Annotated in this window: 200 protein-coding genes, 3 tRNA genes and 3 rRNA genes (2 of these 206 only partly in view); 63 read left to right on the top strand and 143 right to left on the bottom strand. The window is 53.3% G+C overall.

What is annotated here, in order from left to right; genetic code table 11:
- From JRC49_14480 to JRC49_14335, 30 genes are all read right to left on the bottom strand, one after another.
- Positions 1–1,123, bottom strand: the 5' portion of a protein-coding gene (locus JRC49_14480; protein ID QTE70971.1) for an ATP-dependent Clp protease ATP-binding subunit. It extends 779 nt beyond the left edge of the window; the window shows 1,123 of its 1,902 coding nt (coding positions 1–1,123); it begins with the start codon at positions 1,121–1,123; its stop codon lies off the left edge, out of view.
- A 16-nt stretch (positions 1,124–1,139) separates the two neighbouring features.
- Entirely contained in the window at positions 1,140–2,378 is a 1,239-nt protein-coding gene (locus JRC49_14475; protein ID QTE70970.1) for a CapA family protein, read from the bottom strand.
- Between the two features lie 5 nt (positions 2,379–2,383).
- Entirely contained in the window at positions 2,384–3,097 is a 714-nt protein-coding gene (locus JRC49_14470) for a polyphosphate polymerase domain-containing protein (protein ID QTE70969.1), read from the bottom strand.
- A gap of 230 nt (positions 3,098–3,327) precedes the next feature.
- Positions 3,328–4,038 (bottom strand): DUF4956 domain-containing protein, encoded by a 711-nt coding sequence (locus tag JRC49_14465; protein ID QTE70968.1) that lies wholly within the window; start codon positions 4,036–4,038, stop codon positions 3,328–3,330.
- Positions 4,039–4,075: 37 nt separating this feature from the next.
- Entirely contained in the window at positions 4,076–7,231 is a 3,156-nt protein-coding gene (locus JRC49_14460; protein QTE70967.1) for a lamin tail domain-containing protein, read from the bottom strand.
- Positions 7,232–7,599: 368 nt separating this feature from the next.
- A complete protein-coding gene (locus JRC49_14455) occupies positions 7,600–10,752 on the bottom strand; it encodes a DEAD/DEAH box helicase (GenBank protein QTE70966.1) in 3,153 nt (1,050 codons plus the stop codon).
- 268 nt (positions 10,753–11,020) lie between these two features.
- Positions 11,021–11,434 carry a YbgC/FadM family acyl-CoA thioesterase gene (locus tag JRC49_14450; protein ID QTE70965.1) on the bottom strand — a complete coding sequence of 138 codons (414 nt, stop codon included), beginning with the start codon at positions 11,432–11,434 and terminating at the stop codon, positions 11,021–11,023.
- Positions 11,435–11,438: 4 nt separating this feature from the next.
- A complete protein-coding gene (locus JRC49_14445) occupies positions 11,439–13,439 on the bottom strand; it encodes a PAS domain-containing protein (GenBank protein QTE70964.1) in 2,001 nt (666 codons plus the stop codon).
- A 96-nt stretch (positions 13,440–13,535) separates the two neighbouring features.
- Entirely contained in the window at positions 13,536–15,185 is a 1,650-nt protein-coding gene (locus JRC49_14440) for an AMP-binding protein (protein QTE70963.1), read from the bottom strand.
- Complete coding sequence (locus JRC49_14435; GenBank protein ID QTE70962.1) at positions 15,182–15,979, bottom strand: acetyl-CoA carboxylase carboxyltransferase subunit alpha; 798 nt, start codon at positions 15,977–15,979, stop codon at positions 15,182–15,184. Before JRC49_14435 ends, JRC49_14440 begins: the two co-directional genes overlap by 4 nt.
- Positions 15,979–16,836 carry an acetyl-CoA carboxylase, carboxyltransferase subunit beta gene (gene accD, locus JRC49_14430; GenBank protein ID QTE70961.1) on the bottom strand — a complete coding sequence of 286 codons (858 nt, stop codon included), beginning with the start codon at positions 16,834–16,836 and terminating at the stop codon, positions 15,979–15,981. The genes JRC49_14435 and accD overlap by 1 nt, the downstream gene beginning before the upstream one ends.
- 4 nt (positions 16,837–16,840) lie before the next feature.
- Entirely contained in the window at positions 16,841–18,148 is a 1,308-nt protein-coding gene (locus JRC49_14425; protein ID QTE70960.1) for an acetyl-CoA carboxylase biotin carboxylase subunit, read from the bottom strand.
- A 2-nt stretch (positions 18,149–18,150) separates the two neighbouring features.
- Complete coding sequence (locus tag JRC49_14420) at positions 18,151–18,567, bottom strand: beta-hydroxyacyl-ACP dehydratase (protein ID QTE70959.1); 417 nt, start codon at positions 18,565–18,567, stop codon at positions 18,151–18,153.
- A 4-nt stretch (positions 18,568–18,571) separates the two neighbouring features.
- Positions 18,572–18,994 carry an acetyl-CoA carboxylase biotin carboxyl carrier protein gene (gene accB, locus JRC49_14415; protein QTE70958.1) on the bottom strand — a complete coding sequence of 141 codons (423 nt, stop codon included), beginning with the start codon at positions 18,992–18,994 and terminating at the stop codon, positions 18,572–18,574.
- Positions 18,995–18,998: 4 nt separating this feature from the next.
- Complete coding sequence (gene fabF, locus JRC49_14410) at positions 18,999–20,237, bottom strand: beta-ketoacyl-ACP synthase II (protein ID QTE70957.1); 1,239 nt, start codon at positions 20,235–20,237, stop codon at positions 18,999–19,001.
- 10 nt (positions 20,238–20,247) lie between these two features.
- The gene (locus JRC49_14405; GenBank protein ID QTE70956.1) at positions 20,248–20,976 is read right to left on the bottom strand and encodes a 3-oxoacyl-ACP reductase FabG; all 729 of its coding nucleotides are present in this window, start codon (positions 20,974–20,976) and stop codon (positions 20,248–20,250) included.
- Complete coding sequence (locus JRC49_14400; protein QTE70955.1) at positions 20,970–21,869, bottom strand: ACP S-malonyltransferase; 900 nt, start codon at positions 21,867–21,869, stop codon at positions 20,970–20,972. The genes JRC49_14405 and JRC49_14400 overlap by 7 nt, the downstream gene beginning before the upstream one ends.
- A complete protein-coding gene (gene fabK, locus JRC49_14395) occupies positions 21,857–22,801 on the bottom strand; it encodes an enoyl-[acyl-carrier-protein] reductase FabK (protein QTE70954.1) in 945 nt (314 codons plus the stop codon). The genes JRC49_14400 and fabK overlap by 13 nt, the downstream gene beginning before the upstream one ends.
- A gap of 4 nt (positions 22,802–22,805) precedes the next feature.
- Entirely contained in the window at positions 22,806–23,027 is a 222-nt protein-coding gene (locus tag JRC49_14390) for an acyl carrier protein (GenBank protein QTE70953.1), read from the bottom strand.
- Between the two features lie 495 nt (positions 23,028–23,522).
- Positions 23,523–24,212: a 50S ribosomal protein L1 gene (rplA, locus tag JRC49_14385; protein QTE70952.1), complete on the bottom strand. Its 690-nt coding sequence runs from the start codon at positions 24,210–24,212 to the stop codon at positions 23,523–23,525.
- A gap of 123 nt (positions 24,213–24,335) precedes the next feature.
- Positions 24,336–24,761 (bottom strand): 50S ribosomal protein L11, encoded by a 426-nt coding sequence (gene rplK, locus JRC49_14380; protein ID QTE70951.1) that lies wholly within the window; start codon positions 24,759–24,761, stop codon positions 24,336–24,338.
- A gap of 146 nt (positions 24,762–24,907) precedes the next feature.
- Positions 24,908–25,444 (bottom strand): transcription termination/antitermination factor NusG, encoded by a 537-nt coding sequence (gene nusG / locus JRC49_14375; GenBank protein ID QTE70950.1) that lies wholly within the window; start codon positions 25,442–25,444, stop codon positions 24,908–24,910.
- A 17-nt stretch (positions 25,445–25,461) separates the two neighbouring features.
- Positions 25,462–25,743, bottom strand: a complete 282-nt coding sequence (gene secE, locus JRC49_14370; protein ID QTE70949.1) for a preprotein translocase subunit SecE — start codon at positions 25,741–25,743, stop codon at positions 25,462–25,464.
- 35 nt (positions 25,744–25,778) lie between these two features.
- Positions 25,779–25,940, bottom strand: a complete 162-nt coding sequence (gene rpmG, locus JRC49_14365; GenBank protein ID QTE70948.1) for a 50S ribosomal protein L33 — start codon at positions 25,938–25,940, stop codon at positions 25,779–25,781.
- Between the two features lie 21 nt (positions 25,941–25,961).
- Positions 25,962–27,176, bottom strand: coding sequence for an elongation factor Tu (gene tuf / locus JRC49_14360; protein QTE70947.1), 1,215 nt, complete (start codon positions 27,174–27,176; stop codon positions 25,962–25,964).
- 56 nt (positions 27,177–27,232) lie between these two features.
- Positions 27,233–29,344, bottom strand: coding sequence for an elongation factor G (gene fusA / locus JRC49_14355; GenBank protein QTE70946.1), 2,112 nt, complete (start codon positions 29,342–29,344; stop codon positions 27,233–27,235).
- Positions 29,345–29,404: 60 nt separating this feature from the next.
- The gene (gene rpsG / locus JRC49_14350) at positions 29,405–29,875 is read right to left on the bottom strand and encodes a 30S ribosomal protein S7 (protein ID QTE70945.1); all 471 of its coding nucleotides are present in this window, start codon (positions 29,873–29,875) and stop codon (positions 29,405–29,407) included.
- 207 nt (positions 29,876–30,082) lie between these two features.
- On the bottom strand, positions 30,083–30,457 hold the full coding sequence (locus JRC49_14345; protein ID QTE70944.1) for a 30S ribosomal protein S12: 375 nt from the start codon (positions 30,455–30,457) through the stop codon (positions 30,083–30,085).
- 81 nt (positions 30,458–30,538) lie between these two features.
- Complete coding sequence (locus JRC49_14340; GenBank protein QTE72895.1) at positions 30,539–30,781, bottom strand: ribosomal L7Ae/L30e/S12e/Gadd45 family protein; 243 nt, start codon at positions 30,779–30,781, stop codon at positions 30,539–30,541.
- 304 nt (positions 30,782–31,085) lie between these two features.
- Positions 31,086–32,075 (bottom strand): MBL fold metallo-hydrolase, encoded by a 990-nt coding sequence (locus JRC49_14335; GenBank protein ID QTE70943.1) that lies wholly within the window; start codon positions 32,073–32,075, stop codon positions 31,086–31,088.
- 231 nt (positions 32,076–32,306) lie between these two features.
- Here JRC49_14335 and JRC49_14330 point away from each other — a divergent pair, with 231 nt between their 5' ends.
- Complete coding sequence (locus JRC49_14330; protein ID QTE70942.1) at positions 32,307–36,188, top strand: DNA-directed RNA polymerase subunit beta; 3,882 nt, start codon at positions 32,307–32,309, stop codon at positions 36,186–36,188.
- A gap of 20 nt (positions 36,189–36,208) precedes the next feature.
- On the top strand, positions 36,209–39,778 hold the full coding sequence (gene rpoC / locus JRC49_14325) for a DNA-directed RNA polymerase subunit beta' (GenBank protein ID QTE70941.1): 3,570 nt from the start codon (positions 36,209–36,211) through the stop codon (positions 39,776–39,778).
- A 375-nt stretch (positions 39,779–40,153) separates the two neighbouring features.
- On the opposite strand, the gene JRC49_14320 is transcribed toward rpoC, so the two are convergent.
- From JRC49_14320 to dnaA, 29 genes are all read right to left on the bottom strand, one after another.
- On the bottom strand, positions 40,154–41,329 hold the full coding sequence (locus JRC49_14320; GenBank protein QTE70940.1) for a 3-phosphoglycerate dehydrogenase: 1,176 nt from the start codon (positions 41,327–41,329) through the stop codon (positions 40,154–40,156).
- Positions 41,330–41,351: 22 nt separating this feature from the next.
- Positions 41,352–42,428 carry a 3-phosphoserine/phosphohydroxythreonine transaminase gene (gene serC / locus JRC49_14315; protein QTE70939.1) on the bottom strand — a complete coding sequence of 359 codons (1,077 nt, stop codon included), beginning with the start codon at positions 42,426–42,428 and terminating at the stop codon, positions 41,352–41,354.
- 274 nt (positions 42,429–42,702) lie between these two features.
- Positions 42,703–43,389, bottom strand: coding sequence for a tRNA (N6-threonylcarbamoyladenosine(37)-N6)-methyltransferase TrmO (gene tsaA / locus JRC49_14310; protein QTE70938.1), 687 nt, complete (start codon positions 43,387–43,389; stop codon positions 42,703–42,705).
- 1 nt (position 43,390) lies between these two features.
- On the bottom strand, positions 43,391–45,778 hold the full coding sequence (locus JRC49_14305; GenBank protein ID QTE70937.1) for a N,N'-diacetylchitobiose phosphorylase: 2,388 nt from the start codon (positions 45,776–45,778) through the stop codon (positions 43,391–43,393).
- A gap of 151 nt (positions 45,779–45,929) precedes the next feature.
- Positions 45,930–47,153, bottom strand: a complete 1,224-nt coding sequence (locus tag JRC49_14300; GenBank protein ID QTE70936.1) for an aminopeptidase — start codon at positions 47,151–47,153, stop codon at positions 45,930–45,932.
- 135 nt (positions 47,154–47,288) lie between these two features.
- Complete coding sequence (locus JRC49_14295; GenBank protein QTE70935.1) at positions 47,289–48,173, bottom strand: hypothetical protein; 885 nt, start codon at positions 48,171–48,173, stop codon at positions 47,289–47,291.
- A 109-nt stretch (positions 48,174–48,282) separates the two neighbouring features.
- A complete protein-coding gene (locus tag JRC49_14290) occupies positions 48,283–58,272 on the bottom strand; it encodes a Cna B-type domain-containing protein (GenBank protein QTE70934.1) in 9,990 nt (3,329 codons plus the stop codon).
- A gap of 234 nt (positions 58,273–58,506) precedes the next feature.
- The gene (locus JRC49_14285; protein ID QTE70933.1) at positions 58,507–59,421 is read right to left on the bottom strand and encodes a class C sortase; all 915 of its coding nucleotides are present in this window, start codon (positions 59,419–59,421) and stop codon (positions 58,507–58,509) included.
- Positions 59,422–59,437: 16 nt separating this feature from the next.
- Positions 59,438–60,655, bottom strand: coding sequence for a glycoside hydrolase family 5 protein (locus JRC49_14280; GenBank protein QTE70932.1), 1,218 nt, complete (start codon positions 60,653–60,655; stop codon positions 59,438–59,440).
- A gap of 204 nt (positions 60,656–60,859) precedes the next feature.
- Positions 60,860–62,329 (bottom strand): SpaH/EbpB family LPXTG-anchored major pilin, encoded by a 1,470-nt coding sequence (locus JRC49_14275; protein QTE70931.1) that lies wholly within the window; start codon positions 62,327–62,329, stop codon positions 60,860–60,862.
- 216 nt (positions 62,330–62,545) lie between these two features.
- The gene (gene lepB / locus JRC49_14270) at positions 62,546–63,145 is read right to left on the bottom strand and encodes a signal peptidase I (protein QTE70930.1); all 600 of its coding nucleotides are present in this window, start codon (positions 63,143–63,145) and stop codon (positions 62,546–62,548) included.
- 14 nt (positions 63,146–63,159) lie between these two features.
- Positions 63,160–63,555, bottom strand: coding sequence for a hypothetical protein (locus JRC49_14265; GenBank protein ID QTE70929.1), 396 nt, complete (start codon positions 63,553–63,555; stop codon positions 63,160–63,162).
- 30 nt (positions 63,556–63,585) lie between these two features.
- Entirely contained in the window at positions 63,586–65,601 is a 2,016-nt protein-coding gene (locus JRC49_14260) for an ABC transporter substrate-binding protein (GenBank protein ID QTE70928.1), read from the bottom strand.
- 25 nt (positions 65,602–65,626) lie between these two features.
- Entirely contained in the window at positions 65,627–66,553 is a 927-nt protein-coding gene (locus JRC49_14255) for a hypothetical protein (protein ID QTE70927.1), read from the bottom strand.
- An 11-nt stretch (positions 66,554–66,564) separates the two neighbouring features.
- Positions 66,565–67,527, bottom strand: a complete 963-nt coding sequence (locus JRC49_14250) for a sortase (protein ID QTE70926.1) — start codon at positions 67,525–67,527, stop codon at positions 66,565–66,567.
- Entirely contained in the window at positions 67,524–68,447 is a 924-nt protein-coding gene (locus tag JRC49_14245) for a hypothetical protein (GenBank protein ID QTE70925.1), read from the bottom strand. The genes JRC49_14250 and JRC49_14245 overlap by 4 nt, the downstream gene beginning before the upstream one ends.
- 168 nt (positions 68,448–68,615) lie before the next feature.
- Positions 68,616–70,172 carry an endo-1,4-beta-xylanase gene (locus JRC49_14240; protein QTE70924.1) on the bottom strand — a complete coding sequence of 519 codons (1,557 nt, stop codon included), beginning with the start codon at positions 70,170–70,172 and terminating at the stop codon, positions 68,616–68,618.
- A 159-nt stretch (positions 70,173–70,331) separates the two neighbouring features.
- Positions 70,332–71,765, bottom strand: coding sequence for a carbohydrate ABC transporter substrate-binding protein (locus JRC49_14235; GenBank protein ID QTE70923.1), 1,434 nt, complete (start codon positions 71,763–71,765; stop codon positions 70,332–70,334).
- 156 nt (positions 71,766–71,921) lie between these two features.
- Positions 71,922–72,932: a carbohydrate ABC transporter permease gene (locus JRC49_14230; protein QTE70922.1), complete on the bottom strand. Its 1,011-nt coding sequence runs from the start codon at positions 72,930–72,932 to the stop codon at positions 71,922–71,924.
- Positions 72,925–73,842 (bottom strand): sugar ABC transporter permease, encoded by a 918-nt coding sequence (locus JRC49_14225; GenBank protein QTE72894.1) that lies wholly within the window; start codon positions 73,840–73,842, stop codon positions 72,925–72,927. The genes JRC49_14230 and JRC49_14225 overlap by 8 nt, the downstream gene beginning before the upstream one ends.
- 59 nt (positions 73,843–73,901) lie before the next feature.
- A complete protein-coding gene (locus JRC49_14220; protein ID QTE70921.1) occupies positions 73,902–76,499 on the bottom strand; it encodes a hypothetical protein in 2,598 nt (865 codons plus the stop codon).
- Between the two features lie 15 nt (positions 76,500–76,514).
- Positions 76,515–77,213: a YIP1 family protein gene (locus tag JRC49_14215; GenBank protein QTE70920.1), complete on the bottom strand. Its 699-nt coding sequence runs from the start codon at positions 77,211–77,213 to the stop codon at positions 76,515–76,517.
- Positions 77,179–78,717: a hypothetical protein gene (locus tag JRC49_14210; GenBank protein QTE70919.1), complete on the bottom strand. Its 1,539-nt coding sequence runs from the start codon at positions 78,715–78,717 to the stop codon at positions 77,179–77,181. Before JRC49_14210 ends, JRC49_14215 begins: the two co-directional genes overlap by 35 nt.
- Before the next feature lie 11 nt (positions 78,718–78,728).
- Positions 78,729–79,700: a carbohydrate ABC transporter permease gene (locus JRC49_14205; GenBank protein QTE72893.1), complete on the bottom strand. Its 972-nt coding sequence runs from the start codon at positions 79,698–79,700 to the stop codon at positions 78,729–78,731.
- Between the two features lie 268 nt (positions 79,701–79,968).
- Entirely contained in the window at positions 79,969–80,877 is a 909-nt protein-coding gene (locus JRC49_14200) for a sugar ABC transporter permease (protein QTE72892.1), read from the bottom strand.
- A 58-nt stretch (positions 80,878–80,935) separates the two neighbouring features.
- Positions 80,936–83,821, bottom strand: coding sequence for an extracellular solute-binding protein (locus JRC49_14195; protein ID QTE70918.1), 2,886 nt, complete (start codon positions 83,819–83,821; stop codon positions 80,936–80,938).
- A gap of 197 nt (positions 83,822–84,018) precedes the next feature.
- A complete protein-coding gene (locus JRC49_14190) occupies positions 84,019–86,424 on the bottom strand; it encodes a phenylalanine--tRNA ligase subunit beta (protein ID QTE70917.1) in 2,406 nt (801 codons plus the stop codon).
- A gap of 100 nt (positions 86,425–86,524) precedes the next feature.
- Entirely contained in the window at positions 86,525–87,547 is a 1,023-nt protein-coding gene (gene pheS, locus JRC49_14185) for a phenylalanine--tRNA ligase subunit alpha (GenBank protein QTE70916.1), read from the bottom strand.
- Between the two features lie 206 nt (positions 87,548–87,753).
- Positions 87,754–89,082: a chromosomal replication initiator protein DnaA gene (gene dnaA, locus JRC49_14180; GenBank protein ID QTE70915.1), complete on the bottom strand. Its 1,329-nt coding sequence runs from the start codon at positions 89,080–89,082 to the stop codon at positions 87,754–87,756.
- A 418-nt stretch (positions 89,083–89,500) separates the two neighbouring features.
- Between dnaA and JRC49_14175 the strand changes: the two genes are divergently transcribed.
- The 7 genes from JRC49_14175 to JRC49_14145 all read left to right on the top strand — a co-directional run bounded on the left by JRC49_14175 (position 89,501) and on the right by JRC49_14145 (position 94,745).
- On the top strand, positions 89,501–90,007 hold the full coding sequence (locus JRC49_14175) for a hypothetical protein (protein QTE70914.1): 507 nt from the start codon (positions 89,501–89,503) through the stop codon (positions 90,005–90,007).
- A gap of 121 nt (positions 90,008–90,128) precedes the next feature.
- Positions 90,129–91,022, top strand: coding sequence for a zinc ABC transporter substrate-binding protein (locus JRC49_14170; protein ID QTE70913.1), 894 nt, complete (start codon positions 90,129–90,131; stop codon positions 91,020–91,022).
- Positions 91,023–91,079: 57 nt separating this feature from the next.
- Positions 91,080–91,859, top strand: coding sequence for a hypothetical protein (locus JRC49_14165; GenBank protein ID QTE70912.1), 780 nt, complete (start codon positions 91,080–91,082; stop codon positions 91,857–91,859).
- On the top strand, positions 91,856–92,989 hold the full coding sequence (locus JRC49_14160; GenBank protein ID QTE70911.1) for an FtsW/RodA/SpoVE family cell cycle protein: 1,134 nt from the start codon (positions 91,856–91,858) through the stop codon (positions 92,987–92,989). The genes JRC49_14165 and JRC49_14160 overlap by 4 nt, the downstream gene beginning before the upstream one ends.
- Positions 92,990–93,015: 26 nt before the next feature.
- Positions 93,016–93,306 carry a hypothetical protein gene (locus JRC49_14155; GenBank protein ID QTE70910.1) on the top strand — a complete coding sequence of 97 codons (291 nt, stop codon included), beginning with the start codon at positions 93,016–93,018 and terminating at the stop codon, positions 93,304–93,306.
- A gap of 26 nt (positions 93,307–93,332) precedes the next feature.
- Positions 93,333–94,109 (top strand): CHAP domain-containing protein, encoded by a 777-nt coding sequence (locus JRC49_14150; protein QTE70909.1) that lies wholly within the window; start codon positions 93,333–93,335, stop codon positions 94,107–94,109.
- A 3-nt stretch (positions 94,110–94,112) separates the two neighbouring features.
- On the top strand, positions 94,113–94,745 hold the full coding sequence (locus JRC49_14145; protein QTE70908.1) for a lysoplasmalogenase: 633 nt from the start codon (positions 94,113–94,115) through the stop codon (positions 94,743–94,745).
- A gap of 662 nt (positions 94,746–95,407) precedes the next feature.
- Here the strand turns inward: JRC49_14145 and rrf are convergent.
- The 8 genes from rrf to xth all read right to left on the bottom strand — a co-directional run bounded on the left by rrf (position 95,408) and on the right by xth (position 103,232).
- Positions 95,408–95,524: ribosomal RNA gene (gene rrf, locus JRC49_14140) — 5S ribosomal RNA — on the bottom strand.
- A gap of 106 nt (positions 95,525–95,630) precedes the next feature.
- Positions 95,631–98,526: ribosomal RNA gene (locus JRC49_14135) — 23S ribosomal RNA — on the bottom strand.
- 130 nt (positions 98,527–98,656) lie between these two features.
- Positions 98,657–98,730: transfer RNA gene (locus JRC49_14130), tRNA-Ile, on the bottom strand.
- A 7-nt stretch (positions 98,731–98,737) separates the two neighbouring features.
- Positions 98,738–98,810, bottom strand: a tRNA-Ala gene (locus JRC49_14125).
- Positions 98,811–99,022: 212 nt separating this feature from the next.
- Positions 99,023–100,569 (bottom strand): 16S ribosomal RNA (locus tag JRC49_14120).
- The 16S, 23S and 5S rRNA genes sit together here with 2 tRNA genes alongside, the layout of an rRNA operon.
- Before the next feature lie 210 nt (positions 100,570–100,779).
- Positions 100,780–101,310 carry a hypothetical protein gene (locus JRC49_14115; GenBank protein QTE70907.1) on the bottom strand — a complete coding sequence of 177 codons (531 nt, stop codon included), beginning with the start codon at positions 101,308–101,310 and terminating at the stop codon, positions 100,780–100,782.
- A 43-nt stretch (positions 101,311–101,353) separates the two neighbouring features.
- Positions 101,354–102,379 carry an NYN domain-containing protein gene (locus tag JRC49_14110; protein QTE70906.1) on the bottom strand — a complete coding sequence of 342 codons (1,026 nt, stop codon included), beginning with the start codon at positions 102,377–102,379 and terminating at the stop codon, positions 101,354–101,356.
- A 91-nt stretch (positions 102,380–102,470) separates the two neighbouring features.
- Complete coding sequence (xth, locus tag JRC49_14105) at positions 102,471–103,232, bottom strand: exodeoxyribonuclease III (protein QTE72891.1); 762 nt, start codon at positions 103,230–103,232, stop codon at positions 102,471–102,473.
- Between the two features lie 174 nt (positions 103,233–103,406).
- On the opposite strand from xth, the gene JRC49_14100 reads away from it, so the two are divergent.
- From JRC49_14100 to JRC49_14090, 3 genes are all read left to right on the top strand, one after another.
- Positions 103,407–104,177 carry a glycosyltransferase family 2 protein gene (locus JRC49_14100; GenBank protein QTE70905.1) on the top strand — a complete coding sequence of 257 codons (771 nt, stop codon included), beginning with the start codon at positions 103,407–103,409 and terminating at the stop codon, positions 104,175–104,177.
- A complete protein-coding gene (locus JRC49_14095) occupies positions 104,159–105,106 on the top strand; it encodes a glycosyltransferase family 2 protein (GenBank protein QTE70904.1) in 948 nt (315 codons plus the stop codon). Before JRC49_14100 ends, JRC49_14095 begins: the two co-directional genes overlap by 19 nt.
- A gap of 103 nt (positions 105,107–105,209) precedes the next feature.
- Complete coding sequence (locus JRC49_14090) at positions 105,210–105,422, top strand: 50S ribosomal protein L28 (protein QTE70903.1); 213 nt, start codon at positions 105,210–105,212, stop codon at positions 105,420–105,422.
- A 315-nt stretch (positions 105,423–105,737) separates the two neighbouring features.
- Here the strand turns inward: JRC49_14090 and JRC49_14085 are convergent, their stop codons facing one another.
- The 33 genes from JRC49_14085 to JRC49_13925 all read right to left on the bottom strand — a co-directional run bounded on the left by JRC49_14085 (position 105,738) and on the right by JRC49_13925 (position 142,014).
- The gene (locus JRC49_14085) at positions 105,738–106,793 is read right to left on the bottom strand and encodes a polysaccharide pyruvyl transferase family protein (GenBank protein ID QTE70902.1); all 1,056 of its coding nucleotides are present in this window, start codon (positions 106,791–106,793) and stop codon (positions 105,738–105,740) included.
- A gap of 18 nt (positions 106,794–106,811) precedes the next feature.
- Positions 106,812–107,912 carry a UDP-N-acetylglucosamine 2-epimerase (non-hydrolyzing) gene (wecB, locus tag JRC49_14080; GenBank protein QTE70901.1) on the bottom strand — a complete coding sequence of 367 codons (1,101 nt, stop codon included), beginning with the start codon at positions 107,910–107,912 and terminating at the stop codon, positions 106,812–106,814.
- Positions 107,905–108,252, bottom strand: a complete 348-nt coding sequence (locus JRC49_14075; protein QTE70900.1) for a hypothetical protein — start codon at positions 108,250–108,252, stop codon at positions 107,905–107,907. The genes wecB and JRC49_14075 overlap by 8 nt, the downstream gene beginning before the upstream one ends.
- A gap of 16 nt (positions 108,253–108,268) precedes the next feature.
- Positions 108,269–110,440, bottom strand: coding sequence for a DNA topoisomerase III (locus tag JRC49_14070; protein QTE70899.1), 2,172 nt, complete (start codon positions 110,438–110,440; stop codon positions 108,269–108,271).
- A gap of 358 nt (positions 110,441–110,798) precedes the next feature.
- Positions 110,799–111,569 carry a TatD family hydrolase gene (locus tag JRC49_14065; protein ID QTE70898.1) on the bottom strand — a complete coding sequence of 257 codons (771 nt, stop codon included), beginning with the start codon at positions 111,567–111,569 and terminating at the stop codon, positions 110,799–110,801.
- The gene (gene metG, locus JRC49_14060; GenBank protein ID QTE70897.1) at positions 111,569–113,578 is read right to left on the bottom strand and encodes a methionine--tRNA ligase; all 2,010 of its coding nucleotides are present in this window, start codon (positions 113,576–113,578) and stop codon (positions 111,569–111,571) included. Before metG ends, JRC49_14065 begins: the two co-directional genes overlap by 1 nt.
- Positions 113,579–113,650: 72 nt before the next feature.
- Positions 113,651–113,950 carry a 50S ribosomal protein L27 gene (gene rpmA, locus JRC49_14055; protein ID QTE70896.1) on the bottom strand — a complete coding sequence of 100 codons (300 nt, stop codon included), beginning with the start codon at positions 113,948–113,950 and terminating at the stop codon, positions 113,651–113,653.
- Positions 113,947–114,294, bottom strand: a complete 348-nt coding sequence (locus JRC49_14050) for a ribosomal-processing cysteine protease Prp (GenBank protein QTE70895.1) — start codon at positions 114,292–114,294, stop codon at positions 113,947–113,949. The genes rpmA and JRC49_14050 overlap by 4 nt, the downstream gene beginning before the upstream one ends.
- A complete protein-coding gene (gene rplU / locus JRC49_14045) occupies positions 114,294–114,602 on the bottom strand; it encodes a 50S ribosomal protein L21 (protein QTE70894.1) in 309 nt (102 codons plus the stop codon). The genes JRC49_14050 and rplU overlap by 1 nt, the downstream gene beginning before the upstream one ends.
- A gap of 131 nt (positions 114,603–114,733) precedes the next feature.
- On the bottom strand, positions 114,734–117,091 hold the full coding sequence (locus tag JRC49_14040) for a phosphodiester glycosidase family protein (GenBank protein QTE70893.1): 2,358 nt from the start codon (positions 117,089–117,091) through the stop codon (positions 114,734–114,736).
- 30 nt (positions 117,092–117,121) lie between these two features.
- Positions 117,122–118,288 carry a phosphopentomutase gene (locus JRC49_14035; protein ID QTE70892.1) on the bottom strand — a complete coding sequence of 389 codons (1,167 nt, stop codon included), beginning with the start codon at positions 118,286–118,288 and terminating at the stop codon, positions 117,122–117,124.
- Positions 118,285–118,791, bottom strand: a complete 507-nt coding sequence (gene rimI / locus JRC49_14030; protein QTE70891.1) for a ribosomal protein S18-alanine N-acetyltransferase — start codon at positions 118,789–118,791, stop codon at positions 118,285–118,287. The genes JRC49_14035 and rimI overlap by 4 nt, the downstream gene beginning before the upstream one ends.
- The gene (tsaB, locus tag JRC49_14025) at positions 118,784–119,476 is read right to left on the bottom strand and encodes a tRNA (adenosine(37)-N6)-threonylcarbamoyltransferase complex dimerization subunit type 1 TsaB (protein QTE70890.1); all 693 of its coding nucleotides are present in this window, start codon (positions 119,474–119,476) and stop codon (positions 118,784–118,786) included. Before tsaB ends, rimI begins: the two co-directional genes overlap by 8 nt.
- A 9-nt stretch (positions 119,477–119,485) precedes the next feature.
- Entirely contained in the window at positions 119,486–119,932 is a 447-nt protein-coding gene (gene tsaE, locus JRC49_14020; protein QTE70889.1) for a tRNA (adenosine(37)-N6)-threonylcarbamoyltransferase complex ATPase subunit type 1 TsaE, read from the bottom strand.
- A 63-nt stretch (positions 119,933–119,995) separates the two neighbouring features.
- Positions 119,996–121,279, bottom strand: coding sequence for a galactokinase (locus tag JRC49_14015; GenBank protein QTE70888.1), 1,284 nt, complete (start codon positions 121,277–121,279; stop codon positions 119,996–119,998).
- Between the two features lie 15 nt (positions 121,280–121,294).
- Complete coding sequence (locus JRC49_14010; GenBank protein QTE70887.1) at positions 121,295–122,791, bottom strand: extracellular solute-binding protein; 1,497 nt, start codon at positions 122,789–122,791, stop codon at positions 121,295–121,297.
- A gap of 126 nt (positions 122,792–122,917) precedes the next feature.
- Positions 122,918–124,372 carry a cell division protein FtsZ gene (ftsZ, locus tag JRC49_14005; protein ID QTE70886.1) on the bottom strand — a complete coding sequence of 485 codons (1,455 nt, stop codon included), beginning with the start codon at positions 124,370–124,372 and terminating at the stop codon, positions 122,918–122,920.
- A 4-nt stretch (positions 124,373–124,376) separates the two neighbouring features.
- Positions 124,377–125,570 (bottom strand): hypothetical protein, encoded by a 1,194-nt coding sequence (locus tag JRC49_14000; GenBank protein ID QTE70885.1) that lies wholly within the window; start codon positions 125,568–125,570, stop codon positions 124,377–124,379.
- Positions 125,571–125,775: 205 nt separating this feature from the next.
- Positions 125,776–126,810, bottom strand: coding sequence for an FtsQ-type POTRA domain-containing protein (locus JRC49_13995; GenBank protein QTE70884.1), 1,035 nt, complete (start codon positions 126,808–126,810; stop codon positions 125,776–125,778).
- 81 nt (positions 126,811–126,891) lie between these two features.
- Positions 126,892–128,253: a UDP-N-acetylmuramoyl-L-alanine--D-glutamate ligase gene (locus tag JRC49_13990; protein QTE70883.1), complete on the bottom strand. Its 1,362-nt coding sequence runs from the start codon at positions 128,251–128,253 to the stop codon at positions 126,892–126,894.
- A gap of 11 nt (positions 128,254–128,264) precedes the next feature.
- Positions 128,265–129,284 carry a phospho-N-acetylmuramoyl-pentapeptide-transferase gene (locus tag JRC49_13985; protein QTE70882.1) on the bottom strand — a complete coding sequence of 340 codons (1,020 nt, stop codon included), beginning with the start codon at positions 129,282–129,284 and terminating at the stop codon, positions 128,265–128,267.
- Between the two features lie 3 nt (positions 129,285–129,287).
- On the bottom strand, positions 129,288–130,754 hold the full coding sequence (locus tag JRC49_13980; GenBank protein ID QTE70881.1) for a UDP-N-acetylmuramoyl-L-alanyl-D-glutamate--2,6-diaminopimelate ligase: 1,467 nt from the start codon (positions 130,752–130,754) through the stop codon (positions 129,288–129,290).
- A 104-nt stretch (positions 130,755–130,858) separates the two neighbouring features.
- Positions 130,859–131,461: a hypothetical protein gene (locus JRC49_13975; protein QTE70880.1), complete on the bottom strand. Its 603-nt coding sequence runs from the start codon at positions 131,459–131,461 to the stop codon at positions 130,859–130,861.
- Positions 131,462–131,476: 15 nt separating this feature from the next.
- Positions 131,477–132,001 carry a hypothetical protein gene (locus JRC49_13970; GenBank protein QTE70879.1) on the bottom strand — a complete coding sequence of 175 codons (525 nt, stop codon included), beginning with the start codon at positions 131,999–132,001 and terminating at the stop codon, positions 131,477–131,479.
- Positions 132,002–132,284: 283 nt separating this feature from the next.
- Positions 132,285–132,983, bottom strand: a complete 699-nt coding sequence (locus JRC49_13965) for a metallophosphoesterase (GenBank protein QTE70878.1) — start codon at positions 132,981–132,983, stop codon at positions 132,285–132,287.
- A gap of 36 nt (positions 132,984–133,019) precedes the next feature.
- A complete protein-coding gene (locus tag JRC49_13960) occupies positions 133,020–133,436 on the bottom strand; it encodes a hypothetical protein (protein ID QTE70877.1) in 417 nt (138 codons plus the stop codon).
- A 249-nt stretch (positions 133,437–133,685) separates the two neighbouring features.
- Positions 133,686–134,282 (bottom strand): YihA family ribosome biogenesis GTP-binding protein, encoded by a 597-nt coding sequence (locus tag JRC49_13955; GenBank protein QTE70876.1) that lies wholly within the window; start codon positions 134,280–134,282, stop codon positions 133,686–133,688.
- A 55-nt stretch (positions 134,283–134,337) separates the two neighbouring features.
- Entirely contained in the window at positions 134,338–136,650 is a 2,313-nt protein-coding gene (gene lon, locus JRC49_13950; GenBank protein ID QTE70875.1) for an endopeptidase La, read from the bottom strand.
- Positions 136,651–136,744: 94 nt separating this feature from the next.
- Positions 136,745–138,040, bottom strand: coding sequence for an ATP-dependent Clp protease ATP-binding subunit ClpX (clpX, locus tag JRC49_13945; GenBank protein ID QTE70874.1), 1,296 nt, complete (start codon positions 138,038–138,040; stop codon positions 136,745–136,747).
- 9 nt (positions 138,041–138,049) lie between these two features.
- Positions 138,050–138,646 (bottom strand): ATP-dependent Clp endopeptidase proteolytic subunit ClpP, encoded by a 597-nt coding sequence (gene clpP, locus JRC49_13940; protein ID QTE70873.1) that lies wholly within the window; start codon positions 138,644–138,646, stop codon positions 138,050–138,052.
- A gap of 57 nt (positions 138,647–138,703) precedes the next feature.
- Positions 138,704–140,218, bottom strand: a complete 1,515-nt coding sequence (locus JRC49_13935) for a trigger factor (GenBank protein ID QTE70872.1) — start codon at positions 140,216–140,218, stop codon at positions 138,704–138,706.
- Between the two features lie 119 nt (positions 140,219–140,337).
- Positions 140,338–141,291, bottom strand: coding sequence for a phosphodiester glycosidase family protein (locus JRC49_13930; GenBank protein QTE70871.1), 954 nt, complete (start codon positions 141,289–141,291; stop codon positions 140,338–140,340).
- 6 nt (positions 141,292–141,297) lie between these two features.
- Positions 141,298–142,014 carry a phosphoribosylaminoimidazolesuccinocarboxamide synthase gene (locus JRC49_13925; GenBank protein QTE70870.1) on the bottom strand — a complete coding sequence of 239 codons (717 nt, stop codon included), beginning with the start codon at positions 142,012–142,014 and terminating at the stop codon, positions 141,298–141,300.
- A 288-nt stretch (positions 142,015–142,302) separates the two neighbouring features.
- Between JRC49_13925 and JRC49_13920 the strand changes: the two genes are divergently transcribed.
- The gene (locus JRC49_13920) at positions 142,303–144,222 is read left to right on the top strand and encodes a BMP family ABC transporter substrate-binding protein (GenBank protein ID QTE70869.1); all 1,920 of its coding nucleotides are present in this window, start codon (positions 142,303–142,305) and stop codon (positions 144,220–144,222) included.
- A 9-nt stretch (positions 144,223–144,231) separates the two neighbouring features.
- The gene (locus JRC49_13915; GenBank protein ID QTE70868.1) at positions 144,232–144,897 is read left to right on the top strand and encodes a metallophosphoesterase family protein; all 666 of its coding nucleotides are present in this window, start codon (positions 144,232–144,234) and stop codon (positions 144,895–144,897) included.
- 46 nt (positions 144,898–144,943) lie between these two features.
- Here the strand turns inward: JRC49_13915 and JRC49_13910 are convergent, their stop codons facing one another.
- The 12 genes from JRC49_13910 to JRC49_13855 form a co-directional block, all read right to left on the bottom strand.
- Positions 144,944–145,726 carry a PHP domain-containing protein gene (locus JRC49_13910; GenBank protein ID QTE70867.1) on the bottom strand — a complete coding sequence of 261 codons (783 nt, stop codon included), beginning with the start codon at positions 145,724–145,726 and terminating at the stop codon, positions 144,944–144,946.
- 121 nt (positions 145,727–145,847) lie between these two features.
- The gene (locus JRC49_13905) at positions 145,848–147,689 is read right to left on the bottom strand and encodes a von Willebrand factor type A domain-containing protein (GenBank protein QTE70866.1); all 1,842 of its coding nucleotides are present in this window, start codon (positions 147,687–147,689) and stop codon (positions 145,848–145,850) included.
- Positions 147,690–147,824: 135 nt separating this feature from the next.
- Positions 147,825–148,598: a histidinol-phosphatase gene (locus JRC49_13900; GenBank protein QTE70865.1), complete on the bottom strand. Its 774-nt coding sequence runs from the start codon at positions 148,596–148,598 to the stop codon at positions 147,825–147,827.
- Positions 148,598–149,245, bottom strand: coding sequence for a bifunctional phosphoribosyl-AMP cyclohydrolase/phosphoribosyl-ATP diphosphatase HisIE (locus JRC49_13895; protein QTE70864.1), 648 nt, complete (start codon positions 149,243–149,245; stop codon positions 148,598–148,600). The genes JRC49_13900 and JRC49_13895 overlap by 1 nt, the downstream gene beginning before the upstream one ends.
- Before the next feature lie 154 nt (positions 149,246–149,399).
- On the bottom strand, positions 149,400–150,158 hold the full coding sequence (gene hisF / locus JRC49_13890) for an imidazole glycerol phosphate synthase subunit HisF (GenBank protein QTE70863.1): 759 nt from the start codon (positions 150,156–150,158) through the stop codon (positions 149,400–149,402).
- Positions 150,155–150,868: a 1-(5-phosphoribosyl)-5-[(5-phosphoribosylamino)methylideneamino]imidazole-4-carboxamide isomerase gene (gene hisA / locus JRC49_13885; protein QTE70862.1), complete on the bottom strand. Its 714-nt coding sequence runs from the start codon at positions 150,866–150,868 to the stop codon at positions 150,155–150,157. Before hisA ends, hisF begins: the two co-directional genes overlap by 4 nt.
- A gap of 1 nt (position 150,869) precedes the next feature.
- Positions 150,870–151,490, bottom strand: coding sequence for an imidazole glycerol phosphate synthase subunit HisH (gene hisH / locus JRC49_13880; protein QTE70861.1), 621 nt, complete (start codon positions 151,488–151,490; stop codon positions 150,870–150,872).
- Positions 151,490–152,077 carry an imidazoleglycerol-phosphate dehydratase HisB gene (gene hisB, locus JRC49_13875; GenBank protein ID QTE70860.1) on the bottom strand — a complete coding sequence of 196 codons (588 nt, stop codon included), beginning with the start codon at positions 152,075–152,077 and terminating at the stop codon, positions 151,490–151,492. The genes hisH and hisB overlap by 1 nt, the downstream gene beginning before the upstream one ends.
- Entirely contained in the window at positions 152,074–153,138 is a 1,065-nt protein-coding gene (locus JRC49_13870; protein ID QTE70859.1) for a histidinol-phosphate transaminase, read from the bottom strand. Before JRC49_13870 ends, hisB begins: the two co-directional genes overlap by 4 nt.
- A gap of 73 nt (positions 153,139–153,211) precedes the next feature.
- On the bottom strand, positions 153,212–154,486 hold the full coding sequence (gene hisD, locus JRC49_13865) for a histidinol dehydrogenase (protein ID QTE70858.1): 1,275 nt from the start codon (positions 154,484–154,486) through the stop codon (positions 153,212–153,214).
- Entirely contained in the window at positions 154,483–155,109 is a 627-nt protein-coding gene (locus JRC49_13860; protein QTE70857.1) for an ATP phosphoribosyltransferase, read from the bottom strand. Before JRC49_13860 ends, hisD begins: the two co-directional genes overlap by 4 nt.
- Positions 155,102–156,049: an ATP phosphoribosyltransferase regulatory subunit gene (locus JRC49_13855; GenBank protein ID QTE70856.1), complete on the bottom strand. Its 948-nt coding sequence runs from the start codon at positions 156,047–156,049 to the stop codon at positions 155,102–155,104. Before JRC49_13855 ends, JRC49_13860 begins: the two co-directional genes overlap by 8 nt.
- 261 nt (positions 156,050–156,310) lie before the next feature.
- Here JRC49_13855 and JRC49_13850 point away from each other — a divergent pair, with 261 nt between their 5' ends.
- Positions 156,311–157,525: an SH3 domain-containing protein gene (locus JRC49_13850; GenBank protein QTE70855.1), complete on the top strand. Its 1,215-nt coding sequence runs from the start codon at positions 156,311–156,313 to the stop codon at positions 157,523–157,525.
- Between the two features lie 11 nt (positions 157,526–157,536).
- Entirely contained in the window at positions 157,537–157,794 is a 258-nt protein-coding gene (locus tag JRC49_13845) for a hypothetical protein (GenBank protein QTE70854.1), read from the top strand.
- Between the two features lie 153 nt (positions 157,795–157,947).
- Here the strand turns inward: JRC49_13845 and JRC49_13840 are convergent, their stop codons facing one another.
- The 5 genes from JRC49_13840 to JRC49_13820 form a co-directional block, all read right to left on the bottom strand.
- The gene (locus JRC49_13840) at positions 157,948–159,141 is read right to left on the bottom strand and encodes a BMP family ABC transporter substrate-binding protein (GenBank protein ID QTE70853.1); all 1,194 of its coding nucleotides are present in this window, start codon (positions 159,139–159,141) and stop codon (positions 157,948–157,950) included.
- Complete coding sequence (locus JRC49_13835) at positions 159,138–162,839, bottom strand: HD domain-containing protein (GenBank protein ID QTE70852.1); 3,702 nt, start codon at positions 162,837–162,839, stop codon at positions 159,138–159,140. The genes JRC49_13840 and JRC49_13835 overlap by 4 nt, the downstream gene beginning before the upstream one ends.
- A 24-nt stretch (positions 162,840–162,863) precedes the next feature.
- Positions 162,864–163,787, bottom strand: coding sequence for an amino acid ABC transporter substrate-binding protein (locus tag JRC49_13830; GenBank protein ID QTE70851.1), 924 nt, complete (start codon positions 163,785–163,787; stop codon positions 162,864–162,866).
- A gap of 150 nt (positions 163,788–163,937) precedes the next feature.
- Complete coding sequence (locus tag JRC49_13825; GenBank protein ID QTE70850.1) at positions 163,938–165,053, bottom strand: DUF4097 family beta strand repeat protein; 1,116 nt, start codon at positions 165,051–165,053, stop codon at positions 163,938–163,940.
- Positions 165,054–165,085: 32 nt separating this feature from the next.
- Positions 165,086–165,409: a helix-turn-helix transcriptional regulator gene (locus JRC49_13820; protein ID QTE70849.1), complete on the bottom strand. Its 324-nt coding sequence runs from the start codon at positions 165,407–165,409 to the stop codon at positions 165,086–165,088.
- A gap of 202 nt (positions 165,410–165,611) precedes the next feature.
- Between JRC49_13820 and JRC49_13815 the strand changes: the two genes are divergently transcribed.
- Positions 165,612–166,070, top strand: coding sequence for a hypothetical protein (locus tag JRC49_13815; protein ID QTE70848.1), 459 nt, complete (start codon positions 165,612–165,614; stop codon positions 166,068–166,070).
- A 76-nt stretch (positions 166,071–166,146) separates the two neighbouring features.
- Here JRC49_13815 and JRC49_13810 read toward each other — a convergent pair whose 3' ends face one another.
- From JRC49_13810 to JRC49_13775, 8 genes are all read right to left on the bottom strand, one after another.
- Positions 166,147–166,674 (bottom strand): adenine phosphoribosyltransferase, encoded by a 528-nt coding sequence (locus JRC49_13810; GenBank protein ID QTE70847.1) that lies wholly within the window; start codon positions 166,672–166,674, stop codon positions 166,147–166,149.
- Between the two features lie 56 nt (positions 166,675–166,730).
- Positions 166,731–167,636, bottom strand: coding sequence for an alpha/beta hydrolase (locus JRC49_13805; protein QTE70846.1), 906 nt, complete (start codon positions 167,634–167,636; stop codon positions 166,731–166,733).
- Positions 167,633–168,511: a hypothetical protein gene (locus tag JRC49_13800; GenBank protein QTE70845.1), complete on the bottom strand. Its 879-nt coding sequence runs from the start codon at positions 168,509–168,511 to the stop codon at positions 167,633–167,635. The genes JRC49_13805 and JRC49_13800 overlap by 4 nt, the downstream gene beginning before the upstream one ends.
- A 98-nt stretch (positions 168,512–168,609) precedes the next feature.
- Positions 168,610–170,007 (bottom strand): L,D-transpeptidase, encoded by a 1,398-nt coding sequence (locus JRC49_13795; protein QTE70844.1) that lies wholly within the window; start codon positions 170,005–170,007, stop codon positions 168,610–168,612.
- 77 nt (positions 170,008–170,084) lie between these two features.
- Complete coding sequence (locus tag JRC49_13790) at positions 170,085–170,726, bottom strand: DJ-1/PfpI family protein (GenBank protein ID QTE70843.1); 642 nt, start codon at positions 170,724–170,726, stop codon at positions 170,085–170,087.
- On the bottom strand, positions 170,723–172,285 hold the full coding sequence (locus JRC49_13785; protein ID QTE70842.1) for an ABC-F family ATP-binding cassette domain-containing protein: 1,563 nt from the start codon (positions 172,283–172,285) through the stop codon (positions 170,723–170,725). Before JRC49_13785 ends, JRC49_13790 begins: the two co-directional genes overlap by 4 nt.
- A 298-nt stretch (positions 172,286–172,583) precedes the next feature.
- Positions 172,584–172,796 (bottom strand): helix-turn-helix transcriptional regulator, encoded by a 213-nt coding sequence (locus tag JRC49_13780; GenBank protein ID QTE70841.1) that lies wholly within the window; start codon positions 172,794–172,796, stop codon positions 172,584–172,586.
- Positions 172,797–172,809: 13 nt separating this feature from the next.
- A complete protein-coding gene (locus tag JRC49_13775) occupies positions 172,810–173,373 on the bottom strand; it encodes a DUF2975 domain-containing protein (GenBank protein ID QTE70840.1) in 564 nt (187 codons plus the stop codon).
- Positions 173,374–173,730: 357 nt separating this feature from the next.
- On the opposite strand from JRC49_13775, the gene JRC49_13770 reads away from it, so the two are divergent.
- From JRC49_13770 to JRC49_13705, 14 genes are all read left to right on the top strand, one after another.
- On the top strand, positions 173,731–174,498 hold the full coding sequence (locus JRC49_13770) for an MBL fold metallo-hydrolase (GenBank protein ID QTE70839.1): 768 nt from the start codon (positions 173,731–173,733) through the stop codon (positions 174,496–174,498).
- 17 nt (positions 174,499–174,515) lie between these two features.
- Entirely contained in the window at positions 174,516–175,049 is a 534-nt protein-coding gene (locus tag JRC49_13765; GenBank protein ID QTE70838.1) for a dTDP-4-dehydrorhamnose 3,5-epimerase family protein, read from the top strand.
- 4 nt (positions 175,050–175,053) lie between these two features.
- Positions 175,054–175,494, top strand: coding sequence for a GNAT family N-acetyltransferase (locus JRC49_13760; GenBank protein ID QTE70837.1), 441 nt, complete (start codon positions 175,054–175,056; stop codon positions 175,492–175,494).
- A 74-nt stretch (positions 175,495–175,568) separates the two neighbouring features.
- Complete coding sequence (locus JRC49_13755; GenBank protein ID QTE70836.1) at positions 175,569–176,075, top strand: 2'-5' RNA ligase family protein; 507 nt, start codon at positions 175,569–175,571, stop codon at positions 176,073–176,075.
- A 40-nt stretch (positions 176,076–176,115) separates the two neighbouring features.
- On the top strand, positions 176,116–177,105 hold the full coding sequence (locus tag JRC49_13750; GenBank protein QTE70835.1) for an NUDIX domain-containing protein: 990 nt from the start codon (positions 176,116–176,118) through the stop codon (positions 177,103–177,105).
- Between the two features lie 32 nt (positions 177,106–177,137).
- Positions 177,138–177,791, top strand: a complete 654-nt coding sequence (locus JRC49_13745; protein ID QTE70834.1) for an NUDIX hydrolase — start codon at positions 177,138–177,140, stop codon at positions 177,789–177,791.
- Between the two features lie 22 nt (positions 177,792–177,813).
- Entirely contained in the window at positions 177,814–178,404 is a 591-nt protein-coding gene (locus JRC49_13740; protein ID QTE70833.1) for a GNAT family N-acetyltransferase, read from the top strand.
- A gap of 27 nt (positions 178,405–178,431) precedes the next feature.
- Positions 178,432–179,115 carry an MBL fold metallo-hydrolase gene (locus tag JRC49_13735; GenBank protein QTE70832.1) on the top strand — a complete coding sequence of 228 codons (684 nt, stop codon included), beginning with the start codon at positions 178,432–178,434 and terminating at the stop codon, positions 179,113–179,115.
- Positions 179,116–179,157: 42 nt separating this feature from the next.
- Positions 179,158–180,033: an NAD-dependent epimerase/dehydratase family protein gene (locus JRC49_13730; protein ID QTE70831.1), complete on the top strand. Its 876-nt coding sequence runs from the start codon at positions 179,158–179,160 to the stop codon at positions 180,031–180,033.
- A 26-nt stretch (positions 180,034–180,059) separates the two neighbouring features.
- Positions 180,060–180,839 carry a nucleoside phosphorylase gene (locus JRC49_13725; protein ID QTE70830.1) on the top strand — a complete coding sequence of 260 codons (780 nt, stop codon included), beginning with the start codon at positions 180,060–180,062 and terminating at the stop codon, positions 180,837–180,839.
- Positions 180,840–180,857: 18 nt separating this feature from the next.
- Positions 180,858–181,313, top strand: a complete 456-nt coding sequence (gene tsaA, locus JRC49_13720) for a tRNA (N6-threonylcarbamoyladenosine(37)-N6)-methyltransferase TrmO (GenBank protein ID QTE70829.1) — start codon at positions 180,858–180,860, stop codon at positions 181,311–181,313.
- A gap of 12 nt (positions 181,314–181,325) precedes the next feature.
- Positions 181,326–181,814 carry a GNAT family N-acetyltransferase gene (locus JRC49_13715; protein QTE70828.1) on the top strand — a complete coding sequence of 163 codons (489 nt, stop codon included), beginning with the start codon at positions 181,326–181,328 and terminating at the stop codon, positions 181,812–181,814.
- Between the two features lie 102 nt (positions 181,815–181,916).
- Positions 181,917–182,588, top strand: a complete 672-nt coding sequence (locus tag JRC49_13710; protein QTE72890.1) for a helix-turn-helix transcriptional regulator — start codon at positions 181,917–181,919, stop codon at positions 182,586–182,588.
- A 27-nt stretch (positions 182,589–182,615) separates the two neighbouring features.
- Positions 182,616–183,053: a GNAT family N-acetyltransferase gene (locus JRC49_13705; protein QTE70827.1), complete on the top strand. Its 438-nt coding sequence runs from the start codon at positions 182,616–182,618 to the stop codon at positions 183,051–183,053.
- 60 nt (positions 183,054–183,113) lie between these two features.
- Here the strand turns inward: JRC49_13705 and JRC49_13700 are convergent, their stop codons facing one another.
- The gene (locus JRC49_13700) at positions 183,114–183,560 is read right to left on the bottom strand and encodes a GNAT family N-acetyltransferase (protein QTE70826.1); all 447 of its coding nucleotides are present in this window, start codon (positions 183,558–183,560) and stop codon (positions 183,114–183,116) included.
- Positions 183,561–183,753: 193 nt separating this feature from the next.
- Between JRC49_13700 and JRC49_13695 the strand changes: the two genes are divergently transcribed.
- Positions 183,754–184,215, top strand: coding sequence for a MarR family transcriptional regulator (locus tag JRC49_13695; GenBank protein ID QTE70825.1), 462 nt, complete (start codon positions 183,754–183,756; stop codon positions 184,213–184,215).
- Positions 184,216–184,233: 18 nt separating this feature from the next.
- Positions 184,234–184,815 carry a flavin reductase gene (locus tag JRC49_13690; protein QTE70824.1) on the top strand — a complete coding sequence of 194 codons (582 nt, stop codon included), beginning with the start codon at positions 184,234–184,236 and terminating at the stop codon, positions 184,813–184,815.
- 72 nt (positions 184,816–184,887) lie between these two features.
- Here the strand turns inward: JRC49_13690 and JRC49_13685 are convergent, their stop codons facing one another.
- Genes JRC49_13685 through JRC49_13675 form a run of 3 tightly spaced genes read right to left on the bottom strand, consistent with a single transcriptional unit; the run spans position 184,888 to position 186,288 of the window.
- The gene (locus JRC49_13685; protein QTE70823.1) at positions 184,888–185,406 is read right to left on the bottom strand and encodes an N-acetyltransferase; all 519 of its coding nucleotides are present in this window, start codon (positions 185,404–185,406) and stop codon (positions 184,888–184,890) included.
- Positions 185,399–185,851, bottom strand: a complete 453-nt coding sequence (locus JRC49_13680; protein ID QTE70822.1) for a C_GCAxxG_C_C family protein — start codon at positions 185,849–185,851, stop codon at positions 185,399–185,401. Before JRC49_13680 ends, JRC49_13685 begins: the two co-directional genes overlap by 8 nt.
- Positions 185,848–186,288 carry a MarR family transcriptional regulator gene (locus tag JRC49_13675; protein QTE70821.1) on the bottom strand — a complete coding sequence of 147 codons (441 nt, stop codon included), beginning with the start codon at positions 186,286–186,288 and terminating at the stop codon, positions 185,848–185,850. The genes JRC49_13680 and JRC49_13675 overlap by 4 nt, the downstream gene beginning before the upstream one ends.
- 195 nt (positions 186,289–186,483) lie before the next feature.
- Here JRC49_13675 and JRC49_13670 point away from each other — a divergent pair, with 195 nt between their 5' ends.
- The 15 genes from JRC49_13670 to JRC49_13600 all read left to right on the top strand — a co-directional run bounded on the left by JRC49_13670 (position 186,484) and on the right by JRC49_13600 (position 199,160).
- Positions 186,484–186,909: an ASCH domain-containing protein gene (locus JRC49_13670; protein QTE70820.1), complete on the top strand. Its 426-nt coding sequence runs from the start codon at positions 186,484–186,486 to the stop codon at positions 186,907–186,909.
- 9 nt (positions 186,910–186,918) lie between these two features.
- Positions 186,919–187,908, top strand: a complete 990-nt coding sequence (locus JRC49_13665; GenBank protein ID QTE70819.1) for an aminoglycoside phosphotransferase family protein — start codon at positions 186,919–186,921, stop codon at positions 187,906–187,908.
- A gap of 66 nt (positions 187,909–187,974) precedes the next feature.
- Entirely contained in the window at positions 187,975–188,550 is a 576-nt protein-coding gene (locus tag JRC49_13660) for a TIGR01440 family protein (GenBank protein QTE70818.1), read from the top strand.
- A gap of 188 nt (positions 188,551–188,738) precedes the next feature.
- Positions 188,739–190,943, top strand: coding sequence for a UvrD-helicase domain-containing protein (locus JRC49_13655; GenBank protein ID QTE70817.1), 2,205 nt, complete (start codon positions 188,739–188,741; stop codon positions 190,941–190,943).
- Positions 190,944–191,240: 297 nt separating this feature from the next.
- Entirely contained in the window at positions 191,241–191,777 is a 537-nt protein-coding gene (locus JRC49_13650) for a GNAT family N-acetyltransferase (protein QTE70816.1), read from the top strand.
- A gap of 69 nt (positions 191,778–191,846) precedes the next feature.
- Positions 191,847–192,602: a class I SAM-dependent methyltransferase gene (locus tag JRC49_13645; GenBank protein ID QTE70815.1), complete on the top strand. Its 756-nt coding sequence runs from the start codon at positions 191,847–191,849 to the stop codon at positions 192,600–192,602.
- Positions 192,603–192,630: 28 nt separating this feature from the next.
- Positions 192,631–193,401, top strand: a complete 771-nt coding sequence (locus JRC49_13640) for a methyltransferase domain-containing protein (GenBank protein QTE70814.1) — start codon at positions 192,631–192,633, stop codon at positions 193,399–193,401.
- Between the two features lie 20 nt (positions 193,402–193,421).
- Positions 193,422–194,072, top strand: a complete 651-nt coding sequence (locus tag JRC49_13635) for a class I SAM-dependent methyltransferase (GenBank protein ID QTE70813.1) — start codon at positions 193,422–193,424, stop codon at positions 194,070–194,072.
- A 28-nt stretch (positions 194,073–194,100) separates the two neighbouring features.
- Positions 194,101–194,901, top strand: coding sequence for a class I SAM-dependent methyltransferase (locus tag JRC49_13630; protein ID QTE70812.1), 801 nt, complete (start codon positions 194,101–194,103; stop codon positions 194,899–194,901).
- A gap of 17 nt (positions 194,902–194,918) precedes the next feature.
- Positions 194,919–195,452, top strand: a complete 534-nt coding sequence (locus JRC49_13625) for a CHAP domain-containing protein (GenBank protein ID QTE70811.1) — start codon at positions 194,919–194,921, stop codon at positions 195,450–195,452.
- 4 nt (positions 195,453–195,456) lie between these two features.
- Complete coding sequence (locus tag JRC49_13620) at positions 195,457–195,999, top strand: hypothetical protein (GenBank protein QTE70810.1); 543 nt, start codon at positions 195,457–195,459, stop codon at positions 195,997–195,999.
- Positions 196,000–196,058: 59 nt separating this feature from the next.
- Positions 196,059–196,475: a GNAT family N-acetyltransferase gene (locus JRC49_13615; GenBank protein QTE70809.1), complete on the top strand. Its 417-nt coding sequence runs from the start codon at positions 196,059–196,061 to the stop codon at positions 196,473–196,475.
- Between the two features lie 11 nt (positions 196,476–196,486).
- Positions 196,487–196,984 (top strand): NUDIX domain-containing protein, encoded by a 498-nt coding sequence (locus JRC49_13610; GenBank protein QTE70808.1) that lies wholly within the window; start codon positions 196,487–196,489, stop codon positions 196,982–196,984.
- 152 nt (positions 196,985–197,136) lie between these two features.
- Entirely contained in the window at positions 197,137–198,231 is a 1,095-nt protein-coding gene (locus tag JRC49_13605; GenBank protein ID QTE70807.1) for a hypothetical protein, read from the top strand.
- Positions 198,232–198,269: 38 nt separating this feature from the next.
- Complete coding sequence (locus tag JRC49_13600; protein ID QTE70806.1) at positions 198,270–199,160, top strand: nucleoside hydrolase; 891 nt, start codon at positions 198,270–198,272, stop codon at positions 199,158–199,160.
- Between the two features lie 53 nt (positions 199,161–199,213).
- On the opposite strand, the gene JRC49_13595 is transcribed toward JRC49_13600, so the two are convergent.
- The 11 genes from JRC49_13595 to JRC49_13545 form a co-directional block, all read right to left on the bottom strand.
- Positions 199,214–199,579 carry a YccF domain-containing protein gene (locus JRC49_13595; protein ID QTE70805.1) on the bottom strand — a complete coding sequence of 122 codons (366 nt, stop codon included), beginning with the start codon at positions 199,577–199,579 and terminating at the stop codon, positions 199,214–199,216.
- Positions 199,580–199,595: 16 nt separating this feature from the next.
- Positions 199,596–200,297, bottom strand: a complete 702-nt coding sequence (locus JRC49_13590; GenBank protein ID QTE70804.1) for a tyrosine-protein phosphatase — start codon at positions 200,295–200,297, stop codon at positions 199,596–199,598.
- A 2-nt stretch (positions 200,298–200,299) separates the two neighbouring features.
- Positions 200,300–200,992, bottom strand: coding sequence for an HAD-IA family hydrolase (locus JRC49_13585; protein ID QTE70803.1), 693 nt, complete (start codon positions 200,990–200,992; stop codon positions 200,300–200,302).
- A 102-nt stretch (positions 200,993–201,094) separates the two neighbouring features.
- Positions 201,095–201,334, bottom strand: a complete 240-nt coding sequence (locus tag JRC49_13580; protein ID QTE70802.1) for a hypothetical protein — start codon at positions 201,332–201,334, stop codon at positions 201,095–201,097.
- A 243-nt stretch (positions 201,335–201,577) separates the two neighbouring features.
- Positions 201,578–203,104, bottom strand: coding sequence for a WG repeat-containing protein (locus JRC49_13575; GenBank protein QTE70801.1), 1,527 nt, complete (start codon positions 203,102–203,104; stop codon positions 201,578–201,580).
- A 34-nt stretch (positions 203,105–203,138) separates the two neighbouring features.
- Positions 203,139–203,621, bottom strand: a complete 483-nt coding sequence (locus JRC49_13570; GenBank protein QTE70800.1) for a hypothetical protein — start codon at positions 203,619–203,621, stop codon at positions 203,139–203,141.
- Between the two features lie 284 nt (positions 203,622–203,905).
- Positions 203,906–205,609: a WG repeat-containing protein gene (locus tag JRC49_13565; protein ID QTE70799.1), complete on the bottom strand. Its 1,704-nt coding sequence runs from the start codon at positions 205,607–205,609 to the stop codon at positions 203,906–203,908.
- A 561-nt stretch (positions 205,610–206,170) separates the two neighbouring features.
- Positions 206,171–206,247: transfer RNA gene (locus JRC49_13560), tRNA-Val, on the bottom strand.
- 85 nt (positions 206,248–206,332) lie between these two features.
- The gene (locus tag JRC49_13555) at positions 206,333–207,094 is read right to left on the bottom strand and encodes a helix-turn-helix transcriptional regulator (protein QTE70798.1); all 762 of its coding nucleotides are present in this window, start codon (positions 207,092–207,094) and stop codon (positions 206,333–206,335) included.
- A 188-nt stretch (positions 207,095–207,282) separates the two neighbouring features.
- Positions 207,283–208,254, bottom strand: coding sequence for a prolipoprotein diacylglyceryl transferase (locus JRC49_13550; protein QTE70797.1), 972 nt, complete (start codon positions 208,252–208,254; stop codon positions 207,283–207,285).
- A gap of 4 nt (positions 208,255–208,258) precedes the next feature.
- Positions 208,259–209,194, bottom strand: coding sequence for a phosphodiester glycosidase family protein (locus JRC49_13545; GenBank protein QTE70796.1), 936 nt, complete (start codon positions 209,192–209,194; stop codon positions 208,259–208,261).
- A gap of 144 nt (positions 209,195–209,338) precedes the next feature.
- On the opposite strand from JRC49_13545, the gene JRC49_13540 reads away from it, so the two are divergent.
- The 9 genes from JRC49_13540 (at position 209,339) to carB (ending at position 221,185) form a co-directional block, all read left to right on the top strand.
- Positions 209,339–210,376 (top strand): hypothetical protein, encoded by a 1,038-nt coding sequence (locus tag JRC49_13540; GenBank protein ID QTE70795.1) that lies wholly within the window; start codon positions 209,339–209,341, stop codon positions 210,374–210,376.
- Between the two features lie 189 nt (positions 210,377–210,565).
- Positions 210,566–211,792: an argininosuccinate synthase gene (locus tag JRC49_13535; protein ID QTE70794.1), complete on the top strand. Its 1,227-nt coding sequence runs from the start codon at positions 210,566–210,568 to the stop codon at positions 211,790–211,792.
- 119 nt (positions 211,793–211,911) lie between these two features.
- Positions 211,912–212,835, top strand: coding sequence for an N-acetyl-gamma-glutamyl-phosphate reductase (argC, locus tag JRC49_13530; protein ID QTE70793.1), 924 nt, complete (start codon positions 211,912–211,914; stop codon positions 212,833–212,835).
- A gap of 83 nt (positions 212,836–212,918) precedes the next feature.
- Entirely contained in the window at positions 212,919–213,368 is a 450-nt protein-coding gene (locus JRC49_13525) for a GNAT family N-acetyltransferase (protein QTE72889.1), read from the top strand.
- Entirely contained in the window at positions 213,355–214,602 is a 1,248-nt protein-coding gene (argJ, locus tag JRC49_13520; protein QTE70792.1) for a bifunctional glutamate N-acetyltransferase/amino-acid acetyltransferase ArgJ, read from the top strand. Before JRC49_13525 ends, argJ begins: the two co-directional genes overlap by 14 nt.
- 102 nt (positions 214,603–214,704) lie before the next feature.
- Positions 214,705–215,604, top strand: a complete 900-nt coding sequence (argB, locus tag JRC49_13515) for an acetylglutamate kinase (GenBank protein QTE70791.1) — start codon at positions 214,705–214,707, stop codon at positions 215,602–215,604.
- Positions 215,605–215,699: 95 nt separating this feature from the next.
- Complete coding sequence (locus JRC49_13510) at positions 215,700–216,860, top strand: acetylornithine transaminase (GenBank protein ID QTE70790.1); 1,161 nt, start codon at positions 215,700–215,702, stop codon at positions 216,858–216,860.
- Between the two features lie 70 nt (positions 216,861–216,930).
- Positions 216,931–218,001 carry a carbamoyl phosphate synthase small subunit gene (locus JRC49_13505; GenBank protein QTE70789.1) on the top strand — a complete coding sequence of 357 codons (1,071 nt, stop codon included), beginning with the start codon at positions 216,931–216,933 and terminating at the stop codon, positions 217,999–218,001.
- Entirely contained in the window at positions 217,994–221,185 is a 3,192-nt protein-coding gene (gene carB, locus JRC49_13500; GenBank protein QTE70788.1) for a carbamoyl-phosphate synthase large subunit, read from the top strand. The genes JRC49_13505 and carB overlap by 8 nt, the downstream gene beginning before the upstream one ends.
- 177 nt (positions 221,186–221,362) lie before the next feature.
- Here carB and JRC49_13495 read toward each other — a convergent pair whose 3' ends face one another.
- Complete coding sequence (locus JRC49_13495) at positions 221,363–222,526, bottom strand: FprA family A-type flavoprotein (GenBank protein QTE70787.1); 1,164 nt, start codon at positions 222,524–222,526, stop codon at positions 221,363–221,365.
- A gap of 379 nt (positions 222,527–222,905) precedes the next feature.
- Here JRC49_13495 and JRC49_13490 point away from each other — a divergent pair, with 379 nt between their 5' ends.
- The 4 genes from JRC49_13490 to JRC49_13475 all read left to right on the top strand — a co-directional run bounded on the left by JRC49_13490 (position 222,906) and on the right by JRC49_13475 (position 227,267).
- A complete protein-coding gene (locus JRC49_13490; GenBank protein QTE70786.1) occupies positions 222,906–224,222 on the top strand; it encodes a cation:proton antiporter in 1,317 nt (438 codons plus the stop codon).
- A 268-nt stretch (positions 224,223–224,490) separates the two neighbouring features.
- Positions 224,491–225,258 carry a methyltransferase domain-containing protein gene (locus JRC49_13485; GenBank protein ID QTE70785.1) on the top strand — a complete coding sequence of 256 codons (768 nt, stop codon included), beginning with the start codon at positions 224,491–224,493 and terminating at the stop codon, positions 225,256–225,258.
- Between the two features lie 144 nt (positions 225,259–225,402).
- Positions 225,403–226,032: a lactate utilization protein gene (locus JRC49_13480; protein QTE70784.1), complete on the top strand. Its 630-nt coding sequence runs from the start codon at positions 225,403–225,405 to the stop codon at positions 226,030–226,032.
- A 23-nt stretch (positions 226,033–226,055) separates the two neighbouring features.
- Positions 226,056–227,267, top strand: coding sequence for an MFS transporter (locus JRC49_13475; GenBank protein ID QTE70783.1), 1,212 nt, complete (start codon positions 226,056–226,058; stop codon positions 227,265–227,267).
- 137 nt (positions 227,268–227,404) lie between these two features.
- On the opposite strand, the gene JRC49_13470 is transcribed toward JRC49_13475, so the two are convergent.
- On the bottom strand, positions 227,405–228,232 hold the full coding sequence (locus tag JRC49_13470; protein QTE70782.1) for a glycosyltransferase family 2 protein: 828 nt from the start codon (positions 228,230–228,232) through the stop codon (positions 227,405–227,407).
- Between the two features lie 154 nt (positions 228,233–228,386).
- On the opposite strand from JRC49_13470, the gene JRC49_13465 reads away from it, so the two are divergent.
- Both JRC49_13465 and JRC49_13460 read left to right on the top strand, forming a co-directional pair.
- Positions 228,387–229,457, top strand: coding sequence for a flippase-like domain-containing protein (locus JRC49_13465; GenBank protein QTE70781.1), 1,071 nt, complete (start codon positions 228,387–228,389; stop codon positions 229,455–229,457).
- Positions 229,451–230,374 carry a mechanosensitive ion channel family protein gene (locus JRC49_13460; GenBank protein QTE70780.1) on the top strand — a complete coding sequence of 308 codons (924 nt, stop codon included), beginning with the start codon at positions 229,451–229,453 and terminating at the stop codon, positions 230,372–230,374. The genes JRC49_13465 and JRC49_13460 overlap by 7 nt, the downstream gene beginning before the upstream one ends.
- A 52-nt stretch (positions 230,375–230,426) precedes the next feature.
- Here the strand turns inward: JRC49_13460 and sfsA are convergent, their stop codons facing one another.
- Positions 230,427–230,686 carry the 3' portion of a DNA/RNA nuclease SfsA gene (gene sfsA, locus JRC49_13455; protein ID QTE70779.1) on the bottom strand. The gene runs 394 nt beyond the window's last position, so the window shows 260 of its 654 coding nt (coding positions 395–654); its start codon lies off the right edge, out of view; it ends in the stop codon at positions 230,427–230,429.

Below are 230,686 nucleotides of genomic sequence, written 5' to 3'. Positions count from 1 at the left end.
CGCCAAACAGCTTTTCAGCCAGGGCTTTAGCGGTTTCAGTTTTACCGGTACCGGTGGGGCCGGCGAAGAACAACACGCCCTTGGGCTTGCCGGCGGAAGAGGAATTGACGCCGTTCATACCGGTCACGGCGCGCTTGACCACGTCCAGCGTCCGCTCCAGGGCGGTATCCTGTCCCTTGATCCGCTTTTCGAAGTCCTGTTTGGCCGTCTTCAGGCTTTCCATGTTCAGGCGGCTCCAGGGATTCTCCTTGATGCCGTATTTATACAGATCCACCACTGTGCACAGATCCTTGATCGGAATCTCTTCCTTCTTGCACAGCAGCCGCATTTCGTCCAGTTCTGTAAAGGTCATGCCCTCGGTCAGGCCGACGAAGCGCTCCTTGATCCGTTCCAGTTCGTCCGGATGCTCGTTATAGTACGGCAGATCCCGGCGGTAAACGGTGCCGGAGAAGAACCCGGCAAAGTTGTTGCCGGTCATCATCCGCTTCCGTTCCTCCCGGTCCGGGGCTTCCAGCCGGAGGATCTTGCAGACCGGGTTGTTCAGGTAGAACCAGGCCGGCAGGTCATTCAGCTTGTTCACCAGCAGTATCAGCAGGTTCTGCTTCTTCCCCTGGGTCGTCCGGACCCAGGAAGCGCTAAGGGCGCTCTGCATCAGGATGTTGAAGCTGTTCACGTCCTGCTGGTCCATACGCTCGGGCGTTGTAATGTAATGGCTGGCCATTTCCAGCACGGTGACCGTGGCGGCCTTGCGCTGGAACATTGCCCGGCGGATCACGTTGGGAGCGGTATCCGCACCGTTGCCCTTGAATTCCGCCTGGATCGCGCCGTCCTTGATGGTCGTTCCCGTGGCTGCGGCGAAGCGGTTCAGCATGGAAGGATCATAGGGGCTCATAAAACCGACCAGGTTGCTGTAGAACACCACCTGGTCATATCCGTTGTCTGAAAAGAAGGTGTGCAGGTACCGGCTCAGCGGGATGATTTCATCCTGCTCCACGGAGCCTTTCAACGGATAGCGGTACTGATCCAGCACATTGCCTTCCAGGATCAGCAGGGGCTTGATCCCGCTGAACAGTTCCAGTTCCCTGTGCCATTTCGGAATCAAAGATTCGTTTGTCTCGCTCATTGTTTCCTGTCCTTCCTTACTTGCCTGTACTGTTCTTTTTCTCTCTGGTCGGTTTTGCGCTCGGTGCTCCCGGCGCCCCGGCCTTGTCGACTGTATCATCATTTTCCGGAATCATAACGCCGTCAAAGGATGGCAGATACGGGAAAACAATTTCAGTTTTGCCGTCCTTTTCCGTCATCGGCGGAAGCTCGATGGACGTATCCTGCTTCATGATTTCGTAGACCGCCTGTGCCTGCTTCATCGTCAGGCGCATGGGATGGTAGTCATTGGGAAACAGCAGTTTCTGGGTCAGTTCGCCCTCCGGCTGGTAATCCGGGTTCGAACTGGTGGTAAACACCGGGTAAGCCGTCATCTGCTGGCCCAGATACTGGTTATCGTTGCTGAAGGTCAGTTTTGCCTGAACCACCAGGCCGTACAGTGAAATGGCCAGCGGATCCTTCGGCACTTTGCCGGTCCGGATGTTCCGGTTGCCGCCGAACACGAAATTGCCCAGCGAGTAGAACACGCTCCGGTTGTTGATCACGCCCATGCCCTGGGCAACGTGGGGATGATTGATGATGATCAGGTCAACGCCCGCGTCCTTGATCAGCCCGGTGACTTTCCGCTCTGTGTCTTCGTCATGGTACCGCTTATATTCCGTACCCGTATGCCAGCAGACAATAACAGCGTTCGCTTTATCCACTTCCCGGGCCTCGGCGATCTTCTTCAGGAACTTCGGCCGCTGTGTATAGAGCACAGAATTCTGAAGGGCGAAGAACGCGATGCGCACTCCGTCCTTTTCATACAGGTAGTAGGTGAAGTCCTGGAACCACTTAACATTGTTATTATCCAGCGCCTTCTTGGTATTCTCCTCACCCTGCTTGCCGTAATCACCCACATGATTGTTGGACAGGGACGCAGCTTCAATGCTGTTCTGTGCCAGGATCTTCGCATATTCTGTATTGCCGCGGAAAACGTGCAGCTTGCTGGACTTGTTTGCCTTACTGTCCGTCAGCGGGCCTTCCAGGTTGATGACCGTCAGGTCATCCTGCTCAAACATCTCCCGGAAATTTGAGAAAAAGTAATCATATCCTTTTTCTTTCACCGCGTTGTCAAAGCTGTCCGGCCTGCCCTGCTCGTTCGCCACTCCGCCCAGCGTCACGTCACCTGTGAAAGTAATCGTGACGGTCTTCTCGGCAAAGGCAGCGCCCACGGAAAGCAATACGGAAAGTACCAGGATCAGCGATATGAAGGTCCTAACACAGGTCGTGCGCATACAGCTTATTCCTCCCCGGGGAACTCAAACCGGCGGCACCAGGTATATTTACTGATCGCGCTCGGCAAGGCACCCTGGCAATAAGTATTCAGGATATCTCGGATATAGGAAGGCAGGCTTTTGTTATACTTGACTTCCAGGATCATCAGGTTCTCATCAAAGGGAGGAACTGTCGGTACATAGGGATTGAAAAGATCCTTGCTCCAGAGTCCTGTCCGCAGCTGCTTGTCAAAGGTGATCCGTACCTCTTCCGCAGGATGGAGATAAGCTTCCCGGACGTAGTCCACCAGCACCACCGGCCGCAGCAGGTTCACGGTCATTTCCCGGAACACGTCGTTCAGCAGGCCGCTGCGCGTGGTTTCCAGTCCGGTCGGGTCTCCGGCCATCAGCTGCTCACACAGGAGCTTCGGAATGGAAATGCTGCGCTTGGAGATCAGGCTGCCGACCTTGGTCTTGCATTCCAGCTTGATCACCTTATCGCTGAAGTTATAAATCCGGATCCGGTATTTGTCACGGTTCTGTACGCCGCTCACCTTATCGACAAACGCGTTATTGAACACCGTGTCAAAATACAGGGAGCGGATATGATATTCGTTATATTCGTCTCCGTTGGGATCGCGGTTCAGAATCCCGTCCAGAATGCCGGACAGCACAAAATACTGCCGCTCATTGATAAAGTACTTCAGCTCGTGCCGAAGCGGAAGTGTATTCATAGACACCGCGAATCCCTCCTCTCCATGTTTATTAATTCATAATTCACAATTCATAATTCATAATTGAGATACTATACCTTTCCCTTGCGAGCTGGTTCATATTGTATCTGTTTTCAGATCATAATTGATGAAAAATGAATTAGAATCGCATTCATTCTTCGTGATCTGCTTCAGGCAATCCATAATTATGAATTGTGAATTATGAATTATAAATTGTCAGGCACTGACCTTTCAGGTCAGGTGCCTGCTTCCACCTGGCAAGCCACCAGGGTTGCGTCATGCACACCTTCGATGTTCAGCACAGCGCTGACCAGGTCCTGCTTGCTGTCCAGGCGGACTTCCACAGTCATTTCCGCACCGGAGCGGGTCACAGTCTTGCTGCGCAGCTTCCGCTGACGGACAGTCCGGCGCAGCAGCTGGGTGATCTCCTGCTCGGCATAGTCGTCATAGTGAACCACCAGCAGATAGGAGTTCGGATTGCGGAAGCGGATGAATGTCATGGCCATCAGGATCACACTGATGCCCAGCACAACCGCCAGGGCGTGTACATACAGTTCCGCTCCCAGCAATATACCCATTGTCAGCGACCAGAACATGTAGGCCGTATCCATGGGATCCTTCACTGCCGTACGGAAACGCACAATACTGAGGGCGCCCACCATACCCATGCTCAGGGCGATATCGCTCTTGATACACATAACCACAGGCGTGGTAATCAGCGTCAGCATCATCAGCGTCATGGCGAAGGTCGGGCTGTACAGCACGCCGCGGTAGCAGCGTTTATACACGAAAGCAATGATCAGGCCGACGATGCAGCCCATCACCAGTCCGATGATGATCTTCCAGGGCGTCAGATTCTCAAACTGGCTGAGAAAATAATCGCTCAGGCTGGCATCATTCTTCAGGATTGATTTGACTCCCGCGGCATAGGCAGTTGAGATAAACATTGGGGATTCCCTCCTTGAAATGGATTATAGCTTCGAATCAGATTGCATTGGCCGGCATTTCCGGTTTCGGTCCGAAATAATGATTCATCTGGTCATCCGTCAGGTTGAACGCTTCCTGTGTGAACTCCCACAGTCTTGTGGGTCGCTTCCGGATTACGTTCCGCAAACGGTTTACACGGGACTCCCAGTATCGGTAAGCGCCTTCAGCAGTGGTCGGTGCGTCAAAGATAACAGCCTTATCATTCTGCGGGCCCCAGAAATCCCAGTGCATTTTCATCTCGGGCTCAATCAGCGCTACCAGCTCATCCAGCTTCATTTCCATCACTTCAGTGGTCAGTGTCTGGAAAATTTTTCCGTAAATCGTCAGGTACTTGTCCTTGTACTCCGGAACACTCAGCAGCTTCAGGAAAATGGTATTGTCAATTCCCTTCTGGCCCATACCCTTGGCCTTGGTATAGCTCCAAGGGCTGTTGAATCCAGAATCGTACAGACCGTAGTCTACGTCGTACAGCACCCATTTCCACTTGCTTCCGTCCATATCGAAACGATAGAACCGGGTGTTACCGATATCACTGTTGCCGAAGAACATTTCGAATCCCAGGTATTCGAACAGGTTGTCCACGTCCACATTGTCCAGGATGTACTGCAGATCCTCGTCGTTCTTCGCGGGATTACCGGCCTTGATCTTCTTGACCATCGCCTTGTATTCCTTGTTGGAACCATACTTCCTGGATCCGCTGCCCTGCAGCAGGGTAATTTTGTCCGCCATGTCCAGCGGCAGGCCTTCATGCTGTGCCAGCATGAACCGGTCCGTCCGTTCCCGCAGGTTCATATTGCCCCAGTAATGACCGTTCAGATAAACAATATAGGGTTTCCAGGCCTGGTGTGCCACCGTGGAACCACAGTAATCCATCAGCCGGCTCTGGAAGCCGTCCTGCAGGCGGGTAAACATACTGTCGTTACCGCTGTTACGCAGGACAAGTCCCTTGTATTCCGTAAACTCGCGATCCGGGAACAGTTTGGCCGCGAAAGTCTTTTTCCCGTACAGGCTCTTGGCCCGGAACTTGAAGCTCTTCTGCGGCATATCCAGGGAGAAGTCACCCATCGTGGAGAAGGCAGCACCCTGGCTGATCAGCTTGTTTCCGGCGTCGTCGTATATCTCCAGGTAGCATTCGAAATTCTGTCCGGAGATTTTCACCTTACGGTAAACAGAGTTCTTGAACGGGAGTTTTTCCTTGTTGATGTTTTCCCCGATGGTCAGCATACCGTTTTCCGGATCATCCAGGTTACTCGGCTCTGTCACAATGCAGGCAATGGGCAGGGTGTGGAACTTGTTAACCAGGTATGTTCCGGTGATCACGTCGCTGGGGCGTTTGTCGCCGGTAGCGTAAGCCCTGGCCCGCAGCACGGAAATATTGTTGACCTCCAGCCGTTCGCCCGCGTGATAAGGGATGGAGTTCTGGGTCGGCGTCGTACAGTCCTTCGTATAGAAAACCTGGGTGCCTTCCGGAATATTGATTTCCACGTAAATGGCGGAATAATACTGCCCCGGTTCCACAGTAAAGGAAGGCTTTTCGGCATAGCCGGTAAATCCGTTTCCGTTCTGCTGCAAAGGCGTTGGCGTGTCATAATAAAAAAGCCCTGCCATTCCGGGGGTGCGGCCGTAGGATACATCCGTTCTCATTTCCGGAAGATTTACCTTGTCCAGCACTCTGCCTGTCGGATCTGTCAGGGTTATGGTTTCCATTTTCAGCTTTCCGACCTTGAAGGCGGCATGCGGCTCCTGATTGGTGTTTTTATCATTCGCGCTGTCGCACATGACCACCTTGTATTCTCCCGGGCTGATGGAAGTCCCGGTCGGAAACTGCCACTTTCTTCCGTGATCCAGCCGGTCGCTTAATCCCCAGCCTGACAGGTCCACTGTCTCCCTGCCGGAGTTATAGATCTCCACCCAGTCGCCCGCGGCGCTGTTGGGATACACCTGCACGGAGTCATTACTGGCCATCACTTCGCTGATATAGACCCCTGTTTTGTTCATTGCCCGGAGGTTGATATCCATCTGGATCTCACCGCTCCGGTTGTTCGGCAGGGACGGTGTCGGCGTCTGGAACACCTGCATCTGTCCGTATTCATTCCGGCCCCAGCTGCAGTCCAGCGGCAGGTTATCAATCATGATGCGGTCCAGCACATGTCCCTGGCTGTCCGCCAGGACAATGGTCTCCCGTTCCGCGCTGATCTTGAAATTGGTATGGGGTGCGTTCTTCACACGGTCCATCCGGTCCTTGCCGGTGCAGAGCACAATATAGTATCCGTTGGCCGGGATTGTCGCGTTATCCGGGAAGCGCCATTTCAGCGGCTTACCCTCATTGTCGCTCAGTCCCAGGCCCGCCAGGGAAATCTCACGGTTTGTAGTGTTATAAAGTTCGACCCAGTCGCACAGCTCGTCGTCATCATCCCGCAGGCCGGTGATCGGATCCGCCATCACCTCGTTGATGACAATGGAGCCGTCGGATACGGAGATGCTCTCCCGGTACATCCGGTTGCCTTCCTCGGTGTTTTCATAACCGGGGCTGAACCAGGAAACCACTTCAAATCCGTTCACCGTCAGCGCATAGCTTTCATCGCTGGTCATGATCGGATATTTGCAGCTGTCAATCAGGTAAGCGTTCTGATCGTACAGATATACCGTCTCGATGGCGCTGGAAAGCTTGAATTTGGCGTGGAGTGCCTGATTGACATTAGCCTTGTTGGTGTTGTCGCAGAACACCACCACCCGGCCGTCAGCTTCCAGGCTGATATTGGGGAACAGGAATTTGATCCGGTCTCCCCGATCGCTCAGGCCCAGGCCTTCCAGGTTGATAATATGATCCGTACTGTTCCAGATCTCAATCCAGTCGGCATATTTGCCGTTTTCGTCCGTCACAGCGGTATTGTTGGAGGACATGATCTCACTGATCACCAGTCCATCGTACGCACCGATGACCTCGCCAGTGTTGTCCCCGACCAGACCGGATTCCGTTCCGATGGAATAGGTCGCGCGACGGGTCGGCTCCTTCGGTGTAACCAGGATCACGATCGCAATCAGCGCAGCAAAACCGGCCAGGAGAATAAAGTTCATCCGGATCTTCCTGCGGCGCAGTTTAGTGGCACGGGAAACCGCACGGCGTCCCTCGGTATTCGGATTCTTATCCATGGATTTCCCCTCCTTCCGGACAATCACAAATCTTATAAATTATACCACAAAGAGCAGTTCTCTGCAAACTCCTGCACGTCTTTGACGTGGGAAGTTTGCAGATCAATTCATAATTCATAATGCATAATGCATAATGAGATATACTTTCCCCCAACAGGACCCATTATGCTCCCGGTTAACAAACGAATACACCGGACTTTTTCTTCCGCCAGAAAAACAGAATATAAGTAAATATCACATTCGCCGTCAGGCGAATATTTCATATCCGAAGGATATTTCACATTGAGTCGCAGACTCAATATTTCATATTTGCGGAAGGCCTGTCCGGCCTTCCGCAAATATTTCATTGTCCCGTTTGAGCAAACCACTTACTCAAACAGCGCCCTGATTTCCTGTTCGCTCATTCCGCTCAGCACCGTCTCTCCCGGCGTGATCAGCCGTTCAAACAGTGCTTTCTTCCGGGCTCCCAGTTCCACCACCTGCTCTTCAATGGTTTCGCCGGTCACCATCCGGATCACGGTAACCTTCTTTTCCTGGCCGATCCGGTGTGCCCGGTCCGTTGCCTGCTCTTCCGCGGCGGGATTCCACCAGGGATCATACAGGATGACCATGTCCGCGCCGGTCAGGTTCAGACCGGAGCCGCCTGCCTTCAGGCTGATCAGGAAGATCTGTCCTTCTCCTTCATTGAATCGATCCACCATGGTCAGCCGTTCACCGGCCGGTGTATCGCCGTCCAGGTAAAGGGTGGAGAATCCGCTTTCTTCCAGCCGGGTCCGCAGCAGCTTCAGCATGCTGGTAAACTGGCTGAAGAGCAGGATGCGCCTGCCATTGCGGATCATCTCCGGCATCAGCTCCAGCAGCATTTCTTCCTTGCCGCTTCCGCCCCGGTAATCGGACATCACAAGCGAGGGATGGCAGCAGATTTCCCGAAGCTCTGTAATAGCACTCAGCACCTCGATGCGTCCCCGCCCTGCACCCTTCTCCTCCAGCAGTTTGTTGATCTGGGGCCGCAGGCGTTCCAGGGCTGCCCGGTAAATCTTCTCCTGTTCCTGCGTCATCCGAGCCGTCAGGGTGGTTTCCGTCTTGTCCGGCAGTTCCTCCAGCACGTCCTGTTTCAGGCGGCGGATGAGGAAAGGCTGGATCCGCCGAAGCAGGTCTTCGGCGTTCTCGCCGTCCTGGTACTTCCGGAGGAAGGTATTGTATCCCGGCAGATAACCGGGCAGCACAAAGTCAAAGATGCTCCACAGCTCGCCGACCCCGTTTTCCATCGGCGTACCGGTCAGGGCAAAACGGGTATCCGCCTGCAGCTGTTTCACTGCCTGTGCCGCCACGCTGCCGGCGTTTTTGATGTTCTGCGCCTCGTCCAGGATCACAAAGCGGAATGGATAGTCCTTCAGCAGGGTAATATCCCTCCGGATCAGCGGATAGCTGGTGATCACCACGTCCATATCGCTGTTCTGGGTAATATGCCGGATCAAGCCTGCCCGCTGCGTTCCGTTTCCGCTCAGCACCGTCACGCTCAGATCCGGCGCGAACTTCCGGAACTCGCTCAGCCAGTTATAGGTCAGGGAGGTCGGCGCCACCACCAGGCTGGTCCGTCCGGGTTCCCGGGCCGCCAGCATCAGCGCGATAATCTGGGCGGTTTTGCCCAGGCCCATCTCATCCGCCAGGATACCGCCCATGTGCATCTTATCCAGCCCGGCCATCCATTCATAGCCGCGCTTCTGGTAATCCCTCAGGCTCAGGCCCGAAGCCATCTCCGGCGCCTCGGTTTCCCCGCTGCCATTCGCCAGCGTCTCGGACAGGGCTTTCACCTGCTCGTCCATTTCAATTTTGACGCCGCTGTTCTCCAGCATGCTGGTCAGGTAGCCCGCACGGTATGCCCGGAGTACGATCGTATCCCGGTTCAGCTCGTTGCCGTCCCGTACTGCGGCCTCGTAGATACCTGCGGCCGTCTCCTGCCAGTTGGCCAGGTCGTTCAGGTCCAGGAATTCCCCGGTTCGGAGACGGAAATACCGCCGTTTCCGGCTCAGGGCTTCCATCAGTTCCAGGATTTCATCCACCGGTTCGCCGTCCCGGGTCAGCATCAACTCCAGCCGGTCGCCGTTCATCCGGATGCTTCCGGACAGGATCGGCCGCCGGGGTACAATGCGCTTGAAGTCACGGCTGAGGAAAACCTCGCTGACTTCCTGCAGTCGCTTGACGCCCTTACCGACAAAATCAAAGACCGCATCCGTTCCGCTCAGGCGGATATTCTCCCGCCCGACCCGGAAACCGGCATTGGCCAGGATATCCAGTACCCGGTGCTCCCCTTCCGCGTCCCGGAGCAGCAGCTGTTCTCCCTTATCCAGGGTAATCTTCTTCTTTTCCACGCCGAAGGGATTCAGCGCAATCTCCCCGTAGGAGAACCGGACGGAAGCGATCACGCTCTTTCCGTCCTTATCCAGGTAAACCTCGCTCTTCAGCGGCAGGCGGACCAGCCGCTGGCGCAGTTCCTCCCCGATTTCCACCGCGCCGCGGATCTTCAGGTATGGCAGCACCTCGCCGATCACCCGCTCCGTATCCTCCAGCGGGTATTCCATGAGGCTGCGGCCCTCATACTGGTTTTCATAGATCAGCCGGATCAGCCGGGTCTGTTCCCGTTCCGTCCGGATCAGGCTTCCGCCGGTCATTACCCAGGCACAGTCCGCCGTTACCGGTTGCAGATCCGGCGGGATTTTTCCGCTCACCTGCAGTCCCCGCGGTCCCAGGTTCACCGTAAAGTGTACCGGCACCTGGACGCCCCGCAGCGGCTTGCAGTGGACAATCTTTCCGCTCTGGTCCATGATGCGCAGCACCGTATCTCCGTCCAGGTCCAGCATTTCTTTCGCAAACGGATCAGGAAGACGCATCAGCCGGTTGGCTGCCGGATTTGCCGCCCGGCTTCCCGGCTCCTGCACAGAACACAGCTTCCGCAGGATGTCCAGCACCCGCATATCATCATCCGTGTACCGCATCCACTCGGGCTGATAGGTAAAGTCCATGCCCAGCGGCAGGACCTCATTCTCATCCGCCGCCGCCAGGAATCCGCGGATATCCTTGATCACGTAGAGCTTCTTCTCACCGGTCCGCAGGCCGACCCGCAGTTCCTGCCCCGCTTTCTGGGGAAGCACAAGGGTCACTTCCAGCCGGACATTTGCCTCGGCGGGCATCTCCCGCAGGATCATATCCGTAAGCTCGGCCGCTGTATCCGGAGCCTGCTTCTTCATCATGCTTTCCGGCACCTTCCGGCGGTCCGCGTAAAGCCACACAGCCACCGCGTGCCTGCAGCATCCCTTATGCAGGAAAACATCACAGTCGCAGTGAATCACCAGGCGCCGGGTCAACGTCACGGAATGCAGTCCCTGGTCCGTCACGGTATAACGGATCATTCCCTTGTCCTCTTCCGCTGTCTTCACAGCGCCGATTTCTTCCAGGTCCCGTCCGGCCGCGTATTCCTCCGCCCCTGCCAGCTTTTCCATCAGCAAAGGATTCAGTCTCATGCTCTTCTCCCCGCTCACAAAATATCGAACTTATAATAGTTCGACTACAAAGCAGTTTTTTCCTTTCTGAAAACAGCTTTGTTTAATTCATAATTCACAATTCATAATTCATAATTATATATACTTTGCCAGTTAAAAAAGTCAAACAATCAATATCCGACATGTCTCCAACCGATATTTTGACTTAAGGCTTCAGACTATCTTAATTGTGAATTATGAATTATGAATTGTGAATTCAAAAAGAACCTGCCGCAGCAGGTTCTTTTTTTCATCCGTTCAGTATCTCTTTCAGCACAGCATCAAGATCAGGAATCGCCTTCTTAATCGCGACCGGCCTTCCCGCCGTATCGATAAAGCAGTGATCAGACGCTGCTTCCGCCACCACATTTCCGGTCCGGACGTTCCGCATCACATAGGAAAGCGAAATCTTCACCCCGGTATACTGGGTCAGCTTCACCTCAATCTCGATTTCATCATCGTAGGTCGTCGGCACCTTATAATCACAGGTGAGCGACACCACGGGAGAGGCGATGCCCTCCGCCTCCAGGCGGGACATGGTAAAGCCTGTTTCTGACAGGTAGTTCATCCTCGCTTCTTCCATAAAGCGGATATAGTTGGAATGATGGGTGATGCCCATCTTGTCTGTCTCATAGTAATGAACTTTATGGATATATTTACTCATTGGCTTACTCCGGTTTGTTTGATAGTTCGCCGAGGGTCGTCTCGCCCCAGCTGTAATTCGTCAGGTAGCTTCCCTTGAACAGGTTGGCATATTCCTCTTTGCCTGAGCAGTACTGATAAAGATCGCACTGTACCTTTTCCATCACGATCCGGCGTTTCCCGTCCACCGACTCTACAATATCCGAGATACCGTATTCCTCCAGGGTGTTCTTCAGGCGAAGGGCCACCTTGCGGTACCGGGACATGGTCACCGTATTGGCCGGTTCATCCTCCCACAGGAATCCGATTGCTTCCTCCGAGGTGATATAGCCTCCCCGGCGGTCCACCAGCAGTGCCAGCAGCTCCTTGGATTTCTTGTTGCGGAAGGCAATGGGCTTGTCTCCCACAAATACGTCGAAATAACCGAAGGTGCGGATGGAAACCGTGCGGTTCTCCGGCAGGGTTTTCTTCCCGTCCGGTTCCGTATCCTCCACCTGATACAGCATGACGTATCTCGGCGTTTTGCCGCCGGACTCCTTCGGGGAGCAGATAGCCTTGATCTTCCGCTCCGTTTCCGTGCCGTAATCGAAATAGGTATATTCCGCCTCACCGGCCCTGAGCAGTTCCAGATAGTCCTCATAGGCCGCTTCGCTGTAGGCGACAAAGCTTTCCAGCGGCGTGAACTTTTCGGTCAGGATCGCCCATTCTTTTTCCGTATATCCAAAGAACTCCTGTACGTTATCGCTGGCATAGAGCGGTTTGACCTGACCGTCCGCCGAAACCTCAAAAGCGGCCAGTCCGTCAGAGAACTGCATGACCAGGTCCTTCATGTTCTGCTTCAGTTCATCGTTTTCCGTCTGCAGCACATGCTCCTTGCCTGTCTCCTGGATCCGGCGGCAGCAGTAATAGCTGACCGAATCATCCACCTTGATAAAGATGCCTGTATATTGTTTCATCTCCCCGTTGCCGGAGCGGGCGTTGTAGGTAATCTGGGGCGGCCTGGTATCCGATTCATACAGCTTTTTCTGGCAGAAATCCCGGAAAAAGCCACGGAACTTCTCCCGCGATTCCGCCTCCACCGCACCCAGGGTCCACTTGTCCAGCGCTTCATCAATCAGCATGGGGACGTTTTCAAACATTTTGAAGGAGGATCCGTCTTCACAGTGCAGGCATCTGACCGTATTGGAATCCAGGTTGAATTCAAAAATCTTGTCATAGACGTCGGTCAGCGCCTTCATATAACGTCTGGTTTCGGCGTCCTTCCGCATCTGGTGCCTGGCGGTGATATCCATGCAGACACTCTGGAATTCCTCCGTTCCTTCCTCATTGACGGTCTTTGTGACCCAGCCGAAGACATAGGCCCGGGTTCCGTCGCAGCGGAGCAGGGCCATCTCCCCGGCAATGGGCGCGTCCGCCGAATAGACACGGTTCAGGTATTTGGAAAACCGGCGCTGTTCCTCCATCGGTACCATCAGGAAGATATTTCCCTTATACATTTCAAGATAATCCAGCTCGCCTTCCCGGACTGCCGGGCAGCGCAGGATATCGATCATTTTCTGGTTGATATAGGTCAGCCTTGGCTGCTTTTCGCAGGTGTATTTCATAAATCCGCAGGGAATGGTTTCATTCAGGAACTGCAGATCACTGTTTTCTTTCTTCAGGTCGCTGATGTCCGTCAGTACGGAATTTCCTTCATACGTGCCGTCATCCAGTCTCCGGGAAGTCAAGGTATCCCTTACGCAGATCACCGTGCCGTCCTTCTTCACAAGGCGGTACTCCCCGGTCAGGGTCAGCTCCCCTTTTGTCCCTTCACGGATCAGTCCGGAATACTTCTCCCGGTCCGCCGGATGAACCAGCGGTTCATACAGATCCCTGCTGTCATCCATCAGTTCATCCTCTGCGTATCCCACCATCTCACAGAGATTACGGCTTACATAGGTCAGATGCACCGGCTCATTCAGCCGGTACTGATGGAAGCCGCTGATCTGCCGGCTGAGTATGTCTTCCGTATTGTTCAATCTGTTCATCACAACTCCTTTCGCAGAAAGGGATTCCTGCCGATAAGATTTGTAAAAAAGGCAAAGCTGTATCGTACATATTTATACTTGAAAACTGACTTTTTTTCAAATCTGCCCGGTATATGCCTGATTCCGCTGGAGCCCCTTACGGATTTTCCCGCTGATGGTTTTCGGCATTTCCTTCGCGAATTCAATCAGGCGGATCCACTTATACTCGGCGAGCCGCCCGTTGCAGAACTCCTTGATTTCATGCTCCAGCTCCCGGGTAGGCGTATATTCCCTGCCGGGAACAATCACCGCCTTGATGGCCTGGCCCCGGAGCGGATCCGGTACGCCGATCACGCTGCACTCCGCCACGGCGGGATGCTCCAGCAGTACATTCTCCACCTCATAGGGGCCTACCCGGTAGCCGCCGGTCTTGATGATATCGTCAAAACGTCCCCGGAACCAGTAGCGGCCGTTTTCATCCATGCAGGCCGCGTCCCCGGTGTGATAGACTCCGTCTCGCCATACGTGGCGGTACTGTTTTTCATTATCCAGGTAGGCGGTAAATACGCCGGTCTGTTTTCCCGGCTTCTCCGGCACAATCACGACCTCTCCCGTCTCATTCACCCCCGCGGGTTTGCCCTGCTTGTTGCGCAGTTCAATGTGGTAGAAGGGCGACGGCACACCCATGGAGCCTTCCACGGCATTTGTTCCTTTGAAATTGGCCAGCAGCAGGGTTGTTTCCGTCTGCCCATAGCCTTCGCAAAGTGCCAGCCCCGTGCGCTCTGTAAACCTGCGGAATACCTCCGGTGCCAGCATTTCCCCAGCTGTGGAGGCATGCTTCAGCGTCGGCATTTCAGGAATTCCCTTCCGTACCAGGTAGCGGTACACAGTCGGCGGCGCGCAGAAGGAAGTCACCCCGTATTGATTGATGATATGAGTCAGCTGTTTCGGCTCAAAATTGTCAAAGTCATAGACCATCACGGCGCTGCCCACAAGCCACTGGCCGTAAAGCTTCCCCCAGGAAGCCTTCGCCCAGCCCGTTTCCGCCACGGTAAAGTGGAGGCCGTTATCCTCCGCCTGCTGCCAGTATTTCGCTGTCACAATATGGGCCAGCGGATAACTGTAACTGTGAATCACTCCTTTCGGATATCCCGTTGTACCTGAAGTGAAGTACAGGATCATCGGATCGTCTGCCTTCGTCGGAACCCGGTCCATTGTGTCCGGTACCGCCTGCATGGCCGCTGTCAGGTTTTCAAACCCTTCCGTCTCCGCCTGCACGCACCAGAGCCGTGCGTCCAGGGAGGACTGTTTCAGGGCTTCCCGCACCTTCTCCGGTACCTGGTTCTGCGCCGTACAGACAATAGCTTTTACAGGAGACGCCTTGAGCCTGTATACCAGATCGCTGACCGTCAGCATATGGGTCACCGGGATCATCACTGCCCCCAGCTTGTGCAGGGCAATGGCCGCAAACCAGTATTCATAGTGGCGTTTGAGGATCAGCATCACCCGGTCCCCCTGCCTGATACCCGTATCCCGGAATACATTGGCCATCTGATTGCTGCAGCGCCGGATTTCCGCAAAACTGAAGATGTGTTTCTCCCCTTCAGCGTTGCACCACACCAGCGCCCGCTTGTCCGGAGTTTCTTCCGCGATCCGGTCAACCACGTCATAGCCGAAGTTAAAGTTCTCCGGATAATCCAGCCTGATCTCCTTCAGCATACCGTTTTCATCGGTCACTTCATGGCAGAATTTCTGGTATATGCTCATACTGACTCCTTCATCACCGCACCGGCACCGATTTTGCGGAACCTGTCATACCTTTTCCCCACCAGGTCAGGATCTGCAGACAGCTCTTCCAGTTCTTCCTTCAGCAGGGTGCGGATTCGGTCATAGAATGCCTTTGTTCCGATTTCCTTTTCTGAAAGGATCCGCTCGATCACGCCCAGGCTCTTTGCGTCCTCTGCCGTCAGTTTCAGGCTGGCCGCCGCGGTTTCGGCCTTGGCAGCGTCTTTCCAGAGGATGCTTGCGCATCCCTCCGGGGAAATCACGGAATATACCGCGTTCTGCAGCATCCATACCCTGTCCGCCACCGCCAGTGCCAGGGCGCCGCCGCTGCCGCCTTCGCCGATCAGGATCGAAATAACGGGCACACAAAGGGTGGACATCGCCATCAGGTTCTCGGCAATCGCCTGTCCCTGGCCCCGTTCTTCCGCTCCGATCCCGCAGAACGCCCCGGAGGTATCGATCAGGCAGATCACCGGCCGGCCGAACTTTTCCGCCTGCAGCATCAGCCGCAGCGCCTTGCGGTAGCCTTCCGGATTCGGCGCGCCGAAGTTCCGTCCCGTGCGTTCCTTCGCCGTGTGTCCTTTCTCTATGGCAATCACCGTCACGGGACTGCCGTCCAGCCAGGCGATTCCGCCGACAATAGCGGGATCATCCGCATACCGCCGGTCCCCGTGGAATTCAATAAATCCCCTGAAAATATGCCTGATATAATCCAACCCCGTCGGCCTGTCGTTATTCCGGGCAGTCCTGACCCGCTTATACGCTGCGTCACTCATCAGACCGCCCTCCCGTCATGCATCTGCAGGATTTCGGCCAGGTATTTCTTCTGGCCGGACCGGGGCACGATGCTGTCCACAAAGCCGTGTTCCAGCACAAACTCCGCCGTCTGGAATCCTTCCGGCAGGGCCTTCTTCGTGGTCTGCTCGATCACCCTTGCCCCCGCAAAACCTACTGTTGCGCCGGGCTCCGCCAGAATGATATCCGCCTCCATGGCAAAGCTGGCCGTAACCCCGCCGGTTGTGGGATCCGTCAGCACGGCTATATACAGAAGCCCGGCGTCGCTGTGCCTTTTCACCGCCGCGCTGGTCTTGGCCATCTGCATCAGGGATAAAAGCCCTTCCTGCATCCGTGCGCCTCCGGACACGGTAAACCCGACCACCGGCAGGCGGTACTGAACCGCGTATTCAAAAAGCGAGGTAATCTTCTCGCCGACAGCGCTGCCCATGCTGCCCATCATGAAATAGGATTCCATCACAAACAGGCAGCAGCGCTGTTTGCCGATCATCGCCGTGCCGCAGACAACCGCTTCCTTTTCGCCGCTGGCCGCACGGACCGTCTCAATCTTTTCCCGGTATCCCGGAAAGTTCAGCGGGTTATCCGCCTGCATTCCGGAAAACAGTTCCCGGAAGCTGTCCTTGTCCGCGATCATCTGGATGCGCTGCCGCGCTTTCATCCGGAAATGATATCCGCAGCCACAGACCAGGTCATTGGCCCACAGGCGGCTCAGGGGAATTTCTTTATGGCAGTTCGGGCATTTCTTTTCAGGCTCACCGGCATCGCGCTGGACGGGTGCGGCGGACCGTCCGCCTTCTTCCAGCTGATTCATGGGTTTCATAAAATTCAACAATGCCATTCCGTCACCTGTTTCCCATAAAAGATAAGTCGTAATTGCCGGAGATGAAGCGTTCATCCTCCACAATCCGAAGCTGCTCCACGATATTCGTCTGGATTCCTTCAATCACCAGTTCGCACAGGGCCGCCCGCATTTTGCGCAGGGTTTCCTCCCTCGTCTTCGCAAAAACAATCAGCTTGCCCAGCAGTGAGTCATAATACGGGGAAACCACCGTTCCCTGGACCAGGCAGGTATCAAACCGCACCGAAGGCCCGCCCGGAACGTGCAGCATTTTCAGCATGCCGCAGCTGCCCGCGTTGATCCGGCATTCAATGGCGGATCCGGTCATCCGGATCTCCGCCTGGGTGATGTTCAGCGGAATACCCGCCGCGATGCGGATCTGCCACTTCACCAGGTCGATACCGGTCAGCATTTCCGTCACGCAGTGCTCCACCTGGAGCCGGACGTTCATTTCCATAAACCAGAAGTTTCCGTCCCGGTCCAGCAGGAATTCCAGCGTTCCGGCGCCCACATAACCGATTTTCCGGACCGCATCCACCGCCAGGTCGATCATCTTCCTGCGCTGTTCCTCACTGACCGCGGGAGACGGGGTTTCCTCCAGCAGCTTCTGGTTCCGCCGCTGCAATGAGCAGTCCCGGTCCCCCAGGCATACCGCGTTCCCGTGCTCGTCCGCCAGGATCTGCAGTTCCACATGCCTGGCCGGGAAGATATATTTCTCCAGGTAAACGCTGCCGTCACCGAAGGCGCTGACCGCCTCCGAAGTTGCCTGCAGGTAAGCGTCCTCCAGTTCATCCGCCCCGTGGATCAGCCGGATCCCCCGGCCGCCCCCGCCCGCGCAGGCCTTCAGCATCACCGGATAACCGATCCGTTCCGCCGCTTTCCGGGCTTCCTCCGCAGAGGCCACTGCTTTCGTCCCAGGGATGACCGAAAGCCCCGTATTCCGGATCAGCTCTTTCAGCACCGCCTTATCGCTGAGCCGTTCCATGCTCTCGGGATCCGGTCCGATAAAGACCAGGCCGTTCTTCCTGCAAAGCCGGGCAAAATGGGCGTTCTCGGACAGGAAACCATAGCCGGGATGAATCGCCTGTGCGCCCGCCAGGATCGCGGTACTGATGATCTGGTTTTCGTTCAGGTAGCTTCCGGACGCCTCCGCTCCGCCGATGCAGTAGCTCTGATCTGCCAGCGCCACATGCAGTGCGTTCCGGTCTTCTTCGGAATAGACAGCCACCGTGGCGACCCCCATTTCCTTGCAGGCCCGGATAATGCGGACAGCAATCTCCCCCCGGTTGGCAACCAGTATTTTTGAAAACATCTTTACGCTCCTGTAATCGCAACGGAGAATTCAGCGGAAACACAGAGCCTGCCGTCCACGGTTACCGTACCCTCCGCAAAATAGAAAGGATGCTTGACCCGCCGGATCCGGCATCGGGTTTCCACCCGGTCCCCCGGCTTTACCGGAGACCGGAATTTCACGTTATTCAGCCCGGTGTAGACCGGCAGCTTTCCCTCGCTCATCGCGTCCTGCAGCAGCACGCAGGCGGACTGTGCCAGGATCTCACAGAGGATTACCCCGGGTACGATGGGATTGCCGGGAAAATGTCCCTTCAGGAAAAACTCATCCCCGCGTACCGTATAGTGCCCGACGGCCGTGCCGTCGCTGCTCTCCACGTCGTCCAGGAGCAGCAGGTTCTCCCTGTGGGGCAGTATCCGCATAATTCCTTCCCTGGTCACAGCCTTACCTCCTGATCCTGAACAGCTCTGTGCCGTATTCCACTACCTGGCCGTTGGTCACGCAGACCTCCGAGATCACCCCGTCATCCTCGGCGACAATCTCGTTCATCAGCTTCATGGCTTCGATAATACAGAGGGTCTGTCCCTTATTCACGGAATCCCCCGCTTTCACATAGGATTCCGCCTTCTCCGCCGGGGCGGCATAAAATACGCCGACAATCGGGGACCTCACGCTGATATAATCATTATTTTCCGGCGCGGCCTGCACAGCGGGCACAGGCTCCTGAACAGCATATACGCTGCCTGTTCCCTGCACCGGAGCGGACCGCTCCAGGCGTACCCGGCTGTCTCCCACCGTCATCTCCAGCCCGGTCAGGCCCAGTTCCTTCATCAGCCCCGCATATTTGCGAATCTCTGCTTCTTTCATTTCCTTACACCTTTCTGAAAGCCAGGCACGCGTTATGGCCGCCGAATCCCAGGGAATTGGAAAGCGCCAGCGTAATCCCTGCCTTGGCTGCTTTGTTCGCGGTGCAGTTCAGGTCGCAGGCCTCATCCTGCTCCTTCAGGTTGATGGTAGGCGGAATGATACCCTCCTCCAGCGCATACAGGCAGGCCAGCGCTTCCACCGCGCCTGCCGCGCCCAGCATATGGCCGGTCATAGATTTGGTGGAACTGACCCAGGCTTTCCCTGCCGCGTTCTCTCCCAGTGCTTTCTTAATTACAACGGTCTCGATGGCGTCGTTCATGGGCGTACCGGTACCGTGGGCATTGACGTACACCAGATCCCTCTCTGTATATCCGGCTTCCCTCATGGCTTCTTCCATAGCCCGGATGCCGCCGCGGCCATCCGGATGCGGTGCGGTAATATGGTAAGCGTCGCAGGTGGATCCGTAGCCGCATACCTCTCCGTAGATCCGGGCACCGCGCTTCTTCGCGTGCTCATATTCCTCCAGCACCAGGGCCGCCGCGCCTTCGCCCATCACAAATCCGCCCCTGTGTTTATCGAAAGGCAGGGAGGCTTCCTCCGGGTTTTCAGCCACAGACAGGGCCTTCATGTTCGCAAACCCGGCAATGGCGGACGGAATAATCGCCGCTTCCGCGCCGCCGGTGATTGCCGCGTCGGCGTATCCGTGGCGGATCAGGCGCATCGCCTCGCCGATAGCGTTGGAACCGGAAGCGCAGGCGGTAACCGCGGGCATCACCGAGCCGCGGCAGTCGTGGCGGATGGCAATCATGCCCGCCGCCATATTGCTGATCATCATCGGCACCATCAGCGGCGAAACCCGGCGAGAGCCTTTTTCCATCAGCGTGGAATGTTCTTTTTCAAAAGTGCTGATCCCGCCGATTCCCGTGCCGAAGATCACCGCAAAGCGATCCGGATCAACCGCTCCGTCTATCCCGCTTTCATCAGCCGCCTGTTTGGCGGCCGCCACCGCAAACCGGGCGTAACGGTCCGTGCGCAGCACCTCGTTAACCTCCAGGTATGCCCTGGGATCGAAACCTTTGACTTCCGCGGCCAGCTTTGCCTTGAAGTTTTCCGTATCAAAAAGCGTAATGGGCGCAATGCCGTTCTTCCCGCTTTTCATCCCTTCCCAGGTCTCAGCCGCATTGTTCCCCAGGGGCGTTACCGCTCCGATTCCCGTCACAACAACTCTTCTGTATTCGCTCATGCTTATCTCCTTACATCGCGATGCCGCCGTCCACACGGAGGACTTCGCCCGTCACATATTCAGCCGTTGCCAGATATGCCGCGGCCGCGGCCACGTCCTCTGTTTCCCCCATCCGGCCAAGCGGAATCGCGTTCAGCAGCGGATTGTCCGCCTGGTTTCCGGTCATATCGGTGGCGATAAAACCGGGGGCAATGGCGTTGCAGCGGATGCCCTTCGGTGCCAGTTCCCTGGCGGCCGACTTCGTCAGGCCGATGAGTCCCGCCTTGGAGGCGGAATAATTGCACTGTCCCGCGTTGCCCATAATGCCCGCCACGGAAGTGATATTAATAATGCAACCTTCCCGGTTCCGGATGAACAGGCCGGCACAGTGACGGATCATGTTGAAGGCGCCTTTCAGGTTGGTATCCATCACGGCGTCATAATCCGCTTCCTTCATCATGGCCAGCAGTCCGTCCCGGGTAATGCCCGCGTTGTTGACCAGGATATGCGCCGTTCCGAAGTCCGCCTTGATGCGGGCAACGGTTTCCTTCACGGCTGTAAAGTCCGCAACGTCGCACCTGTATGCTATGGCTTCCACACCGTGCATTTCCCGGCATTCCCGGCATACATTCTCCGCGGCCTCTGTGTTGCCGGCGTAAATCACAGCGATATTCGCACCCATGGATGCCAGTTTCAGGGCAATGGCTTTGCCGATTCCCCGGGAGCCGCCGGTTACAATGGCTGTTCTTCCTCTTAACATGCTTCTACCTCTGCCAGATATTCATTCACGCCTGTTGCCTTTACCCCGGCGTTGATTCTTCTGATCATATTGCACAGGGTTTTTCCGGGGCCGATTTCAATAAAGGTATCCACCCCGGCGGCAATCATGTTCCGGATGATCTTTTCCCACTGTACCGGGTGACATATCTGCCCGGACAGCAGACCGGCCGCGCTTTCCGTATAGGGTTCTCCCGACAGGTTGGAGTAGAGAGGGATCCTTCTTTCCCGGAATGCTGCCAGTGCCAGTTCTTCCGCAAACGCTTTGGCCGCATCCCGCATAAAAGGAGAATGGAAAGCCCCTTTCACCTTCAGGGGGATCACCCTGCCGCCCGCAGCCTTCACGTCCGCGGAGAAGCCCTCCATCTGTGACGTCAGTCCGGAAACGCTGATCTGGCCGGGACAGTTGAAGTTCACCGGATAAACCTTCGGATAACGGCTGCAGATCTCCTGCACCTGCTCCGGTGTCAGCTTCACCACCGCCGCCATGAACGTATCAAATTTATCGGCTTCCCGCTGCATCAGCATCCCGCGCCTGCAGACCAGCCTGAACCCTGTATTCAGGTCAAACATCCCGCTGACTGTTGCCGCCACAACTTCTCCCAGGGAAAAACCTGCCACAACATCCGGCGTAATGCCTTTATCCATCAGCACGGACGCCGCAGCCAGCTCCATGGCAAAGAGGCAGGGCTGGGTATTCCGGGTCTCCTTCAGCTCTTCTTCCGTCCCTGCAAAGCACTGTTCAGATGTGCCGGGGCGAAGGCTGTCACAGGCAGCAAAAACTGCTTCGGCGGCTGCATACTTCTCCGCCAGTTCTTTTCCCATACCCGGATACTGGTCACCCTGACCGGAAAAAACGAATGCTATTTTACCCATTGGGACGCCCTCAGGAGGAGCGGTTCAGCCTCCTCCATCACTTCCTTAATTATTTCCGCCGCCGGCTGTTCTTTCTTCACCATGGCGGCAATCTGCCCTGAAAGGAAACAGCCTCTTTCGTTATCCCCTTCCTGTACCGCCCGCCGCAGTGCGCCTGTACCCAGGGCTTCCAGTTCCTCATCCGGCATGCCGCCGTATTCCGCCTTCGCGTAATCCCTGGCGAAGGGCGTACGCAGGCTCCGGACCGGATGCCCCAGGCGCCTGCCGGTCACCATAGTACAAAGATCGGTTGCCTTCAGGATCTTATCCTTATAGGCGGGATGAATGCCGCATTCCTCAGCGCTCAGAAACCGGGTGCCCATCTGCACCCCGCAGGCGCCCAGCATGAAAGCCGCCGCAACGCCCCGTCCGTCGGCAATCCCGCCGGCCGCAATCACAGGCAGCTCCGTTGCATCACAGATCTGGGGAACCAGCACCATGGTGGTCAGTTCTCCTACATGGCCGCCGCTTTCCCCGCCTTCCGCGATTACAGCGGATGCGCCGAGGCGGGTCATCAGCTTTGCCAGGGCGACGGAAGCCACCACCGGGATGACCTTGATGCCCGCTGCCAGCCAGTCCTTCATGTATTTGGAAGGATTGCCGGCTCCCGTGGTCACAACCTCCACCTTTTCCTCGGTCACAACCTTCTCCACTTCATCCGCGTAAGGGCTGAGCAGCATAATGTTGACACCCACCGGCTTCCCGGTCAGTTTCCTGGCCTCCCGGATTTGCTGCCTGACGTATTCACCGGGCGCGTTCCCGGCTGCAATTATGCCGAGTCCGCCGCCGTTGGATACGGCTGCCGCCAGCTTCCCGTCCGCTATCCAGGCCATACCACCCTGGAATACCGGATACTCGATCCCGAGCATCTCACAAATTGCCGACTTGATCATGTCCTTATCCCTGCTTGCTCTGGATAAACTTATCCAGGTCGTCGATGGTCTCCACCTTCTGGTCCAGTTCAATCTCGATGCCGATTTCATCTTCCAGGTTCATCAGCAGCTCCACCGTATCCAGAGAGTCGATTCCCAGCTCGCTGAATTTGCTTTCAGGCTTAATGTCAGCGACATCACACCCGGTCCGTTCCGCAACGATTTTTGCGATCGCGTCAAAGTACATTGTTCCATTCCTCCGCAGCTTTTATTCCGGCAGCATTTCGCCGCCCGAAAAAACATTCTACAGATGGGATGTTCCAAAATGAGCAACTCATCGTTCCATAAGCGTTCCCCGATTTCAATTCATAATTCACAATTCATAATTCATAATTTAGAATGTTTTCCATCGTCCCTATCGCCTCAACATAAGACTGTTTAATTGTGTAGAACTTATTCATTTCGTAGTTCGACTCATATAGGTTGTCATTCCGAGCGAAGCCGTATGGCGTAGTCGAGGAATCTCTTACTACGTCCGAAGGACGCTATCGTTATTCATTTTCAATTGCTCTGACAAGATAATATTATTCAACCATCCCTATTCCTTCTGAAATCAAAAGAACAGCTTCCTTCAGGAAGCTGTTCTATCCACCATTTTTAAGTATTCAGTTTTAAGTTTTCAGTATTCATTAATCAAAAAAAGCGCTTCTGACAAATGTCAGAAGCACTTTTATTTGATTGCTTAGAACTTCAGCGGATTCACGCGGATGGCGGGACCCATGGTGCTGGAGAGGTAAACGCTCTTCATGTATGTTCCCTTGGCGGCCGCGGGCTTCGCCTTGTTGATGGCTTCCATCAGCACGTTCAGGTTCTCCTGAAGCTTTTCCTTGCCGAAGGACACCTTGCCGATCGGGCAGTGGATGATAGCGGTCTTGTCCAGACGGTATTCCACTTTACCGGCTTTGATGTCGTTCACCGCGCGGGCGATGTCCATGGTCACGGTGCCGGACTTCGGGTTGGGCATGAGGCCCTTCGGGCCCAGCACACGACCGATGCGGCCGACCATACCCATCATATCGGGCGTGGCTACGCAGACGTCGAAGTCGAACCAGTTCTCCTGCTGGATCTTCTGGATCATGTCCTCAGCACCGACGAAATCGGCACCGGCTTCCTCAGCTTCCTTGGCCTTGTCGCCCTTGGCAATGACCAGCACGCGGATGGTGCGGCCGGTACCATGAGGCAGAACCACGGCGCCGCGGACCTGCTGGTCAGCGTGGCGGGGGTCAACACCCAGGCGGACGGAGATTTCGACAGTCTCGTCGAACTTGGCCTTACCGGTCTGGAGCACCAGATCGACGGCCTCTTCGGGGTCATACTGCTTCAGATGGTCGATCAGCTTAATGCTGTCGTTATACTTCTTGCCGTGTTTCATTCTATTATTCCTCCATTGTGGTCATAGCGGCACTTTGTCCTCCCACATTGTCAGGGGCTATGCCCCATAGCTGCATTCGCCGTATGCATGTTCCCTTATGGGTTCATGAACGGCTGTAGCACATTATTCCTCGACGGTCACGCCCATGCTGCGGGCGGTACCGGCTACCATGCTCATAGCGGCTTCGATGCTGCCGGCGTTCAGGTCGGGCATCTTGGTCTCAGCGATCTTACGAACCTGTTCTTTTGTCAGCTGGCCAACCTTTTCCTTGTTGGGACGGCCGCTGGCCTTCTGCAGGTTCAGAGCCTTCTTGATCAGCACGGGCGCCGGAGGCGTCTTGGTGATGAAGGTGAAGGTACGGTCGGTGTAGACGGTAATCACCACGGGGATGATCAGACCGGCTTCCTTGGCGGTACGGTCATTGAACTCTTTGCAGAATCCGGGAATGTTCACGCCATGCTGGCCCAGAGCGGGACCGATAGGCGGTGCGGGCGTTGCCTTGCCGGCAGGAACCTGCAGCTTAATGTAAGCCTGTACTTTCTTTGCCATTTGAGTGGCACCTCCATAAAAATTGTGGTAGAGCGGAAGCGCTTGGCTTCCTCCCACGTCGCACCCCGTCAACGGACAGGGCGATGCATGGGAACAGCCTCAAAGGGCTGTTCCCTTTGCAACTAACAGAATCACAGGAGCGGAGATCAGTCTTCCTTCTCGACCTGGTCGAGATCAACCTCAACGGGCATCTCACGGCCAAGGAACATCTGCACCTTGACAGTCAGCTTGCCGCGTACGGTATCGACGTCTTCCACTACACCGCTGAAATTCTCCAGCGGACCGGAAAGAATCCGGACATGCTCGCCGATCGCGAAGCCGAAGTCCACACTGGACTGCTCAGTGTTGAGCATCATGTCGACTTCTTCCTGCGTCAGCGGAACAGGCTTGGAATCCGGTCCCACAAAGCCGGTAACGCCGCGGGTATTCCGCACGACATACCAGCTTTCGCTGGTTTCAATCATGTGCACCAGCACATAGCCGGGATAAACCTTACGGGTGCTCTTGACGCGCTTTCCGTTCCGGATTTCAACAACTTCCTCCATGGGAACCCGAACCTCAAGGATCAGGTCCTGCATTCCGTTGTTTTCCACGGACTTTTCCAGCGTATCCTTCACCTTGTTCTCGTAGCCCGAGTAGGTGTGGATAACGTACCAGCAAGGCTCCTTCTTGTTTTCAGCCATGTCTTTACTCTCCTATGTTACACGACCAGCATCTTAACCAATGCGGACGCGCCCATGTCCAGCAGACCGATCACAACACCCATGAAGAGCATGAATACGAGCACGATGATGGAATAGGTAATCAGCTTTTCTTTGCTGGGCCAGGTTACCTTCTTCAGCTCATAAAACATGTTCTTGAAGGGCTTGGCGATCCGTGCGGGAAGCTTGGCGAACCAGCTGATAATCTTGCTCAGCTTGCTCTCTCCGGATTTCCGGACGGCTTTCTCGGCGGTTTCAACCGCTTTCTTCGTCTCAGACACTTCTTTCACATCCTCACAGCTTGATAGGTGTTGGATCACTTGGTCTCGCGATGAGTTGTGTGCTTCTTGCAGAAGGGACAATACTTCTGGAGCTCAATGCGATCCGGAGTGTTCTTCTTGTTTTTCATGTTGTTGTAGTTGCGCTGTTTGCACTCAGTGCAAGCCAGGCAAACCTTTGTACGGGCGGCGTTTGCCATTTGGGTTCCCTCCTGACTTGATTACTCAATGACCTTGGCCACAACGCCGGAACCAACAGTACGGCCGCCTTCACGGATAGCGAAGCGCAGTCCCTGCTCCATAGCGATGGGGGTGATCAGGGTGATTTCCATGTCGATGTTATCGCCGGGCATCACCATTTCCACGCCGTCGGGCAGCTTGATGTTGCCGGTAACGTCAGTCGTCCGGAAGTAGAACTGGGGACGATAGCCGTTGAAGAAGGGGGTATGACGGCCGCCTTCTTCCTTGGTCAGCACGTACACCTGGCCGATGCAGTGGGTGTGGGGATGGATGCTGCCGGGCTTAGCCAGAACCTGGCCGCGCTCGACTTCGTTCCTCTGGATACCACGCAGCAGGGCGCCGATGTTGTCGCCGGCTTCCGCCTGGTCCAGCAGCTTGTGGAACATTTCAACACCGGTAACAACGGTGTTCCGGGGCTTGTCCATCAGGCCGACGATTTCGACCGGATCGGACACCTTAACGGTACCACGCTCAACACGGCCGGTAGCCACGGTGCCGCGGCCGGAGATGGAGAACACGTCTTCGACGGGCATCAGGAAGGGCTGGTCGGTTGCACGTTCGGGTTCGGGGATATAGCTGTCGACGGCGTCCATCAGTTCCCAGATGCACTTGCACTCGGGAGCGTTGTCAACGTCGGTGCCGCCAGCCTGCAGGTACTCAAGAACCTTCAGAGCGGATCCCTTGATGATCGGGATCTCGTCGCCGGGGAAGTCGTAGCTGCTCAGCAGCTCACGGATTTCCATTTCAACCAGCTCCAGCAGCTCTTCGTCATCCATCATGTCGGTCTTGTTCATGAACACGACGATGTAGGGCACGCCAACCTGACGGGCGAGCAGGATGTGCTCACGGGTCTGGGGCATCGGGCCATCGGGAGCAGAAACCACCAGGATAGCGCCGTCCATCTGGGCAGCACCGGTGATCATGTTCTTAACATAGTCAGCGTGGCCGGGGCAGTCCACGTGAGCATAGTGACGCTTTGCGGTCTCATACTCAACGTGAGCGGTGTTGATCGTGATTCCACGTGCTTTTTCTTCGGGAGCCTTGTCGATTTCGTCATAGCGCATAGCCTGCGCTTCGCCCTTGATCGCCAGGGTCATGGTGATCGCAGCGGTCAGGGTGGTCTTGCCATGGTCAACGTGACCGATGGTACCGATGTTTACATGGGGCTTTGTCCGTTCATAACGTCCCTTAGCCATTTGAGTTTCCTCCTTGTAATATCAGTTATCAGTTACAGTTACTTTATGTTACCCGATCAGTCCGCGCTCTTGCGGCCGATGATCTTTTCAGCAACAGACTTCGGCACTTCCTCGTAGTGGTCAAACTGCATGGTGAACATGCCGCGGCCCTGGGTACGGGAACGAAGGTCTGTGGTGTAGCCGAACATCTCGCTCAGCGGAACAAACGCATGGATGATCTGATCCTGGCCGCGCACTTCCGTGCCTTCCACCCGGCCGCGGCGGCTGGACACATTGCCCATCACGTCGCCCAGGTACTGGTCGGGAACGATGATCTCCACTTTCATCATGGGCTCCATCAGGCAGGGATCGGCCTTCTTGACGGCTTCTTTGAAAGCCATGCTGGCAGCGATCTTGTATGCCATTTCGGAGGAGTCCACATCGTGATAGGAACCGTCCGTAACGGCAGCCTTGAAGTTGACCACTTCGTAGCCGGCGATAGCGCCGCTCTTGGCTGCTTCCTGGATACCGGCGTCGATGGGGCTGATGAATTCCTTCGGAATCACGCCGCCGACGATCCGGCTTTCGAACTCGTAACCCTTGCCGGGCTCCTGAGGCTCGATCTCGATCCAGCAGTGGCCGTACTGGCCGTGACCGCCGGTCTGACGGACGTAACGTCCTTCGGCCTTGGCGGGCTTGCGGATGGTTTCCTTGTAAGTAACCTGGGGCTTACCCACGGTTGCTTCAACCTTGAACTCGCGCAGCAGACGGTCCACGATGATTTCCAGGTGGAGTTCGCCCATGCCGGCGATGATGGTCTGACCGGTTTCCTGGTTGGTGTAGGTCTTGAAGGTGGGATCCTCTTCAGCCAGACGCTGAAGGGCGTAGGTCATCTTTTCCTGACCGGCCTTGGTCTTGGGCTCGATGGCTACTTCGATAACGGGATCCGGGAAGACCATGCTTTCCAGGATGATCTGATGATTCTCATCGCAGAGGGTGTCGCCCGTGGTGGTGTCCTTCAGACCCACAGCGCCGGCGATTTCACCGGTGTAGATGGTATCAACCTCTTCACGGTGATTGGCGTGCATCAGCATGATACGGCTGATGCGCTCCCGCTTCTGCTTGGTAGAGTTCATCACGTAGTTGCCGGATTCCAGCTTGCCGCTGTAAACGCGGAAGAAAGCCAGTTTACCGACGAATGGATCGACCATGATTTTGAACGCCAGAGCTGCGAAGGGCTCGTCATCGGAAGGATGACGTTCCATCTTCTTCTCAGGATCATCGGGGTCGGTGCCTTCGATCGCGGGAATGTCCAGCGGGCTGGGCATATACTCGACCACCGCGTCCAGCAACGGCTGCACGCCCTTGTTCCGGTAGCTGGTACCGCACAGAACAGGGTTCATGGTGCAGGCGATGGTGCACTTGCGGATGGCGCCGCGGATCTCTTCCTCGGTCAGCTCTTCGCCTTCCAGGAATTTCTCCATCAGGGCGTCGTCGGTCTCAGCAACCTTCTCCAGCAGGTTCGCGCGGTACTCTTCGGCGATCTCCTTCATGTCGGCGGGGATCTCCTCGTCACGCACATCCTGTCCGAGGTCGTCATAGTAGATCTCAGCGCGCATACGCACCAGGTCAATGATGCCGCGGAAGGTGTTTTCCTTGCCGATGGGCAGCTGGATCGGAACGGCGTTGGCGCCGAGGCGGTCCTTCATCATGTCCACCACGCGGAAGAAATCCGCGCCGGTGATGTCCATCTTATTGACATAGGCCATACGGGGAACCCTGTAGGTTTCCGCCTGCTTCCAGACAGTTTCACTCTGGGGTTCAACACCGCCCTTGGCGCAGAAGACGCTTACAGCGCCGTCCAGTACGCGCAGGCTGCGTTCCACCTCAACGGTGAAGTCCACGTGGCCGGGAGTGTCAATAATGTTGATCCGATACTGTTTGTTCGCATTTTTCGGGTCATGGGGATCGTGCCAGAAGCAGGTGGTGGCAGCAGACGTGATCGTGATGCCGCGTTCCTGTTCCTGAGCCATCCAGTCCATGGTGGCCGTACCTTCATGCGTTTCACCGATGCGGTGATTTTTACCTGTGTAGAACAGGATCCGCTCGGTAGTGGTTGTTTTTCCGGCATCGATATGAGCCATAATACCGATGTTCCGGACTCTTTCAAGTGGATGGCTTCTGGGCATACTTGGCAATTGCTCCTTTCAGCAGTACCTTTGTGATAACGGATGAAATGCCGGTGGTTATTACCAGCGGTAATGAGCGAATGCCTTGTTGGCCTCTGCCATACGGTGCATTTCTTCTTTACGTTTCACCGCAGCGCCTGTGTTGTTGGAGGCGTCCAGCAGTTCGGCAGCCAGGCGTTCGGCCATGGTCTTCTCACCGCGTTTCCGGGCAAAGTCGACGATCCAGCGCAGGGCCAGGGTCTGACGACGCTCGGGACGGATCTCAATAGGCACCTGATAGGTGGCGCCGCCTACACGGCGGGCTTTAACTTCCAGCTGCGGAGCAACGTTGTTCAGGGCTTCCTGGAAAACGTCGGTCGCAGCCTTGCCGGTCTTCTCGGCAACGGCTTCAAAAGCCTCATAGCAGACGTTCTGCGCAACTCCGCGCTTTCCGTCAAGCATAATCTGGTTGATCAGTTTCGTAACTACCGTGGTTCCGTAAACGGGATCCGGCAGCACTTCACGCTTCGGTACAAAACCGCGACGGGGCATAGGTTTCCCTCCTCAATAATAGTCCTGATGTAAGTGATTCGCTTCCTCTTCTTCCGGCCATGCGTCAGCATCACACGACCCCGGTCACGATTATACCGGCCGGCTTACTCCGCCTGCTTCCTGATTCTCTGTCATTCCTGTTCCGAAGAACAACAGTACCTCAGGCGCGGATTATCACCGTTTCAGACTGCGGCGGCAGCTTAAGACTTACTTCTTCGGGCGCTTCGCGCCGTACAGGGAACGAGCCTGCATCCGCTTGGCAACACCGGCGGTATCCAGAGCACCGCGGATGATGTGATAACGAACGCCGGGCAGATCCCGCACACGGCCGCCACGGATCAGCACAACGCTATGCTCCTGCAGGTTGTGACCGATACCGGGGATGTAGCAGGTACCTTCGATGGAGTTCGTCAGGCGGATTCTCGCGATTTTCCGCAGAGCAGAGTTAGGCTTCTTGGGAGTCTGAGTCTTAACACTCAGGCACACACCGCGCTTCTGGGGACATCCCTGCAGAATAGGAGCGGTGGGCTTCTTGGTCACCCGCTCACGGCCCTTACGGACAAGCTGATTAATTGTGGGCATTAGAGCACCTCCTGAATAATATCCTCAAGATCCCGCAACCCTCAGGATCTGGAAGGCAATTTGTGTACCCTCTTGAGTGTATTACGCCTTGAGCAATCCGGCGGCAGCGGTGGGTACGTCCACTCCGCAGATCATCCCAAGCTCTTTCATGGACGCTGCCCTCACGCAGGGGATTCCGGCTTCCTCAGCCGCCCTGACTACCTGCTGGTAGATGAAGGTGTCAGCGTCGCTGCAGACATATACTTTTGATACGGTTCCGGCCTTCAGCGCACGGAGCACCTGTTTCGTTCCGACCACCTTCCGGCTGCCGGCCGCTTTCAGCATTTCCATGCGTCTCAGTCCCTCCTTCCGCATCCCGGTCAGGCGCTCAAAAAGGGCGCACTTCACCCGGAAGCACACTGCAACTCGACTATCATATCATTGTTGTAAAGTATTGTCAACGGGTTTGATCAACAGAGTTGATCTTTAATTCATAATTCACAGTTCATAATTCATAATTATTTATGCTTTTCCCAAAATCGGGGCTTATTATATAGGAAATCATCTTTTTCGACGCGTTTATTCATCCAGTCATTCCAATTATGAATTATGAATTGTGAATTAAAAATAAATCCCGCAAAAGCGGGATTTATTTTATGGCAGCTTTTTCGCACAGCCAGTAGTGTCCGTCTGTCACCAGGTGGGTAAAGGAGGAACTGGAAGCCGTATAGACGGCCGGCAGTCCCCTGTAGTCGATCGCCAGCTGTCCTGCGTCTCCCCTGCCTTCCACAGAAGTCACAATGGCAAGCTTGGCGTCCATTGCCTCATAGAAAGGGGTATACATGTCATGCTTGGCGTGATGGGGATACTTGACGACATCGCACTTCAGGAGATCCCCTCCGATGCGATCGATCATCGCCTTCTGCCCCGGCATTTCCATGTCCGCCATGAACAGAATGCTTCTTTCTCCGTAGGTAATCAGCGTCTGGGCACTCTGATTGTTCATGTCCAGGTAGCTTTCGTCATTCTTGAGAAACAGGAGTTTCACAGCTCCGTCTCCCATGGAGAATGAATCGCCGTCCTTATACTCCTTGATGGGAATATTCCGTTCTTCAGCAGTCTGGATCAGCTTCAGGCCGCTTTCCGTCAGGTCCGGCGGGAAGCAGATTCTCACCTCTCCCACCTTGGCCGTATCGTCGGTTATAGCCAGGCCGTTGATATGGTCATGATGCAGATGGCTGTTGAACAGGATCTCTATCTTTTCGATGCCCAACTGCTTCAGCAGCGGTACTCCCCGGGTGGCCGCCCGTTCATCCCCGCAGTCAATCATCCACACCTGACCGTCGTACATCAGGATGGCTTCATCCGCATCCCGGATGTTCGGGAACCAGATTTCAAAGAGTTTAGCGTCCTTCGGAAAATGAAAGTCCGGAATATCCCGGGGCGTACGGGCATTGTTCACCACCACGTCCGGCGGTTCCGGCGTCGGAGCCGGTGTGGGTCTCCCCATGAAGATGCCTTCCGGCGCTTCCGGTGTGGGCGGTATCAGCAATACGCCTTCTCCGATACCCGCCCCCGTCATTAAAATCAGAACGGCCGTAAGCAGTGCAGCCGTTCTGAAAAACAGTTTTCTGTTCAAAACCGAAACCTTCCTATTTAAAATATACAATATTATGCAATTACAGACAAAATATCGTTGACTTTCTGTCAACCCTATGTTAGAATTTATAATTGCATCAGTATCGTCTTGGTGCCTGGAAACCCAATTTGACTTCCTTATTTTACACAGCTTCTGTGTGAAACGCAAGTCCCATTTTTTCCGGGATCTCAGGACGTTCTGGTCGGACGAAATAAGGGGTGATTTCAAAACATGGTACACGAGGTCCACATGGGGAAGCTCCGCGAACGTATGAGCTTCTCACGCATTGATGAAGTTCTCGAAATGCCCAACCTGATTGAGGTACAGAAGAACTCCTATCAGCGCTTTCTCGATACCGATCTGCGCGAAGTTCTGGCCGATGTTTCTCCCATTACTGACTACAATGGGAATCTTGTGCTGGAATTCGTGGACTATTCTCTGGACGAGCCGAAAAATTCCATTGCACGCTGCCGTGAGCGCGACATCACTTACGCGGCGCCGCTGAAGGTGTTTGTTCGCCTGAAGAATAAGGAGACCGGTGAAATCAAGGAATCCGACGTTTTTATGGGCGACTTTCCCCTCATGACCGACCATGGCACTTTCATCATTAACGGTGCCGAGCGCGTGATCGTCAGCCAGCTGGTCCGCTCTCCCGGCGTCTATTTTGACGTCGCTTACGATAAAGCTGGCAAAAAGCTCTATTCTTCCCAGATCATCCCGAACCGCGGTGCCTGGCTCGAATATGAGACGGACTCCAACGATGTGCTGTGGGTCCGTATTGACCGTGCCCGCAAACTGCCCATCACCGTGATTCTGCGCGCCCTGGGCTACGGCACAGACGCCGAAATCATTGATATCATGGGTGAGGACGAGCGCCTCATGGCTACCATCCAGAAGGGTGACAACGCCAAGACGAGAGAAGAAGGCCTCATTGAGATTTACAAGCGCCAGAAGCCCGGCGAACCCGCCAGCCTCGAAAGCGCCACCAATCTCTTCAATTCCCTCTTCTTTGATCCCAAGCGTTATGACCTGATGAGGGTTGGCCGCTATAAGTACAATAAGAAGCTTTCCATCGCCACCCGTATCCATAACCATGTGGCGGCGGAAGATATCATCAATCCCCAGACCGGAGAGGTCATGGTCAAGAAGGGCGACACCATCGCCCTGGATGTGGCCCGTGAAATCCAGAACGCCGGTGTGAACACCGTCATGCTGGACTGCGAAGGCCAGATCCGCAAGGTCGTCGGCAACAACTTTGTTGACGCCGCTGCTTACCTGCCCTTCGATCCGAAGGATGCCGGCATCCTCGAGATGGTTCACCTGCCCACCCTGCAGCAGATCATCTCCTCTGTTGAGCCGGATCAGCTCTTCGACGCTGTGAAGGAAAACGTCGCCGCCCTCGTGCCGAAGCACATCATTCCGGATGACGTCGTCTCCTCCATCAACTATATGCTGGGCCTGCCCTACGGCATCGGTTCCACGGATGACATCGACCATCTGGGCAACCGCCGCCTGCGCAGCGTCGGCGAACTGCTGCAGAACCAGATCCGCATCGGCCTGAGCCGTCTGGAACGCGTGGTGCGTGAGCGTATGTCCATTCAGGACTCCACCGACATCAAGCCCGGTGACCTGATCAACATCCGTCCCGTCAGTGCCGCGATCAAAGAGTTCTTCGGTTCTTCCCAGCTGTCCCAGTTCATGGACCAGCCCAACCCCCTGGCTGAGCTGACCCACAAGCGCCGTCTGAGCGCCCTGGGCCCCGGCGGTCTGAACCGTGACCGTGCCTCTTTCGAGGTTCGCGACGTGCACTACAGCCATTACGCCCGTATCTGCCCGATCGAGACTCCTGAAGGTCCCAACATCGGTCTGATCGGTTCTCTGGCCACCTATGCCCGCATCAACGAGTACGGCTTCATCGAAGCTCCCTACCGTCGTGTGGACAAGGTAAACGGCCGCGTGCTGGATGAAATAGACTACATGACCGCTGACGAGGAAGACCTGTACAAGGTCGCCACCGCCAACGAGCCCCTGAATCCCGACGGAACCTTCGTTCAGGACCGCATCACGGTTCGTGACAAGGCTGAAATCGTTGAAGTGCCTGTTTCCCAGGTGGACTTCATGGACGTCAGCCCCCGTCAGGTTGTTTCCGTCGCCACCGCCATGGTTCCCTTCCTGGAAAACGACGACGCTACCCGTGCTCTGATGGGTTCCAACATGCAGCGTCAGGCTGTGCCGCTGCTGGTTCCCGAAGCACCCCTCGTCGCCACCGGTATGGAATACCGCGCCGCCCATGACTCCGGCGTTGTAATCCTGGCCAAGGAAGACGGCGTGGTGGAAAAGGTGGATGCCGACCAGATTATCATCCGTGATAACTTCGGCGAGCGTCACACCTACACCCTCACCAAGTTTGCCCGTTCCAACCAGTCCACCTGCATCAACCAGCATCCCGTGGTTTCCGCGGGCCAGAAGATCGAAAAAGGCGACCTGCTGGCTGACGGTCCTTCCACTGAAAAGGGAGAAATCGGTCTGGGCCGTAACGCCCTGATCGGCTTCATGACCTGGGAAGGCTACAACTACGAGGACGCTGTCCTGCTGAGTGAAAAGCTGGTCAAGGAAGATATTTACACCTCCATCCATATCGAAGAGTTCGAATCCGAAGCCCGCGAAACCAAGCTCGGACCGGAAGAGATCACCCGGGATATCCCGAACATCTCTGACGACGCGGTCAAGGATCTGGATGAAGGCGGTATCGTCCGCATCGGTGCCGAAGTGCACGCCGGCGATATCCTGGTCGGTAAGGTTACCCCCAAGGGTGAAACCGAGCTGACCGCCGAAGAGCGCCTGCTGCGCGCCATCTTCGGTGAAAAAGCCCGTGAAGTCCGGGATACCTCCCTGCGCGTTCCCCACGGCGAAGGCGGCATTGTTGTTGATGTCAAGGTCTTCACCCGTGAGAACAAGGATGAGCTCTCCCCCGGCGTCAACGAAATGGTCCGCATCTACATCGCCCAGAAGCGTAAGATTTCCGTCGGCGATAAGATGGCAGGCCGTCACGGTAACAAGGGTGTTGTTTCCCGCATCCTGCGTGAAGAGGATATGCCCTTCCTGCCCGACGGTACTCCCCTGCAGATCGTTCTGAACCCCCTGGGCGTTCCTTCCCGTATGAACCTGGGTCAGGTTCTGGAAGTACACCTGGGCCTGGCCTGCCGCGCACTGGGCTGGCACATTGCCACCCCCGTCTTCGACGGCGCCACCTACGAGGAGATTCTTGAGCATCTGAAGCTGGCTGAAGAGAAGATGTCCGCTCCGGAAGACGAGAACGATCCTCACGTAAACGAATATCATTTCCACAACGGCAAGCCCCTGCGTCTGGCTCTGGATGAAGAAGGCAAGGCCCTCTTCCACCAGGGTAAGATCCGCGTCCGCGACGGCCGTACCGGCGACTACTTCGAGAACCCCGTTACCGTCGGTATCATGTACTTCCTGAAGCTGCACCATCTGGTCGACGACAAGATGCATGCCCGTTCCACCGGTCCCTACAGCCTTGTTACCCAGCAGCCTCTGGGTGGTAAAGCCCAGTTCGGCGGACAGCGCTTCGGTGAAATGGAAGTCTGGGCTCTGGAAGCTTACGGTGCTGCCAACACGCTGCAGGAAATCCTGACCGTGAAGTCCGACGATACCGTCGGCCGCGTCAAGACCTACGAAGCGATCATCAAGGGCCAGAACATCCCGAACCCGGGTGTGCCTGAGAGCTTCAAGGTTCTTCTGAAGGAAATGCAGGCCCTGAGCCTGGATATCCGCGTGCTGGATGCCGCCCGGAACGAAATCGAAATTCCCGAACTCGATCCCGAAGATATGCCGCAGGCTGACGCTATGCGCGCTTCCGTCACCGCAAGGCCGGAAGGCGAAGGCGAAGCTGCTGCCGAAGAGAACGAGGAAGTGGAAGCCGCTGCTGAAGAAGCCTTCAGCATGTCCGAGGACGACCTGTCCTTCGGTACTGAAGACGAAGCCGAAGACAACGAAGATGAATTCTCCGTTGGCGAAGCCAGCACGGAAGACCTTGAAGACTTCAGCGTAGAAGACCTGTCGGATCTTGACCTTGACGATGATATTTAATCGAAGGGAGTGTGCCCCTTTTGTTCGAACTTTCTAATCTTGACTCCATTCAGATCGGTATGGCTTCTCCGGAGCAGATCCTTGCCTGGTCTCACGGTGAAGTTACCAAACCCGAAACCATTAACTACCGCACGCTGAAGCCCGAACGGGACGGTCTGTACTGCGAACGCATCTTCGGACCCACCAAGGACTGGGAGTGTAACTGCGGTAAATACAAGCGGATCAAGTTCAAGGACAAGGACAAGATCTGTGATAAGTGCGGCGTGCAGGTCACCCGCGCCAAGGTTCGCCGGGAACGTATGGGTCATATTCAGCTGGCCGCTCCTGTCAGCCACATCTGGTATTTCAAGGGAATTCCCAGCCGGATGGGCATGCTGCTGGATATCTCCCCCCGCAACCTGGAAAAAGTCCTGTATTTCGCCAACTTCATCGTGCTTGATCCCGGCAACAGCGAAGAAACCGGCCTGAAGCGCCTGGAGCTGATCAATGACGCGCGTTATCGTGAAGTCGAAGCCAAGTGCGGCAAGGGCTCCTTCGTCGCCAAGATGGGTGCCGAAGCTGTCCAGGACCTGCTGAAGGAACTGGATCTTGAAAAGCTCTCCGCCGACCTGAAGGCTGAGATCGCCCAGCTGACCGAAAAGGAACGCGACCGCGAAACCGAAGGCCAGAAGCGCGCCCGTGCTGTCAAGCGCCTGGAAGTTGTTGAATCCTTCCGTACCAGCCACAACAAGCCGGAGTGGATGATCCTCTCCGTGGTGCCGGTGATCCCCCCGGATCTCCGTCCCCTGATCCAGCTGGACGGCGGCCGTTTCGCCACTTCCGACCTGAACGACCTGTATCGCCGGGTCATTAACCGTAACAACCGTCTGAAGAGACTGCTTGAGCTGGGCGCTCCGGACATCATCGTCCGCAACGAAAAGCGCATGCTGCAGGAATCTGTGGACGCCCTGATCGACAACGGCCGCCGCGGCCGTCCGGTCACTGGTCCCGGAAACCGTGCCCTCAAGTCCCTGTCGGATCTGCTCCGCGGTAAGCAGGGTCGTTTCCGTCAGAACCTGCTGGGTAAGCGCGTTGACTATTCCGGCCGTTCCGTTATCGTCGTCGGTCCTGAACTGAAGCTGTATCAGTGCGGTCTGCCGAAGGAAATGGCCCTGGAACTGTTCAAGCCCTTCGTCATGGAGCGTCTGGTTTCCCTGAAGCTCTCCCACAACGTCAAGTCCGCCAAGCGGGCTGTTGAAAAGGTTCGTCCTGAAGTCTGGGACATCCTGGAAGAAGTCATCAGGGATCATCCGGTTCTGCTGAACCGTGCTCCTACCCTGCACCGTCTGGGTATCCAGGCCTTCGAGCCGATCCTGGTTGAGGGCAAGGCCATCAAGCTGCATCCCCTCGCCTGTACCGCTTTCAACGCCGACTTCGACGGCGACCAGATGGCTGTACACGTTCCGCTTTCCATGGAAGCCCAGGCTGAAGCCCGCTTCCTGATGCTGGCCCATAACAATATCCTGAAGCCGCAGGATGGCCGTCCGGTCATTTCTCCCTCTCAGGACATGGTTATCGGCTGCTACTACCTGACCATCGTCCACGAAGGAGCCCTGGGTTCCGGACGGGTCTTCTCCTCCGAGGATGAAGCCATCATGGCTTACTCCCTGGGCCAGATCACCCTCCAGTCCCCCATCAAGGTCCGCATCTTCCGTACCTTCGGTGAGGAATCCGGCTCCAAGCTGATCGACACCACCCTGGGCCGCCTGATCTTCAACGACGCGCTGCCGCAGAACCTTGGTTTCGTGAAGCGTGAATGCCTGGACGATATGTTCAAGCTTGAAATCGATGAACTGGTCGGCAAAAAGCAGCTGTCCAAGATCGTTGACCAGTGCTTCCACACCCAGGGCGAACACAAGACCGCCCAGGTGCTGGACAAGATCAAGGCGCTGGGCTTCAAGTACTCCACCGTGGGCGCCATCACCGTGTCCGTTGCGGACATCAAGGTGCCTGAAGTGAAGAAGACCATGCTGGAAGAAGCTGACGAGGCTGTCCGCAAGGTCAACGCCCTGTACCGCAAGGGTCTTCTTTCCGAAGACGAGCGTTACAACCGCGTTATCAATATCTGGACCGAGTGCACCGCGAATCTGAAGAACCAGATCCTGCCGAACCTCGATAAGTTCAACCCGATCCGCATGATGACCGACTCCGGCGCCCGCGGTTCTTCCGCGCAGGTGTCCCAGCTGGCCGGCATGCGCGGCCTGATGGCCTCTCCTTCCGGTAAGACCATCGAGCTGCCTATCCGCGCTAACTTCCGTGAGGGCCTGACGGTTCTGGAATTCTTCCTCTCCTCTCACGGTTCCCGTAAGTCCCTGGCCGATACCGCCCTGCGTACCGCTGACTCTGGTTACCTGACCCGTCGTCTGGTGGACGTTTCCCAGGAAGTTATCGTCCGGGAAGATGACTGCTTCGAATCCCGTGGTGAAAAGGTCCGCGGTATCAGCGTGGCCGAACTCATGAGCGGCAAGCAGTCCATTGAGTCCCTGGAAGATCGTCTCCGCGGCCGTACCGCTGCTGAAGACATCGTCGATCCCGCCACCGGCGAAGTGCTGGTCCGGCTGAACGAGCCCATCGATTACCAGATGGCCCGTGAGATCGTTGCCAGGGGCATCACCAAGGCCACTGTCCGTTCCGTCCTCACCTGCCGCACCGAAAACGGCGTCTGTGCCCGCTGCTACGGCGAGAACATGGCCCACGGCGGCAAGGTGGATGTCGGTGAAGCCGTCGGTATCATCGCCGCACAGGCTATCGGTGAACCCGGTACACAGCTGACCATGCGTACCTTCCATACCGGCGGTATCGCAGGCGCTGACGACATCACCCAGGGTCTTCCCCGCGTTGAGGAACTGTTCGAGGCTCGCAAGCCGAAGCGTGACGCCATCCTGGCTGAAATCGCCGGCACGGTATCCATCCAGGAGACCAAGAAGCGCCGCGAACTGGTCATCACCTCCGATGAGGATCCCAAGGACACCAAGGCTTATCAGATTACCTACGGTTCCCGCCTGAAGGTCGGCGTAGGCGATCATGTGGAAGCCGGCGATGAACTGACCGAAGGTTCCGTCAATCCCCATGACCTGCTCCGTATCCTCGGTGTGAAGGCCGTCCAGGAATACCTGCTGAAAGAAGTTCTCTCCGTCTACCGCCTCCAGGGCGTTGGCGTGAGCGACAAGCACATCGAAATCATCATCCGCCAGATGCTGCGCAAGGTACGCGTGGAAGACAGCGGAGACACCGATCTGCTGACCGGCTCCCTCGTGGATATCTTCAACTTTGAGGAAGCCAACCGGAAAGCCATCATGGAAGGCGGCACCCCCGCCATCGCCAAGCGTATCCTGCTGGGCATCACCAAGGCTTCTCTGGCCACCGAAAGCTTCCTGTCTGCCGCTTCCTTCCAGGAGACCACCCGCGTGCTGACCGAAGCCGCTATCCGCGGCAAGATCGACCCGCTGATCGGTCTGAAGGAAAACGTCATCCTGGGCAAGCTGATCCCCGCCGGTACCGGCATGAAGCGCTACAAGGACATCGAAATCAAAGATTCCTACAGCTTCTAATAGAAAAAGGGACTGGAAGAAATTCCAGTCCCTTTTTCTAATGAATAATGAATACTGAAAACTTAAAACTTAAGAATATTATATACTGTTTAAACGAATAAAATTATCACAATCCGTGGCGTAGAAGCGGCAGGAGTGTGACGGTGGGGACTGAACCACTGTCACTGTTTTCGAAGAAAATGTGACTGTGGGTCTGTCCCCCTGTAATGCTCTTGCCGCATCCTTGGAACGAAAAGAACCTTCCCGAGTCGTCCCTTCCGCATTGCCCACGTTGTCATTTACATGCGAAAAACACACCGTAGAAATCTTCTCCGGTGTGTTTTAACCATTAATTCTGAATTCTTAATTCTGAATTTGAAACCCCAAATGCAGGATTTACTCTTTTGTAAACGTCCGAATCCTGATAATCCCCTGCAGTTCCTGCAGCGTCTGCAGCGCATGGCTGGACGGCAGTTCCGCCATCTCCATCACGGTCACAGACATGTCCTTGCGGCTCTTGTTGACCATGTTCTCGATGTTGATTCCTTCTTTCGCCGCGGCAGCGGTGATGTTGGAAATCATGTTCGGGATATTCTCATGCAGTACCAGGACGCGGACAGCGTCCGGCTCGCCCAGCTGCACTTCAGGATAGTTCACGCTGTTATGGATGCTGCCGTTCTCCAGGTAATCCCGGATTTCCGCAGCCGCCATGCTGGCGCAGTTCTCTTCGCTCTCAGGCGTACTGGCACCCAGGTGAGGAATGCAGACCACATTGTTCGCACCGATGATATCATCGTTCGGGAAGTCGGTCACATAGCGTCCGATTTTGCCGCTTTCCAGGGCCGCCAGCATATCAGCTGTGTTCACCAGTTCGCCGCGGGCGAAGTTCAGGATGCAGGCGCCGTCCTTCATCTTTGCGAACTTCTCAGCATTGATGGAACCACGGGTAGAATCATTCAGCGGAATATGGAAAGTGATGAAATCAGCCTGCGCCAGGACCTCATCCTCAGAAGCCGCACGATGAACGGAAGTACTCAGGCTCCAGGCGCGTTCAACGGAGATTCCCGGGTCATAACCGATGACGTTCATACCCAGGCCGCGGCTGGCGGCATTGGCTACGATAGAACCGATAGCGCCCAGACCAATTACGCCCAGGGTTTTACCCCGGACTTCAGCGCCGACAAACTGGCTCTTTCCCTTTTCCACCAATTTGGCCACTTCATCGCCCTTGCCCTTCAGGGTTTTCACCCATTCCAAGGCATCCGCGATTTTCCGTCCGCACATCATCATGCCGGAGATCACCAGTTCCGCCACCGCATTGGCGTTGGCACCAGGCGTATTGAAGACCACAATGCCTTCCTTGGAGCAGCGGTCGATCGGGATGTTGTTGACACCGGCGCCGGCGCGGCCGATGGCCAGCAGTTCCGGTCCGAATTCCATATCGTGCATGGCGGCGCTGCGTACCAGGATCGCGTCCGGCACGGGCTCGTCCTTGCTCACGGTATACTTATCAGCGCTCAGCTGGGTATGGATGATATCCGAAATCGCATTCAGCGTCTGAATCTTATACATCGGTTTTTCTCCTTCAACGTTATTACGCGTTTTCAGCCTCGAACTTCTTCATGAAGGCAACCAGCTTCTGCACGCCTTCGATGGGCATTGCGTTGTAAATGCTGGCGCGCATACCACCGACGGAACGATGGCCCTTCAGGTTGACCAGACCTTCAGCGGCGGCAGCCTTTACGAAGGCAGCGTCCTTATCGGCATCGCCGGTCACGAAGGTGACGTTCATGCGGCTGCGGTACTTGGGCTGGGCAGTAGCCTTGAACAGCTTGCTGTTGTCCAGGAAGTCATACATCATGGCAGCCTTTTCGATGTTCACTTTTTCAACAGCCTTCACGCCGCCGATGCTCTTCAGCCACTCGAAGGTCAGGCCGGCCAGGTAAATACCCCAGGTGTTGGGCGTATTGTACATGCTTCCCTTTTCCACCTGAACCTGCCAGTTCAGCAGCTTCGGGCAGATATCCATAGCGTGGCCGATCAGGTCATGCTTCACAATCAGAACGCACAGGCCGCTCGGTCCGATGTTCTTCTGGGCACCGGCATAGATGGCACCGTACTTGGTCACGTCCATTTCCTCGCTCAGGATCATGGAGCTGGCGTCGCAGACGATGGGCGCCTTGCACTTGGGCAGTTCCACAAAGCGAGTACCGTAGATGGTGTTGTTCTGGGTGATATGCACATAGTCGGCATCATCATTGAACTTGATGGCATCCAGGTCAGGAATGTAGGTATAAACGTCTTCACGGCTGGAAGCCACGACGTTCACTTCACCGTAACGCTTGCCTTCTTCAGCAGCCAGGTGAGCGAAGTTACCGCTGTCGATATAGTCAGCCTTTTTGTTGACCATCAGGTTCAGCGGAACAGCAGAGAACTGCTGGGTAGCGCCGCCCTGCAGGAACACCACGTCATAATCCTCGGGGATGTTCATCAGGTCACGGAGATCTGCCACAGTCTTGTCGTAGATATCAGTGTACATCTTGCTGCGATGGCTCATTTCCATCACGGACATACCTGTATCACCATAACAGACCAGATCCTTCTGGGCTTTTTCGAGCACAGGAAGAGCCAGCTGGGAAGGTCCGGGAGAAAAGTTATAAACACGTTCCATGATTTCATCCTCCTTATATTGAGTGGGACGCATTTGTCCCACAGGGTTGTTTTTCAACCATGTGCATAGTATGCCATAGTTCTTTGAAAATAGCAACCCAAAATGCAGTTCAAATACAATGTCATCCGTGTTGCCCCGTACAATTCAGAATTTTGAATTAAGAATTCAGAATTATATATACCTGTACCCTGTCGCACGGAATAAAAAAGGAATGTGCATGCCGCACACTCCCATTTTCTCAACATGTTCAAAGCCTTTAACTTCCGGTTGACCATTAATTCTGAATTCTGAATTCTGAATTCTGAATTGAAACAACTTTCAGCACTTTTCCTTCAACTACAAACCTTACGTTCTTCCCCGCAAATTCAAACGCATACACCCGTTCCGGATCATCCTGATAAGCCGGCCGGGGATCCTCCCGGAGCACCGCCTTCAGCGCCTCCAGGTCTTCCGGTTTCATCGCCTTCGCACATTCCGCCGGGATCTCCACTTCCACGGTTCGTTTTTCCGTCCGGTCTGTGAATCCGCCTGTCGCTTCTGGCCTGCAGTCCGCATAGGGCAGATAAGGCTTGATATCATAGATCGGCGTACCGTTCATCAGATCCGCTCCGGCCACCTTCAGCACGGTGCCCTCGTTCCCCTTTTCCACGCCCAGCAGCTTCACACAGCTCAGGCCGACAGCATTGGGCCGGAAGGGAGAACGGGTGGCAAATACCCCTACCCGCTGGTTGCCGCCGAGCCGGGGCGGCCGCACTGTCGGTGACCAGTTTTCCCTTTCAGCACGGTCAAAGCCCCAGATCAGCCACAGATGAGAAAACTCCTCGATGCCCCGCAGCGCTTCCGCCACACGGTATTCCGGTTCAAACACGATGGTCGATACCACCTGTTCCACCAGGCCGCTCTGCCGGGGCACCCCGAATTTACCATCATAGGGATTCCGGATTCTTGCGATAATCTTCATCTTACATAACAACCGTAATGTCGTTTTCTTCCCTGAGCTCATCCGCCGGAATCACACCGGCTGCGCGCTCAACGCCGTTCAGGATAACCTTCGTGGGCTTGCCTTCCTTGTGCGCGCTGTTATCCACGGTAATGTGCAGTTTCTTTCCACGGAAAACCTTTTCCATCGTGAAGCCGTTCCATTCCTGCGGAATGGCGGGAGAAATCTCAATACCTGCAGTCGTCGGCCGCAGTCCAAGGATACCTTCCACGCATCCGACCATTACGGTGCTGGCTGTACCGGTCAGCCAATGCACATGGCTCCGACCGGCGAAGGGGCTTTCATGTCCTTCGATGAACTGTCCGTGGACGTAGGGTTCGATCACCCGGCGGTCAGCGTCATCGTTGAAGGATACCGGGCTGCTCTCCTTAAAGTACTGGAAGGCCCGGTTGCCGTGTCCGCACAGAGCCTCGGCCAGGATCGCCCAGCCCTGGGGCTGGCAGAAAATACCGCCGTTTTCTTTGGTGCCCGGGTTGAACAGCCTCATCCGTGCACCTTCAAAATATTCATACCGGTAGCTCGGCTGCATCAGTTCCAGGCCGTAGGGAGTATTCAGTTTCTCGCAGGCCGTGTTCAGGATGGCTTCCGCCTGTTCGGCTGTGGCGCCGCGGCTGATCACGGCCCAGCTCTGGGGATTCAGCCACATATTGGCTTCCTTGTCCTTTTTGCTGCCGATGACAACGCCATCCTCACGGAAGCCGCGGATAAACCGGTCACCCTCGAAACATTTTTCGTTCAGGATCTTCAGCAGCTTTTCGGCCGTTTCATCCAGGTACTTCACATAGTCCGGCTCGTTTTCACAGAACTCCTTCATAATGTTCAGCGCATAATACAGCTGGAATGCTACGAATGTGCTCTCTCCCTGGGATCCAAGCACCAGGCAGTCGTTCCAGTCCGCGTGCAGTCCCGCAGGCATGCCGTGGGGGCCCAGGTGGGTCATACTGAAGTTGATTGCCCGCTTCAGGTGTTCCCGTACCGTGCCAACGTCCTTGTCCGCGAAGGGAATCTCTTCATCCAGGTAGTCCGTATTGCCGGTTTCCGCAACATACTTGTACACCGTCGGGAACAGCCACAGCGCGTCATCCGCCCGGTAGCTGGGGTGTCCGGTAGCTTTTACATAGCTTTCCTGTTCCGGCGTATCCTCATGCCCTGCGTTATGGGTAAACTTGACCAGCGGCAGGCCTGCGCCGTGATGAACCTGGGCGCTGAGCATAAAGGTCAGCTGTTTCCGGGCTAGTTCCGGATCCAGATGCATAATGCCCTGGATATCCTGTACCGTATCCCGGTATCCGTAGCCGTTGCGCTCGCCGCAGTAAACCAGGCTGGCTGCCCGGCTCCAGATAAAGGTAATGAAGCACTGGAAAGCGTTCCAGGTGTTCACCATCGTATCGAAGTTCTTGTCCGGTGTACAGATCTTCAGGTTGGCCAGTTCGCCATGCCAGTAGCTGATTAGCTCTGCCAGTTCCCTGTCCACGATTTCCGCTGTCCGATCATAGCGGTCCATGATCTCCTTCGCTTCAAACACGGTCTTCTGGCCCAGCAGGAAGGCAGCCGTTGTCTTTTCACCGGGTTTCAGCGCTGCGCTGAACTGCAGTGCGCCGCAGGGGTTGCCGTTGTAGTTCAGGCTGTTGTCGCACTTTCCGTCCGCCACGGCCTGGGGCTTGTCAAAACGGTTCCGTCCCAGGAACTGCTCCCGGCGTCCGGTATAGCTGGCCACCTTCGCCCCGGCCAGGCCGAAGAAGCGTTCCCGTCCGGTGGTTCCGTCCGGTCTCGGATAGTTGAACTCATTGATCTGCTCCAGCAGAAAGGTATCATGGAACTCCGTCTTGGTGATGAACTGGGTATACTGCATGTTCACCAGGTCCTGGGTATACAGGCTTTCTGTTGTAAACTCACAGTAGCCGAACACGCTGATCTTCCGTTCCCGGTCGGTCAGGTTCTCCAGGTTGACCCTCCATACTTCATGGGTCGCGCCCATGGGTACGTAGTACAGAACCCGGCTCCGGATTCCGTTATACTCGCTGATGATCTCGGTATAGCTTGTGCCGTGATGGCATTCGCTCTTATAGGTATCCAGGGGCTTTGCCACCGGCTTCCAGCTGGCGGACCAGAAATCCCCGGTTTCTTCATCCCGCAGGTAGATATACCGGCCGGGCTCGTCAAACTGGTTGAAGGTATAGCGCAGGATCCGGCCTGCGGCACCGCTCTTGACAAAGCTGTATCCGCCGGCGTTCACAGTGACGATGGCACCGTAATCCGGCGATCCGAGATAGTTCGCCCAGGGGGCAGGGGTATTGGGATTGGTAATCACATACTCTCTGGCTTTCTCATCAAAATAGCCGTAATTCATGCCTCGTTCCTCCTGTAATTCCGATTGATTGTTTTCTGAATTATATAGGGAAGCTCATTATTCTCCAACTTTTTTATTTTAACACGGTAAACGTTTGCGCGCAATCATAAAACAGAAGCAGTCCATATGCAGGACTGCTTCTGTAAAGGCCTCAGAATGCCCAGTTGCCGTTGCGGAAAATCGGTACGGTCTTACCGTCCCGGGTCTTCGCGTCGATATTCATGTCTTCAGTGCCGATCATGAAGTCCACATGGATCATGGAGTCATTGATGCCCAGTTCACGGCACTCCTCCAGGGTTTTGTTCTCAAAGCCCCTGATCGTATCGGCAAAGCCCCTGCCCACCGCCAGGTGGCAGGAAGCGTTCTCATCAAAGAGCGTGTTGTAGAAGAGCACCCCGCTGTTGCGGATCGGGGAATCATAAGGAATCAGCGCGCACTCGCCCAGATAGGATGCGCCCTCATCCGCTGTCAGCATGTTTGTCAGCAGCTGCTCATTCTTCTCCGCATGCCATTCCACAGCCTTGCCGTTCTCAAAGCGGATATTGAAGTTTTCAATCAGCTGTCCCTGGTAGCTCAGCGGCAGGCTGGAGTAAACAATACCCTCCGCCTTCCCTTTCCTGGGAGAAATGAAGCATTCTTCCGTGGGGATATTCGGGTTAAAGAAAATGTTCTGCAGGCTGGTATCTCCGCCGCCCTTGAATTCAGCTTCCGGAATCATTCCCACCGTAAAGTTGGTTCCGTTTCCGGCGGTATAGTGCAGTTCCTCAATGCCCAGGCTGTTCAGGTAATCGCACCGGGACTTCAGGTCAGCGTTATGTTCCTTCCAGGCAGCTACCGGATCATCATTCACCCGGCTGGTGGAAAGGATTGCTTCCCACATTTTTTCCACAGCCTGGCTCGTCCTCATTCCGGGGAACACTTTCTTTGCCCAGGCCGGACCGGGCACAGCGGCGATACACCACTGGTACTTGTTATCCATCTGGTCCATATAGCCTTTGAGCAGCGGATATTTCATCTGCTGAACTTTGAGCATCTTGTTCTGGTTAATGCCCTTCAGTCCGTCCGGATCGTCAGATTCAATATAGATCCTGCAGGGCAGTTTCTCCACATAGTACTCCCAGCGGGCCTTCTGGTAATTCGTCAGGTTGCCCAGCGTTTTCACACTGCTGTAGCGCATAGCCAGCTTGGTCAGCTGCGGGTAGTCAAAATCAACGACCACCCTGTTGGCGCCCAGTTTGTAGCATTCCTCCGCCACCATTTTGACGAACTCCGGCTGATCCATGCCGGCCTGGATGAATACGTCCTGTCCTTTCTGGACATTCGCGCCGCATTCGGCAATCAGGCGGGCGTATTTTTTCAGAATCGTTTTCTTCATTTTCCCTGTTCTCTTTCTGATCAGTTTTTTACTTTTCTGTTCGAAAAGCGCTCCTGTATTATACCGGATGAACCCTTTAAAAACAAGCATGGAAAAGGACGGACCCTTGCGGATCCGTCCTGTCATTCATTGTTTTCAGATGGCCTGCACCCTGACGCGCCACATGTCGCTGATGTTCTCGTCAGTCAGTTCAACCTTCAGTTCGTCCGTGGTGGCTTCAGGAATATCCGTGTAGGTCATCCCGCTGTCCTCAGACACCTGCCACTGGTAAAGGAATTCCCGTCCTTCAGGATCATCCACTACCGCCAGGAGACGCATCACCGTCTCATCGATCATGGTGATTTCCACCTTCACCGTCACACGTGCCTTTTCAGTTTCAGGCTCGCTTTCCGGCTCTGCAGTTTCTTCTTCCTCCGGGTTTGCCTCATCGGAGCTTCCCTCCCCGGACTCATCCGCGTCGGGCAGGTCAGCCGGTTCGGCTGCGTCTGGTATCGGCTGTTCTTCCGCTATTTCCCCGGCCGGTTCTTCAGCCGTGGTCTCTGCTGCCGGTTCTTCAGCCGTATTCTCTGCCGCCGGTTCTTCCACAGTGTTCTCTGCTGCCGGTTCGGTTTCCTGCTGCTGATCCGCAGCAGGCAATTCTTCTTCCGGAGCAGTTTCCGGTTCTGCTGCAGCAGGTTCCGCAGCAGTCTCTTCCTCCGCCAGAAGATCTTCCTGTAAGTCCGGTGCCTCCGGTTCGGTCTCCCCGCCGCTCACCGTTTCCTCTGCGGCGGCAGGTGTAACAGTCACGTCCAGCTTTTCCGGCCCGACGTTTCCCCAGTCTTCATCCTCAATCACCGCAATTTCCACCGGAGGGGATACGGTAACCGTCGGCTCCGGAGCCAGTGTTGTCATCGTCTCTTCTGCCGGAACGGTTTCCTGCAGGAGATTGTCTGCCTCAAAAGCCAACGAGGGTATGCTGAAAACGACGCACAGCATCACAGCCAGAATCATCGTCAGGATCATTCTGAGTCGCCGGGTCATTTTCGTCACCTCCTTCACGTGACTGCAGCGGGTTCTCTTTTCTTCCTTTCCCGTTTCGTATGGATTACATTATATACCGAAACAGTTGCATGATCGGTTACACACGGAGTTATTGCATGTTTTTTCTTCGTCTCATCAGGAGCATCAGGCCTGCAAACAGGATCAGCGCCATTCCGATGGCCGTCCATGCCTGTGTTCCGGGTCCGCCTGTACTAGGCAGCACCAGTCCGGTCTTGTTTTCCACCCTGAATGTGGCGGTCTGTGCATCGTAAGTCACGTGCTCCGTGTTTGTGAAGCGGATAACGCCGTCCTCCACGGTAAAGCCGACAGGCGTGCCCAGCGGGGTATATCCGGGCGGTGCCTTTGTTTCCCGCAAGGTGTAGGCGCCGTTTGTCAGTCCTTCCACGGTGGCCCGGCCCTTTTCATCCCCGTCTTCGCCAACGGTGATCTGATCCCTGAACACTTCCCAGGTTTCACCGTTGCGCTTCTCAAGCATGAACTCCGCGCCTGCCAGCGGTTCGCTGTTTTTCAGGTCAACTTTCAGAATATGGATTTCTGTCAGGCTGTTCGTGATGACTGTTGTGTTGTCCTCATCCGTTTCTGTATACGACACCTGCCAGGTCTTGCCTCTCAGGGTGACAACGTCATCGGTTACGTCCGCCGTCTCCTGTCCGCCGGTGATGCTCAGTTCCCGGATGCTGTAGTCAATGGGATGACCTTCGTCATCATAAACAGGCAGGTCTGTGAACGTCCGGCCGGGCGCATAGGTTGTCTCCCTGAAGGAAAGGCTGCAGGGATTACCTTCCTCGTCCGTTACCGGTTCCGGTTCACCGCCGTTCAGACTGCGGTACAGGCCCACTGTAATCTCTGTAATGTCCCCGGGCCATTCTGCGGCTTCCCCGTTCTTCTTCCAGGTTTTTTCAGCCGTGACGGATGTGGTTTCAATATTGGTGAGGGTGACGCTTTCCACAGGATCCCTTTCATCATCGTAGGAAATCTGTTTATTCAGCTCATCGCTGTAAACCGGTTCACCATCCTGTTTCCAGCCTTCCGGTACGAAAATTTCCTCCACCTCGTAGGTGGTACCGTAAGGAATACCGTCGATCATGACTGCGCCCGGTCCCTCGATTGTCAAGGTAAACGTGACAACTTCGCCTTCACATGTGTAATCGCTGATGGTTCCGTTCTCCACTTCCAGATCCAGCAGTTTGAGTTCAACACCGGGAGGCAGCAGCATATCGACATGGAACGCAAATTCCTGCCCTTCAGCGGCTTCCAGGCTTACTTCAGGAACCTGTTTGACAATTGCCAGCGGTCCGAAGTGGGAGGTGTTTTCCACCCTCAGTTTGTTAGGCCCGTCCCGGGTCAGCAGCAGGCCATTGCCCTGGTCCACCCAGTCCGCGTCGTTCCGTCCCTGTTTATAATACGTGATGGGATCAAACACGTAGGTGTTCGCATAGACGTTACCGGCCCGGTCCATGTATCCGGTCTCTATAATCCGGTATTCATACTGTTTCTGCCCGTTACCGTTCGGGAAAATCTGCACTTTGTCAATGGTCGCCTTCCAGTCATTCTCCCGGCCCAGTACAATGCGGTTTGTGATCGGGTTATACACGTCCGGCCCGCTGGTGATGAAGTGATTCTGGGAAAGGCTGCCCAGTTCCATTTCCGTGCTGATAATGGACAGGTAGTCTTCGTACGGTCCGTTTGATCCGTATTCCCTGCGTTCCACCCGGACGTAGACTTCTTCAACATTCGCAGCAATCCGGTCGTCCGCCCAGGTTTTTTCGATATCCAGGGATGTACCGGGAGCGTTCAGCATGCGGTCCTGGTCCTGCGCTGTCTGCAGTTCGGAAACAGGAATCCGGGCGCCGTTGGCGTCCCAGGCATACGGAAGCCAGGCTGTCCACTGACCGCCGATCGGGTTCAGGTTTCCGTCGTACACCTGTACTTCCTTGTAGATATACTGATACCGGACAACAATAATGGAGTTGTCTGCCTGCCTGTAAAGGCCCTTGGTGGGCAGGCCGTGATTGATGTTATTGTCCTCAACGTTATAGTTCCAGGAGCCCCTGGGAGCGACAGCAAACGGGTTTGGATTGTCAACATATTCATTGCCTGCCGTGTCATAGCCAACCCTCACGGGCTTACCGTAATTCTGCCAGCCGGTAATGTATACGTCCTCTCCGGAGCTGTAATCCACTGTACGCCGCAGGATCTGGAGCTCAATGATCATATTGCTCTGGGACTGATCCTCGCCCGTTGTGGTATACAGGCTCTGCCCGCCGTTTCCGTCATCCCTGTATTCCAGGAATTTTTTCTTCAGGTCCATCTGCATATAACCGGGCAGCTTGTTCAGGATTTTGATTTCGCCGTGATTGCCGATATTGGCGTTCCGCGGCTGCTGGAAATGCACCAGGGAGCTCCATTTGCCTGTATCGATAACGTCACGGCACTTATATCCCTCGATCATGATCGGGAATTCATCGATCAGCGGATCCGTCAGCACATGTTCGTCTGCGGCGTCCCAGGTAGGCTTGGTCAGCGGCGTTTCGATGGCAAAATACCGGTATTCTTCCGGAAGTTCCACCGGGCATTCCCAGGTCCAGTTGTTATCATAGCTCAGCCGGATTTTCGTATAGTCAAAACCGGTATCATCCGTATAAGGTTCCGGATTGCCCCATCCCGTAGCCGGTATGTAGGCCAGAGCGAAAGAAGTAGCCGGAAGATCCTTTGTTTCCTCAATGGGAATACCCATCCATTCCTTCACAACCCGGATGGATTTCACCTTTGTGGTCACGTTGGTAACCGTGATCACTTCTTCATCGTTTTCATTGAACTCGGAATCATAAGATGAAAGATAACGCTTGTTGCGATCATCCGGAACATAGTTGGTTCCGTCATAGCTGAACCGGAGATCACCGTTTTCATAGACGTTGTACGCGGTTTCCTTCACCGTATAGTCAATCAGCTTTGCTTCCCCGTTCTCGTCAACCCTGTATTTCGGCAGGTTGGCAAAAGTCCTTTCCTCCACCGGTGTATCTTTACGGATTGTGATGGGTTCATCCTCTGTGGAGGTTTCATCAGCCAGCAGCTGGAATGTGGCCTCCCAGGCGACGGAAGCATCGTCCGCAAAATCAGGCCAGTTCTTTTCAAGAATCACGGTGGTTGTCTCGGACAGGTTCTGAATCTTCGCCGTGCCGTGATTCTGGTGTTCTCCGCTCATGTTCACTTCGCCGCCGGATGTCGTATACATATCCGCCAGCAGCTCTTCATCCGTGATCCAGGCGTCTTCCGGCACTTCCCCGTCCGTCAGTTCACCGAAGTATACTCCGTTTTCCTCAACAAAGTAGGTATACGCTGCCCTTTCATCCTCCGGCAGGCTTCCGTCCACATACTTGTCCAGGTCTTCCCAGTGGGTTTTCCATTCATCCGCCTGTGTCAGGGTTACCGTATCAACGACTTCCGGTTCTCCGTTGCCTGCCTTCCGTTTCAGCACAAACCGCACGGCAGTGGCTTCCAGGATATAGTCAGCTTCGCCCCAATCCTTTTCCGCCACAATGTCTACCACCGGCTTCTTGGGGTTGATAAAGGAAGCTTCCACCGTCACATTATCGCCGCCCTCAATCGTACCGCTGGCGTTTTCAAACTCGGGCTCATAATATTCAGGTGTGTAATCGTCCTCTTCCACAGTGTAAACCGTACCGTTGGGCAGGTTTTTGATTGTCAGGCTTTCGTTGTGTTTCAGTTCAATGACGGCTTTCCCGTCCGTAAATGTCAGGGTTCCATCTTTGTTTTCCCCGCCGGAGGTCTTCACGGTTTCAAAGGTTTCCTCCCCGGTATATCCGGACAGCGTCACCGTAAAGCTGAACACCTGGTTTTCGTCAAATTCTTCCCCTGTCACGGTCTTCAGGATTTTCAAGTCAGCAAAAGTATCCCGCGTATTGGTAAAATCAACATGTTTGGTTAATCCCGGTTCGATGACACCGTCTTCACCGCTCCGTTCAGACACATAGCCGTCCGCTTCCTCACTGACCGTAAACACGGTTCCTTCCGGCAGCTCCAGTGCTTTTTTGGTTTCTCCGTTGGTCAGGGTAAAGGTCGCCGTGCCGCCGGTGAAGGTCATGGCTCCGTATGTACCGTCGGGAATCGGATGTCCCTCCGCGTCCACTGCCGTCACGGTGAAGTTGAAGGCTTTGGTCAGATCCGCCGCATTACCGCTGATCTTCTTGGAAACAATCAGGTTGCCTGTTGTCGGATTGATATAGGTATTGACCACCGTCAGTTCTGCGTTCTCAATGTCCGTTGCGATCACCGGTACATCCGCTTCCGCGTCATAGCCTTCCGGAACATTCTCTTCTTCTATCGCGTAGTAATACGGTTGTCCGTGCTCGTCGTAGACATCCAGTTCCTCTACGGCCTTGATCCAGTTGTCGGATCCGCTCACGATGATGGTTTCCGACCAGTCCGTATCCTTATTGTATCCTTCCGGTACTCCGGCGGCACGCAGTCCCCTTCCGCCGGATGTGAAACCTGCGGACGCGGTGTACCGGATGTTGCTGAGACCGGCCGTCTGCCGGGGCAGGATATCCGCGGAGCCGGAAACGCCGATTGCCTCAACGGTAATCTTGGTCGTAAATCCGTTCGGGAACCAGGGATCCAGCGCCTCGATCAGCAGATCCTCTTCCCGCTGAAGGGTATAGCTGTAGGTATGCCGGCCCTCGCCGCGGAAGGTAGTCACCCTCCGGCCGTTGATATAAAGCTCACTATCGAGGTTATTGGTTGAGTATGCGATCTCAATGATCGTTCCTACCGCAAACTGCTTCTCGTATACGTCTGTCTGGATGTTCCAGGAAACACCCCTCTGCTGGATATGCTTTGCAGTAACCTTCACAAACCTGCCGTAATAGCTGGTAAATTCTGTTCTCGTTGTGCCGTTCGAGTATACGGTAACAGTCATGGGTTCCGTCGTGCTGGCATAGCTGTAGCCTGACGGCGGAGCTCCGTTTGTAACATTGGCAGTCACAACATATGTGCCGGCGGGAAGCGTGTTGTCTCCCGGCTGCAGATCAAAGGTGGTTCCGTTTCCGGTGCAGGAATAGGTCACAGCAAATCCTGACGGCAGCTGCGGAGAATTGGGCAGTCCGTTGGAAATATGAGAAACATTGAGCGTTCCTGCGTTCTGTGAATAGAAGCTTGTGAATTCAGCGGTTGCAACGCCGTTTTCAGGCACGTTCACCGTAACCGGATCCGAGGTGAAACTGTAGGTATAGCCAAAAGGCGCAGCACCGTCTGTCACGGTTGCGGTAACCGTATACTGTCCCGGCGACACTTCATAATTGCCGGCAGGAACACCGGAAGCGGAGACAGGCCCGGTATAGGAATAGGACACTTTAAAACCGGCCGGCAGCTGCGGAGAAGCCGGAATGCCGGAGGTGATATGCGTAATGTTCAGGATGCCGTCCTCCGGTTCAGGCGGAGCATCCTTCCTGTAGCGGACAAGCTTCAGGGTTAAAGTCTCTTCGTTATAATGGGCCGCGTCATCAGACCAGGTCTTTTTCACCGTTGTGTTGGTTTTCGCCGCGGCGTTGGTAATGGTCACCTTTCCGTCTGATACGTCTGCTTCCTCCGGTGCGGCGTCTTCCTTGACAATGGTCTGGATATACTGACTGCTGATATTGGTGCCGTTTACGGTCACCGCGGTTTCCCTGGCGTAATAGTCCAGTTCCCATTCGTTGCCCTCGCTGTCCCGCCAGGTCTTGGGCATTCCCGTGAAGGTAACAAGCCAGTCAGGCGCGGCTTCATGGGCACTCACGGTCAGCACGGTATTGATTTTGGGATCGAAAATCGGATCGCCTGTTGCGGGCAGGTATTCGTCATAATCCGGCCATGGCGTCAATGCAGCTAACGGTTCTCCATGATCAGTCTTCTGGCGCTTCGCGTAATACAGTTCGAAAGTAACCTCGCCTTCCGCCGGAATCGGGGTACCCTCCGCCCACTTCTTTTCCACTTCCAGAGTGGTATGGCTGGTATTGACGTATACGTTATAAATATAGAATTCAACAATACCGTTCTTCTTCTCCACATTGTCCAGACGTTTGAAAGTGCCGACCACTTCAGGAACAGCGGCAAACACCGGATCGCTCATGGTGTAGTTTTTGCTGAAATGGTATATGTCCGGATAAACCGTCTTGTCGTCGTACTTGTTGCCGCGGCGGACGTATTCCGTTTTGATATATGTTTCCTTGTATTCCCACGTATCCCCGGCTGTATCAACAAAGGATGGTGCAATGGTATCTTTGTCTTCCGTCACGTAGTACATGCCCGGCTTAATGGCATAGTCATATACAATCGTCATGCCGTTCGGCCCGACAGCGATATTCTTGGAATGTATTTTCGAATAGCCCGAGGGAGTAAAATCCGTACCGTACTGTTCGACGTTTACTTCTGCCACAATGTTGGGATTGGCCACCATGCCGTTCGCGTCCTTCGCGGTATTTCCGTAGATATCCACGCTGTGGATAATCTTTTCCGCAGGATGGACCATCACTCCGTTTTCATCCACAATCTGCTTTGTCACTTCAAGCGCCACAACGCTTGTGCTGGCCGCTTCCGTATCACCGCCCAGGACAAAATCCATGCCGCTGCCGTCGATGATGCCGCCGCTCTGCCACAGGTTATAGTTCCAGCGCGCGGGCGGACACTCATTGGCGGTATCAAAGTATGTGAAGCTGGCCGTCATGTCCACGTCCATGTTCAGGGACAGCGGTTTATACGTCCCGTCAGCCATTTTTTCATACAACTGGCCGCGGTCCGGATCAATCATGTTGAAGTCCTGGTTCTTGATGGCCGAAACAACATAGGTGATCGGGTTGTTCAGGCGTTCCCGCTTCATGCGGTCGGAGTTGGTATCTTCCCACCAGTTATAGGCAGTATTGACTGTTGCCACCTTGAACCGGCCTTCAACGCGAACCTGTACGGCGCTTACGTCGTTATGGGCATTGGAGGAATAACCGGTGATAACGAATGCGTCATCCAGCTCATTATTATTCTTGTCATATGCCTTGATCGTGGCGTGTTTCATGTCTTCGGGATTAATGGATACTTTCGTGCTGAGGTTCAGGGAAACATTCGTTGTAACGTTATATTCGATCATTTCTCCGGTAGACGGATCCTGGTAGTAATAGGTGCCGTATGCAAGGGGCACGGCAACCCGGGATTCGCCGGCGATGGAGATATCTATATGGTTCACGGAATGGTTCCGGGCGATCGGTTCCTTGACCTCTGTTGGATCCGCAAACAGGATCTCCACCCCGTTAGCCGCGGATTGTCCTCCCACCAGGCGGACGGGAACGCCGTTGCTGTTCAGCTCAACGCCCAGGTGATTGTTGGCGTTCCACTGGCCTTCATACACCTGCTGATTGTAATAGTTCACGCTGGCGTTGTTTTCGACGTTGCTCGGTCTGTTGACCGTCGCCGGGTAAATATACGTTCCCGTATCGTCCCGCCACCGTTGGTTATAATGCCAGTCCACGCTGACATTGTCGCTGTTTTCCTCTGTCAGGGCGCCGGGCTGGCTGGGATCCAGGTACCGCCGGTAATAGTCAGACGGCAGCTGGTCAGAAGTATATCCGGATGCTTCCGACCGGAAGTAAATGTGTTTGTTGGGATTGTCTCCGTCAACAGTCCACAGCATCGGGTTTTCAACCGCCACCTTGTTGTTCACGGCATCATAATCAACCCGTGTCAGGCTGGCGTCGTTGTTGACAATGTAGTAATTCCCGTCATACTTCACAAGGACCATATATTCCTTGCCGTTTTCCATCACGGGATCAATGAACTGCAGGTCAAAAAGATCGTCTGCGGTATTTCTCTGATACCAACCGGCAAATCCGGTTCCGCCGTTGAATTCGTTCAGGTAGAACAAAACGTTGCTTTGGGGTTCAGCTGTTTGAATCTCGTATCTGCCGTTATTGTCACGGGTAACCCTGAATCCCATGGGCGTACTGCTCAGGGCCGCGTGAGCGCGGCTGCCATCGCGGCGGTTCAGATTCATGTACTGTTTGTTGCCCTGTGCGTCGGTGGTAAAGATATTATAGACGCCTGCGGTACCCGTCGCTTCAAATGTCCAGACGGTCGCTTCATTCGCGTTTCTGGTTTTATGGAACTGGTTGGTTGTACCCGCATCAATGGTTTTGGTCACATACAGGTTATTGTGGCTCATGGTGAACCTTCTGCTGTCCAGGTCAGCCAGGTTGTTCTGTGGCGTGCTGGATGGCATGGTAATCACACCGTATACAGAGAAGGAATCCGTCTCAAAGCGAATCGTGCCCTCTGTCTCTGTTTCTGTGCCGAGGATATCCGGTTCCGATCCCGCAAAGTGAACCACCAGCAGTTCATCTTTCCGCTCTTCCGGAGCGTCCGCCAGGCCGATCTTCACGGTCACATTGCCTTCGGGTTCAATCTTCAGCCCGCCGGAGCGGATCTCGATATCGAAGAACCGGCCGTACTGGTCTTCACGGATATAGACGCCTTCATCCTCCGCGGGGATTTCCACCCCGGACTGTTCAAGCGCTGCCCTCACAGCCTGCTGCAGATGTTCCGCATACCGCTCGTCTCCGGGCAGCAGCTCCGTCACAACCAGTTCAGCGTCCGCCGGGATGGATGCGTCCTGGCCGTAGGTTACGCTGATTTCATAGGTGTTTCCGTCTGCTGCCAGCACTTTCTGCGTAATCTTTGTGCGCCGCACGACGCCGTACACAGAGAAGCTGTCTGCTGTGAAGGACACTGTATCGATGAGTTCCTGGCTCTGTTTGGCGGCGTCCTCATTGGACTCCGTCTCGGATTCGATCACCTTGGCTTCGTTATTCTCAATATGAACCGCCTGGACGTCATGCTCCTCCGTCAGTTCAATGACGTCCTTGAAAACGATCTGCACGTCCACTTCCGCCTGCGGTTCCACTTCTTTTCCGCCGCTGACAAAGGTAATATCGAAATAACGTTCCAGGGTGATTTCGCTCCATTCCTCACCCAGCGTTTCTTCCGTCATGCCGCTGTATATCGCGTATTCCGGCGTATCCGGGCGGATCTCCCGCACCTTCATCTCCGTATCGGACGGGAATCCGGCTTCCGGGCCGTACGCAGCCGTCACCAGGTAATCCGGAGCCTGGAATTCCTGCGTGACAATTCCTGTCTGGATCCGCTCAACAGTCGCGTATCCAAAGGGTTCCATACGGTAATCGCTGATCAGCAGCGTACCGTCCTGTGCTTCCAGGATCCGGGCATTGTCGCCGGCCAGGAAGTAAGTCACGCCTTCAGGGCTTTCAGATTGTTCACAGATCAGGTTCATGCCGGCTTCCGGCAGGATTTCGTTTCCTTCCGGATCGGTCATCTTCAGCACATAGAACCGGTTTCCGTCTTCCGTCACCTGCTGTTTCCAGGTTTCGTTTTCTTCATTCCGGATCACTCTGGCCGCTGATTTCAGCGCAGTGTACAGTTCCGCGCCTTTCGCGGTTTCCAGGGAAAGGCTGGCGTTTTCATCGATATGGGCTTCTACCGGATAATCAATCCGAACTGAGCAGCCTTCTGTTTCAGCCGTCAGACTCCCGGCGTACCAGGTTCGTTCCGTTTCCGGTTCATCTTCGGGTTCAGCTTCCGGTTCATCTTCCGCGGTGTCTGTATCGGGCAATTCCTCAGGCTCGCCTTCCGGCGGATTTGCTTCACTGTCCGCTTCGGTTTCGCTGCTCCCGGCGTCTTCTTCCGGCTGGTTTTGTTCCGGTTTTCCCGCAGGATCTCCCGTATTATCCGGCTTATCCGGGTTCTGGTTTACATAATCCCCTTCTTCGGTCTCCGGGGCTTCTCCGGTTTCCTCCGTTGAGGATTCTTCTTCGGTCAGCTCTGTTTCATTTTCTCCGGTTTCTTTCTCAGGAAGGATGTCAGCTTCTGCAGGGTTTTCATCCGTTTCGGGAAGACCGAGCGGCTCCACCTCAGCCTCGTCAGGCTGCGGCGTACCGATCGCCCGGATCGGCGCTGTGACGGGTTCGGAATAGATGATGTTCTCAGCATATGAAGAAATATCGGAAGCGGAAAAAAGCCACACGAAAGCAAAGAGGAAAGATAATATTCTCCTCCCTGTTCCAGTGCGCCGGAAAACACGCTTCCGATTCATGAAACAAACCTTCTTCTGTATATTCTACAACCTTTTTGAAAGGTTAGTTACATCGCATAGTTAGCCATGTTTATTATGTATCTTTTTCCTGTTTTTGTCAATAATTTGTACTAAAAAGGCCGGATATTTCCGGCCTTTCAGGAGTATTTGTATTGTTTTTTTCGTTCAGTAATATCTTGACTTCTTTTTCCGCCCTGCGAACAGGATAACCCACAGGATCATCACCAGTAAAACCGGGCCTGCGATAAACGGAACCACATACAGCGGCTCAACCTTCAGGGCGTCCGCCGTCACACGTACATCCAGCAGTTTCTTATCATTTTCCACCCGGACGCCGCGCACCAGCAGCCGGTGTGTATTGATGCCGTAAGGGGTGCAGGTCATCAGGGTACAGTAGTCCTTGCCGGGAAAAAGCGTCAGCTCGGAGCTGTCCTCCGGAAGGATAACCGTAATCTTGTCTACCTGGTAGGTCAGTGTCTGGTCCAGGATGTTCAGGTAGAACACGTCACCTACCTCCATTGCGTCCAGGTCGCTGAACAGTTTGGCGCTGGGCAGGCCGCGGTGACCGCTCAGCACGCTGTGGGAGGCGAACTCCACCTTGCTGTAATCCTCTTCATCCGGATGCACACTGCCCGCCGGAAGCGAGGTTCCGTCAATGTGGCCGATAGATGTCTGCAGCACCGCGTCGCTCGTTCCGTGATACACCGGCAGGTTTACGTCAATCCGTGGAATGGAAACAAAACCCATATTCCCTGTTCCGTCCACGTTAAGCTGACGCTCATAGTCGTCTATTTCTTCGTCGGTCATCGCCCAGGGATTCGGATCTTCCGCCAGCCTCCGGTTGTAATCCAGCGCCGACTCCCAGACCGCAATGTATTCCTCATTATCCAGCTCAGCAACGCGTTCCGCGTAGCCCTGGATAGCGCGGGTCTGGTGCATACTGTTCCAGTAATCACTGAATGCAGGATAACCCGCAATGGCGACGCCGGCAAGCAAAATCAGCACCAGGATCGCATTGGACACCCGATGTTTCTTTTTCTTCCCGGCTCCGCCTGCCGGAGGCCTTCCCTTTGTTTTCATACCTTTGTTTTCTTTCTTACCGGTTATACAGGCAGTTTTCCTGGATCGCCAGGGCAATGTCCGGATAAACCCAATTCAGCGTATTGCGCCGGATCAGGCCGAACCGTTCCCCGTCGCCCGTAAAGCCGTGGTTGTCCCACCATACGCATGTAATGCCCCGGGCACTGGCCGAAGCCACATAATACGATGTAAAGTTGACCCGGTCCTGCAGGTTTCCGTCCTTATCCAGGGCGCCGAATTCATCCATCATCACCGGGATACCGTTCTTGATAAAACGGTTATACAGGGCATTCATAAAGCTGGCGATTTCGCCTTTCTTGTTCTGGTCTTTTTCAATATCAAACGTGCGGTCTTTACTCTGGAGGTTCAGGGCAAAATTGTAAGGCGTATAGGCATGCGCTGCTACGATAATCCGGTTGTCCGCTATATCCTCCGGCAGCTGGAACGCCTGGTCCGCTGCATTCCAGGGGGAAGCGCAGTAAGCAGGCACCGCCAGGTAGCGTGTGGCGTTGTTCCCGCCGGATCCGCGGACGATGTCCACAAATTTCTGGTTCAGCTGGTTGATGTATTTGGCGGACAGCCGGCAGTCTGAAACACTGTTGTTCCAATTCCATTCATACATGGTTCCCACCAGCCGCGGCTCGTTCAGGGATTCCAGGATCAGATGATCATCGCAGTCCTTGAAAGCTTCAGCCATCTGTGTCCAGATTGCCGAAAGATACTCTTCGGAACGGGCATAATGTACAGTATCCGGATAGTAGTATTTTACATCGTTGTCATGATGCGTGTTGACAATCACATACATCCCCTGGTTCAGGGCCCAGCCCGCCACTTCTTTTACCCGCGCAAGCCAGTCCGCGTCGATGATGTTGTTTTCGTCCACATGGTTATGCCAGCTCACCGGTATCCGGATGGTATTGAAGCCCGCTTCCTTGATGGCCTCGATCAGTTCCGGCGTGGTTTTTGCACCCACCCAGCTGGTTTCCATTGCTGTGCCTTTTGCGTGCAGGCTGTACCCGTTGAACGCGTCAAAGGTATTGCCCAGGTTCCATCCGCATTTCATATCCTTCAGGAACGCCATGGCATCATTGTCCGGGATCTCAAACTTTTTCAGATCGTCTACCACGGGGATGATAATCCCTTCGGTCTGTACCGGCGGTTCAGCCAGGCCGGCAGCAGCGCTGATCATCAGGCAGAGTGCCAGCAGCAGGGCCGTAATCGTCTTCTTCCGCATTCTTGTATGTTCCTCCCCTGTAAAGGTTTTCGTTCTGCTGTTATTATACGCAAAGAACGCATCCTCTTCAAGCAAACGTTTGTACAAGCTTTTAGTACGATATTCCCTTTTCTGTCATTCAATCATTATGCATTATGCATTGTACATTGTGCATTGAGAAAAGCCCGAACTCTGAAGAGTCCGGGCCTTTCGAATCGATATGTATTATTCGTGTGCCTTGCGGCGGGCCACCAGCACCACACCCGCGCCGATGATCAGCAGTCCGCCGATCACATAGAAGATCGTGGTGCCGGAACCACCGGTACTGGGAAGAACAGAGCCTTCATTGTTCTTGACGTCTGTTTCTCCGAAAGATCCGTCTTTGGGTTTTACTTCAACGGGAGCTTTCAGGATGTTGTAACCGCCGGTAGGCGCCTTTGTTTCCTGCAGACTGTAGGCTTGCACGTCGGTATCCAGGCCATAGATCCGTACAGTCTTTCCGATGGTTGTTATCGTCTGTGTCCTGCCCTCTTCATTCGGCAGTGCGATCCGGTATACTTCACCAGGTGTCACTTCAATCAGATTCATGGGATTTCCGTCCAGCAGGAACTGGAACTCCGCACCCGCCAGCTGATCGCCTGTAGATCCATCGACCTTGTTAAACTTAAAGTCGTAGGTTTTGACTTCCGCTGTCTTGGGCTTCGTTGTATAATGCTCGCCATAGTCCAGGGTCACAGAGTTCGTTTCAGGATTGGCAGTCTGGGCATCTCCGTCAAGTACAGCCGTACATACAATCTCAAACTCTGTAACTTTGGTGGTATCTTGTTCTGCCGCTTCAGCAGCAGATACAACCAAAGCCTTGGGCAAAGTAAGGGTAAACCCGTCAGTCGTGGCCGCAACCGTATAATTGCTGGCAGCTACGTCTCCTCCGCCCATTTTCACAGAATCAACGGACTTATAGCTCAGGCCTGCGCTCATGGTATCTGTCAGTACAATCTGATCATTGGCCGTGGACGGAACTTTTACTTTAATGGTAAAAGTAATCTCATCGCCGATCTGGGCATTTTCGTCACTCTCATCGACTTCTTTTTCCACGGTCGGGAACTCGTTCTTTTCTTCAATTTCCACCGCGGTCAGTGTCTGCACAGCCACATTTTTACCGGCCGTGGATTTGACATAGTAATAACCGGGAGCCAGATCCCCACTGGTAGCGGTTCCGGCAACTGCCGTCTGGCTGAAGGTTCCTGTGGGGAAAAGACTCAGATCAATCGTTGCAATTGCAGCTGCAATATCGGCCCCCGTGGTGGTATCCGGCGTTTTCAGTTCCACATACCATCTGTCGGAATCGCCGACACGCGTCACTTTAAACACGCCGCAGTTTGCAAGGGCTTCTGCCTTGGTCGCACTGTCCGTATGATAGGATACCGCACCGCCGGACTGGCTGACACCGTTGCTTTCCGGATCAGATCCGATATCAGCTTCCAGGATCCGGTACCACGTATATGCCGTCGTATCCACTGCGGCTTCTGAATCTTTTGAAGTGGTGGTAATCGTAATGCTCGGGGTTGTCTTCGTACCGGTTGTCGTCTCTCCTCCGGTTTCTCCGCCGCCTTCTCCTCCACCATTTTCTGCGAAGGCACATACTACCGTCAGCATCAGAGCCAGCGCCAGCATCAAAGCAAACAGTTTTTTCATTTTCAGCATCCCCTCATTCATTATTTTGGCTATTAAGCGGATTAACCAAACTAATACTGTTTATGGATTTCCGTTATTCGGTAACATAGTATACAGGCTCTCTATTGTGATGTAATTATAGGCGTGTTTCCAATAGTTGTCAACGCTTTTGCGTACATCTGTTTCATTTTCCTCAGTTTTCTGTTTTGTTGATTGTTTTTTCCAGCATACAAATCATCAGAATCCGAACCAGGCAAGCCGGTTGAAGGGGTAAATCCGCGCCATCGGCTTTCCGAAGATCTCTTCCTGGGAAATGCAGCCGAAATTGGTTGCCCGGCTGTCAAAAGCATAGTCCCGGTTGTCTCCCAGCACAAAAAACTGTCCGGCCTGTACCCGGAACGGGAAATCAATGTCGCACTGGCCCAGTGCGTGCTCTGAGATATATCCGTCTTCCTCCAGGAACTCCCCGTTTACCTTCACATAGCCTTTTTCGTCAATCTCCACCGTGTCCCCTTCCCGGGCAATGACGCGGCGCAGGAGCAGTTTGTTGTTAAAGTAAAAGGCGCAGATCTCACCGTTGTTCACTTCGTCGCTTTTGGTCAGCAGTACGATGTCCCCGGGCTGGAAGCCGGGCTCCATATTGTGTCCGTTCGTAATCCGCAGAACCGGCAGGAAGATGAAGGCCACGATCACTGCCAGGGCTGCCACCACGATAAACGTTCCGATGGTGCCCTTCAGTGCCTGCCTGAATTTTCCCTTGCTGCGGACCTGGCTCATTTCGGATTCAATCTCGTTCAGATCCGGCAGTGTATCGGCTCTCCTGGGTTTCCTGGCCATGGCTGATCCCTCGTTTACTCAGTTTTCCCGTCTTCCTCCGGGGTATCGGTTTCCGTTTCCGGTTCTTCTGCTCCCTGCTTCGCCGCCTGTTCAATCTCTTCCTCTGTCGGCAGCTCCGGCAGGTCGATATCCACCATGGTCAGTTTCTGCAGCAGCCGAAGCTGCTCCTCTATCTTCTTCATCCGGATCTGGAGATCCTTCGCGGCGCCCTGCATCCGAAGTTCCTCTATCCGGTTCTCATAATCCCGGCGCGCGTAATCCAGCTGCTTGTCCGTCTGTTCCCGGATCTCGACAACTTTCCGCTCCGCCGCCTCGCAGCGCTCCTTCAGCTCCAGGTTCTCCTTGCGCATCGTGTAGATCAGTTCCAGCAGTTCAAAACGCCCAAGGCTCTTCAGCATGTTTTTCGCCATGCACTGTTCCTCCGCTATCAGGCCGTATTTTTACGGTAATATTTCAAAATCGTCCTCTGTATCGGTGGGATCGATTCCCCTGTCCACCATGGACTGATACACGTTATAGAAGCTGGACGCGACAATGGCGTCGCCCCAGGTGATGTACCGGATAATGTCATAGTTCATCAGGTCGCTGGTGTAGAAATCATAGTATACGTTGGAGTATACCGGGATCAGCGGCAGCAGGTCGCTCAGCTGTTCCTGGAAGGTGATCCATTTCTGTACAAAGCCCAATGCGTCGCTCGGCACGGTTTCCAGCATCAGACGAGCATATTCCGACATCTGCGCATGAGCCCAGGCCAGCGTGTCTTCCTTCGGCGCGTCCGGATCTCCGGCCAGGAAGAACAGCTGTGGATCGAATTCAATGTTGAAGTCATCCGCCACATAGAACATGTCGATGCCTTCAATATCCCGGTCATGGTAGGCATGCACCAGGTCATTCATTGTCATGGGCACAAGTGTCAGGCGAATTCCGGCCTGTTTCAGGGGTTCAACAAACCATGCTTCCATAGCTTCCGCCATCTCGTTACTTTCCGGATAAGCGAGGGTCAAATCCAGCTTCAGCAGTTCTCCCTGAACCTTTTTGCAGCGTACATCATCCCGTCCGGCAGCAAACCGCTGGCCATTCTCGTTCATCGTCCAGCCGACCGCATCCAGCAGCCTGGAGGCTCTTTCCACGTCCAGCTCATAGTGTTTCACACCATCCAGGGAAAGGGATTCCCACTGTTCAATTCTTGCATCATATGCTTCCTCTTCGTCCGGTGTAGGATCATCCGGCAGGGTTTCCGGATAGTCCTCTGTTCCCTTGACCATGCCGTACATCCACTGGCCGATGCCCAACATGCCGTCCACTGGAATACCGTACAGATACGTGTATTCATTCTGCAGGGCTTTTTTGTCCATGCAGTAAGCGATCGCCTGGCGGACGTTCTTTTCCTGCACAGCCGGCCTGTCCGGTGTAAAGACAATAAACGACAGGCCGATCCGGGGATAATTGGTCAGTGTATAGCCTTTGCCGGAAGAAACCAGTTCGATCCCTTTCGTGATTGTATCCCGGCGTACAACCTTATTCAGCAGCTGGAATTCATCCGCTTCCAGCTTTTCGATCATATCTTCATCCTTCGCCAGGGTAAAACGCAGCTTTGGAATCGTGGGTTTGAAGCCTTCCGCGTTTCCCTTGAAATAGGGATTGATCTCAAATGTACAAGTCTCCCCGTCCCAGGATGTCAGCACATAGGGTCCGCTGCCCACCGTCGGATGGGACAGATAGCCGTTTTCCGGATCCATAACGGTAGCCTCAAGCAGCTCCGTGCAGAAGATCTTCTCCTTCACATCCGGATCTTCGTTGCCGATATAGATGCCTTGCCCGTCATCATATACCTTGCAGCCGGGTGCGATTTCATGAATGGGATACGGAAGGAAGCCCATCCGGTACATCTCAAAGAAATACGGCAGCGCCTCCGGTTTGACGCGGAACTCTATCATCCTGTCATCGGTCACCCTGACGCCGGAGAGATAAGACACTTCGCCGGAAATATATTCCTCATATCCCTCCAGGTATGACAAATCCATGGGGCAGCCGCCCAGTTCGGCAATTTCAGGGGCCGCCTGGAACAATACGGAGAAAGCATAATCCCAGGCGGTAATCTCGGTTCCGTCGGAGTAATACAGGTCATCCGCCAGCTGGAACCGGTAAATCCTGATGCCCTTCGAATCCTCAAAAACACCCTGCGCTGAAGCGACAACCGGGTTGGCTCTCAGGAAACCGCTGTCGTAGCCCCATTCAACCAGGTAATACGCGTGAACAAGCGTCCGGACGTCAATATCGGTGGTGGCATTTCCCCACATGCCGGTAAAGAACTTTCCGTCCATCCGGGTCGGGTTGCCGACAACCAGCTCCTCATAATCCCTGTCCGGATACGTAAGGGCAGGCGCCTGCGCGCAGGCGGATATCCCGCTGAACAGCAGGATTCCCGCGGCAAGCATCGCAATCAATCTTCTCATGACTCCTGAACCTTCCCTTCCGGTTTTACTCAAAGCAGACACCGACATGAATCTGGATATTGTAAAGTCCAAGCGCAACCTCGTAATCTTCAAGGGACACCGTTACTTCCCCGGGATGGGGCTGCAGTGTGGGCACATGTTTGGGAACCGGTGTGTTATCTTCCGTATAATGCTCCGGTACCGGCGTCGGGACCGGCTTCTTCGTGACAGTCACCGGTTTCTCTGTCGGATGGGCAGTGGGTTTGTCTGTGACCTTTTCAGACGCTGTCGGCGTGGCTTTCGGCGACACAGCAGGCGTCGGTGATTCTTCCTCCGGTGAAACTGTGGGTTCAGGCGACTCCTCTGCCGGTGCAGTCGGCGTGGGAGAGGGTGTTGGAGAGGGCGTCGGTGAAGGCGTTTCCGGATCAACCGGCGGCACAAAGGGCGTAAACGTAGGCTTCTGTGTTGGTGTCGGGCTGGGCGTCGGCGTGATATATTCATACTTGGCCATCGCCCGTACCTGTATGCTGCCGCTGCTGTTCGGCACGGACAGCAGCATGGCGCTCATCGTCAGCCGCTCAGGCCCCGCTGTCATTTCGATATAGTAGATGCCGTGAACCAGCTCTTTGAACTCTATTTTTCCTTTTTCATCGCTGACGCCGTCGGCGGTCGGTTTGATTTTCCGGTCCGCGATCCGCTGCCGGATCTGGCTCAGCGTCATATCCACGGAGGCAGAACCGTCGCTCCGCACGAACACTGTGATATCACTGAATTCGTCGTTCATCGTCCAGTCGCCATAATCGCCAGTAGCAATCAGATAGATAGCCATCCGGATGCCCGACGGATCAAACTCGTTCCGGTCGTCGCCTATGGTAATACTCAGCCAGCCGTCCTTCGCTTCCTCCGTGCCGGCCGGAACAGACACACAGGAAAACAGCAGCGCGAAAGCCATCGCGATGCACAACATTCCCATTCCGCGCCTCTTCATGTCTCTCCTACCTCGTTGATTTCATTCGAAATCTGATCCATTGATTCCAAAGTCTTCTCCAGCTGTTCCGGGTCTTCCCTTTTCCCTTCATCGGGGAGTCGGTAGAACCGTCCCCGGATCAGTTCAATAATCCACAGCACCAGCAGTCCCGCGATCAGAACAGGACACCCCAGCAGCAATACATTCTGCCAGTTTGACGGGAAGGTGGCCTGATCGTTCTCTGCCAGTAACGTCCTGGCTTCCCGGATCGGAATCCGCTCCGCCTGAACCAGCAGCCGTTGATCCTTCCGCTGGGAAACCAGCGTCAGCTTCTCCTCCCCTTCGTCCGGTGTCAGATCCAGTTCTTTCAGTCCGGCGGGAGACAGCATCTGAACGCCTTTAACCCGGTAGACCATTGTCCGGTCCAGCACATTCAGTATTAACAGGTTTCCTGGGATCAACCTGTCCAGATCCTCCAGCATCCGGTCATCTGTCAGGCCAACATCCCCAAGCAATCCATCAGCCTTCAGCACCCCGGGACCCGCAAGTACGATATTCTCGCGGCTTTCGTCCGCCGGCAGGGAGCTTACGTCCACGTGTACCAGGTTCCGGGTTGCCGGCGTTTCAGTACTCAAATGATACACCGGCAGTGAAGTACCGATATCCGGGATGACCAGTTCCGCGATGATGCCGGAATGGACGTTCATGTGGTTCTGGTAATCCCGGGTTGTTCTTGTATTTCCAGCTGTGAAGATGTCTTCCATCCGGATTTCTTCCAGCCCCGCGTTCCATTCCGCCGCTTCCGCAAACAGTTTTTCACGCTGCTCTTTGCCCATGGCCGAGGTCTTTTCCCGGTATTCCTGCATCATCTCCGCGTCACGGCGCCGGGCCAGCTGATCAGACAACACAGGATACAGGAAATGCCCTATGACGACGACCAGCAGCAAAAGGGCCAGAATCCAGGCAAACAGTTTTTTCATTCCGCCGCCTCCGTTTCCGTACCGGCGACAACCGTCTGTCTGCCTGTCAGGTTTCCGAAGCACTGCAGCGGCCAGAGCGCAAATTCTGCCCGCCCCAGGATCTCTCCGTCAGAAACCGTACTGTAGTCTGTTTCCCGGCTGTCCACAGAAAGACTCAGCTGATCTCCCTGGACAAAATACCGGTCCCTGGCCATGATCAGCCGGCGCCCTTCCGGCGCCGCGTCCTCTGTCCGGCCGGAGGTATAATCTGTGCTGATTTCCAGTCCGTTTACCCTTGTCTCGGCGTAGGGGCTCAGTACCACCCGTTCTCCGGGACCTGCCAGCACACGCTTGAGCTGCGTCTTGACCGGGTTGACAACCGCAAACGGAATCGGATCCGTCAGCAGTGCCTGGCCGTAGGAGGCTTCCACTTCCTTCAGCCAGTATTCGCCGTTCTTCAGGTTCTCTGTACCGATGCTGACCGTTCCCTCTTCGGTGCTTTCAAAGATATCCGCGCCGGAAACAGAAGAAATCCAGGCCGCGCCTCCTTCTGTGGTTGCGTAATACTGCCTGGTTGTTCCCACGTCCCTGTATAAGACGTACCGGCAGTATCGCCGGGTTTTTCCCTTGGAATTCAGGATCGTCAGCTCAACCGGCTTCGCCAGTCTCTTCTCATACAGGATGATATCCCCGGCATTGTATACCTGGCCTGCTTCCGGTTTGCGTATGAGCAGCAGGCTTCCCTCCGGCAGTGTATCCCCCATCCCGGTCCCATGTGCCACTGCCAGCTGATAATACCGGAGGAATACAAACAGGCCGACGGCAATGCTCAGGGTCAGCAAAATGATCAGGCCCCGGCAGAGGCGTCTCCGTCTGTCGGAACGTCTCACTCGCTTCATTTCCCGAAGCAGTTCTTCATCTCTGGGATGATAGATTTCCATCCGTTCTCTCCCTGTCCGGTATTCCGGAATAATCCGGTCAAACAGTTACCGGAAAAAAACAGATTATTTTATATATAACCATTTTGAGTATAACGCGATTAACTTTCCTTTTCAAGTTTTTTCCAACTCGTACCAAACGAAAACAGGAGGGTTTCCCCTCCTGTATCTTTACTGGTAGTTTTCCGGATCAGCGACCGCCCAGAACGCGGGTTTCGGATTTCCCCTGCCGTCAAACAGCAGCGGAAACTGGCTTCCCCGCCAGCTCATCATATCCGTCAGTCCCCATACCTGGACCGCCTCAAACTGATCCGCGTGATCAATGAGTATTTTCATGACGTCCGCATAATACTTTGCCTGTTTCTTAAAGGAAGCTTCACTGTTATTGCTTACCGTCACGTCCAGCTCACTTACCCGAAGCCGCAGTCCCAGCGCGCCGATAGTTTCCACCGCCGTCCTGATCTGCTGGATAGAGGGGAAAGAAACATTGTGATGCATCTGGAATCCATAACCGTCAATGTTTCCTTCCGGAATCAGGGTGTTCAGCAGCTTCACAATGCCCCGAAGCTTGCCCCCGACAGCGGTATTGTAATCGTTATAGTAGAGCTTCGTGCCTTCCGGAGCATATTTCCGGGCGTATGCATAGGCGAAGTTCGGATAATCCTCACCGATGATCTTTTTCCAGTTGCTGTTCCGCAGCCAGTTGCTGCCGTCGTCAATCGCCTCGTTCAGCACGTCCCAGGAAACGACCACGCCCGGATAGTTCGCGTCAAGGTATTCAAAAACGCCCTTGATATAGTTCTCCATCCGGCCCAGCATTACTTCCCGGCTCACCAGCGGCTTCTTGGCGTCATAGCCCTCATGGAAAAACGCTTCGGGCGTCTGGCTGTGCCAGACCAGTACATGACCATGGACTTTAATTCCGTTGCTTTGTGCAAACCGCAGCAGCGACTTGGCCGCGTCAAAATGAACTGCCACCGCTGTTTCATTCCCGGTTTCCTTCAGCAGCGCCTTGCTTCCGTTCACATCCAGAACCGCATCCGGCTTCATTTCGTTTTCCGGCGTCAGGATGCTGAACTGTTCCTTCATCAGGTTCATCCATTTCGGATCACGGAATACCATCTGAGGTGCGGCAGAGCCGAAATCAAACTTGTCCGCGTAGATTTCCTTCAGGCTCGGCATGCTGTCCGCTTCTTCGATCACCATAGGGGGCTCCGTCGGCTTGGGTTCCGGTACGCCTTCCGGCGCGGTAACCGTAAAAGCGCGGATTTCAAAGTCCAGCGTATCGGCACCGGTGGTCTCCACATACAGTACGCTGCGGTCAAAGTGACCGGCAGTGTAACTGCCTGTCAGGGTGGTCCATTCGCCCTTTTTCGCCTTGCCGAAAGCCAGGTTCTCATAGGTTTCCATTCCTTCCACGCTGTGGGCAATGGAGATCATGAAATTTGCGCTGTCCAGCTCATCCTGCTTCACTTCAACGCTCAGGTTATATTTGCCGCCCTCCACCAGGTCGAAATCCCGTCCCGGGGAATTCCAGCTGCTCTGCCGTCCGGTGGTTTTCAGCGTGCTTTCGGCGGTCCTGGCAGACTGCGCTCCACGGCCGTACCATCCGTCAGTATCCTTGCTGAAATCAGATGTATAGACAGTTACCGCGTCATCCGCCAGTACGGAAACACAACTTCCCAGCAGGGAGAGAATCATCAGGAAAACCAGAAGCTTTTTACCCATGATATTAGGTCCTTTCTGACACGAATTTGTTCGTACATATTCTACCTGTTCAGATCGGATTATTCAAGGTGTAATGCATCATAAAAACCATAATTCTGAAATGGATACAAAAAAGGACCGCCCTTGCGGGCGGTCCGGGATACCAAAGAATGATCCGGCTTATTCAGCAGCGGGTTCTTCAGCAGCTTCTTCAGCAGCGGCTTCAGCAGCAGCGGCAGCAGCGGCTTCGCGCTCGGCCTTTTCAGCGTCAACCTGTTCCTGAGTCTTATCGCCGTTGAACACAGCAGCCATATCTTCCATGGCCAGACGTGCAGCTTCAACCTGCTCGGAAGCAGCGCCGCCCATGATGCCCCAGGTCAGGTTCGGGCCGATGGTGCTGTTGCGGTCTCCGATGTAGTTGAAGTTCATGATGGTGCCGTTCTCACGCAGATAAGCGTAGGTCTCTTCGACAGCGCGCTCATCGGTCAGTTCGTACAGGCGGGTGGCCCATGCATCTTCATCCGCGTCGATGACGGGGTTCTTCCGATACAGGGTGTAGATCTGCTGGAGCTTCAGAGAGGTCTCCTCGTCGTACACGGCGGGAATACCGAACACGTTGTTGTCAGCAGCGCTGGTGTAGGCATCAGCAGCAGGTCCCTTGGGCAAGCAGACGCAGCCCCACTCTTCGACGTTGTTCACGACGTCGTTGCCGTTGAAGCCTTCATAGGACTGACCAATCAGGAAAGCAACGTTGCCTTCCGGCCAGAACTGCTTATAGTCATCCCAGTTGACGTAGGGACGATAGTAGTTGCGGTTCCACTCCTGGATGCGGTTCAGAGCTGCCAGGGTGTTGTCGCTGTCAGCGGAGTAAACCAGTTTGCCTTCTTCGGTCTTCTCATAGAAGTCGCCGTTGTTGCTGACTACCAGGCCCACAACACCGTCGTCGAAGTTACCGGTCAGGGCAAAGACGTCGAGTTCACCGTCGTTATCCTTGTCGGCCTTCACAGCGTCCATGTAGCTTTCCATCTTTTCCCAGGTCCAGCTTCCGTCAGCCTGAGCGTCATAGATTTCTTCCCACTTGATGCCGGCGTCTTCCAGAACCTTCTTGTTGAAGAACACGCACTGACGGGGCTCGAAGAACTTGCCGCCGCAAACGCCGTAGCACTTGCCGCCGATGGTCATGAAGTCAACCGTCGCCTTGTTGAAGTTCTCAAGGCCGTAGGTCCATTCAGAGAACAGACCGTTCGCGAGCACGGGGCCACAGAAGCCGCCGGACACGCCGATGATGCGCAGTTCGCTGTTATCCTTGTTTGAAACGATATTCTGCAGTTCAGCAACCATACCGTCCCAGTCGCCCAGCTTGATTTCAACGAGCTTCACATTGTAGGTTTCTTCCAGCCAATCCCAGTAGTCATACTGAGCCTGCTGTTCTTCGGTGGGTTCTTCAGCGCGCTCACCGGAAGAATACCAGTCATTGATATACACAGTAGCGCCACCGAAGTCGAGGCCTTCGATGATTTCCGGATATTCTTCCGGAATGTCTTCCGCAGCAGCGAAGCTGCAGCAGCCCAGAACCATCAGAGCGGCCAATACCAGAGCCATGATTTTCTTCATAATGAGAAAACCTCCTTTTTTATTTCCTTACAGATTTCCCGCGGAAATCTGTATAGGTACAATTGTAAGTTGCGGATCCCCCGCCGTTCAGGACAATTATAGACCGTATTTTCCATTTAATCAAGTACAAGTATGTACATTTTTCGCATTTTGTGCTTATTCCTTGGAGCCTGTCATAGCCAGGCTTTCCACGAATGTACGCTGCGTGAAACAGTACAGAATGATCAGCGGAACACAGCAGAACAGCACGCCGATGGAGATCAGCTGCAGGGAACGTCCTGCGGACGGCGTCACAGGTGTACCCGCCATCTTGGACAGTTCGTCCGCCATCCGGTCTGTAATCGAGCTCAGTTCAGGCGCATAGAGCTTATATCCGGACAGGAAATTCCGCGAATAGAACAGATCCGTCCATTGCCACACGAAGCTGAACAGGAAACAGCTGGCGATAATCGGCACCGCGTCCGGAAGCATGATCTTCAGGAAGGTATGCATGGTTCCGCAGCCATCCACATAGGCTGCCTCTTCCAGACTTTCCGGCACATTCTTGAAATACTGCCTCAGCATGTAGATATACAGGCCGTCCTTCAGTCCCATGCAGGTCAGGCACATCATCAGATAGGGCCACAGGGACTTACGGATGTTCAGCGGCTGACCGTTGAACAGTGTAATAATGCCGAAAAGATCAAAACGGGTAAACGTGCGGTACAGGGCGCTCTGGATCGTCTGCGGCGGAATGATAATCAAAGCAATGACGCAGGCAAACCAGAACTTTTTCAGGGGAAACTCAAACCGTGCAAATCCATAAGCCACCAGTGTACAGGCCACAACCTGGCAGATACTGCTCAGGATAGAAATCCATAGGGTATTGAGCATGGATGTGGGCATGGATGTTGCCCGTGCCACTGCCGTAAAGTTATCCAGCGTAATATTCCGGGGCAGCAGTACGATCGTGGTATCGTACAGATCCTTCTCTTCCATCAGGCTCATGGAAAGACGGCTGATCATCGGGGAAATGATCATAAAGCAGAGACCGAACATCAGCAGGGCCCGGGTAACGGAAATGCTGATCTCCTTGATCCTGCGCTTCATCAGGTAGCCACCGCTGCGGCGGTTCCGTTCCTTGAAGCTCTTATTCTTTCCGATAAAGATCGTATTATCTTTACTCATAGGATTTCACCGCCCTTGAGATGATGAAAGCGCTGATGCCGATAAAGACGATCGCAACGGCAAAGTAAATCCAGCTTTCAGCCGCCGCAATGCCCAGATCCATTCGGACGCCGTTCATATAGATGTTGTTGATATGCTCCATGACCTGGTTGTTATTCTTCATGAAGAAGTCAATGATCGTGTAGATGCAGTTCACCAGCAGCAGCGGGCTGACCATCGGGAAAGTGATTTTCCAGAAGGATTCCCATGCGGAGCAGCCTTCCACATCCGCCGCCTCGTAAAGCGACGGGGAAATGGACTGCAGTCCGGACAGGAATACGATGATCTGGATACCGCTGGCCATCACGATGTCGTATATCGAGTTGATCATCTGGAATACGACATCGAACACACCCTGGCCGACGCCGGATACCTGCAGCAGATCCTCAATGGAAGCTGCTATGTTGACCCCCGATGAATCCCCCATTGCTTCCGACATGCTGTTGAGCAGGTTCAGGGAGCTGCTGTTGGTTTCAATGCCGGGCAGCACGCCGGAAGACAGGATAACCGGCAGGAAGAAGATAATCCGGCAGAGGATCCGGCCCTTGAATTTCTGGTTCAGGATCACGGCGATCACGAAGCTCATAACCAGCGTGGCAATCACGTTGATGGCCATACGGCTGATTTCATCTACCAGCATCTTGTTGAAATCCGGGTCCGTATTGAATGCATAGTTGTAGTTGTAAATGCCGTTGTAAGTCATCTCACCGGTATTGATGATATACCGGCTGAAGCTCATCTGCAGGGATACCGCCAGCGGTTTCACCATGAACGCGAGGAAGCCGATAATGAAAGGCAGGATAAATAATACTCCGGTGCGGGCACGGCGGGCAGGAATCGTATGATAGATCTTGCTGCCGGGGAAGAACATCTGGAACGCTTCGGTAATGCCGCTGTACCAATGTTCCCGGTATTTCCGGTTCTTTTTACTCATTGTCCGCCACCTCTTTTCACCAGGTAATCCCGCGCGGGTACTTTTACGCTTCCGGCTCTGTAATCCCTTGTGCTGTAGTTGACATAAACCTGTGTACCGTCGGCGTATGTGGTCACCGCCACATCCTCGTTCAGCCGCTCATGTCCGATGATGGCCTGGCGGTTCAGACCGGACATTTCCTTCTGGTACCGGGTGATCATCGCGATGACCTCCTCTTTCCAGGGCTCATAATGAGAGGAAGTATAGCAGCTGAACATTGTGTCCTTCAGCACCCTGGTATCCTTCTCCATGAAGGTGAAGTTCAGTCCGGCACCGTATTCCGCGGATTCAAGCAGCAGCGTCTGCGGATCCCCTGCCATGTTCAGTGCCTCGCCGGTGTAATCCTTCAGGCCGTGAATGGCGATCTGGTAGAAGGGAACGCTGTAGTCCAGCAGGGCGTAGGCATTGCCGGTCAGGTTCATGTCGGTGATCAGGTCCGCATAGGGAATCGAGTATGCGTTACCCTCCTTGATGATGACCTTCAGTCCTGCAGAAACCGCGTCCTCCAGTGTCTGCGTATCCATAACCTTGACCTGTTCACGGGTCACCGTATTGCTGTCCTGGTAGTCAGCGCTGAGCAGATTGCCGATATCGCGGAACGCGACGCCCGCAACACCACGATCCTTCAGGCCGTTGATCAGGTTCTCCGCACATTGCTTGGCATAGGACGGTTTCACCAGGTAATACGTGTATTTATCCATCCAGGTGGACTGACGGTATGTGACGATGTCATAAGGATACAGTTTAATCACATTCCGTGTCGTTGCCCTTGCGGAATCGGACAGCGTGTTGAATCCGTTCAGGATGTTGCTGTGATAGGCGAAGCAGGAAATGCCGTCAAAGTACAGATCCACACCCTTTGCCGCAGCGCTGGCAATCAGCTTTTTCATGCCGTTTTCGCCGCCCAGGCAGCCTTCAACATGGATGCTGGTAAGCACTCTCTGCATGGCGCCGCCGTTGCACCAGCCTGTCATCCGGAGGTTCAGGTCTTTTACGCCGCCATCCAGGAAGTCGTTCATGATGCTTTCAGCCTGTTCAAAAGTCGTGGTGGGCACGATGGCTTCCATCGGCAGGCCCAGTTTGACTTCAACCTTGTTGATTGCACCGACCAGTTCCACATTCACCGGCATCTCTTCGGACGCGCACTCACCGCGCATTTCGGGCTTGGCACGCAGATACTCACCGTAGGTTTCCGCCATATTCACGTATCCGTTGCCGTCCAGGAAGCGGTAACGCTGAACCAGCGTATCATCCGGGATCTGCTTCTCGTACATCAGGAACAGACGCGCGGACTTCTTTTCGTCCACTTCCACATTGTCAGAATGCAGAATGTTATATCTTCCGAAGACCGTGTTGTATTCGTTCAGTCGTCCGGAAATATCGGCGCACACACCGCCATAGGAATCCGCGCCTTCCATAATACAGATGAAAGAACCGTCCTCATGGCTCATGCCAAAGACAGGGAACGCGTTTTCGGTTTCACTGGTAACGCTGTCCCGCTTTGTACCGTAATCCCAGCCGTACATATTGGCATAGTAGGAACTCTGGGACAGTCTTCCGTTGTTATAGCGGATAATGGCTCCGCCGCCTTCCGGAACCAGGGTAAACCCTTCCTGATCTGTTCCCGCAGCGCCGAACATCGGCAGCACGTCCACAAAGACCAGCGGATAATCCGAGGAGCAGGCGATATCGCTGTACGGCACGGATACAACCAGGTCCTTGCCTTCCAGCCTGTAAAGGACGCTGATATTGAACACCGGTCCGCTGCTTTCCTTTTCGCCGGCCATCAGTTCCTGGTCCAGCAGATAATCCTCTTCGGTATATCCGGCTTTTTTCAGGAGGTCCTCCGCCTGTTTTTTCTGCTCGTCTTTCCGGTCTGATTTCAGGATGTACAGATCCTGCTCCTCAAGGCTGGGATACAAGGCAAGCAGTTCATCCTTTTTATCCTTGTTTTTCCCGTTCAGGTCCTTTGTCTTATACAGCGAATAGTGGTTCTTGAATTTTTTCGCGTCCTTGGATTTCTCCCCGCCCATCTTCTCCATGATCTCGCTGTATCTTTCCATGGTCATGGCATTGGGAATAATATACCGCTTACCGGCATTTTTACCCAGGGAGTAGTTAACCCGGATCGAACCGTCTTTTTCCTGCAGGATCTCAAAGCTCTGGTTTTTGATGGATCCTGTAAAGTTGTTCATTTCTGTCTTATTGATATCATCATAATATGAAACATTCAGCGTACTGGACAGGTATTCCAGCGTGGTACCGCGGGCAATCTTGTCGTTCTCGCGGTTTTCCGGGTTGGAAAACCACACCTTGCCCGTTGCCTTGTTGGTTACCTTGAACAGGCTTGTCGCACCGTCCATTTCGAAGAGCAGCTGGTCATTTTCCATGGTCAGCGGCTTTCCGTCGCCTTCAAAATAGATGATCTTTGTATCCCTGGCAAAACTCTTGCCCGGACTGGTATAAATTTTGTTGAGCACAAACGCCGCCCCGGCGATCAGTACAATTGCAATGATCCACGGAATCAGCCGCCTCAGGATGGATTTCTTTCTCATTGTCTTCATCCCTCCTTAATTCAGCCGGTAAGCAGCTTCACGGTACAGGCTCACAAAGAAACCGATCGCGTCGCTCAGCAGGCTCAGGCAAACAAGGGCCAGGAAAATGATTACACAGGCGCCTACGATTGTCACAATAATGAAGATAAAGGTTTTTCCGGGACCGTAGTCATGAATCTCCATCAGACCGACAAACACGAGGAACACACTCCAGATCACGCTGATCGAAAGCATGACGCTGTAAAGACTTCCCTCTTCATAGGTCAGTATGTTGCTGACCAGGATCATCGGAAGCTGAATCAGGATATAGGGCACCAGCGCATAGCACATACCAATGTAGATATCCTTGAACCGGCCTTTTCCTTCAAACAGGGTTGTCATCGCCCAGTTGGCCAGACACAGAATCAGGAAGGGCAGCAGCAGGGAGCCCATTTCCTCAAATACATTGATATGCTGTACAGCCGCGTCAAAGAACTGGAAACTGGTACACAGGATCTTCAGCACACGGGTAATCAGGAACAGCGCCAGGAATGTGGTGGCTGCGGCCAGGTTCCCCTTATGCTCACGGGTCAGGTCCCAGAATCCGTCAAAGGGATGGGTAATCACGTAAAGGGCATACCTCAGTGCACGCTTGTATTCTGCCCGGGATTCTTTCCGTCTGTTACTGACGGCTGCGGCATCACTCAGCGTTTCTGCGGATTTTGCTCTGCTCATGCATGATCACCTCCCACTTCATTCTCTTGATTCTTCCAAGGATCAACGGCACAATCAGCAGCAGTATCACTCCCAGGAAAATCCACAGGGCATTCTTTTCAATCCATTCCTTCCGGTACAGTTTGAAAGTCCTGCCGTAGTTTTCCCGGTCATGGGCCATCTTGAAATACTCCATGGCCTCCTCAAACTTGTTCTGCCTCAGCACCGTACGTCCGATGCCCCGGAAAGCCATGGGATAATTGGCGTTCTGCCTCAGCACTTCCGTCCACACGTTCGCACTCTCGTCATAATCGCCGTCCTGGTATTTGTTGATGGCATCATAAATCTTCAGGCCGTATTCCGTGGGCGTAAAAACCGTAATACTGTTTTCCAGCTGATCCAGCACAAACAGGTCATTTCCGATATGTTCCAGGCTGATCGGGCTGGTAAAGGCGCCTTCAATATTGCCGCGGGTACCGAATGCCCACAGCATGATGCCCTGGCTGTCATAGCCGAACAGACGTCCGCGTATCCGGTCCAGAACGATGTAGATATCATTGTCGAAAACAGTAATGTCCGTCAGTCTGGCCGGACCGAAGTAGGAAGATTCACCCTTCTGCCACCAGAGGTCGCCGATGGGAGGATATCTGTCGTTTGCGATCAGGATATCGTTTCCCAGGCCGTTCAGGCGGCGGATCGGGTTTACCTGGCCTGCGTCCAGGGCGCCTTCATCAAAGTTTGTCAGCGTGGCATAGATGAAACCGTCCTTGTCCATGTACATGTTTTCATATTCCGTCGGAACAAAAGACGGAGAAGCGTCCCGCTGTTCCTGGGTCATGAAGTATTTTTTCCAGATGTAATCAAAGGTTGAAAAGTTTACAGGCGTTGCACCGATGAATCCGGTAAACGTGGTGTCCGCCTCGTACTTCACGATACCCTTGTTGACGTTCGTGACCAGTGCATACAGTCGTCCCGCAACGTCAACCGTGATCTTCTTCGGCAGGAAATCCAGGCTCTGGTCAAAGGTGGCGTCCGCAGGTTTCGTAAACTCTTTGATCCAGTTCAGGTCCTTATCCATCATCACGACGCGCAGGTTGCCGTAATCCGCAACGTAGATATTCCCATCCACGTCCACATATACGTCGTACGGGGTGTTGAAATGCTCAGGAGATCCTCCCGCCACATGATCAATGATTCTTGTCAGCTTTGCCTGGCCGTTCCTGTATTCAAGCTGGAGAATCCGGTTGTTGAACGTGTCAGCAACATACAGGTCATTGTTCCGTGCAAACAGGCTCTGGGGCTTGTTCATGCGCACATCCAGGCCGAGGTCAACGCTGTCGATGACTGTTTCGACCCGGTAGGCGTCCGGAGACTCCTGTACGTCGCGCCAGTAGTCATATCCGTAGGTATAGGATGTGCTGTAGCCATCCTTGTTCACGTTGAAGCTGTCGTCCGCCAGCGCGGTACAGGCCGTGAACAGCATGATCAGGATCATCAGAAAGGAAACCGCTTTTTTCATCATCATTTCCTCCCCTCTTAGTCCTTGATGCCGGAGGAGGCCATGGTCTCCAGGATCCGGCTCTGGCTGAAAATGAAGATGAGCACCGGAACCGCGACGATAATCACATTGGCCGCGGCCACCTGGCCTGTACGGGCGATGTTGACCACCGCGCCGCCCTGGATTTGCTGCAGTGCGTATACCAGCGGTTTTTTCGCCTCGGAATAGATGATGGTTCCTGCCGGGTTGTTCCACAGGGACTGTACGCTGAAGATGATCATCGTCAGCCAGGCCGGTTTCACGTTGGGCATCACAATGCTCCAGAAAACCCGGAACCGTCCGGCACCGTCAATGGTCGCCGCTTCAATCAGAGCTGTAGGCAGTCCTTCCATGAACTGTTTCATCAGGAACAGACCGATCGGCGCGGCAAACGCAGGCAGGATCAGAGCCCAATAGGTATCTACCAGGCCCAGCCGTCTCATAATCAGGTAATTGGGGATGTCCGTAACCACACCGGAAGCGAACATCAGGAAAGTGGTGGCCAGCAGGAAGAACAGCCGTCCGCCCGGGAAATCATATTTGGCCAGCACGAAAGCCGCCATGCCGGCAATCACCAGATGTCCGAAAGTACCAACCACGGTAATGAAGATGGTATTCACCAGATATCTGCTGAAGGGCACCCAGCTCTGTCCCATCGTCACGAACAGGTCGGAGAAGTTGTCCATCGTCGGACGGGTGGGCCACACGGGCGGCGGGAACCGGAAAAGTTCATCCAGGGGTTTCAGACTGGATCCCAGCAGGAATACCAGCGGGAACAGCATGGCAACCGCAACCAGGGCAAGCAGCAGGTAAATGATCACGTCGCCCGTAATAGACCGGTTGGGATGCCGCCGGACAATCAGGTGCTTCTTCGGCACCTCAATCTTCTGGCCCAGCCGTTCCGCCTGCTCATGCAGGATATCGCCCCGCGTTTTGACCTTCACAGGCTTATCTGCCCAGTTTTTATCCATATGGCTGTAAAGCTTCAGGCCCTGGGCAAGTTCGAACACGTAACGGGTGTCGTCCTTCAGGATAACAGTGATCTGGCTGGTAGTACCGCCCCGGCGGATATTGTCCATCCGGTTCATCCGGGCATAGTGCCATTCAGCTACAGGCTCCTTCTGTCCTTTGGCATAGAAAGCCGCGCCGGTTTCACCGGCAACCAGTTCGCCGCGGTACTTCTTACCGTTGATGAGCTGCAGGGTACCATTGGATCTTACGGTGTTAATCTCACTCATATCAGGTACCCACCCTTCCCAGCAATCCGGTAATTGCTTTCTTGCACAGAATCATCGCCACGAACAGGATCACCGCAATGGCGCTGGCATAGCCCATTTCGAAGCGGGTATATCCGTAGTCAAACAGGTGGGTAACAACCGTACGGGCCGCATAGTCTGTGGAGGGGAATCCGCACAGGGCCCGCGGTACGGCGCCGACGTTGAAGGAGGATGTAATGCTCATAACAGCGCCGAACAGCAGCATGGGCTTCATGCTGGGCAGCGTGATATGATACAGCTCCTGCCAGCGGTTCCGGACACCGTCCACATATCCGGCTTCATACATGCTGCGGTCAATGCCCTGGAAGCCGGCCACAAAGCTCAGGAAGCCGGTACCCATGCTCATCCACAGGGATACGATGATAACAATGGTCAGCATGTACCGCGGATCGGTCAGCCACAGAACCGGCGCGTTGATCATACCGTACTCCATCAGGAGGGCGTTGAACCATCCGTAGGCGTCGCCACGGAAAATCGTGTTGAACACTTCGAAGGCAGCACCGCCGATAGAGGGGATGTAGAATACGATAACCGCCACCGCCCGCAGCCATTTCGGCAGTTCATTGATAAACCAGGCAAACAGGAAGGAAAGGATATATCCAACCGGCCCAATAATGACGGCGCAAACGAAAGTGTTCTTGACAGATGTCAGGAATATTTCATCCTGCAGGAACAGGTTCGTATAGTTCTGCAGTCCGATAAAACGGGCAGGTTCCAGGATGTTGTAGTAAGTAAAACTGTAAATGATCGATGTGCAGATCGGCAGAATGAAGAAGGTAATAAACAGAATCGCGTATGGAGCCAGGAACAGGTAGCAGCCCTTGTTCCGTTTTGCAAGCGTCCACCCGTGTGCGATTTTGTCCCGCCTCATAGCCAGGTATCTATGAGCAAATGACTGTGACTGCATATTCGCTTCCCTCCTTCCTTTCTCAATCAACCGGCAGGTTGAATTCCCGCCGTTTGATCTTAATCTCTTCATTAATGGTCCGTGCGTAAGTCAGCAGGGTCTCCCGCTGATCTTCCTTGGTATTGATCACCTTACGTACTGCGTTGATGAGATGGCGCTGCGTTGAATATCCGCCGGCGATCTCCGGGAAGCCCCGGGTCTGCGACATCTGTTCTTTCAGCACTTTCAGCTGCTTGTCAGACCAGGCCAGCTGCGTCAGCGCGTCCTGATTAGCTGTCTGGTACCGGGCGGAAGCACCCAGGATGCTTTCCATCTCCCGGCCGAAGCGAACCTGCGCGTCCGCGCTCACCCACCACTTCATAAACTCCCAGGCATTTTTCTTTTTTGTTTCATTGTTTGTCGCAATCATCATACAGCACAGTCCGCTTGTCTGGGCAGTATGGTCAATGGTTCCATCCTCTTTCATCGTTCCCGGGAACAGGGTGAAGTCCCACAGGCCGCGGATTTCCGGAGCGGAAACCATGAGGGTGTTGTACATATTGTAGTTCTGGATGCCCATCGGCATCTCGCCGCTGCGGAACCGGCTCGGGAAGTCGAACACCACCGGCAGACCGTAGTCGTTGTACAGGCTCGTATACTGCTTGAATCCGGCTACGCCTGCCTCGCTGTCCACCAGCGTGTGCTTGGCTTCCTTGTCGTAGATTTCTCCGCCATTCTGATAAATCATGGAATTCAGCACGGAGTTGTCCACAACCCGGATGTCCGGGAAATTGATACCGATCGTCAGGCTGTTGCCCTGAATCGTCGGCAGCTCCGCAATCAGCTCATCCCAGGTCTGCGGAACAGCCAGACCCAGCTCTTCCATAACGTCCTTGCGGTAGAACAGCACAGCGAAATCCTGGGTTTCAGGCAGTCCGTAAATACCGATCTTCTTGCTGTCATTATAAGTCAGCGGTTCCAGGATGCTCTTTGTAAACGGTTTGGTAACCTCTTCAAAGTCTTCAAACTGGGTCAGGTCTTCAACCGCGTTACGCATGGCATAGTTCACGGCAAACCAGCCGCTGAGGCTCAGCACCACGTCCGGGCCGTTTCCTGCGACAACAGCGGGCAGGATGGCGTCCTGCAGCACCAGCTTGACGTTCACTTTAATGCCGGTCTTTGCGGTAAAGGTATTGTCAACCAGATTCTTCAGCACCGTACTCTGGTCGCGGCCCGTGGTGATCCAGATCTCCACCACGTCGTCCGTATCCTCATACTTGTCGCCCAGGCTGTTATAGTCCACGGTATAGGAACTCAGGCAGCTCCGGACTTCATGAATAATATCCTGGAAAACATTGCTGCGAACCTCCGGAACCTTGACGTTCTCGCCTGTTACCATGATCAGGTCCACGTCCAGCTTGCTCTCAGCCATGTTCTGCATTGCGGTTCCGAGCGAAGTAATGTTGTCCCGGAAGTTCTGGAAGGATTCTGTGATCCGTTCATTCTTTTTCACAAAGGTTTCAAGCTGTACAGCCAGCGTCTGTGCGGAAGCAATCCGGTCGCTCTTCTCACCGGTGATAGCCACCGTATCATCCACGATTTTATACAGGCGCTTGCTTTCCAGATCCATCGCCTCAATGGCTTCGGGATAAATCCGCTTCAGGTTGTAATCACGGTATTTATCCGGATTGGCGCCTGTCAGAACCAGGATTTTGCGGTAAATCTGGTTCAGGCGGAAGATGCTGTCTTCCACGGATTTCAGGACAGGCCCCATTTCTCCCATGGTCACTTCCATGCGGATGGAATGGCTTCCTTTCTTCAGCCAGAAGCGGAAGGGGGTGCCTTCCTTGTCGCTCAGGGTGTGCATGTCCCATCCGGTGCTGTAGCTGAATGTTACTGCTTCAAGATCTTCAAACGGAATCTCACCGTCGATATAAACGGTTCGTGCGGACAGCGCGCCGCGCTGGTACATCTGACGTGCTTTGATGGAAATGTTGTAGTATCCGTCTTCCGGTACTTCAAACTCCCACTGGATCCACTCGCCGGGATGGGTCCAGGGTTCGCCGCCGATATAATTCAGGATTGAATTTGATACGGAATAGGGTTCTGTCAGGGCGGAGCTGCGGTCATAACGTCCGTAAAGGCTCGGCGTGCTGCGAAGCACGGCGGATTCTCCCTGGATTGTCTGGCTGTAGTTCAGCGCCTCTTCGCTGGCGGAAACCTCAGGCTGGGCTGCTGCGTATTCCGCATAAGTGGAAGACTTCATAATCGGCGTCAGCGAAACAGCGCAAAGAATCACCGGCTCATTGACAGCACGGATCGTCAGTTCATTCTCCCCTTCATTGAAATAGAAGGCATAGGGCTCTGTCTGATATCCCATGTCATCCTTGCAGTATGCGCTTTGCTTTTCAAAGCGTTCCACCTGCGTAGGACGGATATCATTCCCCTGGTTGTCCTTGCGCACCTCGTTTGCGTCGGTCCACAGGCGAGAGAAACAAAGCGTGCTTGCGCCGGTGAAAGGAACTTCCCCGTTAATCGCAATTTCACGCTCAATATCCACACCGCGGCTTTCCACTGTCAGGTAATCCAGGCGGATATTGTATAGGCCGGCCTTGGGTACATTCACCTTCCAGGTAAGCTCTGACTCATCAGCCGTCAGCACACCGTCCGCACAGACTTTGCCGCCTTCCCCTTCGAAGGAGGCCAGGTCCACCTCAACAGCTTCACTGACAGCGGGCAGATTCGCATACTTCTCCAGATAAGAGGTATAGGTGTTGCTCCGTCCAATGCCGCTGACATCTGTGGACAGATCAGCGCCCTCATACTTGCTCCTGAAACTGTTCTCGGACCGGCTGAGCAGCCAGATCCCGGCAATTACAAGAGCAGCGACAAGGACGCCGATGAGAATGTTCCGCCATTTCCTTGACATGAGTTCATCTCCCACTTGCGACGTTTGCACGCCGGAAAATCAGATTCCCTGATACTGTGAAATTGGTTACAAATGCAATCTAAAAAAACCATATTAATTATAATTGCTATATATTTGCATGTCAATTGTACGTACAAAAAAGTGACGCCTGGCAGGCGTCGCTTTCCGGAAATGTTTTCAGTGTTGAAAAATCTGGTTTATCGGATTTCAGCTCCGAGTTTAAACTTCAGGTTTCCAAGAATTTTTTTAATGTATTTATCCAGTTCTTCAGGGGTCAGGGCCTTGTCAGCCGCCTCAAAGGTGATCTTGAAAGCCATACTCTTACGTCCCTCGCCGATCTGTTCACCCCGGTAAATGTCGAACAACTCCACGTCGCTGACGCTCGGACATGCCCGTGCAATTTCCTTCATGAGATCACCGCAGGCCGTTTCCTCCGCCACCGTCAGCGCCAGGTCGCGCACCACAGACGGGAATACGGACAGCGGACGGTACCGGAAGCTGGCAGCCATGTGATTCATCATGGTGTTGTAGTCAATTTCACCCAGGAAGATCTTATGATTAGACTTGGCGTCTTTGTGCAGCTTCAGTTCACCCGTCACTTCATTGGCCAGTTTGCCGAAGCAGCCGATCCGTTCTCCCTCACAAAGGATGTAGGCGGCAATTCCGGGATGCAGCCACGGAACGTCGGCAGCCCGCTCCACGTCAAAGGACAGTCCGAGGGCTTCGCCCAATGCTTCCACAGTACCCTTCACGGTGAAGAAATCCTCTGCGTCGCCGAAGGCCGCGAAACCAAGATGCGGTCTTTCCTCCGGCAGTTCTCCGTCCCTCGGAATATAAATGTTGCTGATCTCGAAGATCCGGCCGTCGTTGTTGCCCTTCTTCAGGTTCTCCACCACAACGTTCACCAGGCTGGGAGCCAGCAGGGGCCTCATGATGGAAAGGTTGGCGGAAATCGGGTTTTTGATGCGCAGCACGTTCCGTTCCGGCGCGCCTTCCGGAATCCGCAGGAAATCCAGGTCGCTGTCGGAATAGAAGGACATGGTGTATGCTTCATGGTATCCCTGTCCGCACATAATCCGGCAGACACGGTCCCTGCGCTGCTGCGCCGGGGTCTTTCCGCCGCTGGTCACGGTCGCCGCCTTCAGGAAGGTGGGAACCACGTGGTCGTAACCGTATTCGCGGATTACTTCCTCCGCCAAGTCCGGTTCACCGACTTCAATGTCTTCACGGTAACGCGGAGCCGTCACATCCAGCGTATCGCCGTCCTGCTTCACTTCAAAGTTCAGGTTCTTCAGGATCCGCAGCACGTCCTCCGTCGGCACTTCGATGCCGAGGATCGCGTTGATCCGCTTCAGGCTGGCGGTAAACCGCTTTCCTTCCCGCGGTGCGCCGGCACTGCAGTCAAAGGCGCTGGAGGTGATCTCACCGCAGCCCAGCTCCTGGATCAGGTGCAGCGCGCGGGCCATGCCCAGCTCTGTAATGTATTCGCTGATGCCCTTCTCAAACCGGGCGGAAGAATCGCTGCTCTGTCCCAGCGCGCGGGAGGTCTTCCGCACGTTGTCCCGGGCAAACTTGGCCGCCTCGAAAAGCAGCTGGGTTGTCTTCTCCGTAATCTCGCTGTTCAGGCCGCCCATGATACCCGCCAGGGCCACGGGACGGTTTCCGTCGCAGATCACCAGGTTGTCAGGGGTCAGGGTGAATTCCTTCTCATCCAGCGTCTGGATCTTCTCACCATCCTTGGCACGGCGGACAATAATCCGGCGGTCCTGAAGCTGATCCATGTCGAAGGCGTGCATCGGCTGTCCGATCTCCAGCAGCACATAGTTCGTGATATCAACCACATTGGAAATGCTGCGCAGTCCGCACAGGGCCAGGTTCCGTTTCATCCACCGGGGGCTTTCTGCCACGGTGATATTGCGCACGCCGTGTCCCAGGTAACGGGGACACAGATCCGGCGCTTCCACGGTAATATCCAGTCCGGGGAAAACGTAGTCGCTGACCGTGTAGTCGGTGGCGGGCATCTTCAGTTCCTTGCCCGTCATTGCGGCAACCTCCCGTGCAATGCCCAGGATGCTCTGGCAGTCCGGACGGTTCGGTGTAACAAAAATATCGAAAATATAGTCGTTCATGCCGACAACTTCGCGGATATCTGTTCCCGGAACCGTGTCCTTCGGCAGATCCATGAGACCGTAGACCTCCGCGCCGGGATACAGGTCGTCGTTCAGGCCCAGTTCCTCACCGGAGCAGAGCATACCGTCAGAAGGAATCCCCTTCAGGGGCTTGGCTTTGATGGTGATTCCGCCGGGCAGCGTGGAATTGTCCAGCGCGGCAGGCGTATGCATGCCCGCGTAGACATTCGGCGCGCCGGTCACGATCTGGATCGGGTTGCCGTAGGAACCGCAGTTCACCTGGCAGATCTGCAGGTGTGTGCCTTCCACCGGTTCGCAGGAGAGCACCTCGCCCACAACCACGCGGCTGACCTCCTTCCCCAGGTCGATCAGCTCTTCCACTTCAAAACCGCAGCCGAACAGCTTTTCAGCCAGTTCTTCCGCCGTAATATCAATATCCACATATTCCTTCAGCCAGCTGTAAGGTACTTTCATCTTTTATCTCCCCTGCTCTGCATTATCATTCCATAAACTGTTTCTGTCCTGGTATGATAGTCTAAGTAATAATTCTGAATTCTGAATTCTGAATTTGATGTCATTCTTTGAATTGCTTCAGGAATCTCATATCGTTCTCAAACAGCAGTCCGATATTGTTGATGCCGTACTTCAGCATGGTGATCCGCTCAATACCGATGCCGAACGCGATACCGGAGTAGACGTTCGGATCGATGCCGCAGTTCTCCAGCACCTTGGGATGGACCACGCCACCGCCGAGTACTTCGATCCAGCCGGTGTGCTTGCACAGGCTGCAGCCCTTGCCGCCGCATTCAAAGCAGCTGACGTCCACTTCAACGCTCGGTTCTGTGAAGGGGAAATAGCTGGGACGGAGCCGGGTACGCACATTCGCGTCAAAAATCTGCTGCACGAACTTGTCCAGCATTCCCTGCAGGTCGCACAGGGTGATACCCTTGTCCACCACCAGGCCTTCCATCTGATGGAACATGGGGGAATGGGTCGCGTCGCTGTCGGAACGGAAAACCCGTCCGGGAACCAGCACCTTGATCGGCGGCTTCTGCATGTCCATCACCCGGATCTGGCCGCCGCTGGTCTGCGTACGCAGCAGCAGTTCATTATCCAGGTAGAAAGTATCCTGCATATCACGGGAAGGATGATCCTTCGGCACATTCAGGCGGGTGAAGTTGTGGTCGTCATCCTCGATTTCCGGTCCTTCAAAAACATCGAAGCCCATGCTGGCAAAAACGTTGATCATTTCATTCTTCACCAGCGTCAGGGGATGCAGTCCGCCCAGCGGCAGTCCCTTTCCGGGCAGGGTGATATCCACCTGCTCCCGGCGGTTGCGGGCAGCCAGCTCAAGCTCGTCCATCTTTGCGCTCAGGGCCTGGTACTTTTCTTCCACCAGTATCTTAAACTCATTGATGACTTTGCCCATAGCCGGCCGGTCTTCCTTTGCCACGGCACCCAGACCCTTCATCAGATCGGCGATGGCACCCTTTTTGCCCAGAAACTCCTGCCAGAAGGCTGCCAGCTTTTCCTTTGTGTCGATCTGGCCGATCTTCTGTTCCATCTGTTCCTGCAGTGCCTTGATCTTCTGCTCCATGTGCTCCACTCCCGTGCAATCATGATTTTTCTCATCAAAACGGCGATCTGTGATCCTCTTATCACCAATTACCGTAATTATGAATTATGGATTATGTAGCATAAAATGTCAATTCTTTATTGGTTTTTATCGGTATTTGCGCCTTATATACAAAAGTGAGCAGGATTTCCCTGCTCACTTTCATTCTGAATTCTTAATTCTGAATTTTATTGCGCGTTCTTCACCAGTGTTTTGATATCCTCCACCACCGCTTTGATATCGGTGTTCGCGGTCATGTTTGCCTCCACCGTCTTGCAGCTGTGAAGCACCGTCGTATGATCCCGGCCGCCAAATACGGTTCCGATCTGGGGCAGGCTCATGCCTGTCATCTCCCGGGTCAGGTACATAGCGATCTGCCGGGGCACCGTGATTTCCCGTTTCCGGGTGGGGCCGGTCATGTCATCCATGGACAGTCCGTAATAATCGCTGACGGTCTGCATGATCAGCTCGGAGGTGATCTGCTTATGCCGTTTGGAATCGAAGATCTCCTTCAGAGCCCGTTCGCACAGGTCCAGGGTGATCGGTTCCTTCACCAGGGTGGAATACGCCACCAGCCGGGTCAGGCAGCCCTCCAGTTCACGGATGTTGCTGTCAATCTTGCCGGCAATCAGCTGCAGCACGTCATCCGGCACTTCGATATTGTCCTGTACGGTTTTTTCCCGCAGGATAGCCACACGGGTATCCACGTCCGGACGCTGAATGTCGGCCACCAGGCCCCACTCGAAGCGGCTGCACAGCCGTTCCTCCAGGCGCTGGATATCCTTCGGCGGTTTATCGCTGGTCAGGATAATCTGCTTGTTGTCGTTATGCAGTTCATTGAAGGTATTGAAGAACTCCTGCTGGGTACTCTCCCGGCCGGCGATGAACTGGATATCGTCCACCATCAGCACGTCAACTTTCCGGATCTTCTCCCGGAATTCATAGGTCTTCTTCAGCTGGATCGCGCTGATCAGCTCGTTGGTAAAGCTTTCGCTGGTCATGTACAGGATTTTCTTCTTCGGATCAGACTGATGGATGAAATGTCCGATCGCCTGCATCAGGTGGGTCTTGCCCAGGCCCACGCCGCCGTAAATGAACAGCGGGTTATAGGCTTCCGCGGGGCTCTCTGCCACCGCCAGCGCCGCGGCATGGGCAAAGCGGTTGCCGTTGCCGACCACGAAGCTCTCAAAGGTATATTTGGGATTGAGATGTGGATCTGTATCATCCGTTTTATCCGTATCTTCATCCGTTTCGGTACGGGCTTTCATCTCATCCTTTGTCAGCAGCACAATATGGACAGCCTTGCCGGCTACTTCCGTCAGCTTCCGCTCAATCAGATCCGCATACTTGTTCTGGATCATGGAGATCATGCGTTCCATTTTCACCACGACAAACAGAGTATCGTCCTCCAGCATTCCGGGCACCATATTGCCGTCTACCCACGTGCTGTAGGACACGTAGTTCATTTCCCGCGACAGCAGGGCACACGTCTGCTCCCAGAGCGACTCCATGTTCATCAATACATTCTCCATTCATCTGGTTATTAAAACGCAAAAGCGATGATTTGCATCATATGCTGCAAAAGGCGGCGAAAAAAGCGCACGAGGAATCGTGAGCTGTGGATAACCGGGCTGTGGAAAACTGGCCTTTTGCAAACCGGCTCGACTATCATAGCAAAAACATTGAGTTATTTCAAGGTTCTTGCCCTGTGGATAAAACGATTAAAATGTTAGAATTCTTTCATTTTTTCTGTCAAGGTTTTGTATTTGTTCCGGCCGACTCCACTAGATTTATGGTACAGGCCTGTTTTTTGCTTCGTTTTTTTCCTGTTTTTTGTATTCGCCGACAAAATCGCCGTGAAAAGTTAACAATTACTTCATTTTATGATATCATACAGTATACATTATATAAGGAAACTATTACGGAGGGATGGGCATGATCGAAGCCTGGCATGTAAGGGAAGCCCTGCGTTTCCGCTTCGGGTCTGCCCTGGTGGACCGTCCCGGGATCTGGGAGAAGGCTGCCGCGCTTCTGCGGAACTTTGCGCCTTACCGGGATACCTTCTCTGATCTGGCCGCCAGCCTTGAGGATGTACTCTTCAATACGGTCTATGAGCAGCTCGGCCCCTCCATGGGGGCACAGATGGATAACGGCACCGTACGCCGGATCCGTTCAGCAGAGTTCAGGGACGCCTCCGATGATGTGATGGGCGTTCTTTTTGATCATCTGAAGGTCTACTCCGTCACCTACGACTCCCTGCATCAGTACTGCATGGACACCGGTTCCTTCTCTGCCATGCGCGTACTCTATACCCGATATGCTGATTTCATGCCCGCCTCGGAGCGGAAGATCATTGCCAGGATCATCCGGGACAGCCGGCCCCGTGCTGAATGGGAGCCCTGGATGGATCCGGAAGACATTCCGCCTGCACCGGCGCGTTAGAAAATTCATAATTCACAATTCATAATTCATAATGATCTATTGTCTCCTCTGTTAATCCTGATGAAAGAACATATAATTCTGAATTCTTAATTCTGAATTTTGAATTGAAATGAGGTTATCCATGAAGAAATTACTTGCCCTTCTGCTTGTACTTACGCTTTTCCTTCCGGCTCTTGCTGCCGCGGAAACCATTGTTACCAGCTTTTACCCTGTCTGGATTCTGACCCTGAACCTGACCGAAGGGATTGAATCCGTCAAAGTTGTGAACCTGGCAGAGCCGACAACGGGCTGCCTGCACGATTACACCCTGCAGAACTCCGATATGGTCACGCTTTCACAGGCGAACGCCCTCCTGGTCAACGGTGCCGGTATGGAATCCTTCCTGCCGGTCGTTACGGGAGCCTATCCCAGCCTGCCGGTCATTGACGCGACTGCCGGCCTTCCCTTTCTCCACGAATCAGACACCCTCGAAATCGGCGAAGCCGAAGAGGGCGAGGAAGTCAATTCCCATCTCTGGCTGGATCCCCAGCGGGCTGCCGGTATGGCTGCAAACCTGGCGGAAGGGCTGATCAGCCTGATGCCGGACAGGGAGGCGGAAATTCTGGAAAACCTGCATGCGTATCAGGAACGCCTTCAGGCCCTGGATGAAACCATCCGGGAGGAAACCAAAGACATAGACCGGAAAGTCATCATCTTCCATGAGGCTTTCCCCTATTTTGCTGAAGCCTGCGGGCTGACCGCCGCGGCTGTTGTCAACAAGGAACCGGAAGACATCCTGCCAACCGCCCAGCTGGTCCGGGTGACGGAACTCATCTTCAACATCGGCGTCCCGATGCCGCTGATCCTGAAATCAGCTGAAGAAGATCCTTCCGTCAATACCCTGGTCAATGAAACCGGCATTCACGTCTGCGAACTGGATCCCATGACCAGCGGTCCTGAAAACCCGCCCCTGGATTACTATGAATCCATCATGATGCAGAACGTCAAAACCCTGTTAAACGCTATAGCTCAGTAAAACTCTTTATAATTCTGAATTCTTAATTCTGAATTCTGATTTAAGAAAGGATCATCTATGTTCAGCGTAAGTCCGGAAATCTACTCGGTTCTTTCCCAGGCTTCACGCTGGCTTTTTATTGTTCTTGCGCTCATGCTCCTGTTCCTGGCCTTCTCCTGGCATCATACCGACCGGAAAGAGCGCCGTGACCGATTCAAAAACCTTCCGGGCGCCGGAACTGTGGGTGAACTGGTTGTCCTTTCCGGAAGCGATGAACTGCCCGTGGATACCTGGTTCCCTGTCCCCCGGGAAGGCGTGCTCGGTTCGCTGCGCTCCTGCGATCTCGTCATTCCCTGCCCCGGCGTGAGTTCACATCACCTGGATTTTTCCTGGCAGGATGGAACAGGTCTGCTGATCCGTCCCCGGGTTGGCTGTGAAGTCCTGATCGACGGTGTCCCCGTCACCCGCAGGGGCATGGATATGCCGCTGGTACATGGATCCGTGCTGCAGATCGGCAGTGCCGTACTCAGGCTGCAGCTTTTTGCCGCCCTTTCTCATACTAACCGAACCTTTATTCCCCCGCAGCCTGCCGTCGGTTCCTTCTCTGATCCGATGCCGCAGCCTGTGTCGGTTCCGATGCAGTATCCGCAGGAGCCCATGAATGTGCAGCCTGCTTTCAGCCCGCCTTCCTGGCAGGAACCGGTTCCCCTTCAGATGCCCGTCGAACAGCCTGTTCCGGTTCAGCCGGTTCCTCAGCAAGTCCCGGAACAGCAGCCTGTACAGGAAGTACCGCCGCAGGCGCCTGCTGCCCCGCGCCGTAAACGCGCTGATCGCTGGAAGGAGGACTGGAGCGAATGACAAAGCAAAAATCCTCTGCCCGCTTCCGTTTCAGCGGCGTTATGCTGTTCCTCGCCCTGTTTTTCTTCCTGGTTCCGGCGCTGCAGGCGGGAGATTACAGGCTCTACATGCTTGCCGCAGGCGTCCCCTGCGCCATGCTGCTGTGCTGTACCATCCTTGCCCGGGCTTTCTCCCTCGACAGGCTGATCCTGGCCTTATCTCTCTTCTTCTGTTCCGTAGGGATCGCCTCCCTGGCCATGACTGTACCGGACACGGCCCTGGTTCAGGCTGTCAGCTGCGGCATCGGGATCATTGTCCTGATCGTCGGTGCCATCCTGATCCGTTCCCTGTCCGGTTCCCTGCTCACTGCTATATCCGCGGCCTTCCTCGGCCTGCTTCTGCTGGCCGGAAAGCTGATTGCGCCCACCTTCACCCTGCCGGTCACGCAGCCCGCGCTGGCTCTGCTGCTGATTGCCTTCGCCGTTCTCCTTTCCCGGGAAGGACCGATCTCCGCGGCTGGCCTCGGTATTGCCGCCGCTATCCAGCTGCTGCTCCGGGGTGAAACAGCGGATGCCCTGATCTGGGGACTCACGATCCTGCTGCTCCTCTTTGCAGCCGATGGTCGTCTGCTGGTTGTCCTGCCTTCACTGGCTGCCTTTGTGCTCCTGTTCTACGGCATGTACACAGCCCATACGCCTGCCCTTGTTTCCCAGGAAGCGTTATCTGCGGATACGCTGAAGACCGTCGGGGCCTTGGGAGCGGACCTGCTTCCGGAGGGATTGTCTGTTCCGGAATCCGGTTCCCTTTTCTCCCGCCTGCTCGGCCATTACGGCCTGGTTTTCACCGGCCTGACGGTGCTTCTGTATCTTCCCCTTATCCTGCGCGGAACCACGGTGGCTTCCTGTGCCCGGATGCGTTTTCATGCGATCCTTGCCATGGGAATCTGTCTGCTTCTGGGCTTATACACGCTGTCATCTGTCTTGTCGTTCTTCGGCTTCCTGCCCTTCAGAGGACTGGAAATGCCGCTTATGACAACGTCCCTTCCTTCACTTTGTGCCCATCTCTTCCTCGCTGGGATCCTCTGCGGTATTTCCGGCCGGAACGATTCTGACCTGGCAGAGGATGCCCATCTGGCCATGCTGGCCAAGTGATTTCCCTGAACTGAAAGGACTATTGTATGAAACAGATGCGTTCCCGTTTCCGCCTGCTCACACTGCTGATTGTCTGCGCTTTTCTGTTGACATTTGTGCTGTGCACGGGACACATTCTGAAAACCACCGGGATCTCGCTCTCTTCCCTCTCCCTTCCTGTTCCCGGCCTGTCCGCGTCTCCGGATCCTTCTGTCTCACCGGAAAGCTCTCCGTACCCGGAAAGCACGCCTGATCCCTGGGCAGGTTTTTCGGTCGAAAACACGGTTCCGGGGACTGACAATCCTCCGGAAGAAGAGTATAATGTACTGGGCCTCTGATCCCCTGTGAAAGGAATGAACGACCAATGATAAAGATAAAACGCGCCCTGGCGCTTATGCTTGTTTTGATCCTCTGCTGCTCCACTTCCCTGGCTGCGAAAAAGAAAGCCACGGAATACACAGCCCGGGAGATCACCACGGAAGTTGTCCAGGATATCCCGGCTGAAATCCAGAACATGCTGGACATTGCCTATGAGCAGCTGATTGAAACCGACGGTAAAAACCTGAAGGAAAAGAACAAATACACCAAATGGCGGAACGACTACAAATTTGAGTGGTGCGGCGGTTTCGTTACCTGGTGCATGCTGGAAGCCGGCATCCCTATGGAGGAAAAGAACAAGATTGAAGACGGTGAAGTCGAAGGTCTGTTCCACGTAAAGGAAGCCGGTGTCGGTAAGCTTTATGAAGGATATGCCAAGCTGAACCGGATTACCCGCGTACCCCAGAAGGGCTATATCGCCGTCTACGGCAATGAAGGCTCCGGCGGTTCCACGCCTTTTTATCACGTAGGCCTTGTTTACGATGTGGAGAAGCTTTCCGACGGCATTTACCGGATCACCACCATCGAAGGCAATGTTAAAGGACATACCGTAAAAATGTATGTCCGCGATTACGATCTGAATAAGGCTTCCGACAAAAAGCAGAAACCCAAGGATATGTCCCTTGTTCCACAGGAAGAACGTGACCGTGAGGAAACCAACATCTTCTCCTATGGCTACGCCTATACCAAGAAGAATATGTATATCACGATCTTCCTCATGCCCTGGATCCCGGAAGAATCTCAGGAGTCAACGGAGGAATAATCCATGCTGTGGATGTACGCTGTATGCGCTCTGTCCATCTTTGTCTGCCTTCCCTTCTTTCTGTATTACAAAAAAGCGCTGCACATGAAGCTTGCGGCTGCTTTTAAATCCCTTGGAACCCTCTGTGCGGCAAGTCTTGCGTTGACTGCCGCCATTCGTCTGGATCCGCAGTACTGGATCTGCTTTGCAGCCCTGTTATTTCATGCAATAGCAGACTGGATTCTGGAATTCAACATGTATATCGGCGCCGGCTTCTTCATTGCCGGGCATATCTGCTATATCGGTTTCTTTACCCGGCTCTGCCCGGTTGCAGGCTTCCACCTGATTGCAGCCCTCTGCCTGCTGGGAATCATGGTTTTCCTCCTCTGGCGCTGGCGGAAGCCCATCGGCAAAACCATGCCCCTCATCGCGGTCTATGCCACCATTCTCTGTCTCGCGTCAGCCTGTGCAATCGCCTGTTTCACCATTAATACTCTCCAGGGACAGCTGATCGCCATCGGCGGCGCGCTCTTCTTCATCAGCGACGTGATGATCCTCGCCCGCCTCCTTTTCACCGCCGGCCGTTCTGTCGACTGGCTCATCATGATCACCTACTACGCCGCCCAGCTCCTCTTCGGCCTCTCCTGCCTTATGTAATAAAATAATCACGTTCATATATTATATGAAAACTTAACGGAACGGCCTCCTGATTTTTGAATCATGATCCGTATTTCCTGTCAAGCCTTCGCTAACGCCATTTCATGGGCTTGACAGCAAATCCCGGATCATGAGTGACGATAGACAAGAGGCCGTTCCCTTTTTATGTTCCGTTTATCAATGTACTTGTCATCGGTATAAGTAAAGTATCTTTGCTCTGATGCCTATAAGCATCAGAGCTCTGTGTTCGGTATGGAACAGGGGAGCGAAGGAAGCGGTGACCCAGTGGGTCATTTGCCGTAAGGCAAAAGCGCCCTGAGCGAGTCAACCGAAACGAGCAGAGGGCTGAAGCGCCCCCGCGATGCCCTCTGCGACGATTGAGGTTGCGGGGGGACCTCTTCTTCTCCCCTCTCACCCGTTCCCAAAGACCGACCAAGCCCCCAGCTCGCTTGGATCCCTGCAAGGGATCCGTGAGTGAAACTCGAAGAGTTGAACTCAAAAAGACCAAATGCCTTTTGACTCTGCATATCATGCAAGAAGAAAAAAGGTATTTGGTCTTATCAAAGCGAGCAATATCCTGGTAACGGCCTTTCTTATTTCTCTGAATCTCACAAATAAGGTAAAGAAAAAACCGCTTGTATCAACAAGCGGTTTTCTGTGGAATCCGGCGGCGACCTACTCTCCCGGGCCGTTACCAGCCAAGTACCATCGGCACTGAAGAGCTTAACTTCTGTGTTCGGTATGGGAACAGGTGGGACCTCTTCGTCATTACCACCGGAAATGGTTCAGTGTCCTTGCGCACACTGACAACTGCACAGCTACAATATTCAGGAAAATCTGACCTGTTAGTTTTCTGTTACCTTAATTGGTCTCTGGACCAATCATGAAATCAAGCCCTCGACCTATTAGTATCATCAAGCTCCATGCGTTACCGCACTTCCACCGATGACCTATCTACCTGGTAGTCCTCCAGGGGTCTTACTTGCTTGCGCAATGGGAGTCTTTATCTTGAGGTGGGCTTCACGCTTAGATGCCTTCAGCGTTTATCCCGTCCGCATTTCGCTTCCCTGCTATGCCGTTGGCACGACAACAGTTGCACCAGTGATGCGTCCATTCCGGTCCTCTCGTACTAGGAACAGCTCCTCTCATGACTCCTACGCCCACGATGGATAGGGACCGAACTGTCTCACGACGTTCTGAACCCAGCTCGCGTGCCGCTTTAATTGGCGAACAGCCAAACCCTTGGGACCTGCTTCAGCCCCAGGATGCGACGAGCCGACATCGAGGTGCCAAACCTCCCCGTCGATGTGGACTCTTGGGGGAGATCAGCCTGTTATCCCCGAGGTAGCTTTTATCCGTTAAGCGACGGCTTTTCCACTCAATACCGCCGGATCACTAAGCCCGACTTTCGTCTCTGCTCGAATTGTCACTCTCGCAGTCAGGCACCCTTCTGCCTTTGCACTCTTCGAATGATTTCCATCCATTCTGAGGGTACCTTTGGGCGCCTCCGTTACTCTTTCGGAGGCGACCGCCCCAGTCAAACTGTCCACCTGACACTGTCCATTACCCGGTTTACGGGTCCATGTTAGAATTCCAGTAACAGAAGAGTGGTATCCCAACAGCGGCTCCGCTAAGACCGAAGTCCTAACTTCCAAGCCTCCCACCTATCCTGTGCATCCGTTACCGAAATCCAATATCAGGCTACAGTAAAGCTCTACGGGGTCTTTCCGTCCAGTCGCGGGTAATGGGCATCTTCACCCATACTTCAATTTCACCGGGCCCCCTGTTGAGACAGCGCTCAAATCGTTACACCATTCGTGCGGGTCGGAACTTACCCGACAAGGAATTTCGCTACCTTAGGACCGTTATAGTTACGGCCGCCGTTTACTGGGGCTTCGGTTCGATGCTTCGATTGCTCTAACATGTTCCCTTAACCTTCCAGCACCGGGCAGGTGTCAGCACCTATACGTCAGCTCTCGCTTTCGCAGATACCTGTGTTTTTGCTAAACAGTCGCTTGAGCCTATTCTCTGCGGCCTCTCTCGAGGCACCCCTTATCCCGAAGTTACGGGGTCATTTTGCCGAGTTCCTTAACAAGGGTTCTCCCGTTCGTCTCAGGATTCTCTCCTCGCCCACCTGCGTCGGTTTCCGGTACGGGTACCTTCAGATATACTAGCAGCTTTTCTCGCCAGCGTGAACTCATCTGCTTCCCTACTTGATTTCGGTCCACGTCACACCTCAGCTTAGAGGAACGCGTACTTCACTACGTTCCAACCTCAGTGCTTGTACGGAGTTGACCATCACCCCGCTCAGACTATCCTTCTGTGTCACTGCTTCATTCTTCGGTAGTGCAGGAATATACACCTGCTGTCCATCGCCTACGACTTCCGTCCTCGGCTTAGGCCCCGACTTACCCTGGGTGGATGAACCTTCCCCAGGAAACCTTGGGCTTTCGACGGCGAAGTTTCTCGCTTCGCTCTCGCTACTCATACCGGCATTCTCTCTTCTGTGCGGTCCACCGTGCCTCTCGATACGGCTTCAGCCCCCACAGAACGCTCCTCTACCACGCGCTTGCGCGCATCCATCGCTTCGGTGTCACGTTTTAGCCCCGGACATTTTCGGCGCACAACCACTCGACCAGTGAGCTATTACGCACTCTTTAAATGTGTGGCTGCTTCTGAGCCAACATCCTGGTTGTCTGTGCAATTCCACATCCTTCTCCACTTAACGTGTACTTTGGGACCTTAGCGGTTGATCTGGGGTGTTCCCCTTTTGCCCGCGGAACTTATCTCTCGCGGACTGACTCCCATGGTTTGCATTGTATGGTATTCGCAGTTTGATAGAGTTTGGTAGGATTTGAGTCCCCCGCGCCCATTCAGTGCTCTACCCCCATCAATTATCCATGAGGCTAGCCCTAAAGCTATTTCGAGGAGAACCAGCTATCTCCGGGTTCGATTGGAATTTCTCCCCTATCCACAGCTCATCCCCGCCTTTTTCAACAGACGTCTGGTTCGGTCCTCCATGGGATTTTACTCCCACTTCAACCTGGCCATGGATAGGTCACCCGGTTTCGGGTCTACGTCATGCAACTATCGCCCTATTCAAACTCGCTTTCGCTTCGGCTCCGGACCTTCAGTCCTTAACCTCGCTGCATAACGTAACTCGCCGGTCCGTTCTACAAAAAGTACGAGATCGTACATGGCATGTACTTTCTCTGCTTGTAAACACAGGGTTTCAGGTTCTCTTTCACTCCCCTCCCGGGGTTCTTTTCACCTTTCCCTCACGGTACTATGCGCTATCGGTCACCATATCGTATTTAGGCTTGGATGGTGGTCCACCCTGCTTCCCGCCGGGTTTCACGTGCCCTGCGGTACTCTGGTATCAGTTAGCTGGTTGACTCTTTCGCTTACGGGGCTGTTACCCTCTTTGGCTGAGCTTTCCATCTCTCTTCGGCTAAAGTCTTCCATACACGTTACTGACCCACAACCCCGGGGAGCATGCCCCCCGGTTTGGCCTCTTTCCCGTTCGCTCGCCGCTACTTAGGAAATCTTTAAATTAATTTCTCTTCCTGCGGGTACTTAGATGTTTCAGTTCCCCGCGTGCCCTCCTGTAAGACTATGGATTCATCTTACGGTGACAGGTTCTTCACCTGCCGGGTTTCCCCATTCGGATGTCTACGGATCGGTGCCTGCTTGCGGCTCCCCGTAGCTTATCGCAGCTTGCCACGTCCTTCGTCGGCGTATGGTGCCAGGGCATCCACCCTGTGCTCTTTGTAGCTTGATTTCTCGTCGTTCTTGATCCTGAGACCAATTTAGTAAAATTGTTTTACCTTTAACTGGTCTTTCCTGAATCTTGTTTCTTTGCTGTGCAGTTGTCAAGGTGCGCGTGCCTCTTCTCAAATTGAGAAAGAGTGTGGGTCGCAGTGGACTCGAACCACCGACCTCCCGCTTATCAGGCGGGTGCTCTAACCGACTGAGCTAGCGACCCATGTGAGTGGAGATTAGCGGGATCGAACCGCTGACCTCCTGCTTGCAAGGCAGGCGCTCTCCCAGCTGAGCTAAACCCCCACATAATCGGCACTATTCATTTAAGCTCGGAGCTTCGCGAGCCTTGAAGACGATACAGAGTTTCGCGCGCTGTAAGGAACAGCTCAATTCTTTTTCGAACGTTCGTTGACGTTCCGTTTTGCTTCTTTGAAGCTTTTTAATGACGACCGGTATTAACCAGTCGATCGACCTCGGTTTCGGCGTCCACCTTTCGGCTTCTGCTTTCTCCCTAGAAAGGAGGTGATCCAGCCGCACCTTCCGATACGGCTACCTTGTTACGACTTCACCCCAGTCATTGGTCTTGCCTTAGGCGGCTGGCTCCTTGCGGTTACCTCACCGACTTTGGGCACTCCCAACTCCCATGGTGTGACGGGCGGTGTGTACAAGGCCCGGGAACGTATTCACCGCGGCATGCTGATCCGCGATTACTAGCAACTCCGACTTCATGTGGGCGGGTTGCAGCCCACAATCCGAACTGGGACCACTTTTTTGAGATCCGCTCTCCCTTACGGGTTCGCTCCTCTCTGTGGTGGCCATTGTAGCACGTGTGTAGCCCAGGTCATAAGGGGCATGATGATTTGACGTCGTCCCCACCTTCCTCCGAGTTGTCCCCGGCAGTCTCTTCAGAGTCCTCAGCTTTACCTGTTAGTAACTGAAAATAAGGGTTGCGCTCGTTGCGGGACTTAACCCAACATCTCACGACACGAGCTGACGACAACCATGCACCACCTGTCTCAGTATGAGCAAGCTCACGATGTATCTCTACAAGTTTTACTGGATGTCAAGACCTGGTAAGGTTCTTCGCGTTGCGTCGAATTAAACCACATGCTCCGCTGCTTGTGCGGGCCCCCGTCAATTCCTTTGAGTTTCAACCTTGCGGCCGTACCCCCCAGGCGGAATGCTTATTGTGTTAACTGCGGCACAGAAGGGGTCGATACCCCCTACACCTAGCATTCATCGTTTACAGTGTGGACTACCAGGGTATCTAATCCTGTTTGCTCCCCACACTTTCGCGCCTCAGCGTCAGTTACAGTCCAGTAAGTCGCCTTCGCCACTGGTGTTCCTCCCAATCTCTACGCATTTCACCGCTACACTGGGAATTCCACTTACCTCTCCTGCACTCAAGCCCGACAGTATCCAAAGCAATTCCCACCTTAAAAGCAGGACTTTCACTCCAGACTTACCGGGCCGCCTACGCGCCCTTTACGCCCAATCATTCCGGACAACGCTCGCCCCCTACGTATTACCGCGGCTGCTGGCACGTAGTTAGCCGGGGCTTCCTCCTTGGCTACCGTCTCTTTCTCTTCACCAAGGACAGAGGTTTACGATCCGAAAACCTTCTTCCCTCACGCGGCGTTGCTGGGTCAGGGTTTCCCCCATTGCCCAATATTCCCCACTGCTGCCTCCCGTAGGAGTTTGGGCCGTGTCTCAGTCCCAATGTGGCCGATCACCCTCTCAGGTCGGCTACCGATCGTCGACTTGGTGGGCCATTACCTCACCAACTATCTAATCGGACGCGAGCCCACCCCTTACCGGATTGCTCCTTTGACCCCTAAGTGATGTCACTCTGTGGTCTTATGCGGTATTAGTACAACTTTCGCTGTGTTATCCCCCTGTAAGGGACAGGTTGCTCACGCGTTACTCACCCGTCCGCCGCTAGAACATTACATCTTCAAATTCAACCGAAGTCTTCAAATCCGTCGCAATGTCCCCGCTCGACTTGCATGTGTTAGGCACGCCGCCAGCGTTCGTCCTGAGCCAGGATCAAACTCTTCCGTTTAATCCTTAAACATCTTTCGATGCTAAACTCTTTGGAATCTTCGCTGTCTTTTCCTTATTGCGCGTTTATTATCTCTGTATCGTTTTCAAGGTTCGCTTCGCTCTTTTCCTTTGCGATCTCTCGCAAGCGAGCTTGGATAGAATAACAAAGAGCAAGCCATTTGTCAAGCACTTTTTCTCATTTTTTTCTGAAAAAGTTTTTGGTGCTCTGTTATCTGGCTGAAGTCAGTGTTTTGATCTTCCACTGGCCGTTCTCCCGGGTCAGGTATGCCCGGTATTCCGCGTCCTGCCATGCAGGCGGATAGAGGGCTTCGTTTCCCTCTTTTGCGATCACTTCATCTGCCTTGCTGCCCTTGACCCGGCCGTCGATCCGCGGAATCTTTTCCTTAATGGTAAGCCTCACGGAATTTTCCCAGGGCCAGACCCACATAAATCCCATTTCCAGGCGGTGGTCAATACCGCGTACGTTGTAATTCTCATAGGGGGAATTCCCTTCATCCGCAGCTCTCACAGCATTGTCGTTTTCCAGGCAGCCTGTCTGGAAATACTTATCCAGTTCTTTCCGGTTGTTTTCCATCCCCATGATGTACTTTGCCCGGTTTGCCATGCCGTCCTTCAGAACAATCTGAATATTGCTGAGATTCATCGTGTAATAGAATACTGTCATGATCAATCCCAGAATCAGGCAGAGAACCAGCAGCCGGTTCGCAAAAAACCATACGATCCGACGAAGATATTTCATGGCTGTTCTCCTTTCATGAAGGTTTCATCTGTTGATACCGGTATCAGAGCAGTTTGATCAGCATGGTTTTCTGTTCGTCCATTTCCACAATGACCAGGCCGTCTTTCTCCAGCTGCTTCATCACGTCAGAAAAACGCTTGAATCCGATCGCCCGCTCGGTAAAGTCCGGATAAGCCGTAATGATGTCCGCCTTCAGGATGGAAGGATTGACTCTGTCAAATCCTCCCTCTTTATAAGCACGAATCTGGGCGGCAAAAGCTTCCTTCCAGTTTTCGCGGGTCAGCTGCGGAATGGTTTCTCCGTTGTCACTGGCGCTGTTCAGGCCGACCATGACGTTGAAGTTGTCATTATGTACCCGCAGGTCGCCGAATCGGTTTGCCAGCTTTGTCAGCAGCTTGAAGAAGGTGGCACAGCCATAAGCCTTTTCATTGAAGTCCGGGCGCAGTCGCAGCAGGGTTTCCTTCAGTTCGCTGGCATAGATTTCATCCTGATCCTGTTCTTCCAGCACGGTGGTCAGCAGCTTATTCAGCTCGCTCTCATCCGCCGCTTCCTCTGTGGAGACGCTGGCCTTCTGGCGCTTCGGCTTCTCCACGTTGCGCTTGCCGACAGATTCCAGGAACTGGAATTCATTGCACGCGTTGATAAAGATGTTGCTGGCAGCCTCACTGCGGCTGATGCCCAGCACAAACTTACCCATGCTCTTCAGCTTTCCGACCAGCGGGGTATAGTCGCTGTCACCGGACACAATGCAGAAGCTGTCGATGAGTTCGTTCTTATAGGCCACCTCAAGCGCGTCAATCACCAGCTGGATATCCGCGTTGTTCTTCTGGCTGATTCCATAGCGCAGGCTCGGCACAACCGTGAATGTATTGCTCAGCAGCACTTCCTTCAGGTCGCCGAATTTATCCGTATAGCCGTAAACCTTTCCCAGCAGGATGTCGCCGCGGATCTTAACTTTTTCAAGAATGCTCCGAAGGGTAGCAACCTTCGCGCCGCAGTTCTCCAGGTCAACAAAAACAGCAAATTTACTCAGAAAAAAACCTTCTTCCTTAAAGCCGCTTTCTTCCATTCCGGGAAAGCAGCAGCAGTCTCATACAGTATCCCGGCGTCAGGCCGCCGGTTCTGTCAGTATATCATCTGTCAGCTGAAATAACCAGACCTCAGTCATTCCGGAGCATCAGCTCCACCGGACAGTGATCTGATCCGAAAACCTCCTGATGAATACCGGCGCTCTCCAGCCGGTCTTTCAGACGATCTGAAACAATGAAATAGTCTATACGCCACCCAGCGTTCTTTTCCCGGGCATGGAAGCGATAGCTCCACCAGCTGTATTCATCCCTTGCGTCCGGATGGAACCAGCGGAAAGTATCCACAAACCCGCTGCTCAGAAGGTGGGTCATCTTGTCCCGTTCCTCCTGGGTGAAACCCGCGTTATGCTGGTTGCTCTTCGGATTCTTCAGGTCTATCTCCTGGTGTGCCACATTCAGGTCGCCGCAGAAGATCACCGGCTTCTCACTGTCCAGTTTTTGGATATAGGCAAGGAACGCGTCCTCCCACTCCATCCGGTACGGCAGTCTTGCGAGTCCGTCCTGGGAGTTAGGCGTATAAACTGTCAGGAAATAGAACCCGGGAAACTCCAGGGTGATGACCCGGCCTTCATGATCAAAAGCGTCCGTCCCGATTCCGTAGCGGACAGACAGCGGCTCCTGCCGGGTAAAAACAGCGGTACCGGAATAGCCCTTTTTCTCCGCGTAATTCCAGTACTGATGATAGCCGGGAAGATCCATATCGATCTGGCCTTCCTGCAGCTTGGTTTCCTGCAGGCAGAAAATATCGGCGTCCAGTGCGGCAAAAGTTTCCATAAAGCCCTTGCCCATCACAGCGCGCAGTCCATTCACATTCCAGGATATCAGTTTCATGATCGTTTCACTCCGTACTCTTTTAATCCTTGATCCCGCTCCGGTATTCTACCATAAGTTATCGGAGCATGACAATCAGGTGCGGTTTGCTGTTTATGCCTGTCCCGTTATGGACAAATCTTTCCGTAACCTGTAAAATACAGGTATTGAAAACGATGAATTCCGGAGGCTTTTCAGATGGCTTCGATTCTTTCTGCCTGCCTGGTGCTTTACCATTGTGGCGATGAGCTGACCCACGCCCTGAGATGTATTCAGAACGCCGATGTGGATGTGGACGTCTACCTGGCGGATAACACACCGGATGATCCCACCGCCGAAAAAGCCGAATGGCTGTTCCCGGGTGTGACCGTTCTCCCCCAGAAGTCAAACATTGGCTTCGGTCGTGCCAACAACGCGGTGCTTCCCCATCTCCAGAGCAAATACCATCTGATCATGAACCCGGACGTTACCTTCGAGCCTTCCCTGCTCAGCCGGATGATTATGTACATGGAAGCCCATCCCAACATCGCGATCCTGACGCCCCGCGTGCTGAATGAAGACGGCTCCGAGCAGTATCTTCCGAAAAAGCGGATTTCCGTCCATTACCTTCTGGGCGGCCTGCTTGAAAACTATGGCAAACTCTTCCGCCGCTGGCGCGCGGACTTCACCATGGCGGACATGGACATCCGCTATCCTGTCCCCGTAGAATTCGCCACAGGCTGCTTCCTGTTCATCCGTACTGAGATCTTCAAAAAGCTGGAAGGTTTCGATCCCCGTTTCTTCCTATACCAGGAGGATTCCGACCTGAGCCGCCGTATTCTGGAAGAACGCCTTGGCAGTATCGTTTATCATCCTGAAATGTGCGTCACCCACCGCTGGGCCCGTGAAAATACCCGCACCTTCAAAGGACGCATGCGTCAGATGGTTTCTGTGTTCAAGTATTTCCTGAAATGGGGGATCACGTGGTGAAAACCTCCGTATTATTGACCGCCTACAACGGAAGCAATCATCTCCCGGTACTGCTGGAGTCGCTTGCCGCCCAGACAGACCGGGATTTTACCGTGCTGATGCAGGATGACGGTTCCTCTGATGAAACGCCTTCCCTGCTCAGTGCCGTTTCTGAGCACGACAACCGTTTTGTTTTCGGCAATGAACAAGGCCGTCATCTGGGCGCCGCCGGAAATTTCCTTTCCCTGCTCCGTCAGTCCGACGCGGATTATGTCCTGCTCTGTGACCAGGATGATTTCTGGGAAGAGAACAAAATTGCTGTACTGAAGCAGGCCATCCAGGATCTGGAAGCGCAGTACGGGACTGACACTCCCCTGCTGGTTCATTCCGACTGTTCCCTGGTCAATGAATCCGGCGAACAAATCGGCGACAGCTTCTTCCGTCATCAGGGATGGGATCCGGCCGCCGTCACGCTGCCGCAGCTGCTGGTGCAGAACAACGTGACCGGATGCACCCTGATCATGAATGCCGCTCTGCGGAAGCTTGTTTCGGAACACGCTGTCGCAAAGGATCTGTTTATGCATGACTGGTTCATCGCGCTGACCGCCGCGGCCTTCGGCCGGATTGCCTATGTAAACCGCCCCCTGACCCGTTACCGTCAGCATGGCGATAATGCCATCGGTGCCAGCGCACAATCGCTGCTGTCCCGCGGGGTCTCCGCCCTGCGCAACCGTCAGGATGCCAGGCGCAGGATCCTGCTCACCTATACCCATACCGCCGTTTTCAGAAAACTTTACGGAGAGGATCTTCCTGACGAAGCCCGCAAGGTTGTCGATGATTATCTGGCCACCCGTCATATGCACAAGATTTCCCGTGTTCTGGCTGTCCGGCGCATGGGCTGCGTCATGCAGAGTCCTGTCACCCGGCTGGGACAATTGCTTTTCGGTTAGCAGAATTCAATTGAAAGAATTCAAAAAACCGCTTGCATTTTGTTTCATGGCGTGATATCATAGCAAGGCTTGATGTGTAACTCCAACGAGGAGGATGATTTCCATGGGTAAGTTTTGTGAGATTTGTGAGAAGGGCACGCTGAACGGCAACAACGTCAGCCATTCCAACCGCAAGAGCCATCGCATCTGGGCGCCCAATGTGCAGAGCGTTCGCGTGATGGTCAATGGCACCGCTAAGCGGATGAATGTGTGCACCCGTTGCCTGCGCAGCGGCAATGTGCAGCGCGCACTGCCCAAGGTCCACGAAGAGGCCTGAGCCCTTAAGAATCACAATTAACCCGTCTGTAGTGCAACAGACGGGTTTTCTTTTATCTGTTTCTCCGAAACAGATAAAACACTCTTCACTTTACACTCTTCACTCTGTCACTTAGATAATAAAAAACGATAATGCTTAGATTTTTCTCCACAGCATATCTGTGGTCATTGGTTTAACACTCTGTCACATTCGCCCTTTGGGCGAATATATCATATCGGCATTAAGCCGATATATCACATTGAGCCGCGGAATATCCGCGGCTCAATATATCATATTTGTCGAAGACAAATATATCATAGCAAAACGCATAAGGCTTCAGGCCTTATGCGTTTTGCACATGGCTCTCCTGAGCCATTCTCTTCCCTCTTCCCTCAGTTCATCCATTCCCTTTTCCTTGATCACCCTGAGGAATTGGTCCACCCGGCTGTTCTTGCTTTCCGGATCATCTTCCCGGTAACGGCGGCACACTTCCGTCCGTGTGCCGAATATCGTCCCGAATACCAGCCCGTGGAAACTGTCCGTGCAGAAGCAGGCCGCGTTCCGGACCGCGCCCAGGAATTCTTCCGGACCGGCTCCGTCCAGCAGTTCATAGCCGCTGCGATAGCTCTCCGCGGTAACCGGCATCACCAGCACCCGCAGTCCCGTCTCTGCCTGCAGCTGACGTACCCGGTTCCAATAGTCCGCGTTCTCGCCGATAAAGTAGCAAAGCAGGTACGGTTCTCCTGCCGGAGCTTCTCCCGCGATCCCGTTCCATTCGTCCCGGGTCAGCAGGCAGACCGGATCCGGCATAACGTCTGCCTTCAGGCCGGTCATCTGTTCCAGCAGCTCGGCGCCTTCCTGTTCCCGGACCGAAATTGCCCGGAAGTTCTTTGTCCATCGTTTGATTTTCCGGATCTTGGAAGCTTTCGGAAGCCTGCTGATTCCCAGGCTGGCCGCATAGGCAATCTTATTCTTCTCATTCCCCGCAAAAGTCAGGAAATAAGCAGGGTTCAGCCAGACCGGATTCCATATCTGGTCGCTGCCGCACACCAGCAGGTCGCAGTTTTCGCTTTCCCGCCGCAGATCCTTCCGGTTCCGGCAGGGCGCTGAAAGCTGCATTCTTTTCCTGTAAAAAGCGGGAATGGCTTCGCTCTTACGGCGTGCACCGCTCTGATCCGCCCGGACGCTGCGCTTACGGATACCATCCAGGATCAGCTTCAGGTCGTTGCCGCTGGTCAGCAGATTCCATATTTTTTCTTTTCTGTCCGGTTCATAATCCAGGTGCAGGCATTCGCAACCCAGTTCCCGGAGGGCACGCTGCAGCGCGTAAGCCTGCAGCGAGGAACCGTAATTGTTGTTATGCAGAAAAGTTATGATCCCTGCCCGGGCCATCTTCTCTCACTCCGTCCGTTACTGTTCGCCGGTCAGGATATCCGCAATCCGTTCACAGGCGTGTCCGTCTCCGTAGGGGTTCTCCGCATGTGCCATCTGATCATATGCCTGCCGGTCATCCAGGAGTCTGGTAAACTCCCGGTAAATCGTCTCTTCATTCGTTCCCACAAGCTTCAGCGTGCCGGCCTGGATACCTTCCGGCCGTTCAGTCGTGTCACGCATTACCAGCACCGGTTTGCCCAGGCTCGGCGCTTCCTCCTGGATGCCGCCGCTGTCTGTCAGGATCAGGTAACTTCGTGCCATCAGGTTATGGCAATCCAGCACCTCCAGCGGCTCTGTCAGCCGGATCCGTTCGCATCCGCTCAATTCCGCGTCCGCCGCTTCCCGCACAACGGGATTCATATGAATGGGATACAGTGCCTTCACGTCTTCATGTTCCTCAATCACCCGCCGGATGGCACGGAACATGGCATGCATGGGCTCTCCCAGGTTTTCCCGCCGGTGGGCTGTCAGCAGGATCAGCCTGCTGTCTCCGGCCCATTCCAGGTCCGGATGGGTGAAGTTCTCCCTTACGGTAGTCTTCAGCGCGTCAATCACCGTATTACCCGTCACATAGATCGATTCCGGCTTCTTGCCTTCCCTGATCAGGTTGTCCCGGCTCAGGGGTGTGGGAGCAAAGTTCCAGTTCGCCAGGATGGATACGCACTGGCGGTTAAACTCCTCCGGATAGGGAGAAAGCAGATTATAGGTTCTCAGGCCGGCTTCCACATGGCCCACCGGAATCTGCAGATAAAAGCAGGCCAGTGCCGCCGCGAAAGTGGTGCTTGTATCTCCATGCACAAGAACCGCGTCCGGCTTTTCCTTCTCCAGCACGTCCTTCATGCCCTGCAGCACCCGTGTGGTGATGTCAAACAGGGTCTGGCGCTGCTGCATGATTGCCAGGTCATAGTCCGGCTTCACGTCGAAGGCGTCCAGCACCTGCTGCAGCATGCCCTTGTGCTGTCCTGTGACGCACACCAGGGTTTCAACACTCTTCCGGGTCTTCAGTTCCTTGACCAGGGGACACATCTTGATTGCTTCCGGCCGGGTGCCGAAAACCAGCATAATCTTCTTACTCATCGTCCCAGTCCACCAGTCCTTTGGATTCGAGATATTCCTGCTGATAATCCATGAAGTCATCCACCAGCGAGGCAAGCTTGACAGCTTTCACCGGATCCAGCTTGTTCTGCTCTGCCAGTTTTTCCACCATATACTCGAAGGCTTCGTCATCCTCATAGTATTCGGTACCGGCGTTCCCGTTCTCATCGATCACATGATGCTCATGCATATACGCCATATCAGCATCGATCGCCTGGCTGATCAGCTCCGGCAGGCAATCCGCCAGTTCCGGATGATCCTTTGTGTGAATTCTGGCCTGGATAAATTCCAGTGCCTCCTGCTTGTCATACCCGTTCATCATAGTGCATCATCCTTTCTCAGCGCTGTTTGATATAAACCATGGGCCGGTCCACGGAAGGCCGTTCGCTGCCATTCGGATAGAACAGCAGATGACCCTCCTTGATCATCAGGATTCCCGTGGAACCCTGCAGTTGTTTTTTCTCCAGCAGCAGCTGCACCAGTTTCCCGGTCAGCGCAGGCCCGCCGCCCTTTTCCAGACAGTCTTTCCAAAGGGTGAAGTTGCAGCCCTTCTCGGTGCAGCCAAAGGCCCTGCCGTTTTCCCGGACTCCGCCTTTACCGCACACGGGACAGACCGTTCCGGGCAGCGGAGCCGCCGTGATTTTCTTCTTTCCGCCGCCTTTACCGTATTTGCGTTCTTCTGCCGGGAAGCTTACAGCCGCGGCGGTATTTCGTGCATAGTCTACCAGAAAGCTGCTCATCCGGGCAATTCCGTCCATAAAACGCTGCGGATCCTGCGCTCCGTCCGTGATATCATGCAGAGCCAGTTCCCAGCGTCCTGTCAGTTCCGGACTGGAAAGCTCACCCGGGACCACGTCGATCAGCATAACGCCCTTGTCTGTGGCCTGCAGGGTTTTACCCTTCCGCTGTGCGTACCCGACCTTCAGCAGCCGCTCAATGATAGCTGCCCGGGTGGCCGGCGTACCAATGCCGCTTCCCTTCATCTGCCGGACCAGCTCTTCATCATCCAGTTCCTTGCCTGCGGTTTCCATGGCTGCCAGCAGACTGGCGTCCGTATGGGGTGCCGGCGGTTTTGTCTTGTCTTCCTTGATCTTCGTACCGCGGACCGGCCTGGTATCCCCTTCCTGCAGGGGCGGCAGCGGATTTTCGCTTTCCCCTTCCTCAGCCGTCTTCTTCTTGGCCTTCGGCGGGTTCTCCAGCGGCGGCACGTCATGCCATCCGTTGTTCACAATCACTTTGCCGGTAGTGCGGAACAGATGTTCCTCCACCTTCGTGACAATCTTCGTCGCGTCATAGTCACAGGCCGGATAGAAGGCTGCCAGCAGCCGCCGTGCCACCATGTCGTACAGTTTCCGTTCATCTTCGCTGAATTTGGACGGATCAGACCGCTTGGCGGTGGGAATAATGGCATGATGGTCCGTTACCTTCGTCTGGTCAATGGTCCGTTTGCTCACCGGCAGTTTTCCACCGGGCAGCGCACCCGGCACAAACTTCTGGTAGGCTTCGGGCAGCAGCTTCATGGTCTGCACCACCCGCGGGATCATATCCGGCGGAAGGAAACGGCTGTCCGTACGGGGATAAGTCAGCGCCTTGTGTTTCTCATACAGGCTCTGGGCCGTTTTCAGCGTTTTATCCGCGGTAAAGCCCAGCATACGGTTGGCATCCCGCTGCAGGCTGGTCAGGTCATACAGTTGCGGCGGAAGTTCCTTCTTCCGGATGGTTTCCGCCTGGATTACGGTACCTGTCTTATCCTTCACTTCTGCGGCAATCTTTTCCGCGTCTTCTTTTTCCTTCAGGTGAGTATCCGGATCCAGTTTTTCAGAAAAATATACGCCGCTGTAATCGCCGAAATCGGCAGTCAGCGTACTGAAACCTTCCGGCTTGAAGTTCTCAATTTCCTTCCGGCGCTTCACCAGGATCGCCAGCGTCGGCGTCTGTACCCGGCCGATAGACAGAAGCGTATTGTATTTCAGCGTAAAGGCCCGGCTGGCGTTCATGCCGACCAGCCAGTCCGCTTTGCTCCGGCACCGGGCACTCTCATACAGACCGTCATAGTCCGCGCCCGGCCGGATATCCCGGAATCCTTCTGTAATGGCTTCATCTGTCATCGATGAGATCCACAGGCGCTGGAAAGGCTTTGTACAGCCGGCTTTTTCATAGATATACCGGAAAATCAGTTCGCCTTCCCGCCCGGCATCTGTTGCGCAAATCAGCGAATCTGTCTCTTTATCATTAATCAGCTTTTTGACCCTGCTGAATTGATCCCTGGTTGTGGAAATCACTTTCAGGGGAATGGTTTCCGGCAGGATGGGCAGCGTCGCGAAGGACCACTTTTCATACTTCGGATCCAGTTCGTTCGGCTCAACCAGTGTCACCAGATGCCCCACAGCCCAGGTAACGATGTACCGGTCCCCGATCAGGCATCCGTCACCGCCTGTCCGGCAGCCGAGTACCCGTGCAATATCTCTTCCCACACTGGGCTTCTCGGCAACCACCACAATCTTTCCCATGACGCACCTCCAACCATAATATATTAGCACATTCATAGGCATTTGCCTATGAATATTCGGCAGAAGTCTGCACCTTCTGCCGAAATGATATATTTTGACTTCGTCAAAATGTGATATATTGGGCTGACGCCCAATATGATATTTTTGCCTTCGGCAAAAGTGATATATTCGTCTTCGACGAATGTTTTATATACTCAACCAGTTATTTATCTCTTCGCACCCGTATAGCGCCTTGTTCACGCTAATCATCACTTTCGCCGAAGGCTCAATATATCACGTTTGCCAAAGGCAAACATATCATTCGTCCGCCTGCGGACGAAAAAGAACGGCCTTCTCTGCCGGGAAGACCGTTCTTTAATTACTCAAGCCCGTATACTTTTTTCGCATTCTCTGTCGTATATTCCGCCACTTCTTCGGGTTTTTCTCCCCGTATTTCCGCCAGCTTCATACCGACATACCGGACGTTCGCCGGTTCGTTCCGCCGTCCCCTGACCGGTTCCGGCGCCATGTAGGGGCTGTCGGTTTCGATCAGCAGCCGGTCCTGCGGAACAATCCGGCAGGCTTCCTGCAGCTTCGGTGCCTTTTTGAAGGTCAGCGGGCCCGCAAAGGAGATGTAGTACCCAAGTTTCAGGTACTCTTTCGCGATTTCCGCACTTCCGGAGAAGCAGTGGATGATCCCGCCGGTCAGTTTTGCCTTCATGCCTTTCATGATTTCCAGCATTTCAGCATGTGCATCCCGGATATGATAGGCCACGGGTGCTTTCAGTTCCCATGCCAGCTCCATCTGTCGAATGCAGACTTCCCGCTGGATTCCCCTGGGGCTGTGGTCGTAGTAGAAGTCCAGCCCGATCTCGCCGATGGCTTTGATCTTTCCCTTCCGGTACCAGTCCGCCATCTCCGCGAGATCTTCCTCCCGGAAGCCCTTGGCTTCATGGGGGTGGATACCGCCGACGGCGATGGCTCCCGCGTGTTCCCGGGCAAACCGGATGGCCCGCCGGGAGGTTTCCATATCGGAGCCTATCACCGCGTACCGGGTAATGCCGTGCTCCGCCATACGGGCAAGTGCTTCTTCCCGGTCTTCATCAAAGGCTTCTTCATCCACATGGCAGTGGCTGTCAAACCATTCCATCATCCGATCAGGGCGCCGTCTTCAACGCCTTCTCCGACAGAGACCAGCCTAAGGTTGCCGTTATCGTCCAGGGCGGACAGGATCATGCCCTGGCTTTCGATGCCGGCCAGCTTGGCAGGCTTGAGGTTGGTGATTACCGCCACCTGGGTTCCTACCAGGGTTTCCGGCTCATACCATTTCTGGATGCCGCTGACCACGGTGCGTTCTCCGTCTTTGCCCAGTCCCAGGCGGAACTTCAGCAGTTTGGTGCTCTTCTCTACCTTTTCACAGGCCAGCACGCGGGCCACCTGGATCTTGCACTTGAAGAAATCATTGATATCGATCTCAGCAGGATATTCCGGTTCTTCGTGCTTCTTTTCAGCCTTCTGTTCCTTCTTCTGCTGCTTTTCCTCAGCTTTGGCAGCCTTCTTTTCTTCCTTGCCGCCGGCCAGGGCTTCCAGTTCCTTGTTCACGTCAATCCGCGGGAACAGGGCTTCACCCTTCTGCACCTTGGTACCGGCAGGCAGCAGTCCGAAGGCCTTCAGGCTGTCCCAGGTCTTCAGGCTGTCATCCGTAACACCCAGCTGAGCGAAGATGCGGGCGGGTGTAGAGGGCATGAAGGGTCCGATCAGCACAGCAGCAAACCGTACGCATTCCGCCAGGGTCAGCATCACGTTTGCCAGCCGGTCCTTCTTCTCCGGATCCTTGCCCAGGACCCAGGGCTGGGTCAGGTCAATATACTTGTTGCATTCGCCGATGACTTTCCATACTTCCGCCAGAGCCTGGGAGAACTGCAGTTTATCCATCTGCTCGTCCACCAGTTTCGGCAGGGCGGCACAGTGCTCCTGCAGGGGGGTATCCAGTTCAGCGTCCACTGCGTCTGTCCAGGCGGGCAGGATGCCGTCAAAATACTTCTCGATCATCGCCACGGTCCGGCTGACCAGGTTGCCCAGGTCGTTCGCCAGGTCCGCATTCATGCGGGTCAGGAAGGATTCATTGGTGTAGTTCCCGTCCGCTCCGAAGGGCATTTCCCTCATCAGGTAATAGCGGAGCGGATCCACGCCGTAACGGGCCACAATGGGGCCGGGATAGACCACATTGCCCTTTGACTTGCTCATCCGGTCCGCGCCGAACAGCAGCCAGCCGTGGCCGAATACCTGCTTCGGCAGCGGCAGGCCCAGAGCATGCAGCATGATCGGCCAGTAAATGGTGTGGAAACGAACAATTTCCTTACCTACCAGGTGGATATCCGCCGGCCAGTACTTCCTGAACAGTTCATCATGATCCGTGCCGTATCCCAGCGCGGTGATGTAGTTGCTCAGCGCGTCAATCCAGACGTACACAGTGTGCTTCTCATCGAAATCCACCGGAACACCCCACTTGACGCTGGTACGGCTCACGCACAGGTCCTGAAGGCCTGGACGCAGGAAATTGGTCAGCATTTCGTTTGCCCGCTTGGCAGGCTGGATAAAGTCCGGATGGGTTTCGATATAGTCAATGAGCCAGTCCTGGTATTTGCTCATCTTGAAGAAATAGCTTTCTTCCTTCATGGGCTGGCAGGGACGTCCGCAGTCGGGGCAGACCTTCACCCCGTCCTTTTCCACCAGCTGGGTGGGCGTCCAGAAACTTTCGCAGGGAGTGCAGTACATACCCTCATACTCAGCCTTATAGATGTCCCCCTGCTCATAGAACTGGCGGAAGATTTTCTGCACAACCTTGGTATGACGTTCTTCGGTGGTGCGGATAAAGTCATCATACTGGATGTCCATGAGCTTCCAGAGATCCTGCGTCTCCGCGACGATCTTGTCCACATACTGGATCGGGGTAACGCCGGCTTCCGCCGCCTTCTTCTCGATCTTCTGGCCATGCTCGTCCGTACCGGTCAGGAAATAGGTGTCATAGCCCTGCATCTTCTTGAACCGGGTCATGGTATCAGCCGCCACAGTGGTATAGGTGTGGCCGATGGTCATGTTGCCGGACGGATAATAGATCGGCGTGGTGATGTAGAACGTCTTTTTGGTCTCACTCATGGTTCATTCCTCCATCATAATTGACTAAAAGGGCTGTTGCGACGCAACAGCCCTGATTCATCTTGCCCGTTATTACTGAGCTTCGGCCGCGGTCTCAACGGGATATACGGAGACCTGCTTGCGATCCTTGCCCAGACGCTCGAACCGAACGATACCGGTGGTCTTGGCGAACAGGGTATCATCCTTGCCGATGCCTACATTGTGGCCGGGATGGATGTGGGTGCCGCGCTGACGCACGAGAATATTGCCGGCCAGCGCCATCTGTCCGTCGGCACGCTTCGGTCCAAGACGCTTGGACTCGCTGTCGCGGCCGTTACGGGTGGAGCCCATACCTTTTTTATGAGCGAACAGTTGAAGATTAAGCTTCATCATTGTTGTTTCCTCCGTTCTTTAATGGAAAATGTCACATTCTGCGGATAGGCTTCCGCAAGATCTTTCAGTCCCTGCCTGAGTGTCTTCATCACAATCTGTGCTTCTGCATTTTCTTTTTCCGTTGTTTCCGGAAGTTCAAACGCGAGCACACCTTTGTCTTCGTTATACTCGGTAATCTCCGGGATAACGCCGCACACGCTTTCCAGCGCGTTCACACAGGTACAGCCGAGAATGGAAGCAGCCGCGCACACAATGTCACGGCCTGATTCCGCCCAGCCGCTGTGACCCTCAAGCCGGCAGCCGGTCAGGTTATCCCCTTCCCGGTACAGGACTGCGGTGATCATTACGCGTTGATCGCGGTGATCTCCACCTTGGTGTAGGGCTGACGATGGCCGATCTTTCTCTTGGTGTCTTTCTTGCTCTTGTACTTGTAAACGGTGATCTTTTCACCCTTTACCTGAGCAATGACCTTGCCCTCGACCTTAGCGCCTTCAATGGTGGGATTGCCGACTTTCACGTCGCCTTCGCCGCCGATCATCAGCACATCGAAGGAAATCTTGGAATCAGCTTCCTGGTTGACTTTGTCGATGTAGATCACATCGCCCTGGGATACACGGTATTGTCTGCCGCCCGCTGCAATAATAGCGTACATGGGACAGCACCTCCTGATTACAATCTCGCCGGGATTCTGAGGTTGCGCAATGCGCATTTGGACAGACCTCTCCCGAGCGGCACTGAAATAAGATATCACTTCCGGCCCTTGCCTGTCAAGCATTATTTGCGTTATTTCTTCCGCTTTGTTTTAAACTCATCAGCCATTTCGAAGGAACCGACCTGCCCGGAGGTACCGAAAGCGAGGATATCCGCCTGTTCTCGTCCGTTGGGCTGGGAACTCCAGACCTGGTTCAGCTGATGTCCCATGAAAGCGACCGCGGCGCTCTGTCCGCCGTCCATATTCACGGCAATAGTGCAGCCTTCCTGCATCATCAGTTCCGCAAGATAAGCCATCTGAACGCCCTTGGAACGCTTGATCCGCCCTTCGCACATGACCACCACATAATGGCCGTTCTCGACAACGCCGATTGCCAGCCGCGGATGATAGCTTGTATTGGTCAGGTTCAGGGCATATTCCGTCAGCTTGCCGTTCTTCACCAGGCACGGTCCGAAGGAATATACCTGTGTTGCGCCTTCTTCAACATATTGTCCTGCGCTCTTTTCAGGATTGGGCAGGCTGTCCCCGTGTCCGTCCGCGTAAAGTGCCAGCGTCTCATAGGTCGGCATGCTTCCCTTGATGTATTCCAGCTTATGGGGATCGTCAAAGATGACCTCCCCGTTTCTGACCTCGATGCCGGTCGGGTATTTCTGCTTGATGCGGTAAATGTAATAGTCTGTTGTAGTGGCAAACACCACATTGTTGTTCAGTGCGATGTTGCGCATGAACTCCTTGCCGCTCTTCGGCTTTTCCGGATTGTTATATACCGTTACCGGCAGTTCACCCGCCTTGGTATCGCACCAGATGTGTGCTTTGAAGCAGTAGAAAGGATGTTTCGGATCCGGCTCCTCAATCGTCCGGTTGATTACAACACGGATGGTCTGGTTGACGTAGATGTACCGGCCGTTCTCATCATCAGCGTATACATATTCTCCTTCGTCCAGGAAGCCGCGGCTGTTCAGTTCCACATTCGCCCATTCCGGGGCTTTCACATCGGCAAATGCCTGGGCTGTCCCTGTGGAAGGCTTCTCTGTTTCAGCCTCTTCTGCCTGTTCAGGCTCTTCAGTTTCCTCTGTCTCAGGTTCCTCCGGAATCTCTTCCTCGTCCGGCTCTTCAGTATCCGGCTCTTCTTCCGTTTCGCCCCGAGCCGGTTCGTCCTCTTTTGTTTCTGCCGGAACCTTTTCCGCGTGCGTCAGATCAACTGTGTCAATATGCTCCAGGAAATCATTTTTAGCTTCATCCGGTCCGACCGTAGTGCTGCGCAGGCCGAAATGATCGTAAGGATACATTTTCGCGCCGGTTTCCTCCACGGTAAACTCCACGAATTTTCCTTTGATCTTGGAACCCATGCCCTGCTGGCTGGCATGCAGTTTAAAAGCTTCCGCCGCCATCTGGGCACCGGTTCTGCCGTCAAAGGCCTTCAGCGGCTGATCCCAGTCCAGTACAGTCTGCTCTGCTTCTTCTCCATACTGATGCAGGTACAGTTTCTTCACCTGCCAGGTATCGAAAGCCTGGTAGGAATCAGGGGATTTCATGGGATCTGCAGCCCGCTCAAAGCATTCCACAGCAGCGTCAACAACCATCTTATGCTGCGGATGGCCGTATTCTCCGTTCTCCGCGTGGGTAACCACCACTTCCGGCCGGAAACGCCGGTACAGTTCCGTTACCCAGTCCAGCACTTTATCCTTGCCGCCGGCATTTTTGTAGGCGTCTTTCACTTTGCCGGTATTGGCATAGTTGTCCGCAAAACCGCCGAACACGGGATAGTGCCGCACACCCATGGCCCACAGGCCGTTCAGCGCTTCGCTGCGCCTGGTGGTGTTGCTGTATGTCAGATAGGCTACTTCAACCTGTCTTCCCTGTTCCGTGTTGTAAACCGGAATGGCACCGCCCGTAAACAGCAGTTCATCATCCGGATGGGCAACCAGCACCAGCAGATCTGCCTTCTCCACCGGATCTTCCCAGCGCTGAACCCAGTCCGGCACTTCGCCTTTGCCAAAGGCATAGATTTCATTGAAACCCATGGAGTTTTTCTTTTCCATGGTGGACAGGATCCGGATTTTCTTTACCCCGTCCAGTTCAAAGAAAGCATGGTGATAATGGGGGGTTCCGCCTTCTGCCACGGTAATCCAGTCATCGCCGCTCTGTTTCTGGATCACATAGGTATCCGGCATCTTCTGGAAGCACAGATACAGGCCGTAGATCGGCTGGTCGGAAGAAAGAATCACCCAGGGATTCTTCTGCTTGCTGCTTTCCCAGAAAGTGGTGTATTTACCGTCGGTAATACAGCTGATCTTCCCGGGCTTGTCCACAGTCTTTACGGTCAGTCCGCCAGTCAGGTTTTCTGCCTCTTCCGCTGTCGCCGGAACCACGGCCAGCAGCAGAAGCAGAATCAGAAGAACCGGCAGCAGTGCTTTCAGTTTATTCATACCTATTCCTATCCTTTGATTATTCAGTGTTTATTCCTTCAGGGCCTTTGCGAAGGATTCCGCTCCGAAGCGGTCCGGCAGTCCCAGCCATTCGGCACAGGTCGCGCCGATGTCCGCAAAAGTGCTGCGTACGCCCAGGTCTGCCGCGGTGTTCATGCCGGGTGTCCACGCCAGGATCGGGATATATTCCCGGGTATGGTCCGTGGACTGGAGGAAGCAGGGATCGCAGCCGTGATCCGCGGTAATGATCATCAGATCCCCGGGATGGAGCAATGATTTCATTTCCGGCAGTCTGGCGTCAAATGCCTCCAGTGCCCCCGCGAAGCCCACAGGATCGTTCCTGTGTCCGTATACAGAGTCTGTATCCACCAGGTTGGTAAAGCACAGACCGTCAAAGTCGGTTTTCATGAACCGGATCAGTGCGTCCATGCAGGCCGGGTTTCCGGCGGCATGATCGCTCTTTGTCAGTCCCTGGTGGGCCAGGATGTCCTCAATTTTGCCCACACCGATGCTTTCCATACCCGCTTCCTTCACGGCGTCAGCAAGCGTCCTGCCGCAGGGCGGCAGGGAAAAGTCGCGGCGGTTGCCGGTCCGTTTAAAGCTGCCGGGCTGTCCGACAAAAGGCCGTGCAATCACCCGGCCCACTCCCAGTTCACCCTGGAGCATCTCCCGGGCAATCCGGCAGAACTCGTAGAGTTTTTCCGGTGGGAAAAGCTCCTCATGGCAGGCAATCTGGAACACGCTGTCCGCGCTTGTGTAAACAATCGGCGTATGGTTTTTCAGGTGTTCCTCTCCCAGTTCCTCAAGGATCACCGTTCCGGAAGCCGTCTTGTTTCCGATGCATTTATAACCGATAGCTTTCTCGTACGCTTCCATAAAGGATGCCGGAAAGCCTTCCGGGAATGTGGGGAAAGCGGTTTTGACCTGGACACCGGCAATTTCCCAGTGTCCCGAGGTCGTATCCTTGCCCTTGCTGACTTCCCTTCCCCGGCCATAGGCTCCCTTCACAGGTCCGTCCCAGGCGTATCCGGTTCCGGGGATCCGTCCGAGGCCCATCTCTGCCATGTTCGGCAGTTTCGGGTTGCAGGCAGCAATCACATGTCCCAGCGTATTGGCACCCACATCGCCGTAATCGGCGGCATCAGGGGCTTCACCGGTACCTACAGCATCCAGCACAGTCAGAAACACACGGCTCATTGCTCATCCTCCTTTTCAATCCAGGGTTCTTCAGTATAATCCGGATCCACTTCCGGCATATGTTCACAAACCATCAGGAAAGCATCCTCGTTATTATCCTCGTAATACCGCTTCCGCTTCCCGACAGAAACAAATCCAAGGCTTTTGTAAAGATTCTGCGCCCGGAGATTGCTCACCCGCACCTCCAGCGTGGCATAGGAGGCACCCAGATTGGAAAGAACCTGAAGCAGCTCAGCTGTCAGCTTTTTACCGATTCCCCTGCCTCTTGCCTCTTCCCTCACTGCAATGTTGGTAATATGGCTTTCATCGAGAATAATCCATGCCCCGGCATAACCGAGGATTTTTCCGTCCTCTTCCGCCACCAGATACCTGGCAACCGCGTTCCGGGTCACCTCCTGCCGGAAGCTTTCCCTGCTCCAGGGCCGCGCGAAGGTGGCCTGCTCTATTTCAGCGACCTGGTCCACGTCCTTCAGCCGCATGAAACGGATCACCGGTTCACTCATGCCCCATGGCCTCCAGCAGCTTTTTGTTTTTCTGGGCATTCGGCGGACGCAGATATGTGGCCTGCAGGCCCAGGTAATCAGTCTCCCCGCCCTTTCGGAGCGCAATGGAGCCGGCGGCGGACGGACGCAGATAACCGCGGAAAGCAGGTGCGAACTCAGCCCTGTCACCAAGCCGTGCCGTAATCGCCTGCTTGTGGACAGGTGCCCCGTCGCCGATGAAAAGGAAACGTTCCCCCAGCGCTTCCACTGTATCCAGGTATTCCTCCAGCTTCATCGGTGCGTCTCCGGTCAGCCTTTCCCCTTTCCGGAAAGCCGCCCCGTATACCTGCCCGGCACGCGCGTCCTGGATCGGGCACACAATACCGTCAAATTCTCCGGCCGATTCACTCAGCGCTTCCAGCGCGTCCACAGGAATGCAGGGCAGTCCTGCCCCGTGCGCCAGTCCCTTTGCGGTAGCCACGCCGATGCGGACGCCTGTAAAGCTTCCGGGGCCTGTCACCGCAGCCACGGCGTCCAGCTCGCCGATTTCTTTTCCCGCCGCGTTCAGCGCAGCCTCAATCATCGGCATCAGGCTGGCGGAATGAGTGTTTTTATTCTGAGCCGTAAACTCACTGTATACCTTTTCTTCGTCCATGACGGCTGTACCGCACACAGGACCTGATGTATCAATTACCAGTATTTTCATTATCCCGCCTCATTCCAGCGTAATCATCCTGAAACCGCCGCAGGGTTCCGTTTCAATCTGGCGGCTGTTTTCTCCTGTTGCTGTTATCCGGATCCGTAGGCATTCCTCCGGCACCGCGTCCGGGCACTGTGCCGGCCATTCCACCAGCGCGATCCCGTTTCCTCCCAGATATTCATCCATCCCGAGTTCATACAGCTCTTCCGAGCTTTCCAGCCGGTACCAGTCAAAGTGATACAGCGGCAGCTTTCCGCTCTCGTAAACGTTCAGGATTGTAAAGCTGGGGCTGGTGACGGTCTCCGTCACTCCCAGCCCTTTTGCCACGCCCCGGGCGAACTCGCTTTTCCCGGCTCCCAGGTCTCCCTCCAGCAGGATCACGTCTCCTGCTTTCAGTTGCTCAGCCAGCCGCTTTCCCAGTGCTCTGGTTTCTGCCGCACTGTTTGTTATCACTGTGTTCATTCCGTCAATCCAACTATCATTATTCATTCTTCAGTCTTCAGTTTTCAGTATTCATTGAATCGATTAAAAATCGATTCTTGCTGTGCCGACAGGGCGAATATTCAACACACTGCATGCGTCTTTCCCGAATGCACTGTTCATCGTCTCTACAAATTGTTCCACCTTTTCCAACGGAACAAAGTTCAGCGTCGTTCCCGCGAATCCGCCGCCATGAATCCGCCATGCGCCTTTGCCGCGAAGCATATCTTCTGCCATGCACAGGGCAAGGCTCAGGCTCTGGTCCGCAGGATCTGCGTAGATATTCTGCAGGTACATATAGCTGGACCGTCCGCTGTCAATGATCAGCTGCAGGAAATCTCCGATCCGGTCTTTCTTCAGGGCAGCTACCTGCTCCGGCACACGCTCGTCTTCCTGGATGAAATGGAAAGCCCGCAGAAGCGCCCGGTCGCTGACTTTGGTACGCAGGTCACTGATCTTCTCCATGATCTGTTCTCCGGTCAGACCGCGCAGTACCGGCTGGCCGAAACATTCCGCCACGCTCTTCATCTCCGCCGGAATCGCCGCATACTGATCTGTCAGGTTTGCATGTGATCCGCCTGTGGCTACAACAACGAGTGAATAACCCTTCTTGGCGAAATCATAGGAAATCGCCTCCACTTCCGGATGATCTGTATCCCGGAAGTCGACGGTCACCAGTCCGCCTGCCGCGCTGGCCATCTGATCCAGCAATCCGGAAGGTTTCCCGAAATATTCGTTTTCTGCCTGCTTGCTGATCTGCGCACGAAGCACATAGGGCATCTCAAAAGCGTTGTACAGGCTGTCCAGTACTCCGGTAAGCATCACTTCCAGGGCCGCTGAACTGCTCAGGCCGCTGCCGCCTGCCACTGTGGATGTCACAGCAGCGTCAAAGCCGCCGATTCTGTACCCTGCCTTCTTCATACCGGCAGCCACACCCCGGATCAGTGCCCGTGTCGTCCCTTTTTCTTCAGGAATCACAGACAGGTCCGTCAGGTCCATCTCAATGGCGTCATATCCTTCGCTGTGAAAACGCACCTTCATGTCGTCCCGGGGACTGACAGCACACAGCGCATCCAGGTTCACAGATGCCGCGAGCACCCTGCCGTGGTTATGATCCGTATGATTGCCGCCGATTTCCGTTCTTCCGGGCGCACTGATCAGCTGCACATTTTCGCGCTCCCCGAAAATAGCCGTAAAGCGGCTGAGCAGACCGGCATAACGCTGTGTCTGCGTTTCAATTATTTTTCGGTCTGAACCGTACAGATACCGGAGCTGATCCTGTACGCTATCTGAAAGCAGTTTCCTGATCCTGTCCTCTGTGTATCCCATCCGGATCACCTCCGTTTATTGAATGGCCTTCTGCCAGATTCCAATCATTTCCTGCAGACCCTTTTCCTCTACTGTTCTGCAGAACTCTTCCCAGTTTTCATCGGTCATTTCCGTATCGCCTGTCACAAAGCAGGCCATCGCCTTTTCAGCATAGCGGGACAGGCCGTCCTGGATCTCTGTGACCCTCGCCTCGTCTTCTGCGCTCAGCGTCACAGGCGGGTAAGGAATAACGCTGTACTGTTTCAATGTCTGCAGAGACTCCACAACGTTCCGGGTAGCCTCATCCATATATTTCGTCTGGAAGCCGGCGTCCACCCAGGAGGGCGCGGTTCCGCCCTCGCTGATGGTATGCGTCGGAAGGATCTCGTCAGCCACGGTCTGCAGCGGATAGTTCCACTCCCACAGCCCGTTTTCATTCCAGATGTACTCTTCCCCTTCAAGGCCGTAGTAAGCCATCAGGCTGCCTTCCTGTGTATAAAGGGTATTCACCCAGGCAACCAGTTTCTCCGGCTCCTTGCATGCAGAGGTGATGGCAAAAGTGCCTCTTACCAGGTCTCCGGCAAAATCCCGGTAGATCTTTGTTCCATTATAGCTCAGCGGTTCCAGCAGCGCATACTGTTCCAGCGCTTTCTGGGGCAGAATGGTCAGCGGAGTAGTGGAAAGCAGCACGCCGTACGGAATCGCCTTATTCTCGTCTGTGATCTGCCGGAGGTTATCGTTGGTCGAAAAACCTGTCGAATCCAGCAGTCCCTCTTCCCACAGCTGATGCAGCCAGGTCAGGAATGCCCTGTTCTCTTCCGAGGTCAGAGAGGAAGAAACGATACCGTCTTTTTCACTGATGTAATAATCGTTATCGATCATTCCGAAAGCGTGCGCCAGGAAGCGAAGCTCCCACATGCCGACAAAGCCCAGCGGGATCTCATCCTGCTGATAGTTTCCGTTGGGATCTCCTGTTTTGAAAGCCCTGAGCACTTCCGTCAGCTCATCAGCTGTTGTGGGAGCGTCCAGCTTCAGTTTCTTCAGCCATGCCGTATTAATCCACATGGCGTCGTTATTTTGCAGCGTATTGATTGCAGGCAGCGCAGGGATTGCGCCATCCGACACTATAATTGCTTTTTTCCAGTCAGGATGTTCTTCCAGGAGCTTCCACAGATCCGGCGCGTACTGTTCCAGATAAGGTGCAAGATCGATGATCCGGCCAGACTGGTAAAGATCCCTGACCTCAGAGGCACTCAGTTCCGCCTTGAAAAGAACGTCCGGAAGATTGTCGTTTGCCTGCAGTTCTTCCTTGCGCTGCGTCCACTTATCGTAATCACTGTACTGTGTATATTGGAAAGAAATGCCGGTTTTCTCCTGCATCCGCTCAAAGAAGAGATTGGTTTCCCATACGCGGTAGTTAACGTCTCCGTCATAACCTTCCATAATATAATCGGGTGCTTTCTGCATACTTTCACCGCATGCCGTGGAAAACAGCATGAGAATCACCAGAATCCAGACAAAACCTTTGCGCATACGCGACCTCCCGAAACAATATACTCTGACATTATATTATATCCTACCGCCGTTACTTTTTCCAGCCATCTTTTCTTATGGCATAAAAAAGGCGGCGGATCTTCATCCGCCGCCGGTTGTATGTTCTTACTTTTTCCGCTTCATGAAGTTCGGTACTCCATGGGAGTCTGTTTCCATAGCCTGGTTCTGGGGTACAGGCTGGTAAGCTCCGGTCTGGCCTGTTACCTGTCCGTTGTTGTTAAACAGCGGCTGATAGTTGGCAGGCTGTGTGCCGAAAGCCGCCGTAGCCTGGGGCACTCCCGCGGGCTGTCCCATCGGTGCGAAGGGCTGTGTTGCCTGCACAGGCTGCTGCGGAGCCGTCTGCTGATAGCTGAATCCGGTCTGGAAGGAGCCGGTATTCACCATGCCGGGCACACCCATGCTGGGACGGCTGCTGCTCATAAAGGTCGGCACCTCTCCGGTGTTTCCGGAAGAGAAGGGACTGGTGGGAGAAGCTGCCGGCGTATCAAAGGATGTCCGGGCTGCTGTTGATTCGGTTCTGGAGAAATTCGTTCCGAAAGAACCGAACAGGCGTTCATGCTCAATCTCACGCGGCTTGCGTGCCGGTTCCTTTACAGGGAAAGGCGTTTTTTCGAAGCCGGTGGCAATAACGGTGATGCGCACCTCGTCGCCCATGGTTTCGTCGATACCCGCACCGAAGATGATGTTCGCGTCGGGATCCGCCGCTTCCATAATCAGGTTGGCTGCCTCGTTGATATCCACGATGGAGATATCTTCGCCGCCGGTTACGTTGATCAGCACAGCGCGTGCGCCGTCAATGTTCGTTTCAAGCAGCGGAGAAGAAATCGCGTTCTTGGCTGCTTCGACCAGCTTGTTTTCGCCGCTTCCAGTGCCAATACCCATATGGGCCATACCGCCGGACTCCATAACAGTCTTCACATCGGCGAAGTCCAGGTTGATCATGGCAGGCACAGCGATCAGGTCACTGATGCCCTGGATGCCCTGACGCAGCACGTCGTCCGCAATCTGGAAAGCTTCGATCATTGTGGTTCCCTTGTTTACCACCTGGAGCAGGCGGTCATTGGGGATCACAACCAGGGTATCAACATGCTGCTTCAGCTCAGCAATACCGGCTTCCGCATTCTTCATCCGCTGTTTGCCTTCGAAATTGAAGGGCTTGGTCACAACCGCAATCGTCAGCGTTCCCAGGTCCCGCGCAATCTCAGCAACGATCGGAGCCGCACCGGTACCGGTGCCGCCGCCCATACCGGCGGTGATGAACACCAGGTCCGCGCCTTTCAGGGCGGAAGCGATCTCTTCGCGGCTTTCCTCGGCAGCACGGCGGCCCACCTCAGGAATAGCGCCGGCGCCCAGACCCTTGGTCAGCTTTTCACCGATCTGGATCTTAACCTGTGCGTTTGTCTGGCTCAGGGCCTGACGGTCTGTATTCACGGAGATGAAATCCACCCCGCGCAGGCCGGCGTTCACCATGCGGTTGACAGCATTGTTTCCGCCGCCGCCGCATCCGACCACTTTAATTGATGCGAAAGTGCTCTGTTCTTCGTTCTGGAATTCAATCATACTCTTAACCTCCCAACAGACTGCGGAAAAAGTCTTTGATTTTGCCACTTGCGCCGGCTGCCGGCTGACGCTGCTGTTCGATCGTATCGATGATCAGATCCATCAGTCCCAGAGCGCTTGAGAAACAATGGCTGTTCAGTTTGGTTGTCCGGCGCGGTGTTTCCTGTACCGGCCGTCCCAGTCTGCCGGCAAGATACTCCTTGCCGCCGCGGTTGAAGTTCAGTCCGCCGCCGGTCAGGAATACATTGGACCAGCTTCCCAGTCCGCCGAAATCATCGTCCACGGCTTCTTTGATCTTCGCGCAGATATCATCAAGTTCCGTGCAGAGAACAGGTTTAACCTGCTCCCGTGTAAACACTGTACCCTTCTGTCCGTCTGCCCCGGGAACCTCGTAGGTTTCTCCGGAAGTTTCGATACCGTAAACAAATTTCCGCTTGATATCTTCTGCGGCGCTCAGGGAAATGTCGAGTTCTTCCGCCAGCGCCACGGCCAGGTTGCCGCCACCGACGTCCAGCACCTTGTGATAGATGATGGCGTCTCCCTCAACACCGATGATCTCTGTGTTCAGGTATCCCATATCGATCAGCACCGAAGTGTGATCGCGTTCCTGCTCATTCAGGTAAAGCATGGCTTCACCGGCAGAGGTGGAATAGAATCCGGTAACAACGATACCCAGATCTGCCATACGGTTGGTCACGTCATCGATGAAGAATCTGTTCCCTACCGCAAAGCTGATAAAGGCTGTCATTTCGCGGCCTTTCATTCCGACAGGCTCCAGCGTCTTTTTACCGCTGTCCACCATAAACCATGCGGGGCTGGAATGAACCACAACGCCGGGTACGTTGGTCAGGTTTTCAGCTGCCTTGCTGAAAGCAGCCTTGACATCAGCCGCGGTGACCCTTGGATCCGTTCCCTTCAGAGGGATTGTAACCTTTGTGGCGTAAACGTGGGTAAACGCACCGGGAACGCCGACGTTGATCTCCTTGATCTTGCTGCCGGACTGTTCTTCCGCGTCCGCAATAGAGCGGCGGATCGCTTCATCCAGCGCACCGGGATTGTTCCATCCCTCTTCGAGATAACCGTCATACTTTGTCACACCGGCAGCGGTGATGTCACAGCGCTGACTGCCGCTGTTTTCAGCAACGAGCGTAACAATCTTGCTCGTACCGAAATCAATGGCTGCAACCGTTGTTTTCATAGGTTTCTCATGCCCCCTGTTATCCGGATCCGTGAAACAGATCACGGTCAGTTACTTCAAAATAATGTATACCTTAAGGAATTATACCTTCTTTAGCTTGCTATTGCAAGAGTTTGGCACATTTTTATTACATTTTTCTGCATTTTTGTAACAATTTTGCTTAATGCTTTTCATGCCGGGTTACAGTATTCAGTCCAAACTGCTCTTATGGCGTAAAAATGGGGGTTTCCGGATTGGAAACATTGATTGTGCCGCCCGTATATCCCCTGTTCTTCAGTTCATCCTGGACGACCAGGAGGCTGCGGAGCTTCGCGTGTATGTTTTTCCGGTCTCCCATGCTCACGGTAAATCCATCTCTGGTTGTCAGCAGGATGGAACTCGTATTGCTGATATCCGCTTCGGCAATTTTATCTGTGCAGCTTAAAACTTTCATTTCCAGGAACAGCTCGGTAAAGATGCTCTGCTGCGTCTCATTCCCCAATGTGACGTACTGGCCAACCAGTGTATTGGACCTGACTTCCAGTCCTTTGATCTCCACAAGTTCTGCAGGCCGGTTGTTCGGATTCTCACTTTCATACAGTACCATGCGGTTTTTGTCCATCACATACAGAATGCCGCAGTAAGTCAGCCAGCAGCAGGGTTCCCTTTCCCTGACGGAAATAATAACCGTACTGGGAAGTTCCCTGGCCATATATCCGAAACGCAGTCTGTAGTCCGACTGGATCCGGTTTTCCACCGCCTTCTCATCAAGCATAATAATGCTGTCGCCGCGATGGATACCGCTGACCCGTATTATTTCTTCTGCGGAAATAATGGAATTACCGATAACCCGGATTTCCTTCACACTGTATACCGCATATCGAAGGACAAGGATCACCGCTGCTGCGAGCAATAGCAGAATTACGGCCGTACGGATAATCCGCGGCCGTCCTTCTGTCTTCTTTTCAGGAACCCTGACGCGTACGCCTGTTCCTGTTTGCTGTTGTTGAAAGGGAGATGTATTCTGGCTGGTCTGACCCGGAGCATTCCAGAAATCTCCGATATGTTCATTGACGTTCTCAGACCGGCTTGCTTTCAGTTCAGGGGCGTCTTCCGGTTCATCAAAGGGATTGGTGTTTACCGGAGCCGGTCCGAACCAGGTGTTGCGCTGCCAGTCACGGACCCCGTTATCTCCGCTGCCGGCTGTTCCGCTCCGCTCACCCGCGGTTCTCGGCCTGTAGCCGCCGTTCTGTCCGTCCATCAGTACACCTTAACCCCTTCTCAGAAATGTTTCCGATGCGATGCTGTTGATCGCAATCGCTCCAAACAGACTCTGGTCTGTTTATTGCAACTCCTTGACGATCTCCTTAAACACCCGACCGCGTTCCTCATAGTCTTTGAACATGTCAAAGCTGGCGCAGGCAGGGCTCAGCAGCACGCACCAGCCTTTATCCGCCAGGCCGCGGGCTGTTTCTACTGCTTCCCGCATGGATCCGGCGTCTGTCAGGTGGTTGAATCCGACTCTTTCCAGGCTGTTCCGGATCAGTCCGGCGGTTTCGCCAATCAGCACGGCATGACGGATCATGGGGCTGTTGATGATCTCACGGGAAAGCGGATCAAAGGAAGTATGCTTGTCATACCCACCCAGTATAATGACTGTCGGCTGACTCATTGTCTGAACCGCCTTGATGGTGGAATCCACGTTGGTTCCCTTGCTGTCGTTGATATATTCTACGCCATCCAGTTCGCGTACGGTTTCAATCCGATGCTCCACGCCGCGGAATGTCTTCAGGCTGTGCCGGATCACCGGAACAGGCACATTCATCGCCGCAGCCACACAGACAGCGCCCAGGGCGTTCTCCAGGTTATGCGGACCCGGAATAAATACTTCATCCGTACCGCAGATCTTTTTTTCATTTCCGTCCATCCGGATCATGATCTGGCCGTCGCGAACGAAGGCGCCTTCCTTCACTTCCTGTTTCCGGCTGAAAAAAAGTACCCGGCTCTTTACCTGCTTGCTCAGGCCTTCCAGTCCCGGATCATCAGCGTTGAAAACTGCGTAATCCGATGCGGTCTGGTTTTTGAACATCCGCATTTTCATAGCGGTATACACTTCCATGGTGCCATGCCGGTTCAGGTGATCTTCTGTAATATTGGTCAGCAGTGCCACATGGGGATGGAACGTGTCTGCCGTCTCCATCTGGAATGAGGATACCTCGCAGACGATCATATCTTCCTTCCGGCTGACCAGTGACGCCAGCGAGAAAGGATAACCGATATTGCCCACCACATGGGTTACTTTGCCGCTGTTGGCAAAAATCTCACCCAGCAGGGATACCGTTGTCGTCTTTCCGTTCGTACCGGTCACGGCAATCAGGGTACCCCGGGACAGCTGCGCGGCAAGTTCAAGCTCACCGATCACATAGATTCCCATTTCCTTTGCCTTCACCACAAACGGTGCAGTATCCGGAATACCGGGAGAGATAACGAGGCAGTCTTTTCCCTCGAGCAGATCCATGGCCGGGCAGCCGAAACAGCGTTCCAGCTGCAGCCCTTCCAGCGGCTTCAGCTGCTGTCCGAGTTCTTCTTCAGTTTTTGAATCGTTGACGGTCACTTCCGCACCGGATGCGCGCAGAAGCTGCGCAGCGGCAACACCGCTGCGTGCCATACCGACCACCAGTACTTTTTTCTTTTCGTAATTCATAATGATACTCCTCAGAACGCCTGGCAGACCGCAAGTACTGCAATCAGGCTCAGCACCAGCGTAACGCCTGTGTACATGCTCACAATCCGAGTCTCAGAATATCCTTTTTTCTCAAAATGATGATGGATCGGACTCATCAGGAAAATACGCTTCCCGTGAGTCAGTTTGTAATAGTAACGCTGCATTATCACGCTCACACTGCTCATGATGGGGCAGAAGCAGATCAGCACAAGCAGCAGGGGCTGGCGAAGCAGCATTGCGATGGACACCATGCCGCCGCCAAGCAGCATGCTGCCCGTATCACCCATGAAAGTTCTTGCGGGATAGCGGTTGTAACGCAGGAAGCCCAGGCAGGCGCCCGCCATGCTCATGGCAAACACGCCGATGGTTGCAGCGCCGTTGGCATCCCCTTTTCCCGTCAGCCTTGCAGCCAGAATCAGGATTGCACAGATTACAGCCCACGCGGAGGATCCTGCAGCTGTCACAGATCCGAGCAGGCCGTCCAGGCCGTCTTGGAGATTGCTGCTGTTCACGATAAAGATCACGAGCACCGTCATCAGCGGAATATAGAAAATTCCCAGATTCCATTCCGTCCCGATGAAAGGAATAATAATCGAGCTGCCAACCTTTGGAGAAATATAGCAGTATATGCTGAATAACAGGGAAACGATTACCTGTCCGGCAATCTTCTGCCAGGGATTCAGTCCGTCATGGCGTTTCTTCACGGCTTTGATATAATCATCCGCAAAGCCCACGCCCATGCTCAGGAAAGAAACTCCCAGCAGCGGGAAAATAAAATCCCACTTCCCTTCCCATTCCGCGGGATGGAAAACCAGGGAACCCAGCAGAATACCGGCCGCCATCATCAGGCCGCCCATTACAGGCGTTCCCTGCTTCTGCTGGTGACTGGGGCCAAGTTCATAAATCGTCTGGCCGAAATGCAGTTTTTTCAGATATCGGATCAGTCCCGGTCCGATCAGGAGTGCCGCAGCCAGCGCAATCAGGGCGGCTCCGATCATTCTGTAATACATACCTTAATCCTGCTCCTTCTGCATTTCAAGCAGCAGATCGCTGACGATCACCTTTTCGTCGAACGGCCGCTTGATGCCCATGATCTCCTGATAGGTCTCATGGCCCTTACCCGCGAGCACGATTACGTCTCCTTCTTCTGCCATACGCAGTGCGTGCCTGATCGCCTCGCGGCGGTTTTCAATCACTTCATATGGTTTTCCAGTGGGTTTGATTCCCTTTTCTATGGCTGCAAGAATAACCATCGGGTTTTCCGTCCGGGGATTATCCGAAGTCAGGATACAATAATCTGCCAGCCGTCCGCCGATCTCACCCATCATGGGGCGCTTGCCCTTATCCCTGTCGCCGCCGCAGCCGAACAATGCAATCACACGGTTCCGTGCAAACTGGCGGACAGTCTTCAGGATATTTTCCAGTGCATCCGGAGAATGGCTGTAGTCCAGGATCACTTTGTAAGGTGTATCTGTCTGCAGCACTTCAATCCGTCCGGGCACGCGTGTTACCGCTTCCAGGCCCGCCTTGATCTTTTCGGGCGCGATTCCCATAATCAGCGCGCAGCTGGTGGCAGCCAGCGCGTTGTAAACGTTAAACATACCGGTCATCCGCATCCGGATGGCAATCTGGTTCATTCCGTGGAGCTGTACGTTGAATTTGGCTCCTTCTTCGGTAATTTCGATGTCGCGGGCAAAAACGTCTGCATCCACGCAGATTCCGTACGTAATAAAGGGACAGCAGATACCGTCCTTCAACTTTGCAGACGTCTCGTCATCCGCGTTCATGGCGGCATTCTTAACCATTCCGCTGGTAAAGAACTGCTTCTTGGTTTCAAAATACCGTTCCATGGTATAGAAGTAGTCCAGGTGATCCTGGCTCAGGTTTGTGTAGCAGCCCACCTCAAAAGTCATGCCGTCAAGGCGGTTCATATCAATTGCATGCGCAGATACTTCCATGCACACAACCTTCACGCCTTCATCCGCCATCATCCGCAGCATCTTCTGCAGCTCAATGGGATCGGGCGTGGTCAGTTTGCTGTCCAGATGCTGTTCTTCAACCACAGTGCCGGTGGATCCGATAATACCGCACTTCAGGCCCGCTTTTTCGCAGATGCTCTGCAGAAGGTATGTGGTCGTGGTCTTTCCCTTTGTGCCCGTGATGCCGATCATGCGCATCTGCCGGGACGGATGTCCGTAAAAAGCCTCTGCAATGCGGGCCATCGCGGCACGGCCGTTGTTTACCAGAACCTGCGGAACATCCATTTCCACAAAATGCTCAACGATCAGGGCAACGCAGCCGTTTTCCACCGCTTCCCATGCGTAATCATGAGCGTCAAAGCGCGCGCCGACGATACAGAAAAACAGTCCGGCGTCTGTCTTGTCCCTGCTGGAAGATGTCAGTTCCCGTATTTCCGTATTCATATTGCCGCGGGTTTCTTCCACGTAGGGAAGCTCCGTCAGTAATTCCCACAGTTTCATGTTTGTCCACCTTTCATTTCCGGCCGGTTCAGCCTGCTATAAGATTACCACAAAACCGCTTTCTTTTCCACTCGGCGGAAATGCGAAATGGGAGACCGACTGATTCAGTCTCCCGCATAAGAAGTCATTCTGATCTGCAGCTCGGCATTCTCTGCCGCCTGGGCTGCTGTGGAAACAGTCATCTGCGCGTTGACCGGCGCTGTCAGGCGGATGGTCTTTGCGCCTTTTGATGAAATCAGGTTCAGTTTGACAGCTTCAGAGCATACGCTTGCGCTGTCGCTTCCCCGTTCAATTTCTCCCCTGATCCATTCATTCTCAGATGCAAGTTCTTCAATAGAAGCATTCAGTTTGTTGACAGTATGTCCGGTGGCTCCGATCGCCGCCATGTCAGCAAGCAGTAAGGCAATCAGCAGTACTCCCGCAATGATCAGTGCAGTCAGCGCTGCATCCCACCGGATACCTTCAGAAGAAAACACACGTCTCGCTGGTTTCGTTTCCTCTATCACCGGCTTTCGTCCGCAGACAGCGATACCGCCTGTCCAGTCCTGCGTCTGGTGGAATGACGGGAGGGAGGCAGAACATGTCATTCTGGACCGATGTATGTCTGCCTGCTGCTGACGGAAATCCTCTTTACGGAACCGCTTCTCCTGCCAGTTGATCATACCGTCCTGCAGCCTGTTTCTGACCCTGGCAGTCATTTCAGTCATCCATACTCACCTCTTTCATTCTTTCTGCGCTTCCAGTCCTGCAATCATTTCCAGAAGCTGCGGCAATTCGTCCTTAAACTTGTTCCAGGCGTCTCCGCTGGCGGAAACAGCGGCTACGCGTACATGATCATTGGCTCCGGTAATTTCCATATCCCGCTCTTCATGCAGGATTTTCTGCCTGATGTTGGCCGGCAGGAGAACCCTGCCTTGTGCGTCACAGGTCTGTTCATCAAAACTCAGTGCGTAAAACTGTTCAAGGTACCGGTTCAGCGCCGGATTCAGCTTGCCCAGCCGTTCATATGTCTCGTTCCTCTCCTCCCACTTTTCCGTCGGATAAATCGCTACTGATTCAAAGTCGAAAGAAGGAGCAATGCAGAATGTGTCACCCAGTTTTTCCCGGAACCCCTGGGGAATCACCAGGCGTCCCTTGCTGTCAAGGCTGTGGTTGAAAGACCCTATAAACCGCTTAACACGGTTTTCTTCTTTCTTTTCAAGGGTTTCAGCGTTTTCTTCGGAGTTCAATTTTTTGGTATCATCCACTACGCTTTCCCCCTCTCTACCACTTTTATGTTCGATTTTGGGATTCTCTTCCCTTTTTCCCCACAAATTTAACACAAGTTTTGATTCTCCGCAACCCCTGATCAGATTGTTTCAATGTTTTTAATGTGTGTTTTTGTAATCTTTTTGTAATCATTTTGTAATATATATAAAGTGATTGTGCCAGTACTTTTTCATTCCAACAATATTTGGTATAAAAAAAGGACCGAGCTCCATTTTGGAGCCCGGTCCCGGGAAAAATATGTACTAAAAAATTAATATTTTTTTATAGGAGGATTTCTTTCGGACAGAATCCGATGCTGTCACAGGAAACCAGATGGTATCTGATTCCGTTGTGCTCACCGTTATATCCAATCTGTATCCCGGCTCCGTGCAGATGGCCGTATACCACTGTATGTACCCGGTATTCCTCCAGTATTGACGTAAAAAGCGTATCCGTTTCTGCCTCCAGCAGCGGCGGATAATGCATCATGACAACCAGCGGCTTTTCGCCGGCCATATGCTTCGCGGCGTCCAGGGCCAGGCGAAGCCTCTCTGCCTCGCGCAGGAAAATTTTCTCATTCTGCGCGTCAAGGGGTGTTTCCTTTGTCGGAATCAGCCATCCCCTTGTACCGCAGGCCACCACTTCTCCCAGGTCAGCCGCGCTGTGCTGCACCGCGGTTATCGAGGGAGGCAGGATAGAACGTACACGGCTGATGGAATTCCACCAGTAGTCGTGATTCCCTTTACAGATTATCTTTCTGCCCGGCAAACTGCCGATTGCTTCCAGATCTGCTCTGGCATCCTCAAGCTGCATCGCCCAGCTGATATCCCCCGGAATCAGTACGGTATCCTCATCTTCAATCAGCTTCTGCCAGTTTTCCTGTATGCGCAAAAAATGCCTGTCCCACTGGGGACCAAACACGTCCATGGGTTTATCGTCTCCCCCGGGCAGGTGCAGGTCTCCAATGGCAAACAGGCGCATGCTTACTCCTTTAACTGTGTCACGGACGGGCAGAAATCAGCTTTCTTCTTCCTCCGCGTCGTCGTCCGCATCTCTTTCTTCATCTTCCCGGACGTCCTCCAGGCTCAGTTCCTGGTCAATTTCTCCGAATTCGTCCGTTTCTTCCTCTTCCACGTCGGGAATGATTTCATCCATACCGCTGACAGCATCCATATCACCGATGGTGGAGGTATCAACGTTTTCCGTTTCCGTTCCGTTATCGGTATCATCGGCGCTGTTGCTCTTGTTCATTTCCCGCAGGCAGAACAGGCATACATCTTTTCCGGGCAGGCACGGTTCCTCATTGCAGATGCTGCACAGTTCAATCTCTTCGGAGCGGGACTCCCCTTTCATCTCCTGCAGGCAAACCTTGCAGTACTTTTCATCCTCCCGGATGTAGTTCAGGTCGCAGCGGGGGCACTTGACCAGATTCATATTGTTTCCTCCTCAAACGTGGCAATTCTGACACGAATTCCCACATTGTTGATCGTAGTTTTCACTTTTGATGCCTCCTTTTACACCAGCACATTAAAAACAGAGGAAAAAACTGAGTGTTTCTCCACTAATTGGCTTTCTCCTCCACTTTTCTGCCGAAAGCACCTCGTGATCTACGGTCATGGATTATACTATGCATATACATCATATGCAATAGGAAAAGAATACTTTTGGCAAAAAATAGTAAACTTATGATTCAACCGGATGAAGAATATCGTCCATCAGCTTCAGCAGATCATCCCGGCCTGTACCATCCTCCCCGCTGAAACAGATGATTTCCCAGGGCTGGACGCTCAGCGCCCTGCAGATCGGAGCCAGGTATTTGCTCCGTGCGCCGCGGCTGATCTTGTCTGCCTTGGTGGCAATCACTGAGAACGGAATGTCCATTTCCCGCAGGAATCGATTCATCTGCTTGTCATCCTCTGTGGGTTCGTGGCGGATATCCACGAGGCACAGCACATGAAGCAGTTCATCCGCTTTTTCGAAATAGTCCTGCATCATCTGGCCCCAGCGCTGTTTTTCCTTTTTATCCACCTTTGCAAACCCATATCCGGGCAGATCAACCAGATGGAACTCGTCGTTCAGCAGGAATACATTCAGCAGCCTCGTTTTACCCGGTGTGGAGCTGGTGCGTGCCAGCTTGTTCCGCCGGCACAGCTTGTTGATGAGCGTACTCTTTCCCACATTGCTCTTTCCTGCCACCGCAATCTGGGGCAGGCCTTTTCCGGTAAAATCGCCGTAATCGGCCATGGAAGTCACGAACTCTGCACTTTTGATCTCCATCATATAGTTCACGCTCCTTTCCCAGCCGGTCAATTCATTATGAATTATGAATTGTGAATTATTCATTCACAATCGCTGTCTTCAGCACATCCTTCACGTCTGCAGCCTTGATCACCTTAAACTGTGCCAGCACATGTTCAGGGATCTTTTCCAGGTCTTTCTGGTTTTCTTCCGGAATCACCAGCGTACGGATGCCGGCCCTGTATGCAGCCATGGTTTTTTCCTTTAGTCCGCCGATCGGCAGCACCCGGCCGCGCAGCGTTACCTCGCCGGTCATCGCCACGTCCTGGCGCACAGGTTTACCGGTCAGTGCGCTCACCAGCGCCGTGGTCATCGTGACGCCGGCAGAAGGGCCGTCCTTGGGCACAGCGCCTTCCGGTACATGGATGTGAATATCCATGCTCTGGTAGAAATCCTTCTGCAGTCCCAGCTCTTCACTGTGGGCGCGAACCCATGTAAAGGCCGCTTCTGCCGATTCCTTCATCACGTCGCCCAGCTGGCCGGTCAGCTTCAGGGTGCCTTTGCCGCTCATGGTAGTGCACTCCACTTCCAGCATTTCGCCGCCCACACTGGTATATGCCAGTCCATTGACCACTCCCACACGGGGTTCCTTTTCCGGTGCTTCCCGCAGATACCGGGGTGCGCCGAGCATTTCCCGCAGGGCTTTCTTTGAGATGGTCATGGAGTGTTTGCCCTGATCCAGCATCCGTACAGCAGCTTTGCGGCACAGTTTGGCAGCAGTTCTTTCCAGTGTGCGTACGCCTGCCTCACGGGTATAGTCCTCAATCATCATCTTCAGGATGCTGTCGTCCGCCTTCAGTGCGTTCGGCTTCATCCCATGCTCCCGGATCTGTTTCGGCAGCAGATGGCGCTTAAGGATCTGAAGCTTTTCCTCTTCCGTATAGCTGGAAACCTCAATCAGCTCCATCCGGTCCAGCAGCGGAGCGGGGATGGTTTCCATTGTATTGGCTGTGGTGATAAACATCACCTTGCTCAGGTCAAAGGGCAGCTCCATATAATGATCCCGGAAGGCATTGTTCTGCTCTGAATCCAGCACTTCCAGCATGGCGGAAGCCGGATCGCCCCGGAAATCGCCGCTCATCTTGTCGATTTCATCAAACAGGAATACGGGATTGCAGGTGCCGGCCTGTTTCATGCCGGCAATAATACGGCCAGGAATAGAGCCGATATAAGTACGGCGATGGCCCCGGATTTCCGCTTCGTCCCGGACGCCGCCCAGGCTGACCTGGACAAACTTCCGGCCGACTGCCTCAGCGATCGCTTTTACAATGCTGGTCTTACCCACGCCGGGAGGACCCACAAAGCAAAGGATCGGCCCCTTCATATCCTTTTTCAGCTGAAGGACCGCCAGGTATTCGATAATCCGTTCCTTGACATCTTCCAGTCCGTAATGATCCCTGTTCAGGATTTCCCTTGCCCGGTTCAGATCCAGATTGTCTTCTGTTTCCTTTCCCCAGGGCAGATCCAGGATCCACTCAATATATGTCTGGCTGACAGAGCTTTCCGGGCTTCCCGGCGCCATGCGTGAAAGCCGGTCCAGCTCTTTTTCACACTTGCTGCGGGCTTCATCGTTCAGGGGAGTCTCAGCAAGCCGCTTCCGCAAGTCGGCGGTATCTGTTTCATCTCCGTCACCCAGTTCAGTCTGGATTGCCTTGATCTGTTCGCGCAGATAATAATCCTTCTGGTTCTTTTCCACCTGTTTCCGGATGCGGGCCTGGATCTGTTTCTCCGTATCAGCCATATCGGTTTCACGCATCAGGATCGAGCAGACCTTTTCCAGGCGGGCAATCGGATTCAGCTCATCAAGGATGTCCTGCCGGTCTTCCCGCTTCGTCAGCACATTTGCTGCCAGAAGATCTGCCGCCTCTCCGGCTTTTTCAATGGCATGGATTGATTCCACCGTATCCTGGCTGACACGCTGGGAGGTTCTTGCATATTCCTCAAACAGATCCTGTGCGGTACGCAGCAGCGCTTTCGCCTCTGCCGAACGGACAGCCCGGTCCTCGCAGACCTTGATCACCGCTTTCATGCAGGGGTCATCGCCGAGCTTTTCCAGAATCACGCCCCGGCTTGAGCCTTCCACGAGCACACGGATGTTCTCTCCGGGCAGGTTCATCACCTGCTTGATTTCCGCAATGGTACCGACCTTGCACAGGTCTTTCCATGTGGGGTCTTCCGTATCGTCACTTTTCTGGCTGATCAGGAATACCCGCTGTTTTTCCATCATTCCCTGTTCCAGTGCGGCCAGGGATTTTTTTCTGCCCACGTCAAAATGAAGGACCATGTTCGGAAAGAGCATCAGTCCTCTCAGGGGCAGTACAGGCAATTCGATTGTCTGATTTTTCTTCATGATATCCTCTTGTCATGAACGGCCCGGGGCTTACCGGTTGCTTCCGCATACAGTATATCCGGAGCCGGTAAAGCCCGTGCCGTCAGCTTTTTATTCAGGAGGCGTCCGTTTCGTCCGTCTTTTTCTCCGCACGCCTGGCAGTTCTCTTGCCTACGCCGGAGATCAGTGTCGGCTTTCCGCCATTGATTGCTTCCTTTGTAATAATGCACTCGTTGACATCCGGCATTCCCGGAAGTTCAAACATGGTGTCCAGCATCGCGTTCTCAATGATGGCGCGCAGGCCGCGGGCGCCGCATTTGCGGTCAATGGCCTGTCGGGCAATCTCCCGGATAGCGTCATCTTCAAAGATAAGCCGGATGTTATCCATATCCAGCAGTGTGGAATACTGCCTGCACAGTGCGTTCTTCGGCTCTGTCAGGATCCGGATCAGTGCGTCCTCATCCAGTGCGTCCAGCGTAACCAGAATCGGCAGGCGGCCGACGAATTCCGGAATCAGGCCGTATTTGGTCAGGTCTTCCGGCTGTACGTCCTTCAGTGCGTCTGTCCGGGCAGGATCCCGCTGGCTCTGGATTTCGGCGCCAAAGCCAAGCGTTTTCTTTCCGATACGGTTTTCAATAATCGGCACCAGTCCGTCAAAGGCGCCGCCGCAGATAAACAGGATATTGGTTGTATCGATCCTGATCATTTCCTGGTGCGGATGCTTCCGGCCTCCCTGCGGCGGCACAGCGGCTTCCGTTCCCTCCAGGATTTTCAGCAGCGCCTGCTGAACGCCTTCGCCGCTGACGTCCCGTGTAATGGACATGTTCTCGCCTTTGCGGGCAATTTTATCAATTTCGTCGATATAGACAATACCGCGCTGTGCCTTCTCAATGTCCCAGTCCGCCGCCTGGATCAGGCGAAGCAGGATAGTTTCCACATCATCGCCCACATAGCCGGCCTCTGTAACGCTGGTAGCGTCGGCGATTGCGAACGGAACTTCCAGGATCCGGGCCAGGGTTTGAGCCAGGTAGGTTTTTCCGCTGCCCGTGGGGCCCAGAAGCAGGATATTGCTCTTCTGGAGTTCCACGTCGTCCCGCGTCTGCTTCCGGTTAATCCGCTTGTAGTGGTTGTACACTGCCACGCTCAGCGCGCGCTTCGCCCGTTCCTGTCCGATTACATACTCGTCCAGGATCTTTTTCATCTCTGCGGGGGAAGGCAGCTTCACCGGCGCAAGCATGTCCCTGGAAGCATCATCAAGCAGGAGATCCTCTTCGCTCAGGATCTCATTGCACAGGGCGATACATTCATCGCATATATAAACGTTCGGACCGGCCACCAGCCGTTTTACCATACGCTGTTCCTTGCCACAGAAGGAGCAGCGGGGTGTCTGTCTGTTCATATTGTTGGCCATGTTTCAACCTCACTTTTTCTGCTTGTCCCGCGGCTGATAGATCTCATCAATAATATGATAATCCAACGCTTCTTCCGCGCTCATGAAATAGTCGCGTTCAACGTCCGCCTGAACCTTCTTCAGGGGCTGGCCTGTCATTTCAGCCATCATGGCGGTCATCTTCTTCTTGGTCTTCATCAACCATTCAGCCCGGATCGCCACGTCTGTAGCCTGGCCCTGGGCACCGCCCAGGGGCTGATGGATCATCACTTCGGCATTCGGCAGCGCAAGCCGTTTGCCCTTTTCGCCGGCCATCAGCAGGAAAGCGCCCATGCTGGCAGCCATACCGACACAGACCGTGCGCACCTGAGGCCGGATGTACTTCATCGTATCGTAAATAGCCATGCCGGCTGTCACAGATCCGCCGGGGCTGTTAATGTACAGGCTGATATCACTGTCCGGATCTTCCATTTCAAGGAACAGCAGCTGCGCAACCACCAGATTGGCGGTATCATCGGTGATCTCCCCGCCGAGAAAGACAATCCTGTCCTTCAGCAGCCTGGAATAAATATCGTAGGAGCGTTCTCCCCTGTTCGTCTGTTCAATGACCATCGGAATAAGCGGCATATCGTTCCCTCCTTTGACTGAAACGGCGGCCCGGCCGGGCCGCCGTTAAAGGCATTCTTATTCAGCGTCAGTTTTCTTTGCCGTCTTCTTGGCGGCGGGTTTCTTAGCGGGCTTTTCTTCCGCAGGAGCTTCTGCAGCGTCAGCCTTCTTGGTGGTCTTCTTGGCTGCGGGCTTCTTGGCGGGTTTTTCTTCCGCAGGAGCTTCCGCGGCGTCAGCCTTCTTGGTGGTCTTCTTGGCAGCGGTCTTCTTCGCGGGCTTTTCTTCCGCAGGAGCTTCCGCCTTCTTCTCCTCCACCTTGGCGTCCTTCTTCAGCAGATCCAGCACCAGGCGGATCGCGGCGTTATCCTTCAGGTAACCCTTCTGTTCCTCGGTCAGGTTCTTCTTGAAGGTTTCCACTTCCTGGCCCATCTGTTCAGCCTGCTCAGCAATCGCCTTTTCGATGTCTTCCTCAGTGGGCTCAATCTTCTCGGCCTTGCGGATGGCGTCAATCACCAGTTCGATCCGGACCCGCTTTTCAGCTTCAGGCTTGTACATCTGCTTCACGCCGTCCATGGTCTGGCCGGTGTACTTCAGATAGTCTTCCATGCGCAGGCCCTGGTAGCTCATCCGCATAGCCATCTCACGAACCATGTAGTTCGCCTGGTCGTCAATCATGGCTTCCGGAATATCGATCTGGGCGTTCTCAGCAGCCTTCTCAACGAGTGCGTTCTCAGCAGCAATATCGTTGTTCTTCGCGACGCGGTCGCTCAGTTCCTTAACGATGCTTTCCTTATACTCTTTGAAGGTATTGAAATCGCTGATGTCAGCGGCGAAATCATCGTCCAGTTCCGGCACTTCGGTCATCTGGATGCCGTTCACCTTGACATGGAACACAGCGTCCTTGCCCTTCAGTTCCTCAGCATGGTACTCATCGGGGAATTTAACGTTCAGGTCTTTCTCCTCGCCCAGCTGCATGCCAACCATCTGTTCCTCAAAACCGGGGATGAACTGATGGCTGCCGATGGTCAGCGTCTGGCCCTGAGCGGTACCGCCGGCGAAAGCAACGCCGTCCACAGAACCTGCATAGTCCAGGTTGACTGTGTCACCTTCCTGTACGGGACGGTCTTCCACGTCAATCGTACGGCTGGCCTTTTTGCGGTCTTCCTCAATGCGGGCGTCCACCATTTCGTCCGTCAGCTTCTGCAGATCGGCTTCAACGGTCAGTCCCTTGTAATCGCCCAGTGTCACGTCGGGTCTGACAAACACTTCCAGATGGAACTTCAGGTCCTTGCCGGCGCCGATCTCGTCCAGGTCAATCTGGGGCTGATCCACGGGCTTCAGATCATATTCTTCAACAGCCGCACGATACGCGTCCGGGAAGATGATCTCGAAGGCGTCATCATAGAAAACGCTCTCGCCGTAAAGGGTCTCGATCATTTTGCGCGGAGCCTTGCCTTTCCGGAAACCCGGAACGTTGATACGCTTGCGCATCTTAAGGAAAGCCTGCGTCATTGCTTCATCAAACTGCTCCGCGGGGATCGTAAAGGTCAGTTTCGCTTTGTTTCCGGACAGCTTCTCGTAGGTATGGCTCATGAATTATCTTCCTCCTGAATCATTTCACTGAATCATTTCAGCATAAAACAGCGGTGCGCATAAAACACCGCATGGCATTTTATCACAAGTTTCCTTGTATTGCAACAGTTTCTGCGGTTTTACCACGGATCGGACACTGAGGGAAGCAGTTCCGAAGTACCAACTCCCAGGATATCACTCGTTCTCCGGGAGGATAGTTTCTTCCGATCCTTCAGCTTGCACAGCTGATGTCCCATGAAGACGATGCACGCGGTTTCCCCGCCGTCCAGGTTGAATCCCAGGGTGCATCCCTTCTCCAGCAGCTTTTCCGCCAGGAAACTGATACCGTCACCCTTGCTCCGCTTGATCCGGCCTTCCAGCATCATAAAGAAGTAATGTCCCTTCTCCACCATGCCTACAGCGGTACGCTGGGCATGACTGGTGCCGTATTTCTTCAGGGCTTCCTCATTCAGCTTCCCGTCCCGGATCAGGATCGGTCCGAAAGCCAGTACGTCAACCGCACCGTCTTCCAGGTATTCCTCAGCAGTTTTTTCGTCGCTGTAGTAAACTTTCATGTCTCCGTCCGGCCAGATCGCAAGGCAGTCCAGGTTCGGGAAATCCTTTACGCCTTTCTTCTTGGTTTTGTCCGACCAGACTTTCCCGTCCCGGATAATAATGCCGGGCCGGCTTTTCTTCTGCTGCAGCCGCAGCTGGGCAAAGTCATTGGAAACAGCAAACACTGTACCGTACTTCCGGGCGATCTTGTAGGGATACTCCATATTCGCCGCGGTTTTCCAATGTTCCGGATCATTGGCAATCATCCTTGGACCCACAGATCCTTCAGCGCAGAAGACTTCAGCCTCATACCAGACCCGGGCTGGTTTTTTCTGCTCGCGGCGGAAGATTTCAACCCGCAGCGTGCTGCTGGCATACCGCCAGACTCCGTTTTCTTCGTCTTCCCAGACAAATTCCCCGGAGTCCAGAAAACCGGCATCATTCAATGCCGGAAACTCGCCTTTTTCTTCCGCCGCCGCGCACAGTCCGCCCCAGAGAAGCGTCAGCGCGAGCAGCAAGCAAAGCGTTCTTCTGATCATATCTTCTTAACTCACACCCATCATGCGGTGAAGCACTTCCTGATATGCCTCTGCCACATTGTCCATGTCTCTTCTGAACCGGTCGATATCCAGCGGCTCATGCGTTCCGGCGTCCCAGAACCGGGCAGTGTCCGGGGTAATCTCGTCTGCGACAATGATCCGTCCGTGGTAACGGCCAAATTCCAGTTTGAAATCGATCAGTTCGATGCTGATATCCTTGAGGTAGGCTGTCAGGATTTCATTGATCTTCAGGCTGACACGGGTAATCTCTTCCATTTCTTCCGGTGTGGCCAGCTTCATCGCATAGATATGAGAGTTGTTCACCAGCGGATCCGCTTCCATCCCGGTGTTCCGCAGCTCAAACTCCACCACCGGCGGCTCAAGCTTCGTTCCAACCGGAATCCCGGTACGTTCAGCCAGCTGTCCGGCAGAACGGTTGCGGATTTTCACAGAAAGCGGAATCATATCGCACCGCTTCACCAGGCAGTGCCTTGCGTCAATATGTTCCAGATAATGACTTTCGATTCCGTGTTCTTCCAGCAGATGAAAAAGGTGCTCGCACACCGAATTGTTCACTTCGCCCTTGCCGAGGATCCGTCCCCGCTTCAGGCCGTGAAACGCCATGGCCTCGTCTTTGAAATAGACAATCGCTTTATCAGGGTCGTCCGTCGCGTAGACTTTCTTGCCTTTCCCTTCACGCAGAATCATCCCGATTTCCGGCATTGCGTGTCCCTCCGTAATCAAGAATACACGAAAATATTCTATCATTCTCCTATTTTTTTCTCAAGACAGCTAATCTGTATGTTTTCCTCCCAGATTGTACAAAAATCGTACTTTCCGCACTCGTGTATCCGGAAACATTCGTCTTTTTGCCATTTCCTTCAAATAATGATAATATATATATGCTTTCTGTTGCCCTGAACTTTCATAATTATACTCGTTTCAGCAGGTCATCCTGTATGGCAGATATAATTGTGAAACCGGAATTTAAATCAGAAACGAAGTGATTATATGGATCATTACAGCAAAGCCCGCCGGGAAGGTCTGCGCGTTTACCAGAACGCCATCCAGTCCAATACCGACCCTTATCTGCCTGTTCTGGAGGAACGTGTTCCTGCCCTTTCCTCCCTCAGCCGTCTGTCCCTCGGCATTATGACCATTCCCCTTGACCGGGTCATCGGCTCCGTTTCCCGGGGTCGCAGCTATGCTTTTGCAGACGGGTTCATGCCCATTCTGGAAGGCGGCAGTGAATTTGCCAGCAAATGGGAACAGCTCTGTGAAAGTGTGGAATCCCAGGGTGTCAACCAGCCCATCACCGTGCTGGAATACATGGGATACTACTATGTCATCGAAGGCAATAAACGCGCCTCTGTCATGAAGTACCTCGACTCCCGGGATATCGAAGCGGACGTTACCCGCGTATATCCGCCCATGAGTGATGATCCGGAAGTTGTTTCCTATTATGAATACTGTGATTTCTGCAAGGAAACCGGTCTTTATGCCATCTTCTTCTCCCGTCCCGGTTCCTATCAGAAGCTTCTTTCCCTGCCGGGTGTCCGTGCCGGGGAGAAATGGACCGACGACGAGATTCTTTCCCTGCGCAAGCTCTATCATTATTTTGCCGAAAACTACCTTACCCAGACCCGCGGCAAGGAAGTCCTGCCCTGCGGTGATGCTTTCCTGCTTTACCTGACCACTTTCGGCTATGAGGACGTCAGGGATGACGACCTGGGAAAAACCGGGGAGCGCGTCCGCCTCATGGCCCGGGAGTTCGAATCCCGGGACGGCCGTGTGAACCTGGTCATGGAACAGGTTCAGCCTCCTGTTCCGCTGATCTCAGCACTGTTCCACCCTTCAAAAATCAAAGCCGCATTCCTCTTTAACCGTTCCATCCAGGATTCAGCATGGAACTACTGGCACAACCTGGGACGCCTGGAAGCCGAGGAAAAGCTGGGTGACCGTCTGGAGACCACAACGCGCATCGTGCCTTCCCGGACAGAATTCGCCGAGGAAGTTGACCGGCTGATTGCCAACGGTTATACCGCTATTTTTGCCACTTCCCCGGTTATGCTCAACAGTGCAGTGGAACCGGCGCTTAAGCATCCCGAAGTCCGTTTCCTCTGCTGCTCCCTGTTGTCCAACTACACGAATATCCGTACCTACTATATCCGGTTCTATGAGGCAAAGTTCCTGCTGGGTCTGGCCGCAGGCATCCTGTCCGAGAACGGAAAAATCGGTTATATTGCCGACTTCCCGATATACGGTGTCCCGGCCGCGGCCAATGCATTCGCCCTGGGAGCCCGCATGGTCAACCCGCAGGCAAAGATCTATCTGAACTGGTTCTCCGCTTCCTGGTTTGATCAGGAAATGCCTTTCGAAGATCCCGAAATCCGCGTGATCTGCAACCGGGACATCACAGCGCCGAACCGCGATGCCCGGGATTACGGACTGTACGTCCGTGACGGTGGAGAAATCCTCCATATGGCTACGCTGGTTCCCCATTGGGGGCTTTTCTACCGGATGATGACGGAACGCATTCTGAACGGCACCTTCAACCAGGCGGAAAGCAAGGAAAACGTAACCAATTACTGGTGGGGACTGGGATCCAACATCCTGGACGTTGCTTTCTCCTCCCGCTTCGATCCTTACGCTGCCCGTGTAATTCATCATTTCCGGGAGCAGATCCGCGAAGGTTCCTTCACACCTTTTGAAGGAGAATTGCGTGACCAGAGCGGCACTTTGCGCTGCGATGCGGACCGGCGTCTCACCCCCGCTGAAATTCTTTGTATGGATTACCTGGCTGATAATATTATCGGCACCCTGCCTGATACAGAAGAACTCATTGAATCCGCTCGTCCTCTGGTACGCCTTCAGGGATTCAACGGAGAACTGAAGCCCGAGCTTTCAGCTTTCAGCTGGAACAGAAAGTGAGCGAATGATATGCGGATTCTGGCTATAGCAGATGAACCTTCTCCCCGGCTCTGGGGGGATCTTTGCCGGGAAGCACTGCGCGATGTGGATATCATCCTTTCAGCAGGAGACCTTCCCGCCAAATACCTGTCTTTCCTGACCTGCTTCACCAACGCCCCCATCATTTATGTGCCCGGCAATCATGATGACCGCTACGAAAAAGAGCCGCCGGAAGGCTGCCTGTGCGCGGATGGAACGGTTGTCCAGATCAAGGGTGTACGTATATTCGGACTGGGCGGATCCATCCGCTACCGTCCGGACGCGAAGAATATGTATACCGAGAAAGAAATGGCTTCCCGCATTGCCTCATACCGGCGGATGCTGAAAGCCACCGGCGGATTTGATATCCTGCTGACCCATTCTCCGATCCGGGGGTTTGGCGACCAGGAGGATCTTGCGCACCGGGGATTCGAATGCTTTGGTCCCCTGCTGGATACCTGGCATCCCGCCGTCATGGTTCATGGTCATGTGCACCAGGCATATACCGGTTCCCACTTCATCCGCGAGCGTGACTGGAACGGCATTCCTGTTATCAACGCCAGCATGGCCTATGAATTTGACCTTCCCGAAACGCCGAACAAAAAGGAACCCAACTGGAAGGGGCTCCGCCTGATGAAAAAAGCCAGTACCTTCTGACAGGCATAAAAAGAAGGGCTTCCGTCTCAGCGGAGGCCCTTCTTTGTTATTCGGTCCATTCTTTGGTTGTCGGAACGTCCTGCTCCTCATCATCCAGCATATAGGCCTTATGCCGTTCATCAATCACCGGATTCTCCGGCATAATCAGCCTTCCTTCCGGAAGCAGCAGTTCCATCTGCTTTCCAGCCAGGATTGTTCTGGCATAATCCTGAATATCCGTCAGCCTGTGATCCATCGCCACACCGTACAGCGGCCAGTTGCCGCCGCAGTGATTATCGGAACCTGCTGACATAATCAGTCCGTATTCCTTCGCGTAAAGCCAGGCTCGCGCGTCATCCAGTGGATCGTTTCCCGCGTTGGCCACTTCAATGCCGTCACAGTATTTCAGTCCCAGCCGGATCCGGTCCATATAGCTCCGCATCCGGAACGGATGTGCCTGGATCACGCAGCCGCCGACCTTGTGAACTTCTTCCAGCTGCTGGTGCCGGTTCCAGTGTTCCATTTCCGGGTGGGCTTTCATATATTCCTTGGTCAGTCCGTAGATCAGGTATTCATCAAAGTGAATATTCTGCTCAAGTCCGAAGAAAACGTCCAGTCCGATCCTGTCCCCCTCTTCCTTCGCGTCCTCGTATCCCTTCCAGAACAGATCCACCCGTTCCTCCCAGGGAAGACTCCGGTCAACAGCGGTATTACCGCCGAAAAAATGATCTGTAATGATAATCCCTGTAAAGCCGGCCTCCTTATATACCCTGGCCTGTTCTTTACCGGTTGCCCTGCCGCAGGCACTTCCCTGGCAGGTGTGCATATGGGTCTCATACAAAAATGGCATGGTTGTTCTCCTTCCGGATTTGCATCCATGCCATTATATTCACTTATACTGTTTTTGTCACCGCTTTTTATTTTCTTTCAATGACTTTTTATCTTCCTTCATAATTGTTCATTGTTCATTTTCATTCCGCTCTTTCCAACAGTGTAAGAAGATAAACAAACTCTTCCTTGTAGACGTCGCCGATCACGTTCTGGCATCCCCTGGCCAGCTCCAGCGCCTGCGCCCATGTGGACTGTCCCTTCCATTCGCTGTTCCTGAGCAGCATCCCAGCTTCGGCCACCGCGGCTGCAAACCGCATATTCTCGCTCATTTCTGCCTTGACCGCATCCTCGTTCACAGGATACTCGTACAGTTCGCTCACCGTACCTTCAGGCTCCTTGGCACGAATGCTGACCGTCAGCCAGTCGCCGCTGTCTCCCGAAGCCTGTGTATCCTGGTACCGGCTTCCAACTTCACCGAAATTGAAATCGGAGTCTGCAGGAACAATCTCATACAGGGCCGTCATCCTGTGACCGCTGCCGATCTCACCGCCGTCCTTCTCGTCGTTGGCAAAGTCTTCAGCAGCCATCACACGGTCTTCATAGCCGATCAGGCGGTATCCCTTCACCATGGCCGGGTTAAAGTCCACCTGGATCTTCACGTCCTTGGCAACGGTGATAAACGTTCCGCCGCCTTCTTCCACGAGCGCTTTCCGTGCTTCGTAGATGGTATCGATATACCGGCAATTGCCGTCACCGTAGTCCGCCAGTGCTTCCATCTTGTTATCCTTGTAGTTGCCCATGCCGAAGCCCAGGCAGGTCAGGCTGATACCGTTCTTTTTCTTTTCCGTCACCAGCTCTGCCAGGTCTCCTTCGCTGGTAACGCCCACATTCAGGTCACCGTCCGTCGCCAGCAGGATACGGTTTACACCGCCTTCAACATAGTACTTTTCGGCGATCTCATATGCCCTCAGGATACCCGCACTGCCATTGGTTCCTCCGTGTGCTTCCAGCTCGCTGATAGCTTCCATGATCCGCGTTTTGTCTGCTGCGGGAGTACCTTCCAGTACTACCCGGTCCCGGTTTGCATAGGTCACAATGGAAATTGTGTCTTCCGGATCCAGCTCATCAAGCAGAAGCAGGAATGCCCGTTTCACCAGGTCCAGCCGGTCTCTGCCGTTCATACTGCCGGAAGTGTCGATCAGGAATACCAGGTTATGCCCGGGACGTTCATCCTTCCGGATTTCCGCTGCCTGCAGGCCGATCAGCAGCAGCTTCGTGCTTTCATTCCAGGGACAGGGCGCAATCTCGGTTGTCACGCCGAAAGGTTCACCCGCCTTGGGCTGCACATAATCATAATGGAAATAATTCAGCATTTCCTCAATGCGGATACTGTCCGCCGGGATCCGTTCCCCGCTCAGCACTTTCCGGCGGAACAGGGCATAGGAGGAGGTATCCACATCTGCCGCAAAAGTGGACAGCGGAGAAGTCAGCACGCTCAGGAAACGGTTGCTTTCAAAAGTTGTGTATTCCTCCGTGTTCCAGTCGATCCGGCCTTTCGCCGCTGCACTGGGTGCCCCGCTCATCGGCATACTGGTGGACATGCTCATGAAGGAATCTGAATATGATGCGCCTGCTTCATACATTGTTGCTTCATACTCGACGTCTTCATACATCCAGTTTCTTGTTTCCGATTTCTTTGTTGTGGTGGTTTCCAGCAGCTGCATCGTAACACTGTCCGCCATGCCGGTTACCAGCAGTCCCTGATACCGCTGGAATTCCTGCAGAGCGCGCTCTGTATCTTCATCGAAAATACCGGTTGGTTCTTTGTCCAGGTATTCCAGTTCCTTCAGTCTCGTCTGGATCCAGGTAACCTTTTCTCCCTTATCACCTTTGAACCAGATTTTGTTTTCCTCGCCCATGGCCCCTGCTGCAATGGCCAGCACCATCAGCACTGCCAGAATGATCGCCGTAATCCGCTTCATATTGTTTCAGTCTCCTTTCTCATTACCGGTTTTCCCGGTCTCACTCTGTAGGACGCAGGCAAATAAAAAAAGTTCCCGAATTTCTTCAGAAACTTTTTCATGCTGTCACAATCAATTGATTGGCTGGCCAAACCATTAATTCTGAATTCTGAATTCTGAATTCTGAATTTGAGGATCCGCCTCATCAGCATATTCTTCAAACTTAAATGCGATTGTTTCTTTGCTGTGGCTGTCGCTGGAAAGGATCAGCTTCCCGCCGTGTGCCCGGATATAATCCCGGATCTCCCTGGCGGGATAAGGTGAAGTACGGTATCCCCGGGAAATAGCCCCCGTATTGATCTCAAAAGGTTTCCCGGTCTTCAGCAGGGTATCCGCCGCTTTCTGCCATGCCTTCACATACCGGGGATGATGTACGTCAAAAGCAGGTTCCTGCTCTATGAACTTTGTGATCAGATCAAAGTGTCCGATAATGTCACACTTCGTTACTTCCACAACCTTTGCTTCCGTCTCATAAAAAGCTTCCGCGAAAGCGTACCAGTCGCCTCCGAAATACTTTTCCACGCCTTCCCGCTGTTTATCCGCCGTCCAGTCTATTGACACATGGTGTCCGTCCGGCATCGTCAGCAGGTGAACCGATCCGATCACATAATCATATTCCGCAAAATCATCCGAGATAAAATCCCGTTCCAGGCCGCACAGCACCCGGATCCGGCCGGCATACTTCTCCTTCAGCCGGGCGATTTCCGCCCTGTATTCGGCACTGGTTTCCAGTGTCATACCGCAGGGATCCAGATGGCTGTGGTCAGAGATCCCAACGGTATCCAGGCCCAGCCTGATCGCTTCCTGAACCATCTCCTCCGGAGTATTCTTTCCGTCAGAGAAGACAGTATGCATGTGCAGATCTCTCATCAGACCATTTTCTCCTGCTTCACCTTGTGATCAATCACATGGCGGGATGCCAGTTCCTTATGGATATCATCCAGGGAAATACCTGCTTCAATCATCAGCACCATCACATGGTAGGTCAGGTCCGCGATCTCATAGATCGTATTCTTCTTATCCTTATCCTTGGCCGCGATAATCACCTCAGTGGTCTCCTCGCCCACCTTCTTCAGGATCTTGTCCAGTCCCTTCTCGAACAGGTAGGTGGTATAGGAGCCTTCCTTCTTCTCCGTCTTCCGGCCGGCGATCAGTTCCATGAGGCCCTCGTAGGTAAACTCATGCAGTTCGTCGCTCTCCCAGATCACGTCATTGAAACAGGTTTCGTTGCCCGTGTGGCAGGCCGGACCGTCCTTTTCCACCTTCACCAGCAGCGTATCCCGGTCGCAGTCCGCCGTAATGGACACGATATGCTGATAGTTTCCGCTGGTTTCTCCCTTCAGCCAAAGTTCCTGGCGGCTCCGGCTCCAGAAGCAGGTCAGGCCTTTCTCCATGGAAATCTTCAGGCTTTCCCTGTTCATATAGGCCATCATCAGCACTTTCCCGTTCTCCGCATCCACCACAACGGCCGGAATCAGGCCCTTCTCGTCAAACTTCAGTTCATCGATGTTCAGCATCTCTATTCTCCTCCAAATTCATAATTCACAATTCATAATTCATAATGCCAGTTACTGATTCTCTATGAAAGATGATTGCAGTTCCTTGTTTTGTATAACCATATGATTTGGTTTTTCACAATCCATAATTGTGAATTATGAATTGTGAATTCCCTTATATCCTCGCCGGAATGCCGTTCCGTTTCATTTCGGCTTTCAGATCATTGATCGCCACTTCACCGAAGTGGAAGATCGAAGCCGCCAGCCCCGCATCCACTCCGGGCAGCGCCTTGAACAGCGTGATGAAATCCTCAATACACCCTGCGCCGCCGGACGCAATTACCGGCACCTTCACCACGTCGCAGACCTTCTCCAGCAGTTCCAGGTCGAACCCCTGCTTCACACCGTCTGTGTCCATGGAGTTGACCACGACCTCTCCGGCACCTTCTCCGACGCACCGGCGGACCCATTCAATCGCTTCCATGCCGGTATTCTCCCGGCCGCCTTTGGCAAAAATCCTGAAAACGCCGTCCACGCGCTTCACGTCCACGCTCAGCACCACGCACTGGTCGCCGTAAAGCTTTGCCGCCTTGCCTACCAGCGAAGGGTCCCGAATCGCGCCGGAATTAACCGACACCTTGTCCGCACCGCACTTCAGCACCCGGTCAAAGTCATCCGTGGTATTGATGCCGCCGCCCACTGTCAGGGGGATAAATACCGTACGTGCCGTTTCCGTCAGGATATCCGTGAACAGCGCCCGGCCTTCAGCAGAAGCTGTTATGTCATAAAACACCAGCTCATCCGCGCCGTTCTCGCTGTAATACTTAGCCAGTTCCACCGGGGACGCCACATCCCCGAGCTTCTGGAAGTTGACACCCTTGACCACCCGTCCGTCCTTCACGTCCAGGCAGGGAATGATTCGCTTCGTAATCACCGTGCCACCTCTATTGCTTTCTTCAGGTCAATATCCCCGGTATAGTATGCCTTGCCGATGATGGCGCCGTACAGGTTCATCTTCCGCAGGCTCTCCACATCCTCCAGGGTGGATACCCCGCCGGAGGCCGTGATCTGCAGACCCAGGCTTTCAGATAACTGCCGGTACATTTCCCGGTTTGTTCCCCTCATGGCACCGTCCCGGGAAATATCTGTGCAGATCAGGGTCTTTACCCCGATACTTTCCATCTGCCGGCAGAATGCCATAAACTCCAGGGCGGATTTTTCCATCCATCCCTTGATAGCCACATAACCGTCCCGGACGTCCACACCTACGGCTATCTTTTCTCCATAGGTGTCCACGGTTTCCCGCAGGAATGCTGGATCCTCCACCGCTGCCGTTCCCAGGATCACCCGGTCCAGCCCGGCGGAAAGATAGGTCTTCACAGTTTTCATGCTGCGGATACCGCCGCCGATCTCACAGAACAGGCCTGCCGTCTCTTTAAGCTTCAGTACTGTATCCAGGTTCGGTGTCGTGCCGCTCTTAGCACCCTCCAGGTCCACCAGATGCGCATGGGTAGCGCCCTGTGCCGCAAAGTCCATGGCAATTTCTTCCGGATGCTCGCTGTAAACCGTCATCTGGGTGTAATCGCCCTTATACAGGCGCACAGCCTTGCCTTCATATAAATCTATTGCCGGAAATAAAATCATCTTATTCGTTTACTCCTATTTCACAGAAGGCTTTCAGGATCCGCAGGCCAACGTCGCTGCTCTTTTCCGGATGGAACTGACAGCCGAACACATTGCCTTTGCCAACGCAGGCCGTCAGGTCTGAGCCGTATTCCGTCACGGCCAGCAGGCTTTCCTCACAGTTTACCGCACTGTAGGAATGAACAAAGTATACATACTCGCCTTCCCGTGTGTACTTCAGCAGCGGGGATTCCTTCACGATCTTCAGGGCATTCCAGCCCATCTGGGGAATCTTGAGTCCCGCGGGAATCCGTTCTTCAATAGGCCGGATCTCACCCTTCAGAAGGCCAAGGCCTTCATGTACACCGTATTCATAGCTGCGTTCAAACAGCATCTGCATGCCCAGGCACACACCCATCAGCGGTTTTCCCCTGGCTGCTTCTTCTTTCACTGCCTTGTCCATCCCGGAAGCCCGCAGTTTTTCCGCTGCGTCCTGGAAAGCGCCGACGCCGGGCAGAATCAGCCGGTCTGCCCTGCGGATCTCTTCAATATCGCTGGTCACCATCGCATCCTGTCCAATGGCTGCGAACGAAGACCGCAGGGAAAACAGATTCCCGACGCCGTAGTCGATGATCGCAATCATCACAGAACTCCTTTCGTCGAAGGAATTTCATCCGCACAGGCCGGATCAATAGCCACGGCAGCCCGCAGGCTGCGGGCCACACTCTTGAAAGCTCCTTCAATAATGTGGTGGCTGTTTCCGCCGGAAAGCTGTTTGATGTGCAGCGTAGCGCAGGCGTTGTGAGCCAATGCCCGGAAGAATTCTTCCGTCAGTTCCGTATCAAAGGTGCCAACCTTCTCGGCAGGGATCTGCAGGTCATACACCAGCAGGCCGCGTCCGGAAAGATCCACTGCGCTGAGAATCAGGCTTTCATCCATGGGCAGGATGGTACTGCCGTAACGGATGATTCCCTTTTTGTCTCCCAGGGCCTTTTCAAACGCTTTGCCCAGGGCAATGCCGATATCCTCCACGGAGTGATGATCATCCACATAAGTGTCTCCCTTGCACGAAACCTCCAGATCAAAGCGCCCGTGCCGTGCGAACAGCGTCAGCATGTGATCCAGGAAGCCTACGCCGGTATCGATAACGCTCTTGCCTGTTCCGTCCAGTTCCAGCCGGAGCCGGATATCTGTTTCGCCGGTTTTGCGGCTCACTTCAGCCTGTCTCATGCTTTTCCCTCCAATACCTGTTTGATGGTTGCCACCAGCGTCTCCATCTGTTCGGGTGTGCCGATGGTAATCCGGTTATAATCCTTGATCCGTTCCTTATTAAAGTGACGGATCAGGATTCCCTTCTTTTTCAGCTCCAGATACAGATCTTCACCGGATATGGCCGGATGCCGGGCAAAGAGGAAATTGGTCTGCGAAGTAGTCATCTCAAAGCCCAGTTCACGCAGAGCCCTTTCGGTCCGGCTGCGGGTTTCCATGATAATCTCGCAGTTTTTCTTATTATATTCATCCAGTTTCAGGCTGGCTACGCCGGCCGCGGATGTCAAAGAATTAACGTTATAAGGATTGAGCGAATACTTGATTGCGTTCAGGTCACGGATCAGTTCCGGATTGCCGATACCCATTCCCAGCCGGGCGCCGGCCATAGAGCGGGACTTGGAGAAGGTCTGTGTGACCAGCAGGTTGTCATATTCCTTAATCAGCGGTACGCAGCTTTCCGCTCCGAAATCCACATATGCCTCGTCCACAACCACGACGTTGTAGAGGTTCTGCTTCAGGATTTCCTCTATTTCGCTTCGCCGCAGCGCAATGGCCGTCGGTGCGTTCGGATTGGCGATGAAGATCGTACCGGCTTTCTGGAAATAATCGGTGATATCAATTGTCAGGTCTTCCTTCAGGGGAATCTCTTCATAGGGAACCTGGTTGATATCCGCGAATACCGGATAAAAGCCATAGGTCACATCTGCAAAGTAGGCCGGAGTGTGTTTATCGCAAAACGCCATAAAGGCAAAATTGAGGATCTCATCCGAGCCATTGGTCATCAGCAGCTCATCCGGGGATACATTCAACCTTTCTGCCAGGTTTTTTCTCAGTTCCACACATTCCGTATCAGAATAGAGATACAGCTTTTCGCTTGCCTTTCTGACTGCCTCGGCTACTTCCGGCAGCGGCGGATAAGGATTCTCATTCGTATTCAGTTTGATATATTTCTGGTCTCTCGGCTGTTCACCGGGAGTATACGGCTCCAGATCTTTATACTTATCCGAAAAAAACCGGCTCATAACACTCAGTCCCTTCGTTTAATCTGGTAACACAATCCATAATTATGAATTGTGAATTCAGGACAATGCAATATTATTGCTTTGTCCTGATCAGCGCACTGCGCGCATGCCCTGTCAGTCCCTCCATCCGGGCAAAGGCTGCCACGTCTTCGGCTACTGCCGCCAGCGCGTCCCTGGTGAAATAAGTATACTGTGTTTTCTTCACAAAGTCATCTACAGAAAGAGGACTGGAGAACTTTGCGGTACCCTGTGTCGGCAGCGTGTGATTCGGCCCGGCCAGATAATCCCCCAGCGCTTCCGGACAGTTGCGTCCGAGGAAAACTGATCCGGCGTGCCGGATGCTGTCCAGCCAGTCAAACGGATTGTCCACACAAAGCTCAAGGTGCTCCGGCGCAATTTCATTGGCAATATCAATGACAGTTCTCAGGTCATCCGCCACAATGATCTTGCCGTTGTTGTCGATGGATACCCTTGCAATATCAGCCCGTTCCAGCTGCGGAATCTGCTTCTCCAGCTCATCCCGCACCTTTTCAGCCAGTTCCATGGAATCAGTCACCAGCACGGCGCTGGCAACCTTATCATGTTCAGCCTGGCTCAGCAGGTCTGCCGCCAGGTAGGCGGGATTGGATTTGCCGTCAGCCGCTACCAGGATTTCACTGGGGCCGGCAATCATATCAATGGAAACAACGCCGTAGACCTGCCGTTTCGCTTCTGCCACAAACGCGTTGCCGGGTCCCACGATTTTATCCGTCTTCGGCACGGATTCAGTTCCGTATGCCAGAGCCGCAATCGCCTGCGCGCCGCCCGCCTTCACAATACGGTCTGCCCCTGCCACTTTCGCCGCGGCCAGGATCGCCGCGTTGATCTTTCCGTCTTTTCCCGGAGGTGTGGTCAGCACTACTTCCTTTACCCCTGCAATCTTTGCTGGAATCACGTCCATCAGCACCGTGGAGGAAAGCGGAGCAGTTCCCCCCGGCACATAGATGCCGGCCCGGTCCACCGGAATGACTTTCTGTCCCATTACCACGCCGGGTTCATCATTTATAATGAAGGAATTGCGCACCTGCCGGCTGTGAAACTTGCGGATATTGGCGGCCGCCTTCTCCAGGATCGCCATAAAATCAGGCGTTATCTGTGCCAGCGCCTCTTCCATTTCTTCAGGAGTCACCAGCACGTTGTCCAGTTTCGCGCCGTCGAACCTTGCCGTATATTCAAGCAGGGCTTCGTCTCCCATCTCCCTTACGTTGCGGATGATCTCCGCCACCTTATCGGTCACATTCACGGTGGGCATGGCCCGGTCGAAGATCTCGTCATTGGATACCTCGCCGTATTTCATAATCCGGATCATGCTTCCTGCACTTCCTTTCTCAGTCCCTCGGTCAGCTTTTCGATCTGTTCCGTCCGGAACTTAAACCCGGACTTGTTGGCAATCAGCCGCGCCGAAATCGGGACAATCTCCTCGATCACCGAAAGATTGTTTTCCCGCAGGGTTGTACCGGTTTCCACGATATCCACAATCACGTCCGACAGTCCAAGAATCGGAGCAATCTCGATGGAACCGTTCAGATGAATAATATCGATATCCCGTCCCACCGATGTGTAATAATCCCTGGCAATACGGGAGAACTTTGTCGCAACCCGCAGTGTCCGGTTCATATCATCCCGGAATCCGGCCGGAGCAGCTACCGCCATACGGCACTTGCCCACGTTCAGGTCCAGCAGTTCGTATACATCCGGCCGGTACTCCAGCAGAATATCTTTCCCGGCGACGCCGATATCAGCTGCGCCGCGTTCCACATAAATCGCCACGTCAGAGGGCTTAACCCAGAAATACCTGACGCCGGCTTCCTCATTGTCAAAAATCAGTTTCCGGCTGTTTTCCATCAGTGCAGGGCACTCAAAACCGGCTTTTGCGAACATGGCATATACTTTCTCACCCAGTCTTCCCTTGGGCAACGCAATATTAAGCACGGAAGTTTTCCTCCTCTGTCAGTCTTTCCAGCATGTCCAGGAATACGGCAAATCCGATCGCCCGGTCTTTCCTGCCCATCTTTCTCATCAGCGCGTCATACTGTCCGCCGGAAAGCACGCTCCCGGGAATACCACTGATAAAGCCCTTAAACGCGATTCCGTTGTAATACTTCACGTCGCCAGTAGCGGAGAAGTCAATCTGGATCCTGTCCTCAATATCGCTTCCCGTAAATCCGGCCACTGCCCTGCCAAGCTGGTCCGCCATCTCCCCGGCTCCGTATTCCTCGGCCAGTGCTCGGATCTTCGGCATCACGGTGCGGGGTGTTCCATACAGTCCAAGCAGTTCTTTCAGTGCGTTTTCCGCGCCCTCTGAAATGCCGTTGTCCCGGCATACCCGGCTGATCCCGTGGAGGTTTTTCTGACCCGCACATTCCAGGATGGCCTTCTTCACAGACTGATCCGGAGCAATGGCGTCCACAAACGCATTCAGGATACCTACGTGGCTGATTTCCAGCACAAAGTTTTCCGAGCAAAGCCTCAGGCTTTCCGCCGCAAGCTTCAGAACCTCTGCGATACAGGCGCCGTCAACATTGCCCATGCATTCGAGTCCTACCTGTGTTTGTTCCCTGAAGCCGTCCGCCGCCGCGGAAACACGGTAGACGTTTTCATGGTAATACAGCTTCTGGAGCATTCCGGGCGTGTCTTTCCTGTTCTTGACAATGGAAAGCGTCACATCAGGCTTCAGTGCCATCAGGCGTCCGTTTGTATCTGTAAAGGTAATAACAGCCTCCGAAAACAGGAAATCCTTGTTCCGGCTGTACAGATCATATTCTTCAAACTTGCTCATCCGGTAGCGTTCATATCCGTATTCGGAATACAGGGAACGAAGGCGGAAACTAATCCTCTCCTGCCCGTTCATTACGCTGTCGTCAATCTGCATGTTCATTCCTCCATGGTCACGAATCGGTTCGAAAACCGGCTCCTGAAAAATTTCTTTACCATGATAATGCTTTACCGTGATAAAGTCAAGGGTTTTTTTACCACAATATGTTGTAGGGGTATATTCTTTAAGTAACTATTTCGTTGTTTTTCGATAATATTTTCGTAAATATTTCTTCAAAAAGGGTTTTCATTTTGAAAAATATTGTATATAATCATTGTGGTTTTTCATAGTGGTATTACTTTATGGGAGGGAACTCTGATGAAGAAACGTTTGATTGCACTGCTGCTGGTGCTTGCCCTGCTGATTCCGGTTGGGGTAGCTTCTGCTGCGACCTGGTACCGGGTTAACACCTCCTCTCTGAAGGTGCGTTACCTGCCGGATGACAGCGCCAATGTGCTCGGCAGTTACCGGAAGGACTATGCCTGCACCGTTTCCAGCACAAAAGACGGCTGGTCTTATGTGACTTTCTCCAACGGTACAGAAGGTTATGTCCTTGCCAAGTATATTACCAAAGCCAGTTCCTATAAGGCCTGGGTTACCAAGGATGACACCTCCATGCGTAAGGGCCCGGATGGCAACTTCTCCGCTGTCGCTACCCTTGCCAAGGGCACAAAGGTTACCGTTCTTTCTCATGGTTCCAAGTATGACTATGTCAGCGCCGGAGATCTGGGAAGCGGTTATATCATGAACGGCCTGCTCAGCAAAAAGCAGGTGAAGGCTTCCGGAAACGCATCCACTTCCAATGTTGCCACCGACGCAAACTACACAGCGTATGTTTTCAACGCCGGCTACCGGACAGTGAACCTTCGTCAGTCCGCCAGCACCAATTCTCCCGTTATTGCTGAGTATCCCAGCGGAACACAGGTACAGGTGATTTATCACAGTGTTGAATGGGATAAGGTCCAGGTAGACGGACATGAAGGCTGGATGATGACTCGTTTCCTCTCCACCAGTGTTCCTGCCCCGACTCCCGTTGTGGATCCTTCTGCTCCTGCCGAACCGGAAGGCGGCACTTCCTATACCGCTTACGTAGTCAGCGCCAACAAGAAGTCCGTTCATGTCCGCAAGGGTAATTCCAAGGGCTACTCCGTCATCTTTGATGTTCCCTACGGTGCTCCTGTAGCGGTTCTGAAGCATGACACAAAGTGGGACTACATCCAGTATAATGGCCAGAAGGGCTACATGGATAACAGCTTCCTGCAGCTTGCTGCCCCCGGCGATGCTCCCGCCATTGAAACAATGGATCCTTCCGCCACTCCCGCTCCGAAGCAGGAGTTCCAGCCCTACACCACCACCGTCAATATCAATGACCTGAACTTCCACAAGCAGAAGGGTGACTGGTCTTCCAACGTTGATGGCGTAGGCCGTCTGCAGGAAGGCGATACCGTTGAAGTTCTGGCCATCTCCGGCGATTGGGCCAAGGTTAAGTACAACGGCTACACCGGCTGGGTTCACAAGAAGTTCCTCAACTGAGGATTACCTGTATGAAGAGCAGAAAATCCGGTGCCGTTTCCCTGTTTCTTGGCCTGCTGTTGATTGTGATCTTTGGCGTTGGCCTGACAGTGGATCAGAATCCCGCCGCATTGGTGCAGCCAAAGAAGTATGATCATGCTCTGCTGCAGTTCGGAACCTTTTGTTCCGCAATTTGGCTTCCGTCCGGTATCATCGGAATTCCTCTTTTCCTCTTCTCTCTGATCAAAAGCCTGATTCAGGAACACAGAGCAAATAGAGAGGATCAATAAAACCAAACAACATTGGAGCGCGGTTCATCAGAACCGCGCTCAATTTTTCTGCTGTTTTATATTCTCTCGCTGGTAAATGCAATGTCTGGCATTGATCCATTAGTGCATTACGCTGTTAATTCTGAATTCTTAATTCTGAATTCTGAATTGTCTTTAGTTTTCCACGGTGATGCATTCCTTCAGAACGTATCCGAAGGACGGATTGGAGGAATACTGGTTTTCGGTATATCCTGCATTCAGATCAATGATATTTGCCGGATTCAGGGGATTGACGCCTGTATAGTTTCCGCTGAAGACTTTTGTCTTCCCTTTGATCAGGTTCTCAATCGCGTTGTCAATCTTCTCCTTTGTACCCTCCGCTGCGATTGATTTGTTCAGTTCCAGAAGTTCCACCCAGCCGTTCTCAAAACCGGCACTCATATCCCGGCCGTGTGTGTGTGCTTCGACAACATTCTCAATTTTCTCGCCCTTGATGACCGCTTTTACCGCCTGGATTACATAAGGCGCCCAGTTTGTCCGGACGCTGCACAGCGCACAGGACGGAGCAACGTCCATCATGCTTTGATGGTATCCCACATGGTATACACTCCGTCCGGATGCCGCTGCTTCCTCGCAGGCTATGGCAGAGGCCATCGTATTGACATGCTGCGCAATGATCACACAGCCCTCATTGATCAGCTCCCGTGTCTGTTCCTTTTCCTCCGCATAATTGCTCCAGCTGCCTGTATAACGAACCCGCATTGTCGCTTCAGGCGCCACGCTGCGCACACCCAGCAGGAAAGCCGTATATCCCGAAATAACCTCTGTGCTTGCATTTGCCCCGACATATCCTACCAATGCGTCCCGCGGCAGCAACGCTCCGTTATCCAGGAGCTGCCGCAGCTTCATACCGGCAGCAATACCGCTCACATAGCGTGCCTGGTATATTTCTCCGTTAAAGGTATGATAGTTTTCTGTTGTGCCGTCCAGGCTGATTGTCGGCATGGAAATCTGGCAGAACTGTACGTCCGGGAATTCCCTGGCCAATGTCACAGGAATATCCGAATCCAGGTTGATAAAGATAATCCTGACACCTTCCCGGATCAGATCCCGTATAGGCTGTTCTGAATCCCGGCTGTGCACATTGCTCTTATAGAGAACCTCAACTTTGTCACCGTATTCCTCTTCGAGCGCGTGCTGCGCCTTGGCGAAGTTGGCGGTATACGGGGTACTCTCATCTTCGGAATAGACAAAACCCACGCGGGTCACATTGATCTTCGGGGAGTTGTTCCAGAATCCGGTCAGGAAAGACACAGCCGCCAGTACAATCACACAGATGGCGACGGTCAGCACAATTTTTTTCATCATGCTTTCCCTCCCTGCTCAGTCGTCTTGATTTCAGCATAACTGCCCGGAGAGACAGGCGCCTCTTCACGCTGCCGTTCCTTCTCTTCACGGGCAATGGCAGCCTCACGCTCCGCCTGGTCGCTTTCTTCCTTCGGGACATGATAAATCTTATTCAGATCAATGGTTCCGTCATTGATCAGTTTCAGCAGGATATCCACAAACTTCGGATCGAACTGAGTTCCCCGGCATCGCTGCATTTCACCCAGTACATAGCTGAAGTCCATCTGCTGACGGTAGATACGGTTCGCCGTCATTGCGTCAAAAGCATCCGCCACACCGATAATCCTGGCGAAAAGAGGGATTTCCTCCCCTTTCAGTCCCTTCGGATAGCCGCGCCCGTCATACCGTTCATGATGATACTGCGCACCGTCAATAACGTTGTCCAGCAGCGTAAAGTCCTTCAGGATCTCAGCGCCCCTGGTTGTATGGGACTTCATGGTAGCGTATTCCTCATCCGTCAGTCGGGCGGGTTTGTTCAGAATTGCGTCAGGTATACCGATTTTTCCGATATCATGCATCTGGGCCGACCATTCAATATCCCGGCACTGTTTTTCATCCAGGCCGTATGCCCGGGCAATCTGCGCCGAATAAATGGCAACCCGTTTACTGTGGTCACTGGTTCGCTGGTCCTTGGCGTCCACCGTGCGGGCAATGGCGATAACCGTTTGTTTGCCCATTTCAATCTGTTTGTTGGCCATTTCCAGCTGTTCCTGCATCTTCCGTTCATGGCGTTTCACCAGCAGCCATGTAACCCAGCCCACTGTAAACATCGGAACGGAAAGGATGTAGAAAATAAACCAGCTGTTGTCGTACATTTCCTTTTCCTTGGTTATATTATATGTACGTTCAACAATCACGTTTTCCCGGTTATTGTCAAACACCGCCAGATGGAATACATAATCTCCGGCTGTCAGGTTTGTATAGGAAATGGTGCTCAGGGAATTCTGGGGCACAACCGTCCATTCTGTATCAAAGCCCTCCAGCATATAACCCACATTGGGATCCTGGATGGTATAGTTAATCACTTCCGGATTGATTTCCAGACGGCTCACACCTCGCGGAATCCGCTGTGTCACGCTCCGGTCCACCCGGTGAACAACACCGTCCATCCGCATTGTCGGCACACTCAGCCTGTAGACCTTCGCTCCGGAGGAGAATGTATTGGTGTTGATCACAAACACGCCTGTATCACAGGGCAGATACAGTTCTCCGTTATCTTCGTTAAACCAGGTCCATGAGTTGGCCGTCAGGCTGCTGTTCAGGCCCCTGCGTGAATCCAGGAGGTCGTATGAGATTTCATCTTTACCGCTCAGTACCTCATTCCGGTCCACCGTATAAATACCGGCGCTGGACAGCACGAACAGGGTGTCTGTTCCCTTGATCCAGATATCATAGTTGTTGAAATACGGGAAGTTGTCCAGTTTACGGATAGTTTCATCCGTATTCATGTAGCACAGGCCGTTACTTGTAACCACAAATACGCCGCCGGTCTTTGTATCAGGTACTGTCCGGAGAATCACTTCGCTGCTCAGTCCGTTGACCCGTGTCAGCATCCTGACAACCTCACGGTTTTCAATCACAGCCAGACCGTTTCCGTCCGTCCCGGCCAGGATTGTTCCATCCTGCATTTCTGTAATCGTCAGAACCATGCTGCTGATCCGGCCTTCGGTATAGACAATCGTATGTTCAATCATATGGTTCCGGATATAGCTCAGTCCCGTATCACCCGCCGCCAGGATCGTTCCGTCCCGCAGCTGAATGACTACGCGCGCACGGTTGCCGAAGGCTCCGTTGTCCCGGTTATAAACATACTCAGTGCCATCCGGTTCCAGTTCCACCAGCCCACTGCCGTATGTACATACCCACAGGTGATCCTGAGCATCCACCATCATGCAGCGGATCCGGATGCCGGCAAAACGTCTGGTCACCGCATCGTTGATCTGATACATTCCTTTCAGATCAACCGCATCCATGCCCTTGTCCGTTCCGATATAATAGGCACCGTTCCACTGCACTACCGTATTGGTCACCCGGTTCTCCATGCCCGCAGTGGAATAGATATCCCGGAAATCCGATGCTGCCAGGCGCAGCAGGCCCAGCCGGGAGGAAGTGAACCACAGGTTTCCCTGATAGTCCACCAGCATGTTATCAATAGAGTTGTTGAAATCATTGGTGTTGATTCGTTCGTAGACACCGGCTGTATTAACATAGGCAATTCCGTTGTCCGCACAGATGAACAGCCCGCCGTTATCCATGAAATGCAGATTTTTGATTGTCACCAGTCCCGGGCATTCGATGGTGCCCTTCAGGTCAAACCAGCCTTTGCTGACGTCAAACCGGAACACCTCATTGCCGGAAGTGGCGGCCAGCAGATATCCCTCCGGATCGAATGTACAGCTTTTGAAAACCGTCTGCCTCTCCGGCAGCTGCCGGGAGGAGACAATCTGTCCCTGCTGGAGCAGAAACAAGGTTCCCTCATTCGTTACCGCTACTACATTCCCCTTATCATCAGCCGTCACCTGTTCCGCATAGGCGACTTCAGAAAGCGTGCTCAGCTTTTTCAGTCCACAGTTCAGCGTCAGGATCTGCATGCTCCCGGTTGTTCCGATGTAATAATACCCGTCTGAGCTCCTGACAATGGACTTTACGGAATTGGACGGCAGTCCCTGGCTCTGGTCAATTACATTGACAACCTGCTCATTGATTACAATCGACAGACCGTTATCGTTGGTTCCGATCCACAGACGACCTTCCTCATCCACGTACAGGCAGTTGACGTTCCGGACCGAATCAAAGCCGTCCATCCACTTGAATTCCCGCCCGTTATACCGGTACAGACCGGCATAAGTGCCGATCCAGATAATCCCGTCTCCGGTAATATTGATATCGTTGGCTTCTCCGCATGGAAGCCCGTTAGTGCTTGAATAGACAGTCTGCACATAATCGTTGTAATTGATGTCACCGGACAGGACTTCATCCTCCGCCTTTGCGGCCATTGGGGCGGATCCTGTGCCCGCAAAGCACAACCCGGCCGCAACCAGCAGCACAATGCTGCGAAGAAGGCCGGAGCGATATCCGTATTTCCCCCTGCCCTTTCTGACCTTCCGCCAGAGCCTGAAGATCCGTACAGACCGTACAAGCAGGAAAATCAGTAGCAGAACGATCAGCTTATCCAGCACTTCCACATAAAGTTCCGCAATCCCCAGGCCTACCCATAGCGGAAAACCGGCTTCTCCCAGGAAGCCGATGACAGCGTTTCCCCAGGCGCTTCCCGTATCTCCGTGATTCAGGATCAGGTTGATCGGATAAGCGCCTCCGGCAGTAATCGCAGCCAGGATTGCGCCGGCTGTAAGGGTACCAAGCAGCGTATCCAAGTACTTCTTTCTGGCGGCAAATCCGGTAAACACAGCAATAATGATGCTGATCAGGGCATAATACCAGGGATTTCCGTACAGGATATACGCCAGCAGATTATAAGTTGCGCCGATTACCGCACCGCACCACGGCCCCATAAGATAGGCAGCAAGAGCCGTTCCGACTGAATCAAGCCAGATCGGCCAGTTCAGACGGGATGCCAGCTGCTCCCCTCCCCAGTCCAGGAACAGGCACAGCAGGATCTGCACGCTGAATGCCACTATGAAGATTTTTCTGTTCTTCACCTGCGTTCCTCCTCAGCAGCCGGCTCACAGTCCCAGTTCATCGGCCCGTTTCTGTGCGTCTTCAATCCACTTTAAATAAGTTCCGTTGTCCAGCACCTCATCTATCACGCCGTTTACAAAATAGATCAGCTGCAGTTCACCCTTTTTGGCAACCACCCGGTTGCCAAGATACTGTTCATCCGGTACATAATACAGGCCCTCTGCCAGAATGAGACCCGATCCCTGATTGTTCCGGATATAGGTTTGTGCGGTTTCCAGATCGACGATGCCAACGTCTGCCTTTCCCTGTCTCACTGCTTCATATACGGTCTGTACAGAAGAAACACGCCGGAGCTCCCGGTAGTTTCTGACGTTCTTTGCCACCAGCGCCTCCTGCAGGGAACTGCTCTGGACGATCAGGGTTTTATCTGATAAATCCTCAACGGATGTGTACAGTTCCCGGTCCGCTTCCCTGATCACAAAAGCAGTGGTTGCCGCGCTTTCGGTAAAGTAGTACCCTTTGGACATCGTATAGGCTGCTGCCCTTCTGGGTGTAAAGGCAATGGCGGAAATTGTAAGGTCCACCAGATTGTCGGTCAGCGCAGGCAGCACCTGGGTATACTCCATCGGCACAATTTCCAGCTCCACACCCATCCGTAAGGCAATCAGCCTGGCCAGTTCCATATCCGCTCCGGCATACTGATCCGTTCCTGTCTTTTCCGGATCAATAAACTCCTGAGGCGCGAAATATGGCTCCGTGGCCACACGAAGCACGCCTTTACGCTTGATGCGGTCCATCACACCGGTAGCGTTTTCCGGAATACCATGACTGATATCCATGGAGCCATCCACGTAATTCAACTCATTTTCCAGATAAAACTCCGCAGCTGCGGAACAGAAAGGCGCGCAGAAAAACAGGGTCACCCCTGTTATCAAACTCACAATCTTACGAAAGCGCCGGCTTTTCATCGTTCCTTCTCCTCTGCCGGCGCGGCCGGCTGTCCACGGAAAAGCTCAGAAAGGCAGAAAAAAAGAATACCTGTTGTATGCATTATAACAGGTATTCCTTTTCTTTACCATTGTTTTGTTTTTGGCGCGTTACATATTTTTTGTATTTTTTTATTCTACAGTTACATCGCCGCTGATACTCTTGGCGGAAATCTTCACTTCCGCATTCATTCCGGCGTCAGAAACCCTGGAGCAGCAGTCTCCGCTCACGGTGGAGCACTCCGCGTGTACACTGCGCAGGCCGCGGGGCAGATAAATCTCCACGTCACCGCTTGTGCTCTTTCCTGTGATATTCTTCACCGTCGTATTTTCCACAGTAATACTCACGTCTCCGCTGATGGCGGAACCCGTCGCGTCCAGCACGGAGCCGTTGAATTCCACGTCGCCGCTCGTGCTCTTCATTTCAAGTGTCTCGAACACGCCGTCCACGGTCACACTTCCGCTCATGCTGCTGATCTCGCCTTCCAGCGCGGAGCCGTGAACCTCGGCATCGCCGCTGACCGTGCTGACAATCAGCTTCTCCGCTGTTTTTTCGGTAACCGGTTCCAGCGTCACGTCGCCGCTGGTGGAACGGACCACCATCTTCCGGGCCATAGCACAGCTGCATTCAATATCTCCGCTGCGGCTGTTCAGCTCAATTTCCTTCATTTGTCCGTCCGGTACTTCAATAAAGATCGGAGCACCTCCCTGGATGTTGGTCGCAACATTCCGGATAGCCTTTCCCACCATATTCAGGATACCGCTGATGCTGATTTCCTCACCTTCAGGAAACTGGAAGCTCGGAGCGATCTTTTCCATCTTTTTTGCTCCGGTAATCCGCACTTCGTTTCCGACCCGTTCAGCCTTCATGCCTTCAGCGTCATCGCACCAGATATGCACGGCCCCGTCCGCGGACGGGCTGACAGTGATATCCTGATCAGTTGTTTCCGCTTTCAGCGTATCCACGCCGGTGAACACAAACCGCTTGCCTTCCTCCGCCTCCTCGTTGTCTGAGAAGGAAGCCGGACCGGCCGTTTTCTTCGGATACTGGGCGATGACGTCCTTCATTCCCTTCAGGCTTTCAACCACTTCAGCAACCGCCTCGTCCTCACTCAGTCCGCGGCTGATCAGGTCCTGATAGTGCTCCTGGCAGTTGTTCATCAATTCTTCATGCAAGGCCTTTGTTTCATCATTTTCCACGGTTTCCTGGAACAGGATGTCCACAATCCTCTTCACTGTCTGATTCATTTTATTTATCCCCTCTCTGGTATTCATTAACATTATCCCAATAATGTGTCCATTACTCGCCGGGTTTCTTCCCATGCGTCTTTTTCTTCCGCGAGCTTAGCCCTTCCGGGATCCGTCAGGCTGTAATAGCGCCGTCTGGCACCGGTAGCCTCGTCTCCCCAGTAGGAACGGATATATCCGTTTTCTTCCATCCTGCGGAAAGCAGTATACAATGTTGCTTCCTTCAGCTGCACCATACCTTCACTCTTTTCCGCGATGGTGCGGCTGATACCGTAGCCGTAACCGTCTGTGTCTGTCAGCTGCTGCATGATGATTGTATCAGTATATCCCCGCAGCAGATCTGCTGAAATTGTCATGGTCACTGCCCCCTTTCGAGATAGATCATACACATATATACCTCGCCTGTCAAGGTATATCGCAAAAAAAGTTTTTCTTTTCACGCCCGCATGTGATAAAATGCGTTTGGTTACAGAACGATTGCATTTTTTCCCTCATGTATGCAGGGAATTGTTACTTACGCTCGTTATATAGTGGGATGGTTCCGAAGGAGGTTTTCCCATGAAGCGTTTGACTGGGATTTTATTGATTGTTCTACTGGTCTTTTCCCTCTCTGCTGCCATGGCGCAGAGGGTGGAATGTGCCACTGGCGGTTTCTCCGTGAAACTGCCGGATCATTTTGTGGAAGAAGCAGTCTCCGGCGATCCGGATCTTTGCTTCTACTGGCATGGCAACAAGCTGACCGTTCAGGGTTATGCATCCTATCAGGGTGAAATTGCCGGCTCAGATCTTTTTGAGGTGCTGACCGGTTCTGAAACGGAATCCGGTTATGTGACCATCAACGGCATGAACATGCTCTATGCCCGCACTGAGGAGTACGGAGACGTGATCATCTCCTACACATGGATGGATCGCGGAAACAGCGTTACGCTGGAGTTCACCTATTCTGCCGAAGAAACCTCCGTCCAGAAGACCGTCACTTCCATCATCAACTCCATCCAGTTCGACGCAGGCCACTAAGCAATGCACAATTCATAATGATACCAGAAATCCCGGAGAGCATACGCTCTCCGGGATTTAACATTTAAATGATTCATTATTTCCCTTCGTACACAATCAGGGATTCCACGTCATAATCTTTCAGCTTCTCGCGGCCTTTCAGGCCTGCCAGTTCCATCACAAAGATCATTTTCACAACCTTGCCGCCCAGCTGTTCCACCAGTTTGACAGCTGCTTCCGCACTGCCGCCTGTAGCAATCAGGTCATCCACAATAACAACCTTCTGACCGGGTTTGATCGCATCCACATGGATTTCAACCTCAGCCTGGCCATACTCCAGGTCATATTTCTGGCTCACTGTCTCACGGGGCAGTTTGCCTTTTTTCCGAACCGGAATAAATCCTTTCCCGGTCAGGTATGCTACCGGCACACCAAAGATAAATCCGCGGGATTCCGGTCCCACAATCAGGTCAAAGTCCGTATCCTTTACAAGGTTTGCCAGGCCGTCCACAGCAAGTTTCAGTCCATCTGGATCCTGAATTACGGAAGTAATGTCCCTGAACATAATCCCGGGTTCGGGGAAATCGGGGATCGTCACCACATATTCTTCCAGTTTCTTGCTCATTGTCAGTATCTCCTTTCGCCGTCTCCGCGGCCTTGTGATGAAACCGCTCTCGCGGTTTATTCTTTATCCATAAATTCCAGAATCCTGCGGTAAACCTCTTTCCGGTTTTTCTCATTCAGGATTTCATGCCGCATACCTTCCAGGGTAACAATTTCCAGTTCCCGGAATCCGGCTCTCCGCAGACGGTTTTCTGAATCTGCGCGGCCTTTCTCTCCCCCGGTGCATGGATCATCCTTGCCCGAAATCATCAGGATCGGCAGTTCCTTCCACACGTCCTCATACAGTTCCGGGCTGTCCATCATCCGGATCAGGTGGAACAGTGCGTTATAGCTTCCCAGGGTGAACCGTGCTCCGCACAGCGGGTCCTCAATATACCGGCGTACATTTTCAGGATTTACAGAAAGCCAGTCCTGCGGTGTTTTCGCATCCGGCACCGCCTTGGCAAACGGTCCCAGCACCATACCGTCCACCACTTTGGAATACCCGTCCGCGCCCTTAAAGGAAGCAATCAGATCTGTCAGCACAATGCCGGCTCCTGCCGCTCCGTTGGGATTGGGATATCCGGAAAGGACAGCTTTGTGGAACTCCCGGCTGAACTTCTGCAGGAATACCCGGGCGATGATTGTTCCCATCGAATGACCGAACAGGATCACCGGTACGCCGGGCCATTGTACGTGAATATCATTCAGGATCGCTTCCTCATCCTCCAGCAGGCGCTGGTGGCCTTCCCGGTCCGCAATATGGGACAGCTTCGGGGCGTCCGGACCGTGGCCACGCAGGTTTGCGGTCACCACCGTATACCCGGCTTCCTGGAGATACTCCGCAAAGGACATGTACCGGTCCTGGTACTCCTCCATGCCGTGAATACATTTTACCACAGCTTTAGGGGTATCGGCTTCATAAATTCGCAGGGCAAGCGGGTAACCGTCTTTTGAGGCAATCGTTTTTTCCAGATAGCTCACTGGTTCTCCTCCTTGCTTCCGTTCAGTTGGTCCAGCATCTTATTGTATTTCCCGGCGAGCTTTCGGAATTCCTTTGCGCCGGTCTCAGGAATCTTTCTGCCATCCTCCGCACACTTGCCGGCTTCCATCAGCGGAATTGTGCCCAGACGGGCTGTCAACCAGATCAGCAGGATGATCACAACCGTCAGGATTGCGATCACAATACGCACCAGCGTCAGCTCCCTGTTCAGGTCCGCTGAAGTGCTCTGCCGGGTGGCGGTCATCTGCTGGTCCAGCACTTCCAGGCTGGATCTCAGTTTATTCCGGATGCTTTCCTTGTGCTCATAGTATTCCATGCCCATCACCATTTCCCGGGCAAGACTCATCTTTTCATCCGCGGAGAGCAGGGTATCTTCTTCCTTGAGTTCCACACCCCGGAGTGTATCCGGATAATCCCGGATCTCCCGGGCTTCAATAACCAGCTTCATCGCGTAGTATTCCCGGTAAGACAGGGATGTGGATTCCGCCATAGCCTCCTGCAGCTGCGTCACCAGTCCTTTTTCCGTATCCCCTTCCGACATGCTGGTGATGGATTCCTCCCGTCTGCGGGAAACAAACACTTCTTCAAAATAATCATCCAGATATTGGGTATTTCCTTCGAGCGTAAAGCGCTGCACCATTTCCGTCAGGTAATCGGAAGCTTCCATCAGCTCATGGGCCGCCTTCTGCCGGACAGAATAATCCCCCGCCGCTTTGGACAGGGAGGAGAAAACACTGGCGGACTGATGGGTGGAGAAAACCAGGAGAAGGGAAATCACAACAGCGCAGACTATCATCGCGATGTGAATAGCCCGCAGTGAGACGCCTTTGCCTCTGTTCAGAAGTTTCATCTTCATTTGATGTGCCCCCGTCCTGATTGATTAACGCTCAATTGAATTGTCAGCACGATTTGTATACATTATAGCCCATCTGATGGGATTGAACAAGGGTTGCTTCAGTCCTCAGGCGTTACAATGATCTTGGAGTCATGACCCATATGCGTCCAGATCCACCAGGCATTAATGCCGTTATTTTCTTCTGTAATCCGGGCATCAACCCGTACGCATCCATGACTGGCCATGGTGCCGAGCGTCTCCATTTCCGCGCTGAAATCACGTTCGCCATTCTTCATCTCATATCCCATCTGATGGATCAGGTTCAGCCGTTCCATCCGGATGGGATATGCATAGGTGTGTCCGTCTGTTCCAAAGCCGTCCATCCTTGTTCCCAGCAGGTAAATGCCGCTGTGGGTATCAGATGTCCTGTCCTCCGCCGTCGTAAATCCGGTGGAAACCATGGCAGTTCCCAGCTTTTTCCCGTTCTCATAAACCGTCAGGGTTTGTTTCTTTTTATCCACCACTGCGCCGTAGCGGGTGTTCGGCCGGACCATCCGGAGTTTGCTGGTCTTCACATATCCTTCAATATAAGCGCCGTCCATCTGGCGCCATGCCCCGATTTTGGCCCATCCGTCATCATACAGTTCCAGCACTGCCAGGCCTACAGTCCGGCAGGACACGGTACCGATACACTCCTTGCCTGCCTTTGCGTTCATGATCTTCAGGCCTTTACCCTCGGGTCCGTCTCCAACAGCCACAGGAGCCATCAGTGCCTCCCAGACAGCAGCGTCATCGGACAAATTCTCCGGGATCAGGCTGCCTGTTGCCGTCAGTTCCGGTTCGGGCAGCGGTTCCGGAATCAGGGCAATCTCGGCCGTCTGCACGTATTCACTGTTGTTGGCAGCCCAGGCGGAAATGATGTATTCCCCCGGAGAACAGACTTTGTGATTCTTCCCCTTGCCATCCCAGCTGATCACCATCGGTGCACCACGGCCGCTGTATACCGTGCGGTAATGCCAAACCGCTTCGTCCGGTTTGTCTTTCCGCGCAATCTGCAGTTCATATGTCCCTTTGCAGGATATGGCACATTCAATTCTCAGCACAGTCTTTCCGTTCGCGTAAAAGGTCTGTGTCACCGGAAGGCAGCAGAATACCGCCGGTTTGGGTGAATCCACCTTCAGCCTGATCTCTGCCGCTTCCGTCGTAAGGTCATTACCGGCCAGCAGTGCACGCAGCGTTATGCTGCCGGGTGTCAGCGGCTCCCCGTTGTAGGACAGGGCGTTCCAGTGGATTTCCACAGTTCCGCCTTCAACCGGCAGATCCGTCACCGGGTTTTCCAGCGGAATGGTCCCGCTGACCGCCTCTATGGTCAGTCTTCCGCCGTCTTCAGATGTCACCGTCAGGATGTTGTCGTCAAACGGCCTGATTCGCCCTGCTTCAATGGTCACGGCATGTGCAGAAACAGCTGCTGCAATCAGCAGCAAAATCACTGTTATTGCAGCAGCTGTTTTCCGCATCGTCCTACCTCTTCTTTCTTCCGGTAAATCTTTGATTCATTGTATCGTTTTGGGGTCCTTTTGTCCACGTTCCCCCCTTATGCTTCACCTGTATAAGGTTTCAGCTCTTCCAGGAATTCACGATAGTCTTCATCAGACCACCGGAATGTCAGGTCTTCTTCTGAATACTCATCCGGCCGGTCCCGCATAAATTCCTCTCCGATATCATAGTCAAGCTTCCGGAGGACTGCTTCCGTAAACTCCCGGAAGAACATGCCGATACCGGTAATGACGTTTCCGTCCTCCACAACTCCTTTATGGATGAAGTTTTCCTTCTCAACAAAATCGAAGGTCTCCGCCAGCTGCATAAAATAGCCCGCAGTAAACTTTTTACCTTTCAGGATCCCTGCCTTGGAAAGCAGGATCGGGGCGGATGAGATTGCAGCAAACAGGGCATCTGATTCCCTGCCTTCCCGGAGGAAGTTGATTATCCGCTCGTCAAACAGTGCCGGAAGCGGATTGACAGTCCCAGGCAAAATCACACAATCATAGTCTGAAGCTTTCGCCTCTGACGTAGTCTTTGTCGGCAGAACCCGCAGGCCCTCTTCGCTTTTCAGCTCTTTGTTCTCACTGGCGATGAAATCAATGCTTTCACCAAACCACACCGTCAGCACGGAAGTCAGGCAGGTAATCTCCTGCAGGGAAAAATCAGGATAAAGCAATACAGCGATCTTTTTCATATTCGGTTCCCCCCTTCATTCATTGTTCCGTTCACCGTCAGCAGTCCTGCTTCCGAAAGCCTGAGCACCCGGCCCGGCCAGTCTTCAATCAGCAGCCGGTCATGCGTCACGCAGATCACCGCGCCCGGAAAGTTCCGGATCATGTCCCGCATCACTGGCGCCGAAAGCGGAGACAGGTTCCGGGTAGGCTCATCCATCAGCAGCACATCCGGATGTGCCATCATCAGTTTCAGCAGCAGCACCTTCGCCTTCTGCCCGCCGGATAAAGATCGGATCGGATGATCCAGCTCATCCCGTGAAAACTTCATGGCAATCAGGGACGCACGAATGGAAGTCTTCTGTTCTTTGCTTCCGTCCGTATTCAGGAATTCCACAGGCGTCAGGGAAAAGTCCAGTCCTTCTTCATAATGCTGGGGCATCAGGGCTGTTTGGAATCTTGAATCCTCCCTTAGTTTTTCCTCGATCAGGCGCAGGAGGGTTGTTTTTCCCGTGCCGTTGCTGCCGATAATCAGGATCTTTTCTGAGCCGCGGATCTGAAGATGCAGGTCCGATGCCAGCTTTCGTTCTCCCGCGGAAAGCTGTTCCATGTTCAGATCCAGCACACCCCTTCCCTTCGGAATCGGCTGAATATCGGAAAACAGCGCGTACATGGAAAACTCTTCCGCCGGCTTTTCTGTGGCGTTTTCCTGTTCCCGTTCATAGCGGTGCTCCAGGCTTTTGACGGCCTTCATCTTCTTTTTCAGTAGTCTCCCGCCATGCGGATCCCGGCGTGAAATATTCTCCTGTGCATGGGCAACAGCCTGCTCAATCTTGTTGAACTTTTCTTCCTGGATCTGCCGCTCCCGCTGCTCGCTTTTCCAGATCTGTTCCTGCCGGTCCAGCTGGTTTCTCCGGTTCCGGACATAGGTTTCATAAGGTTCCCTGTCCCAGGTCCATCTCGGTTCCGCCCGGCCGTGCAGGGATTCCAGATGCAGCACCTGTGTGGCGGTCGCCTGCAGGAGTCCTTCATCATGGCTGACGTACAGCACAGGCAGATTACAGGTCAGCAGGAAGCGTTCCAGTGCCAGGATAGCGTCCAGATCCAGGTCGTTTCCCGGCTCGTCCAGCAGCAGCATCGTCGGCTGTTCACATAAAAGCAGCAACAGGCGGAGCCGAACCTTCTCCCCGCCGGAAAGCAGGCCGAATTTTGTATCTGACCAGCAGAGTTCCTGATCCATGGACAGGTTCCGGCACAATGTTGCCAGGTCACCCGGATCCATATCTGTAAAGGCCGGGGTTCCCATGCACAGTGTATATGCCGGCACGTCATTCCATTCCGACGGCGCTTCCTGCGGCAGATAGCCGAGCTTTTCGCCGGAATAGTGGATGCTTCCGCTGATTTCAGCCCACTGGCTCAGTTTTTCCGGACAGACAATCGCCTGCAGTAATGCTGACTTGCCGTTGCCTTCCTCGCCGATCACGGCAAGGCGGTCATTTCCGGACAGCGTAAAGGACAGATCCTTGATCAGCGGCCGTAAATCTTTGTTGTGCAGAATGGATAAATTGCGAACTGTTAACATATAGATACACCTCCGGTGAGGCGTCAAACCGGAAACAGATCGGCACGAAAAAAAGCCGGAAGCTGCGCTCCGGTATTTTGACGCCCGAAATAGGCCGCTCATACAGCGGCTTTCCTGACATCAAAATCCGTTACTTGCGCATCTTCCCGCCCCTCTCATCAATCGTTATCTGTATCCTACCACCGGACCCCGCAGCTTGTCAAACCTCTTCTCAGGCTATTGTGCACGAATCAGAATCAGAGTATATATAATTGTTCATTGCTGGAATATGCCGAAAAAGAGGGCAAACGCTCGCGTTTCAGCCCTCTTCATCTTCGGCATATTCCAGTATGTCTCCCGGCTGGCAATGCAGCACCCTGCAGATCTCATTCAGCGTCGAAAACCGCACCGCGCTGATCTTTCCTGTCTTCATCTTTGAAAGATTGACGTTTGCCACGCCAACTTTTTCCGACAACTCATTCAGAGACATCTTTCTGTCCGCCATTACCCTGTCCAGACGTAAAATGATCATACGCTCACCGTCCTCACAGTGTTTCGTCCGATTCCTGCTGGAGCTTGCATCCGTAGTTGAAAACATAGGCTATCATCATCAGTACCACTCCCAGGATGATGACGGAATAGATGAACGGGTATCCTATGTCCACAAAGCCATCCGATTTCACAAAATGTTTGATAACCCCGTTCCTGGCAAGCAGTTCAACAATCATCCTGTAAACAAAGCTCATTATACCGAGCAGGATCGCAAGGAATCCCGTCCCCTTGATTTTGTCCGCAATGTCATAGCAGAAAGGAGTCTCCGCAGTCCTCAACCGGCGGAAAATGTGTCGTGCTGAATTCCACAAAAGGCCGATTCCGCCCATCACCAGGAACACATAAAACACTGATATCAGTGTTTCCGGCATTCTGGCTTCTCCCCCGTTATTCTCGTACTGTACCTCCTGGACGATAGATACAATCAGGCAGAAAACTGCCCCGATCGTTAACAGGATCCACATCAGTGTACTGAAAACGTGCATGAGCTTACAGAACTTATCAAACCGGCCCTTTTCCTGTGCCAGTGTTCTTTCCATTACATCCGTTGTATCCATCGCTGTTCCTCCATATTGCTCCTTATCTGCTGCTCTCAACGAAACCTTTACCGGTTGCTTACAGTTATAATACTATACATCGTTTATATGTTTGTCAATATATTTTTAACGTTTATCATTAATTATTGTATGTACATCATAATATTCCTTCTTTTTATACATCATACCGGCTTTTCCCGTCCGACATTGACAGCTTTGGCCTGAACTGCTATTGTACAATCAACTTTGCGCTGTGTTCAGTTGCCCGTTTATCACGATTCCATGCAGTTTCCGGCTAAGCGCACTGGAACAGAACAGACCTTTCGGATTGCCGAATCCTTCAGGATAGATATATTCAGATAACAGGAGGATAAAACCATGCCCGAACTGAGAATCCCCAATGTCATCCCGATTAATGACCATGTATGGCTGCTGGACGATAATCACGCAGCCACCTGCTATGTGGTTGCCGGAGCAAAGCAGGCAGCTGTCATCGATACTTCCCTCGGTATGAGTAATATCCGCGCAGTCGCGGAAGCCCTGACTCCCCTTCCCCTGATCTGCATCAACACCCATGGCCACGGAGACCATATGGGCGGAAACTGGGCTTTTGACAAGGCTTATATGAACCTGGCGGATCTGCCCCTGGCTGAGGAGTCGATCAACCATCCTGAGATGCAGGCTGCCATGAAGCAGTTTGGCATCAAGTTCCCGCCCTTTGAGAATATTGAGGACGGGCAGGTTTTCGATCTGGGCGGAGTGGAATTGGAAGCCATTCATTTTCCGGGTCACACGGCGGGTGAAATCGTACTTCTGGACCGGAAGGACCGCATTCTTTTCGCCGGAGACGGTATGGTTCAGCATCTTTGGCTGCAGCTGGAAGAATCCCTGCCTGTCCGGACGCAGATTGAAAGTATGGAACGGTTGCTTCCCCTGCGGGATCAGTTTGATACGATCCTGCATGGACATTGCCAGGCTCCCTGCGGCATTGAGCTGTTTGATACAATGTTGTCTGCGCTGAAAGATCTGGAAACCGGAAACACTGAAAACGATATTGATTATGAATGGTTCGGCCAAATCAGCAAAGCGCATCCCTATCAGCCGGAAGACCGCAGGATCGTATATAAGAACCAGCCCCAAGGCTGAAAAAAGAGGATAAAAAAATGAAAATCAGGCAGCGCCTGTTTGATGAAGTTCTGGTACTCGAGCCCGCTGTCCGGACAGATGTCTGCGGAACAATGACGGACCTGTCTCCGGATCAGCTACGGGAAACCGTTCCACAGGCAGACTGGAAAGTGCAGCGTATTTATACCATGCCTGCACGCCATACCTTCTTCGGCATTCATTACCAGGAGGAGCCTTATCCGCAGGCGAAGCTCGTCTCCGTCCTGCAGGGAAAAGGACTGGACTATGTGGTAGACCTAAGAAAGGACTCTCCCACCTATATGCAATGGCAATCCCTGGAACTGGATGCTGCGAATCCCGCCATAGTATACATTCCGGCAGGTTTCGGCCATGCCTTCCTTTCCCTGGAAGAAAACACCATTCAGTACTTTGCCGCCGACAGGGAGTTTGTCCGTGGACATGCAGCGGTCATCAGCTTCCGGGATCCCACGATCCGTCTGGTGCTTCCCTGTGAAGATCCGGTTCTTTCGGACAAGGACCGGAACGCCCCTTTTTTGAGTCAATTGGAGTAAAAAAATGGAACTGAAAGTATTATCTCTTGAAGATCGGAAGATGATCACCGACCTGTTTACCGACGTTTTCACCAACGAGCCCTGGAATGATGACTGGAGTGACCGGAAGCAGCTTGATGCCTACATTACCGATCTGACAGGCCAGTCCTATTCCCTTACCCTTGGTTATTTTGACGGTGACCGGATTATGGGTTTATCCATGGGCTATATCAAACACTGGTATTCCGGAACGGAATACGTCATCAATGAGTTCTGCGTCGACAGGCACTCACAGGGAAAAGGAATCGGCACCGCCTTCATGAAAGCGATTGAGGCTTATCTGTCGGAAAAAGGAATATGCCAGATTTTCCTGCTGACAGATAAGGATGTCCCTGCCTATACCTTTTATCAGCATAACGGTTTTACCGAGCAGATCGGTAATGTCGCCTTTGCAAAAAGGTTCTGAAACCAGGGAATTGTGATCGCGCCAGGCAGTAAGAAACCGGAACTGCAGTGATCGATATAACGGAGGTTGACAAAATGCTCTGTGTCATCGCGAAACTGTCTCCTGATGTAAATGACAAGCTCAGCAGGCTGCGTGAAACCGCCATGCCTCAGGTTCGTTTTTCTTCCCCGCTTTATGCGCATATCACCCTTGCCACGTATCTTCCGGAGGATACAGAAGCATTTATTACAGCCTGCAGGAAAATGCTCCGGGATGCCCATTCGTTTTCTGTCCGCTATGAAAAGCTGGAGGTCCTTTCTGAAACCTCCATCCTCGTTGCTGTGCCGGCGTCTTCAGAACCTTTGAGTTCCCTTCACAACAGAATCGAAATGGCTTTCGGTGAGCACCTGGATCGCTGGACTCGTGGAGAAACCTGGTATCCCCACACCACACTGCTTTGCGATCCAGCCGCGGATCTGAACACACTTTGCAATGAAATGCGAAAGCACTTTGCCCCCTTTGAAGCTCATATTGAACAGATTGAATTCTCAAGGGTCGAAGAAAACGGATATACTATTGTGGAATCCGTCCGTCTCCTGTAATCTTGTATTTGAAAAACGCAGTGGATCCGAGGTGATCTGTATGGAAAACAAACCCGTTGGCTGTTCCCCCTCTGTCAGTCCGGATCCCGGGTGCATTGGCTGTGATATCGTAGACGGAAAAGTAAAGCTTCCGGGTGGAATCATCCATAACGGCCGTTCTGTCGTCCTGGCTGCGGATCCTCAGATCCCGATTCCCGGTTTCCTGATCATTACCGCGAAGCGGCATATTCAGTCTTTTGCCGAACTGGCAAAGGGCGAAAGATCCGAGATCGGCGATATCCTTTCCTGCGCGGCAAAAGCCCTGAAGGAGCTTCATATCGCAGATGAGATCACCCTGGTACAGGAAGAGCGTTCGCATCACTTCCATATCTGGATCTTCCCCGCGCACAAATGGATCAGGGAACAATTCGGCAGCGGCATTCAGCATCTCAGGGAAGTCTCCCGGTATGCCGTTGATCATGCGGATGAAACCGTCTGGAGCAAGGTGGCTGATACCGCTGCAGAAATACGGGCATACTTTGATCAGCATATGCCGCAGGCCTGCGCCGTTACTGATAAGGAAACGGAATATGTTTACCAGCGCAGCCGCAGCGTAGCGGTTGTCGTCCGTGAAGGGAAAATCCTGATGGAACGGGTATTCTATTTCGGTCATGAATTCTTCACCCTGCCCGGCGGCGGCATAGAGCATAATGAAACACCGGAACAGGCAGCCCTCCGCGAACTGAAGGAAGAATGCGGACTGGACGGTACCATTCTCCGGCCGCTGGCTGTCCAGTACAAATCCGGCGGCAGCGCGGAATACTCTTTTGAAGTCAGTGTTCCCGCGGATCAGGAACCCATTACAGGATATGACCCGGAGGAGCCGGTGGACAATCCGCCGCTGAAGGAAGTACTCTGGATGAAGCTCGACGAAATCTGTGAACGGGACCGTGCCTTCCTGTGGCATTACGGTCTCATGGCTGTGAACGGCTTCTTTGATGAAATCAAATCATGGAGTGACGAACTCAGTTATCCCCGCCACGACACATAAATCCCCCGCTGACACGATATGAGGTGATGATCATGAACAGCAAAGTGAATAAGAATCATGTTGAGACGCTGTATGACGCACGGTTCCTGCGGATGTACGATCATCAGTACGCGGAAAACCGGCATTATTTCTCCGTGTCCCGGCGAAAACCGGAGGATCTTGTCGCAAAGCTTCCGGATGACGCTTTCCGTGCAATGCTCCCGGACGCGGTTACAATCGCCGTTGTGCTGCACCTGCCGGGAAATCAGACGCGCCTGCTCATGTCCTATGAGTACCGCTATCCCATCGGACAATTCCTGCTGAGCCCGGTAGCCGGATTGCTGGATCCGGAAGACAGGCAAAGTGACGATCCGCTGGTGAAAGCCGCGATCAGGGAGATCAAAGAAGAAACCGGCCTGACAGTGAAGGACAGCGACCGGGTTTACGTCCTGAATCCCTGTGCCTTCTCCACCCCCGGTATGACCGATGAAAGCAACGCTTTCCTGTGTGCGGAGATCACCCTGGACAACCTGGATGACCTGAACCAGAGCGGGGCGGAAGGTTCCGAACTGTTCGACGGTTTTGAGCTGTTGGACCGGGAACAGGCGCAGGAAATTTTCCGGACCGGAAAGGATAAACACGGAAACTTCTATTCCCTTTCCGCCTGGACGGTGCTCAGCATTTACCTTACAATGTTTAATACATAACGATACAGGAGTCAGTAAGCGTATGGAACGTTTTTATTTTGAAATACCCGGCCCGGAACGAAAAGAGGCCGCCATTGACTATATCAATGAATTCTATCAGTACAATTCAGAAATCAACGGAACCGGAGGACTGAACCGCTTCCTCGATAATTATGAAGGCTGGCTGGAAAAACTGAATCTGGATTATAACCGGGTACCGAACGAGGAAAAAGTGCCTGGCCGAACCTATTTCCTGGTCCGGGAAAGCGATCAGCGGATCGTCGGCATGATCAACATCCGTCTTGCCCTGAATGAAAAGCTGAAGCACTACGGCGGCAATATCGGATACAGCATCAGGCCCACCGAGCGTGGCAAAGGATACAATAATATCAACCTGTATCTGGGGCTGAAGGCCTGCGATTATTTCGGAATCGACAGCGTCTTTATGGATGCCGATCTGGACAATCCCGCCTCCTGGAAGACAATGGAGGCCATGGGCGGAAAACGAATCCGTGAATACTACGACGACATGAACGCCCACTGCACGGTCGTTGACTACACGATCGACGTCAAAAATGCCCTGGCTATGCATCCGGAACTGGAAGCCGTAATTATCCCCCGACGCTTTATTTGAAACAGAACTTAAGGAGAATAACTGAATATGAGACTGAATCAACTTACAGAACGGGTCTGGGTATACCCCTTTGAAGAGGAAAGGGACCGCCCGAATCTCAGCTATATCCGCGGAGACCGCTGGAGCCTGGCAGTGGATGCCGGTCACTCTGAAGAACATATCCGGGAGTTTTACCGGGAGCTGGAAGAAGCCGGCCTTCCCCTACCGCAACTCACCGTGCTGACGCACTGGCACTGGGATCATACTTTCGCCATGCATGCGGTTCACGGGCTCACCCTGGCCAACGAACGGACAACACAGTACCTGCGGGATATCCGTGACCGCCTGGCCAAGGAAGGCCCGGCTTTCTTTCTCGCCATGCATGAATCGATCCAGCGTGAATACGCGGGTAACAAGCCGGTCATTGTAACCCTTCCTGACATGGTTTTCAGTGGTGAAATGACGCTGGATCCCGGCAACTGTCCTGTCCGGATTTTCCAGGCGGAAGCGCCTCACACAGACGACTCCACCCTGGTTGAAGTACCCGGAGACAAGCTCCTGATTATGGGCGACTGCACCGGCGGTGCATTCCCCGGCTGGGAGGTGGATCAGGAACTGGCCAACAAGCTGGCGGAAACCATACGTCAGGTGAATCCTGAAATCTGCCTTCCCGGCCACTGGACTCCCCTGTCCCGTGATTTCATCATCCAGGATCTGCTTTATGGCGAATAATTCATCCCGGAATCTGATTCTTTGCGCAACGGAGACAGCGAAATGAACGTTCTGGTAATCGGTGGTACGAGGTTCTTCGGCATTCCCATGGTTGAGGAGCTTCTGAATTCCGGACACGAGGTCACGATCGCAACACGCGGCCTGTCTGCTGACAGTTTCGGCAGCAGGGTAAAACGGCTCACCCTTGACAGGATCGATGCCCAAAGCCTCCGAAGCACATTGTCAGGCCGTCACTTCGACGTCATTATCGACAAACTGGCCTACTGTTCCAATGATATACGATCCCTCATGGAAGCAGCGGACTTCGGCCGGTACATCCACATGTCCACCACCGCCGTGTATAATCCGAAGCATATCAACACAGTGGAATCTGATTTTGACGGAACCGCAAAGGAACTGATCTGGTGCAGCCGGCCGGATTTCCCCTATGACGAGATCAAGCGGCAGGCGGAATGCGCCCTGTGGCAGAAGTATCCGGATCGGAACTGGATTGCCGTGCGCTATCCTTTCGTCATCGGGAAAGATGATTATACAAAGCGGCTGCTGTTCTATATTGAGCACGTCATGAAATCCATCCCCATGTATGTCGACAACCTGGACTGCCGGATGGGTTTTATCCGTTCCGATGAGGCCGGAAAATTCATGGCATTCCTGGCTGAAAAGCCATTCAGGGGTGTCGTCAACGGCTGTTCGGAAGGCACAATCTCCATCCGGGAGATTCTGGATTATGTTGAACAAAAGACCGGGAAAAAGGCAGTTCTGAACGCCGGCGGTGACGCGGCACCCTATAACGGGGAACCGGAATACAGCATTAACACGGATCTGGCTGCGTCGCTGGGCTTCCGTTTTTCCCGGCTTCATGACTGGATTTTTGAACTGCTGGACTACTATATTGAGGTCCTGCGGCAGGACACCTGATCATTTACCGGAAGGGAGTGAAAATCATGTCATGGTATACCCCCGGGGAACCCATTCTCAGTCCCGGAAAACAGATTGATAGCAAATACCCCGGCATGAAAATTCCTGTGCTCCCTGCCAGGGCGGTTGTTTTTTGTCTGGGAAAAGGCCTGCCGGTACTGAAGGAGCATTATTCCTGTCAACAGCTCATGGAGAAGCTGCCCGGATTCATCACCCACTCCGAGGTGCTTGGAATAGAGGGACATAACGATGTTTGTTTTCTCCACGGAGGCTATGCGGCACCGCAGATTGCCTGCACCGTTGAAACGCTGCACGTTCTTGGCGTGAAGGAAGTGCTCCTGGTGGGGCTGTGCGGTGGCTTTGCAGGTCATCTGTCCGTAGGGGATATCATCCTTCCCGATAAAGTATGGAGTGAGGAAGGGACCTCCCGGCATTATCTGGAGGATCCCGGCTTTGCGCAGGTCACCCCTCCCTTCCCTTTCGATACGCTCGCTTCCTTCTTTCAGGAAAAAGGCTTTCGGGTATTTCGGGAGCCAACCGTAACCACCGACGCGGTTTACCGGCAGACCTACGGCAAGGAACAGTTCTGGCGCGACATCGGCTGTGCAGCTGTGGACATGGAAGCCTCCGCGCTGGTTAACCTGTGCAACCTGTATGGAATCCGGAACGCTGTTGCCCTGATGGTTTCCGACAAGCATCCGCTCAGTGAAAACGACCCTTCCTGGCAATGGGGAAATGCGAATTACGGAGACCTGCTCATCCGGTATATTCTGGACTGCATTGCCTTCAGCACAGGAAAAGAATAAAGCAAGGAATCTGACAAAATGAAATCAATTGAAATGATGCCCATCGGCCGGGTGGAAAACGCCGTTTCGGAGAAAAAGGATACTGCCTGGGGCGAAAACGTCTCATCCATAACGCTTGAGGAACAATATGCAGGCGGCCTGTCCGGACTGGAACAATTCTCCCATGCGATTATCCTGTATTATCTGGATCAGGCGCAGTATGTGAAGGAAAAGCATCTGCAGAGACGTCCGCAGAACCGGGAAGATATGCCCAAGGTGGGCATTTTCTCCCAAAGGGCAAAAGACAGGCCTAACCACATCGGGATGACGTCTGTCGAAATCGTCTCTGTCTCGGACCGTACGCTTACCGTGAAGGGCCTTGACGCTGTCAATGGTACCCCGGTTCTGGATATCAAGCCCTATTATCCCGTCTATGACAGAAAAGAGGCTGTCGTTCCCGAGTGGGTGGACCGTCTGATGGAGCATTACTTTTAAGCGAGGGAAAATATGTTAATCAGAAAAGCTTCCGGTGAAGAAATGCTGAAGCTATGGGATTATCTGGACGTGAATGCAGCCTCGCCTACAGCCCGGTTCTTCTATCAGAATATCAGCTCCGGAAATGCTGATTTCTGGACGCTGGAGCATGAGGGAGAGCTGATCGGGGAGCTGTATGCTTTCCGGAATATAGAAGCGGATCATGATTTCGCAGATGGGAGCTCCACTGCTTATCTGTGTGCATTCAGGATCCGGAAGGAATACCGTGGTCAGGGGCTCGGCAGCAAACTGATGAAAACCGTCGTCGCTGATCTGAAATCCGCCGGTTTCCGGCGTGTCACCATCGGTGTCGGTCCGGAAGAGGAACAGAACATCAGGCTGTATCACCGGCTTGGGTTTACCGTAAAAATCAAGGACTGCTATTCAGATCCCTGCGCCATGGACGAAAGCATGAATCCGGCTCCTGACGAAGGTTTCTGGCTTCTGTCAAAAGAACTGTAATGATCAGATTCACATTTTGTATAGCCGAAGCAGCAAAATTGCTACTGTTGATTGATGTGAAAGCAACGCTAAACCTGTTACCCTGTTCCCGAGGTGATGAAAATGATCTTTTCTGAAAAACTGCAGCTGCTCAGGAAAAATAAAGGCCTGACGCAGGAAGAACTGGCGGAAAAAACAGGAGTCTCCAGGCAGGCAGTTGCCAAATGGGAAGCCGGACAGGTCTATCCGGACATCTTCAACCTGATCCAGATCAGCAATCTGCTCAACGTCAGCGTGGATTACCTGGTAAAGGATCAGGACTGTGCTGTCCGCCCTGCTGCGAAACAGGACTCCGACATGGAAGAGCTGATTGCATTCCGGCTGGAAGCCAACGTGAACACCTATGCCGCGTTTCAGAACGAGGTGGATTCCACCCGTCCCCAATCCCACGATTTCAGGTATGAAAACGGCCGTTATCTGTATCACGACACATACGTCGGCGGAGAACAGTTTGCCGGGGAAGAAGCCGTTTGGCACGATGGAACCGCTGTGTATGCAATGAACTATATGGGCAGGGTGCTGGATGACAGCTTCAGCGGGAATTTCCTGAAGGAAGCTCTTCGTCATGCCGACCGGAAAATGCCCTACCGGGGGCCGGAATACTATCAGGCCGGAGAATATACCTACCGCTGCAAGGTAACGGGTGATTTTACCTGGTTCCAGGGATATGAGGAAATCTACCGGGGCGAAATAAAGGTATATGAATGCACCTTCCATGGCGGTACACTCAGGTAACGAATATACATTTTTTCGGAGGAACAGATGGTACAGATCAAACCTGTCACACAGGACAATCTGGATGAAGTGCTCAGTCTGAAAATCAACGATGACCAGACCGGCTATGTTTCCACCACCGCGGAATCCCTGGCTCAGGCCTATGTTTATCAGGAGACTGCCTTCCCTTTCGCGGTTTACAGTGATCAGGAAATCGTCGGCTTCATCATGATGGGTTATTATGAAACCAAGCAGTACTACACCCTATGGAAACTGCTGATCGACCGGAAACATCAGCATAAAGGCTATGGGCGAAAAGCGCTGGAACTCGGTATCGCATTCCTGAAGGAACGTTTCCATGCGCAGGAAATCTACACCGGCGTCATTCCCGGCAACGTCAACGCGAAAAAACTGTATGAATCTGTTGGTTTCCGGAAAACAGGCGTTTTTGAAAACAACATGGAAGAGCTTCGGCTCATCTGCTGACCACAGGCTGATATGGAAAGACCCGGATCAAAATCCGGGTCTTCTTTCATATGCTTCAGTTTACCGCCGTTTGGCATAATAGATAAAGTCTCCGTCGCGCCTCACTTCCGTATAGCCCAGCTTTGTATAAAAAGCATTGGTCCGGATGTTCCATACAGGCGTATCCAGCGTAAATACCTTCACATTTGTGAACATATCCTCAATAGCTTCCATCATCCGGAGCCCATATCCCTTGCGGAAGTGTTCCGGATTGATAAATATCCTGCCGACATTCAGCTCCGCCCCATCCTGAAACAGAAGAGCTCCGCCAATAATCAGGCCGTTTTCCGTAAGCTTATACAGATGGCCTGTCCTCGCCATCTTCATATGAAACGGAACGGACATATATCCGGGAGGCCCTCCTGTCGAAGTGCCACCGACTTCAACATCCGTGTCAAATGCCTGTTTGGACAGGCTGTTCAGCACCGGCACGTCTGACGTGCCTGCTTTCCTGAATTCGAGACTCATACCATTCACCTTTTCCCTTTCTTATGCTTCCGGCCGGAGGATCACAGCGTTCAATTCTCTCCGCCGAAATCACTGTAAACCGCGACACCGTGTTCGGGTCAACGGTTTTTTCAAAAGTTTATCTCTCTTTTTCAGAAAGGACTTGACGATATTATTTCTATATAGTAATATTCTACATGGAAGGAGGATAACCATGAGAATATCACGCAGCGGTGATTATATCGCCCAGATCCGCCTGATCGGCGGCCGTGTATTTGAAAAGCTGCTGGATGCTTCCGGTGCGGATACCTTTAACGGCCCGCAGGGAAAAATCCTGGACGCACTCTGGCAGCAGGACGGTCTTTCCGCGCATGAGATCGGCCAGCGGACTGGATTGGCCAACAGTACGCTGACAAGCATGCTGGACCGGATGGAGAACGCCGGTCTGGTAAAGCGCGTCCGTTCCACGGAAGACCGGCGTGTGGTTCGAATCTTCCTCGGTCCGAAAGCACAGCAGTGCAAAGAACAGTATGCTGCTGTGTCGGAAGAGATGACCGGCATCTACTTCCGGGGGTTTGAGGACGAAGAGATCACCTCCTTTGAAGGCATGCTGCTCCGGGTGCTGGACAACGTACGCGAAGCAGACAGAAATGACAAATCTCCCTTGAGCGAATAACTCAGAAAGGAAACAACCATGAGTAAAATCAGTTTATCTCCTACGAACGATTACTGTCCCCAGACGCTTTTCCTCTACGGAACCTATGATGAAAACGGCAAAGCCGATTTCGGCCTTTTCTGCTGGTTCAGCTATACCTGGGACACGCAACTGGGTGTGATGGCCTGCATCGGCGGCAGCAAGCTGACAAAGGATAACATTCACCGGCAGAAGGTGTTTTCAGCCAATCTGGTTACGGAAGAAATGCTCCCCCTGGCGGATTATCTGGGATGTACAGACGGACATAACCCGGAAAAAATGAACCTGGATATTGAAATTGAAAAAGGCAGCGTACTGCCAGTACCGGTTCTGGCCGTTTCCCCCGTTGTCTTTGAACTGGAAGTCAAGGACTTTATTCAGCAGGATGACGGCGAGGTCATGCTGTGCAGCATCCGCAACGTACTGCAGGATGAAACGCTGGCGAACGGTAAGGGCACTTCCCTGGATAAGCTGAATTCGATTGCGCCTGTCAAAACCACCTGCAGCCGCTACTTCAGCTGGAAAGGAACAGACCTCGGTGCATGGGGTGAACCTATGACCCGGTTCTCCGGCAAAAAGTAAATATATACCGATAAAACAAACCCGGTTGGGAATCTTTCTCCCCAAGCGGGTTTTTGCATGGTTTTTGCTGCTTTACAGCTTTTTCTGCAGCCAGAGCAGGTCATACCATCTGTCATATTTCTTGCCGACGGTCATCATCCGAGCCACCTGAACATATCCCATCTTTTGATGGAAATACACACTGTCATGTGTCAGGTATTCATCCTCTTCTTCCACATATGCAATTCCAGCCAGCAGATTGACAATTCCCCGTTCCCGCAGTTTTTCTTCCAGTGCAGCATAGAGTAAAGTGCCGGCGCCCTTCCGGTGATGATCCTTGTCAATATAGATGGAGGTGGTCACCGTCCAGTTATAGGCTTCCCTGGGGCTGTACCGGCCGGCATACGCATAGCCGATCACTTTATCCTGATCCAGGCAGACCACATAAGGATACTTTGCGCTGATCTTCTGTATTCTGTTTGCGAATTCTTCCACAGTCGGCACTTCGTATTCAAAGGAAACTGCCGTATTCTGAACGTAATGGGCATAAATCTCAACAAGTCTTTCCGCGTCTTCTGTCCGGACGTCCCGGATTGTCAGTTTGTTATCCATTTTCTCGTCTCTCCCTGATAATATCTTCCAGTACATTGACCGCGTTCTTCACCATCTGCGGGCATACTTCCCTGAACAGGTTCTTTTCCCGGGCCTGCTGTTTCTCTTCCGGTTTGGATATATCATACCCCAGGATTTCCTTACAAAGGCAGGATCCGCAGGCTTGGGCAAATCCGTCCATCATCCTGTCGTTCATCTCGTCCGCTGTCTGCTTGCTTTTTTGATTTTCCGGGTCATCGTATCCGTATAAGATACCCAGCACCATCAGCGCACCGGTACAGGCACCGCATACCTCACCTTTTCTCATTCCGCTTCCGAAACAGGCGCCCAGCTTCAGCGCCTTTTCCTCTGTCAGGCCGCACTGATCCGCATAGGCAGCCAGAACGGCCTGTGAGCAGTGAAACCCCCTGTTGAAATACTCAACTGCTTTTTCCTGACGTATCATTCGCATTTGCACTCCGCTTTCCTGCAGGCTTCGTTATAGAGTCTCAGCGCCTCCAGAACCTGTTCCCGCTTTTCCGTTTCAATACCGGACAGAACCTTCCGGAACTTCATATCCATGTCGTTCTCAATCCTGTCAAACCGCTCCCTGCCGCTGTCTGTCAGGGACAGCACAACGCTCCGTCTGTCTTCCCTCGACGGTTCCCGGTTCACATAACCTTTCTGAACCAGTTCCTCCACGCTTCGGCTGATGCCGCTTTTGTCCAGCCTCAGAGCCTCAGCCAGATCCTTGACACAGATGCCGGGTTTTCGGCCAATCTCTACCAGCAGGAAGCACTGGGACGTATTCACACCGCACTGGCAGCAGTCTGATTGATTCATGTTTGCCAGATGACATTCCAGTTCCCTGGTATATTCCCGCAGCTGTTTCACCTGATTCATTCTTCCCGCCTCCTTTATGCGACAGAGAATAATCCTTTTAGTTGTTTTTGTCAACTGTTTTATTTTGCAACTATTTGCACAGACAGAAGAATACATCTGTCTGCTGTTCCCTCGCTTTTTCCCTGTATTCATGCTATGATGATTGCTGGTTTCGCCCGTGCGGAACCTTATGAAAAACATCAGGAGAAATCAACAATGACAGCAGAAGAAATGTGGAATCAATCCGGATTAACCGGTGAATATGACGCCTGGTCTTTCGGGGATGATGCGGACACCTTGGCTCGGCTGGTAAAGGACGGAATCAAGACCGCCACCTGCTCCGCATACTGTTTTTATGAACTGGAGGAGGAAGAACTGCCGGAAGCAGGCGCATACAACATCATCCTGGACTCCGATGAACAGGCTGTCTGTATCACCAGGACAACCAAAGTATATGTCACGCCTTTCAGCCAGGTGACTGCGGAACATGCATTCAAAGAAGGCGAAGGAGACCGGTCCCTGGCATACTGGCGTGAGGTGCATAAAAGGTTTTTCACAGAAGAACTGAAAGAAGCGGATCTTGAATTTGACGAGGATATGAAACTCGTCTGTGAGGAGTTTGAAGCCGTTTATACCGGCTGATGAATTATGATGAATATCGAAAAAACTATTGCCAGACTGTTTGAAGCAGCCGGTCTCGGACAAATCCTGCCGCCTGTTACGCCTGTCTCCGGCGGCTATATGCACAGAATGTACCGGGTGAATACCCCGGAACGTTCCTATGCTGTAAAGCATCTGAATCCGGAGATCATGAAACGGCCGAATGTCATGGATAATTACCGGAAAGCGGAAAAACTGGAACAGATCATCGAGGATGCCGGAATCCCGGTAGTAGCTGCCTTGACACTCAATGGACAAAAGATGCAGAAAGTGGACGATGAGTATTTCTATGTCTTCCGCTGGCAGAACGGCAGCATCACCGACTGGAACAACATCACACCGGATCAGTGCCGTCAGGCCGGAATCATTCAGGCCCGCATCCACGCCCTGCAGCCCAGGTATATGGGATCTGTCGTTCCGGAACTCAGTACCATCAACTGGACGGAATACATTGCGGAGGCGGACAGGCAGAACAGCGTCATCACTCCCCTGCTGAAGGAGAACAAACAGCTGCTGAACGACGCGCAGGAAGCATTGAACGCCGCCCGGCTGGCACTGCCTGCTATGGAATGCATTACCAATGAGGATATGGATCCCAAGAATGTCATGTGGAATGAAGGCAAACCGGTGATGATTGATCTGGAATGCCTGGATTACGGCAACCCTGTGTCCCACGTTCTGCAGCTGTCCCTGCAGTGGTCCGGCATCACAACCTGCGCCCTGGATCTGGCGAAAACAAAAGCCTTCTTTGACGGATACCTGGAAACCTGGGATAACGGTTTCAGGAATTACGGAAGTGTGTTGGGTCTGGCCTATACCTGGATTGAATGGCTGGAGTATAATATCACCAGGGCTTTGGGACAGTGCCAGGACGAAGAGGAACAGGCCATGGGCGTCTCGGAGGTCCGGAACACCATCAATCGCATCCGGTATATCCGGGAAAAAGAAGATCAGATCCGTAATCTGCTGGACCGGATATGACAGAGCTGAAACTGCGTTATGCAATAAAGTATAAACTCACCAAGATCAGGAAAGGATCGAACAGCTATGAATATCACTGCTGAACTGGTATATGCCCAGACAGAACAGGCCGTTACAGCCCTGCTACAGGAAAACCGTCCCCATTTCAACCCGGTAAAATTGCTGGTCATCGGCGGCAGCTCCAGCGAAATAGCCGGCGGCACCATCGGTCACAATTCCACCTATGAATACGGTGAAGCCGTGGTGGAAGCCGTGATGAAGGTATGCGGTGATGCCGGTGTGGCGCCTGCATTCCAGTGCTGTGAGCATCTGAACCGTTCCCTGATCATGGAAAGGGAAACGGCCGAGCGCTATGGTTATGAAATTGTATGGGTCGTTCCCCGGATCAAGGCCGGAGGTTCTCTGGCCACTGCGGCCTGGAAGCGTTTCAAAGACCCTGTGGCAGTCCTGGCCATTCAGGCGGATGCCGGTCTTGATATTGGCCAGACCTTGATCGGAATGCATCTCCGTCGTGTTGCCGTACCTGTTCGGCTCAGCATTTCACAGGTTGGGGAAGCCCGGATTTCCGCAGCCCGCACCCGTCCTCTGCTGGTCGGCGGTGAAAGAGCACGATATATCCCGGAATCAGAGGAAACCCCGTAAAAGCCCTTACGGCATTGTTGTTTTGTAATAAATGTAAAATATGCAAAAAAATGTAATTCGTTCTTGACAAACCCGGATTTGTTCTGTTATCATGCACTTCCACACGCTTGCAGGACATAGAATCTGTAAGCCTCTGCGTAGAAAAAATACGGCAGAGGCTTTTATATTTTTGCCGGGAAAGGACGATTATGGAATCTGTCACATTACCCGAACATCCATCTGCGAAGGAAGAGTATCTTCATCTTCAGCAGGCTCGGGACACCATTGACCGGGAAATCAGGGAAGTGGAAGCCCTCACCGGGGCAAAGGCCGGTGAGGAAATGGATGTTCATGCAAACATTGTACCGGACGATCAGGAGGAGGTATACCTGCAGCTGTTCAAGGCCAAGCTGGACCGGCTGCGTCAGCTGACCATGGCCGCCGGGCAGGCTTACTTTGCCCGGCTGGACTTCACTCCCGCCGGCAGTTCTCCGGAAACCTGGTATCTGGGACGCTGGGGCGTTCTGGATCCGGCTGCGCTGACTCCGGTTGTGGTGGACTGGCGCTCCCCCGTTGCCAACCTGTATTACTCCGGCCAGATCGGAAAAATGGACTATGAGGCGCCGGATGGACACGTGGAGGGCGAGCTGACCCTGAAGCGAATGCTGACCGTCCGGGAGCGGGAACTTATCAGTCTGTTCGACAGCGGCATTGTTTCCCAGGAAACCTATCTTCAGGAGGTCCTGGGCAGTATCTCCACGGACAGGCTCCGTGAGATCGTAACCACCATCCAGGCGGAGCAGAACATCGTCATCCGTCATCCCCTCGCCGCACACCTGCTGGTACAGGGTGCCGCGGGAAGCGGAAAAACCACCATCGCCCTGCACCGGATCGCTTACCTGCTCTATACTTATCAGAAAACACTGAAACCTGAAAATATGATGATTCTGGCGCCCAACCCGCTGTTCCTCTCCTATATCTCTCAGGTCCTTCCTGATCTGGGCGTCGAACGGGTCGTACAAACCACCTTCGAGGGCTGGTGCCGGGAAGGCATGGGCCGCCGGATGCCGAAACTGCAGCGGGAAAGCCGGCTGGAAAAGAACCTGACCCTTTCAGAGGCGGAGCGGGAAAAAGCCGGCCGGATTCTTCGGCTCAAGGGTTCCCTGGCCATGATGAAAAAGCTGGAGAGCTATCTGGATCATCTGCAGACCGCCATCCTGCCGGAGAAAGGCTTCAAAATGGCCGGTGTCCCGCTCATGGAACATGAGGAGCTCGAAACCATCTTTCTCCGGGATCTGCGGTACTTCCCTCTGGAGCAGCGTATCAGCGAACTGAAGAAGATTGTCCGCAAGAGAGTCCAGTCCGCCTCCGCCCTGTTGAAGGACCGGTACAATGCCAGTGCGGAGCAGATGGTTCTGAAGATCAAGGCCAATATGCGGGAAAGCACCTTGCGGCAGCAGAAGATCAAGGATCTGTATACGATCCGGGACCAACGCTATAAGGAAATCGACGCCCGGGCTGAGGAATACCTCGGCAAATACCGGGATAAATTCCCATTGCCGGACCTGACAGGGCTTTACAAAAACTTCCTCGAAGAATGCTATCCCGGTGAGGAACTGCTTCCGGAAGACGGCACCCTGCGGCAGGAGGACCTGCCGATGCTGGTGATGATCTGCAAAGTCCTCTACGGACTGAAGACAAAGCAGATGAAACATATCGTCATCGACGAATGTCAGGACTTCTCCCCCTTCCAGATTGAGCTGCTGAAGCAGGCTAATCCCGCGGCAACCTTCACCCTGGTCGGCGACCTATACCAGGGTATCCGGGCGGATGAGGGAATCCGCAGTTGGGAGGAATGGAAGGAACCGGTCTTCAAAAACAAAGCGGATCTGAAACAGCTGACCGTCAGCTACCGGAACACCGTCGAGATTATGAATCTGGCCCAGTCCGTGTCCGGCCGGTATCCCATCCCAGGCATCTGTGAAACAAAGCCCGTGCTGCGACATGGTGAAAAGCCCAGGATCATCCGTACGGACAGCGACAAAGACCGTCTTTCCCGGATCCGGGAACAGGTGCAGGCCTGGCGCCGGGAGGGCTATCACAGTATCGCCCTGATCGAAAAAACAGCGGAGCAGGCAAAGAAACTGTACAAGCAGATCGGTCAGGAACTGGATGCTCACCTGCTGTCTGAAACGGATTCCGAATACCGGGGCGGTGTCATGATCCTTCCGGCCAGCATTGTCAAAGGCATGGAATTCGACTGTGTAGGCATCTGCGATGCCTCCGCGGAAAACTTCCCGGAGGATGAATTCCTCTGCCGGATCCTGTACGTCATGATGACCCGTCCCCTGCACCGCCTGGCCATCTGGCACAAAGGAGAACTTTCTCCCCTTCTTTCTGGTACTATCCAATAATCATTGTAGAAAAGCTATGCCTCAAAACAATCCGTAGCCTCCAGAATTAAGGCTGTCCTCTTACTTCGTCTGAAGAACAAATAATTCTGCATTTTGCATTCTTAATTCTGCATTTGGCATCGCTACGCGATGACACTGTCCCTTACTACGTCCGAAGGACGCAAATTATGAATTATGAATTGTTGCGGAGTCATCCGTGCTTTAGCGCGGCGAATGACTCCCACGCTACAGCCGTCAAAGGTCTGAAAGAGCTTTGGTAACGGCGATTACGAAATTGTGAATTAAAGGAGACCGACTATGATTGAAACAGAACGACTATTATTGAGACCTTATACTCTCTCCGACTTCGATTCCCTCTACGAAATCATGTCCGATCCTGAAACCATGCAGCACTACCCGGCACCCTTTGATGAGGAGAAAACCCGCAACTGGATCACCTGGAACCTGGACAACTATGAGAAATACGGATTCGGTCTCTGGGCAGTTATCCTGAAGGAAACCGGTGAGTTTATCGGGGACTGCGGTATTACCCTCCAGAATATTGATGGTGAAATCCTGCCGGAAATCGGGTATCATATCCATAAAAAGTACTGGCGGCGTGGTTTCGCAAAGGAAGCCGCCCGGGCTGTCCGGGACTGGGGGTTCCGTAACACACAGTACGATATCTTCTACTCCTACATGAAGTACACAAACATCGGCTCCTGGTCCACTGCCCTGGCCAACGGGATGAAGAAGGTCAAGGAATATCCGGATCCGAAGAATACGATCTCTTATGCCTATGCGATCACCCGGGAGGAATGGGAAAAGCTGCAACAGAACAGTTCAGCCGACTGATTCCAGTCTCCCTGTTAGTTTCCTTTCTGACAAATGGAGTATAAAAACAGAATAAAGGAGTGAACCGGAATGAAAGAGTACACAAAGCAGCACAAGAAAGCATGGGAATACAACGCCTATGATTTCTGGGTCAAAAATTCCGGAACCCCGGCAGAACGGGCAAAAGAAGATGCCGCGGATCCGGAAAAGATGCTGAGAAAATACGCACAGTACTTCGACAGCTATAAAGGCGTCCGGATTGCCAACATCTGCGGGTCCTGCGGAAAAAAAGCCGTTCCCCTGGCGCTGCTCGGAGCTGACGTGACAGTTTTCGACATCTCCGAAGAGAACAAACGCTATGCCATGGAAACAGCGCAGGCAGCAAATGTTCCTCTGAATTATGAGGTTTGCGACATTCTGGAGATTGATCTGGAAAAGTATGCCGGTTATTTCGACATCGTCTTCATGGAGGGCGGAATCCTGCATTATTTCCATACGATCGATGAGTTTATGAAAATGATGAGTACCATCCTTAAGCCGGGCGGAAAAATGATCTGCAGCGATTTCCATCCTTTTACCAAGATCCTGGACAGCCTGAACCTTGGGCGCCCCACCATGAGTTATTTCTCAACGGATGTCTATGAGGGGGAAATGGCCCATGCCCGTTTCTTCCCGGAAGAGATCCGTAGCCGGATGCCCAAATGCAGCTACCGCCGGTATACCATGAGCGAGATCATCAATTCCATCATCCGGTGCGGGTTCTGCCTGAAGCAGCTGGACGAACATCCCGCCTGGGAAAACGACAGCCTGCCGGGCGAATTCACCGCGATTGCGATCAAAAACTGATCGTCACAGAAAAGGAGGAAACCTGACGATGGAATACAGAAAAGTGTTTGATAAAATCCCGGAACAGTTCGACAAATACAGGCCCCGGTACAGTGCCGAACTCTTTGCAAGCCTGATTGACTACGCAGGAATCGGGCCGGGTGTATCAGTGCTTGAGATCGGTCCCGGGACAGGCCAGGCAACCGATCCGATTCTGGAAACCGGCTGCGATTATCACGCGATTGAACTGGGAGAGCATCTCTACGCGAAGATGAAGGAAAAATACGGAAACCGGCCTAACTTCCATATTGTGAATGATGATTTCATCACCCATGATTACGGCGATCAGAAGTTCGATATGATTTATTCCGCCGCGACCATCCAGTGGATCCCGGAGGCTGTCGCCTTTTCAAAGACCTTTGACCTGCTGAAGCCGGGCGGAACCCTGGCCATGATGCTGACCAGCGATGATTACAAGACCCCGAACGAAACGCTTTATAACCGGATCCAGGAAGTCTACGCCAAGTACTTCAAACCGGAAGCAACCTATAATGAGATGCGTGCTCCCTTCAGCTACACCAACGCTTCCAATTACGGTTATGTGAATTTTGAACGGCGGGTTTTTCATGGACAGCGCGTCTTTACCGCGGATGAATTTGCTTTATACAGCGGAACCCACTGCACTTCCATCGTGATTCCGGAACCTTATAAAACCAAATTCTTCAGCGGCCTGAGGGAAGCTGTTCTGGAAGCCGGAAACAAAATCGTATTCAATGATACCTATATCCTGTATCTGACCCGAAAACCGAAGGAAGGCTGAAACCTTGGAAAGGATGAACGATGAGCAACCTTGTCACGCAATGGTATGAAGATAAAAAGAATGTGGATGAAATGCAGCAGTGGAATCCCGCGCTGAAGGAATGGGAACGGACAGTGATCCGCTGTTTTCCTGCCGGTGCCAGAATCCTGGATATCGGCTGCGGTCTGGGACGTGAAGCTTTCGCCCTGGCGGAAATGGGTTTTGACGTTGTCGGAATAGATATCTCAAAGGAAGTTATCTCCCAGGTTAAGCAGTTATCTGCTGAAAAAGGGTATTCTATCCCCTTTTCTGATTATGACGGGAAAACCCTGTCTTTCCCGGACAGCTCGTTTGATGTGGTTATAATCTGGGCCCAGACCTTCGGTCTGCTGTACGGAGACGAGTATAAACAGGAATTCCTGGCGGAATGCAAAAGAGTCCTCAGGAAAGACGGTCTCTTCAGTTTCTCCGGACATGATCTGCATTTTCTTCAGGCGTATCATCCTAACTGCCTCAATGGCCGGAAGTTCTACCCCTATGCCAATACGGAAATGTACTGGGAAACCTTTGAGGCATCTGACCTGACGCACTTTGCCGAACAGGCGGGCCTGGAGGTTGTCCTGTGCGAAAAAGGAAAGATCTACAAACCGGAGGACGGGACAATCCTCCACTGCTTATGTAAAAAACAGTGAATGATTTTGATGAAGCGGAGGCCGTAAAATGGAATCAGCGAACCAGGGAAAAGGTTGGACGTTCAACACCGTATCCGGAACCTATGATAAAATGCGTCCCGGTTACCCGGATGAACTGTATCAGGTATTGTTTGCCTATGCTCCGCTGAACGCCTCATGCGCAGCCGTGGAAATCGGTATCGGCGCGGGCCAGGCGGCGCTGCCCGTCCTGAAAACCGGCTGTGCGCTGACGGCGGTGGAATACGGTGATCAGCTGGCGCAGGTATGCAGGGAAAAGTTCCGTAATTACCCCCGCTTTTCAGTGATTACCGGCAAATTTGAAGATGCAGTCCTGCCGGAAGATGCTTTTGACCTGGTTTACTCGGCCTCCGCCTTTCACTGGGTGCCGGAGGAAATCGGATATCCAAAGGTTTTCCGGATACTGAAGTCCGGAGGCTCTTTTGCCAGGTTTGCCAATCATCCCTACCAGGCAAAAGATAATCCGGAGCTGCTTGCGGACATACAGCAAGCCTATGCCGAATACTATTATCCCTATTACGGAAAGCAGCCGCGGACACCTTCTGAGTATACGGAAGATCAGGCAGCGGCACGTGCAAAGGTCGCCGATCAATACGGGTTTACGGACACGCGGTATGCCCTGTTTTACAGGCAGCGGATCCTGACAGCTGCCGAATACAGGGCGCTGATCGGAACTTACTCGGACCATATTACCATTGAGGAAAGCATCCGGGAACGCTTCTTTGACGCCATAGAAGAAACAATCAACCAGCACGGCGGGTCCATCACCATATTTGATACGATTGATCTGCAGCTGGCCAGGAAGCCATAAGAAAGGCTGGAACAGTCATGGATAAAGCAACCCGAAAAACATTGGCAAAGGTCGCAGAAGAAAAAGCCCGACTTCCTTTTCACGGATATATTGAAGACAAAGAATCCAATCTTGAGCCCCTTATCCGGTTTTTCCCCGGGTGGACCCTGCAGGAAGCAGACGGCGTATGGTGTGCAGCCTTCGTGTACTACTGTTGCAGGGAAGCAGGGTTTGATCTCCCCATCCGGCCGGACGAATGCAGATCCTGCCATCTGGCGGGATGTATCGCCTGGGAAGAGTGGGCGATTGGCGATGACCGGATCGGTTACCATAAAGGAACGGATGCCTTTGTGCCGGGAGCCGGTGATATTGTTCTTTATGACCGGGTCTTCAACAATCAGGAGCATGACCATATCGGCATTGTTCTGCGGAAACGCGGAAACACCCTCATCGTTGCGGAAGGTAATAAGGACAACATATCGCAGATTGTGGAACGTCCGCTGGACGGCCATATCAGGGCATTTATCAGAATTCCGGATGGATATCGGTATCATCAGCCTGAAAGGATCTGAATCAATGAAGATCATTGCTGTTTCCGCCGTGACAGCCGGCGGTAAAACCACCGCGGTTAACGCTGTAAAGGAAAAGCTCCCCCGCTGCACGTCCCTGCATTTTGATGACTACTCCTTTGAGGGAGAAGTCGATGATTTCCACCAGTGGGTACTGGACGGTACGGATTATAATGTATGGAACCTTTCTCCCCTGAAAGCGGATATCGAGAATATCATCAGCAGCGGAGAGTATGATTATCTGCTGCTGGATTATCCCTTCGCCTACAGGAATGACCTGATCAGGGATTATATTGACTGCGCTGTGTTCATCGATACCCCGTTGGATATTGCCATGGCGCGCAGAATCCTCCGGGATATGAACAATGCCTCTGCAGATGAAATCCGGGAAGAAATGAACATCTATCTGAACTATGCCCGGATTGCCTATGTGCAGATGCTGAAGGATATCAAACCGTCATCTGATTATGTCATTGACGGGGTGCAGGATCTGGAGTATATCACAATGGAATTGCTGGATATTATTATGAACATAGGCAATAAGAAATGATGAAAAACAATATATCTTCTGAATGCTTGTTCGGCGAACCGGCTGATATAGATCAGTGGATGGATCTTGTCCGTCTTGTCAGGAATAATTTCCCCGGTCTGGAAACAGAAGAATCCCTGGAAGAACATCGTCATACCGTCCTGAAATTCTTTGGAAAACAACAAGCTCTTTGCGTAAAGGATGGGAACCGGATTGCCGGCGTGCTGCTGTTTTCCAGGAACCGCAATATGATCTGCTGCCTGGCTGTCCATCCCGAATACCGCAGGAACGGAATCGCCTCCATTCTTCTGGAAACAGCCCTTGGAGAACTGGACCGAAGCCGGGACATCACGGTATCCACCTTCCGGGAAGAGGATGAAAAAGGAACAGCACCCCGCGCTTTGTACAGGAAATATGGCTTCTGTGAAGCCGAACTCACCATGGAATTCAATTACCCCAACCAGGTTTTTGTACTACACGGAAAAAGCCGTGAATAACAGGAGGCATTATGATAACGCTTGAAACGATCGGAGACAATTATTTTGGACACTGGGACGTCTGCCACACAGCCTGCCGCGGGATCATTGTACAGGACGGAAAAATTCTGTTGTCCTATGAAACCGTAACCGGGCAGTATATGATTCCGGGCGGCGGACTTGAAGGCGATGAAAACGAACGTACATGCTGTGCCCGGGAAGTGGCGGAAGAAACCGGGTTCCTGATCGAACCTTCGGAATGTGTGCTTGAGTTGGACGAATACTATGAAGACTGGAAGGGTGTCAGCCGGTACTTCTTCGGCAGGATCGTCGGAAAAACCGAAGTCAAACTGACAGCTCGGGAAAAGGAAGTCGGCATGGTTCCCTGCTGGCTGTCCCTGGAGGAAGCCATTGATATCTTTTCAAAGCATGCTTCCTATGCTGATACGGATGAAATGAGGCGCGGTCTCTATCTTCGGGAATATAAGGCATTGAAAGCATTGGAAGCGCAGATCCGTCAGTTTGTCTGACAGTGAAAAAACTTTGCAAAAAACGCACATTTGTTACATCGCTGTGATGACAGCGAAACACCCCTTCTGGTATATTGTATGCCGAAAGGGGTGTTTCGTTTATGTCATATGATGTCAATCAGGAAAACCGGGGGCCGGAGAAAAACGTCGTATTGAATAACTGGAAAAGCTCTGCCGTCTATCTGGTTCTGCTCGGCATACTCTGCTCTTTTCTGTCCATCTTTGGCGTTGCTGTCTGGCTCATTATTGCGGTAGCCAGAGTACTCTATGTCCGTCACAAGAACCGCAAGGCGGAAGGTGCGGAAAACATACCCGAAGAAACAGGAAAAATGTGTGAATTGTGCGATATTCCGACAGACACCCTCATCCCGGTTGTAACATCCGTTCATGGAAAACCCAAGACCCTCCATGTTTGTGAGGAATGCTATCATGCCAACGTTTTCCGGGCGCCTGGTGAAGAAGCTGCGCCTTCGGATGCAGAAAGCCGGAAGCATCTGCTTAAAGAAACCCCGGATGGGCGGGATGCCCGGATCGCCCTGCTGACAAAGAGAAGGAACTCAGGCAGGCCTTTGCAGGAAGATCTTTTCCTGGAAGATATAGAGGATGCAAAAACCATACGTAAAGTCTTTAATGTATGGTCATCCTATGAGTTTGAAGAAGACTATCCGGAGATCGATGCTGTTCTTGCAAAGCTGAAGGCAGAAGAATGTAACGGCAAGCTTTTCCTTCCTGATACAATGAAGCTGAAGGAAGAGCTCCAGGCATTATTCCACGGTGAAGATATTTTCACAGAGCCTGAAGAAGTTGACAATTCTTCTGACATCCCGGAGCAGACTGCCCTGCAGGAAAAAGCCGAAGCTCCTGTGCAGCCTGAACCGGTTGAAGAATCAGAGATTCAGGAGCCTAAAGAACTTCCCGATCATCTGCTCTACTGCCAGAGATGCAAACGTCTCTATTCCGGTGACAGATGTACGGATTGCAATAAAGAAGACGGTCGTGCACCGGAACCGGATGATCTTTGCTTCCTGATTGATTTGTATGAATTACAGAGTAATATGCTGGAAGATGCCCTCCGGCAGAAAAACATTCCTTTCCTGAAAGAGCAGATTTCCGGCATCGGTGATGTTGCCCGGGAAGTCCGCCCAATGTACGGCATTTTCCGTTTTTATACACTCTACAGGCACTTTGCGGAGGCCCTGACTGTACTGGATAATCTTCCGGTCAGCACTGAGCCGGAGGAGGAATAAAACAACACCGTCAGCCATCATATGAAAGGACGATTCAGATGATCAGAATACCGGATGAAAAAAAGATACGGGTCATTATCGATACGGACGCAGCCTGTGAAGCCGACGATCCCTTTGCCATTGTCCAGGCGCTTTTGAGTCCTAAGCTGATTATCAAGGGCATCCTGGCGGAGCACTTCAATGAAAAAGGATCCGTTCAGAAAAGCCATGATGAGATTATGACCATACTGGACGCCATGGATCTGAAGGTTCCTGTATTCATTGGCGAAGAAGATCCTGTGGATATTGCCGGCTGGCCGGACTCCGTTTCTGAAGCAGCGGAATTCATTATCAGCGAGGCTATGAGAGATGATCCGAAACCCCTTTATATTCTCTGCCAGGGAGCCATCACCAACCTGGCTGCGGCCCTGCATAGGAAACCCGCCATAAAAGATCGGATCAGGGTCATCTGGATCGGCACCCACGGCGTATCGGACAAACCGGCGCCTTTCCGGGAATTCAACGCCGGGAATGATGTTACCGCCGCCAATTATGTGCTGGAAAGCGGCGCGGATATCTGGCTGGTACCTTCTGACGTCTATACCACCATCACCGTAGGCCTGGCGGAACTGAAACTGAAGGTCCTCCCCTGCGGCCGGATCGGAAAGCACCTGTATGAGAACATGATTGATTACAATCTTTCTCCCCGTGCAGGCTGGACCCAGGGCGAATCCTGGTCTCTGGGTGACTCCCCTGCCATCGCCATCGCGCTGAATCCAGAGTGCGGCCGATATATCTATACCCAGGCACCCCATGTCGGAGAAGACACTTCCTCGTCTTCCCGTTCCGGCAATCCGGTCATCCGTGTCTATAAAAGTGTCGACTCCCGGTATATCCTGGAGGACTTTTTTGCGAAGCTGCAGCTGTTCGCGGCAGAAAAAGCAGAATAATACTTTATCTTGTAAACCAAAGGGGCATTCCGTTACGGAATGCCCCTGTTTTGTCAGTTATGAACAATCTTCGCGCCAAACGGCGTCAGTGCCAGCTTGGCAATCTTGAAGAACTGTTTTCCGAATGGAATCCCAATCACCGTACAGCACCAGAGGAAACCGACGATCAGGTTATAGACCGCCATCCACAGTCCGCAGCAAATGATCCAGATTACATTGGCCAGCGTTGAAACAGCTCCTCCGCCGTAGATAATTTCTTTCCCGAACGGCCAGAAGGACAGGCTGGCAAATTTGAAGCACTGCCGTCCCAGCGGAATGCCGATCACCGTCACACAGCAGAGCAGCCCCGCAACCAACCAGAGCAGCCCGCTGATAAATCCTCCGAAAATAAACCATAACAGGTTTCCGATTGTCTTCATGTTTTTCCTTCCTTGTTTACTCCAGTATTGTTTTCCGGAATGCTTCCAGCGTCTCCTCCGGTATTCCCAGCCTTCCGGTAATGTAGTCATTGCCCATTTCTTCCCAGGCCGAACGCAGATACCGTTCATCCGCGATAAATGCCTGATACGCACTCTCCGCCATTTCCGCTCCATGCGTCGCCAGCAGTTTCTCGCGCACCGCGTTGGCTTTGGGAATATTGACCAGATTGGTTTTCAGATAATCTTCCAGGATAATCTCCCGGTCAACGCCCAGCGCTTCCAGGATCAGCGCCGTCGTCATTCCGCACCGGTCCTTCCCTTCCGTGCAGTGCCAGAGCACAGCACCCTTGCTGTAGTCATGCTCCAGGATCGCTGTCAGGACTTTCCGGAAGGAATCAGCATATACCCGCATCAGGATACCGTAAAGCTCTGCCATATCCGGAATCAGACTCTGCTGTTTCTTCTCCTCATGGCTCACGCCATCGATACCCTCATTCACTTTTTCAAAGATTGGTATCGGAAGATATTCTCTTCCGCAGGCCTGATCAGGCTTTTCTTCCCTCTCTGCAATAGTCCTCAGGTCTATAATGGTTGAAATGCCGTTAAGGTCTTTATCCTCCGCCTCGCCCAGCTGCGCCGAACGGATGATCTTACCCGGACGGATAGTTCTGCCGTCCTTTGTTTTAAGTCCGCCAAGATCTCGTTTGTTCTGAATCATGTTTAGTTTTTCCTCTCCCGGTCTATATATTTCAGGATATCCTGCTGATGTTCCGCATGTTCAAATTCATCCAGGATAGGGCAAGGAATATGCGGCTCATATGCTCTTTCATGAAACCAGGTGCACTGCACTGGGTGCATTCCGGCTTCCCGGGCAGCATACAGTTCTCTGGAACCGCCATCACCTACATACAGGCACTCTTCCGCCTTCACATTCAGCAGCCCTGTCATTTTCTCATATAAGGCACGATCCGGTTTGCAGATTCCCTGTTCAAAGGAAATCAGCGCCGCGTCAAAGTATGGAAACAGCGGGCTCTCCCGGATGATATCCCGCTCATCTGAAAATGTATTGGTAATAAGCCCGATCTTGATTCCCCGTTCCTTCAGTCCCCGTAACATCCGGATTGTTTCCTCTGGAATGGCTGAGAAAGTGTCATTCAGTGCTTCACGCCGCTTTCCCGCCCCCAGTTTCACTTTCTCCTCAGTATAAATGCCCAGTCTTTTCAGGACGATTGCCAGTCCTTCTTCAATCGTGTACTTACCGGTACTTCTGTCTTTTTCGATGGAGTGCCATTCTTTCCTGAACGTAAAAAGATCTGCGCCGACGTCTTCGGCCAGATCTTCTCCAAAATACGTTCTGCCCACGAACAGGGTTACCAGGGTCTCGAACATGTCAAAAACCACAGCCTTGATCAAATGTCACCACCTCCTCAGACGGCATTCTATCACAAAACGGACACCGGGGACAGTCCCCCCGGTGTCCATTTCCTCTATCCGCTTACTTTCTGACGCAGATTTTTACTTGTCGGCTTTTTTGCCATCCTTCAGCAAACCCCAAAACAGGAAGCCAATGCCGGCAACCAGTGCGACGATGGCGGCAATCAGCAGGTTCGGTCCGACATAGTTCAGGCTGTTCTGGAAAAGCTCAGCGCTCCAGGTGGATGTGCTGCTCATGAAGATAGCGGCGGCCACATACCGGGCACCGGCCAGAATCGCAGCGATCAGGCAGAAAATTGCTCCTGTAATCTTATTGTTCATTATCGTATCCTCCTTGCCCTGTGGGCATCGTTCTTTCTGTTTCCGACCGGCTTTCCCGCCGGCCACATATAGATACGCCTGTTTCAGGAGGATGGCAGTAAAGTTGATATTTTTTGTAAAAAAGAAAGAGAGGCCTTGCACTGCAAGGCTCTGATCTCTTTTCTTTATATAAACGGACACTGGCGACGTTCTCCGGTGTCCGTTTTGTTTGCCCGTTGTGTCAACAGATAATCCTGAACAGTTTTACGGATCTTCTTCGCTTCCCTGGCCGAAAACAAATACGATTTCTCCTTTATGATTGATATATTGATCATCACACTCTTCCGTCTCAACCAGTGCCAGTTCGCCGGCAAACGGCGTGCCTTCTTTATATTGACATGGAATCACCAATTCACCTCTATCATTTACATATCCGGACTTTCCGTCTTTTTCCACGCATATCATGCCAAAAGCATAATCACTGTAGGCGACAAATCCTTCATGACTATCCTCATATACTTCATATATAGCTTCCTGCAGGCAGTTACCGTCAGCATCCATAAAACCATACAGCATTGTTTCATCTGATTGGTAAAGCACTATCCCGTTTTCAGTAATGGACTCAATCCAACCGTCTATCTTGATTTCTTTGATGGTTTCACTCCTCCTGTCAAAAAGAAACCATCGTTTTTCATCCTCTTTTAAGCCGCTGTAGTAGGCAGTAATCTCCTTTCCCGCACGAACTGCGTCGCAGAAAACCGGAAGATATGCTGCGCAAGTCCCGTCTTCACGGATAATCATGTTTTGTCCGTCTTTTGACTGTACCGCCAGATAACCTTCAGTCCAATCATCTTCAACTTCCCGGTATTCCCCTTCAAACAGTATGCTGCCATCCGGTTTGATACACTGGTATAATTCTCCATCCACTGAAATCATGATATTTCCGTTACGACAATCCAGATAATCCTGTAAAACACCTGTTATCGGATGGCCTTCGAAATCCAGGAGAATATAACGATCATCCTTTGTCATGCATACAATCCCCTGGCTGCCCGCAAAATAAAAATCCGCGTGTACTGACCTGTTTGCGTCGTCTGGAAGAACAATCGTTTCAGGCAGTGAGAGAACCGTTCCTTCGGCTGTAACATAATAATATGGATTATATTCAGGGTCGTCTCCGCGCACCTCGATCACATTGTAATCATTCCAGGACAAATATATATCCCAAATGTAAATCAGATCAAACTGTGGTTCAATAACAAGGCGTTCTGTATTCAGGTCATAAAATCCGTATCCCAAATCATGCGATATGACCGGTACAATCCTTCCCCCAATAGAAACATCATCCACAAACTCATAATCTGTGTCAGGATTCAATTCTGTTTTATTTCCTGTCCGCCAGTCAAAGCATCCGGTTGCAACAAATTCATCATCCCTGTCCCCGTACTTTTCATAGCCATATACCCAATAGCAATCTTTCCCGATATAGGGATTTTCAAATGCAAAATCATCAATACCGCGTATGTTATCCACTATGGTTTCTCCTTTTGTATTGATGATTTCGTATAATTCGATGTCCGTTTCATTCTCCTGTCCAGGCTTAAGTACAATGGCATAATCGCCACAAAAATCTTCCGCGTCTTCATACTGTGGTTTAATCACCCATTCGCCCTTTTCGTTTATATACCCATAGAAGCCGTATTCATCCTCAGCTGGGTACAAGTTGGTTGCTTCCGCCAGTACCGTCAAATGCAGAATGACAAGGCAAATCGTCACAAACACCATGCTCATTGTCCGTTTTATCATTTGTCCTTCATTCTCCTTCTTAAAAATCTGTTCTGAGTAGAATATACTCTCCGACTTTCCCTTGCCAGTAAGCAATCGTCGGATGCGCTGATCCATCTCGATAGATATACAGATTAGCTTGTGCATCCCCGGTTTTGGTATCAACCTGCACATCTATGTATATCTGATAATGTCCATTTCCTTCCACATCACAATTGAAAAGTCCTGCACTGAAATTCCAGTCTTTTTCTATCGGTGCATCCGGCCAGAATGCTTTGATCTCTTCTTTGGAGAAAACACCGTTTAATTCTATAGGGCCATAGCCGATAGTACGTTTCAGTTCACCATTGATAATCCTGACCGGTGTCTTCTTTGCGCCATGTTCTTTTTCCGCCCATGTTGCATCCTGAGAAAGATGAATTGTTGTCACATGATTTCCCTCAGAGTGAAATATTGCGGATATTTTTATAATACAGTTGCTGTGAGGAAAAAGTATGACAGCTGTTAAGGCAATGATAATCAAGGTAAGAGCTCCTATGTACAGTCGTTTTCTTTTCTGCAAGCAATCATTTCCCCTTTTGATATAGTGCGTTTTGCTGTCTAATATGATAACGACATAAACACACGATAGCATTCATTGTTATCGTCAAAACACTATAAGGGTTTAAAAGATTTTTATGATCATCTGTTTTCGAACCTATGTTCAGTTCGATCAATGGGAGCACAGTGGATGTCGTAGGTTCGTAGCGACTATTCCAGAAAAAAACAGATCCATGAAGGATCTGTTTTTAAACTTTGGGATTTATATTATCGCATCATTTTGAATCGTTCCAGATAACCTGGCTCAACTCTGTCAAAATATGTATATTCATCACCCAGATCCATTCTGTATTCTTCAACATTGTAAAAACGCAGCTTATACCTCATTGAAGAAGTAGTATTATTTCCATCTGTGCTTAATTCAAGAACAAATGGAGACGAGTCCATTGTCTCTTCATCCTGATCCATATTCATCAAAATATCCCAATGTTGCAATTCTTCATATTTATCACTATAAGTACCGTCATTATAGAAAGCAATCACATGTTCACTTTCATCATAAGAAGAATACCATTCGCCTACAAGTGCTTGGCGTGCTTTTTCAATCGTCATATTGGATACAGAATAACGTTTTCCTTCATCAAGCATTTGCTGAATTTCTTCTTTTCTCCCATCTTCTGCCCAGACCACTTTCCCTTCCAAGTTGATATATGCAGAAACCAGTTTATATTGTGCATCCAAAATGCCAATCTCAGCAAGTCCATTCTCAAATGGATAAGCCCTATCAAGTGGATAATTGCCGAACAACATCTCACCGGATGCTTTTATATAATCACAGCCTTTTTCATCGGATGAGACGCTTTCCCAGCAGTCCATACTTGGCGTAATCCAGTTATCTATTTCATAGTTATATTCCGGAATAACATTCTCGACTATCATATCGCCTTTTGCATTGACAAGGCATAAATCTTCATAATGTTTGTAAACCCAAGCAACCCCATCCGAATTAAATTCAGTTGCCGATATGATACCTTTATCCTCATCAGCCCATGGCACGTTGTTTCCTTGACTGTCAATATAACCTGTATGCCACATTGCAAGGCCGCATGGAGTCTGTGAAGCCTTACGCTTGGTAAATTCAAATTCCGACATTTTCTCCCCATCGGGCAGGATTTCTATTTCTTTTTTTTGATAATAATACAATGCTTTTAAGTCATTGCGCCAGTAACTATGTCTTGACAATTTAGTTGAAAGTATATTTCCATCCATGTCTATTATCTTCCACAATTCCTCATCTGATTTATTATACTCACGCATTAACAGATAAGATGAATTCGATTGTTCATCTTCATAGATGTCCTCTATATATCCGATATATATTTCTTCTTTGACTTTATTCCCATTCCGATCAAGAATGACGAAACTAGGATGATAATACCACCATTCAAGAATAACCCTGTCATTCCATTCGTATAAACTATAGCTCGATGGATATTTATCTTCTTGTTTTGCTGTTAGTTCGTCCTCTTCCTCATACAGCTCATATCCCAGAAAACTACTATCCAGTTCAATAGATCTCCCGGTATCTGCAAAATACAGAATAGAACACCGATCCTCAGTCATAGGATCCAGGATAAACATATTCCCTGCCATTTCTGGTTCATTACCGCCCAATTGTGTTTCTGAATAATCTATATGCCAATCCGGTAAGTCTGCAACGATATTTCCTTGCTTATCAAGCAATTTGAATGGACTGTACAACGGAGCAGGCTCCGTCTCAACTACTGCATATCCAGCACTTGTATATGGCCAGATCCGCGAATATATAGGCTCCACTATCCAATCGCCATCCGTGTTGATAATTCCTTCTTTCCACCCATTCTTTGCTATATAGAGAGAATTATCTTCTGCTTCTGCTCCGATGAAGAAAAAGCACATAAGCATTATTCCTACAACAAGCCACCGTTTCATTCTCCGGCACCTCCGATAATGCAATATTACCATTCAATACTTGTATCTGATATTATAACGAAAAACTTGCTGCAAATCATTCATTCTTATAGCAAAAGAACCGGGATGATAGAATAATGTGTATACGACAATTTAGTTATCGAACCTATGTTCCGTTCGCTCAATGGTCGCACAGAATCCTTGGAGCGGACTCTGTGCTCTCTTTCGCGCTAACAAACTCGAGTCGCTTGCCTTCGGCACTCGAACCTTTGTTCCGCATGCTCAATCGGCGCGACTGTCCACTGGACAGATCGCTTGTTTCGCATGAGAAAGCCGCCGACGAGATTTCCGCTCCCGAACCTATGTTTCGTTCGCTCAATGGTCGCACAGAATCCTTGGAGCGGACTCTGTGCTCTCTTTCGCGCTAACAAACTCGAGTCGCTTCCGACTCTGTCGGACAGCCCACTGGGCTGACGCTTCTCTCGTTTGCCCCCACGATCGTGGGGCCCCTGAAGTCATAGGTTCGAGTCCTCAATCCCAAAACCAAGAAAAAAACAGATCCATGAAGGATCTGTTTTTTCTTGGTGGGATTAGTAGGACTCGAACCTATGACCCCCACGATGTCAACGTGGTGCTCTAACCAACTGAGCTATAATCCCAAACGGTCAGCGAAAGGGATTATAGCATAGGCCGATGATAAATGCAAGGACTTTTTCCTGTCTCCTTTCGATTCTCTTTGCGCCGTTAATGGATCATAGCCAGAATGGCCGGAATCCAGGCGGCATATCCTTCAATCCTGTACCTTTCCTCTTCCTGCCCTTCCTGTACGGACACCGGTAGTTCAGAAAGAATCTTTTCCGCTTCAGCAGTTTCCGTCTTCACCGCTTTTGCGATTTCCTCTGCCGAAGCATACCGGTCAGGCTCTCCGGTAGTCAGTTCCTGCAGGGCAAACAGGACCTTCAATACTTTTTCATCACCAAACAGTTCCAGCATGCATGCGTTTTTCCGGATCTCTGTCTTTTTCTTTTTGTTCCATGCCCTGTTGTCAGCAAACAGGATCACATTCCCTTCCCTGACAGTCTGACCCTCTGTATCGCTCCATGCGGACAGGCCCCATGTACCCGTATTTCCCTTTGCGTAATCCTTTTCCTGCCAGCTGATTTGTTTTTTATATCCGGCGGAGATGACAATCTCGTGCAGCTGTGCCGCCAGCCGGTAAGCTTCGTCAAAGCATTTTGCCTCCGGCAGGTCAGTGAAATACTTTTTCAGTGTCAGGCATAATGCTTCCAGGCTTGCGGCCGGCGTATGCCCCATAAGCTCATCAACCGAAATCCCGAAATAATCCGCAATCTGCGGAACTAGCTGGATATCCGGATAGCATTGCCCTGATTCCCATTTGGAAACTGTCTGGTTCGTCACGCCGAAATGCCTGGCAAGCGTTTCCTGGGTAATACCCTTCTGTCTTCTCAGAAAACTGATCTGTTCACAGATTCTGATATCGTTCATGATTCTTTCCTCCAATATGTTTTGTTTCTGCCGGCAAATACAATATAGTCTGTATATTCCTTTATTTCAATGACGTCTTGGTTGATTCTTGTTAATTTCTCCAACTTGCAGTTGGATTATATCATATGCTTTTGTCTATAGCAAAACCGGAACCCCGATGAGGGTTCCGGTTACAGGATCGGATGATATCAGGCTTCCTTCGGAAAAGCTTTGCGCCATTGCGGCAGAACAGTCAGAAGCATTCCGATGCAGCAAGCAGCCATCACCAGATAGTTCAAGTCCACACGCATCCAGAGCAGGAAGTTGATCTTCTGGTCAAGCGCGAATTCCAGCAGCATGATGATCCCGGCGAAAAGCAGCAGCAGCACTGTGCGGATGCACAGTTCCTTCACATTCCGCTCTTCCTTCGTCTGTTTCAGCCAACAGAAAATCAGAATGCCCAACACCAGAATCGCGCTGATCAGCTGATTGGCCTTCACAAAGCTCCAGATGATCACTTCATCTTTCCGCATGGACTCAAAAATGATCTGACAGGAAGCATACATCAGAAGCAACAGAGAGCAGACTCCGCCGGTCTTCCGTTTTTTCATTCTCAGGAGGACGATCAGGAACACAACTGCCGCCAGGCCTTCCCACAGGTTGATGGAAAAACGCCAGGCGCCGTAATAATTTTTTACTGCAAAGGGGAAGCGGCAAATCGCATCCGGTTCCTCCCAGGCGATCATGCTCCACTCCCCTTCGGGATCGAACCATGTCTTTACGCCTGTACCATAACCGGCGCCAATCAGATATTCAGCAAACCGGCCAGCAATAATCAGTAATGCTGCCGGAGCTGCCGCCGCATCCGCGATCTTTCCGAAGGACTGGCCGGTGATCTTCGCGGTAAGGAACACCGCGGCAAACCCACCGAGTACGGCACCATAAAGCATATAGCTGTATCCGCTGCTGATAAAGTTCCAGAAGGAAAGTTCGCTGTTTTTAATCCAGTCAAAGGAGCAGAGAAAGAAAGCCGCCCGGCCGGCCAGAACGCACAGCGGAAACGCAACCGCTCCGAAAACAAACGCTGTACCGGTCCGTATCCCGGTTTTTCTCTTTTGCAGAAGCATCAGTGCCAGTGCAAGCACCGCTGCCCCTGTAATAACCAGAGCAAAGCTGTCCATTATGTCAGTCCCCCGATGCCGCAGAAGCGAAATAGATCATACCCGGGATTTCGCGCATACCGATCGCCTTGTTGACCTTTTTCTGGCCCAGCCAGAGTTCGGAAGTTCCGCCTCCGTCCAGATTGTACGCAATCTTGCATTCCGGAAACTTCTTGACGATAAAGTCCGCCAGTTCCTGGCCGTTCATGCCGTATCCTGTTTTAGCGGAGTCCACAGTAAATACCGCATACTTCAGCGGCCCCAGCTGGCAGATTGCCGTTCTGGCCGTTGCCAGGTTCAGGGAATGTGTACTCGAGTTTCTCTCGATCTTCTGGGCCACACCATCGATTACCAGAGCCGGTCCGAAGGTGAAGATATTCACCGCTTTTTTCCCGTCTGCTTCCAGGTTGGCAAGGAAGGCCTGTACATCGGCAGAAGATGCTTTCTGAACCACAGACAGGTCACCCTGGTCGTCAATGATCAGCACGTCCTGTTTCAGGCCCTCATCCCAGTCATCCAGGTTGTCCAGGAGCAGTTCGCCCTGACGCATCACATAGCCCTTGAAGTTGCTCATCTTGACGTAGTCGTCATTGAACGCAACAACAGCGTTGAGATAAGGAACGATCTCCTCAGGCTGTGCGCCCTTCTTGATATCAAAGCTGTCAAAGCTCAGCGCTGTACGGATCTGAGAAGGATCCTTGATCTCGATCACAACCCAGCTGATGGTAGTACCGCCGTCACTGGACTTGGAATCATAGTTTTTTCTCTGATCCAGTACAGCATGAATAGATTCGTCCTCATATTCCTTGTTCGGCACGATCCAGCCTTCCGCTTTCGGCGCGGTTCCATGCTCCAGCATATCCAGCGGAATCGGTTTGATTTCCGCCACGGCGGAACCAAGCATACAGAGGGCCATTACAGCGACCGCCAGCACAAGCAGAAAACGTTTTTCTGAACGCATTTCAGATAACTCCTCCCAGACTTTTCATACAGAGTTATTTATATCATAGGAAGGCATTCCACGCAAGCTTCTTGAAGCAATCAGCTTGACATGGATTCCTTCTTTTATGATAATAATTTCATTCCTTTCAAAGGAGGTTTCAGGATGAAAAAACGTTTCTGCATCCTGTCTTTCTGTCTGCTTTTCCTGCTGCTGGCAGCTGTCTGTTCCGCTTATGCCGATGATCTGCCGTCCAACTACAGCAAGGCACTGAAATATGTCAAAAACAACCAGCCCATGGAGGCCGTTGCCACAAATGTCGGCTGGAACCCGCAGCAGCTCACGGATATCCGCAACGCGCTGCCGGAAGGCGCTGTGTTCCATTTTACCTGTAAATGGAACGGCGTCACCTTCTCGGATGAAAGTGAAGCACTGGATCTAACCAAAGCAAAGAAGGATCTGAATGATAATACTTTCCGTCTGCTGCTGGCCCTTTGCCCGAATGTGAAGTCCGTGGACAACTCCACCAACAAGCTGCCCTCCAATGACACTTTCATTCCCCTGATGGAGGAGCATCCTGAAATTCATTTTGAATGGATTGTTCATCTCCGCGGAGAACACTACTGCCCTACCAACGCTACCGCCTACAGCACGCTGAATCACACGGATTATGGCACCCGTCTGAAATCCTCAGATCTGGAACTGCTGCAGTATATTCCCGGCCTGAAAGCCCTGGATGTGGGACATAACTCCTTCACAGACCTGAGCTTCCTCCGCTTCTTCCCGGATCTGGAACTGCTGATCATCTCCAACAACGATCATGTGGATGACCTGACCGAGGTCGGTAAGCTCACTCACCTGAAGTACCTGGAAGTGCATAACACCCACGTTTCTGATCTGTCTCCCCTGGCCAACTGTAAGGAAATGCTGGATCTGAACGTCTCCTCCACCTGGGTGACGGATCTGTCCCCTCTGGATGAAGTCACTTCCCTGGATCGGTTCTGGGCAAACGGGCTGAAGAAGCTTCCGGAATCAGAACAAACCCGTTTCAAGGAACTTCACCCCAACTGCACCGCTGATTTCACCGTCAAGGGTTCAGCCATTTCACACAAATGGCGTGAGCACGATCGTTTCTATCGCTTCCGCAGATGCTTCAGGCATAAAATATGGGTACCCTTTGACAAACCCTGGCCCGAAGACTGACTCCTCGCCCGGCATTGCCGGGCTTTTTCATTTCTATTCATTATTTGTACCGTTTATGCATAACATTATGCATATATTCATTTTATAAGTTTCTTTAAAAATGTTATGATTTTCTATTGTTTTCCTCTTGACAACCGGTTTTAAGGGGTGTATATTGCCTGCATAATCATGCAGAAGGAGGTCACCCCAATGAATAAAGCTGACATCAAGAAAGTCGTCCTCGCCTACTCCGGCGGTCTCGATACATCCATCATCATCCCGTGGCTGAAGGAGAACTACAACGATCCTGAAATCATCGCCGTCTCCGGCGACGTCGGCCAGGGTACCGAACTGGACGGTCTGGAAGAAAAGGCCATCAAGACCGGTGCCAGCAAGCTGTACGTGCTGGACCTGACTGAAGAATATGTGGATGACTACATCATCCCCACCATGAAAGCCGGCGCTGTCTATGAAGACTACCTGCTGGGCACCAGCCACGCACGGCCCTGCATCGCCAAGGGTCTGGTGGAAATTGCCAAGAAGGAAGGCGCTGACGCCATCTGCCACGGCTGCACCGGTAAGGGTAATGACCAGGTCCGGTTCGAGCTGGCTGTGAAACACTTCGCTCCCGACATGCCCATCATCGCCCCCTGGCGTGAGTGGAGCATCCAGTCCCGGGATGAAGAAATCGACTATGCCGAAGCGCACAACATCCCGCTGAAGATCAACCGGGAAACAAACTATTCCAAGGATAAGAACCTCTGGCACCTGAGCCATGAAGGTATGGATCTGGAAGATACCGGCAACGAGCCGCTGTACGAGAAGCCCGGCTTCCTGGAAATGGGTGTTTCCCCCATCGACGCTCCCGATGTTCCCACTTACGTGACCATCGAGTTCGAAAAGGGTATCCCGGTCGCCCTGGACGGCGAAAAGATGTCCGCCAAGAACATCATCCTGAAGCTGAATGAGCTGGGCGGCGCCAACGGTATCGGCATCATCGACATCGTCGAGAACCGGCTGGTCGGCATGAAGTGCCGCGGCGTGTATGAGACCCCCGGCGGAACGATCCTGTACAAAGCTCACGAGACCCTCGAATCCATCTGCCTGGATAAGCTCACCATGCACGAGAAGCAGAAGCTGTCCATCACCTTCGCCGAACTGGTTTACAACGGCCTGTGGTTCTCTCCCCTGCGGGAAGCGCTGTCCGCCTTCGTGGACAAGACCCAGGAAAAGGTTACCGGTAAAGTGAAGCTCAAGCTCTACAAGGGCAACATCATCAAAGCCGGTGTCTGGAGCGATTACTCCCTGTATTCTGAAGATATCGCCACCTTCGGTGCCAGCGATTACGATCAGAAAGATTCCGCCGGCTTCATCACCCTGTTCGGTCTGCCCACCAAGGTTCAGGCGCTGGTGGACGCTGCAAATCAGAAGAAGTAATCTGAATCTCATTGAAACCATTCCCGCCCTCACCCGGCGGGATGGTTTCATATCATAGGGCGGTATCTGAAATTCTTCATTTTTCATTCTTCATTCTTCATTTGATGAAAGGAACTTTCATGATTCAGGTTTTTATTGACGGAAGCGCCGGAACCACCGGCCTGCGGATCCGGGAACGCCTTTCCGCCCGGAAGGATATTGAACTGATCATCCTGCCGGAAGAGACCCGCAAAGATCCCGCTGCCCGGGCGGAAGCACTGAACAGTGCCGCCGTTTCCTTCCTCTGCCTGCCGGATGCGGCAGCAATAGAAGCCGCCTCCTTCGTAACCAGTCCGGATGCTGTCATCATTGACACCTCCACCGCGCACCGGGTATCAGAGGACTGGGTGTACGGCATGCCGGAACTGACCGGCCTGCGGGAGAAGCTGATAACAGCAAAGCGTATAGCCAACCCCGGCTGTCACGCCACCGGTTTCATCTCCCTGGTAGCACCGCTGGTCTCCGCCGGACTTCTGAAAAAAGATGTCCGCCTGTCCAGTTTTTCTCTCACCGGTTACTCCGGCGGCGGAAAAAAGATGATTGCGGAGTACGAGTCTGAGGACGTGGATCCGCTGTACCAGGCGCCTCGGCAGTACGGCCTTACCCAGATGCACAAGCATCTGCCGGAAATGGCTAAGCTGTGCAGCCTGGATCACGCGCCGGTATTCAGCCCCATCGTGGCTCCGTACTACGCCGGCATGGAAGTCACCGTGCCGCTGACGCCCGCGGAAACCTCCGCCACACCTGATGAAATCCGTGAAGTCTATAAGGCATATTATCAGAAGGGCCTGATCCGCTATGCGGAAACGCCGGATGAAAGCGGCTTCCTCTCCGCCGGTGCTTTTGCCGGCCGGGATGATCTGCAGGTCTCCGTTTACGGAAACGAGGAACGGATCCTGCTGGTATCCCGCTTTGACAACCTGGGCAAAGGTGCCTCAGGCGCGGCAATCCAGAATATGAACATCGCACTCGGCCTTGATGAGGCAGAAGGCCTGGTGGTTTAAGCCGGCACAAAGCTGGCTGCATCAAACTCAACGGGGAGTTAATGATGGATCAGCAGTTAATCAACGAAATCGACATCATGCCGATGAAACCGGAGGATTACGACGACGTCCGGGCCCTCTGGATGACCATCCGGGGCTTTGGCATCCGCGCGCTGGATGATTCCCGGGAAGACATTGAGCGCTTCATTCAGCGGAATCCCACCACAAGCGTTGTCGCGAAGGCCGGGAACCGGATCATCGGCACAATCCTGTGCGGTTCTGACGGCCGCCAGGGCGCCCTGTATCATGTATGCGTCGCTAAGGAATACCGGCGCCGGGGCATCGGCACCCACATGGTCGGCTTCTGTATGCATCAGCTGAAGGCCATGGGCATCAACAAAGTAGCACTGATTGCCTTCACAGCCAACGATGCCGGAAACGCCTTCTGGAAACAGATCGGCTGGAACAAACGTTCCGACGTTAACTACTACGATTTCGTACTGAACGATAAGAACATTACGCGTTTTATAGGAGAAGACAATGAAGATTCGTAAGATAGCGGGCGGTTTTACCGCAGCAAAGGGATTTAAGGCTGCAAGCTGCGAAGCGGCCATCAAGTATCAGAACCGTCGGGATATGGCGCTGCTGTTTACGGATGTGCCCTGTGCGGTAGCCGGAACCTTCACTTCCAACCGGGTCAAGGCCGCTCCCGTGCTTTGGGACATGGGCATTGTAAAGTCCGGCAAGCCCGCCCGTGCCGTGGTTGTCAACACCGGCATTGCCAATGCAGGCACCGGTGAGGAAGGTATGCGCCTGTGCAGTGAAACCGCAAAGCATACCGCCGAAATCCTGGGAATCTCCGCCGATGAAGTTCTGGTTGGCTCCACCGGCGTCATCGGTCCGAATGTGCCCCTGGACCGGATCACTGCGGGCGTCACCGTGATGGCAAAGAATCTTTCTGATTCTGCTGAAGCCGGCACCCTGGCCAGCAAGGCCATCATGACCACCGATACCGTGAACAAGGAATATGCGGTAGAGTTCGATCTTCCCGCCGTTTCCGGCGAAGGCACGGTTACCGTCCGCCTTGGCGGCATGAGCAAGGGCTCCGGCATGATTCATCCGAACATGTGCACCATGCTGGGATACCTGGCCACAGACTGCGCCATCGATCCCTCCCTGCTGCAGAAAGCACTCAGCAATGTGATCAAGGACACCTTCAACATGATCACCGTGGACGGCGACACCAGCACCAACGATACCCTGCTGCTCTTCTCCAGCGGTCTTGCCGGTAACAAGCCGATCACAGTGGAAGATGAAAGTTATGAGCTCTTTTGTTCCGCTCTGTACAGCGTCTGCCATGATCTGTCAGTCCTGATGGCTTCTGACGGTGAAGGCGCTACCCACCTGTTGGAAATCCGCGTTTTCAACGCTGACACGAAGGAAAACGCCCGAACCCTGGCCCGTTCAGTAGCCGGATCCAGTCTGGTCAAAGCCATGATCTATGGCAAGGACGCCAACTGCGGCCGGGTGCTCTGTGCCCTCGGTTATGCCGGTCCTGCCTTTGATCCGGCAAACATCGTCATCACCATGACCGGTAAATCCGGTTCCGTCTGCTTCTACAAGGACGGCTGCGTGCAGCTCTTTGATGAGGAAAAGGCACTGGCCATCCTTTCCGAGCACGATGTGCACTTTGACTGTGATATGAACATGGGTGACGAGGAAGCCACCGCCTGGGGCTGTGATCTCACCTATGACTACGTCAAAATCAACGGCGATTATCGGACCTGACACGCTGTTTCATTCAACAGGTCTGAAAAGTATCTCAATTATGAATTTTGAATTGTGAATTATGAATTTTGATTCCAATCAGTGAAGATCATAAGGAGTGCTATGATGAATACCAACCTCACTAACATGGAGCGGGCGGAAGTCCTGACCGCTGCTCTGCCTTACATCCGCCGTTACGCTGGCAAGGTGGTTGTCGTGAAATACGGCGGAAATGCCATGATCAATGACCAGCTGAAGCAGCAGGTCATGGAGGACATCGTCCTGCTGTGGCTGATCGGCGTGCGCATTGTGCTGGTTCACGGCGGCGGCCCGGAGATCAACGATCTCATGGACAAGCTCGGCAAAAAGCCGGAGTTTGTGGATGGCCTGCGTGTCACGGATAAGGAAACCATGGACATTGTCCAGATGGTGCTGGCCGGCAAAATCAACAAGACGCTGGTCAACCTGCTGGAAATGAAAGGTGGCAAAGCTGTCGGTCTCTCCGGTATGGACGGACGCCTGCTGCAGTGCAGCATGAAGGATGAACGCCTGGGCTATGTGGGCGAAATCCAGAAAGTGCACATCCAGCCTGTCACCGACCTGCTGGACCGGGGCTACATCCCGGTAGTCTCCACCGTCGGCTGTGACAAGAGCGGCAACGCCTACAACATCAATGGCGATACTGCTGCAGCTTATATCGCCGGAGCGCTGGGTGCCGAGCGTCTGATCATGATGACAGACATTGCCGGTGTACTGAAGGACAAGAACGATCCTTCCACCCTGATTCCCCAGATCACCCTGCCTGAGCTGCCCTCCCTGTATGACAGCGGCATTATCTCCGGCGGCATGATCCCGAAGGTGGAATGCTGTGCGAAAGCCCTTTCCCGTGGCGTTCGCAACGTAGTTATCATGGACGGCCGCGTCCCTCACTCCATCCTGATGGAGCTTCTCACCGACGAAGGTGCCGGCACCATGGTCTCCAAAGGAGAAGAAGCTGATGACAGGCAAAAGGGCTGGGAGTGAGCGTCAAAATATCAAATCCGCAGGATGAAGATATTTTGTCCACCATTAATTCTGAATTCTGAATTCTTAATTCTGATAATTATCCGGAGGTTCCTATGAACACCATCGAACTGGACAACCAATACGTCGCCTCCACCTACAAACGGTTCCCCATTGAAATCATCAGCGGCAAAGGTTCCCTGGTAAAGGATGTCAATGGCAAGGAATATATCGACATGGGTTCAGGCATCGCAGTCACCTCCTTCGGTGTAGCGGATGACGAATGGATCGCAGCTGTGGAAAAGCAGATCCACAGCGTTCAGCATATGTCGAACCTGTTCTACACTGCTCCCTGTGCCAACCTGGCCAAGGCCCTGTGTGATAAGACCGGCATGTCCAAGGTGTTCTTCTCCAATTCCGGAGCAGAAGCCAATGAATGCGCCATCAAGGTTGCCCGGAAATGGGCCGCGGAACACAAAGGACCCGCCTGCTCTACTATTGTGACGCTGGAGCAGAGCTTCCATGGCCGGACCCTGACCACCCTGGCCGCCACCGGACAGGATCACTTTCACGAACTCTTCCAGCCTCTGACTCCCGGCTTTGCTTCTTTCCCTGCCGGAGATATGGATGCGCTGAAAAAGCTTTGCGCTAACGGCACTGTCGCCGCGGTTCTCATCGAGATGGTACAGGGTGAAGGCGGCGTCATCGCCCTGGCTCCGGATTTCGTGAAGGAGCTGGCTGCCTTCCTGAAGGAGCAGGATATCCTGCTCATGGTGGACGAAGTGCAGACCGGCAACGGCCGCACCGGCACCATGTACGCCTATATGCAATACGGTCTGCAGCCTGATGTGGTTTCTACCGCCAAGGGACTGGCCGGTGGCCTGCCCATGGGCGCCACCCTGATGAGCGAGAAAGTGAAGGATGTCCTTTCCTACGGCGATCACGGTTCCACCTTCGGTGGCAATCCGATCGCAGCGGCAGCTGCGCTCTCCATTGTGGAGCGGCTGACAGATGACTTTCTCGCTGAGGTCACCCGCAAGAGCCAGCTGATCCGCAGCCTGCTGGAGGGTGCTCCCGGAATCGAAAGCATCTCCGGTCTGGGTCTGATGATCGGTCTGAAGACCACCAAACCCGCCGCAGAAGTTCTGGCCGCCTGCAGGGAAAACGGCGTTCTCTGCCTCACCGCAAAGGATAAAGTCCGCCTTCTCCCCGCCCTGAACACCCCGGACGAACTCCTGATCAAAGCCGCAGACGTCATCAAAGCTGCCTGCAAATAACCTTTTACCTCCTACCTCCTACCTCCTACCTTGTAACTACCTCCTACTTTATACCTAAGGAGTTTGAACTATGGCTTATCTTGTGCTTGCAAACGGAACCGTCTTTGAAGGCCGCCGCATCGGCGCGCACATCGATCGGATCGGTGAACTGGTTTTCACTACCGGTATGGAAGGCTACCTGGAAACCCTGACGGACCCCAGTTATTACGGTCAGATCGTCACCCAGACCTTCCCCCTGATCGGCAACTACGGCGTAATCGAGGAAGACTTTGAAGGGCACAGCGAACTGTTCGGCTATATCGTCCGTGAACTGTGCGACACACCTTCCAACTTCCGCTCTGCCTATCCGCTGAATGAATACCTGGTGGCCAAAGGCATCCCCGGCCTGTGCGGCGTGGACACCCGTGAGATCGTCCGCATCACCCGGGAAGAGGGCGTCATGAACGCCATGATCTGCGACGAGATCCCGTCGGATCTCAGCGAGATCAGGAATTTCACAGTGAAAGATGCCGTGGATTCCGTCACGGAAGCCGTGAAAGAATCCTTCCCTGCCGAAGGTAAGGAAATCTGCCGTGTCGCCCTGATCGATTACGGAGCCAAGCACAATATCATCCGCAGCCTGCAGAAGCGCGGCTGCTCCGTTACGGTGTGGCCTGCCCGCACTACCGCCGAAACCATCCTGGCCTCCGATCCGGACGGTATCATGCTGTCCAACGGTCCCGGAGATCCGAAGGAAAACACTTTCTGCATTGGCGAACTCAAAAAGCTGATCGGCAAACTGCCTGTCTTCGGCATCTGCCTCGGCCACCAGCTGGCTGCCCTTGCCCTTGGCGGAGACACCATCAAGCTGAAATACGGCCACCGCGGCGGCAATCAGCCCGTGCGCGACCTGGCTGCCGGCCGTACCTATATCACTTCCCAGAACCACGGTTACGCGGTCGTGGCGGATTCCCTGAAGGGCATCGGTACCGAATCCTTCCGGAACGCCAATGACGGAAGCTGCGAAGGCATGGATTATCCGGACCTGAAATGCTTCACCGTCCAGTTCCATCCCGAAGCCGCATCCGGCCCCCGGGATACAGCGATTCTGTTTGACCGCTTTGTTGAAAACATGACGAATGGAGGAAAAGCCAATGCCTAAGGACAGTTCAATCAAAAAGGTTCTGGTCATCGGTTCCGGCCCCATCGTCATCGGCCAGGCTGCTGAATTTGACTACGCCGGTGCCCAGGCCTGCCGCGTGCTGAAAGCGGAAGGCATCAACGTGGTGCTGGTGAACTCCAACCCCGCCACCATCATGACCGACCAGCATCTGGCGGATGAAATCTACCTGGAGCCGCTGAACGCGGCCACTGTCCGCCGGGTTATCGAAAAGGAACGTCCGGACGGACTGATCGCCGGTCTCGGCGGTCAGACCGGTCTGACCCTGGCCATGCAGCTGAGCCGCGACGGCACCTTGGAAGAATTTGGTGTTCGTCTGCTGGGTTCTCCTATTGAAGCTATCGAGCGGGCGGAAGACCGTGAGCGTTTCCGGGAAACCATGCTGAAGGCTGGTCAGCCCTGCGTGCCTTCCGGCATTGCGGAGAACATGGAAGACGCCCTGAAATGGGCCAATGAGATTGGTTACCCCGTCATCGTCCGTCCCGCCTATACCCTGGGCGGCAGCGGCGGCGGTATTGCGGCCAATGAAGAAGAAATGCGCGTCATCGCCCGTGCAGGCCTTGACGCTTCCCCCATTACCCAGATTCTGGTGGAGAAGTGCATCTCCGGCTGGAAGGAAATTGAGTTTGAAACCATGCGGGACGCCCAGGGCAACGTCATCGCCGTCTGCTCCATGGAAAACGTGGACCCCGTAGGTATTCATACCGGTGACAGCGTGGTTGTGGCGCCTGCCCTGACCCTGTCCGATAAAGAGTACCAGATGCTCCGGACCGCGTCGCTGGATATCATCAGCGCCATCGGCATCGTCGGCGGCTGCAACTGCCAGTTTGCCCTGAATCCTGATTCCTTCGAATACGCGGTCATCGAGGTCAATCCCCGTGTCAGCCGTTCCTCCGCCCTGGCCAGCAAGGCTACCGGCTATCCGATCGCCAAGATCACAACCCGCCTTGCCCTGGGCTATTCCCTGGACGAGATCGCCAACGATATCACCGGCAAAACCTGCGCCTGCTTCGAGCCCACCGTCGACTATGTGGTCGTCAAGTTCCCGAAGTGGCCCTTTGATAAGTTCTATGGTTCCTCCCGCCGCCTGGGCACCCAGATGAAGGCCACCGGCGAAGTCATGGCCATCGGCCAGCGCTTCGAGGAAGCCCTGATGAAGGCTGTCCGCGGTGCGGAAATCTCCCTGGATACGCTGAACGCGCTTCCCCTGACGGACGAACCCATCCGGGATCGCCTGGCCCGCCAGGATGACCGCCGTCTCTTCACCGTCTTTGAAGCCCTGAAGCAGGGTATGACCGTGGACGAGATTTTTGAAATCACAAAGATCGACCGGTTCTTCCTCTACCGGCTCCGCGCCATGGCTGAACTGGAAATGCGGACCGAAGGCAAGGGCCTGCAGCCCGGCGACTATGAAACCTTCAAGAAAATGGGCTATCCGGACAAAGCCATCATGCGGATCACCGGTGCGAAGGAAGTCCCCGGCTGGAAGATGAGCTACAAAATGGTTGATACCTGCGGTGCTGAGTTTGCCGCAGAAACACCTTACTTCTACTCCTGCACGGACAAGGCCTGCGAGTCCCGCAGCCTGAAGCGTTCCGGCCGTCCTGTTGTCATCGTGCTTGGTTCCGGTCCCATCCGGATCGGCCAGGGTATCGAGTTCGACTACTCCTCCGTCCACTGTGTGTGGACCCTGCGCCGCATCGGCTATGATGTGGTCATCATCAACAATAACCCGGAGACCGTCTCCACCGACTATGACACCGCGGACCGCCTGTACTTCGAGCCTCTCACTCCGGAAGACGTCATGAACGTCATCGAGGTGGAAAAGCCCGTCGGTGTCGTGGTAGCCTTCGGCGGCCAGACCGCCATCAAGCTGACCCAGTTCCTGGATTCCCAGGGCATCCGCATCCTGGGCACCAGTGCTGAATCCATTGATATCGCTGAAGACCGTGAGCGGTTCGACGCCCTGCTGGAGCAGTTCAGCATCCGCCGTCCCCGCGGCATGGGCGTCCGCACCATGGAAGAGGCCGTTGCCGCCGCGGAAGGCCTGGGCTATCCCGTTCTGCTGCGTCCCTCCTACGTGATCGGCGGCCAGAACATGACCATCTCCCGCAGCCGGAAACATACCGTGGACTACATGACCCGGATTCTCTCCGGCGGCATCGAAAACCCGGTGCTGGTAGACCAGTATCTGCCCGGCATTGAGCTGGAAGTGGACGTTATCTCCGACGGCAAGGATGTGCTGATCCCCGGCATCATGGAACATATTGAACGTGCCGGTGTTCACAGCGGTGACTCCATCGCCGTTTATCCGCCCTTCAACCTGACCGAGAAGTTCCAGGAGAAGATCTGTGATATCTCCACCAAGCTTGCCCTCGCACTGGGCACCAAAGGCCTGGTGAATATCCAGTACCTGATCTATGACAATGAACTGTACGTCATCGAAGTGAATCCCAGGGCTTCCCGGACAATCCCCTATATTTCAAAGGTTACCGGCGTTCCCATGGTGGATCTCGCTTCCCGCGTCATGCTGGACGAGCCGCTGAAGGATCTGGGCTACGGTACCGGGCTCTATCCCGTCCCGCCCTACTGTGCCATCAAGGTACCGGTCTTCTCCTTTGAGAAGCTGAACGACGCTGACTCCATCCTCGGACCGGAAATGAAGTCCACCGGTGAAGTGCTGGGCATCGGCATCACCAAGGCAGAAGCGTTGTTCAAAGGCCTGTCCGCTGCCGGCTTCCATCTGCCCACCGCCCGTGAAAAGGATCACACCGGCGTGCTTCTGTCCGTTGAAGACGAGGACTTCCCGGATGCCATTGCCGTAGCTAAGCGCTGCTACGATCAGGGCATCAGCGTCTATGCCACCAAGGATACCGCCCGGGCCATTTCTGCCGTCGGCATCCACGTGACTCCCGTTGCTGACCCGAAGATCAGCGATGAGATCATCGGCCTGATGGAAAACGGCTCCGTGAACTACATCATCTATACCGGTGCTGTCAAGGACGACACTGTGGGTGACTACACCGTTCTCCACCGCAAGGCCATGGTTCTGGGTATCCCCTGCATGACCTCACTGGACACCGCCAACGCCCTGATGGATATCCTCGGTTCCCGCTTTACCCTGCAGAATACCGAGCTTGTCGACATCAACCACATGAGACGCTAATCATCAACAACAAAAAGGCCCATCGATTCATCGATGGGCCTTTTTTGTATGCTTCAAGCATCCATAATTATGAATTATGAATTGTTGAGCAGTTGTCCAAATCTATGATTTGGGTAACAACTGCTATGCTACAGCTGTCAAAGTTCTGTAAGAACTTTGGTAACAGCGATCGCAGAATTATGAATTAATCATTTCTTTCGCCAGCTGTTCGATTTGCGTCTTATTCTCTTCCGTCATGGCGGACAGGATCTTCACCTCTGTCTCCGCGAACGTTGTGTTCTTACAGCCTTCCAGCATGCCTTTCATCACTTTCGCTGCCGTCGGGGCCCAGCTGCCGTTCTCAATGAAGCCGATCTTCCGGTTCTGGTAGTTCCGTTCCGTCAGGTGCTCAATGAACTCCCTCATGAAGGGGAACACATCAGCGTTATAGGTTGTGGTAGCCAGCACGATCTTTCCGTACCGGAAAGCGTCCTCCACTGCTTCCGCCATGTCGTCCCGGGCCAGGTCGCTGATGGCCACCTTCGGGCAGCCCAGTTCCTGCAGCTTCGCCGCCATGAATTCGGCCGCCTCTTTCGTATGGCCGTACACGGAGGTGTAGAATACAGCAACACCCTCGGTTTCCACGCCGTAGGAGGACCAGGTGTTGTACAGGTCCAGGTAGTAGCCGAGATTCTCATTCAGTACCGGTCCATGCAGCGGGCAGATGATCTGGATATCCAGGGCCGCAGCCTTCTTCAGCACTGCCTGTACCTGTGCACCGTACTTGCCCACGATGCCGAAGTAATACCGGCGGGCTTCGCAGGCCCAGCCTTCTTCGTCCTCCGCGTCCAGCGCGCCGAACTTGCCAAAGGCATCCGCGGAAAACAGCACCTTGTCTGTGCTGTCATAGGTGAACATGACTTCAGGCCAGTGGACCATGGGCGCAGTCACAAATGTCAGCACATGGCTGCCCAGTTCCAGCTTGTCCCCTTCCTTCACCACAATACCACGGCCGGTATAATCCGTACCTGTGAAGTTCTTCATCATCGTAAAGGCCTTGGCTGTCGCAACCACCTTGGCTTCCGGATACGCTTCCATAAAAGCGGCGATACCGGAGGAATGATCCGGCTCCATGTGCTGGACGATCAGATAGTCAGGCTTCCTGCCTTCCAGCGCAGCTTCCAGATTGCCCAGCCACTTCTGCACAAAGTGCCGGTCAGCCGTATCCATCACGGCCACCTTTTCGTCCAGGATCACATAAGAATTGTACGCCATACCTTCCGGCACGATGTACATTCCCTCAAACAGGTCGATCTCATGATCGTTCACCCCGATATAACGGATATCCTTTGTCACATTCATCTTGTATTATCCTCCCGGTTTCAATCTTATATAATTCTACCACAAGTCCTCACCCCGGACAATTATTATCATTGACTGAATGGCTCAACACATCGTTGAGCAAATAGTTTGGCTCATAATGGGTCGGCAAAGCCGTCCCATTGTGTCATTTCGAGCGAAGTCGAGAAATCCCTTAATACGTCGAAGACGCATTAAATCAAAGGAACAGATTCCTCCGGAATCTGTTCCCTCCACCATTTTTAAGTCTTCAGTTTTAAGTTTTAAGTATTCATTTAGTGCCAAATCAGAAAAATCATTGAGATTTTCCTGATTTGGTGATACAATTCGTCGGCGTACGATTTGACACGCAATGGATTTCTGAAAGGAAGCGTAGCCTTTTATGCAGACACTTTTGCTGCTTGCTCTTGCCCTCTTTGCCGGTCTGCTGATGACACGGCTTTTTGTCAAATTCCGCCTGCCGGACGTTACCGCCTATCTGGTAGCCGGTATCCTGATCGGACCCTGCGTGCTCGGTCGTCTGGGGGTGCCCTGCCTGGGCTTCAACACCGCGGATCAGGTGGACTCCCTGTCTATGATCTCTGACGTGGCCCTGGGCTTCATCGCCTTTGCCATTGGTCATGAATTCCGTCTGTCTGCTCTGAAGCAGACCGGAAAGCAGGCTACCATCATCGGTATCCTGCAGGCCGTGGTTGCCACCATTTGTGTGGATATCGCCCTGGTCGCCCTGCACTTCATCATGCCGGACCTCCTGCCCATGCCGGTAGCCATCACCCTGGGCGCCATCGCCGCCGCAACCGCTCCTGCCGCCACCCTGATGGTTGTCCGTCAGTACAAGGCCAAGGGTCCGGTTACGGACGTCCTGCTGCCCGTCGTCGCCCTGGATGACGCCGTCGGCCTGGTGATTTTCGCTGTTTCCTTCGGTATCGCCCAGTCCATGAAAAACGGTACCACCCATATTGCAGCGCTGATCATTGAACCGCTCATGGAGGTTATCCTTTCCATTGTCTTCGGCGGCCTGGTGGGCATGGGTCTTACCTGGCTGGAGCGTTTCTTCCACTCCCACCGCAACCGTAATGCCCTGATCGTCGGCAGCGTGGTGCTCACCGTCGCCGTCAGCCAGCTGAAGATCCCGATCGGTCCTTTCACCTTCGGTTTCTCCTCCCTGCTGGTCTGCATGATGCTCGGCACCATCTTCTGCAACTTCTGCCCCCTCAGCGAGGACCTGATGCTGCAGGCGGACCGCTGGTCCGGCCCGGCCATCACCCTGTTCTTCGTACTCAGCGGTGCGGCGTTGGATTTCAGCGTCTTTGCGGATCTCTCTGTGGTACTGATCGGTGTGGTTTATATTCTCTTCCGTTCCATGGGTAAGATCCTCGGTGCCCACTGGTCTTCCTCCCTGGCGAAGAGCCCCGAAACTGTCCGGAAATGGCTGGGTATCACCCTGCTGCCCCAGGCCGGTGTTGCCCTGGGAATGTGCAGCACAGCCTACCGGGTTCTCGGCGGTGCAGAAGGCACCCTGATCCGGAACATCGTCTTGTTCTCCGTGCTGATCTATGAACTGGTTGGTCCTTCCCTCACCAAGTGGGCCCTGACCAAAGCCGGTGACATTCAGGCCAAATCTCCTGATATGCTCACCCGCCGCCAGCGCCGCCTGCAGGAGATCACGAAGCCTGTTCCCCCGGCTTTCGACAAATAAGATTCTCAGCCTCCCTTCCCGGTGAAGGGAGGTTTTCTTATTCTTCATTAAACAGTTTCTCTCCTGAATGTGATTGTGCTATAATTTCCATGTTGTGTTTGTAAAACATGACAGGAGGTAACCAATGAGGATGCGAGATAACAACTCGGTGCAGTTCTTTAAAACTGACAGCAGGTTGCACCGAGTAAACAGGCAGTAACAGAATCTGTTGTCAGGAACTGCACCTTTCTTCCCGATATCAATCATAAAAAGAAAGGAACGCAGAATAATGAATCATCAGGAATTAAAAGAACTCTGGAAACAGGAAGAAGCCATCGCCCACATTCACGGCTGGGACTTTTCCCACATCGCCGATAAGTACGAAGAGGAACATGATATCCCCTGGGACTACGACAGTCTTGTCCGTCAGTACCTGAAGAAGGATATGAAGCTCCTGGACTATGACACCGGCGGCGGTGAATTCCTTCTTTCCTTGGGACATCCCTATGAGAACACCGCGGCAACCGAAGGCTTCCCGCCCAACGTGAAGCTGTGCCAGGAAAAGCTGATTCCCCTGGGAATTGACATGAGGGAATGCTCTGACCCAGCTCATCTTCCATTTGGGGACAGCTCCTTTGATCTGGTCATCAACCGTCACGGGGATCTTTGTCCTGAAGAGCTGTACCGGGTGCTGAAGCCCGGCGGACTGTTTATCACCCAGCAGGTTGGTAACCGGAATGACCTGGACCTGGTGCGGATGATATTCCCTGATACAGCGGATCCCACTTCCGGTCTTCACCTTTCAGTACAGCAGAGCGCTTTCGAGCAGGCCGGTTTCGAGATCGTCAGGGCGGAAGAACACTATGGACAGATCCGCTTCTATGACGTGGGCGCCTTTGTCTGGTTTGCCCGTATCATTGAGTGGGAGTTCCCCGGTTTCTCTGTGGACAGCTGCTTTGACCGTCTGCTGCGGATGCAGGCACAGCTGGAGAAAAAAGGCAGTATTGACGGAACCACTCACCGGTACCTGATCATTGCCCGGAAGCCCCTGAAATAAACCGTATAAACCAGAGTGGTTTCAGCAAGTGCTGAAACCACTCTTTTATTTCATTCAAAACCTTTTTTATTCTTGAAGGTCCGTTCCTTTTTTGTTATCATCGCAGTACAAAGAACAATAACGGACAAATACAGGAGGCCGCGGATGAATACAAACATCTTCAAAAGAAACGAGCTCCTTGCGCAGAAAGTCATCAAAGGGCTGGAATCCCGCAATATGAGCGGATACTATGCTGCCTCAAAGGAAGAAGCCCTGAAGCTCGCCCTCAGCCTGATTCCGGAATACAGCACCGTCACCATGGGCGGTGCCATGAGCGCTCATGAAATCGGCCTGGTGCAGGCCGTCAAGGACGGCAATTATCATTTCATTGATCGGGATGCTATGGAAGATAAGCGGGCCGCCATGCTGGCCGCCTATGACGCGGATGTCTTCCTTGCCAGTGTGAACGCCATGACAGACGACGGTATCCTCGTGAACATTGACGGAAACGCCAACCGCGTCTCCGCCATCTGCCAGGGCCCGAAGGAAGTACTGTTTATCGTGGGGATGAACAAGGTCTGCGGTGATCTGGACAGTGCCATGAAGCGTGCCCGGAACATCGCCGCCCCGACCAATGCCCAGCGGTTCGGCCTGTCCACGCCCTGTGCGAAAACCGGCAAGTGCATGGACTGCAAAAGCCCGGATACCATCTGCTGCCAGTTCCTGATCACCCGCTTCAGCCGCCATGCCGGCCGGATCCACGTAATCCTGGTAAATGACTCCCTTGGTTTCTGATTAATCCATAACGGAGTAAAGTGATGAAAAAAGGATTGTCTCCCGTTACCCTCCATTACACGCTTATTACCGGCGGGTTCTGGATGGCCTTCTGTGTGGTTACCGCCTATGCCGCCGTCTATCTGCAGGGTATCGGCTGCTCCAATGCCGAGCTCGGCCTCATCCTGGCATTGGGCAACGTGGGCGGAGCACTGCTCAGTCCTGTCCTCGGCGCACAGATTGACCGGAACCGGAATCTCCGTCATGCCTCGGTAGTGAATGTGCTGCTGGCCATTCAGGTGGCGCTGCTCATCGTCCTGCGGGTACATCCCCGCCGGGATTTTTTCAATGCTGCCTGCTATGTGCTGTACATCACCGCCATGATGCCGGTCAACGCCATGAACCTGGATCTGTGCGTACGGCTGGAGCGGGCCAAGGCACCCCTCAATTTCGGTTTTGCCCGTTCCATGGGCAGTTTTTCATTCGTCATCCTGAGCACCCTTCTGGGCATCATTACAGCCCGCTGGGGCCATCTGTCCCTGCCCTTTGCCGGCTTGGCTGTTGTCCTGCTCCAGTTCGCCGGCAACCGGCTGATTGACCGGGATCTCCGGGAAGCTGAAACCGCCATGCCGCCTGCTGAAACAGAAATCCGGGAGCAGTCTTCCTCCCTGCCCGTCTTTATCCGGGAAAACAGGATGTTCTGCCTCATGCTCTTCGGTACTATTATCATCTTCATCGCGCACAACATGGACGGCAACTTCCTGATCAATGAAATCCGTGCTCTCGGCGGAGATACCGCCATCATGGGCTATGTAGCTGCCTTCACAGCCATCACGGAAGTGCCCATTATGATGTTCTCCTCAAAACTGCCGAAAAAGTGGGATACGGTGCATTATATCCGTCTCTCCTTTGTGTTCTTTGTTCTGAAGATCCTGGCCTACGCCCTGGCGCCGACCATTCCGCTGTTCTTTGCCGCCCGCGTACTCCAGGCGCCCAGCTACGCCCTCTATACTGTGCTGATCGTCAGCTACGCTGACCGTCAGGTAGCCCGGAAGGATTCCGCGAAAGCCCAGAGCCTCGCCTTCAGCATGACAACCATCGGCTCCGTGTTGGCCAGCCTTATCGGCGGACAGATGTTCGATACCGCCGGTGTCAAACCGACTATGCTCACCGCCGTCGCTATCTGTGCTGTCGGCACGGTCATTGCATTGTTCGGCACACGGCAAGTAAAAGGCCGTGCAAACTCTACACTCTAAACTCTTCACTCTCCACTCATCACTGATTTCTCAATCAAAAAAACTCCTGCGATCTTCGCAGGAGTTTTCTCCGCCATTCTTCAGTTTTAAGTTTTAAGTTTTCATTATTCATTGGCTGAGGTCGCATTCATGCGTCCTCAGCCCAACCCCACCCTGAACAGGTACAGCCACAGCCTGTTCTTATACTTCTCGTACAGTCCCCGTTTCCGGTACATATTCTTCAGATGCCAGTACAGTTCTCCCTTGATCCGGGTATTCTCTGCCGGGTGCTTTACGCAGTCCAGCACCTGCCGGATGGAGGTACTGTTTGCTGTACGCCGGTAATCATACAGGGAATCCTTCATAAAAGACACCTGATTCACTCCGGAAAAATAATCCATTACAAAGGCGAAGTCCTCACCCCAGGTCAAGTCTTCCTGGAAATGGCAGCCGCACTTCTCCACGATCTCCCGCAGGAACAGTTTGTTCCACAGCACACCGTAGAAATAGGAGTTGGCATGATCACACAGGTGGCGCATCATCTCTTCACTGGGAACTGTATCGTCCCGCCCCGCCAGATTATGGAAACTGCGTCTGTCGCCGAAATACTGATCATATCCGCCGATCACCAGCTCGGAGCCGTCCTTCTCCGCCCGCCGGACCATCCGCTCGATGGAATCCAGCGGCAGTGTATCGTCTGCGTCAATGAAACGGATATATTTACCTTCACACTTGGCCAGGCCCGCATTCCGCGCATAGGAAATGCCAAGATTACCCTGGGTGATCACGGTCAGACGTGGATCTTTTTCTGCGGCTTCCTTTGCCATCGCCGCTGTCCCGTCTTCACTTCCGTCATCAATAAGAATAATCTGCAGATTCTGCCATGTCTGGTTCAGCAGGCAATCCAGCAGACGCGGCAGGGTTTTTGTCACATTATAAGCCGGAATAACAACGCTGACCATAGGTTCAGACTGTGCAGGATTCAAATGTTTCATCTCCTGTCGTTCTTTTTCGGAACTGTCCATATTTTACCATGCATCCTGCTGTTTGAAAAGCTGTCATCCGTCCCCTCAGCTGGACAGAACTGTGAAAACCGGATAAAATAATAGAGATATAGTTATGGAGAAAGGAGACGCCGGCATGAATCAAAAGCTGAAGAGTGTCCTCAGCATACTGTTCATCGTTCTCTCCTTTGTCGCCGTCTTCTGTATCGCTTTCGGCAATCCCGAACTGGCTAACGCCTGGGATACGCTCCGCAGCCTGGATGCCCGCTGGATTGCCGGTCTGCTGCTTTGCTGGGCCGCCTATACCTTCTTTGATACGCTGGGCACCTGGTACTGCCTGAAAAAACAGGGTTTCCGTCTGAACCTCTGGACCGTACTCAGCGTCACGCTGATCGGTTTCTTTTACAGTAATATCACCCCCGGTGCCAGCGGCGGCCAGCCGATGCAGGTCAATTCACTCCGCAAGGCCGGTGTTCCTGTAGGAAACGGCACCACCTCTGTCACCATCCGGCTCATCGCCAATCAGTTTATGGTTTCCCTGCTCAGCCTGCTCTTCCTGCTGTTCAACCGTTCCTTTGTTTATCAGCAGCTTGGCGGCGTCATCTGGGCGGTCCGCATTGGCTGGATCATCAATTTCAGCGTAGTTCCGCTGGTACTGCTGGCCGCTTTCCGTCGTACACTCATCCGTAAGCTTGCCTCCGGCCTGATCGGGCTCCTGGCCCGGATCCGGCTGATTAAAGACAAGGAAGCCGCCCTCAACGGAACATACGAGGTGCTGGACACCTACCATACAGCCATCCGCGACCTGCTCTCCTCTCCCGTGCAGCTGCTCTTCCAGTGCCTGTGCAGTACGCTGAGCATGCTTGCCCTGACCGGTTCCATTGTCTTTGTCTATTATGCCTTCGGGCTTTCCGGCACTCCCTGGTATCATCTGCTGACCCTGGGCCTTCTGCTCTTCGTCAGTGCCAGCTATACGCCCCTTCCCGGTGCCAGCGGCGCCCAGGAAGGCGGTTTCATGTGCTATTTCAACGGAATCTTTCCAGGCGGAACAAAAGGCCTTGCCCTTTTGCTCTGGCGTTTCTTTACCTATTACCTCTTCCTGTTTGTCGGTGTGATCACGCTGTTGCTGGAGAAAATCGGCCTTTGCGGCCATACCCGCAAACAGGATAACGATCCGACGAATCAAACGGAGGATGCTGTATGCTAAATTCTGTCAGGTATATTGCTGCCAGGCCAACCGCTTCACCGGTCCCTGGCGTTGTTCAGGTTGCCAATGATCTCAAGGAAACTGTCAATGACGCGGCTAAGAGTGCCGGTGGTTTTCTCTCCCATCTGCCCCAGCTTGTCAGCCGCCTGCTGATTGCCGGCGCGGTACTGATCGTAGGCCTTCTTCTCCTGAAGCTCGGCAAACTGATTATTGTCAAGGTTTCCAGACGGCGCTGCCAGAATGGCCGCGTCAACACCCAGCGGTCCGAAACCTTCCGGTCCATCATCACCAGCGTTTTCAGTTATATTATGTTCTTTATCCTGGCCACGATCATCCTTCGCCTCTTCGGCGTGGACGTTACCTCCATCCTGGCCGCTGCCGGGGTTGTCGGTATTGCGCTGGCCTTCGGTGCCCAGACGCTGGTCAAGGACCTGCTTTCCGGTCTGTTCATCTGGGGTGAAGGCTCCATTGCTGTCGGCGACCTGGTCAGCATCAACGGACTGGACGGCACAGTGGAAACCATTACCATCCGGACAACTTCCATCCGCAACTACAACGGAAACATCTACTGCATCCCCAACGGCGATATCCGCACCATCACCAACATGAGCCGCGGTTTTAAGCGGGCCATTGTCAATATCCCCTGCCCCTATGAGGAAAACCAGGAGCGCCTGGTGAACATGGTCAAAGAGGAAATGGAGATCGCCGCCAAGGAAGTGGAAGGCATGAAAACCGTACCGGATGTCATGAGCATCGTCGCTTTCGACAAGAATTCAGTCCGGCTCCAGGTGGCCGTTGTCTGTCCTGTCGGTGAGCACTGGCGTATTGAGCGTGAAATCCGCACCCGGGTCAAAGCCCGCTTTGACCGTGAAGGTATCATTATGCCCCACTACACCGTTCCCGAATCCGACGCCTGAAAAAATACTCATTCAAAAGGAACCGCCTGTCTGAAAGACAGGCGGTTTTCAGCTACTTGATGATTGTCAATTGATCGGTTTCCACATGGCATGGAAGGAAAAGAATTTCCACTCCCGCCTCCGCCGCTTCCTGCATTGCGCTGCCAAACTCCGGGTGTGTCTGTATATTCGGCCTCACTTCCATGATTCCATCCATCTGGATTGCAAAAGCAATCACTGTCCTGTACCCGTTCTTCACGGCATTTGCCAGTTCCCGGAGGTGTTTGACGCCACGATCCGTCGGAGCGTCAGGGAAATAGCCGATCCCGTCTA

The organism is Clostridiales bacterium FE2011 (assembly GCA_017569305.1).
In the GTDB taxonomy this organism is placed as follows: Bacteria; Bacillota; Clostridia; order Christensenellales; family Aristaeellaceae; genus Aristaeella.
The sequence above is the reverse complement of the archived record's forward strand: the minus strand, read 5'-3'. Positions and strand labels throughout refer to the sequence as shown.

Excerpts from the sequence above, each read along its gene's own strand:
- JRC49_14445 (QTE70964.1), bottom strand. The coding sequence starts at position 13,439 with ATGAACAGATTGAACAATACGGAAGACATACTCAGCCGGCAGATCAGC.
- JRC49_14330 (QTE70942.1), top strand. The coding sequence starts at position 32,307 with ATGGTACACGAGGTCCACATGGGGAAGCTCCGCGAACGTATGAGCTTC.
- JRC49_14280 (QTE70932.1), bottom strand. The coding sequence starts at position 60,655 with ATGCGGAAGAAGACGATTACGGCCCTGCTGCTGGCACTCTGCCTGATG.
- JRC49_14265 (QTE70929.1), bottom strand. The coding sequence starts at position 63,555 with ATGGCGAAAAACATGCTGAAGAGCCTTGGGCGTTTTGAACTGCTGGAA.
- JRC49_13990 (QTE70883.1), bottom strand. The coding sequence starts at position 128,253 with ATGAATTACGAAAAGAAAAAAGTACTGGTGGTCGGTATGGCACGCAGC.
- JRC49_14100 (QTE70905.1), top strand. The coding sequence starts at position 103,407 with ATGGCTTCGATTCTTTCTGCCTGCCTGGTGCTTTACCATTGTGGCGAT.
- argB (QTE70791.1), top strand. The coding sequence starts at position 214,705 with ATGATGAATACCAACCTCACTAACATGGAGCGGGCGGAAGTCCTGACC.
- JRC49_14010 (QTE70887.1), bottom strand. The coding sequence starts at position 122,791 with ATGCGCAAAGGTTTTGTCTGGATTCTGGTGATTCTCATGCTGTTTTCC.
- JRC49_13705 (QTE70827.1), top strand. The coding sequence starts at position 182,616 with ATGGTACAGATCAAACCTGTCACACAGGACAATCTGGATGAAGTGCTC.
- JRC49_14390 (QTE70953.1), bottom strand. The coding sequence starts at position 23,027 with ATGTACTTTGACGCGATCGCAAAAATCGTTGCGGAACGGACCGGGTGT.
- JRC49_13810 (QTE70847.1), bottom strand. The coding sequence starts at position 166,674 with ATGAGCAAGAAACTGGAAGAATATGTGGTGACGATCCCCGATTTCCCC.
- argC (QTE70793.1), top strand. The coding sequence starts at position 211,912 with ATGATTCAGGTTTTTATTGACGGAAGCGCCGGAACCACCGGCCTGCGG.
- JRC49_13790 (QTE70843.1), bottom strand. The coding sequence starts at position 170,726 with ATGAAAAAGATCGCTGTATTGCTTTATCCTGATTTTTCCCTGCAGGAG.
- JRC49_14065 (QTE70898.1), bottom strand. The coding sequence starts at position 111,569 with ATGGAATGGTTTGACAGCCACTGCCATGTGGATGAAGAAGCCTTTGAT.
- rpsG (QTE70945.1), bottom strand. The coding sequence starts at position 29,875 with ATGCCCCGTCGCGGTTTTGTACCGAAGCGTGAAGTGCTGCCGGATCCC.
- JRC49_14400 (QTE70955.1), bottom strand. The coding sequence starts at position 21,869 with ATGGGTAAAATAGCATTCGTTTTTTCCGGTCAGGGTGACCAGTATCCG.
- JRC49_14425 (QTE70960.1), bottom strand. The coding sequence starts at position 18,148 with ATGTTTTCAAAAATACTGGTTGCCAACCGGGGGGAGATTGCTGTCCGC.
- JRC49_13555 (QTE70798.1), bottom strand. The coding sequence starts at position 207,094 with ATGAACGATATCAGAATCTGTGAACAGATCAGTTTTCTGAGAAGACAG.
- JRC49_13615 (QTE70809.1), top strand. The coding sequence starts at position 196,059 with ATGGATCTTGTCCGTCTTGTCAGGAATAATTTCCCCGGTCTGGAAACA.
- JRC49_13545 (QTE70796.1), bottom strand. The coding sequence starts at position 209,194 with ATGCGTTCAGAAAAACGTTTTCTGCTTGTGCTGGCGGTCGCTGTAATG.
- JRC49_14300 (QTE70936.1), bottom strand. The coding sequence starts at position 47,153 with ATGAAGAAAACGATTCTGAAAAAATACGCCCGCCTGATTGCCGAATGC.
- JRC49_14230 (QTE70922.1), bottom strand. The coding sequence starts at position 72,932 with ATGAGTAAAGATAATACGATCTTTATCGGAAAGAATAAGAGCTTCAAG.
- JRC49_13550 (QTE70797.1), bottom strand. The coding sequence starts at position 208,254 with ATGGACAGCTTTGCTCTGGTTATTACAGGGGCAGCGGTGCTTGCACTG.
- clpX (QTE70874.1), bottom strand. The coding sequence starts at position 138,040 with ATGGCCAACAATATGAACAGACAGACACCCCGCTGCTCCTTCTGTGGC.
- JRC49_14215 (QTE70920.1), bottom strand. The coding sequence starts at position 77,213 with ATGAGCAGAGCAAAATCCGCAGAAACGCTGAGTGATGCCGCAGCCGTC.
- JRC49_13715 (QTE70828.1), top strand. The coding sequence starts at position 181,326 with ATGTTAATCAGAAAAGCTTCCGGTGAAGAAATGCTGAAGCTATGGGAT.
- JRC49_14225 (QTE72894.1), bottom strand. The coding sequence starts at position 73,842 with ATGTTCTTCCCCGGCAGCAAGATCTATCATACGATTCCTGCCCGCCGT.
- ftsZ (QTE70886.1), bottom strand. The coding sequence starts at position 124,372 with ATGATTGAATTCCAGAACGAAGAACAGAGCACTTTCGCATCAATTAAA.
- JRC49_13495 (QTE70787.1), bottom strand. The coding sequence starts at position 222,526 with ATGAATGTGACAAAGGATATCCGTTATATCGGGGTGAACGATCATGAG.
- JRC49_14150 (QTE70909.1), top strand. The coding sequence starts at position 93,333 with ATGATAAAGATAAAACGCGCCCTGGCGCTTATGCTTGTTTTGATCCTC.
- JRC49_13490 (QTE70786.1), top strand. The coding sequence starts at position 222,906 with ATGCAGACACTTTTGCTGCTTGCTCTTGCCCTCTTTGCCGGTCTGCTG.
- JRC49_13825 (QTE70850.1), bottom strand. The coding sequence starts at position 165,053 with ATGAATCAGACAGTGAAGAGGATTGTGGACATCCTGTTCCAGGAAACC.
- JRC49_13525 (QTE72889.1), top strand. The coding sequence starts at position 212,919 with ATGAAACCGGAGGATTACGACGACGTCCGGGCCCTCTGGATGACCATC.
- JRC49_13625 (QTE70811.1), top strand. The coding sequence starts at position 194,919 with ATGGATAAAGCAACCCGAAAAACATTGGCAAAGGTCGCAGAAGAAAAA.
- JRC49_13460 (QTE70780.1), top strand. The coding sequence starts at position 229,451 with ATGCTAAATTCTGTCAGGTATATTGCTGCCAGGCCAACCGCTTCACCG.
- tsaA (QTE70829.1), top strand. The coding sequence starts at position 180,858 with ATGAAATCAATTGAAATGATGCCCATCGGCCGGGTGGAAAACGCCGTT.
- JRC49_13690 (QTE70824.1), top strand. The coding sequence starts at position 184,234 with ATGAGTAAAATCAGTTTATCTCCTACGAACGATTACTGTCCCCAGACG.
- JRC49_13965 (QTE70878.1), bottom strand. The coding sequence starts at position 132,983 with ATGCGCCTGTTTGCCATTGGAGACCTGCACCTGCCCGGGGGAGACGAT.
- wecB (QTE70901.1), bottom strand. The coding sequence starts at position 107,912 with ATGAGTAAGAAGATTATGCTGGTTTTCGGCACCCGGCCGGAAGCAATC.
- hisH (QTE70861.1), bottom strand. The coding sequence starts at position 151,490 with ATGATTGCGATCATCGACTACGGCGTCGGGAATCTGTTTTCCCTGCGG.
- accD (QTE70961.1), bottom strand. The coding sequence starts at position 16,836 with ATGGCATTGTTGAATTTTATGAAACCCATGAATCAGCTGGAAGAAGGC.
- dnaA (QTE70915.1), bottom strand. The coding sequence starts at position 89,082 with ATGAACATGGAGTCGCTCTGGGAGCAGACGTGTGCCCTGCTGTCGCGG.
- JRC49_13650 (QTE70816.1), top strand. The coding sequence starts at position 191,241 with ATGATTGAAACAGAACGACTATTATTGAGACCTTATACTCTCTCCGAC.
- JRC49_13510 (QTE70790.1), top strand. The coding sequence starts at position 215,700 with ATGAACACCATCGAACTGGACAACCAATACGTCGCCTCCACCTACAAA.
- JRC49_13595 (QTE70805.1), bottom strand. The coding sequence starts at position 199,579 with ATGAAGACAATCGGAAACCTGTTATGGTTTATTTTCGGAGGATTTATC.
- rplA (QTE70952.1), bottom strand. The coding sequence starts at position 24,212 with ATGAAACACGGCAAGAAGTATAACGACAGCATTAAGCTGATCGACCAT.
- JRC49_13655 (QTE70817.1), top strand. The coding sequence starts at position 188,739 with ATGGAATCTGTCACATTACCCGAACATCCATCTGCGAAGGAAGAGTAT.
- JRC49_14200 (QTE72892.1), bottom strand. The coding sequence starts at position 80,877 with ATGAGGCGGGACAAAATCGCACACGGGTGGACGCTTGCAAAACGGAAC.
- rplK (QTE70951.1), bottom strand. The coding sequence starts at position 24,761 with ATGGCAAAGAAAGTACAGGCTTACATTAAGCTGCAGGTTCCTGCCGGC.
- JRC49_14015 (QTE70888.1), bottom strand. The coding sequence starts at position 121,279 with ATGGGATACACAGAGGACAGGATCAGGAAACTGCTTTCAGATAGCGTA.
- JRC49_13610 (QTE70808.1), top strand. The coding sequence starts at position 196,487 with ATGATAACGCTTGAAACGATCGGAGACAATTATTTTGGACACTGGGAC.
- JRC49_13830 (QTE70851.1), bottom strand. The coding sequence starts at position 163,787 with ATGAAAAGCCGGCGCTTTCGTAAGATTGTGAGTTTGATAACAGGGGTG.
- JRC49_14465 (QTE70968.1), bottom strand. The coding sequence starts at position 4,038 with ATGTTTATCTCAACTGCCTATGCCGCGGGAGTCAAATCAATCCTGAAG.
- JRC49_14205 (QTE72893.1), bottom strand. The coding sequence starts at position 79,700 with ATGGATAAAAACTGGGCAGATAAGCCTGTGAAGGTCAAAACGCGGGGC.
- JRC49_13850 (QTE70855.1), top strand. The coding sequence starts at position 156,311 with ATGAAGAAACGTTTGATTGCACTGCTGCTGGTGCTTGCCCTGCTGATT.
- JRC49_13730 (QTE70831.1), top strand. The coding sequence starts at position 179,158 with ATGAACGTTCTGGTAATCGGTGGTACGAGGTTCTTCGGCATTCCCATG.
- JRC49_14285 (QTE70933.1), bottom strand. The coding sequence starts at position 59,421 with ATGAAAACAAAGGGAAGGCCTCCGGCAGGCGGAGCCGGGAAGAAAAAG.
- JRC49_13995 (QTE70884.1), bottom strand. The coding sequence starts at position 126,810 with ATGGACGGACAGAACGGCGGCTACAGGCCGAGAACCGCGGGTGAGCGG.
- JRC49_13600 (QTE70806.1), top strand. The coding sequence starts at position 198,270 with ATGATCAGAATACCGGATGAAAAAAAGATACGGGTCATTATCGATACG.
- JRC49_13645 (QTE70815.1), top strand. The coding sequence starts at position 191,847 with ATGAAAGAGTACACAAAGCAGCACAAGAAAGCATGGGAATACAACGCC.
- JRC49_13820 (QTE70849.1), bottom strand. The coding sequence starts at position 165,409 with ATGACAATTTCAGCAGATCTGCTGCGGGGATATACTGATACAATCATC.
- JRC49_14090 (QTE70903.1), top strand. The coding sequence starts at position 105,210 with ATGGGTAAGTTTTGTGAGATTTGTGAGAAGGGCACGCTGAACGGCAAC.
- JRC49_13745 (QTE70834.1), top strand. The coding sequence starts at position 177,138 with ATGAACAGCAAAGTGAATAAGAATCATGTTGAGACGCTGTATGACGCA.
- JRC49_13565 (QTE70799.1), bottom strand. The coding sequence starts at position 205,609 with ATGAAACGGTGGCTTGTTGTAGGAATAATGCTTATGTGCTTTTTCTTC.
- rimI (QTE70891.1), bottom strand. The coding sequence starts at position 118,791 with ATGAGTGAACCGGTGATCCGTTTCATGCGGCTGAAGGACGTGGACCAG.
- JRC49_13855 (QTE70856.1), bottom strand. The coding sequence starts at position 156,049 with ATGCAGATTGACGACAGCGTAATGAACGGGCAGGAGAGGATTAGTTTC.
- JRC49_13685 (QTE70823.1), bottom strand. The coding sequence starts at position 185,406 with ATGGATAACAAACTGACAATCCGGGACGTCCGGACAGAAGACGCGGAA.
- JRC49_13505 (QTE70789.1), top strand. The coding sequence starts at position 216,931 with ATGGCTTATCTTGTGCTTGCAAACGGAACCGTCTTTGAAGGCCGCCGC.
- tuf (QTE70947.1), bottom strand. The coding sequence starts at position 27,176 with ATGGCTAAGGGACGTTATGAACGGACAAAGCCCCATGTAAACATCGGT.
- JRC49_13535 (QTE70794.1), top strand. The coding sequence starts at position 210,566 with ATGAATAAAGCTGACATCAAGAAAGTCGTCCTCGCCTACTCCGGCGGT.
- JRC49_13935 (QTE70872.1), bottom strand. The coding sequence starts at position 140,218 with ATGAGCCATACCTACGAGAAGCTGTCCGGAAACAAAGCGAAACTGACC.
- lepB (QTE70930.1), bottom strand. The coding sequence starts at position 63,145 with ATGGCCAGGAAACCCAGGAGAGCCGATACACTGCCGGATCTGAACGAG.
- rpmG (QTE70948.1), bottom strand. The coding sequence starts at position 25,940 with ATGGCAAACGCCGCCCGTACAAAGGTTTGCCTGGCTTGCACTGAGTGC.
- JRC49_13925 (QTE70870.1), bottom strand. The coding sequence starts at position 142,014 with ATGCCGGAAATCGGGATGATTCTGCGTGAAGGGAAAGGCAAGAAAGTC.
- JRC49_14155 (QTE70910.1), top strand. The coding sequence starts at position 93,016 with ATGAAACAGATGCGTTCCCGTTTCCGCCTGCTCACACTGCTGATTGTC.
- JRC49_13710 (QTE72890.1), top strand. The coding sequence starts at position 181,917 with ATGATCTTTTCTGAAAAACTGCAGCTGCTCAGGAAAAATAAAGGCCTG.
- JRC49_13920 (QTE70869.1), top strand. The coding sequence starts at position 142,303 with ATGGATCATTACAGCAAAGCCCGCCGGGAAGGTCTGCGCGTTTACCAG.
- JRC49_13870 (QTE70859.1), bottom strand. The coding sequence starts at position 153,138 with ATGAGCCGGTTTTTTTCGGATAAGTATAAAGATCTGGAGCCGTATACT.
- rpmA (QTE70896.1), bottom strand. The coding sequence starts at position 113,950 with ATGATGAAGCTTAATCTTCAACTGTTCGCTCATAAAAAAGGTATGGGC.
- fabF (QTE70957.1), bottom strand. The coding sequence starts at position 20,237 with ATGAGCGAATACAGAAGAGTTGTTGTGACGGGAATCGGAGCGGTAACG.
- JRC49_14305 (QTE70937.1), bottom strand. The coding sequence starts at position 45,778 with ATGAATTACGGCTATTTTGATGAGAAAGCCAGAGAGTATGTGATTACC.
- lon (QTE70875.1), bottom strand. The coding sequence starts at position 136,650 with ATGAAGAAAAATCAGACAATCGAATTGCCTGTACTGCCCCTGAGAGGA.
- JRC49_14095 (QTE70904.1), top strand. The coding sequence starts at position 104,159 with ATGGGGGATCACGTGGTGAAAACCTCCGTATTATTGACCGCCTACAAC.
- JRC49_14235 (QTE70923.1), bottom strand. The coding sequence starts at position 71,765 with ATGAAGAAAATCATGGCTCTGGTATTGGCCGCTCTGATGGTTCTGGGC.
- JRC49_13845 (QTE70854.1), top strand. The coding sequence starts at position 157,537 with ATGAAGAGCAGAAAATCCGGTGCCGTTTCCCTGTTTCTTGGCCTGCTG.
- JRC49_13740 (QTE70833.1), top strand. The coding sequence starts at position 177,814 with ATGGAACGTTTTTATTTTGAAATACCCGGCCCGGAACGAAAAGAGGCC.
- JRC49_14050 (QTE70895.1), bottom strand. The coding sequence starts at position 114,294 with ATGATCACCGCAGTCCTGTACCGGGAAGGGGATAACCTGACCGGCTGC.
- JRC49_14220 (QTE70921.1), bottom strand. The coding sequence starts at position 76,499 with ATGAGAAAGAAATCCATCCTGAGGCGGCTGATTCCGTGGATCATTGCA.
- JRC49_13640 (QTE70814.1), top strand. The coding sequence starts at position 192,631 with ATGGAATACAGAAAAGTGTTTGATAAAATCCCGGAACAGTTCGACAAA.
- JRC49_14450 (QTE70965.1), bottom strand. The coding sequence starts at position 11,434 with ATGAGTAAATATATCCATAAAGTTCATTACTATGAGACAGACAAGATG.
- JRC49_13475 (QTE70783.1), top strand. The coding sequence starts at position 226,056 with ATGAAAAAAGGATTGTCTCCCGTTACCCTCCATTACACGCTTATTACC.
- pheS (QTE70916.1), bottom strand. The coding sequence starts at position 87,547 with ATGGAGCAGAAGATCAAGGCACTGCAGGAACAGATGGAACAGAAGATC.
- hisD (QTE70858.1), bottom strand. The coding sequence starts at position 154,486 with ATGATCCGGATTATGAAATACGGCGAGGTATCCAATGACGAGATCTTC.
- JRC49_13765 (QTE70838.1), top strand. The coding sequence starts at position 174,516 with ATGAAAATCAGGCAGCGCCTGTTTGATGAAGTTCTGGTACTCGAGCCC.
- JRC49_13785 (QTE70842.1), bottom strand. The coding sequence starts at position 172,285 with ATGTTAACAGTTCGCAATTTATCCATTCTGCACAACAAAGATTTACGG.
- fabK (QTE70954.1), bottom strand. The coding sequence starts at position 22,801 with ATGATCAAGTCGGCAATTTGTGAGATGCTCGGGATCGAGTATCCGGTA.
- JRC49_13815 (QTE70848.1), top strand. The coding sequence starts at position 165,612 with ATGAAGCGTTTGACTGGGATTTTATTGATTGTTCTACTGGTCTTTTCC.
- JRC49_14085 (QTE70902.1), bottom strand. The coding sequence starts at position 106,793 with ATGGCCCGGGCAGGGATCATAACTTTTCTGCATAACAACAATTACGGT.
- JRC49_13975 (QTE70880.1), bottom strand. The coding sequence starts at position 131,461 with ATGACTGAAATGACTGCCAGGGTCAGAAACAGGCTGCAGGACGGTATG.
- JRC49_14115 (QTE70907.1), bottom strand. The coding sequence starts at position 101,310 with ATGAAATATCTTCGTCGGATCGTATGGTTTTTTGCGAACCGGCTGCTG.
- hisA (QTE70862.1), bottom strand. The coding sequence starts at position 150,868 with ATGATTTTATTTCCGGCAATAGATTTATATGAAGGCAAGGCTGTGCGC.
- JRC49_14260 (QTE70928.1), bottom strand. The coding sequence starts at position 65,601 with ATGAGAAGATTGATTGCGATGCTTGCCGCGGGAATCCTGCTGTTCAGC.
- JRC49_13905 (QTE70866.1), bottom strand. The coding sequence starts at position 147,689 with ATGAAGCGGATTACGGCGATCATTCTGGCAGTGCTGATGGTGCTGGCC.
- fusA (QTE70946.1), bottom strand. The coding sequence starts at position 29,344 with ATGCCCAGAAGCCATCCACTTGAAAGAGTCCGGAACATCGGTATTATG.
- JRC49_14320 (QTE70940.1), bottom strand. The coding sequence starts at position 41,329 with ATGTATAAGATTCAGACGCTGAATGCGATTTCGGATATCATCCATACC.
- JRC49_13960 (QTE70877.1), bottom strand. The coding sequence starts at position 133,436 with ATGAATCTGGTCAAGTGCCCCCGCTGCGACCTGAACTACATCCGGGAG.
- hisB (QTE70860.1), bottom strand. The coding sequence starts at position 152,077 with ATGAGACAGGCTGAAGTGAGCCGCAAAACCGGCGAAACAGATATCCGG.
- JRC49_13800 (QTE70845.1), bottom strand. The coding sequence starts at position 168,511 with ATGAAGATGAAACTTCTGAACAGAGGCAAAGGCGTCTCACTGCGGGCT.
- JRC49_14075 (QTE70900.1), bottom strand. The coding sequence starts at position 108,252 with ATGATGAACGGGTATGACAAGCAGGAGGCACTGGAATTTATCCAGGCC.
- JRC49_13930 (QTE70871.1), bottom strand. The coding sequence starts at position 141,291 with ATGATCAGAAGAACGCTTTGCTTGCTGCTCGCGCTGACGCTTCTCTGG.
- JRC49_14070 (QTE70899.1), bottom strand. The coding sequence starts at position 110,440 with ATGGGAAAGATTGTGGTGGTTGCCGAGAAGCCCAGTGTGGGAAGAGAT.
- JRC49_14035 (QTE70892.1), bottom strand. The coding sequence starts at position 118,288 with ATGAGCCGTGTGTTTCTGACTGTGCTGGATGCTGTAGGTACCGGTGAA.
- JRC49_14340 (QTE72895.1), bottom strand. The coding sequence starts at position 30,781 with ATGCTGAAAGCGGCCGGCAGCCGGAAGGTGGTCGGAACGAAACAGGTG.
- JRC49_14345 (QTE70944.1), bottom strand. The coding sequence starts at position 30,457 with ATGCCCACAATTAATCAGCTTGTCCGTAAGGGCCGTGAGCGGGTGACC.
- clpP (QTE70873.1), bottom strand. The coding sequence starts at position 138,646 with ATGCCGCTTATTCCGATGGTCATTGAACAGACGAACAGGGGAGAACGC.
- argJ (QTE70792.1), top strand. The coding sequence starts at position 213,355 with ATGAAGATTCGTAAGATAGCGGGCGGTTTTACCGCAGCAAAGGGATTT.
- JRC49_13985 (QTE70882.1), bottom strand. The coding sequence starts at position 129,284 with ATGTATTACAGAATGATCGGAGCCGCCCTGATTGCGCTGGCTGCGGCA.
- JRC49_14165 (QTE70912.1), top strand. The coding sequence starts at position 91,080 with ATGTTCAGCGTAAGTCCGGAAATCTACTCGGTTCTTTCCCAGGCTTCA.
- JRC49_13620 (QTE70810.1), top strand. The coding sequence starts at position 195,457 with ATGAAGATCATTGCTGTTTCCGCCGTGACAGCCGGCGGTAAAACCACC.
- JRC49_14160 (QTE70911.1), top strand. The coding sequence starts at position 91,856 with ATGACAAAGCAAAAATCCTCTGCCCGCTTCCGTTTCAGCGGCGTTATG.
- JRC49_13540 (QTE70795.1), top strand. The coding sequence starts at position 209,339 with ATGAAAAAACGTTTCTGCATCCTGTCTTTCTGTCTGCTTTTCCTGCTG.
- JRC49_14210 (QTE70919.1), bottom strand. The coding sequence starts at position 78,717 with ATGATGATGAAAAAAGCGGTTTCCTTTCTGATGATCCTGATCATGCTG.
- tsaB (QTE70890.1), bottom strand. The coding sequence starts at position 119,476 with ATGAAAATACTGGTAATTGATACATCAGGTCCTGTGTGCGGTACAGCC.
- JRC49_14110 (QTE70906.1), bottom strand. The coding sequence starts at position 102,379 with ATGGAAGAAAGCGGCTTTAAGGAAGAAGGTTTTTTTCTGAGTAAATTT.
- JRC49_14170 (QTE70913.1), top strand. The coding sequence starts at position 90,129 with ATGAAGAAATTACTTGCCCTTCTGCTTGTACTTACGCTTTTCCTTCCG.
- JRC49_13980 (QTE70881.1), bottom strand. The coding sequence starts at position 130,754 with ATGAAACTGTGGGAATTACTGACGGAGCTTCCCTACGTGGAAGAAACC.
- accB (QTE70958.1), bottom strand. The coding sequence starts at position 18,994 with ATGAAAGAAGCAGAGATTCGCAAATATGCGGGGCTGATGAAGGAACTG.
- JRC49_14255 (QTE70927.1), bottom strand. The coding sequence starts at position 66,553 with ATGGGAATGTTGTGCATCGCGATGGCTTTCGCGCTGCTGTTTTCCTGT.
- JRC49_13915 (QTE70868.1), top strand. The coding sequence starts at position 144,232 with ATGCGGATTCTGGCTATAGCAGATGAACCTTCTCCCCGGCTCTGGGGG.
- JRC49_14195 (QTE70918.1), bottom strand. The coding sequence starts at position 83,821 with ATGTCAAGGAAATGGCGGAACATTCTCATCGGCGTCCTTGTCGCTGCT.
- carB (QTE70788.1), top strand. The coding sequence starts at position 217,994 with ATGCCTAAGGACAGTTCAATCAAAAAGGTTCTGGTCATCGGTTCCGGC.
- JRC49_13660 (QTE70818.1), top strand. The coding sequence starts at position 187,975 with ATGAATATCACTGCTGAACTGGTATATGCCCAGACAGAACAGGCCGTT.
- JRC49_13670 (QTE70820.1), top strand. The coding sequence starts at position 186,484 with ATGACAGCAGAAGAAATGTGGAATCAATCCGGATTAACCGGTGAATAT.
- JRC49_13665 (QTE70819.1), top strand. The coding sequence starts at position 186,919 with ATGAATATCGAAAAAACTATTGCCAGACTGTTTGAAGCAGCCGGTCTC.
- JRC49_14250 (QTE70926.1), bottom strand. The coding sequence starts at position 67,527 with ATGAAAAAACTGTTTGCCTGGATTCTGGCCCTTTTGCTGCTGGTCGTC.
- tsaA (QTE70938.1), bottom strand. The coding sequence starts at position 43,389 with ATGAAGATTATCGCAAGAATCCGGAATCCCTATGATGGTAAATTCGGG.
- JRC49_14145 (QTE70908.1), top strand. The coding sequence starts at position 94,113 with ATGCTGTGGATGTACGCTGTATGCGCTCTGTCCATCTTTGTCTGCCTT.
- JRC49_13680 (QTE70822.1), bottom strand. The coding sequence starts at position 185,851 with ATGATACGTCAGGAAAAAGCAGTTGAGTATTTCAACAGGGGGTTTCAC.
- metG (QTE70897.1), bottom strand. The coding sequence starts at position 113,578 with ATGAGTGAGACCAAAAAGACGTTCTACATCACCACGCCGATCTATTAT.
- JRC49_13780 (QTE70841.1), bottom strand. The coding sequence starts at position 172,796 with ATGATCATTTTACGTCTGGACAGGGTAATGGCGGACAGAAAGATGTCT.
- JRC49_14000 (QTE70885.1), bottom strand. The coding sequence starts at position 125,570 with ATGAAAACAACGGTTGCAGCCATTGATTTCGGTACGAGCAAGATTGTT.
- JRC49_13580 (QTE70802.1), bottom strand. The coding sequence starts at position 201,334 with ATGAACAATAAGATTACAGGAGCAATTTTCTGCCTGATCGCTGCGATT.
- JRC49_13590 (QTE70804.1), bottom strand. The coding sequence starts at position 200,297 with ATGATTCAGAACAAACGAGATCTTGGCGGACTTAAAACAAAGGACGGC.
- JRC49_14245 (QTE70925.1), bottom strand. The coding sequence starts at position 68,447 with ATGGAAATCTATCATCCCAGAGATGAAGAACTGCTTCGGGAAATGAAG.
- JRC49_13770 (QTE70839.1), top strand. The coding sequence starts at position 173,731 with ATGCCCGAACTGAGAATCCCCAATGTCATCCCGATTAATGACCATGTA.
- JRC49_13910 (QTE70867.1), bottom strand. The coding sequence starts at position 145,726 with ATGCCATTTTTGTATGAGACCCATATGCACACCTGCCAGGGAAGTGCC.
- JRC49_14435 (QTE70962.1), bottom strand. The coding sequence starts at position 15,979 with ATGAGTGACGCAGCGTATAAGCGGGTCAGGACTGCCCGGAATAACGAC.
- JRC49_13775 (QTE70840.1), bottom strand. The coding sequence starts at position 173,373 with ATGGATACAACGGATGTAATGGAAAGAACACTGGCACAGGAAAAGGGC.
- JRC49_13695 (QTE70825.1), top strand. The coding sequence starts at position 183,754 with ATGAGAATATCACGCAGCGGTGATTATATCGCCCAGATCCGCCTGATC.
- JRC49_14475 (QTE70970.1), bottom strand. The coding sequence starts at position 2,378 with ATGCGCACGACCTGTGTTAGGACCTTCATATCGCTGATCCTGGTACTT.
- JRC49_14455 (QTE70966.1), bottom strand. The coding sequence starts at position 10,752 with ATGAGACTGAATCCTTTGCTGATGGAAAAGCTGGCAGGGGCGGAGGAA.
- JRC49_13725 (QTE70830.1), top strand. The coding sequence starts at position 180,060 with ATGTCATGGTATACCCCCGGGGAACCCATTCTCAGTCCCGGAAAACAG.
- JRC49_14240 (QTE70924.1), bottom strand. The coding sequence starts at position 70,172 with ATGGGTAAAAAGCTTCTGGTTTTCCTGATGATTCTCTCCCTGCTGGGA.
- JRC49_13630 (QTE70812.1), top strand. The coding sequence starts at position 194,101 with ATGGAATCAGCGAACCAGGGAAAAGGTTGGACGTTCAACACCGTATCC.
- JRC49_14040 (QTE70893.1), bottom strand. The coding sequence starts at position 117,091 with ATGAATAAACTGAAAGCACTGCTGCCGGTTCTTCTGATTCTGCTTCTG.
- serC (QTE70939.1), bottom strand. The coding sequence starts at position 42,428 with ATGGAACGTGTTTATAACTTTTCTCCCGGACCTTCCCAGCTGGCTCTT.
- JRC49_14175 (QTE70914.1), top strand. The coding sequence starts at position 89,501 with ATGATCGAAGCCTGGCATGTAAGGGAAGCCCTGCGTTTCCGCTTCGGG.
- JRC49_13735 (QTE70832.1), top strand. The coding sequence starts at position 178,432 with ATGAGACTGAATCAACTTACAGAACGGGTCTGGGTATACCCCTTTGAA.
- JRC49_14440 (QTE70963.1), bottom strand. The coding sequence starts at position 15,185 with ATGAGCATATACCAGAAATTCTGCCATGAAGTGACCGATGAAAACGGT.
- JRC49_14190 (QTE70917.1), bottom strand. The coding sequence starts at position 86,424 with ATGAAAGTACCTTACAGCTGGCTGAAGGAATATGTGGATATTGATATT.
- JRC49_14295 (QTE70935.1), bottom strand. The coding sequence starts at position 48,173 with ATGACCCGGCGACTCAGAATGATCCTGACGATGATTCTGGCTGTGATG.
- JRC49_13675 (QTE70821.1), bottom strand. The coding sequence starts at position 186,288 with ATGAATCAGGTGAAACAGCTGCGGGAATATACCAGGGAACTGGAATGT.
- JRC49_13755 (QTE70836.1), top strand. The coding sequence starts at position 175,569 with ATGCTCTGTGTCATCGCGAAACTGTCTCCTGATGTAAATGACAAGCTC.
- JRC49_13955 (QTE70876.1), bottom strand. The coding sequence starts at position 134,282 with ATGATGGAGATCAAAAGTGCAGAGTTCGTGACTTCCATGGCCGATTAC.
- JRC49_14460 (QTE70967.1), bottom strand. The coding sequence starts at position 7,231 with ATGGATAAGAATCCGAATACCGAGGGACGCCGTGCGGTTTCCCGTGCC.
- JRC49_13895 (QTE70864.1), bottom strand. The coding sequence starts at position 149,245 with ATGCTGAACATCGATGAACTGAAGTTTGACGAGAAGGGCCTGATTCCG.
- tsaE (QTE70889.1), bottom strand. The coding sequence starts at position 119,932 with ATGAACACAGTGATAACAAACAGTGCGGCAGAAACCAGAGCACTGGGA.
- JRC49_13575 (QTE70801.1), bottom strand. The coding sequence starts at position 203,104 with ATGAGCATGGTGTTTGTGACGATTTGCCTTGTCATTCTGCATTTGACG.
- JRC49_13840 (QTE70853.1), bottom strand. The coding sequence starts at position 159,141 with ATGATGAAAAAAATTGTGCTGACCGTCGCCATCTGTGTGATTGTACTG.
- rplU (QTE70894.1), bottom strand. The coding sequence starts at position 114,602 with ATGTACGCTATTATTGCAGCGGGCGGCAGACAATACCGTGTATCCCAG.
- JRC49_13635 (QTE70813.1), top strand. The coding sequence starts at position 193,422 with ATGAGCAACCTTGTCACGCAATGGTATGAAGATAAAAAGAATGTGGAT.
- nusG (QTE70950.1), bottom strand. The coding sequence starts at position 25,444 with ATGGCTGAAAACAAGAAGGAGCCTTGCTGGTACGTTATCCACACCTAC.
- JRC49_13760 (QTE70837.1), top strand. The coding sequence starts at position 175,054 with ATGGAACTGAAAGTATTATCTCTTGAAGATCGGAAGATGATCACCGAC.
- JRC49_13750 (QTE70835.1), top strand. The coding sequence starts at position 176,116 with ATGGAAAACAAACCCGTTGGCTGTTCCCCCTCTGTCAGTCCGGATCCC.
- JRC49_13465 (QTE70781.1), top strand. The coding sequence starts at position 228,387 with ATGAATCAAAAGCTGAAGAGTGTCCTCAGCATACTGTTCATCGTTCTC.
- JRC49_14275 (QTE70931.1), bottom strand. The coding sequence starts at position 62,329 with ATGAAAAAACTGTTTGCTTTGATGCTGGCGCTGGCTCTGATGCTGACG.
- JRC49_13480 (QTE70784.1), top strand. The coding sequence starts at position 225,403 with ATGAATACAAACATCTTCAAAAGAAACGAGCTCCTTGCGCAGAAAGTC.
- JRC49_13485 (QTE70785.1), top strand. The coding sequence starts at position 224,491 with ATGAATCATCAGGAATTAAAAGAACTCTGGAAACAGGAAGAAGCCATC.
- JRC49_13795 (QTE70844.1), bottom strand. The coding sequence starts at position 170,007 with ATGCGGAAAACAGCTGCTGCAATAACAGTGATTTTGCTGCTGATTGCA.
- JRC49_13900 (QTE70865.1), bottom strand. The coding sequence starts at position 148,598 with ATGAGAGATCTGCACATGCATACTGTCTTCTCTGACGGAAAGAATACT.
- JRC49_14405 (QTE70956.1), bottom strand. The coding sequence starts at position 20,976 with ATGTTAAGAGGAAGAACAGCCATTGTAACCGGCGGCTCCCGGGGAATC.
- JRC49_13700 (QTE70826.1), bottom strand. The coding sequence starts at position 183,560 with ATGAGTCTCGAATTCAGGAAAGCAGGCACGTCAGACGTGCCGGTGCTG.